The 230,686-nt window shown below is 45.7% G+C and carries 155 protein-coding genes, 4 tRNA genes, 3 rRNA genes, 1 other RNA gene and 3 pseudogenes (2 of these 166 only partly in view); 54 read left to right on the top strand and 112 right to left on the bottom strand.

Translation table 11 applies throughout. The annotated features are described in order from the left end of the window. Positions 1-913, top strand: partial view of an O-acetylhomoserine aminocarboxypropyltransferase/cysteine synthase family protein gene (locus OIM59_RS01310; RefSeq protein ID WP_303894420.1) — the 3' portion only. Its footprint begins 374 nt before the window's first position; 913 of the gene's 1,287 nt are visible here — the last part of the coding sequence; its start codon lies off the left edge, out of view; its stop codon occupies positions 911-913. A 151-nt stretch (positions 914-1,064) separates the two neighbouring features. Here OIM59_RS01310 and OIM59_RS01305 read toward each other — a convergent pair whose 3' ends face one another. Continuing rightward, complete coding sequence (locus OIM59_RS01305) at positions 1,065-1,475, bottom strand: PaaI family thioesterase (RefSeq protein ID WP_072541770.1); 411 nt, start codon at positions 1,473-1,475, stop codon at positions 1,065-1,067. Between the two features lie 5 nt (positions 1,476-1,480). Beyond that, complete coding sequence (locus OIM59_RS01300) at positions 1,481-2,536, bottom strand: DUF2027 domain-containing protein (protein WP_303894415.1); 1,056 nt, start codon at positions 2,534-2,536, stop codon at positions 1,481-1,483. A 151-nt stretch (positions 2,537-2,687) separates the two neighbouring features. Here OIM59_RS01300 and OIM59_RS01295 point away from each other — a divergent pair, with 151 nt between their 5' ends. Together OIM59_RS01295 and OIM59_RS01290 are read left to right on the top strand one after the other, a co-directional pair. Beyond that, positions 2,688-3,905 (top strand): S-adenosylmethionine:tRNA ribosyltransferase-isomerase, encoded by a 1,218-nt coding sequence (locus tag OIM59_RS01295; protein WP_299170142.1) that lies wholly within the window; start codon positions 2,688-2,690, stop codon positions 3,903-3,905. A gap of 19 nt (positions 3,906-3,924) precedes the next feature. Next, positions 3,925-4,428: an NUDIX domain-containing protein gene (locus tag OIM59_RS01290; RefSeq protein WP_288353635.1), complete on the top strand. Its 504-nt coding sequence runs from the start codon at positions 3,925-3,927 to the stop codon at positions 4,426-4,428. Positions 4,429-4,618: 190 nt separating this feature from the next. Here OIM59_RS01290 and OIM59_RS01285 read toward each other — a convergent pair whose 3' ends face one another. Next, the gene (locus OIM59_RS01285; protein ID WP_299170143.1) at positions 4,619-5,086 is read right to left on the bottom strand and encodes a nucleoside deaminase; all 468 of its coding nucleotides are present in this window, start codon (positions 5,084-5,086) and stop codon (positions 4,619-4,621) included. 110 nt (positions 5,087-5,196) lie between these two features. Between OIM59_RS01285 and OIM59_RS01280 the strand changes: the two genes are divergently transcribed. The 3 genes from OIM59_RS01280 to OIM59_RS01270 all read left to right on the top strand — a co-directional run bounded on the left by OIM59_RS01280 (position 5,197) and on the right by OIM59_RS01270 (position 9,681). Next, positions 5,197-6,954, top strand: a complete 1,758-nt coding sequence (locus tag OIM59_RS01280) for a tetratricopeptide repeat protein (RefSeq protein ID WP_303894408.1) — start codon at positions 5,197-5,199, stop codon at positions 6,952-6,954. Positions 6,955-7,030: 76 nt separating this feature from the next. Next, positions 7,031-7,681 carry a response regulator transcription factor gene (locus OIM59_RS01275; RefSeq protein ID WP_072541764.1) on the top strand — a complete coding sequence of 217 codons (651 nt, stop codon included), beginning with the start codon at positions 7,031-7,033 and terminating at the stop codon, positions 7,679-7,681. A gap of 254 nt (positions 7,682-7,935) precedes the next feature. Beyond that, positions 7,936-9,681: a fasciclin domain-containing protein gene (locus tag OIM59_RS01270; protein WP_303894403.1), complete on the top strand. Its 1,746-nt coding sequence runs from the start codon at positions 7,936-7,938 to the stop codon at positions 9,679-9,681. 74 nt (positions 9,682-9,755) lie between these two features. Here the strand turns inward: OIM59_RS01270 and groL are convergent, their stop codons facing one another. From groL to OIM59_RS01245, 5 genes are all read right to left on the bottom strand, one after another. Beyond that, the gene (gene groL, locus OIM59_RS01265; RefSeq protein ID WP_022354478.1) at positions 9,756-11,393 is read right to left on the bottom strand and encodes a chaperonin GroEL; all 1,638 of its coding nucleotides are present in this window, start codon (positions 11,391-11,393) and stop codon (positions 9,756-9,758) included. A 40-nt stretch (positions 11,394-11,433) separates the two neighbouring features. Beyond that, positions 11,434-11,706, bottom strand: a complete 273-nt coding sequence (locus OIM59_RS01260; protein WP_007562047.1) for a co-chaperone GroES — start codon at positions 11,704-11,706, stop codon at positions 11,434-11,436. A 174-nt stretch (positions 11,707-11,880) separates the two neighbouring features. Next, positions 11,881-13,290, bottom strand: coding sequence for a DNA recombination protein RmuC (rmuC, locus tag OIM59_RS01255; protein ID WP_299170147.1), 1,410 nt, complete (start codon positions 13,288-13,290; stop codon positions 11,881-11,883). Positions 13,291-13,419: 129 nt separating this feature from the next. Next, entirely contained in the window at positions 13,420-14,784 is a 1,365-nt protein-coding gene (gene hisS / locus OIM59_RS01250; RefSeq protein WP_299170148.1) for a histidine--tRNA ligase, read from the bottom strand. Positions 14,785-14,866: 82 nt separating this feature from the next. Beyond that, complete coding sequence (locus OIM59_RS01245) at positions 14,867-15,547, bottom strand: zinc metallopeptidase (protein ID WP_299170282.1); 681 nt, start codon at positions 15,545-15,547, stop codon at positions 14,867-14,869. A gap of 143 nt (positions 15,548-15,690) precedes the next feature. Between OIM59_RS01245 and OIM59_RS01240 the strand changes: the two genes are divergently transcribed. Further along, positions 15,691-17,850 carry a DNA topoisomerase 3 gene (locus tag OIM59_RS01240; protein ID WP_299170149.1) on the top strand — a complete coding sequence of 720 codons (2,160 nt, stop codon included), beginning with the start codon at positions 15,691-15,693 and terminating at the stop codon, positions 17,848-17,850. A 137-nt stretch (positions 17,851-17,987) separates the two neighbouring features. Here the strand turns inward: OIM59_RS01240 and OIM59_RS01235 are convergent, their stop codons facing one another. Continuing rightward, complete coding sequence (locus tag OIM59_RS01235; protein ID WP_299170150.1) at positions 17,988-19,139, bottom strand: acyltransferase; 1,152 nt, start codon at positions 19,137-19,139, stop codon at positions 17,988-17,990. Positions 19,140-19,210: 71 nt separating this feature from the next. Beyond that, the gene (locus OIM59_RS01230) at positions 19,211-19,777 is read right to left on the bottom strand and encodes a Crp/Fnr family transcriptional regulator (RefSeq protein WP_072541757.1); all 567 of its coding nucleotides are present in this window, start codon (positions 19,775-19,777) and stop codon (positions 19,211-19,213) included. Positions 19,778-20,018: 241 nt separating this feature from the next. On the opposite strand from OIM59_RS01230, the pseudogene OIM59_RS01225 reads away from it, so the two are divergent. Further along, a pseudogene (locus tag OIM59_RS01225) lies at positions 20,019-20,130 on the top strand (IS982 family transposase); the annotation flags it as partial. 200 nt (positions 20,131-20,330) lie between these two features. Here the strand turns inward: OIM59_RS01225 and OIM59_RS01220 are convergent. The 10 genes and pseudogenes from OIM59_RS01220 to OIM59_RS01175 form a co-directional block, all read right to left on the bottom strand. Continuing rightward, on the bottom strand, positions 20,331-21,830 hold the full coding sequence (locus tag OIM59_RS01220; protein WP_072543883.1) for a sulfatase-like hydrolase/transferase: 1,500 nt from the start codon (positions 21,828-21,830) through the stop codon (positions 20,331-20,333). Between the two features lie 73 nt (positions 21,831-21,903). Further along, complete coding sequence (locus OIM59_RS01215) at positions 21,904-24,597, bottom strand: glycoside hydrolase family 2 TIM barrel-domain containing protein (protein ID WP_303894393.1); 2,694 nt, start codon at positions 24,595-24,597, stop codon at positions 21,904-21,906. A gap of 59 nt (positions 24,598-24,656) precedes the next feature. Beyond that, positions 24,657-26,222: a sulfatase gene (locus tag OIM59_RS01210; protein ID WP_299170152.1), complete on the bottom strand. Its 1,566-nt coding sequence runs from the start codon at positions 26,220-26,222 to the stop codon at positions 24,657-24,659. Between the two features lie 137 nt (positions 26,223-26,359). Beyond that, positions 26,360-27,928 (bottom strand): arylsulfatase, encoded by a 1,569-nt coding sequence (locus tag OIM59_RS01205; protein ID WP_299170153.1) that lies wholly within the window; start codon positions 27,926-27,928, stop codon positions 26,360-26,362. A gap of 9 nt (positions 27,929-27,937) precedes the next feature. Next, a complete protein-coding gene (locus tag OIM59_RS01200; protein ID WP_303894389.1) occupies positions 27,938-29,584 on the bottom strand; it encodes a beta-galactosidase in 1,647 nt (548 codons plus the stop codon). Between the two features lie 181 nt (positions 29,585-29,765). Beyond that, complete coding sequence (locus OIM59_RS01195; RefSeq protein ID WP_303894386.1) at positions 29,766-32,201, bottom strand: glycoside hydrolase family 2 TIM barrel-domain containing protein; 2,436 nt, start codon at positions 32,199-32,201, stop codon at positions 29,766-29,768. Positions 32,202-32,505: 304 nt separating this feature from the next. Next, on the bottom strand, positions 32,506-34,530 hold the full coding sequence (locus OIM59_RS01190) for a RagB/SusD family nutrient uptake outer membrane protein (protein ID WP_303894383.1): 2,025 nt from the start codon (positions 34,528-34,530) through the stop codon (positions 32,506-32,508). A 13-nt stretch (positions 34,531-34,543) separates the two neighbouring features. Next, the gene (locus OIM59_RS01185; protein ID WP_303894380.1) at positions 34,544-37,771 is read right to left on the bottom strand and encodes a TonB-dependent receptor; all 3,228 of its coding nucleotides are present in this window, start codon (positions 37,769-37,771) and stop codon (positions 34,544-34,546) included. 639 nt (positions 37,772-38,410) lie between these two features. Further along, a pseudogene (locus tag OIM59_RS01180) lies at positions 38,411-38,557 on the bottom strand (acyltransferase); the annotation flags it as partial. A 320-nt stretch (positions 38,558-38,877) separates the two neighbouring features. Further along, on the bottom strand, positions 38,878-40,245 hold the full coding sequence (locus OIM59_RS01175) for an MATE family efflux transporter (protein WP_299170286.1): 1,368 nt from the start codon (positions 40,243-40,245) through the stop codon (positions 38,878-38,880). A gap of 577 nt (positions 40,246-40,822) precedes the next feature. On the opposite strand from OIM59_RS01175, the gene OIM59_RS01170 reads away from it, so the two are divergent. The 3 genes from OIM59_RS01170 to OIM59_RS01160 are packed head-to-tail and all read left to right on the top strand — an operon-like array spanning position 40,823 to position 44,380. Further along, a complete protein-coding gene (locus OIM59_RS01170) occupies positions 40,823-42,823 on the top strand; it encodes an AAA family ATPase (RefSeq protein WP_303894378.1) in 2,001 nt (666 codons plus the stop codon). A 48-nt stretch (positions 42,824-42,871) separates the two neighbouring features. Next, on the top strand, positions 42,872-43,483 hold the full coding sequence (locus OIM59_RS01165) for an L-threonylcarbamoyladenylate synthase (protein ID WP_299170157.1): 612 nt from the start codon (positions 42,872-42,874) through the stop codon (positions 43,481-43,483). A gap of 30 nt (positions 43,484-43,513) precedes the next feature. After that, on the top strand, positions 43,514-44,380 hold the full coding sequence (locus tag OIM59_RS01160) for a mechanosensitive ion channel family protein (RefSeq protein ID WP_299170158.1): 867 nt from the start codon (positions 43,514-43,516) through the stop codon (positions 44,378-44,380). Between the two features lie 101 nt (positions 44,381-44,481). On the opposite strand, the gene OIM59_RS01155 is transcribed toward OIM59_RS01160, so the two are convergent. The 5 genes from OIM59_RS01155 to OIM59_RS01135 all read right to left on the bottom strand — a co-directional run bounded on the left by OIM59_RS01155 (position 44,482) and on the right by OIM59_RS01135 (position 48,378). Further along, positions 44,482-45,672: an FprA family A-type flavoprotein gene (locus OIM59_RS01155; RefSeq protein ID WP_299170159.1), complete on the bottom strand. Its 1,191-nt coding sequence runs from the start codon at positions 45,670-45,672 to the stop codon at positions 44,482-44,484. 34 nt (positions 45,673-45,706) lie between these two features. After that, entirely contained in the window at positions 45,707-46,642 is a 936-nt protein-coding gene (locus tag OIM59_RS01150; RefSeq protein WP_299170160.1) for a TIGR01212 family radical SAM protein, read from the bottom strand. Between the two features lie 167 nt (positions 46,643-46,809). Next, positions 46,810-47,952, bottom strand: coding sequence for an OmpA family protein (locus tag OIM59_RS01145; RefSeq protein ID WP_299170161.1), 1,143 nt, complete (start codon positions 47,950-47,952; stop codon positions 46,810-46,812). A 242-nt stretch (positions 47,953-48,194) separates the two neighbouring features. Continuing rightward, a tRNA-Gln gene (locus OIM59_RS01140) sits at positions 48,195-48,265 on the bottom strand. A 42-nt stretch (positions 48,266-48,307) separates the two neighbouring features. Continuing rightward, a tRNA-Gln gene (locus OIM59_RS01135) sits at positions 48,308-48,378 on the bottom strand. 218 nt (positions 48,379-48,596) lie between these two features. Between OIM59_RS01135 and rsfS the strand changes: the two genes are divergently transcribed. Genes rsfS through OIM59_RS01120 form a run of 3 tightly spaced genes read left to right on the top strand, consistent with a single transcriptional unit; the run spans position 48,597 to position 51,902 of the window. Then, a complete protein-coding gene (gene rsfS / locus OIM59_RS01130) occupies positions 48,597-48,956 on the top strand; it encodes a ribosome silencing factor (RefSeq protein WP_299170162.1) in 360 nt (119 codons plus the stop codon). A 21-nt stretch (positions 48,957-48,977) separates the two neighbouring features. Further along, entirely contained in the window at positions 48,978-51,023 is a 2,046-nt protein-coding gene (gene ftsH / locus OIM59_RS01125) for an ATP-dependent zinc metalloprotease FtsH (protein WP_303894371.1), read from the top strand. A 33-nt stretch (positions 51,024-51,056) separates the two neighbouring features. Beyond that, on the top strand, positions 51,057-51,902 hold the full coding sequence (locus OIM59_RS01120) for a phosphatidate cytidylyltransferase (protein ID WP_303894369.1): 846 nt from the start codon (positions 51,057-51,059) through the stop codon (positions 51,900-51,902). Between the two features lie 23 nt (positions 51,903-51,925). Here OIM59_RS01120 and lpxB read toward each other — a convergent pair whose 3' ends face one another. Then, positions 51,926-53,077 carry a lipid-A-disaccharide synthase gene (gene lpxB, locus OIM59_RS01115; protein WP_303894367.1) on the bottom strand — a complete coding sequence of 384 codons (1,152 nt, stop codon included), beginning with the start codon at positions 53,075-53,077 and terminating at the stop codon, positions 51,926-51,928. After that, a complete protein-coding gene (surE, locus tag OIM59_RS01110; protein ID WP_299170166.1) occupies positions 53,074-53,847 on the bottom strand; it encodes a 5'/3'-nucleotidase SurE in 774 nt (257 codons plus the stop codon). Before surE ends, lpxB begins: the two co-directional genes overlap by 4 nt. Before the next feature lie 212 nt (positions 53,848-54,059). Here surE and OIM59_RS01105 point away from each other — a divergent pair, with 212 nt between their 5' ends. From OIM59_RS01105 to OIM59_RS01085, 5 genes are all read left to right on the top strand, one after another. Further along, on the top strand, positions 54,060-54,827 hold the full coding sequence (locus OIM59_RS01105; RefSeq protein ID WP_072541738.1) for a ParA family protein: 768 nt from the start codon (positions 54,060-54,062) through the stop codon (positions 54,825-54,827). Positions 54,828-54,831: 4 nt separating this feature from the next. Further along, the gene (locus tag OIM59_RS01100; protein WP_072541737.1) at positions 54,832-55,728 is read left to right on the top strand and encodes a ParB/RepB/Spo0J family partition protein; all 897 of its coding nucleotides are present in this window, start codon (positions 54,832-54,834) and stop codon (positions 55,726-55,728) included. A gap of 44 nt (positions 55,729-55,772) precedes the next feature. Then, positions 55,773-56,528 (top strand): DUF5683 domain-containing protein, encoded by a 756-nt coding sequence (locus OIM59_RS01095; RefSeq protein ID WP_299170167.1) that lies wholly within the window; start codon positions 55,773-55,775, stop codon positions 56,526-56,528. Between the two features lie 4 nt (positions 56,529-56,532). Then, positions 56,533-57,804: a lytic transglycosylase domain-containing protein gene (locus tag OIM59_RS01090; RefSeq protein WP_299170169.1), complete on the top strand. Its 1,272-nt coding sequence runs from the start codon at positions 56,533-56,535 to the stop codon at positions 57,802-57,804. Between the two features lie 76 nt (positions 57,805-57,880). Continuing rightward, entirely contained in the window at positions 57,881-60,163 is a 2,283-nt protein-coding gene (locus OIM59_RS01085; protein WP_303894359.1) for a bifunctional (p)ppGpp synthetase/guanosine-3',5'-bis(diphosphate) 3'-pyrophosphohydrolase, read from the top strand. Positions 60,164-60,294: 131 nt separating this feature from the next. On the opposite strand, the gene ssrA is transcribed toward OIM59_RS01085, so the two are convergent. Further along, positions 60,295-60,691, bottom strand: a transfer-messenger RNA (tmRNA) gene (gene ssrA, locus OIM59_RS01080). 105 nt (positions 60,692-60,796) lie between these two features. After that, positions 60,797-61,975, bottom strand: a complete 1,179-nt coding sequence (locus OIM59_RS01075) for a phosphoribosylaminoimidazolecarboxamide formyltransferase (RefSeq protein WP_288354290.1) — start codon at positions 61,973-61,975, stop codon at positions 60,797-60,799. 159 nt (positions 61,976-62,134) lie between these two features. Between OIM59_RS01075 and OIM59_RS01070 the strand changes: the two genes are divergently transcribed. Then, positions 62,135-62,683: a carbonic anhydrase gene (locus OIM59_RS01070; RefSeq protein ID WP_072541733.1), complete on the top strand. Its 549-nt coding sequence runs from the start codon at positions 62,135-62,137 to the stop codon at positions 62,681-62,683. A gap of 86 nt (positions 62,684-62,769) precedes the next feature. Here the strand turns inward: OIM59_RS01070 and OIM59_RS01065 are convergent, their stop codons facing one another. Further along, complete coding sequence (locus tag OIM59_RS01065) at positions 62,770-65,067, bottom strand: inorganic phosphate transporter (protein ID WP_299170175.1); 2,298 nt, start codon at positions 65,065-65,067, stop codon at positions 62,770-62,772. Between the two features lie 243 nt (positions 65,068-65,310). Here OIM59_RS01065 and OIM59_RS01060 point away from each other — a divergent pair. The 6 genes and pseudogenes from OIM59_RS01060 to rodA all read left to right on the top strand — a co-directional run. Beyond that, positions 65,311-65,901: pseudogene (locus OIM59_RS01060) on the top strand (bifunctional phosphoribosylaminoimidazolecarboxamide formyltransferase/IMP cyclohydrolase PurH); the annotation flags it as partial. A gap of 75 nt (positions 65,902-65,976) precedes the next feature. Next, positions 65,977-66,999: a rod shape-determining protein gene (locus tag OIM59_RS01055; RefSeq protein WP_072541730.1), complete on the top strand. Its 1,023-nt coding sequence runs from the start codon at positions 65,977-65,979 to the stop codon at positions 66,997-66,999. Positions 67,000-67,087: 88 nt separating this feature from the next. After that, entirely contained in the window at positions 67,088-67,939 is an 852-nt protein-coding gene (gene mreC / locus OIM59_RS01050) for a rod shape-determining protein MreC (protein WP_072541729.1), read from the top strand. A gap of 30 nt (positions 67,940-67,969) precedes the next feature. Then, complete coding sequence (gene mreD, locus OIM59_RS01045; protein WP_299170177.1) at positions 67,970-68,467, top strand: rod shape-determining protein MreD; 498 nt, start codon at positions 67,970-67,972, stop codon at positions 68,465-68,467. After that, positions 68,467-70,317 carry a penicillin-binding protein 2 gene (mrdA, locus tag OIM59_RS01040; protein ID WP_303894349.1) on the top strand — a complete coding sequence of 617 codons (1,851 nt, stop codon included), beginning with the start codon at positions 68,467-68,469 and terminating at the stop codon, positions 70,315-70,317. Before mreD ends, mrdA begins: the two co-directional genes overlap by 1 nt. Next, positions 70,298-71,752, top strand: coding sequence for a rod shape-determining protein RodA (rodA, locus tag OIM59_RS01035; protein ID WP_299170181.1), 1,455 nt, complete (start codon positions 70,298-70,300; stop codon positions 71,750-71,752). The genes mrdA and rodA overlap by 20 nt, the downstream gene beginning before the upstream one ends. On the opposite strand, the gene OIM59_RS01030 is transcribed toward rodA, so the two are convergent. From OIM59_RS01030 to cls, 4 genes are all read right to left on the bottom strand, one after another. Beyond that, positions 71,711-72,241 carry a gliding motility lipoprotein GldH gene (locus tag OIM59_RS01030; RefSeq protein ID WP_299170182.1) on the bottom strand — a complete coding sequence of 177 codons (531 nt, stop codon included), beginning with the start codon at positions 72,239-72,241 and terminating at the stop codon, positions 71,711-71,713. The two genes, rodA and OIM59_RS01030, sit on opposite strands and share 42 nt — an antisense overlap. Beyond that, positions 72,228-73,622 carry a regulatory iron-sulfur-containing complex subunit RicT gene (locus OIM59_RS01025; protein ID WP_299170184.1) on the bottom strand — a complete coding sequence of 465 codons (1,395 nt, stop codon included), beginning with the start codon at positions 73,620-73,622 and terminating at the stop codon, positions 72,228-72,230. Before OIM59_RS01025 ends, OIM59_RS01030 begins: the two co-directional genes overlap by 14 nt. Before the next feature lie 6 nt (positions 73,623-73,628). After that, complete coding sequence (gene holB, locus OIM59_RS01020; RefSeq protein ID WP_299170186.1) at positions 73,629-74,759, bottom strand: DNA polymerase III subunit delta'; 1,131 nt, start codon at positions 74,757-74,759, stop codon at positions 73,629-73,631. A gap of 105 nt (positions 74,760-74,864) precedes the next feature. Then, positions 74,865-76,157: a cardiolipin synthase gene (cls, locus tag OIM59_RS01015; protein ID WP_299170188.1), complete on the bottom strand. Its 1,293-nt coding sequence runs from the start codon at positions 76,155-76,157 to the stop codon at positions 74,865-74,867. A gap of 508 nt (positions 76,158-76,665) precedes the next feature. Here cls and OIM59_RS01010 point away from each other — a divergent pair. Beyond that, positions 76,666-77,667, top strand: coding sequence for a malate dehydrogenase (locus OIM59_RS01010; RefSeq protein WP_072541722.1), 1,002 nt, complete (start codon positions 76,666-76,668; stop codon positions 77,665-77,667). Between the two features lie 249 nt (positions 77,668-77,916). Then, positions 77,917-79,485, top strand: coding sequence for a phosphatase PAP2 family protein (locus OIM59_RS01005; protein WP_299170191.1), 1,569 nt, complete (start codon positions 77,917-77,919; stop codon positions 79,483-79,485). A gap of 9 nt (positions 79,486-79,494) precedes the next feature. On the opposite strand, the gene OIM59_RS01000 is transcribed toward OIM59_RS01005, so the two are convergent. From OIM59_RS01000 to OIM59_RS00975, 6 genes are all read right to left on the bottom strand, one after another. Beyond that, positions 79,495-83,442 (bottom strand): two-component regulator propeller domain-containing protein, encoded by a 3,948-nt coding sequence (locus OIM59_RS01000; RefSeq protein WP_299170193.1) that lies wholly within the window; start codon positions 83,440-83,442, stop codon positions 79,495-79,497. 185 nt (positions 83,443-83,627) lie between these two features. After that, complete coding sequence (locus OIM59_RS00995; RefSeq protein ID WP_299170195.1) at positions 83,628-85,097, bottom strand: hypothetical protein; 1,470 nt, start codon at positions 85,095-85,097, stop codon at positions 83,628-83,630. Between the two features lies 1 nt (position 85,098). Beyond that, a complete protein-coding gene (locus OIM59_RS00990; RefSeq protein ID WP_299170197.1) occupies positions 85,099-87,111 on the bottom strand; it encodes a hypothetical protein in 2,013 nt (670 codons plus the stop codon). A gap of 97 nt (positions 87,112-87,208) precedes the next feature. Continuing rightward, positions 87,209-88,879 carry a RagB/SusD family nutrient uptake outer membrane protein gene (locus OIM59_RS00985; protein WP_299170199.1) on the bottom strand — a complete coding sequence of 557 codons (1,671 nt, stop codon included), beginning with the start codon at positions 88,877-88,879 and terminating at the stop codon, positions 87,209-87,211. Between the two features lie 21 nt (positions 88,880-88,900). Continuing rightward, positions 88,901-92,023, bottom strand: coding sequence for a TonB-dependent receptor (locus tag OIM59_RS00980; RefSeq protein WP_299170201.1), 3,123 nt, complete (start codon positions 92,021-92,023; stop codon positions 88,901-88,903). A 31-nt stretch (positions 92,024-92,054) separates the two neighbouring features. Further along, the gene (locus OIM59_RS00975; protein WP_299170203.1) at positions 92,055-93,983 is read right to left on the bottom strand and encodes a glycoside hydrolase family 97 protein; all 1,929 of its coding nucleotides are present in this window, start codon (positions 93,981-93,983) and stop codon (positions 92,055-92,057) included. Positions 93,984-94,314: 331 nt separating this feature from the next. On the opposite strand from OIM59_RS00975, the gene dnaG reads away from it, so the two are divergent. Continuing rightward, positions 94,315-96,447: a DNA primase gene (dnaG, locus tag OIM59_RS00970; RefSeq protein ID WP_299170205.1), complete on the top strand. Its 2,133-nt coding sequence runs from the start codon at positions 94,315-94,317 to the stop codon at positions 96,445-96,447. 47 nt (positions 96,448-96,494) lie between these two features. Here dnaG and folE read toward each other — a convergent pair whose 3' ends face one another. The 18 genes from folE to ruvA all read right to left on the bottom strand — a co-directional run bounded on the left by folE (position 96,495) and on the right by ruvA (position 122,841). Next, positions 96,495-97,088 carry a GTP cyclohydrolase I FolE gene (folE, locus tag OIM59_RS00965; protein ID WP_022354712.1) on the bottom strand — a complete coding sequence of 198 codons (594 nt, stop codon included), beginning with the start codon at positions 97,086-97,088 and terminating at the stop codon, positions 96,495-96,497. A 2-nt stretch (positions 97,089-97,090) separates the two neighbouring features. Beyond that, positions 97,091-97,552 (bottom strand): SPOR domain-containing protein, encoded by a 462-nt coding sequence (locus tag OIM59_RS00960; protein WP_299170207.1) that lies wholly within the window; start codon positions 97,550-97,552, stop codon positions 97,091-97,093. Between the two features lie 121 nt (positions 97,553-97,673). Beyond that, positions 97,674-98,429, bottom strand: a complete 756-nt coding sequence (gene tpiA / locus OIM59_RS00955) for a triose-phosphate isomerase (RefSeq protein ID WP_022354710.1) — start codon at positions 98,427-98,429, stop codon at positions 97,674-97,676. Between the two features lie 25 nt (positions 98,430-98,454). Then, positions 98,455-99,774: a BT_3928 family protein gene (locus tag OIM59_RS00950; protein ID WP_299170210.1), complete on the bottom strand. Its 1,320-nt coding sequence runs from the start codon at positions 99,772-99,774 to the stop codon at positions 98,455-98,457. Further along, entirely contained in the window at positions 99,764-100,306 is a 543-nt protein-coding gene (locus tag OIM59_RS00945) for a DUF1599 domain-containing protein (RefSeq protein WP_299170212.1), read from the bottom strand. Before OIM59_RS00945 ends, OIM59_RS00950 begins: the two co-directional genes overlap by 11 nt. 139 nt (positions 100,307-100,445) lie before the next feature. Beyond that, on the bottom strand, positions 100,446-101,351 hold the full coding sequence (locus OIM59_RS00940) for a peptidoglycan DD-metalloendopeptidase family protein (RefSeq protein WP_299170214.1): 906 nt from the start codon (positions 101,349-101,351) through the stop codon (positions 100,446-100,448). Between the two features lie 288 nt (positions 101,352-101,639). After that, positions 101,640-102,305, bottom strand: a complete 666-nt coding sequence (locus tag OIM59_RS00935) for a DUF3256 family protein (RefSeq protein ID WP_303894334.1) — start codon at positions 102,303-102,305, stop codon at positions 101,640-101,642. A gap of 68 nt (positions 102,306-102,373) precedes the next feature. After that, positions 102,374-105,157, bottom strand: a complete 2,784-nt coding sequence (locus OIM59_RS00930) for a substrate-binding domain-containing protein (protein ID WP_303898132.1) — start codon at positions 105,155-105,157, stop codon at positions 102,374-102,376. A gap of 180 nt (positions 105,158-105,337) precedes the next feature. After that, positions 105,338-106,222: a carbohydrate kinase gene (locus OIM59_RS00925; protein ID WP_299170218.1), complete on the bottom strand. Its 885-nt coding sequence runs from the start codon at positions 106,220-106,222 to the stop codon at positions 105,338-105,340. 11 nt (positions 106,223-106,233) lie between these two features. Further along, positions 106,234-107,394: an MFS transporter gene (locus OIM59_RS00920; protein WP_299170220.1), complete on the bottom strand. Its 1,161-nt coding sequence runs from the start codon at positions 107,392-107,394 to the stop codon at positions 106,234-106,236. A gap of 45 nt (positions 107,395-107,439) precedes the next feature. After that, on the bottom strand, positions 107,440-109,632 hold the full coding sequence (locus tag OIM59_RS00915; RefSeq protein ID WP_299170222.1) for an alpha-galactosidase: 2,193 nt from the start codon (positions 109,630-109,632) through the stop codon (positions 107,440-107,442). A gap of 29 nt (positions 109,633-109,661) precedes the next feature. After that, a complete protein-coding gene (locus OIM59_RS00910; protein WP_299170224.1) occupies positions 109,662-111,539 on the bottom strand; it encodes a DUF4980 domain-containing protein in 1,878 nt (625 codons plus the stop codon). A gap of 129 nt (positions 111,540-111,668) precedes the next feature. Next, a complete protein-coding gene (locus tag OIM59_RS00905; RefSeq protein WP_299170226.1) occupies positions 111,669-114,014 on the bottom strand; it encodes a TonB-dependent receptor in 2,346 nt (781 codons plus the stop codon). A gap of 203 nt (positions 114,015-114,217) precedes the next feature. Continuing rightward, entirely contained in the window at positions 114,218-115,960 is a 1,743-nt protein-coding gene (locus tag OIM59_RS00900) for a DUF4980 domain-containing protein (protein WP_303898130.1), read from the bottom strand. Positions 115,961-116,104: 144 nt separating this feature from the next. Beyond that, positions 116,105-117,844 (bottom strand): RagB/SusD family nutrient uptake outer membrane protein, encoded by a 1,740-nt coding sequence (locus OIM59_RS00895; protein ID WP_303894327.1) that lies wholly within the window; start codon positions 117,842-117,844, stop codon positions 116,105-116,107. Positions 117,845-117,859: 15 nt separating this feature from the next. Next, positions 117,860-120,982 (bottom strand): TonB-dependent receptor, encoded by a 3,123-nt coding sequence (locus OIM59_RS00890; protein WP_299170230.1) that lies wholly within the window; start codon positions 120,980-120,982, stop codon positions 117,860-117,862. A gap of 205 nt (positions 120,983-121,187) precedes the next feature. Beyond that, positions 121,188-122,015, bottom strand: a complete 828-nt coding sequence (lgt, locus tag OIM59_RS00885; protein ID WP_204434621.1) for a prolipoprotein diacylglyceryl transferase — start codon at positions 122,013-122,015, stop codon at positions 121,188-121,190. A 229-nt stretch (positions 122,016-122,244) separates the two neighbouring features. Further along, entirely contained in the window at positions 122,245-122,841 is a 597-nt protein-coding gene (ruvA, locus tag OIM59_RS00880; protein ID WP_299170234.1) for a Holliday junction branch migration protein RuvA, read from the bottom strand. 170 nt (positions 122,842-123,011) lie between these two features. Here ruvA and OIM59_RS00875 point away from each other — a divergent pair, with 170 nt between their 5' ends. After that, entirely contained in the window at positions 123,012-123,911 is a 900-nt protein-coding gene (locus OIM59_RS00875) for a diaminopimelate dehydrogenase (RefSeq protein ID WP_299170236.1), read from the top strand. A 72-nt stretch (positions 123,912-123,983) separates the two neighbouring features. Here OIM59_RS00875 and OIM59_RS00870 read toward each other — a convergent pair whose 3' ends face one another. The 10 genes from OIM59_RS00870 to glmS form a co-directional block, all read right to left on the bottom strand. Then, on the bottom strand, positions 123,984-124,829 hold the full coding sequence (locus tag OIM59_RS00870; protein ID WP_303894319.1) for an SDR family oxidoreductase: 846 nt from the start codon (positions 124,827-124,829) through the stop codon (positions 123,984-123,986). Between the two features lies 1 nt (position 124,830). Further along, entirely contained in the window at positions 124,831-126,054 is a 1,224-nt protein-coding gene (locus OIM59_RS00865) for an NADH:flavin oxidoreductase (RefSeq protein WP_303894316.1), read from the bottom strand. 13 nt (positions 126,055-126,067) lie between these two features. After that, a complete protein-coding gene (locus OIM59_RS00860; RefSeq protein WP_299170241.1) occupies positions 126,068-126,835 on the bottom strand; it encodes a DUF1295 domain-containing protein in 768 nt (255 codons plus the stop codon). Between the two features lie 85 nt (positions 126,836-126,920). Further along, on the bottom strand, positions 126,921-128,477 hold the full coding sequence (locus OIM59_RS00855) for an ATP-binding protein (RefSeq protein WP_299170242.1): 1,557 nt from the start codon (positions 128,475-128,477) through the stop codon (positions 126,921-126,923). A gap of 173 nt (positions 128,478-128,650) precedes the next feature. Then, positions 128,651-131,254: a TIM-barrel domain-containing protein gene (locus OIM59_RS00850; protein WP_299170244.1), complete on the bottom strand. Its 2,604-nt coding sequence runs from the start codon at positions 131,252-131,254 to the stop codon at positions 128,651-128,653. Between the two features lie 102 nt (positions 131,255-131,356). Beyond that, positions 131,357-133,108 (bottom strand): RagB/SusD family nutrient uptake outer membrane protein, encoded by a 1,752-nt coding sequence (locus OIM59_RS00845; RefSeq protein ID WP_204480680.1) that lies wholly within the window; start codon positions 133,106-133,108, stop codon positions 131,357-131,359. A 20-nt stretch (positions 133,109-133,128) separates the two neighbouring features. Further along, positions 133,129-136,425: a SusC/RagA family TonB-linked outer membrane protein gene (locus tag OIM59_RS00840; RefSeq protein WP_367278156.1), complete on the bottom strand. Its 3,297-nt coding sequence runs from the start codon at positions 136,423-136,425 to the stop codon at positions 133,129-133,131. A gap of 158 nt (positions 136,426-136,583) precedes the next feature. Further along, entirely contained in the window at positions 136,584-137,588 is a 1,005-nt protein-coding gene (locus OIM59_RS00835; protein ID WP_299170248.1) for a FecR family protein, read from the bottom strand. An 89-nt stretch (positions 137,589-137,677) separates the two neighbouring features. Beyond that, complete coding sequence (locus OIM59_RS00830) at positions 137,678-138,244, bottom strand: RNA polymerase sigma factor (RefSeq protein ID WP_299170250.1); 567 nt, start codon at positions 138,242-138,244, stop codon at positions 137,678-137,680. Between the two features lie 311 nt (positions 138,245-138,555). After that, positions 138,556-140,400, bottom strand: a complete 1,845-nt coding sequence (glmS, locus tag OIM59_RS00825; protein ID WP_299170252.1) for a glutamine--fructose-6-phosphate transaminase (isomerizing) — start codon at positions 140,398-140,400, stop codon at positions 138,556-138,558. A gap of 164 nt (positions 140,401-140,564) precedes the next feature. Between glmS and OIM59_RS00820 the strand changes: the two genes are divergently transcribed. After that, the gene (locus tag OIM59_RS00820; RefSeq protein WP_299170254.1) at positions 140,565-141,137 is read left to right on the top strand and encodes a superoxide dismutase; all 573 of its coding nucleotides are present in this window, start codon (positions 140,565-140,567) and stop codon (positions 141,135-141,137) included. 70 nt (positions 141,138-141,207) lie between these two features. Here OIM59_RS00820 and OIM59_RS00815 read toward each other — a convergent pair whose 3' ends face one another. From OIM59_RS00815 to OIM59_RS00795, 5 genes are read right to left on the bottom strand one after another with little or no spacing between them, the layout of a single operon-like run. Further along, on the bottom strand, positions 141,208-143,568 hold the full coding sequence (locus tag OIM59_RS00815) for an FtsX-like permease family protein (protein WP_299170256.1): 2,361 nt from the start codon (positions 143,566-143,568) through the stop codon (positions 141,208-141,210). A 22-nt stretch (positions 143,569-143,590) separates the two neighbouring features. Further along, positions 143,591-145,951 carry an ABC transporter permease gene (locus OIM59_RS00810; protein WP_303894307.1) on the bottom strand — a complete coding sequence of 787 codons (2,361 nt, stop codon included), beginning with the start codon at positions 145,949-145,951 and terminating at the stop codon, positions 143,591-143,593. Between the two features lie 35 nt (positions 145,952-145,986). Then, positions 145,987-146,616: a GIN domain-containing protein gene (locus OIM59_RS00805; protein ID WP_299170261.1), complete on the bottom strand. Its 630-nt coding sequence runs from the start codon at positions 146,614-146,616 to the stop codon at positions 145,987-145,989. A 14-nt stretch (positions 146,617-146,630) separates the two neighbouring features. Then, positions 146,631-147,881, bottom strand: a complete 1,251-nt coding sequence (locus OIM59_RS00800; protein WP_177866932.1) for an efflux RND transporter periplasmic adaptor subunit — start codon at positions 147,879-147,881, stop codon at positions 146,631-146,633. Between the two features lie 17 nt (positions 147,882-147,898). Further along, entirely contained in the window at positions 147,899-149,275 is a 1,377-nt protein-coding gene (locus tag OIM59_RS00795; protein ID WP_299170267.1) for a TolC family protein, read from the bottom strand. A 212-nt stretch (positions 149,276-149,487) separates the two neighbouring features. On the opposite strand from OIM59_RS00795, the gene OIM59_RS00790 reads away from it, so the two are divergent. Both OIM59_RS00790 and OIM59_RS00785 read left to right on the top strand, forming a co-directional pair. Beyond that, positions 149,488-150,861, top strand: a complete 1,374-nt coding sequence (locus OIM59_RS00790) for a sigma-54 dependent transcriptional regulator (RefSeq protein WP_299170269.1) — start codon at positions 149,488-149,490, stop codon at positions 150,859-150,861. Beyond that, a complete protein-coding gene (locus OIM59_RS00785; RefSeq protein WP_299170271.1) occupies positions 150,851-152,155 on the top strand; it encodes a PAS domain-containing sensor histidine kinase in 1,305 nt (434 codons plus the stop codon). The genes OIM59_RS00790 and OIM59_RS00785 overlap by 11 nt, the downstream gene beginning before the upstream one ends. Positions 152,156-152,224: 69 nt before the next feature. Here the strand turns inward: OIM59_RS00785 and OIM59_RS00780 are convergent, their stop codons facing one another. The 7 genes from OIM59_RS00780 to OIM59_RS00750 form a co-directional block, all read right to left on the bottom strand. Beyond that, positions 152,225-152,671, bottom strand: coding sequence for a hypothetical protein (locus OIM59_RS00780; protein WP_299170273.1), 447 nt, complete (start codon positions 152,669-152,671; stop codon positions 152,225-152,227). 167 nt (positions 152,672-152,838) lie between these two features. Further along, the gene (locus tag OIM59_RS00775) at positions 152,839-153,483 is read right to left on the bottom strand and encodes a MarC family protein (protein WP_072541694.1); all 645 of its coding nucleotides are present in this window, start codon (positions 153,481-153,483) and stop codon (positions 152,839-152,841) included. 151 nt (positions 153,484-153,634) lie between these two features. Further along, positions 153,635-153,745, bottom strand: a 5S ribosomal RNA gene (gene rrf / locus OIM59_RS00770). Positions 153,746-153,906: 161 nt separating this feature from the next. Next, positions 153,907-156,789: ribosomal RNA gene (locus tag OIM59_RS00765) — 23S ribosomal RNA — on the bottom strand. Between the two features lie 111 nt (positions 156,790-156,900). Further along, positions 156,901-156,974: transfer RNA gene (locus OIM59_RS00760), tRNA-Ala, on the bottom strand. Positions 156,975-157,058: 84 nt separating this feature from the next. Beyond that, positions 157,059-157,132 (bottom strand) — tRNA-Ile (locus tag OIM59_RS00755). 152 nt (positions 157,133-157,284) lie between these two features. Beyond that, positions 157,285-158,812: ribosomal RNA gene (locus tag OIM59_RS00750) — 16S ribosomal RNA — on the bottom strand. Together the 16S, 23S and 5S rRNA genes with 2 tRNA genes alongside form the textbook arrangement of a ribosomal RNA operon. Before the next feature lie 1,558 nt (positions 158,813-160,370). Here OIM59_RS00750 and OIM59_RS00745 point away from each other — a divergent pair. Together OIM59_RS00745 and OIM59_RS00740 are read left to right on the top strand one after the other, a co-directional pair. Further along, entirely contained in the window at positions 160,371-162,719 is a 2,349-nt protein-coding gene (locus tag OIM59_RS00745) for an ABC transporter permease (protein ID WP_303894293.1), read from the top strand. Between the two features lie 35 nt (positions 162,720-162,754). After that, the gene (locus tag OIM59_RS00740; RefSeq protein ID WP_303894290.1) at positions 162,755-165,139 is read left to right on the top strand and encodes an FtsX-like permease family protein; all 2,385 of its coding nucleotides are present in this window, start codon (positions 162,755-162,757) and stop codon (positions 165,137-165,139) included. A 307-nt stretch (positions 165,140-165,446) separates the two neighbouring features. On the opposite strand, the gene OIM59_RS00735 is transcribed toward OIM59_RS00740, so the two are convergent. Continuing rightward, positions 165,447-165,860: a hypothetical protein gene (locus OIM59_RS00735; protein ID WP_299169838.1), complete on the bottom strand. Its 414-nt coding sequence runs from the start codon at positions 165,858-165,860 to the stop codon at positions 165,447-165,449. A gap of 189 nt (positions 165,861-166,049) precedes the next feature. Next, positions 166,050-166,451, bottom strand: coding sequence for a DUF6249 domain-containing protein (locus OIM59_RS00730; protein WP_299169840.1), 402 nt, complete (start codon positions 166,449-166,451; stop codon positions 166,050-166,052). A gap of 133 nt (positions 166,452-166,584) precedes the next feature. Here OIM59_RS00730 and OIM59_RS00725 point away from each other — a divergent pair, with 133 nt between their 5' ends. Then, the gene (locus tag OIM59_RS00725) at positions 166,585-167,130 is read left to right on the top strand and encodes an RNA polymerase sigma factor (protein WP_303898127.1); all 546 of its coding nucleotides are present in this window, start codon (positions 166,585-166,587) and stop codon (positions 167,128-167,130) included. A 3-nt stretch (positions 167,131-167,133) separates the two neighbouring features. Continuing rightward, positions 167,134-167,493 carry a hypothetical protein gene (locus tag OIM59_RS00720; RefSeq protein WP_303894287.1) on the top strand — a complete coding sequence of 120 codons (360 nt, stop codon included), beginning with the start codon at positions 167,134-167,136 and terminating at the stop codon, positions 167,491-167,493. A gap of 159 nt (positions 167,494-167,652) precedes the next feature. On the opposite strand, the gene OIM59_RS00715 is transcribed toward OIM59_RS00720, so the two are convergent. Genes OIM59_RS00715 through OIM59_RS00700 form a run of 4 tightly spaced genes read right to left on the bottom strand, consistent with a single transcriptional unit; the run spans position 167,653 to position 171,869 of the window. Continuing rightward, positions 167,653-169,359, bottom strand: a complete 1,707-nt coding sequence (locus tag OIM59_RS00715) for an acyl-CoA dehydrogenase family protein (RefSeq protein WP_299169843.1) — start codon at positions 169,357-169,359, stop codon at positions 167,653-167,655. Continuing rightward, complete coding sequence (locus OIM59_RS00710; protein ID WP_118431935.1) at positions 169,359-170,378, bottom strand: electron transfer flavoprotein subunit alpha/FixB family protein; 1,020 nt, start codon at positions 170,376-170,378, stop codon at positions 169,359-169,361. The genes OIM59_RS00715 and OIM59_RS00710 overlap by 1 nt, the downstream gene beginning before the upstream one ends. Before the next feature lie 5 nt (positions 170,379-170,383). Next, the gene (locus OIM59_RS00705; RefSeq protein WP_022355034.1) at positions 170,384-171,271 is read right to left on the bottom strand and encodes an electron transfer flavoprotein subunit beta/FixA family protein; all 888 of its coding nucleotides are present in this window, start codon (positions 171,269-171,271) and stop codon (positions 170,384-170,386) included. Between the two features lie 19 nt (positions 171,272-171,290). After that, positions 171,291-171,869, bottom strand: a complete 579-nt coding sequence (locus tag OIM59_RS00700) for a TlpA disulfide reductase family protein (protein WP_299169851.1) — start codon at positions 171,867-171,869, stop codon at positions 171,291-171,293. 89 nt (positions 171,870-171,958) lie between these two features. Between OIM59_RS00700 and OIM59_RS00695 the strand changes: the two genes are divergently transcribed. Beyond that, positions 171,959-173,173 (top strand): mechanosensitive ion channel family protein, encoded by a 1,215-nt coding sequence (locus OIM59_RS00695; RefSeq protein ID WP_299169853.1) that lies wholly within the window; start codon positions 171,959-171,961, stop codon positions 173,171-173,173. Between the two features lie 7 nt (positions 173,174-173,180). Further along, a complete protein-coding gene (locus OIM59_RS00690; protein WP_072541681.1) occupies positions 173,181-173,549 on the top strand; it encodes a thioesterase family protein in 369 nt (122 codons plus the stop codon). 509 nt (positions 173,550-174,058) lie between these two features. On the opposite strand, the gene OIM59_RS00685 is transcribed toward OIM59_RS00690, so the two are convergent. Further along, positions 174,059-175,657, bottom strand: a complete 1,599-nt coding sequence (locus OIM59_RS00685) for an aspartate:alanine exchanger family transporter (protein WP_148330908.1) — start codon at positions 175,655-175,657, stop codon at positions 174,059-174,061. Positions 175,658-175,735: 78 nt separating this feature from the next. Continuing rightward, positions 175,736-177,628, bottom strand: a complete 1,893-nt coding sequence (locus tag OIM59_RS00680; protein WP_303894274.1) for an AAA domain-containing protein — start codon at positions 177,626-177,628, stop codon at positions 175,736-175,738. A 164-nt stretch (positions 177,629-177,792) separates the two neighbouring features. Between OIM59_RS00680 and OIM59_RS00675 the strand changes: the two genes are divergently transcribed. The 3 genes from OIM59_RS00675 to OIM59_RS00665 all read left to right on the top strand — a co-directional run bounded on the left by OIM59_RS00675 (position 177,793) and on the right by OIM59_RS00665 (position 180,681). Beyond that, positions 177,793-178,617, top strand: coding sequence for an AAA family ATPase (locus OIM59_RS00675; RefSeq protein WP_299169861.1), 825 nt, complete (start codon positions 177,793-177,795; stop codon positions 178,615-178,617). A gap of 13 nt (positions 178,618-178,630) precedes the next feature. Next, the gene (locus OIM59_RS00670; RefSeq protein WP_072541678.1) at positions 178,631-179,629 is read left to right on the top strand and encodes a DUF4435 domain-containing protein; all 999 of its coding nucleotides are present in this window, start codon (positions 178,631-178,633) and stop codon (positions 179,627-179,629) included. Positions 179,630-179,775: 146 nt separating this feature from the next. Beyond that, on the top strand, positions 179,776-180,681 hold the full coding sequence (locus tag OIM59_RS00665) for a hypothetical protein (protein WP_303894270.1): 906 nt from the start codon (positions 179,776-179,778) through the stop codon (positions 180,679-180,681). A 70-nt stretch (positions 180,682-180,751) separates the two neighbouring features. On the opposite strand, the gene OIM59_RS00660 is transcribed toward OIM59_RS00665, so the two are convergent. Beyond that, positions 180,752-181,588, bottom strand: a complete 837-nt coding sequence (locus OIM59_RS00660; RefSeq protein ID WP_072541677.1) for a S1 RNA-binding domain-containing protein — start codon at positions 181,586-181,588, stop codon at positions 180,752-180,754. Positions 181,589-181,802: 214 nt separating this feature from the next. Here OIM59_RS00660 and OIM59_RS00655 point away from each other — a divergent pair, with 214 nt between their 5' ends. Continuing rightward, a complete protein-coding gene (locus OIM59_RS00655) occupies positions 181,803-182,624 on the top strand; it encodes an endonuclease/exonuclease/phosphatase family protein (RefSeq protein ID WP_303898125.1) in 822 nt (273 codons plus the stop codon). Between the two features lie 70 nt (positions 182,625-182,694). Here OIM59_RS00655 and OIM59_RS00650 read toward each other — a convergent pair whose 3' ends face one another. Genes OIM59_RS00650 through OIM59_RS00640 form a run of 3 tightly spaced genes read right to left on the bottom strand, consistent with a single transcriptional unit; the run spans position 182,695 to position 186,218 of the window. Next, complete coding sequence (locus OIM59_RS00650) at positions 182,695-183,345, bottom strand: ABC transporter ATP-binding protein (RefSeq protein ID WP_303894266.1); 651 nt, start codon at positions 183,343-183,345, stop codon at positions 182,695-182,697. Between the two features lie 6 nt (positions 183,346-183,351). Further along, the gene (locus OIM59_RS00645; protein WP_303894263.1) at positions 183,352-184,077 is read right to left on the bottom strand and encodes a tRNA threonylcarbamoyladenosine dehydratase; all 726 of its coding nucleotides are present in this window, start codon (positions 184,075-184,077) and stop codon (positions 183,352-183,354) included. Then, positions 184,074-186,218, bottom strand: a complete 2,145-nt coding sequence (locus OIM59_RS00640) for a cation:proton antiporter (RefSeq protein ID WP_177865563.1) — start codon at positions 186,216-186,218, stop codon at positions 184,074-184,076. Before OIM59_RS00640 ends, OIM59_RS00645 begins: the two co-directional genes overlap by 4 nt. Positions 186,219-186,405: 187 nt before the next feature. On the opposite strand from OIM59_RS00640, the gene OIM59_RS00635 reads away from it, so the two are divergent. After that, positions 186,406-187,416: an aspartate-semialdehyde dehydrogenase gene (locus tag OIM59_RS00635; RefSeq protein WP_072541673.1), complete on the top strand. Its 1,011-nt coding sequence runs from the start codon at positions 186,406-186,408 to the stop codon at positions 187,414-187,416. A gap of 169 nt (positions 187,417-187,585) precedes the next feature. Here OIM59_RS00635 and OIM59_RS00630 read toward each other — a convergent pair whose 3' ends face one another. Both OIM59_RS00630 and OIM59_RS00625 read right to left on the bottom strand, forming a co-directional pair. Next, positions 187,586-189,622 carry a RagB/SusD family nutrient uptake outer membrane protein gene (locus OIM59_RS00630; RefSeq protein ID WP_303894255.1) on the bottom strand — a complete coding sequence of 679 codons (2,037 nt, stop codon included), beginning with the start codon at positions 189,620-189,622 and terminating at the stop codon, positions 187,586-187,588. Positions 189,623-189,638: 16 nt separating this feature from the next. After that, positions 189,639-192,941: a TonB-dependent receptor gene (locus OIM59_RS00625; protein ID WP_303894252.1), complete on the bottom strand. Its 3,303-nt coding sequence runs from the start codon at positions 192,939-192,941 to the stop codon at positions 189,639-189,641. A gap of 731 nt (positions 192,942-193,672) precedes the next feature. Here OIM59_RS00625 and OIM59_RS00620 point away from each other — a divergent pair. After that, positions 193,673-197,707 carry a hybrid sensor histidine kinase/response regulator transcription factor gene (locus OIM59_RS00620; protein WP_299169880.1) on the top strand — a complete coding sequence of 1,345 codons (4,035 nt, stop codon included), beginning with the start codon at positions 193,673-193,675 and terminating at the stop codon, positions 197,705-197,707. Between the two features lie 31 nt (positions 197,708-197,738). Here the strand turns inward: OIM59_RS00620 and OIM59_RS00615 are convergent, their stop codons facing one another. The 10 genes from OIM59_RS00615 to OIM59_RS00565 all read right to left on the bottom strand — a co-directional run bounded on the left by OIM59_RS00615 (position 197,739) and on the right by OIM59_RS00565 (position 211,174). Then, positions 197,739-198,737: an ATP-binding protein gene (locus OIM59_RS00615; RefSeq protein ID WP_299169881.1), complete on the bottom strand. Its 999-nt coding sequence runs from the start codon at positions 198,735-198,737 to the stop codon at positions 197,739-197,741. Positions 198,738-198,747: 10 nt separating this feature from the next. After that, positions 198,748-199,911, bottom strand: coding sequence for an AAA family ATPase (locus tag OIM59_RS00610; protein WP_299169883.1), 1,164 nt, complete (start codon positions 199,909-199,911; stop codon positions 198,748-198,750). Positions 199,912-200,186: 275 nt separating this feature from the next. Then, positions 200,187-201,698, bottom strand: a complete 1,512-nt coding sequence (locus tag OIM59_RS00605; RefSeq protein ID WP_303894246.1) for an IS1182 family transposase — start codon at positions 201,696-201,698, stop codon at positions 200,187-200,189. Between the two features lie 180 nt (positions 201,699-201,878). Further along, complete coding sequence (locus OIM59_RS00600) at positions 201,879-202,967, bottom strand: glycoside hydrolase family 43 protein (protein ID WP_299170528.1); 1,089 nt, start codon at positions 202,965-202,967, stop codon at positions 201,879-201,881. Positions 202,968-203,037: 70 nt separating this feature from the next. Continuing rightward, on the bottom strand, positions 203,038-204,048 hold the full coding sequence (locus OIM59_RS00595; protein ID WP_299170296.1) for a glycoside hydrolase family 43 protein: 1,011 nt from the start codon (positions 204,046-204,048) through the stop codon (positions 203,038-203,040). 160 nt (positions 204,049-204,208) lie between these two features. Continuing rightward, the gene (locus OIM59_RS18650) at positions 204,209-206,518 is read right to left on the bottom strand and encodes a DUF2264 domain-containing protein (protein WP_367278157.1); all 2,310 of its coding nucleotides are present in this window, start codon (positions 206,516-206,518) and stop codon (positions 204,209-204,211) included. Positions 206,519-206,533: 15 nt separating this feature from the next. Beyond that, positions 206,534-207,811, bottom strand: a complete 1,278-nt coding sequence (locus OIM59_RS00580; RefSeq protein ID WP_299170298.1) for a BNR repeat-containing protein — start codon at positions 207,809-207,811, stop codon at positions 206,534-206,536. 225 nt (positions 207,812-208,036) lie between these two features. Further along, positions 208,037-209,329, bottom strand: a complete 1,293-nt coding sequence (gene murF / locus OIM59_RS00575; RefSeq protein ID WP_299170300.1) for a UDP-N-acetylmuramoyl-tripeptide--D-alanyl-D-alanine ligase — start codon at positions 209,327-209,329, stop codon at positions 208,037-208,039. A 4-nt stretch (positions 209,330-209,333) separates the two neighbouring features. Further along, positions 209,334-210,428: a tryptophan--tRNA ligase gene (gene trpS / locus OIM59_RS00570; protein WP_299170302.1), complete on the bottom strand. Its 1,095-nt coding sequence runs from the start codon at positions 210,426-210,428 to the stop codon at positions 209,334-209,336. A gap of 89 nt (positions 210,429-210,517) precedes the next feature. Beyond that, a complete protein-coding gene (locus OIM59_RS00565; RefSeq protein WP_299170304.1) occupies positions 210,518-211,174 on the bottom strand; it encodes a lipoprotein signal peptidase in 657 nt (218 codons plus the stop codon). Positions 211,175-211,449: 275 nt separating this feature from the next. On the opposite strand from OIM59_RS00565, the gene carB reads away from it, so the two are divergent. After that, positions 211,450-214,674 (top strand): carbamoyl-phosphate synthase (glutamine-hydrolyzing) large subunit, encoded by a 3,225-nt coding sequence (carB, locus tag OIM59_RS00560; RefSeq protein WP_303894239.1) that lies wholly within the window; start codon positions 211,450-211,452, stop codon positions 214,672-214,674. Positions 214,675-214,858: 184 nt separating this feature from the next. On the opposite strand, the gene OIM59_RS00555 is transcribed toward carB, so the two are convergent. Continuing rightward, entirely contained in the window at positions 214,859-215,377 is a 519-nt protein-coding gene (locus OIM59_RS00555) for a TlpA disulfide reductase family protein (protein ID WP_299170308.1), read from the bottom strand. Between the two features lie 115 nt (positions 215,378-215,492). Here OIM59_RS00555 and yaaA point away from each other — a divergent pair, with 115 nt between their 5' ends. The 4 genes from yaaA (at position 215,493) to OIM59_RS00535 (ending at position 221,425) form a co-directional block, all read left to right on the top strand. Continuing rightward, positions 215,493-216,257, top strand: a complete 765-nt coding sequence (yaaA, locus tag OIM59_RS00550) for a peroxide stress protein YaaA (RefSeq protein WP_299170310.1) — start codon at positions 215,493-215,495, stop codon at positions 216,255-216,257. A gap of 114 nt (positions 216,258-216,371) precedes the next feature. After that, the gene (locus tag OIM59_RS00545) at positions 216,372-219,071 is read left to right on the top strand and encodes a TonB-dependent receptor (RefSeq protein WP_299170312.1); all 2,700 of its coding nucleotides are present in this window, start codon (positions 216,372-216,374) and stop codon (positions 219,069-219,071) included. 66 nt (positions 219,072-219,137) lie between these two features. Further along, positions 219,138-220,301, top strand: a complete 1,164-nt coding sequence (locus OIM59_RS00540) for a hypothetical protein (protein ID WP_299170313.1) — start codon at positions 219,138-219,140, stop codon at positions 220,299-220,301. Positions 220,302-220,453: 152 nt separating this feature from the next. Beyond that, entirely contained in the window at positions 220,454-221,425 is a 972-nt protein-coding gene (locus tag OIM59_RS00535; RefSeq protein ID WP_299170533.1) for a type I phosphomannose isomerase catalytic subunit, read from the top strand. 67 nt (positions 221,426-221,492) lie between these two features. Here OIM59_RS00535 and OIM59_RS00530 read toward each other — a convergent pair whose 3' ends face one another. After that, on the bottom strand, positions 221,493-222,299 hold the full coding sequence (locus OIM59_RS00530; RefSeq protein ID WP_148330387.1) for an AraC family transcriptional regulator: 807 nt from the start codon (positions 222,297-222,299) through the stop codon (positions 221,493-221,495). A gap of 116 nt (positions 222,300-222,415) precedes the next feature. Here OIM59_RS00530 and OIM59_RS00525 point away from each other — a divergent pair, with 116 nt between their 5' ends. Genes OIM59_RS00525 through OIM59_RS00510 form a run of 4 tightly spaced genes read left to right on the top strand, consistent with a single transcriptional unit; the run spans position 222,416 to position 227,369 of the window. Continuing rightward, positions 222,416-223,399, top strand: coding sequence for an alpha/beta hydrolase (locus OIM59_RS00525; protein ID WP_299170315.1), 984 nt, complete (start codon positions 222,416-222,418; stop codon positions 223,397-223,399). Further along, positions 223,396-224,700 (top strand): TolC family protein, encoded by a 1,305-nt coding sequence (locus OIM59_RS00520; RefSeq protein ID WP_299170317.1) that lies wholly within the window; start codon positions 223,396-223,398, stop codon positions 224,698-224,700. Before OIM59_RS00525 ends, OIM59_RS00520 begins: the two co-directional genes overlap by 4 nt. Positions 224,701-224,733: 33 nt before the next feature. Further along, on the top strand, positions 224,734-225,768 hold the full coding sequence (locus OIM59_RS00515; RefSeq protein WP_299170318.1) for an HlyD family secretion protein: 1,035 nt from the start codon (positions 224,734-224,736) through the stop codon (positions 225,766-225,768). An 8-nt stretch (positions 225,769-225,776) separates the two neighbouring features. Further along, positions 225,777-227,369 carry a hypothetical protein gene (locus tag OIM59_RS00510; protein WP_299170320.1) on the top strand — a complete coding sequence of 531 codons (1,593 nt, stop codon included), beginning with the start codon at positions 225,777-225,779 and terminating at the stop codon, positions 227,367-227,369. On the opposite strand, the gene OIM59_RS00505 is transcribed toward OIM59_RS00510, so the two are convergent. From OIM59_RS00505 to pgeF, 6 genes are all read right to left on the bottom strand, one after another. Beyond that, a complete protein-coding gene (locus OIM59_RS00505; protein ID WP_299170322.1) occupies positions 227,366-228,004 on the bottom strand; it encodes a porin family protein in 639 nt (212 codons plus the stop codon). The genes OIM59_RS00510 and OIM59_RS00505 overlap by 4 nt on opposite strands. Positions 228,005-228,129: 125 nt before the next feature. Next, a complete protein-coding gene (locus tag OIM59_RS00500; RefSeq protein ID WP_072541650.1) occupies positions 228,130-228,663 on the bottom strand; it encodes an outer membrane beta-barrel protein in 534 nt (177 codons plus the stop codon). A gap of 71 nt (positions 228,664-228,734) precedes the next feature. Then, the gene (locus OIM59_RS00495) at positions 228,735-228,929 is read right to left on the bottom strand and encodes a hypothetical protein (protein ID WP_204475033.1); all 195 of its coding nucleotides are present in this window, start codon (positions 228,927-228,929) and stop codon (positions 228,735-228,737) included. Positions 228,930-228,936: 7 nt separating this feature from the next. Further along, positions 228,937-229,533, bottom strand: a complete 597-nt coding sequence (locus tag OIM59_RS00490) for a M23 family metallopeptidase (RefSeq protein ID WP_299170535.1) — start codon at positions 229,531-229,533, stop codon at positions 228,937-228,939. A gap of 22 nt (positions 229,534-229,555) precedes the next feature. Beyond that, the gene (locus tag OIM59_RS00485) at positions 229,556-230,218 is read right to left on the bottom strand and encodes a B3/4 domain-containing protein (RefSeq protein WP_083581867.1); all 663 of its coding nucleotides are present in this window, start codon (positions 230,216-230,218) and stop codon (positions 229,556-229,558) included. A 23-nt stretch (positions 230,219-230,241) separates the two neighbouring features. Continuing rightward, positions 230,242-230,686 carry the 3' portion of a peptidoglycan editing factor PgeF gene (gene pgeF / locus OIM59_RS00480; RefSeq protein WP_299170328.1) on the bottom strand. Its footprint extends 362 nt past the window's final position, so the window shows 445 of its 807 coding nt (coding positions 363-807); the start codon falls outside the window, past its right edge; it ends in the stop codon at positions 230,242-230,244.

The raw sequence follows: 230,686 nt of genomic DNA, 5'->3' as shown, positions 1-230,686 counted from the left end.
TACCCGGGGCGTACATACTACCTTCGTAGACCCGGAAGACCCGGAGAACTTCGAGCGGGCCATCCAGCCGAACACCAAAGCATTATTTATCGAGAGCCTGGGAAATCCCAACAGTACGCTGGTGGACATTGAACGCATTGCGGAAATTGCCCACCGCCATCAGATTCCCCTTTTGATAGACAACACCTTTGCCACGCCTTATCTGTTGCGCCCCATTGAACACGGAGCCGACATCGTGATTCATTCAGCCACCAAATTCATCGGCGGGCACGGCACCTCGCTGGGAGGTATCATCGTGGACTCCGGCAAGTTCGACTGGAAGGCTTCCGGAAAATTCCCTCAACTGACCGACCCCGACCCATGCTACCACGGACTCTGCTTTACCGATGTAGCCGGAGCTGCCGCCTATGTGACCCGCATCCGGGCCATCCTGCTTCGCGACACCGGAGCCGCCCTCAGTCCGTTCAATGCCTTCCTTCTCCTGCAAGGGCTGGAAACCCTTTCACTGAGAGTGGAACGCCATGTGGAAAATGCCTTGAAGGTAGTGGACTTCCTGCAACACCACCCCAAGGTGACGAAAGTCAACCATCCGTCGTTGCCGTCACACACCTCTCCGGCACTCTACCAGAAATATTTCCCGAAAGGAGCCGGTTCCATCTTTACCTTCGAGATTCAAGGAGGACGCGCCGAAGCCCACCGCTTCATCGACCACCTGAAGATTTTCTCCTTGCTGGCCAATGTGGCTGATGTGAAATCGCTGGTCATCCATCCGGCCAGCACCACTCACTCCCAGCTCAATGACGAAGAACTGGCCGCACAAGGAATCACGCAAGCTACCATCCGCTTGTCAATAGGCACCGAACATATCGATGATTTGATTGCCGACTTGACACAGGCCTTTGCACAAATCTGACAAACGAGTAAAAAAATCCCCCTTGCTTCTGAATTGAAGTAATCCCAAAAGTTTTATATTCCACTTTTTAGGGTCGCTTCAAATTCCTGAAAACAAGGGGGATTTTTCCATCATTCAGGAGCGGGAATACTCCCGACAATTCCTTTCCACTTTATTCCAGCTCATCTACCTCCAGCTCCTCACTTTTCCGGTACCCCGAACTGGTCAGTACGGCAATCAGCTGCTGCTGTTCATCCACCAAGTGTACTTCGATGAAAGGTACCCGGGCATGATTATACGTCTCAGTAGCCTCCGCATACACATAGCCTTTGCTCACCGCACGCAAGAACGTGATATTCGCATTCAGCGACAAGGTCAGCCTCCCCCGGCTGTTTGCCACCGCGGCGAAAGCCAAGTCAGCCAGTGTGAACAAAGCACCTCCCTGGCAAACCCCTCCGGCATTCAAATGTTTTTCGGTCACTTTCATCCGCGCCTTGGCATATCCCGGACTGATTTCCAACAATTCTACTCCTGCCTCCGCCGCAAAACGGTCGGCCGACAGCATTTCTTTCAAAGTTCCCATATCTCTTAACGTATTGTCACCATAGTAGCTCCAAATCCGTATTCCCGGAAAGAAGCATCCTGCCATTGGTAAGTCTTGTACTTCCGCTTCAGTTCATCCAGGATGGCCCGGCGCAGCACGCCGTCTCCCTTGCCATGGATAAACACAATCCGCTGGCCTTTCTTCTGCTTATACTCTTCCAGCGTCTTGCAGAACACCTCCAGCTGATAGTTCAGCATTTCCGCATTGCCCATGCCGGTGGTATCGTCCAGCAATTCATGGATGTGCAGGTCCACCTCCACAATCTCGTTTTTCACCACATGCTGCTTTTTCTGCACCTTGGCCGGTACGTCCTGCACGCTCTTCTGCAACAAGGCATTCTTGATGTCATCGGCCGATACGAAGACCTGCTTTACCGCCTCATCGTCCTTCACAATCTCATAAATCAATGCCGGTTCTTCAAAGAAATCGGAAGGCTGGAACGTATGCAGCTTGTAGAATTTCACCGTGTCGATGCGCAATTCCTGGCTCACCGCCGGCTTGAACAGGAAGCTACGGTCGTCCTTATAAGCCAGAAGCTGGACCGCCACACGCTCCATACCGTTCAAGGCACTCTTTTCAAATTCTTCCAGATGCTGCTTCATGTTCGGTTTCACTGTACCCCGGCTGCGCAACGTCCAGCTGTTGCCTTCTGCCGAAAGATACAGGTAATCCACGAAATAATTGCTGTCATTCACCAGATAGGCATCAAAAGCGGTAGAGGAGATGGCCTTCACATCCTGCGGCACGTAGGCCAGGAACACGTTCAGCACATCATTCCCCCGGATTTCCGGAGCCCGATACGTAATCGGTTTTTCTTCTTCCACCTCTTCTTCCTCTTCCACCTCCGGAGCCGACGGCTTCTTGGTCGATTTCAACGGAATATTATAGTCATCTGTCTGAACCACCACACATTCTTTAATCAGCATGGGGATTTCAAACCCGTCTTCCCCTTCTACCAATGCTACATCTTTTCCCTGAAAGCCGCGGACAATCCCGCCGCCCACTTCGCTCAGGAAACGTACTTTATCTCCTATTTTCATATCTTTCTCTGATTTTATAACTCTGACAAATGTAACGACTTTCATCGGAATATGGAAATTATTCAAGAAGCCATGAAAGGAAGTCCACGAAAAAAATATTCTGCTAGGAGGATTCTGCTAATTATTGTACTTTTGCAAAAAAATAAACGACATGGAAGATACAAAGCATATAAAAATCAGCGATTACAATTATCCGCTGCCGGATGACCGCATCGCAAAATTCCCGCTGCCGGTCCGCGACCAGTCCAAGCTGCTGGTTTATCGGCACGGACAAATCAGTGAAACCCATTTCACTTCCCTTCCAGATTACCTGGAACCCGGCACTCTCATGATTTTCAACAATACGAAAGTGATTCAGGCCCGTCTGCATTTCCGCAAGGAAACCGGTGCCCTGATTGAGATATTCTGCCTGGAGCCCATCCAGCCCAACGATTATGCCCTCAACTTCCAGCAAACCCAGCATGCGGCCTGGCTCTGCATGATTGGCAACCTGAAGAAATGGAAGGAAGGCCCGCTGCATAAGGAAATGACGGTCAAAGGCAAAACCCTTACCCTGACAGCCACCCGTGGCGCCTGCCACGGCACCAGCCACTGGATAGATTTCACCTGGGACAACCCCGAAGTGACCTTTGCCGACATTCTGGAATTCTTCGGCGAACTGCCCATTCCTCCCTACTTGAACAGAGAGACGCAGGAAAGCGACAAGGAGACTTATCAGACGGTCTATTCCAAGATAAAAGGTTCCGTAGCGGCCCCGACCGCCGGCCTGCACTTCACCGAGCGCGTATTGAACGCCCTGAAAGAAAAAGGAGTCGACCTGGAGGAAGTGACCCTCCACGTGGGAGCCGGCACGTTCAAACCTGTGAAGAGTGAAGAAATTGAAGGACACGAAATGCATACGGAATACATCTCCGTGAACCGAAGCACCATCGAGAAACTGCTGGCACACGGAGGCGAGGCGGTAGCGGTGGGCACCACTTCCGTCCGTACCCTGGAGAGCCTTTACTACATCGGGGTGACCCTGTCACAGCATCCCGACGCCAGTCAGGAAGAGCTGCACGTACAGCAATGGCAACCCTACGAAACCCATCCGGCACTGAGCACGCTGGAGGCCCTGCAACACATCCTCGACTACATGGACCGTCACGGACTGGAAGCCCTGCACACCAGTACCCAGATTATCATCGCCCCGGGATACGAATATCACATCGTCAAAAAAATGGTGACCAACTTCCACCAGCCGCAGAGCACGTTGCTATTGCTGGTTTCAGCCTTTGTAAAAGGAAACTGGCGACCGATTTACGACTATGCGCTGGCTCACGATTTCCGTTTCCTGAGCTACGGCGATTCGTCCTTACTGATACCCTAAAATTTAAACGCCTCAACCGATGAAAGATAATAGCGAAGAAATGTTTCCCCTCGTAGACGAGGAAGGAAACCTCATGGGAGCGGCCACCCGAGGAGAATGTCACAACGGCAGCAAGCTCCTGCACCCGGTGGTCCACCTGCATGTATTCAACAGTAAAGGAGAACTCTATCTGCAGAAACGACCGGACTGGAAAGACATCCAGCCCGGCAAATGGGATACTTCCGTGGGAGGACACGTGGATTTGGGAGAAAGCGTGGAGATGGCCTTGAAGCGGGAAGTCCGCGAAGAACTCGGCATTACCGACTTCACCCCTCAGCTACTGACTCATTATGTATTCGAATCCGCACGAGAAAAAGAACTGGTATTTTCCCATAAGACCGTGTACGACGGTCCTATCTCTCCCAGTGAAGAACTGGCCGGCGGACGTTTCTGGTCCATCGAAGAAATCCGGGAAAACTTAGGAAAAGGCGTATTCACCCCAAACTTTGAACGGGAATTCACGACCGTACTCCAACCTGAATAACGGTCAGTAAAGCCAATCTGAAAATGCTGCTTGCTTTTCGGAAAAACACGCTTATCCCCACTAGGTTTCCCTACCGTAAAACATACGTTTCCCTTGGCGGAGCCGTAAGTTTCCGCCAAGAGAAACGTACGGTTCCGCCAAGGGAAACCTAAAAAACGACAAGACGCTACCGCCTCCTTGCCGAACCATTTCAATATTCCACCTTATCCGTTTTGGCCGTCCAGTCCTGAAAGGCTTTGATGGCTTCTTCCGGCAGCAATACCTCTGAAGGCAGGCGTCTGTCTGCCGGTTTCAAGTCCAATTCCTCGTAAATAAAGGCATCGTCGAAACCGATGGCTGCCGCATCGTGCTGGTTGTTCCCATAATACATCCGGTCCAGATGCGCCCAATAGATGGCTCCCAGACACATGGGACAAGGCTCACACGAAGTATAGATTTCACATCCGCTCAAATCAAACGTCCCCAGCTTCTTGGCAGCTGCCCGGATGGCACTCACCTCCGCATGGGCCGTCGGGTCACAATCCGGAGTCACCCGGTTTACTCCTGTAGCGACAATCTTTCCATTCCGGGCAATCACGGCCCCGAAAGGGCCTCCTCCTTCTGCTACATTCTTCACAGACAGGTCTATTGCTTTTCGCATCAATTCTTCTTTTGTCATACGATTTAGTTTTAAGTCCAAGTTCAAAAACGAACTGAAAATAGGGAAAAAACTAGAATAATCCAAATTTTTTCTTTACATTGCAAAGCCCCCCTTAATCATCATAGCCTATGAGAACCTGTATTTTTACCTTCCTGCTTGGTTTGTCCTGCTTCCTGCTTTCAGCCTCCCCCTCGAATATAAAGAAACTCACGGAAACCGCCGATGCATTCTATCAGACCGGCAAGCTAGATTCTGCTCTGTGGGCCATCAACCAGGCCATCCGGCAGGCTTTGACCGACAAGGATACCTGCGGCATGGTGTCCTGTTACACCTCACAAGGGGTGTATCTGCGTTCTTCCGGAAAGATTCCGGAAGCAGTGGCGGCGTATGACAAAGCCCTGCAACTAGCCGTCCGCCTGCCTGAAAACTCGGAAGAGAACCGGCAGGCCCTTGTCACACTCTACAACAACCTGGCCACCATCCACCTGGATATGAAGGATTCGGAACAAGCCTTGAAATATGCACACGAAGCAGTTACCCAAGCAGACCAATGTCAGGACGCTGCTTTCCGTACTCAGATTTACAATGTATGCGCTTCAATCTTCATCACACAAAAGGAGTATAAGGCAGCCAAAACTTATCTGTCTAAAGCCATAGAGCTTTCGCAACAGCTTCAGCAACCGGAAACCGAACTCAGTGCACGCACCTACTACCTGCTGACCTTGTTTCGGGAGGGTGCATCCTCCCAAGAGATTCAGCCGCTCGTCCAACAGACTAACCGGCTTGCTTCCAAAGTCCGCTCAACCATGGCTCTCGTCAATTACTATCAAGTGCTCTTTTATGTGCAACAAACCCAGAAAGAATGGAAGCAGGCCGCACAGACCGCCCAAAAGATGCTGCAGCTGCCGGGTATCGAAAATTATCCGTTCCTGGAATACGACATCTACAACAATCTTCACCTTGTTTACAGGGAGCTGGCCGACTACCGACAGGCTTACCACATATTAGGGCTGGCCAAAACCCTCGGCGACTCGCTGTTCGTACAAGACAAAAGCCGCCAGCTGGAGGAACTCTCCGTGAAATATGAAACCCAAAAGAAAGAGCTGGAATACCAACAGCTACAAGAAAAACGACAGAAAGAAAAGCAGAATCTGCAACTGAAAATCACCACCCTGCTCATCCTACTGGCAGTCATGGCCTTCATCTCGCTCTATTTCATTCAAAAACAGAGGCTACGCATCGAACGCCAGAAAAGAGAGGCAGAAACACAGCGCAGTGAATTTGAGAACTTACAGCGTGAAACAGCGCGCAATGCCACACGCACGTATCTGAAAGAACTGGAAGAAGAACGCAACCGCCTGGCTAAAGAGCTCCACGACGGGGTATGCAATGACCTGTATGCCTTGGAAATGAATGCCGTTTCTCTTGATGAACCTTGGAAGGAAGTGCTACGCAACAGTCGGGAAAACATCCGGCGGGTATCCCACGAACTGCTTCCTCCCACCTTTCAGGAAACCACGCTCAAACAAGTACTGCAAAATTATGCGGAACGCATGACCTCAGCCGCTTGCCAGGTCACCTTTACCACCCAACCTGAAGAATGCGACTGGTCGGTGCTCCCCGAGACCTACAGCCTGAATATCTACCGCATCATTCAGGAAGCAACCAGCAATGCGCTCAAGCATGCTTCTCCAACCGAAATTCATCTCTCACTGGAATGGAAGCTTCCCAATCTGGAACTCATCATATCCCACAACGGACACTTCATCTCCACCTCCGGAAAGGGTATCGGATTACAGACCATGAAAGAACGTGCGATGGCCTTGAAAGGAAGCATTTCACTGGATTCTCAGAAAATGACCATCATTATTCCACTGTTCACCTAGAAAACTACGGGTTACCGTGGGGGGAATCTCAAGAGGGTTGCGTACTTTTGTTAATAAATAAAAAGACAAAGCATAAATGAACCTGAATGTAGCCATTATCGACGATCATCCTCTTGTATTGGAAGGGTTGAAAAGCCTGTTGTCCCATAGCCCGGGGATAACAAGCATACATACGGCACAGACAGGCTCCCAGCTGAAAGATTTAATGGGACAATTTGATTTTCAGCTCTACATCATCGATTTGGATTTGCCAGACATAGATGGATTTATACTCATACACCAGATAAAACAGAAAGACCCGACAGCCAAGATTGTAGTCAGTACCATGCACGAAGAAATCTGGATTGTCAACAAGCTAAAAAATCCGGACATTGATGCAGTCGTATTCAAATCGTCGGCAGGAAAATACATAGAAAAAGCCATACAGGCTGTCCTCAAGGGGAAAACATACTATTGTCCGCAATTCCAAAAACTCTATAAAGAAAAAGAAAAGGTCAGCAATACGACCGACACACTTGATTCTGCCCCCACCATTCGGGAACTGGATGTGCTGAAAGCCATTGCCAAAGGAATGAATACCCATGAAATTTCCGAATGCCTCTTTATTTCAGAAAATACCGTAGAATGGCACCGCAAAAACCTGATGGTAAAATTCGGCGCAAAGAATGCCACCGATTTGGTCATCAAGGCACTTTCAAAAGGCTATCTCAGTATTCCCCTGAACTAAAATACGCCATCCTTTATGATGGCATACAAAAGAATCTGTTACTATAATTCTTTCGGGACGAAAATACAACTTATTTAATTGATGTTCCAATAAGCTTATCTGAAAACAAACAGAAAACCTACGGAAAAGAAATCACTGAAAAACGCAATATCCCCAGCCGACTTCAAAAGGGGAACCAGACTATTTGAAAAAGGGAAACACTCCATTTCATTTTTAGGAGACTTATTATAAACCACCTTCAAAATAAACGCCTTATGAAAACCTTTACGTATTATTTAGCAAGCATTTTTGCATTGTGTATTCTACACGCTTGTAGTGATGAAGAATCTCCCAGTCCGCAACCTCCTCCTTCCAAAGGACAGGAAGAAGTGCAAACCATTGTAAAAGTCCTGAAAGAAAGCAAACCGCAGGTGAGCCAGTTTGTGGAAATACTGGAAAAAACAAATGTAGCCGACCTCCAGGAAAGTCAACTGACTGTTTTTGCCGTGAAAAACGCCAATGCCGCCAGTCGCACCGAGAAACTGGACACAGCTTCCATTAAAAACCACATTATAAAAGGACGGTACACCAAAAACGAACTTACTGAAGGAAGCACCTTGACCAGTATCAGCAATGAAACACTTTACGTGACACGTGAGGAAGACAACATTCAAATCAACGGCATCCAGATTGAAGGAGAAGCCATTCCGGCAGGAAACAGTTATGTATATGTCGTACCTGAGGCTTTTCCCATGCTCGACGGACCGATTGTCAGCTTACATGAAACGACCATTCTTGTGCTATTACCTACTGGAGAACCGCTGGAAGGTGTGACCATCGAAGCCCAAGAGGGAAATGGGACCGTACTGGGACCTTTCACGACCGATGAAAACGGAGCAGCAATCATCTCACATCAGAATGATACATTAACCTATGTCATCAGCAAAGAAGATTACTCCAATCTATCCGACGGCTTCCTCATTGAAGGAGCTGACGCCAATGGCAATCTTATCTTCACTGACTTAAATGGAGATGGAGTAATCAATGTAAATGACAAGGTAAACAGCGAACCGTATAGATACTACCTGAATTATAGGAACCTTGCAGAAAACAGTGTAACCAAAATCTGCTACATGACCAAAACTGAGGAGGTAAGCGTAGCGGATATTCAAAACAAATGGAACGAAGAGCTCGGCATCTACCTGACACAAGTCAAAAATCTGGAATACAGCCTGCTATACGATACCTATTTCGACTATAACATGGTGGAATATACTTCCAGTCCTTTCTGGGAACTTGCTTACCAGACTTTGGAAAACGGTAAAAAATACTTGGATCAGGTTACCTCATTAAACACGTCGGAAGGATGGGCCGCTTCCTGGGATATGACCGTCGACTACGGAATGATTCAAAACCAATTATTAGGATATTATGGAAAAATCATGCCCAACGACAACGAAGCAAGTCAAGACTGGCTACTCTACTATCTGACAGATTTGATATCCAGTTCAACCGAGAAAAGACAGTTGGCAACCAGGGCCTTGCTAGGGAAAACCTACCTGATTTCCGGATATTACCAAGAGGCCCTTCAACAGTGCCAATATATACTGGACAGCAATGCATTCAGTCTGGATCCGGAGGCAACAAACCTGTCAGACAGTCAGGAAGTCCTTTGGGGAGGATACAAAGATAATTTCGGAAATCCAGGAGGAAGCTACATTCATCCCGTCCTTTTACGAGAGGTATATCTCATGGCCGCCATCGCCTATTCTCTAATAGGGAATGAGATGCAAGCCACTGAAATCAAGAATCAACTAAAAGAGGCATTCTCACTGAATGGAACCGACTGGGCGGAATATATTCAGCTGCTACAGGGCACAGGAGGAGCCTATCCTTATTATCGTCTGCTGAACATTCCCATCGAACAAACTGGATTCAGCAGTCCCACCAATTATTACTTACCTATTCCTGCAGAAATACTCAACAACAATCCGGATATGACACAGAATCCGGGGTACTAAATTCTCTCTTATACAAAAAAATCCCAGCCGGAAAGTCCGGTTGGGATTTTACTTTTATAGCTTGAAAGGAGAAATTACATCATGCCTCCCATACCGCCCATTCCTGGAGCAGCCATCGGCATGTCAGCCTTTTCCTCTTTCTTTTCTACGATGACACATTCAGTAGTCAGGAACATACCGGCAATTGAAGCGGCATTTTCCAAAGCCACACGCGTTACCTTGGCAGGATCAACCACACCGGCTGCGTGCAAATGTTCGTATACATCCGTACGGGCATTGTAACCGAAGTCACCCTTGCCTTCACGTACTTTCTGAACTACTACAGCACCTTCCTTACCGGCGTTGGCAACAATCTGACGAAGCGGTTCCTCGATGGCACGTTTGATGATTTCAATACCGGTTGTTTCGTCGGCATTGTCACCCTTCATGCCTTCCAACGCATCGATGGCACGGATGTAGGTCACACCACCACCCGGTACGATACCTTCTTCGATAGCGGCACGAGTAGCACACAAGGCGTCATCTACACGGTCTTTCTTTTCCTTCATTTCCACTTCGCTGGCAGCACCTACGTAAAGAACAGCTACACCACCTGACAATTTGGCCAGACGTTCCTGCAGTTTTTCTTTGTCGTAGTCAGAAGTAGAGTTCTTGATTTCAGCCTTAATCTGGTTGACACGTTCCTGAATCAGTTCTTTCTGACCGGCACCGTTTACGATAGTGGTATTTTCTTTTGTCACAGTTACCTTGTCGCAAGTACCCAGCATTTCCAAAGTAGCCTGTTCCAGTTTCAAGCCCTTTTCTTCGCTGATAACCACACCACCGGTCAATACGGCGATATCTTCCAGCATGGCTTTACGACGGTCGCCGAAGCCCGGAGCTTTCACTGCACAAATCTTCAACTGGCTACGCAGACGGTTCACAACCAAAGTAGTCAAAGCTTCGCTGTCCACATCTTCTGCGATGACGAGCAACGGACGTCCGCTCTGTACAGCCGGTTCCAAGATAGGCAAGAAATCTTTCAGATTAGAAATCTTCTTATCGTAAATCAGGATGTACGGATGTTCCATCACGCATTCCATCTTTTCTGTATCAGTTACAAAATAAGCTGACAGGTAACCACGGTCGAACTGCATACCTTCTACTACACCGATGGTAGTATCAGTACCTTTAGCCTCTTCAATGGTGATGACACCATCTTTAGAAACCTTACGCATGGCATCTGCAATCAATTTACCGATTACCGGATCATTGTTGGCAGAAATAGTAGCGACCTGTTCAATCTTGTCGTAATTGTCGCCTACAGTTTCAGCCTGTGACTTGATAGATTCAACCACTTTTGCAACGGCCTTGTCAATACCACGTTTCAAGTCCATCGGGTTAGCACCGGCTGTAACGTTCTTCAAACCTACGCCTACGATTGCCTGCGCCAATACGGTTGCGGTAGTAGTACCGTCTCCGGCATCGTCTCCAGTCTTTGAAGCTACTGATTTCACCAACTGTGCACCAGTGTTCTGGAAAGGGTCACTCAGTTCCACTTCCTTTGCCACTGTCACACCATCCTTTGTGATGTGAGGAGCACCGAATTTCTTTTCGATGATTACGTTACGTCCTTTCGGGCCCAGTGTTACTTTCACTGCATTAGCCAGTTCGTCTACACCTTTTTTCAACTGATCGCGAGCGTCAATGTTGAAGAGAATATCTTTTGCCATATTGAATTTTCCTTTCTAATCTTTTAAATAAATGAATGAATTATCCCAAAACTGCCAGTACATCGCTCTGACGCATCATCAAATACTTCACGCCTTCATATTCGATTTCTGTACCAGAATATTTTCCGTACAAGACCGTATCGCCTACTTTCAAGACCATTTCTTCGTCTTTTGTGCCATGGCCTACGGCCACTACTTCACCCTGCAACGGTTTTTCTTTTGCTGTGTCAGGAATAATAATACCGCCGATTGTTTTTTCTTCTGCAGGAGCCGGAAGAATCAGGACTCTGTCTGCTAATGGTTTAATGTTCATAATACTATATTTTTTTACGTTTATACTAGATTATAGCCTCATGCATTGTACACGAAAGCATCAATCTTCTTACGAAAAGCGTGCCAAAGCTCAAAACTGCCATTCTGACATGAATTTACTGACAAAGTGGATTTGAACGCTGACATCATAAGCAGTTTTTTCTTCCTTCCATCTTCATTTCTCTTCTACAGGAGTAAACAGGTCTCTTGCAGGAGAATCTGACATCGCATCCTTATCTGCTTCTTGCCGGAGACGGGGAGAGAATTTCTTTTTCGACGTAATTCCTAGCTCCGTCAGCATGTCCGCCTGACGAATCAGGTTACCTTTTCCCTGTGAGAGCTGTCCCAGGGCATTCTTGTACGCCGTGGAAGCCGCCTGCAGTGTATCCCCGATTTTCTCAAAAGTCTCGGTAAATCCCACCAGCTTCTCATACAGCACAGTACCCCGCTTGATGATGTCCTGAATGTTTTTCACCTGATACTCCCGTTTCCACAAATCCAACGCCAGCCTCAGCGCCGCAATCAGGTTCGTAGGGCTCATCAGCACCACCTTCTTCTGATACGCATAGTTCCATAAGTCCGGATCGGCCTGCAACGCCAGCAGATAAGCCGATTCGTTGGGTACGAACATCATCACGAAATCCAGGGCAGAGACATTGTAGCTGGAATAATCCTTCCGGCTCAATTCATCGATATGTGTCCTGACCGAAGCCAAATGGGCTTTCAAGTACTGTTCCCGCTGTCCGGCATCCTCACATCCCACATAATTGGCGTAAGCCGTAAGCGATACCTTCGAGTCGATAATCACCTGCCGGTTGTCCGGATACACCACCAGCACATCGGGTTGCATCCGCTGTCCCAGCTCATTCTTGAGCGGTTCCCCATGTTCATCTTTCAGAAACTCCTGACGGAAATATTCTTCCCCTTCCCGCAGTCCGGAATTCTCCAGAATAGTTTCCAGAATCATTTCCCCCCAGTTTCCCTGCATCTTGGAATCTCCTTTCAAGGCCCGGGTCAGGTTGTTGGCATCGTCACTGATCTGCTTGTTCAGCAGCATCAGTTCTTTGATACGGTCCTCCAGTGAAAAGCGCTGTTTGGATTCCTTGTCGTACACTTCTTCCACCTGATGCTTGAACTCCTTCAGGTTTTCGCCGAAAGGTTTCAACAGATTACCCAGCGTTTCCGAGCTAAGCCGGTTGAACGCCTCCGTCTTCTGCTGGAAAATCCGGTTGGCCATATTCTCAAACTCCATGTTCAACTGTTTCCGCAACTGCTCCATCTCTTCCTTCTGATGTGTCAAGCGCTCTTCCAAGTTCCGACGTTCCGCCTGTGAAGCCGCCAGTGCCCGACCGTTCTCTGCCCATTTCCCGGAAAGTTCATCCAGCTGTCCATGCAACCTCTCCGTCTCTTTCTTATACTGTTCTGCCAAAGCTGCCGTACGTTCCTTCTCTGCTTGAAGCAAATCCTGGGCATGTGCCTCGCTCCACTGCAACTGTGAGCGCAAGGCTACCGATTTCCGGGCCGCGAACAAATAGCCCAACAGCCCTCCTACTATCACACCCATCACTAAATATACGATTTCCATATTTTCTGCAATTATTTATCAAAGTAGACCGACAAAAAACACAGGTTCCACGATACCGAAGTCCGAAGCCTTTACATCTTCCGCCTTCTCCCGTGAAACCTGTGTCCTTATTCTATAAATAAATCACACTTATCCGTGAATGGCAGCTACCAGTTCATCCGGAGTGACCAGCGACTGCTCGCCGCTTGCCATATTCTTCAGTGTCACTTTTCCTTCTTTCATCTCATTCTCACCCACAATGGCCACAAACGGCACCATCTTCGCATTGGCATAGCTCATCTGCTTTTTCATCTTGGCTGCATCCGGATAGATTTCCGCACGGATACCTGCCGCACGCGCCTGTGACAAGATAGGAAGTACATAAGCCGCTTCTGCCTCTCCAAAGTTGACGAACAGCAGTTGCGTACCGTTCACGGCTTCCTTCGGATACAAATCCAGCTGGTTCAGCACATCGTAAATACGGTCGGCACCAAAAGAGATACCTACGCCCGACATACCGTCCATACCAAACACTCCTGTCAGATTGTCATAACGGCCACCTCCACTGATACTACCAATCTGTACATCCAAGGCCTTCACTTCAAAAATGGCTCCTGTATAATAATTCAATCCGCGGGCCAACGTCAAATCCAGTTCCACTTCCGACTTGATGCCCAGTCCGGCAATCGTCTTCAGGATAAATTCGCTTTCCTCCACCCCTTTCAGACCGGTTTCACTGGCAGCCAGCACATTCTTCAATGTGGCCAGTTTCTCTTCGTTCGAACCGTTCAACAGGATAATTGGCTGCAACTTGTCAATCGCTTCCTGCGGAATACCCTTTGAAGCCAGTTCCGCATTCACATTGTCCAGACCGATTTTATCCAACTTGTCGATGGCTACCGTAATGTCGACAATCTTATCTGCTTCTCCGATAATCTCCGCAATACCGGTCAGAATCTTACGGTTGTTAATCTTGATGGAAACCCGGATACCGAATTTCTGGAACACCGTATCAATCATCTGCACCAGTTCCACCTCATTCAGCAGAGAATTGCTGCCCACTACATCGGCATCACACTGGTAGAACTCACGGTAACGTCCCTTCTGCGGACGGTCGGCACGCCATACCGGCTGAATCTGGAAACGCTTGAACGGAAAAGTGATTTCATCACGGTGCATCACCACGTAACGTGCGAAAGGAACCGTCAGGTCATAGCGCAACCCCTTCTCACAGAACTTGCTGGCCAACTTGGCTGCGTTCCGGCTCAACAGCTCTTCATCCGTCAGCCCGGAGAAATAATCCCCCGAATTCTGGATTTTGAAAAGCAACTTGTCGCCTTCCTCCCCGTACTTACCCATCAAGGTAGACAGGTTTTCCATGGAAGGAGTCTCTATCTGCTGAAAGCCATAAAGATAGAACACTTCGCGAATCGTGTTGAATATATAGTTACGTTTCGCCATTTCCACCGGCGAAAAGTCTCTTGTTCCTTTCGGTATACTTGGTTTTGTTGCCATAATGAATCAGTCTTTAAATTAACGGGGCAAAATTACGAATAAAATTTCTACCTTCCACACACAAAACGAAAGGATTTCACGCTTACTCGCGGCGATTCATATAAATTGTCACGTAGTAAATCAACGTAGCCAATGAACCCAGTGCCGCTACTACATACGTATAGGCAGCCGACTTCAAGGCATCCGTGGCCTGCTGGTGGTTGAAGGCATTGGTGATACCCGCCCGACTCAACCATGCCAACGCCCGACGGCTGGCATCTATCTCTACCGGGAGCGTAATAATACTGAACAAAGTAGTCATGGCAAACAGACAAATACCAATCAGCAGCAACTGCGGGAAAGAATTTACCATGAGGATACCTGCCAGCAGCACCCACGATACGATGGAAGAAGAAAACTGTACCACCGGTACCAATGCTGAACGCATCCGCAAAGGCGCATATCCCCGCGCATGCTGCACGGCATGCCCACACTCATGGGCAGCTACTGCCGCCGCAGCCACACTCGCACTTCCATAAACCCCTTCACTCAGGTTCACCGTCTTGTTCATCGGGTTATAATGGTCGGTCAACATCCCCGACGTACTGGTCACCGTCACGTCGTAGATGCCGTTATCACGCAACATTTTTTCAGCGACTTCCCTTCCTGTCATCCCGTTACTCAGCGGAATCTGGGAATACTTTTCAAACTTACTCTTCAGACTGGCCTGCACCATGTAACTGAGAATCGCAATACCTATAAATACAATCCAAATAAACATAATTTCTTCATTTAATCGTTATACATTCTATCTTACAAAAACCTTGCCAAAAGAAAGGCTGTCAGTCGTTTCCGCTCAAAGATAAAGATTTTATTTTTCTATTCAGGCAACTTTGCGTAATTTTGCCCCATATTGAAAGAAAGACCATGATAGTTTGCATCGCCGAAAAGCCCAGCGTGGCACGCGACATCGCCGACGTGCTGGGAGCCAAGAACCGAAAAGAAGGATACATTGAAGGAAACGGATACCAGGTGACCTGGACATTCGGGCATTTGTGTACCCTGAAAGAACCGCATGAATATACTCCTTCATGGAAAACATGGAGCCTGAGTACTCTTCCCATGATTCCTCCCCGCTTCGGCATCAAGCTGATCAACGACAGCGGGATTGAAAAGCAGTTCCACATCATCGAAAAGCTGATGCAGGAAGCTGAAATGATTATCAACTGTGGGGATGCCGGCCAGGAAGGAGAACTCATCCAGCGGTGGGTGATGCAGAAGGCCGGAGCCAAGTGTCCGGTCAAACGGCTCTGGATTTCCTCACTGACGGAAGAGGCCATCCGCGACGGTTTTGCACACTTGAAAGACCAGTCGGAGTTCCAGCCGCTCTACGAAGCCGGACTGAGCCGGGCCATCGGCGACTGGACCTTGGGCATGAATGCCACCCGACTCTATACTCTGAAATACGGACAGAACAAACAGGTACTTTCCATCGGACGGGTACAGACGCCTACCCTGGCCCTGATTGTGAAAAGACAACAGGAAATCGAACATTTCGTACCCAAACAGTACTGGGAACTGAAGACGGTCTACCGGGATACGGTCTTCTCGGCCATCGTACGCAAAAGTGACGAGGAACTGGCAGAAGAAGCCGAAAAGGAAAAAGAGAATCCTTCGGCCAAGAAAAAGACACAGGCTGATGCCAACCGGGGTATCCCGCAGATTACCGATGAACAGACGGGAAAAGATTTGCTGGAACGCATCCGGAACGTAGACTTCACCGTGACCGAAGTCAGTTCCAAGAAAGGTACGGAAGCTCCTCCCCGCCTGTTCGACCTGACTTCCCTTCAAGTAGAATGCAACAAGAAATTCAGCTACTCGGCCGACATGACCTTGCAGCTCATCCAGTCGTTGTATGAAAAGAAGGTGGCCACCTATCCGCGTGTGGATACCACTTTCCTGAGCGATGACATCTATCCCAAGTGTCCGAAAATTCTGGAGGGACTGAAAGATTATACCGTTTATACGGGCGCACTGGCCGGGAAACCGCTCCTCAAGTCGAAAAAAGTATTCGACAACAGCAAGGTGACCGACCACCATGCCATCATCCCTACGGGCGTACAGCCGCAGGGCCTCAGCGACATGGAGAAACGGGTATTCGACCTGATAGCGAGGCGCTTCATCGCAGTGTTCTACCCCGACTGCAAATTCTCGACGACCACCGTCATCGGGGAAGCCGACCAGATAGAGTTCAAGGTAACCGGCAAACAGATTCTGGAACCCGGCTGGCGGGTAATTTTTTCCAAGGACGTGTCGGAAGAAAACAAGGAAAATGAAGAAGAAAGCGTGTTGCCTGCCTTCACCAAGGGAGAAAGCGGTCCGCACAGTCCGATGCTCAACGAAAAATGGACACAGCCGCCCCGGCCTTATACCGAAGCTACCTTGCTGCGTGCCATGGAAACCGCCGGAAAGCTGGTGGACAACGACGAACTGCGGGATGCCTTGAAGGAGAACGGCATCGGCCGCCCGTCTACCCGTGCCGCCATCATCGAGACTTTGTTCAAGCGGCATTACATCCGCAAGGAACGTAAAAACCTGATTGCCACTCCTACGGGTGTGGAACTGATTCAGCTGATTCACGAAGAACTGTTGAAATCGGCCGAACTGACCGGTATCTGGGAAAAGAAACTGCGGGAAATCGAGCGGAAAAGCTACGATGCGGGTACCTTCCTGGCCGAACTGAAACAGATGGTCACCGACATTGTGTACAGTGTGTTGCGCGACAACAGCAACCGCCGTGTCACCGTCACTACCGACGACAGTCCGAAAATCCCGTTGAAAAAAGCCGCTGTCCCCAAGAGCAACGACGGTGAGCCCAAGAAGAAAGCCGCTCCCCGCAAGCCACGGGCCAGCAAGAAAGCCACCGCGCCGGATACTCCTAAAGAGGATACCCTTCCTGCCGACGACAGTATTTTGGGCAAAGCCTGCCCCGTATGCGGCACGGGTATCATCATCAAGGGGAAAATGGCCTACGGATGCTCACAGTGGAAAAACGGATGCAAGTTCCGCAAACCCTTCAAAGTGTAATCAAAAACGGATAAACGATAACCCAACTACCGAACTACAAACATACGAATACTAAGAATTTAAATTTCCCCAAATATCAGATTAACCTCAGATATTTGGGGAAATTTATTCTTTATCCTAAAGACTTCCGTAATTCTTCATCTCACAAACTTCCTGCCCAGCCACTTCCTTACAGGCTCATCATAGAGTTTCAGACACAGATAGGCCAAGACGATGCTTCCGAAATAAACCAGTGCCGCCATCGGCCAGGTTTCTCCCAGCGTGTACAGTTTGTTTTCAATCAGCCACGCATAGAACAGGTACATCAAAGGATAGTGAATGGCATACAACGGATAGGATATATCGCCTAAAAACTTGCAGATACGGGTCGACCGCTTGTCGGTGGTCTGTCCGGAAGCCCCCAGACAAACCAGCATAGGGAATATGACGACAATGCAGACCATCTCGAACACCCCGTTCAGACACACGGGCGAATGGCCTTCCACATAAGGCACACAGAAAAGCACCAACAGAATGACGCTGCAAATCCAGAATGCTCCCCGAACCTTGAACGGACGAAAATTCCGCGATATCAGCATGCCCAGCGTGAAAGGAAAGAGCATCCGCAACATTCCTCCCCAGAAGTTCAGTCCGTCGAGCGTCCAGCCCACGCCAATCATGCCGTAGCCCACCACGTCGGACAAGGCAAACCAAGAGAGTCCTAATCCAAGCAATATCACCAGGACGGTCAGCGCTTTGTTGCTCAACCGATGGATGAAAAGGGCATAAAGGAGGTTCCCGATGTATTCAAAAAACAGCGACCAGCTGGGACCGTTCAGCGAAAACATCTCCCCGTTTCCGCGTACGTCATAACCCGCTCCCGGATAGGCCGGTATGAAAAACATGGCCAGCAAGAGAGCCAGCATCACCGCAGAAGTAGCCACCTGCGTGCCGTCCCACTTCACCCCTCCCTGAATAAAGAAGGTGATGCAACCGATGACCGCTCCCATGACAATCATCGGATGGAGGCGGATCAGCCTTCGCTTGAAGAAGCCCTTCAAGGTCAGATTTTTCTTCCAGCGGTCGTCGTAAGCATAGCCGATGACAAAACCCGAAAGTATAAAGAAAAAGTCGACGGCCAGGTAGCCGTGGTTGATGACCGTGATGAGGGTGCCCCCTCCGGCAAAGGAAAATCCTTCAAAAATGTGATAAAACACCACCAGCAGTGCAGCCACTCCTCTCAGTCCGTCGAGCAGTTCATAATGCGGTTTCGTATCGGCAAAAGCCGAGGAAGATATTGGATGATTCATATTGGAATAAATTGAATGTGACCCTGCAAAGATAGAGAATCACCCCCAATTAAAATTTGTCCTATATCAAATTATGGCTTTTTGCTTCGCAGCCTGCTGAGCGTGGAAAGGGTAATCCCCAGATAAGAGGCAATGTATTTCAAGTTCACTTTCCTGCATATTTCGGGAAACTGTTTCTGGAATTCCTCATACCGTTCCTTGGCCGGAAGCGACAGCCGCTCTTTATGACTTCTGTGGAGCCTTCTGTATTCATTCTGATGAATGATTCTCCCCCAGTTGCATAGCTCCAGGTTCGTTTCAAACAAATGTTGGAGGTCGGTTATACTGATTCTGTAGGCTTGCACTTCCTCCAAGGTTTCTACATATTCCTCACTTTTCCGGTTGTAATAAAGTTCATCCATACTGAACACAATGCCGCCTTCTGTGCCAAATGAAGTGGTATATTCTTCCCCATCCACCACCCAATAGGCTCTTATGGTACCTTTTTCTATGAAATAGGCATATTTGCAATAAATTCCCTCTTTAATCAGCTGGTACTTTTTAGGAAAAGTACAAGGTGTCAAATAAGACTCCAGCTCCTTGATAGTAGAGTCGGATACAGGACATTGCTTTCTGATACTCTCAATAATATTTTTCATCAATCAATCTTACCCCCACATATAAATATGATACAAGAAAATCCCTGGCAGATTCCCGGAGGTTAAAATTACAGAGATTTATGGTATGAAAGGTGATTTCTCCCCAGAAATTATGCAGCAACTCTTCCTAATTAATGTGAGTTCGAAATAATAATAAATATATTTTACTGATAATCAAAATCATAGCAATAAAATCACTAAATTTATAGTGACCAATTATAACATTTAAACGATAACTGCTATGTTTTTAAAGTCTAAAGTTACAGAGATTTATTGTATGGCCGATGATTTTTGTAAGGAATTCTACATTACGACAGAAAAAATATATGATTAAGGATAAGAAGACCAAACATTGACGTAAACTTTATCAATAACAGACAGACAACTTTCTATTTTTTGACTTCATTTCGAGCTCAGGTTATTTTTATAATTCTAGTATTCTTCGGGATGGACTTCTCACTTCCCGAAGAATACTAACTATTCTCCAACCCCTAAGTATACAATGCATGCCAGTTTAATAAATTCAAATTTCTAATAAGAAAAAAATTAAAGGTCACATTTTTCTCAGTTTTTTCAATATATCCATAAACTCTATAACTTTCTCTTTATTATCTTTGGCACAATTCACTTTCTCATATTCATCATTTTTAAGATAATAAAGCTGAGGTTCAGTACTATTTCCAGATTCAACTTCAGGTATCCATGGAATACCAGCAGGACCATTATTAGGCTCGATAAACTTCCATTCTCTATCTCTCACAGACAAAGTATGATTATACGACTGTTCCACTACCCAGTCTCTACCCAAAGTATCACACCCCAAAATAGCCCCTATATAATTCTCACTGTCCGGAGCAGAACCTTTGGGAATACGAGCACCAATAAGCTCACCAAGCGATCTGATCAAATCAATCTGTGAAATTAAAGCATCAGATTTTCTCCCACCTTTAATACCATTGGGCCACGAAACAATAAACGGAATTCTTGTCCCTCCCTCAAACGCACTATACTTATTGCCCCTCAACCCCCTGGTAGGTGAATGTCCATTCAGTAATTCCTCAGCCCTATCATCATATCCATCATCCAAGACAGGACCATTGTCACTAGATAATATGATTAAAGTATTATCATAAATGCCCAAATTCTTCAAAGCAGAAACCACCTGCCCTACAGTCCAATCAAACTGTACGATAGCATCACCACGCAACCCCATTGGATTTTTTCCTCTAAATCTGTCATGAGGAAATCTTGGCACATGCACATCATTAGTGGCCAGATACATAAAGAAAGGGGTATTCTTGTTTTTATTGATAAACTCTATCGCATGACAAGCTATAGAATCAGCTATATTTTCATCTTTCCATAAAGCCCTTCCACCACCTTTCATATACCCGAACCTACTTATTCCATTAACAATAGCCTTATCATGCTCATGAGTTGGTTTTAAATTATACAACAGTTCCGGATGATCGCATCCTAAAAGTTCACCAGGAAAAGGCTTTGAATAGCTCACCTCTATTGGAGCCGATGGATCATAATCAGCCACCATACCATTTTCTATAAAAACACATGGAACCCTATCAGCCGTTGCTGCCATAATATATGAATAGTCAAAGCCAAGATCTCCCGGATGAGTAGGCAAAGGAGCATTCCAATCCTGTTTGCCTGTCTCAGCTCCAAGTCCCAGATGCCACTTCCCGATAACTGAAGTTCTATATCCCGTATTTTTGAACACATCAGCCAAAGTATACTGATTCGGATTTATAATCATAGCAGCATCACCTGCAGCCACATCTGTACCTTCCTTTCTCCATGCATATTCACCAGTAAGTAAAGAATATCTTGATGGAGTACTTGTTGCCGCCACTGCATAAGCGTTGTTAAACAAGATACCGTCACTAGCCAGACCGTTTACTGCAGGAGTAAGAACATTCTTCGCACCATAACATTCAAGGTCGCCATATCCCAAATCGTCGGCATATATTATAATTACGTTTGGTAAAGACCTTTGCGAAACATCAGGGCTTGAAGCCATAAGAGAAGCAGCCTTCATTGTAAGACCAATTCCCATCAAATAATTTAAATTAGCCTGAAACATACAATACACTATATAAAATCAATTTATATTACTCAAAATCAGATTGTTGTTTTTCAACCTCCTTAAGTTTCAATCTACTAAGTTCCTGCTGTAACCTTTTAATTTCACTTTTACAATCAGTATTACTTTCAGAAACAACACCATCATTCTTTTTATAACCTTCCAGCAACAGAGAAAGCTCCTTATTATCAGCTATCAGCTTATGCTTTGAAGCAACAGACTTAATTATGAGCTCGGCAGATAAGGGAGTATGAATACCTTCAAATACAACAGAAGCCTTTACCTTTATCTCACCGGCATTGGTATTGGCACGAACCAATACAGGAGCTGTTCCCCATTGTACCTGGCGAGGGTTAGTGAAAGTTGCTTCATCTGCAACAAGCTCACCGTTTCCTTCAATCTCAAATTTAATATGATAATTGTTCAGACGCTTGATATTCCCTTTATCATCTGCCACAGCTGCAATAACTGTAACCAAATCGGAACCATCAGCAGTAGTTTCCACATTCTCATTATCAACCCACATAACAATCTTAGAAGGACGACGTGCAGGCAAGACTTTATGGGTAGCTACGACCTTGCCATCCACCAGTCCCTCCGCAAATAAATAAGAATCATTATGCTTCCTTTCACGAGCTAGTTTTTTATCATACATTACATCCCACACATTCTCAAAAGTAATGACAGGAGAAGGCATGCCCATGTCTGTTTTTTCCTTCTTGTAGATATATTGTTTACCATTTTTACAATATGTAAGCCTTACTTCATCACAATTACTATAAACGGTAACATCTTTAGGAGAGAAGGGGGTCATAGCATTAGCTATATAAACCATAGGCCCTGTTTCCGAAATGAGCATATCATTCTTCTGTGCAGGACGCTGCGAACAGAACATATAATAAGCCAACTTAGGCTGACGGAAAGCATCCATTATGCCACCATAAAAAGGATCTGGATGATAACCACGCTGATGATCAAACGAGTGCCACAGACATCCCCCCATATGTTGTCGACTGTTTCTGTAAAGAACATCATAACAAGTATACTTATAATCAGTCTTTGCATATCCCTGAGCCTGAATAAGCATAGGAATTTCACCCCATGCTCTGTTTACACGACTTGGAGAGTTATGAGAATTCCAATCATCCACATTATCTCCCCATTCACGGGTAAAGTATGAAATTTCAGGATTCATGTTTTGGGTATTAAATGCACCACCCGCTCCATTAAGAGGATGAGTAAAGTGAATAGGAAAATATTCACTGCCACGAGCTGTTACATCACACCCTGCATAACAATAGGGGTACGGATATTCTTCATGCAAAATATCCACCACATTTTTGGCAAAATCTTCCGGATACCATGTTTCATTAAGAATAGGCTCCCACATCCATACAGACGGATGATTGCGGTCACGCCGTACCATATTGCGTATATCATTGTATACCCTTTTTGCAAAAATGGGAGCATCATTCCAGAACTGCCAACCGGGGGTGTTTACAATTACAAAAAGTCCTAATTCGTCACACGCATCCATAAAAGCCGGATCCTGCGGATAATGAGCGTTTCTTATCACTCTTAATCCTGCATCACGCAGTTTCTTTGCATCTCTCCAATGAAGACTGTTGGATAAAGCATTACCAATAACGGCAAAATCCTGATGCCTGTTGGCTCCAATCAACGGATACGGGTAAGGTTTACCATTTAACCAAAAACCATCTTTTCCTTTAAATTCTATACTCCGTATACCTATTTTTCTTCGATAGCCGTCAATTATATTGTTATTCTTATCTTTGATATATACGTACAGCTGATATAAATATGGGGAATCAGGATCCCACAAATGAGGGTTTTCGACATTCATACCCACCGTCGTGGTACGGGCTTTCCCTTTTGAAAGAGAAAAACTTTTACTGTTGGATTGAACCTTATTCCCATTTCTGTCATACAGTTCATATTCCACTTTTCCTGAAAATGATTTTGATGACATATTTCTCACATGAGCATCCAGCCGGATATTTGCTGATTTATCTGAAACATTATTATATGAGACGAACAAACCTCCACTAGCTATTTCATTTTCATAATTAGGATCTGTCAAATAGACATCATTATGAGCAATCATCCAGCAATCGCGATATATCCCTCCAAAATAAGCAAAATCAAGCATATCCTGCTGTTTCCCAGGAGGATAAGAAGCATCATTCGCATTGTCAGCCCATACTGCAATTACATTATCCTTTCCATATACAAGATAATCTGTGACATCAGATATAACAGGGAGAAATCCACCAAAATGTTCTTTTACCAGTTTTCCATTAACCCACACTTTTGATTTACCCATAATAGCTTCAAAGTGCAAGAACAGTCTCTTTCCTTTCCATTCCTCTTCGGGAGTAAAATGCTTGCGATACCACACTTCACCCTGATAGTTTATGCATCCGCTCGCCTCAGCAGGAAGTATCTCCATTCCGTCGGGCAGTGAAACGAGTTTCCAATGACTGTCATCAAATTCTATATCTTCTGCTCCTGTCACATTTCCTTTGTGAAAACGCCAAGCAGGGTTCATACTAAAAACTTTTCTACCAGTGTTATCTAATTCATAAAAACCTGCCGTCGAATATTCCGGTTGATATGAATTAGCAATCGCACACAGGCCGTTCATTCCATTTAAGAGCAACAAGAAAATTGTTAATCTGATTAAAAATAAAGTATTTCTCATGTTATTAAATTAATCGTTATACAGAATTATGTTCAGTTCGGTTATTCAAATTCATACTGTTACAGTCCATCTGGATAAGGTAAAATTTTACCATCAGATTTTAAAGATGGTCTTTGTGCATTTCTTTCCCTTAAATAATCCGATAATTCGGATGACAACTTTTTCACTATTTCTGGCAATCTTTCAGACAAGTCGATTTGCTCTGAAAGGTCATCCTTTACATTATAGAGTCTGAATCTTCCATTTTCCCAATTATATATCAGATGATAATCACCCTTCAATATTGATGAATAGGCACCGTATCCCTCTTCAATATCCTGAGTTTCTCCCCATAAATTAGGGAAATGCCACACTATAGATTTATTAGAATCAATATCACTTACATTCTTCAAACACCTGACAAAGCTTTTTCCGTCGACTATCTGCACAGTATGGTAGTCGTGTATTCCTGCCATTTCTATAATAGAAGGGTAAAAATCTTCAATAATAACCTTTTGCAAGCATATACTGCCGGGCTTAGTCACACCTGGCCAGTAAACAAGCATCGGTTCTCTTACCCCTCCCATAAAAGCAGACCCCTTACCAGCACGTGCCGGATAATTGGGATCTCTGTTAGGTACGCCTTCCCTGCAATATCCCAAAGCCTGCCCACCATTATCAGACATAAACAATATTATTGTATTCTGAGCCAGTTTTGGATCCGACTGAATATAATCCATTATATCCCCCAAACTTTTATCCATTCCTTCAACAAGTGCAGCATATTTAGCCTCTTTCTCTCCTAATTTAGATTTAAGTTGTCTATCATATTTTCCTCTATAATTATTGCTGAATCTTTTGTCATCTTCTATAGGAGTATGGACAGCATAATGTGACATATACAAATAGAATGGTATTTTTTCATTTACCGCCTTTTTCATTTCTTTTATGGCCTCTATTGTCAAAGCTTCTGTCAAAAAAATATCCTGACCATGATACTTTTCAAGACCCTTGACGGCAAAGGGAGAGCCTTCGCCGAAATTCTTTATACCCAAATAACTGCCAGGAGCTCCATTAGGACCTCCCGCAATGTTTATATCAAATCCCATATTCGATGGATCAGCCCCAGGAGTTGTTCTTGCACCAAAATGCGCCTTGCCGCAATGAATAGTTCTGTATCCGTTATCCTTCAATATTTGAGGCAAAGACGTAATAGCTACTGAATTATTTATTACTCCTTTGGTAGCTTCAGGTTGTATTCCATTATAATTCCAGTCAGGCAATTCAATGACATCGCTGTTTGCGTCTGTTTTTTGGTCAAATTCCAATGTCCAGTTAGTAACCCTATGGCGAGAAGCATTCATTCCTGACATTAAACTACACCTTGTGGGAGAAGATATGGCACATGAATAAGCTTGTGTGAACTTTACTCCAAGCCTTGCCAATCTTTCCATATTGGGCGTTTGGTAACGTAAATTCAAAGCTGAAACTTCATTGCCATTGAACGGGACAGAAGTGTCCTGCCAGCCCATATCATCCACTAAAAACATTATAATATTAGGCCTGGCATTTTGAGCTACAACAGAATTTATAGCCCACAAATTACAAGCTAATAAAGGAAAAAATACTGTTTTCATAATATTCATTTTTTAAGAGTGCCACATGCCATAAGAATGATATCTAATAAATGTATAAAAATTTGTATATAAGACACAATACCTATCTTTCTTTTGTCATCCAATATCCCTCATCCTATGGACATGTTTGGCACTCTGGTGTATTATTATTCTCCCTTTTGATTTGGATTCTTAGCCCTATAGAAATTCAATCTTTCTGTCCATGTTTTATCTTCTAATGGAAAAACTTTATGAGTATTAGCCCATTCAATCCATTTAGTCTCAAGTTCTTCAACCTTATCCGGATATTTATCAGCCAAATCATTCGTTTCAAACGGATCTTCATCTAAATTTATTAATTCCCACTGCTCATTCCGGTTAGCTTTTACAAGTTTCCATGTTCCATCAATAATCGCACATGAACTCTGGTGTTCGAAGTATAATGTCCTTTTTTCTATAGACTTACCTTCAGAAGCTGGCAATAAATTCTTCCCTTCCAAATCAGCATGAGAATATTTTTGCGGATATTTCATACCTCCTATTGCCATACATGTAGGCAAAACATCAATAATATGTGCCGGCTGATTACAAACCTTTCCTTGCATCTTATTTTTACTTCTATTTCCATAAGTAAGAATGAATGGTGTGCTTGTTCCACCTTGGAATACCCATTTCTTATAACTACGATATGGAGTATTCGACAAATCCGACATCAACTGACCAATGTATCCTCCTTCATCAGTAGCACCGTTATCACTCAAGAAGATAAATACTGTATTTTCATACATTCCTTTTTTCTTTATGGCGTCAACCAACTTCCCTATACCTTCATCCATAATTTCTATCATGGCTGCATACGTGGCCATATCATTTATCCATTTGTGTTGCTGCTCAGTAGTAAGTTCTTCCCATGCAGGACGCTTTCCACCAAATTCCTTATTGAATAAAGGAAGTTCCATCTCATCAGGTACAAGTTGTAACTGTTTTTGTTTCTCAAATCTTTGTTTACGCAATACATCATAACCGACTTTATATCTGTCAATGCATTTGTCTATATATTTTTGAGGAGCTTGCAAAGGCAAATGAGGCGCATAATGAGCCACATAAAGAAACATGGGAGTCTTACAGTCATGTTTATTTACAAAACTAACCGCAGAATCAGTAATAGCCTGCGTGTAATAATAGTCATCAGGCAGATTGGTAATCCTATCTAAATTATTATATACTGGACTCGGCTTATAATAGCTTCCTCCACCATGAAGGCAACCATAATATCTATCAAAACCTCTCTGCACAGGATAACTTCCATTAGGTGCATCATAGGCTCCAGTCGTGGTTACGTGCCATTTTCCACTCATATACGTACTATATCCTCCTTCCTTCATAATTTCGGCAATAGTCGGATATTCTTTATCTATCTGTCCACGATAACCAGGTCTATGTTCGTCTACTTCGGCCATCCATCCCATACCCGCCTGATGCTGGTATCTTCCAGTAAGTAAGGCTGCACGACTGGGACAACTTCGTCCTGTATTCTTAAATTGACTAAAACGCACTCCTTCCTGAGCAAGCTTATCAATATTGGGCGTTTTTATCTCACTACCATAACAACCAAGGTCTGAAAAGCCCATATCATCACACAGAATAAGAACGATATTAGGAGTTTTTTCTATTTCCGCATACACATTCGTAGATAGAAATGGTATGATAAGTGTAGCTATTTGCAACTTGTTCATAACTATATTTTATTTCATTTTTATTTTTATAAATATTGGTGTAGAATCAAATTTATCATCAACTGCAATTTTCACAGGCTTATTTTTGTCCAGCAACAATGCTGTTTTTTGAATACACTTGCCTGATTTATAAACCTTCATTTCATATTTCCCATCGATTTTAGAGTGGAGAAATAACTTTAAATTCCCTATGTCTGTTTGATTCATTTCGTTTTCCACTTCAAATGTAGGTACGTATATCATAACAAGAGTCTCCCTGTTGTCAATATTGAGATGACTAATTTTCAATTTTTTATATTCAGAGAAACATCTTACATAGCCAGGACCAGGTAATCCGCCGAATATTATATCTTCATTCTGTTCGATATTGGCAAACATCTCCATCAGTGTTCTCCGTGCCAATAATGAATCTGCATGTTCCTTTCGAACCTCACCATAACAATAGACTCCGAAGCCTTGAGCAGCCCTTTCTAAAGTATGCATTACAAAACTATTGAAATCTTCATTCTTATTAAATCTGCCAATTCCTATTTCTGAAGGAACCAATATTGGCAACTCATAAGAATATCTGCCTCCATCATATCTTTTATCAAGACCTTTAATCGCTTTATACCCATACTGTTTATACAACATAGTGCCTATCACATCCAAATTACCATCTTCATAGAAAGAAGTACTAGTACCAGTCATATCCATACGCAGTTCATCACCAGCCTCTGCCTGTCCTGCATCCAAATTTGTCGACAACATCTTATATGGATCCACTTCATGAAAAGCCGTTGTAAACTGTTTCCACCACCAGTTCATAGCTTCTCGCTTGAATTGAGCATAATCAGTTTTGTTTGTCTTTAGTTTCCACTCCTCATACAAAGCGGCTGTTACAGGGTTATAATCACTCTCATCCAAGAAACTGAATCCCTCTTCATTTCCAAGTTGTACTCCTATTACAGTATCACTATTTCTGTAATGAGAAGCCAGTTCCCTAAGCATACGTTTTATTCGGTAAAATATTTCTTTATGTCCATAAACATGCAAGGGTCTTATTCCACCTTTTTCCACAAGCGTTTTAATATCTTTATACACCACCCCATTCTGTTTTGCCCACTGCATAGTGTAATTGCATGAATCCCTGTCGTCAAGATGGAAAGTCCATGAATTTGTACAATCCGGTAACGGAACACCGTTATATTGTGCATGCAGAAACAATACCCAATTTATTTTTATACCATTATTTCGGGCGTATTTTTCAATACTGTCAGTAAATGTAAAGTTAAAACAATTATCACTGGGTTCTATTTCCTCCCAGTGTATCATAACATAGGCCGTATTGGCTCCCATACTGACCATATCAGAGAAAACGGAATTATAGTCAATGTTACTTTCATATCTTGTATCCCAATATCCAGTCTCTATGGCCTTTATATAAAAGGGGGTCATCTTTTTTTCATGCCTTGTCATAAAAACAACCTTACCATTCTTTAATCTGATTAACCCACATTCAGATGGTATGGTATCTTTATATTCATAATCAGTAATTATAGCCGATTTAATAGGCGACCTATCCATAAAATCATTACTAACATTCTGAGAACTTAACGTTCCCCAAAAAGATATAGTAAAAAAGAACAAAAAATTAAATTGTTTAAAGGTCAACATATTTCACAAAAGTTTTTATTCTATAAATTGAAATATTTCATTCTATGAACTATAACCCACAAGCTGAAAATAATTAAATGTAATATTCACATTTAAAAATTTAAAGGGGTAACATCTTTCTGTAATATTTAAACAATCTTTGTATCGATATAATTAGAACATAAAACGGAACACCCGCAATTTATTTTACATTAATTTTAATCTTTCCAGCCTTCACCCCTTTCGCAGAAGCCCGAAGTTCAATTACACCAGCTTTCTCACTTGACTGCACTATCACCGTAAGCATACCACTGAATACATGCATCCTAGGGAGATGGAAAAGATCAAGGCAAGTAGGATCACCATTAGCTGAAGCACGGTACTTACCAGCACCTCTAACCTTAAAATTAACAAGACGACTGTCGGTTGGACAAAGATTACCATCTTTGTCAACAACTTTTAATGTAACATAAGCAAGATCCTTTCCATTGGCTTTAAGGACAGAATAATCTGTAGATAGTTCTATATGATGAGGCTTACCTGCTGTATTAACTACTTTCTCTGCTACAGCTTTATTGTTATCATCATAAGCGATTACCTTAACTTCACCTGGTTCATATATAGTATTATACCACATAAGGCGGTAACGGTTCTCTACCGTTCCGTCCTTGTGTTTTGTCTGTCGGCCATAGCTTTTACCATTGATAAATAGTTCAGCACTGGGATAGTTGGTATATACGAATACAGGAACTTTCTGTCCTTCATACCCTTCCCAGTTCCAGTGAGGAAGAATATGAAGAGTCTCTACATTTTTATTCCATACACTGCGATAAAGATAATATCTATCTTTAGGAATAGAAGCAAGATCTATGATTCCAAACATGGAACTGTGATTAGGCCAAGCATTTGTATCGTATGGACTGGGTTCACCAAGATAATCAAAACCAGTCCAAACAAATTGACCTATTGTCCATTCATGATCATCGGCACGAACAAAGTCTATATCAGGGATATTGGACCATGTGCAATATTCAAGATCATAGGAAGAAGATTGATGATCATCGTACATTGCTCCTGCCTTTCGTTCTGCTGGTAGCTTATATACACCGCGAGAACTTACTGTTGATGATGTTTCTGAACCGAGTATAATATTCTGCGGCAGACGCTCATAGGCTTCATCGTACATGTGTGCACGGTAATTGAAACCCGGAATATCAAGCATAGCTGCAAAACCGTTGCCCAATACACTCTGTACCTGGTCCATACCACAGGTGACAGGACGGGTAGGATCCTCACGGTGACAAATGTCCTGAAGGAATTTTGCAACCTTATAGCCATCGGCACTCCACTGCGTAGGAACTTCATTACCAATACTCCACATTACAACACTTGGATTGTTTCTGTATTGATGTAACATGTTCACCAGATCCTTTTCTGCCCATTCATTAAAGAATCGATGATAGCCATTGTCACACTTCGCAATATCCCATTCATCGAATGGCTCAAGCATCATCATGAACCCCATTTCATCACATAGAGAAACCAGTTCAGGTGCAGGCATGTTATGTGCGGTACGTATGGCATCACAACCCATATCCTTCAACAACCTAAGCTGGTGGCGAAGAGCAGAAACATTAATGGCAGCTCCAAGCGGCCCAAGATCATGATGATTGCACACGCCCTGAAACTTGCGATGCTTACCGTTAAGATAAAATCCTTTCTCAGCTACATATTCAATAGTACGAATACCAAAGCGTGTAGTATAAGTATCAAGAAGTGTATCCGATGAATATATTTTAGTTACCGCCTTGTAAAGTACAGGCGATTCAGGCGACCATAGCTGTGGATTATTCACTATAAAATTTTGTATAAAAGGCTGACCATGATGAATAATTCCTTTATTGGTCTTAGAAACTACTACATTTCCTTCAGAATCAAGGATGTCAGTTTCCAACGTAAGGAGAGCATTGTCTGAATTCAGAATCGTAGTACGAAGACAAACTGATGCATAATCCTTCTTTACATGAGGCGTAGTAATTTGTGTACCCCATACAGGAATATGCACCTTATTTGTACTTATCACACGTACATGACGATAAATACCTGCCCCAGGGTACCAACGTGACGACTGAGGACGGTTCTCAAGGCGAACAGCCAGTAGATTATTCTTTCCATCTGTATTCACAAGCCCTGTAACGTCACAATGGAAAGAATTATAACCACAAGGCCAGAAACAGACCTCTTTCTCATTTACATAGACACGAGCCTCACTCATGGCTCCGTCGAATACAAGTGTAGTATTTTTCCCTGGTTCTGATTCAAAGAATGTACGATACCAACCTACTCCCACATACGGCAAACCTCCTGTACGACCTGTCTTCAGACTAGCCTGTGTTTCGAAATTCTGTGTAACCGCCACATTCTGAAGATCGTTATTCACATCGAACGGACCATATATAGCCCAGTCATGTGGAACTGTAACACTTTCCCAACGAGAATCATTAAAATCGATTTTTTCAGCTCCCGACACTTCGCCTTTAGTAAATCTCCAGCCTTGTTCCAAAGATTGCTCACTACGTTGTGCAAACAAACTTAAAGAAGTGATAAGGCCTATTGCTGTAAGATAAATCTTTTTCATTATTTACATCATTAAATCTCTGAGATAAGAATATTAAGCTCTTATTTCTTGAGGTAATTCATATTCCGTATTAATATAACAGGCTTTCCCTGTTTCGCTGTCAGGCACTTGTATTTTTGCCTCTCATACTAGTAACTAAATTATTAGATTTATGATTTAACAATAAAAAGAAGATTTAAGGGAGATAATATCTTCTTTCAAATTCAGTATATCAACTTTTTCTCCTTTCTACATAAAACAAAGGTCGTATCCCAAAAATTATTTCCTGCGATACAACCTTTGCATATTTTATCAACAAACCATGTTAGAACTTAGGAGCTTGATCTGCCTCAAGTGGCCATCCTGGATTTTGATATATTGTAGATGTACTCAAATCATCTCCACTGGAAGTAATCCGGAAATGCTTAATGGAAACAGGTGAAAGATAATGAGCCTCACACCAACTGTATCCTGCATCATACATCAAGTTATTCGCTTTAAGAATTCTATATGGTGATAAATATTTACCAGAATTCTCATAACTTGACACATTAGCACTGGCACTTTCATCACCAATCAACTGAGTCTTACCTGTAGCCTTATCATTGTACATATTCTTCAATTCAGATTCCCACAAATTGACACCTTCTGGCCAGAAATTCTTTACCTGATCCAAAGCTCTCCATCTACGCAAATCATTCATACGGAAACCTTCTTCGATAAGTTCACATCTACGTTCTCTTCTGATGTTATACATAAGAGAAGTCACCTTTTGTCCATGAGAATAAACTGCCCAGTCACTTTCTTTAGACAAATCAGTACTATTCACCGTAACCATATAATCACGCGGCAAACCTGCTCTTTCTCTTAGATCGCCCCAATATTTCTGTGCATTTGCATCGATAGACTGTCCATCAGTTTCAATTGCGGATGCCTCGATATAATTCAGATAAGCTTCAGTTGCTCGATAAATAGGACAACCTTCGATAGCCGTATTACCATCTCTATACCAATTATCAGAAAGTCCTTTTCTTAACTGATAACCCGTTACACATTTCTTTTCAGTGATATCCAAAATATTCGGAGCAAGGGCAAGAGTATCATTATAACTGTTGCCATCAGCATCTTTCAAAGGTTCTGGAGTAAGGATTTCACCTGGTGTCATCATGAACAACTGGAGACGTAAATCTCTGTTCTTTCTGACATCCATTAAGGAACCATCGCCTTTATACTGGTCGCTCGCATAAATAGGTTTTCCATCTCTGCACAAGAACGTTTCTACATACTGACGTGTAAATCCACTATTACCGCCTACACGGATATAATATGGAGCAGAATGCACGATATTATACTGATCCAAATCATAGTCCTTCCACAAAATAATCTCAGAATATTCTTCCAAACTATTGGCAGAGAACTGAGCAAAATAAGGATTACTCATCTTATACTGATTCTGATCTGTCGGTACAATTTCATCTGTACAACTTACAGCTGTATTCTGAGACAATGGGACATTGTCAATCACTTGTTTTGCAGCATCTTTTGCCTGACCAAGGAAATATTTTATTTCCTCATCAATATTGAAACCAGCTACATCTTCAGCTTTTCCTGGCCAATCGGGTCCGCCAGGCACCAAGGCCGTTCCCTTATGATATTTCAACCATGAACCTTCATACAAAGCAACTCTCGACTTTAACAACAACGCTGCATTCTTTGTAATCCGATTCTTTCCACCACTAATATTATTACTCAACAAAGAAATGGCTTTGTCCAAATCTTCAATGATAAATCTGGCCACCTTGTTCTGGGGCTGACGCTTACTGGCTTCAGTCAACGGTTCCATTTCATCCGGCAAAGTTTCCGTTACAATCGGGAAATCACCTAAAGCCTGCATTTTATCAAAATAATTTTTAGCTCTTAAGAAATAAATCTCTCCAATATAATGATTGATGTTCGTTGTAGAACCTTCAATTTCTCCTTTTTCATGACGTGGCACTACGATTTCGAGGAAATAATTCAGTTCTCGGATATCGTAGAAATACCAAGGATCGTTTGATGCTGTACTATATGATTCTACAGTTTTCCATTGTCCAGGAATCCATTTGTTATCATATCCGGTTGCTGTCTGATTATCCGTTCCATTGTCATTGCCCCATATACCTAAACTCCATCCAGAATGTGCATTAAAGTTATAATGCTTAACTGCATATGCCGCCAAATCTCCTTCTGTATAAAAGAAATTATCCGGTGTCACACTATCCAATGGTTCTCTATCAAGAAAATCATTACAAGAAGGCAGTATCATAGCACTACCCATTATTAAAAATAAATATTTTGCAAAACGTTTCATATATATTCCATTTTTAGAAGTTTACACTAATACCTGTTGAGAATGTACGTGAAAGTGGGTAAGATTTACCAGACTGAACTCCCCAACTAGCACCATAACCAGAATAGATTGTTTCCGGATCAAAGCCATCAGGCAATCCTGATACAGTAAACAAGTTTTCTCCTGAGAAGAAGATACGAACATTCGACATACCAACTTTCTGTGTAATGCGATTTGGTAAAGTATAACCTATCTGTAGATTCTTCAAACGCATATATGCTGCATTTTGTAAATAGCCTGTTTGAGTTTTCTGGTTCTTTCCATAGTTGTTTGCCAACGGTCTCGGGAAATAAGCATCCAAATTTGCACCTTCAGGGTCACCTTCCGGTCTAAAATAATCCAAATGTGAAGTAAAGCAAGTAGCCTGCCACATACCACCATTAGCTCCCCAGAACATGTTGTCACCTAGCCAAGCATCACGTTTCATAACACCTTGGAAGAAGATACGCAAATCGAAACCTTTCCACTGAGCACCCAAGTCCAATCCAAATCTGAATCGCGGTGAGTTATTTCCAATAATTCTTCTATCTCCCGGATCGGATAACGTAGAACCTTCCGTAATACGGCCATCTCCATTAATATCCCGGTACATGATATCACCTGCACCCCATTTCGTACCAATCGCATCCTGGCCTCCATTAGGCAATGAAGCAAGATGAGTATCCATTTCCTCCTGGCTTTTTGCTATACCGATGGTTTCAAGTCCCCAAATTTCTCCCATATAATGACCTGCGTTCCATGTAGACAGGTTGCCAGTTGGATTCGGATACTTAAGAATCTTCTGGCGGTCGTCAGACAACAGGAAATGTACATTATAACTGAAGTCACGGATACGGTCCTGCCAGCCCAAATCGAGTTCAAAACCTACAGACTGCATATCCGCATTGTTCATTTGCGGTACATCAGCTCCCAAAATAACCGGAAGTTCCGGAGCAGGCCCCACCATATCCAGTGTTTTACGGTTAAAGAAGTCAAAACTCATCGTCAACCGATTATTGAACATACCCAAATCGAATCCAATATTCCAAGAACGCATGGTTTCCCATCCCAACAAAGCCGAAATCAGGTTAGGTGCATTGGCCGTATTCGGTCTTTCACCATTAATAAGCCAGTTTGAATCTGGATCGGCAGCCACAAATTTCATCAGCTGAATATACGGATACAAGTTAGTGGTATTTTGGTTTCCCAATTCACCCCAAGATCCACGAATCTTCAGATTGTTTACAATATGGCTATAATCTTGCATGAACTCTTCACGTGCTATATTCCAACCTGCAGAGAATGAAGGAAACACATTCCATCTCTGGTCTCTTGCGAAACGAGAAGTTCCATCGTAACGCATATTTACTTCAAACAAATATCTTTCTTTATAGTCATAGTTTATTCGCCCAAAGAAACCGGCTGTGGCCCACTGAGTTAATTGAGACTTATCAATCGTCTGCTTTCCGGTGGCTGCATTAATATTTGGCACTTCCTCTGAAATCAAGTCTTGTGCAGTTGCCTGCAACTGACGCCATTTATTGGATTCAGCCTGGAAACCAACCATTACCTTCAAATTATGGGCATCATTAAATGTATGTGCATAATCAGAATAGATGTTAGTATTAAAATAATTTGTTCTTTCCGTGCGTTCCGTTACTTTATTAGTTGTCCATCCATCAATATAATAAGATGTATTATCGACCTGCCACTGCGGAACCTTCAAGGTAGAAGTATGTGCAAATTCATCGATAGTCTTATAATTGATTTCTGCAAAAATCTTCCAGTTCTTAATCGGTTCAGCCACAATCTGGAACTGCTGGTACAACCAATCAGTCTGTGTATCCACATCACCTCCGTATAACACATTATTTATCAATGTACCAGACATATAGTGACCATTAGGATCATATACGGGTTCCATCGGCCATCTCTTGGCTATATTATGATACATCGTGTAATCATTAGCGGCCGTTGGCTGAGTCAGGTCTCTACGCATATATTTAGTATTATAGGTCATGTTAAGCCACGGGAAAAGCTGAGCCGTAATTTTACCCGTTACGGTATAACGCTTTAAGTCGTCTCTTTTCACCCTTAACATACCTTCCTGATTCATATAGTTTGCAGAGAAATAGTATTGGATTTTCTCCGTACCTCCATTGGCACTGATAGAATGTTCCTGTGAAAATGCCGTTCCTCCAAAGACTACATCATACCAGTCTGTATTGGTATTACCAATCCAGTCCCATCTATTTCCGTTATCTTTGCTCGGGAAAGTCGTTTGAGTTAATGTGCCATCCAGATAGTCGCGAATACGCTGCATACGCGTTTCATCAAAGTATGCGGTACTACCATCATTAGTCAACATTCTGTTAAAATAAGAAGCATACGTATAAGAATCGGCAACCTTCGGCATGTTAATAGCCTGAGACCAACGGAAGTTATTATTGTAATTGATGTTCATTTTTCCGGCTTTACCTTTCTTTGTCGTAATCAAAACCACACCAAAAGGAGCACGAGAACCGTAAATAGAAGAAGCAGCGGCATCCTTCAAAACAGAAATACTTTCGATATCCTGAGGATTCAACATGTTCATATTACCTTCCATTCCATCAATAAGAATCAACGGAGAAGAATTTGAACCGCTGCCGATTGTACCCGCGCCTCGAATGTTTACTGTCATTTCCTGTCCCAACTGGCCACCATTACCATCTGAAGAATATCCGAAGTTCATACCTGGAACAAGTCCTTGCAATGCCTGACTGACATTAGAAACAGGTCTTGATGATAATTCCTCTGCCCCAACCGTAGATACCGAACCAGTAAGATTTACCTTCTTCTGAGTACCAAAGCCTACAACAACTACTTCATCAAGAACTTGCGAGTCATCTTTAAGTTCCACAGTTAGGGAACTTCCATTCCAAACTATTTCCTTGGTCTGATACCCAACAAAAGAAATCTGAATCGTTGCACCTTTTTTTACATTAGAAAGTTCAAAATCTCCATCTAATCCGGTAATTGTACCATTAGTTGTTCCTTTGACAACTACAGATGCACCAATGACGGTTTCACCGTTTGCATCCTTCACAATACCTTTACATACATTATTTTGCTGAACAACATTTGTTCCTGCCACACTCGTCTCGAATGCAGCATGCGTCAATCCTGTACTCATAGAACCGAGTAACAGCATCATACTGACTGTTTTGAAGTTTTTTATCATAAGTATTATACTTAAAGTGGTAATTTATAAAACTTAGGCTCCACGACTATTTAGCCTATTATTTGTGCTTTTCTATCTATTTCATGTATCTTTTTATAATATTAGTGATATTTAAGGTATAGCTATCTTAACATGATAGTTCTATTGTTTGCAAATATACATATATTTTTTCAATATCAAAATTCATAAATATATATTTATTTATAAAAACCATTTTTGGTAATTATATCAATACAAAATCCGTCAATATACACTAATTTAATTTTTAGCTTTCCATAATGCAAATTATTCTTTTGCAGCAGGTTATATAGTTATTTTTTTTATTTTCAATTTTCACTACAAAAAAAGAGTATACACAAGAATTAATTTCCCCTTGTTACATACAACACTCATTTGACGTAAATTCTTTCAAACCTCATAGCCAATTTAAAAATCCACAACGATAATGCCGTCCCACCGTAAAATTAATAGACATGTAAGAATAAATTCAGATATACCTTTGAACAACATTTGTTGACATTAAAAAGAAGTAGTGCACGAAAATACCCCACAAGCTTGCAGGCTTCTAACTGCATGAAGACCATTACTCATACAAAAAACAACACACACGATTAATCTCACAACATGAAATCAACCCTATACTCTAATCAATCTAACATTTGAGAAACCCTTCAAAATCAGATTCTTCTTCCATCGGTCGTCGTAAGCATAGCCGATGACAAAGTCCGAAAGTATAAAGAAAAAGTCAATAGCCCAATACCCGTGGTTGATGACCGCGATGAGGGTAAAAGCAGAGGACAAAATTGGATGATTCATATTCTGTATGAGTATGGTACGCATTTATAATTATCCAACTTCACATTTTCCTCATTTCATCCGATTATTTTTCCACAATCCCATTTATCAAATCAAACACCCGCAAGAATAACTGTAAATGCCCCTTTATATTCTCTGTTTCACAGTGCGGGATTTGTGTTTCACAGTGTGAAATATGTATCCCACACTGTGGTTTTTGTATCCCACACTGTGGGACAGAGAATACACCTATATATTTCACCATTTATCTACTTGTGTTTCAATGAATTTACCCTATCATTCCACAAAATCTATTTTTTCAAGGGAATCGGAGCCTTGCGGAGTATCTTCGGGAACTGCCAGAAGAAGAGCAGGGTGCAGCAGATGGCGGCTGTGGCATCTGAAACAGCCTCAGCCAGAAACACGCCTTCCACATCGAAGAAACGGGGCAGCACCAAGGCAAGAGGTACCAGCAGAATGACCTTACGGAGCAAGGCGATAAAAATGGAAATCCGGGCTTGGCCAAGGGCGACAAACATGTTCTGACAGGCACGCTGCAGGCCGAAGATAGTCATTCCGGCGAGGAAAATCGGCAACACATGCTCCACGGTGGCAATCAGTTCGCGGTCGCTCGTAAAAGCAGAAGCCACTACGGACGGGAAACAAATCATCAGCAGCATCAGGACGAAATTGAAGGAGAACATCACCGTCAGCACAATCCGGAAACAGTCTTTCACCCGCTGCCGGTCGCCATGCCCGTAGTTGTAACTGGCCACCGGCACAAAACCTTGGGCAAAGCCGGTGAGCGGCACGCTGACCAGTTGCATGGCACTTTGCAGAATGGCCAAAGCGCCCACATAGATATCGCCAAATTTCTCCAGACTGCCGTTCAGCACGAAGCCTACCAGACTTTCCGTGCTGGCCATGATGAAAGGAGACACGCCCAAAGCCAGCATACCACCCACAATGCGGCGGTCGAACTTCAAGTAGCGTTTTTCCAAACGCAGGGAAGCCCGGTCGGAACACAGGAAACCCAGTACCCAGCAAGCACTGCAGGCCTGTGAGAGGATGGTGGCCAGTGCCGCTCCCTTCACGCCCATGTCGAACCAGAAGATGAAAATCGGGTCGAGCACGATATTCAGCAAAGCTCCAATCAGCACAGAATACATGGCGATGCTGGGACGTCCCTGTGAATTGATGAAGGTATTGAGTCCGGTAGAAACTTCCACGAACAGCGTACCCAGCAAATACACCGAAAGATAATCTTCGGCATAAGGGAGCGTAACGGCAGAAGCCCCTGCAAACTTCAAGATGGGCTCCATGCACAGATAAGACACCAGCGAAGTGAGGACGGTAAACAGTATCAGCAGCATGAAACCATTGCCCAGAATCTTTCCCGCACGCACCCGGTCGCCCTGTCCCAACGCCATGGCAGCCAGCGGGGCACCTCCGGCCCCCACAATGGCCGAAAAAGAGGAAATCAGAATGACCAGGGAGGTGGTCACTCCCACTCCCGCCAGCGCATTCGTCCCGATTTCGGGAATGTGTCCGATATAAATGCGGTCTACTATATTATATAGGAGATTGACAAACTGTGCGGCCACTGCCGGCAACGCCATCTTGAAAATGAGGGGAAGCATCCGTTCTGTTCCCAGGCGCTCTTCGTATTGATTGTTGATTCTTACTGTCATAAATCTTCCAAAAACGGAAGCAAAGTTACAAGTTTTTCGGGAGAGAAGGAGAAGAATGTAACCGAAAAGCACTAATTCCACCCTCGGATTTGATTTACATCAACAAATCGGGCCTTTACTTGAAAAATATGCTATAAAACATATTTCGTAAAAAAGAAAGCCCTATCTTTGTGGTGTAAAAAGAAAAGGGCAATAAGAAAGAGGCCCACAAAAAGTTTTCATAGGTAATTATAAATTAGGTAACAAGTACAACAAGGCCAGCTGGGAAGCCCGCCAGAAGATTTAATTAAACTAACTAAAAAAAGAAAGGGTAACAATTATGAAAAAGGTAAAAAACATTTTCCACAAGATTGCCAATGCAGATCCAATGATCTGGGGCTATGTAATGCTGAGTGACGACAGACGCAAATAAACAGGCGGCGCTGACAAGTTCAGCATTTGAAGAATGAATCTGATAAATGCCGAAAGGCTTCTCGTAAATATTCTGACGAAAAAGCGGTTGGGTTTCCAAGCGCTTTTTTTATTGCCTTTTTGTCTGTATCTTTGCTTCTAAAAACCACAACCCATGACTCCAACCCTGATAGATACCGACAACCCCGAATTTCAGAACGCCCTGAAGCTCATCCAATACACCCGCCAGTCGGTCTTCCTGACCGGAAAAGCGGGAACGGGTAAGTCCACTTTCCTGAAATACGTCTGCCAGCATACCAAAAAGAAATATGTGGTACTGGCTCCTACGGGTATTGCGGCCATCAATGCGGGCGGAAGCACCCTGCACAGCTTTTTCAAGCTCCCGTTTCATCCGCTTCTGCCAGACGACCCGAAGTTTCAGGGACGGAAGCTGAAAGATTTCCTGAAATATTCGGCCGACCACCGGAAACTGATTCAAAACATTGAACTCATCATCATCGACGAGATTTCCATGGTACGGGCCGACATCATCGACTTTATTGACAAGGTGCTGCGCACCTACTCGCACAACCTGCGTGAGCCCTTCGGCGGGAAACAGCTGTTGCTGGTGGGCGACGTGTTCCAGCTGGAGCCGGTAGTGAAAAGTGACGAACGGGAGATTCTGAACCGCTTCTATCCGAACCCGTATTTCTTCTCGGCCAAGGTGTTTCAGGAAATGGAACTGGTATCGATTGAGCTGACCAAGGTGTACCGGCAGACCGACAAGGTGTTTGTCAGCGTACTCGACCATATCCGGACCAACACCGCCGGAGCTGCCGACCTGCAACTGCTGAACACCCGTTACACCCCGGCACCTCCCTGCCCGGAAGAGAACGACCTCTACATCACCCTGGCCACCCGACGGGACAACGTGGACTACATCAACGAAAAGAAGCTGGAAGAACTGCCGGGCGACCCGGTCACACTGAAAGGAGAAATACACGGGGAGTTCCCCGAAAGCAGCCTTCCCACCCTCATGGAACTGGTCATCAAACCGGGTGCACAGGTGATTTTCATCAAAAACGACCAGGAAAAACGCTGGGTGAACGGTACCATCGGCACCGTGTCGGGACTCTCGGCCGATGGCACAATCTATGTGGTGACGGAAGACGGCAGTGAGTTTGACGTGCATAAGGAAAGCTGGAGCAACATCCGCTACCGCTACAACGAGACGGAGAAGAAGATAGAGGAAGAAGAACTGGGCACCTTTACCCAATATCCCATCCGGCTGGCGTGGGCCATCACCGTACACAAGAGCCAGGGTCTCACATTCAATCGGGTCATCATCGACTTCACGGGAGGGGTATTTGCCGGCGGACAGGCGTACGTGGCCCTGAGCCGCTGCACTTCGCTCGAAGGTATCCAGCTGAAACGCCGCATCTCACCGGCCGATGTGTTTGTCCGCCCGGAAATCGTCAGCTTTGCCCAGCGTTTCAACGACAACCAGACCTTTGAACGGGCCATGAAACAGGCACAGGCCGATATCCAGTACGTGGCAGCCGTGAAAGCCTTCGACAAAGGAGAGTTTGCGGAATTTCTGGAAGCCTTCTTCAAGGCCATCCACAACCGATACGACATTGAAAAACCACTTATCCAACGTTTTATCCGCCGGAAACTGTGCCTCATCAACCGGCTCAAGGAAGAAAACCGACAGCTTAAAGAGCAAATGCAGCAGCAACGGCAGAACCTGCAGAAGTATGCCCGCGAATACTACCTGATGGGCAACGAGTGCATCACCAAAGCACACGACCCACGGGCCGCACAGGCCAACTACGACAAGGCCTTGGAGCTGTATCCGGAATACGTGGATGCCTGGGTACGCAAGGGAGTGACCTTCTTCGACGAGGACCGGGTGGAAGAAGCGGAAGAATGCCTGAACCGGGCCGTACAACTCCGTCCCCAGGAGTTCAAGGCGGTGTACAACCGTGGAAAACTCCGGCTGCTGACGGGGAAAACGGAAGAGGCCCTGACCGACCTGGACAAGGCCACCAGCCTGAAGCCCCAACATGCGGGAGCCCATGAATATTTTGCCGAGGCACTCGAAAAAAGCGGAAAAGAAATAGAAGCAGCCATCCATTATCGAATTGCGGAAGAACTACGGAAGAAAAAGAAATAAATTTCTTATTTTTGCGGTTACACGAAGTCTCATCCTCGTGCCCGTACCATGATACTGAAATTATATCCCAAGAACAACCGACCGGAAGACTTGCAGCGGGTGGTAGACCTGCTGAACGACGGCGGCATCCTTATCTATCCCACCGATACGGTGTATGCCATCGGGTGTCACGCCTTGAAAGAACGGCCCATCGAACGTATCTGCAAGCTGAAAAATATCGACCCGCGCAAGCACAACCTGTCCATCATCTGCTACGACCTGAGCAACATCAGCGAATACGCACAGGTGAGCAACGCCACTTTCAAGCTGATGAAACGTAACCTGCCCGGTCCGTTCACCTTCATTCTGAACGCCAACAGCCGGTTGCCCAAAATTTTCCGCAACCGAAAAGAAGTGGGTATCCGTGTACCCGACAGCCCCATCATCCGCGAAATCTGCCGCCTGCTCGATGCCCCGATTCTGACCACTACCCTTCCGCTGGAAAAGGGAGAGGACATTGAATACATCACCGACCCGGAACTGATTGATGAAAAGTTCGGCAGTGTGACCGACCTGATTATCGACGGAGGTACAGGAGGCATTGAACCTTCTACCGTGATAAATTGTTGTGAAGAAGTACCTGAAATTGTCAGAGAGGGAAAAGGTATATTGAAGGAATAAATAACTGTATTATTAATTAATCATCAAATCATGTTACTTACATTATTACAAGCAACTGCACAGGCAGGCAAGGCAGCTTCCAGAATCAATGTGGAACAAATTCTGGACAAACTGCTCAACTGGGGTATTGAAGTGGGAAAAGACATTCTGGCAGCCATCATCATCTACATTGTAGGCCGGTTCATCATCAAGCAAATCGGACGGCTGGTCAGCAAGATTCTGGAGAAAAGGAAACTGGAAATCAGTGTGCAGACCTTCCTGAAAAGTCTGCTCAACATCTTGTTGAACCTGATTCTGGCATTTGCCATCGTGAGTAAGCTGGGCGTAGAAACCACGAGCTTTGCCGCCATCCTGGCCTCTGCCGGTGTGGCTATCGGTATGGCACTGTCGGGCAACCTGTCAAACTTTGCCGGAGGACTGATAATCCTGGTGTTCAAGCCGTTCAAGGTGGGCGACTACATCGACGGACAGAATGCCAGCGGAACAGTCAAGGAAATCCAGATTTTCCATACCATCCTGGCTACGACAGACAACCGTATCATTTACGTGCCCAACGGCGCATTGAGCAGCAATGCCATCACCAACTACAGCAAACAGGAAATGCGCCGTGCGGAATGGGTGTTCGGCGTGGAATATGGAGAAGACTTTGAGAAAGTAAAAGCTGTACTGGAACGCATCATCGCGGCAGATACCCGCATCCTGACTACTCCTGCTCCTTTCATCGGGCTGGGAGCTTTGTCGGCCAGCAGTGTGGATATCAAAGTACGCGTCTGGACCAAGACCGAAAACTATTGGGACGTATATTTCGACATGAACAAAATCGTATATGACACCTTCAATAAGGAGGGTATCGGCTTCCCGTTCCCACAGCTGACGGTACACCAGGCAAAGGACTGATTTCCGAACGAATCGCATTGCATAAAAAAATCTTCCACCGAAGGGCGTCACCTCAGTGGAAGATTTTTTATATCCTGTTTTCTAAAAGGAAATCCGCTTTCTTATTTCCGGTCAGCTTTCAGACGGTCGGCCATGGCCTTTGCCAGTTCCTTCGCCTGCGCATAGTTGTCGGCTTTCATGCTCTGCTTCATTTCAATCGGATTACCTACCACTTCGAATTTCAGTTTCTCTGTGAACTCACCCAGTTTCTTTACCGCCGCACTGGCCCAAGTGAATGAGCCGAAGTAACCGAACAGACGGTTCTTCATTTCACGGGCAGCCACCTTGTTGAGCAAGGACTCCATCTCAGGATACAGCTGCATGTTGTAAGTCGTACAACCCGCAATCAGTCCTTTGTATTTGAAGATATCGGCCAGGATATAAGAATGAGGCGTATGAGATACATTGTGCAGCACGATGTTCTTGATACCTTGTGCACTCAATTCTTCCGCAATGGTTTCAGCCAGTTCTTCCGTATTGCCATACATCGTACCATAAGCAATCACCACTCCTTCTTCGCCTTCATAGCGGCTCATCTTGTCGTACATACCCACCACTTTCGGAATATATTCTTCCCACACCGGTCCGTGAGTCGGACAAATCATCTTAATAGGCAGGCCACCGCATTTCTGCAAGGCTTTCTGCACCGGATTACCAAATTTACCCACAATGTTGGCATAGTAACGGCGCATTTCGTTCCAATAAATATCGGTATTGATGTTACGGTCGATGCAACCTCCGTTCAAGGCTCCGAAACATCCGAAAGCATCGCCAGAGAACAGAATTCCTTCTGTTTCATCGAATGTGACCATCGTTTCCGGCCAGTGAACCATCGGCACCAGATAGAAACGCAGGTTGTGGTGTCCGAGTTTCAGGAAATCGCCCTCACCCACTACGTAACGTTCACCTGTCACGCCATAGTATCCTTCCACCATCTCGAAAGTCTTCTTGTTTCCTACCAGCACAATTTCAGGATAGTATTTCTTAATCAACGCGATAGAACCTGAATGATCCGGTTCCATGTGGTTGATGATCAGATAATTGATTTTACGGTCGCCGATGATGCTGCGGATTTTCTTGATATAAACTTCAAAGAAAGCGACATCTACCGTATCCACCAGTGCCACCATATCGTCATCTGCAATCAGATAGGAGTTATAAGATACGCCATAAGGAAGTGGCCACAAATTCTCAAACAATGCTTTTGTGCGGTCGTTCACACCGACATAATGAACTTTACCTTTAATTTCCATTGATATCCTATTAATTAAAAATATTATATTGTTTTTATTCTCTTTCCTTTTCGTAAAACTTACCCTGCCAAGTGTCCCTTTCCTGCAGACGACGCTTCATACGGACTGCAAACTCGTAATTCTTGATTCCCCAGTCGGGTGCTATCAGCAACTCCTTGGGCGACTGTGACACAAAACGTTCCAATACCAAATCGGGACGCACACGCTCCAGGTAATCAATCACAAGGTCAATATATTCGTCTACCTCATACAGATGGAATTCCTCAGGATGCAACTCATATTCACGGGCCATACGTGTGCCGCGCACCAATTGCAACTGATGCATCTTCAACGTCGTCAATGGCAAAGCTGAAATTTGTGTCGCCTGGCGGATAATGGCATCATGGTCTTCACCCGGAAGGCCCAGAATGACATGGCCGCCCACACGTATCCCTCTTGCCGCCGTACGTTTCACGGCATCCTCCGTACATTCAAACGTATGTCCGCGGTTAATCCGTTGCAAGGTCCGGTTGTCCGTACTCTCAATGCCGTATTCCACCAGCAGAAAAGTCCGACGATTCAGTTCTTCCAGGTAATCCAGCAATTCATCGGGCATACAGTCCGGACGGGTACCTATCACCAGCCCGACAACCCCTTCCACCTGAAGAGCATCTTCATACATCTTCTGCAACTTTTCCAACTCCGCATAAGTATTCGTATAAGCCTGGAAATAAGCAAGGTATCTCATCTCCGGATACTTCCGCGCAAAAAAGGCCTTCCCTTCTTCCAGCTGCTCTTTCACCGACTTGTCCGTCCGGCAATAGGCTGGATTAAACGTCTGGTTATTGCAGTAGGTACATCCACCATATCCTTTCACCCCATCCCTGTTCGGACAAGTAAATCCCACATTCAGGGAAATTTTCTGTACCTTGAAAGGAAAGTGAAGCGCCAGAAACTTGGCAAAATCATTGTATCGTGTACGTTCTTCCATGATTTTACAAATTCGGGGACAAAGATAATGCTTTTCAGCCACTTTTCCCACAATTCATAAATACAAGAAATGCAAAAACCTCCCTACCACGGACAAAACATAAAAAAGGCTGTCACAGTGTTACCCGCAACAGCCTTCAGACTACATTATTTCAATTTAAAAAAGAATTATTCCGCTTCATTCAATGTCGCAATACTTACACGGTTCCAGTCCGGTTCAGAGAACATATCACCTACTCCCTGACCTTCAGCCGTAATACGTGAAGCACTGATTTTGTACTTACTGATCAACATGTTCTTCACGGCTTCCGCACGCTGATTGGCCACACGTGCATTGACTTCCGCGCTACCTTCGGGAGAAGCATATCCCTTAATGGAAACAGTACTCTTCGGATTGTTTTTCATATAAGTGGCAATACGCTCCACATTCGGAATCTGGTCTGCACTGATGGCAGTCTTTCCCTGACGGAAAGTAACCACTGATTCCAAAGACTTGGAATGGGTGTTCTGAACGATTGTTTCTACCTGCTTAGGTGCATTCTTCAAATCGGTCAGTTCTTTTGCCAGGCGAGCATTTTCAGCAGCTTTCGCATTCAAAGCCTCTTCCTTACGGGCATTTTCCGCACGCAACGCATTGACAGACTCATTCAACGCATCAACTTCTGCCTGGTTATAAGGCTTCTGGATAGTCATGTAGTGCTTACCGTTGCTGCTAGCAAAATGGTAAGTCACACCTGCCAGGATTTCAATCTTCGACTTGTTGACATTCAGCAATTGTGCACGGTTACCGTCCATTCTATAGACAATCGCCGGACGAACATTTACAGTCCATGCCTTTTGCTCACCCAAATTGAAGTTCAAGCTTGCCCCAAAACGGCTTACCATATAAGAACGGTCATATCCATAACCCGAGTTCATAAAGTCATGACCCCAACCAAATCCGGCAATACCTTCCACTTCAAACAATCTTGGCTGACCGTTGTATCCGCAGAAAAGATTATTCAAATTAATCTTACCTAACAGACCTAGATTCAAATCGTCGAAAGCGGTCTTGCTCATAGAAGTATTGATACCTGTCAAACCTTCAAATGAAACGCCCAGAACTGGAGTTATCTGTTTACCCAGTTCAATACCTGTTTCCGCACGCATGTTACGCCAGAAAGCAGAATGAGCGGTAGGAGTTGTGACTCCACCTTTCACGCCCACATACCAATTATCAAGAAAACGAGTTCCTTCATACGCCTTTTGTGCATTTGCAGAAAGAGACGTCACAGCCAGAGCTGCAGCTACTAAAATTGTTACCTTTTTCATTTTTTCATTCAAACTTTAATACCTTAATCACATTTTTCAATCTCGATGACTTAATAACTATATTCCAAAAGGAATTGTTTGTAGAAGAACAGAGCATTAACACTCATTAAGAAACAAATACAATAAAGAATCCATATAAACAGCTGATTATATGAGTTTTAACCGAACGGTTCAATTATATATACACAAAATAAAAAAAGAAAACAAAAAAGGTGTCCTGAAAAATCAGAACACCTTTTTTGTTGGGCTACTCGGATTCGAACCAAGAAAAACAGGACCAGAATCTGTTGTGTTACCATTACACCATAGCCCAATAACGCTTTGTCTCCTCCGTGAAGACGCGGCATAAATGAAGTTGGGCTACTCGGACTCGAACCAAGAAAAACAGGACCAGAATCTGTTGTGTTACCATTACACCATAGCCCAAAATCAAAGAACGATTGTCGTTTTTTGTTTGACGGTGCAAAGGTACAACATTTTTGGAACATACAAAGCTTTCTGGCATTTTTTTCTTCTGAAAAACATATTTTTCTTCTTTTTTCAGCTTCTTTCAGGCAAAAATTTTCTGATATACAGAAAAGCAAGTATATTTGCCTTACTTATTATAAAGAACTTTATTTATAAATATAGGAATATTCAAAAGAATGAACGAAACAAAAAATTTGATAGAAAAAATCACTGAAGGAATTCAAGAGAAAAAAGGAAAACAGATTGTCATTGTCAATTTAACAGAAATAGAGGATACTATCTGCAAATATTTCGTCATCTGCCAGGGAAACTCGCCCAGTCAAGTGTTGGCCATCGTTGACTCCATCAAAGAACATGTGAGAAAAGAAACCGGAATCAAGGTATATGCCATAGACGGACAAAGAAATGCCCAATGGGTAGCCATGGATTACAGTGACGTCATTGTACATGTGTTTTTACCGGAAGTACGGAATTTTTATAATTTGGAACATTTGTGGGCCGATGCCAAACTGACTCATATACCAGATTTAGACTAATATAATAATAGGAATAGAATTATGAGTAACAATTCGAACAATAATAAGCCAAAAATCAATGTGCCACGTTTCAGTCTGACGTGGCTTTACGTCATTATTGCCATGATTTTTGCCTTTCTTTATTTCTCCGGAGATGAGGGTAGTGCCACCAAAGAGGTGAACTATACAGAATTTCAGGAGATGGTTACCAAAGGATATGCAGATAAAATCGTAGCATACGACAATAATACAATAGAAATGTATATCAAGCCGGAACACATTGTGGATGTCTTCAAAAAGGATGCCAGCAAAGTAGGAAGAAGTCCGGCTATCCACGTGCAAATCGGTTCCATGGAAGCCTTGGATAAATTCCTGAACGAACAACAGAAAGAAGGAAATTTCACCGGTTCCATACAATATGAAAAGAAAAGCGACTATTTCAGCCTGATACTCTGGAACGTACTGCCCTTTGTCATCCTCATCGCCATCTGGATGTTTGCCATGCGACGGATGGGAGGCGGAGGAGGTGCCGGCGGCTCATCGAACGTTTTCAATGTAGGCAGAAGCAAGGCGCAGCTTTTTGAAAAAGGTACCAACCGCATCACTTTCAAGGATGTAGCAGGACAGGCTGCAGCCAAACAGGAAGTACAGGAAATTGTTGACTTTCTGAAACAACCGCAAAAATATACGGAACTGGGAGGTAAAATACCTAAAGGCGCTTTGCTGGTAGGCCCTCCGGGAACCGGTAAGACCCTGTTGGCCAAAGCTGTAGCTGGAGAAGCTGATGTTCCTTTCTTCTCTATCTCCGGTTCCGACTTTGTGGAAATGTTTGTCGGCGTAGGTGCATCCCGTGTGCGCGACCTGTTCCGCCAGGCAAAGGAAAAAGCCCCCTGTATCATTTTCATCGATGAAATTGACGCCGTAGGACGGGCCCGTGGCAAAAACCCGAGCATGGGAGGAAACGATGAACGCGAAAACACCCTGAACCAGCTGCTGACAGAGATGGATGGATTCGGTTCCAACAGCGGAGTCATCATTCTGGCTGCCACCAACCGAGTAGATATCTTGGATAAAGCCTTACTGCGCGCCGGACGTTTTGACCGTCAGATTTACGTAGACCTGCCGGACTTAAACGAACGGAAGGAAGTGTTCGGTGTACATTTGAGACCATTAAAACTGGATGACTCCGTAGATGTAGACCTGCTGGCCCGCCAGACTCCGGGGTTCAGCGGAGCAGATATTGCAAATGTATGCAACGAGGCAGCCCTGATTGCCGCCCGTCACCAAAAGAAGAGTGTCGGCAAGGATGATTTCCTGGCTGCAATCGACCGTATTGTAGGTGGTCTGGAAAAGAAGACGAAAGTGATGACGGCAGCCGAGAAACGTGCCATCGCCTTGCATGAAGCGGGTCATGCCACTATTTCCTGGTTCCTGGAACATGCCAACCCGCTGATTAAGGTTACCATCGTACCGAGAGGCCGTGCTTTGGGAGCAGCCTGGTATCTTCCGGAAGAACGCCAAATCACGACGAAGGAACAGATGCTGGACGAAATGTGTGCCACTTTAGGTGGACGTGCCGCAGAAGAACTCTTTATCGGTCATATTTCCACCGGTGCCATGAACGACTTGGAGCGGGTGACCAAACAGGCATACGGCATGATTGCTTACGCCGGAATGAGCGACAAACTTCCCAACCTGTGTTATTACAACAGCAACGAAGACTACAGTTTTACCAAACCTTACAGTGAACATACCGCAGAGCTCATTGACCAGGAAGTACAAAACATGATCAGTGAACAATACACGCGGGCCAAGGAACTGTTGAAAGAACACAGTGAAGGACACAACCAACTGGCCCAACTGTTGATAGAACGGGAAGTCATCTTTGCAGAGGATGTGGAACGTATCTTTGGCAAACGTCCGTGGACATCACGTTCAGAAGAAATCATGGCTGCCAACGAACAGGCAGAAGCAGCCAAACAGCTGGAGAACAAGCAGGAGACTTCTGAACCTGCAGAGTCTACAGTAGAAAAGCCGGAAGAAAAGCCTGCGACTGATGAGCCTCAGCCTGCAGAAGGAGAAAAATAACCGCCAAGTTTATTGGGAAAAACATAAAGCACCGTGAAAAGCAATTTTATTCAACGCGCCATTACAGGAGTTATTTTTGTAGGTGTCCTCGTAGGATGTATCCTGGGGGGACCTATCTCTTTCTCCTTATTGTTCGCACTAATCACCGCACTGACCATCCATGAATTTGGAACCATTGTCAGCAAACAGCCGGATGTAGAAATCAACAAACCCATCTGCATGCTGGCAGGTGTCTTCTTGTTCTTCGGATTCGCCTATCTGGGTGTGATGCCTGGACAGACAGAAATTCTGATACCTTATCTATTTCTCCTCATCTACCTGCTGGTAAGCGAATTGTACCTAAAGAAGAAGAATCCGCTGAATAACTGGGCGTATGCCATGATGAGTCAAATCTATGTAGCCTTGTCATTTGCCATGCTGAACGTACTGGCTTATCACTCTGTGGGAGGCACATCACCTTACCAGATACAATATAATCCGATATTACCTTTATCTATCTTTATTTTCACTTGGATAAATGACACGGGGGCCTATTGTACAGGGATACTGTTCGGGAAGCACCGTCTGTTTGAGAGAATCTCCCCCAAGAAATCATGGGAAGGTTCCATTGGAGGTGGTGTATTCAGTATCATCGCCGGCGTCATTATGGCTCATTTCTTTCCTTTCATGTCAATAGGGGTATGGATTGGACTCGCCCTGACTGTTGTGGTATTCGGCACGTGGGGTGACCTGACAGAATCCTTACTGAAACGTACACTGGGAATAAAAGATTCCGGTAATATTCTTCCCGGGCATGGCGGAATGCTCGACCGGTTTGACAGCACGCTGATGGCGGTACCGGCAGCCGTCGTGTATTTATATGTGATTTCTTTCTTTTAAATTCAAAAAGCAGGTCCTCAAAACTAGATTGAGGACCTGTGATATTTTTTCCGCAACAGTTCGACCATTTGAGAGGCCGCCCTATCAGAAGCTCCTGCCTCACCCAAGATACCTGCCAGTATCTCATAGTCTTTCTGCATCGCCTTCCGACTGTCTCCTCCCGGAACAATCCGGGCCAATTCCGTTTTTACGTTTTCCACCGTCATCCCGTCGGCCACAAGCTCTGTCACGACCTCACGCCCTGCAATCAGATTCACCAATGAAATATATTTCACTTTCAAAATGTGTCTCCGCAGAAATGAAACCAGCTTTCCGGCAGCAGTATAATAGCATACGACCTGAGGCACACGGAACAAAGCTGTTTCCAGCGTAGCCGTCCCACTTGTCACCAAGGCTGCCGTAGCATGAGAAAGCAAATCATAAGTCTGCCCGAATACAATTTCCGCATCTTTTCCCATGTAAGTCCGGTAAAACTCAGGAGCAATGCCCGGAGCCCCCGCAACCACAAACTGATATTCCGGAAATGCACGGGAGGCTTCTATCATCCGTGAAAGGTTATCTTTTATCTCCTGCTTACGGCTACCTGCCAGCAAAGCAATAATCGGTTTGCCACCCAAATTGTTGCGTGCCGTGAAATGAGAAAAATCTTCTGTATATGTCTGTTGAAAACAATCAACCGCATCCACACACGGATTTCCCACATAATGAATCGGATAAGAGTGTTTTCGAAAGAACTCCACCTCAAAAGGAAGGATGGAGAACAACTCGTCCACATCACGCTTGATATTTTTAATACGGTATTCCTTCCATGCCCAGATTTTGGGTGAAATGTAATAAAATATCGGGATACGGGTATGCGCCTTGATATACTCGGCAATTTTCAAATTGAACCCCGGATAATCCACCAAAATCAATACATCCGGCTGCCAGCAGACAATATCTTTCTTACAATAATCCATATTCCGGAAAATAGTCCGCAAATGAAGCAAAACAGGAATGAAGCCCATATAGGCCATATCTTTATAATGCTTCACCAAAACGCCTCCCACTCCGGCCATCAAATCACCTCCGAAAAAGCGGAATTCCGCCTCCGGATCGTGCTGCAGCAAGGCTTTCATCAGATTAGAGGCATGCAAGTCGCCCGACGCTTCTCCAACAATCAAATAGTATTTCATAACTGAAGATTCCAGTGATTCAATTCTTCCTTCAACGCGTATGCCGTTACGTCAATCTGTGTGGGGGTAATGGCCACATAATCATGATCAAGCGCCCAATGGTCCGTATCTTCCGCATCTGGCTCATTGTTCTTGTAAGAACCTGTCAACCAGTAATAATAGCCACCTCTTGGATGAACTGCTTTCACAAACTCGTTTGTCCAGACTCCATCCGTCTGTCGGCAGATGCGTACTCCTTTCAGTTCTTTTACACCCGGGAAATTCACATTCAAACAACAACCGGCAGGTAATCCATGCGCCAGCACTTCTTCCACAATCCGTTGTATATAAGGGAAGGTAGGTGTGAAATCCGCTTCCGGATCGTGATTGCAGAGCGAAAAACCGACAGAAGGGATTCCTTTCAAACAACCTTCAATCACGACTCCCATGGTTCCTGAATAATGCACATTCACCGAAGAATTGTCTCCATGATTGATTCCCCCAATCACCATATCGGGCACCCGAGGAACCAACTCATGCAAAGCCAGCTTCACACAATCTACCGGTGTGCCTGTGCAGCTATATAAAGTAAATCCCGGCTCAGAAATCAATTGTGCGCAACGAAGAGGATGTTCTGAAGTAATGGAACCGGAAGCTCCCGAACGGGGGCCCGAGGGAGCGACTACCATCAAATCGGCCATAGGGCGCAATACTTTTATCAACTCCTGAATTCCTTTCGCAGCATAGCCGTCGTCGTTCGACAACAGCAGAAATGGTTTCTCTTTCATCATATTATCATTCAATCTTTTTATGAGTGTAAAGTTACAACAAATCTTAATCTTACCAAACCGGACCACGCAATTAAGTAAAAATATATATCTTTGCCCGCGTGAAGTTATTAACAGATGAGGTGACTTTTCAACACTTTCCAAAAAGTCATGGAATTTTAATTGACACTGTCACCAATTATTCGTTACTTCGCAATCAGAATAAACTGATTAATATGGGAAAAATTATTGCTTTAGCCAATCAAAAAGGAGGAGTAGGCAAAACTACCACGACGATTAACTTGGCTGCATCTTTAGCTACTCTCGAGAAGAAAGTACTAGTGATTGACGCTGACCCTCAGGCAAATGCCTCATCCGGCCTAGGCGTGGACTTGAAAGATATCGATTGTTCAATCTACGAATGTTTAATCAATCAGGCAGACATCCGGGAGGCTATTTACACCACCGATATTGACGGATTAGACATCATACCTTCTCACATTGACCTGGTAGGTGCGGAAATTGAAATGCTCAACCTGGAAAACCGTGAGAAAATCATGCGACACGCACTGGAACCGATGAAAAACGAATACGACTACATATTAATAGACTGTTCGCCTTCACTCGGACTGATTACCATCAATGCTTTGACCGCAGCCGACTCGGTAATCATTCCTGTGCAATGTGAATATTTTGCTCTGGAAGGCATCAGCAAACTGTTGAATACCATCAAGATTATCAAGACAAAACTGAATCCGTCACTGGAAATTGAAGGATTCCTGCTAACCATGTTTGACTCACGCCTGCGTCTGGCCAACCAGATTTATGATGAAGTGAAACGACATTTTCAGGAACTGGTGTTCAAAACCATCATCCAGCGTAATGTCAAACTGAGTGAAGCTCCCAGCCACGGCATTCCGGCCATTCTCTACGATGCAGAATCCACCGGAGCAAAAAACCATTTGGCCTTGGCTAATGAAATTATAACACGAAATAGCAAATAAACGTATGGCAGTACAGAAAAAATTTGCATTAGGACGAGGACTCGATGCTCTGATATCAAATGAGGAGGTAAAAACTTCCGGCTCATCTTCTATCAATGAAATAGAATTGAGCAAGATATCAGTCAATCCCAATCAACCTCGTCGGGAATTTGACCCTATCGCTTTGCAGGAACTGGCTGACTCCATTGCAGAAATCGGTATCATACAGCCTATTACCTTACGACAGATAAGTGAGGATTCCTATCAGATTATTGCAGGAGAAAGACGTTACAGAGCCTCCATATTGGCTGGACTAAAAACCATACCGGCTTACATCCGTACGGCTGACGACGAGAATGTCATGGAAATGGCATTGATAGAAAATATCCAGCGCGAGGATCTGAACTCACTCGAAATCGCACTGGCCTACCAGCACCTGATTGAACAATACGAACTGACTCAGGAACGTCTCAGCGAACGGGTAGGCAAGAAGCGTACCACAATCGCCAATTACTTGCGGTTGCTGAAACTGCCGGCTCCCATTCAGATGGCCCTGAAAAACAAGGAAATCGATATGGGACATGCACGTGCGTTGCTGACTTTAGAAGACCCTAAAACTCAGATACGTATTTTCAATGAAACCGTGAGCCAAGGCTACTCGGTACGCAAAGTTGAAGAGATTGTAAAAGCGCTGGCCAGCGGCGAAAGCGTGAAAAGCGGAGGAAAAACCATTGCACCGAAAGGAGCACAATTATCAGAAGAATACTCCATGCTGCAAAACCATCTGTGCAGTTTCTTCGGTACCAAAGTACAGCTATCCTGCAGCAATAAAGGAAAAGGGAAAATCAGCATTCCTTTTAACAGCGAGGCAGACCTGGAAAGAATTATGGAGATTTTAGACTCTTTGAAAAAAACAGAATAAACGGAAACAATCTTTTGAGAGCACATACATTGACATATTTAGTATTGTTAATCTTGTTATTCTGCACCCCTTATTGGGGGAGCACGGAAGTGTATGCCCAACGTGCCAAAAAGCATCGGGAAGGTATACTCACGGCCGATTCTATCCGTGTAAAGAATCAGGCAGACAGCCTGGCACTGGCTGATACGACAGATTTACAACGGCAAATCGCCTTGAAGAATCTGGAATCACCACTGGATACGGCTGCCCTGGCAAAACAAAATGACTCTTTACAACATACCCTGCCTCCTGTAAAAGAGAAAAAACGCTGGATACCTAATTCCAACCGGACAGTATGGCTGGGACTGGTTATCCCGGGAGCCGGACAAATCTACAACCGGAAATATTGGAAGTTACCCATTATTTATGGAGGCTTCGTAGGATGTGCATACGCCCTGACCTGGAACGGACAAATGTACAAGGACTACTCCCAAGCCTACCAGGATATCATGAGCAACAACCCCAATAACAAAAGTTATGAGGACTTTCTTCCTCCCGGAACCAATGTCAACGACCGTCTTGAATATTGGCAGGAATTATTCCGTTCACGCAAAGACCTTTATCGTCGCCAACGCGACTTGAGCATATTTGCATTTATTGGTGTATATTTATTATCGGTGATTGATGCCTATGTCGATGCCGAACTTTCTGATTTCGATATCAGTAAAGACCTCAGCATGAAATGGGAACCCACCATCTTTAACGATGCATTCCGCAACCGTCCGCAAGGAGTCGGCTTGCAATGCTGTATTAAATTTTAAGCAAATGAGAAAGATACTTTTCAGTTTACTGACTGCCACAATCTGCAGTGCATCCTCACTTTTTGCACAGCAAACAGAAAAAACAATCACTGTACAATCAGCGAACGGACAAGAAGACGTGATAGACTTGCCGGAAGGTATGATATCCACCACCGACAGTCTCTATTTGGACTGGATATCCAAACACTATATCAATCCGGCAGAAAACTGTACGATGACTACCCAGAACCCAGAGGTCAGCGATTCCATCTATATGGATCGCCTGCAACGGATTCCAGCCATCATCGAAATGCCTTATAACGACATCATACGGAAATTCATTGACATGTATGCCACTCGCCTGCGGCAAAAAGTATCTTTCATGTTGAGTGCGAACAATCTTTACATGCCTATTTTTGAAGAAGCCCTTGACTTATATGACCTTCCTCTGGAATTAAAATACTTACCCGTCATAGAATCTGCATTAAATCCTACCGCCACCTCTGCACAGGGAGCTGTAGGACTGTGGCAATTCATGCTTCGTACGGGACAAGTATATGGGCTCAAAGTCAATTCTTTGGTAGACGAACGCAGAGATCCGGTAAAATCTACCCGTGCTGCCGCACGCTATCTGAAAGATTTATATGATATCTATCACGACTGGAACCTTGTTTTAGCAGCGTACAACTGCGGACCGGGTACCATCAACAAAGCCATCCGCCGGGCGGGAGGAGAAAAAGACTTCTGGAAGATTTATAATTTCCTGCCCAAAGAAACAAGAGGTTACGTTCCGGCATTCGTAGCTGCCAATTACATCATGACTTACTATTGCGAGCATTACATCAGCCCCATGGAAATGAACATGCCCGAAAGTACGGATACCGTTCACATCAACCGTTCGCTGAATTTGAACCAGATAGCAGAAGTATGTAAGATGGACATTGACCAGCTGCGTGCCCTGAACCCCGAATTCAAGAAAGATATCATTCCGGGAAACGAAAAACCTTATGCCTTGAGATTACCGACTCAAATGATGAGCTGCTTCATCGACCACGAAGACAGTATTTACAACTATAAGCCAGAGGTTTATCAGACACGACGCAATACCGTGGCCGTAAGCAGCAGTAATGCGAGCAAAAGTCAAAGTAAAGGAAAAGCGGTGTACCATCGTATTCGCAATGGAGAAACCTTAGGAGGTATTGCAGCCAAATATGGAGTCAGTGTAAATCAGCTCAGACGATTGAACGGAATTAAAGGAAGCAACATCCGGGCTGGCAAATCATTACGCATCCGTTAAGAAAAGCAGCCATTTGCTTGTTTGATTCGTATTTTTCCCTATTTTTGCATTATCGATTCAAAGAAGGGAGAGAATTATGACTGACGACAAACTTACGCAGGAGCAAGCAGATGAACAACTGATAGACAATGCCTTTCAGGAGTTATTGGACCGATACCTTGAAAGCAAACACCGGAAAAAGGTTGAAATTATCACAAAAGCATTCAATTTCGCCCGACAAGCACACAAAGGAGTGCGCCGACGTTCGGGCGAACCTTATATCTTACATCCCATTGCCGTAGCACGTATCGCATGCGTGGAAATTGGATTGGGGTCTACTTCCATCTGTTCAGCGTTACTTCACGACGTAGTGGAGGACACAGACTATACAGTGGAAGATATCGAAAACCTGTTCGGCCCCAAGATAGCTCAAATCGTAGACGGACTGACCAAAATCTCCGGAGGTATCTTTGGAGACAGAGCTTCTGCACAAGCAGAAAACTTTAAAAAACTACTTCTTACGATGAACGATGACATCCGTGTCATCCTTATCAAGATTGCAGACCGACTGCACAACATGCGCACACTCGGTTCCATGCTTCCAAGCAAACAATACAAGATTGCAGGAGAAACGCTTTATATTTATGCTCCCCTCGCCAACAGATTGGGGTTAAACCGTATCAAGACTGAATTGGAGGACTTGAGCTTTAAGTACGAACATCCGGAAGCATACCAGAAAATAGAAGACAAACTGAAAGCCACGCAAGCTGAAAGAGAAAGTTTGTTTGAAGAATTCACGGCTCCCATCCGGGCACAGCTCGACAAAATGGGACTCCCCTATCGAATCTTGGCCCGCATCAAGTCGCCTTATTCCATCTGGAATAAAATGCAAAACAAGCACATCACATTTGAGGAAATCTATGATATTCTGGCCGTACGTATCATTTTCACTCCAAAGAATGAAGAAGAGGAGCTGAATGACTGCTTCAATATCTACGTAGCCATTTCCCGAATATATAAACCTCATCCCGACCGCCTGCGTGACTGGGTCAGCCATCCGAAAGCCAATGGCTATCAGGCGCTTCATGTCACTCTGATGAGCAATAAAGGCCAATGGATTGAGGTACAAATCCGTAGTGAACGGATGAACGATGTAGCCGAACAAGGTTTTGCCGCACATTGGAAATACAAAGAAGGAGGAGGAAGCGAAGACGAAGGCGAACTCAGCAAATGGCTGAAAACCATCAAGGAAATCTTGGATGACCCGCAACCGGATGCCATCGACTTCCTGGATACCATCAAACTGAATCTTTTTGCCTCCGAAATCTTCGTGTTTACCCCTAAAGGAGAAATCAAGACCATGCCGCAAAACGCTACTGCCCTTGATTTCGCATTCTCCATTCACACTTTCTTGGGAAGCCACTGTATTGGAGCCAAAGTCAACCACAAGCTGGTTCCACTCAGCCATAAACTACAAAGTGGAGACCAGGTGGAGATTCTAACCTCCAAAGCACAAAAAGTACAACCTTCATGGATTAATTTTGCTACCACAGCCAAAGCAAAAGCAAAGATTCTGTCTATTCTAAAAAGAGAAAGAAAAGAAGTGCAACAGACGGGAGAAGATATGCTGCACAATTTCTTCACCAAAGAAGGTATTGAAGCAAACGATACCAACATACAGAAACTTTGTACACTCCACAAACTAAAGACACCTGAAGACCTGATGTACCAAATAGGACAAAAAGTCTTCATACTGGGAGAGGCTGATAAAAATGAGCTAAAAGAAAAACCGACCCCCACAAACTGGAAGAAATACATCGCATTTGCATTTGGCGGAGGTAACAAAGCTAAAACCCAGGATAATGTTTCTCAAAAAGAGAATACGCCTCAACTGAACATTGACAAAAAGAAGGTCGTCCGCCTCACTCCTGAAGAGATTCAGAAGCACTACATCATCGCAGACTGCTGCAAGCCGATACCGGGAGATGATGTACTGGGTTATATTGATGACAACAACCGGATTATCATCCACAAGCGCCAATGTCCGATTGCCGCCCAGCTCAAAACCAGCTTTGGAAACAGGCTGCTGGCCGTACAGTGGGAAACCGGAAAGGCACTCAATTTTCCTGTAAATGTATATATAAAAGGTATTGACGGTATCGGGGTGCTGAATCAAGTGACACAAATCATTTCCCAGCAACTGAATGTAAATATCCACAAACTGAACATCGAGTCGAATGATGGAATCTTTGAAGGACGTATCCAACTTTTTGTACACGATGTGGACGATGTAAACACAATCTGTGAAAATTTAAAGAAACTGGAAAGCATTAAAAAAGTGACACGAATCGAAAACTTTGACGATGCCATTGCTGATTAACAGTATCTGATTTACTAATCGGCATATATTCTTCTCTACATACGCAGAATATATGCCGGTTTTTCATGTCCTTTCATCCGGAAATCAGAAAAACAAAAAAGCCACTGAGAAACTCAGCAGCTTTTCATTATCTGTGGACCTGGAGGGAGTCGAACCCTCGTCCAAACAAGGAAGCCATATGCTTTCTACATGCTTATCTCTGCCTTCGGTTTTCGTACACAAGCAAGACCAGAGCCACCCACTTATGTCTTAGTTCCTAAAACTTCATCCCAGCCGCGGAACAAGGCTGAAACTATTTCCGATTTTGCTGCACCGCTAAACCAAACGCTTCGGAACAAGAGCTTTTGAGCGATGTCTCGTTTCCATCACTGTGACGGAAATAAAGCTAATCTACTATACTTCGATTAAGCAGCGAGAGCATAATTTTCGTTGCCAGATAATTGTTCAGTAACTGAGATTATAGTGCAAATCACTGACGCACTGCATGCTTACATACCACATCTCTCGCTGTCAAAACCAAACAAGCCCAAGATTAAGTACTTAAGTGGCAGCAAAGATAGCAAATCTTTACTCTATCTACAAAAAAAGAGGTGCAAATTTGCACCTCTCCTCTTATTATCTTTACTTTTGGTATCAATGATGGAACAGACGGATACCCGTAAATGCCATTGCAATACCGTATTTATCACATGTTTCAATCACATTGTCATCACGAACAGAGCCTCCGGCCTGAGCAATATACTCTACCCCACTCTTATGCGCACGTTCGATGTTGTCGCCAAACGGGAAGAATGCATCCGAACCTAAAGACACCCCTTTCTGTGTATCCAACCATGCCCGTTTCTCTTCACGGGTTAAAATCTCCGGCTTTTCCGTAAAGAACTGCTGCCATACGCCATCGGCCAACACATCATCATGATCTTCACTGATATAAATATCAATGGTATTGTCACGGTCGGCACGGCGGATTTTTTCTACCCAAGGCAAGTTCAATACTTTCGGATGTTGGCGCAGGTACCAGATATCAGCCTTGTTTCCAGCCAAACGAGTACAATGGATACGGCTCTGCTGTCCGGCACCGATACCAATGGCCTGTCCGTCCTTCACATAACAAACTGAATTAGACTGCGTATATTTCAACGTAATCAATGCAATCATCAAATCACGCTTAGCCTCTTCCGGGAAATTCTTATTCTGTGTCGGAATGTTTGCAAACAGTTCCGGGCCATTCAGTTTCACTTCGTTACGTCCTTGTTCAAAAGTAATGCCAAACACGTCCTTGTGTTCAATAGGATTCGGACGATAAGCCGGATCTATCTTGATGACATTATAAGTACCCTTCCGCTTGTTCTTCAAGATTTCCAAAGCCGCATCCGTATATCCCGGAGCAATGACACCGTCGGATACCTCACGATTGATGAAACGGGCAGTTTCCTCGTCACACACATCACTCAGAGCTATAAAATCTCCATAAGACGACATACGGTCGGCACCACGTGCACGTACATACGCATTTGCCAGCGGCGACAAAGGCAGGTTATCCACAAAATAAATTTTCTTCATGGTTTCATCCAGTTCCAGACCGATTGCGGCTCCGGCAGGACTCACGTGTTTGAACGAAGTAGCGGCCGGCATACCGGTAGCTTCTTTCAGTTCTTTCACCAACTGCCATCCATTGAACGCATCCAAGAAATTGATATAACCGGGACGCCCGTTCAACACTTCAATAGGCAGTTCTCCCTCCTGCATGAAAATGCGGGCCGGCTTCTGGTTAGGGTTGCAGCCGTACTTGAGTTCGAGTTCTTTAGCCATATTTTAATAGTTTGGTTGAATTTTCTACAAAAGTACGAAAAAATCGGAAGCATATTCCACGATAAGTACATGATTTTAGGAATTCCCACAGAAAGCAACGGAAAAATCACAAAATAAATCTGTATTTTTGCCCATATTCTATACAAAATATAAAGGACTATGATAGACGAATTATTACATTTCAACAAAACATTTGTGGAAAGCAAAGGGTACGAAAAATACATCACGAACAAATACCCTGACAAAAAAATCGCCATTGTCACCTGCATGGACACCCGTTTGACAGAACTGCTGCCAGCCGCACTGGGTATCAAAAACGGAGATGTCAAAATCATCAAGAATGCAGGAGGAACGATTACACACCCGTTTGGAAGTGCCATGCGAAGCCTTCTGGTAGCCATATATGAACTAGGAGTGGAAGAGGTCATGATTATCGGGCACACAGACTGCGGCGTGCAGCACATGGACAGTCAGGTCATGCTGCGCCACATGCGCGAAAGAGGTATCTCACAAGACCACATCGAAATGATGCAATACTGTGATATCGACTTAAATTCCTGGCTCAGCGGCTTCAATGATACGGAAGAAGCTGTACAAAAGAGCGTACACATCGTACGCCACCACCCGCTAGTACCACAGGATATACGGGTAAGAGGATTCATCATGGATTCTACAACCGGAAACCTCACCGAAGTACAAGAAGACTAACCTACATAAGCCCTAAAAACAAAGGCCGACAAGAAAGAGAGAAACTTCCTGCCGGCCTTTTTTATCAATTCAAAGAATAATCAGCCTCAACGGTCTTCCGCCAAAGCCAGTATAGAAACCTCCTGGGGTACATAATCCCCTTGGAAGAAACGACTGGCACGCAACAGATGGCGCCAAATACTTACCAACTCCTGAGATTCCTGAAGGATATTCAAATAAACCATTGCCGCCTTCAAACTTGTATTATCAGACTCCTGCATCCGGTTCATCTGCTGTTTACGCAAAGCGGAAATATTGTTTTTCAGTTCGTCACCTTTCTTCAAAATATCATCGGCATCCGCATAGTTACCTGTACTGATGGCACTCTTGGTACGCTCCATCAAACTACAGAGCTGCTCACGTACTGGAAGGAATTCCTTCACACAATCCGGAGATATCGGGTTGAAGTTATTATCCACATGCTCCTTACAAGGTTCACAGATTCGTTTCAAGCAGTAAAGCATTTGCTCGCAACTGTTGCTTCCCAAGTGGAACCATGTATTCTTTTCTATCGCTACGGTCATAGGCAGACGGCGTAATCCCAGAATTTCTTTCCGCCGACGTTTCTTGAGCATCTTCTTCTGGTCGTCCGTCGCATTCATGGCCTTCCGCAGACTACGCAAGTCTTCATTGATGAATCCGTCAGTCACCTGTACATAGGTTTTCTCACTGAAATCCACGTAGCTGGCCAAGGTTTCCTGCACATGCTGACGAAGCAACGCCAAGGTTTCGCTCTTGTCCTTGCTGCTCATCATCCGCTTGAACACATCGTCCTGTCCATCCACCTTTTCTTCTTTCTTTTTATACTGGATATTACTGCGTACCAAAAGCACTACAGCTACCACAATAAAGATGAACATACCAACGAAACTGGTGTAGAACATTATGAAAGTAACCAGCGCACAAATCGTGAAAGCCACGAACGCCGTGATAAACCAGCCACCAATCACGGAAAGCATACCCGTGATACGATATACTGCACTTTCCCGACTCCAGGCACGGTCGGCCAATGAACTACCCATCGCTACAATAAATGTCACATAAGTGGTAGACAACGGCAACTTCATGGTGGTACCGATGATAATCAACAGTCCAGACAAAACCAGATTCACCGAAGCACGTACCATATCGAAGGCAGCCCCATCGTTCAGAATCACTTCATCCTTATTGAAACGGCTGTCAATCCAACGACGCATTCCCACCGGAATCACACGTACCAGAAAATCATTGATATTAGTGGCGCGACGTACAATCACACGAGCCAATGCAGAAGAACCGAACATCTCATCACCTTCCTCCTGACGGGCCAGATCGACCGACGTCTTGATTACATTCTTTGCCTTTTTGGAAGTAGCCAGCGCATATACCATAACAACCCCCGAAGCTATCAGGAAAATGGCAGGAGTCTTAGCCGACGACATCAGAGAAGACATCATAAAATCATGAATTCCTGTCCCATTGGAATTTGCCACATAATCCGTGTACGCAGAAAAACCCGCCAAAGGCACACCGATGAAGTTCACCAAGTCATTGCCGGCAAAAGCCAGTGCCAACGAGAAAGTTCCCAGCAACACAATAATCTTGAATACATTTACTTTACACCAGTGCAAGATTTGCATGATGACCGTAAACACTACGAAACATCCGCCCACCAATATCAGGGTATTGTCCTGAATCCACTGCTGAGCTTCAGAAGTCATGAACGAAGCACTCTTCAAACCCTGTATAATAATGAAATACCCCAAGGCCGTCACGGCAATTCCGCCGAACACACCGATGGTCCATGAAAGATGTTTCTTATAATTGAAACTGAAAATAAGTCGGGACACATATTGTACAATAGTACCCGCAATGAAGGCAACCGCCACAGAAAGGAAAATACCCATAATGACCGACAAAGCCTTTTCCGTATTCATCATATCACCCAAACTCAACATACCGGTTTCGTCTCCGATAATCTTCAAAATTGCCAGAATGAATGTACCTCCCAACAATTCAAATACCATGGATACCGTAGTAGAAGTAGGCAGCCCCAACGTATTGAAGACATCCAGCAACACCACGTCCGTCACCATGACCGCCAACAAGATGCACATGATTTCATAAAAGCTGAAATTTACCGGCTGGAAAATTCCGTGACGGGCGATATCCATCATTCCATTACTCAACACCGCTCCAGCAAACACCCCGACAGCAGCTACAATGATAATCGTTTTAAACTTCGCGACCTTTGCACCAACCGCCGAATTCATAAAGTTCACGGCATCATTACTGACACCTACCAGCAAATCGAAGACTGCCAGCATAAACAGGAAAATCACAATTCCCAAATAAATAGTTTCCATAACTTGTTTTGCTAAGTTTTTTCCGGATGCAAAAATATTTCATCCTTGTTATAATCGAATGTCATATATGTTACAATCCTGTTACAAAATCTCAGAAAGGAAGCAAATGGAAGTACTATTCACAAGAAGGTCAGCAGCAAAACTTTCAATGTGAATGTAAAAAAAAGATATTTTATTTCTACTATCCTATATTTATCATCTGAAAATTCGTAATTTTGCGGCTGAATTCAAAATCTCAAAATTATGTCAGAATCAAAGAAAATCAAAACCGCATTGGTGTCTGTTTACCATAAAGACGGCTTGGATGCTATCTTAGCTAAACTCCATGCAGAAGGAGTTGAATTCCTTTCTACTGGAGGAACACGTCAATTCATTGAATCACTGGGCTATCCGTGCAAGGCAGTAGAAGATATCACAACCTATCCTTCTATTTTGGGAGGACGTGTGAAAACCTTACATCCTAAAATCTTCGGAGGTATCCTTTGCCGTAGAGAACTGGAAAGCGACCAAAAACAAGTAGCACAATATGAGATTCCGGAAATCGACCTGGTAATTGTAGACTTGTATCCGTTTGAGGATACAGTGGCCAGCGGTGCTGCCGAACAAGATATCATTGAAAAAATCGATATAGGCGGCATTTCATTGATTCGTGCCGGAGCCAAGAATTTCAACGATGTAGTCATCGTAGCAAGCAAACATCAGTATCAGCCGCTGCTGGACATCCTGAACCAGCAGGGAGCCGTTACCACACGTGAACAGCGCCGTTGGTTTGCAGGTGAAGCCTTTACCGTATCTTCACACTACGATACCGCTATCCGCGACTATTTCAAGAAATAAATAAAAGGCAGTTCATTCTGCCTTCTCTATACGGACTTATTAATTCAAAATTCTAGACTTATATTAGAAGGAATGGGATTATTCTCCTTTACACAAAACATAGCGATGGACCTTGGCACAGCCAACACCATCATTACCTGCAATGACAAGATTGTGGTAGACGAACCCTCTGTCGTTGCGTTGGATCGCCGTACGGACAAAATGATTGCCGTGGGTGAACGTGCCAAGCTGATGTACGAAAAAGAAAACCCGAACATTCGCACCGTACGCCCGTTGCGTGACGGAGTGATTGCGGACTTCAACGCCTGCGAACAGATGATGCGCGGGTTGATTAAAAAGGTAAATACCGGACGTCATCTTTTCACTCCTTCCCTGCGCATGGTCATCGGCGTACCGTCAGGCTCCACAGAAGTGGAACTACGTGCCGTACGCGACAGTGCGGAACATGCAGGCGGACGTGATGTCTACCTGATATTTGAACCGATGGCTGCGGCTATCGGTATCGGACTGGATGTGGAAGCTCCGGAAGGAAACATGGTGGTCGACATAGGTGGAGGTTCTACCGAAATCGCCGTAATTTCATTAGGCGGTATTGTTTCAAACAACTCTATCCGTGTGGCTGGTGACGACCTGACAGCGGATATTCAGGAATACATGAGCCGACAGCACAATGTCAAAGTCAGTGAAAGAATGGCCGAGCGAATCAAAATTCATGTAGGTGCTGCCATTACGGATTTGGGAGACAATGCTCCAGAGGATTACATCGTACGCGGACCAAACCGTATCACAGCGCTTCCGATGGAAGTACCGGTCTGCTATCAGGAAATAGCCCACTGCATGGAGAAAAGCATTGCCAAAATTGAGACGGCCATCCTGAGCGCACTGGAAAATACACCTCCCGAACTGTACGCCGATATCGTCAACAACGGTATTTACCTGGCCGGAGGCGGAGCCTTGCTGCGCGGACTGGACAAACGTCTAACAGACAAAATCAACATTCCTTTCCACATTGCCGAAGACCCCTTGCTGAGCGTAGCCAAAGGAACGGGTATCGCCTTGAAAAATGTAGATCGTTTCTCATTCCTGATGAGATAATCTCATAAAATTGAAAATGAAGGGGTCGGAAGGTCCCTTCATTTTCAATTTTCACTTTTTTGTTTACACATCATTCGGACTCTCTGACATGCGAAACCTAATCAATTTTCTGCTGAAATATAACCATTGGTTCCTTTTCGTACTTCTGGAAGTGATTTCCCTTACCCTGCTGTTCCGTTTCAACAACTATCAGGGAAGTGCTTTCTTCACTTCTGCCAATTATGTGGCGGGACTGGTGTACGAGGCATCCAATCAAGTGACACGTTATTTCGGACTGACGGAAGTCAACAAAGACCTCACGGCACGAAACGTGGAATTGGAAATTGAGGTAGAGCGCCTGTCACAGGCTTTGGAACAATATACCCAAGATACACTCGGAGTAGCCAACCTGCGCAAGGAAGCATTGAAAGACTATGTGCTCTATGATGCCAGAGTGGTGAACAACAGCGTAACCCACCCCAACAATTTCATCACGATAGACAAAGGGTCGGCCGACGGTATCCGTCCGGAAATGGGAGTAGTGTGCGGAAATGGGGTGGTAGGTATTGTCTATCTGACAGGACAACACCATTCCATCGTGCTTCCTGTGCTCAACTCCAAAAGCAGCATCAGCTGCAAAATCAAGAGAACATCCTATTTTGGTTTCCTCAAATGGGATGGAGGTTCCTCACAATATGCCTATGTGAAAGACATGCCCAGACATTCGGAGTTCACGTTGGGCGACACAATCGTGACAAGCGGCTACAGTGCCGTATTCCCCGCCGGAATACCGGTAGGCACTGTCGATGACATGACCGACAGCCACGACGGCTTGTCCTACCTGCTCAAGGTGAAACTCTTTACCGACTTTGCCCGATTGAATAACGTCAGGGTACTGGGTTCTTTCAACGGGAGCGAACAGGCACAGCTGGAAGACAGTATCCACTCCGTGCAACCATAACTATTAACCACACAGAAAGTTTGGGAAATTATGCAATATATCATACGTCTTAAATGGTTTATAATACTGGCCCTGCTTCAGGCGCTGGTGTTGAATCACATCCATTTTGAACAATACGCTACTCCCTTATTATACATTTATTTCTTATTGAAGATAAATTCGGGAAACAGCCGTAAGGGCCTCCTGTTGTGGGCCTTTTTCCTGGGACTCTGCATCGATATCTTCAGCAACACCCCCGGCTTGAATGCAGCCGCTTCCGTGCTGACGGCTTTCTGCCGCCCCTGGATTCTGCGTTTGTTCTCACTGCGCGACACCACTGATAACTTCGAGCCAGGCATCTATCAGATGGGATTTGCTCCTTTCTTCCGATACACCTTGGTTATGGTACTGTTGCATGCCGTCGTCCTGAATCTGCTGGATATGTTCTCTTTTGCGCGGCCACAAATATTGTTACTGAAAATAGCCAGTGATGCAGTCATCACGCTCATCTTTATTTTATGTGTTGATTCTGTCAGGAGGAAAAAATAGTGGAAAGAAATTACGACCTTGAAAAGCGGAAATACGTCATTGCCGGCGCAGTCGCTGTCATTGTATTGATTTTTCTTATACGCTTGCTCTCCCTGCAAATCATGAGTGAGGACTATAAGAAGAATGCCGACAGCAACGCCTTTCTCAAGCGGATACAGTATCCCAGCCGGGGAGTCATCTACGACCGCAATGACAAACTGCTGGTCTACAACCAGGCAGCCTACGACATCACAGTCATCATGAAGGAGATTACCGAACTGGATACGACCGATTTGTGCCAGACCCTGAAAATCACACCGGAATTTCTCCGGAAGAAATTCCATGACATCAAGGACCGGCGCCTCAACCCGGGATACTCTCCCTACACCAATCAGGTATTCCTGACCCAGCTGTCGGCCGAAGACTGTGGAGTGTTTCAGGAAAAACTGTTCAAGTTTCCCGGATTCTATATCCAGCGACGCACCATCCGGCAATATACTTACAATGCGGGAGCCCACATCTTAGGTGATATTGCAGAAGTGTCCAAATCGGACATGGAAAAGGATGACTACTATATCCCCGGAGACTTTATCGGGAAACTGGGAGTGGAACGTTCTTACGAGAAGCAGCTGCGAGGCGAAAAAGGCATTGAGATATTGCTGCGCGACGCACGCGGACGTATTCAAGGCAACTACATGGACGGCAAATTCGACAAAGCTCCCGTGGCGGGCAAGAACTTGCGGCTCAGTCTGGACATCGACCTCCAGCAACTGGGCGAACGCTTGCTGGAAGGGAAAATCGGCAGTATTGTGGCCATCGAACCCTCTACCGGCGAGGTACTCTGTCTGGTGTCTTCTCCCTCTTACGACCCCCGCCAGATGGTAGGAAGAAACCGAGGAAAGAACCACCTGATGCTGGCACGTGACCCGTGGAAGCCCTTGCTGAACCGCGCCATCATGGGTACCTACCCCCCAGGATCCACATTCAAGACCTCACAGGCACTCACCTATTTGCAGGAAGGAATCATCACCACCGGTACCAGTTACCCGTGTAATGGCGGCTTCAATTTCCGAGGCCTCCATGTGGGCTGTCACTCACACCCCTCCCCCCTCTCTCTGATTCCGGCCATCGCCACTTCCTGCAACGGTTATTTCTGTTGGGGACTTTATCACATGATTGGAGCCCGGCAGAAATATGGCTCCGTACAGAAGGCCATGAATACATGGAGAGACTACATGGTGTCCATGGGATTCGGCTACCCCTTGGGAATCGACCTTCCGGGAGAAAAAAGAGGATTCATCCCCAATGCCAGCGTGTACGACAAGGCCTATCACGGTTCATGGAACGGACTGACCATCATCAGTATCTCCATCGGACAGGGGGAGGTGACGCTGACACCGCTGCAGATAGCCAATCTGGGAGCTACCATTGCCAACAGAGGCTATTTCATTACGCCCCATGTGGTCAAGGAAGTCGAAGGTGAACCGCTCGACACGCTCTATTCCAAGAAACGCTATACCATGGTCGACCGTTCCCATTACGATGAAGTGGTACAAGGCATGCGTGCTGCCGTACTGGGTGGAACCTGCCGGGGAGCCAACCTGCCCGACATCGAAGTATGCGGCAAGACCGGTACAGCCCAGAACCGAGGAAAAGACCACTCGGCATTCATGGGATTTGCCCCGATGAAAGACCCGAAGATAGCCATTGCCGTATATGTGGAAAACGGAGGATTCGGTGCCGTCTACGGTGTCCCCATCGGACGGCTCATGATAGAACAATATCTGAAAGGAAAGCTTTCGCCCGAAGACGAAGCGATGGCAACAGAAATTCAAAACAGGAGGATTGATTATGGGATACACGAGAGGTAGTGTATGGAAAAATGTGGACTGGTGGACCATCGGACTTTATCTGGTATTGGTCACCTGCGGCTGGTTCAGCGTATGCGGAGCAAGCTACGATTACGGAGAGCCCAATTTCTTCGACATCACGACACGTGCCGGCAAGCAGCTCATGTGGATAGGCTGTTCGCTGGGACTCGGATTCGTCATACTCATGCTCGAAGACCGCATTTACGACACATACGCCTACCTGATTTATGGCATCCTGCTCCTGCTCCTTTTCGGTACCATCTTCAATCCGCATGAAATCAAAGGTTCACGCTCGTGGATTGTGCTCGGCCCCGTCAGCCTGCAACCAGCCGAGTTCGCCAAGTTTGCCACAGCCCTGGCACTGGGAAAATACATGAACGAATACACCTTCCAGATGCAGCGAACCCGCAATCTGTTGGTAGTATTGGGCATCATCTTGCTGCCTATGCTGCTGATTATCCTCCAAAAGGAGACCGGTTCCGCACTGGTGTATCTCTCCTTTTTTCTCATGCTGTACCGGGAAGGCATGACTGGAGCCGTATTGTTTTCCGGCATCTGTGCCGTTGTCTTTTTTATTGTCGGCCTCCGGTTTGGAACCGAAATCATGCCCGATGAGATGACCTCCTGGGGAGAATTTTCCGTACTGACCCTCATCATCCTGCTATCTTCTTTCCTGGTAGGAAGATTCTGCCGTCAGTCTCCCAAACTGGCGGTTTATATCTTCGGCATCGGAGGAGGAGCCACCCTGCTGGGCGCACTTTTCTCCAACTATGTGATTCCGTTTAACGTCTGCCATCTTCAACTGGCCATTTGTGCGGCCCTCGTAATCACCCTTTTTTATTATTACCTCAGGGAGCAAGTAAGGGAGTATTTCTACATCATCCTGTTTGTCATCGGTTCCGGCATCTTCTTTTTCTCCACCGATTACGTGTTCAACCACGTACTGGAGCCTCATCAGAAAATCCGAATTGAAGTATTGCTGGGTATGAAGGACGACCCGGCAGGAGCCGGATACAACGTCAACCAGAGTAAGATTGCCATCGGTTCCGGAGGGTTACTCGGAAAAGGGTTCCTCAACGGCACCCAGACCAAACTGAAATATGTGCCGGAACAAGACACCGACTTCATCTTCTGTACCATTGGAGAAGAACAGGGATTTGTGGGTTCTGCCATTGTCATCTTCCTGTTCATGGCACTTATTCTCCGTCTTATCGTTCTCTCCGAACGGCAGGAAACCCGTTTTGGAAGGGTCTACGGCTATTGCGTGCTGGGCATCTTTTTCTTCCACCTTTTCATCAATGTGGGAATGGTGCTCGGGCTGACCCCGGTCATCGGGATTCCGCTTCCCTTCTTCAGCTACGGAGGCTCTTCCCTGTGGGGATTTACCATTCTGCTATTCGTGTTTCTCCGCATCGACGCGGCCCGGGAAAAATAGCCGGATGCCCACATCCGAAATACCCGGTAACGGATTTTTCCGCATCAGATGGGCTATACGGAAACTGCGTCCCAAGGAATCTGTGGTCAATACCACCGGCTCATCCCATATATAAGCTGTCTGAAACAATCCGCCGACAGCCCCTTCGTGATGCCACTGTCCTTTCTCATCGGCCAGATAAATATGTAAAGTGTCCGTATGCGAAGGCAGAGAATCGCCGTCCACCCGTGTCACGGACAACCAGATATCCCGATAAGGATAGGCTCCCGTGTGACGAATTCCCACTTCCATCTGATAAGTTCCTGCCGGCACTTCCGGGGGAAGTTCAAACCCCACCGAATCCGTCCTCTGCCAGCCTTCCCTTCCGGGAACGGACTGGTACACATGATACTGCGTATTCGTATGGCAGGCCGAAAGCAGGCACACGACCAGACTCAGAAAGCCCGCATACCCCATTCGGCCCTTTATCCATTTTTTATGCTTGTACATCTGAATTTGTATTTCGTTCCGGACGTTTATTTCCCTCATTGTTGTTGTTCCGACGGAAATTTCGTCTTCCGTTCCGACTCGGACGAGGCTCCTGCCCCGCATTTGCCTCTCCTTGCGGAGCATTTCCCGCAGCCGCCTGAGGTACGGGATTATTTTTCGGGCGGGACGGACGGTTGTTTCGGGCCTGAGGGCCTCTGTTTTCCCGTTCTTTCGTTCCAGCTTCCGGTGTCGGTCTGTTGTTGTTTGCCTCCGCCGGAGCAGCAGGCTGGTTAGCCGCTTGAGCGCCCCCTTTTGCTTTCTTTTTCCGGTTCCGTCCAGCCTTCGTTTTGTCGAAACGTGTCAGACTCTCTTGCTCCAGCAAGTCTTTCGAACGCTGCGGTTCACGGGAAGAGGTTTCTTCATCCAGCTTCTCCGGTTTCTCACCCCGCTTGTTCATGTTCAACACCTCAAAAGCGCGACGGGCAGAAATGGTCACTTCGTTGGCCAGGAAACTCTTGTCCGTGCTGTACGTGATGGTTCCTTTCAGGATATCCGCCTTGAAATAATAATACACATTGTCCAGCGTTTCAAGTGTAATTTCCTTGCTAGGCAGACGCTTCTGACATTCCACATACGCATCCACCTCGTAATTCAGGCAACACTTCAGCTTGGCACACTGTCCGGCCAGCTTCTGCGGATTCAGTGAAATGTCCTGGAAACGTGCGGCACTGGTAGACACAGACACAAAGTTCGTCATCCACGTAGCGCAACACAGTTCCCGTCCGCAAGGCCCGATTCCTCCGATGCGTCCGGCTTCCTGACGGGCACCAATCTGTTTCATCTCGATTCGCACCCGGAACGTTTCGGCCAGCACCTTAATCAGCTGACGGAAATCCACACGTTCATCGGCAATGTAATAGAAAATGGCCTTGTTGCCGTCACCCTGATATTCCACGTCACCGATTTTCATCTGAAGTCCAAGGCTCTCCGCAATCTTGCGGGAACGAATCATGGTGTCGTGTTCGCGCGACTTGGCCTCTTCGTATTTCTCCATGTCCACCGGTTTCACCTTCCGGTAGATGCGTCGGATTTCCGCATCCGGTTTCAGGTTGGCTTTCCGCATCTGCAACGGCACCAGCCGCCCCGTCAGTGTCACCGTACCGATATCGTGGCCCGGACTGGCCTCTACCGCCACGATGTCCCCTTTCACCAGGTGCAAGCCGTTGCTGTTCTTGTAATAGCCTTTCCGTGTATTCTTGAACTGTACTTCCACCATATCCTGCTCTTCTCCATTGCCCGGGATATCGGCCAGCCAGTCGTAAGTGTTCAGTTTATTATTCTGTCGTCCGCAGCCTCCACAACAGAGTCGGCCGCTTCCGTTTTTAAGCTTAAAATCGTCCATATATTGTTATTGTTGTTTCATTTCTACAATCATTCTCAATGCCATGTCAAAAAAGACCATCTTCGGATTGACGTTCTGCTCGATGTGGAGCTGTGCCTCTTCCAGCAGCCCAGTCACCGAAAAGATGTTCCGCTCGTTGATGTAAGGTGCAAAACGGGTGGCAAACTGCATCTCTTCCGGACTCAGGTACACCATATCCGGCTGTCGGAAGTTGCAGATGAAATTCTCGCGCACCATCCGCTGGCAATATTCCAGCAGATTCTTCTGGCGCTCACGTCCCATCCCGGCCACCTGCTCGCTCCAGGCTCTCAGGCTACGGATGTCACGCTTGTAAGCCGTACGCATCAGGTTCACGAAAAGTTCAAAACAGAGTCTGTTCTCTTCACCCAGATGCACGTTTTCCACCGCCCTCAACAGGCTTCCCGCCGAACGGTGTGCTATGTCAAGGGCATCTTCCTCCGGCAGCATATACCGTTCCTTCAGATAGCGTTCAATATCCGCTTCGGACAGAGGTTTCAGGTGGATGCGCTGCGTCCGGCTCAAAATAGTGGGCAGCAGCAAGTCGGGCTCTTCGCTGACCAGCAGGAATACCGTCTTCAAAGGAGGTTCTTCCAGCAGCTTCAGCAACTTGTTCGCACACTCCACATTCATTTTCTCCGGCAGCCAGATGAGCATCACCTTATATCCGCCCTGACTGGCCTTCAGGGACAGCTTACGCTGAATCTCGTCGCTTTCGCGCACGTAAATCTGCGGCTGCTGGTTGCCGGCATCCATCATCCGCATCCATTCCTGAAGGTCGGCATACGGATTCCGCTCCAGCATCTCACGCCACTGAGGCAGGAACTCATCGCACACCACGTCGCGTCCCGCCTTCTTTTTCACCACCGGAAAGGCAAAGTGCATGTCGGGATGCGCCAGATGGTCCATCATCTTGCACGAACTGCATTGCCCACACGCATCGTCCTCTCCCGGATGACGACAAAGCAGATAGCGCGACACCGCCAGTGCCAGCGGCAGTTTGCCACTACCGGCAGGTCCCGTAAGCAACAGGGCATGAGGCATCTTTCCACTCCGAACGTTGTGGATGAGAAGCTGTTTCACTTCATCTTGTCCGATTACATCCTTAAAAAACGACATGCGGTTCCAGTTAAAAAATCAGGTTCTTTTCAGGGCTATTATTCCCATATAATCGGACAAAAATAAGAAAAAAATCGTAGTTTCAGGGTATATTCTCCCTTATTATTATATAACCGGAGTAAACAAATGTGCGAACCAGCCGACAAAGCGTCGCCACACACCGCGTTTCTTGTACTCCTCACGCGTCATGACCGTACTGTTGAGCTTGTCGTTGCTGAAGACCTCTCCCAGTTCGGCCGTAGTAGGCAGGTCCAGGATAAACGCATTGATTTCATAATCATAGCGCAGGCTCCGGCTGTTCAGGTTGGTGCTGCCCACCGTACAGAAACGCTCGTCCACCATCATGATTTTCGAATGATGGAATCCCCCGTTGAACACATAAATATGCGCCCCGGCCTTACGGAGCTTGTTGGCAATATAAAAACCTGCATCGGGCGTAAAGGGAATGTCCGATTTGCCGGGAATCATGATTTCCACCCGTACCCCACGCTTGGCCGCCCGCTTGATGGCCTTTCTCACCTGACGGGTAGGCGTAAAATAAGGATTGATTATCTGCACCTTATGCTCCGCCGCATCCAAGGCAGCAATGTAAGCCTCCCGCATGATTTCCGGACACACCCTCGGAATACGCTGCACGATGGCGACTCTCCTTCCGGAGCCCACACAAAAACTGTCCGGCACCACCGGCATTTCTTGCAGCTCTTCATGCGTTTCCTTGTTCCATACCCCCAGAAACGCTTCTTCCAGATACTTCACGGCTGGACCTTCTATGCGGATATGCATGTCGCGCCACGGACCGATTTCCGGCAGTCCGTTGATATAATAGTCGGCAATGTTCATTCCGCCCGTATAGCCCACTTTCCCGTCGATGACCACAATCTTCTGATGGTCACGGCAAAACACATGGTTGATATAAGGGAAACGGATGGGACTGAAACGGGCCATTTCAATGCCTCTGTCTGCCAGCATCTTCAAATGTTCTTTCCGCAACGGACGGCTGTTCGACAGGTTGCCGAAATCGTCAAAGAGTGCCTTTATCGTCACACCTTCCTTTGCCTTCTCTGCCAGCAAGGTGAACAATTCCTTGGCAATGGAATCGCTCCGGAAATTAAAATACTCCAGATGGATGTATTTTTCGGCCTTCTTGATGTCTTCAAACAAATGCTCAAACTTGCTGCGGCCACTCTTCAGCAGTGTCATACGGTTACATGAAGTCACCGGAATATGCTTCTTTTCCAGGAAACGGGCAAACAAGGAATCAGCCGGCAGATACACATCGGCTGTATCCGTTTCTTCTTGAAAGGCAGGTTCCTCCTGTTCCTGTGCCTCCAGCGGAAAGATACAGCATACGGCCAGCATCCACCATAATATATACAGTTTCAAATTCATCTTCTTCATGGTCATTGGGGCAAAAATATGGAATATTTCAGAAACCACAATGAGTTTCCAATGCAGAATTGAAAGAATGACCAACGATTCTTCCAAATCGCCTTATTCCTAATTTCTTCCGGCCTTTCATATTCTCTGTCCCACAGTGTGGTTTTTATATTCCACACTGTGAAATATGTATCCCACAGTGTGGTTTTTGTATCCCACAGTGTGGGACAGAGAAATTGCCGGATAGTTTCGAATTAAACACCTTGAAAATCCCCATAAAACCTCCAGAGAAAAAAGAAAAGGACAGAGCAGATGCACCCGAAGACAAAAATGCAACCTACTCTTTGCAAAATCAGGGTGCGACTTCTAAAAATAGTGAAATTTTTCCGTAATTGCCGGAAATACTTTCTTCCGCCCCCATTTTTCCCGGAACAAAGATTCGTTTTTCAATGAGAACTTTCCTATCTTTGCATCGAAAGAAAAAACAAAGACTATACACTTTTATACATAACTTAAATACATAAGAATTATGGAATTTGTAACAAACGAAAAACTTACCATTGTTGGTGCTGCCGGTATGATCGGTTCTAACATGGCTCAGACTGCTATCATGATGGGCTTAACTCCTAACATCTGTTTGTACGACCCGTACGCTCCAGGTTTGGAAGGTGTTGCTGAAGAATTGTTCCACTGCGGTTTCGAAGGTGTGAATGTCACTTTCACTTCAGATATCAAAGAAGCGCTGACTGGTGCTAAATATATCGTAAACTCAGGTGGTGCTGCCCGTAAAGCTGGTATGACTCGTGAAGACCTGTTGAAAGGTAACGCTGCCATCGCTGAAGAATTCGGTAAGAACGTAAAACAGTACTGTCCGGATGTAAAACACATCGTGGTAATCTTCAACCCGGCTGATATCACTGGTTTGATTACTTTGTTGTACTCTGGTTTGAAACCGAGCCAGGTTACTACCTTGGCCGCTCTCGACTCTACTCGTCTGCGCAGCGAATTGGCTAAACACTTCGGCGTATCTATGGACGCTGTTGAAAACTGCCGTACTTACGGTGGCCACGGCGAACAGATGGCTGTATTTGCTTCAACTGCAAAAGTAAACGGCAAACCGTTGATCGACATGATCGGTACTGACGCTCTGACTAAAGAACAGTGGGCTGAAATCCAGCAGAAAGTAACAAAAGGTGGTGCCAACATCATCAACTTGCGTGGCCGTTCTTCATTCCAGAGCCCGGCATACGTTTCTATCGAAATGATTGGCGCTGCTATGGGTGGCAAAGCCTTCCGTTGGCCGGCTGGTACTTATATCTCAAACGATAAGTACGATCACATCATGATGGCTTGGGAAACTTCAATCACAGCTGACGGTTGCCACTGCGCTGCATTGAACGGTACAGCTGAAGAACAGGCTGCTTTGGACAAGAGCTATGCTCACCTGTGCGAATTGCGTGACGAAGTAATCGCTATGGGCGTTCTTCCTGCTATCTCTGAATGGAACAAACTGAACCCGAACATCAAATAATCGGATATTCCATTGATATAAAAAAGGAGGCTATAAATCGGCCTCCTTTTTTTATGTACTTCCAGCATTTCGCTTCCTCCGGAAGGAAATTCCCACCTACCGTCGGATTTGTACATGAGAAAAATAAAATACAATCTGATTATCAACAAAATAGCAAACCCCCATGTACATCAGACATTCTTCTGTATCTCTTCCTAAAGCACTATCTTTGCGGTCTCCCACTATGTATTTTTTAATTTCTGAACCGCAATGAAAATCCGTGTCTTGTTATTTCTTTCCATCCTCCCTCTGATTGTTTCGTCCCTGCACGCCCGCCTGCCGGACGGCACTGCCTACCCGACCAAGGACTCTCTTCTTTCCATCTCACCGGAAGGAAAATACTCTGTTCCCAAAGCGAAAGACCATTTTCGCAGGAACTTCTCATACATGGGTATTCCATTCATCGCTTCCGGGCTGATTGTAAAAGGAGAAAACAAGAATTTCCGCACCCTGCGCAACCGTTTCGAACCCAACTTCCACCAAAAATACGACAACTATACGCAATATCTCCCTCTGGCAGCCACATGGGGAATGAAACTGGCGGGGGTGGAAGGACGCAGCTCGTGGAAAGAACTGACCGTCAGCAATGTATTTTCGGCGGCTCTCATGGCCGGATTTGTGAATACCTTGAAATATACTACCAAGGAAGTACGTCCGGACAATTCCTCAAACAATTCATTTCCCTCGGGGCATACCGCCACCGCCTTTATGTGTGCCACCATTCTGCACAAGGAATATGGCATGCTCAGTCCGTGGTATAGCATCGGCGGATATACGTTGGCCGGACTGACCGGAGTGACCCGACAGCTGAACAACCGCCACTGGATTGGCGACGTACTGGTGGGAGCCGGTATCGGTATGATTTCTACCGACCTGGGATATTTCTTTTCCGACCTGATTTTCAAGCATAAGGACACACGGCCAGATGATACAAGCTACAACCGTTATGAGGCACCTTCCTTTTTGAGCTTCAACATGGGATTTGCGACGGGACCCTCCAGCCTGCGTACTGCCGAATTATATGACAAGGAACACGGTTCCCCTCTGGGCATGCGCCTGCGGACAGGGACCGCCACGGTAGTCAGTGTGGAAGGAGCTTATTTTTTCAATACCTACTTCGGAGTGGGAGGCCGCCTGAAAGTGTCCACCTTGCCGGTGATAGCCGATATCCCGGAAGAGAACAAACGGCATTTCGACCTGGACAACGACTTGCAGGAAGGAGCTCCGGTCAACATGTTCCTGCTCGACGGACTGGAATCGGACCATCTGGGAATGTGCGACATCGACTTAGGGGCCTATTTCTCATACCCTTTGAACCGCCACTTCCAGCTGGGCGGCAAACTGCTGGTCGGCCGGCGACTGAATGCCGACTTTACCCTGAATTCCCTCTCCCGCATCAACCCTGATATCTTCGACCGGCAAAAAGTCAGCCAGGAAGCCTACAACCAGTTCTACAAGGAAGATGTGGAATATTATCTCCAACAGGAAGACCTGACCACCCACGAACTGCTACGCAGCACGTTTGTGGATGAAGAGTTTCTGCACATCCGGAAAAGTTCCACGTTCAAGCTGGGCACGGGCATTTCCCTCACCTACCGTTACAAAGAGGATGCTGCCCTGCGCCTGTATTGCGACTATGACTTTGCCTCTCCCCGGCTGACCTATGACCTGAAAAATACCTGGGTGGATGAAGAAGGAAACCGCGAAGCACGCTCCTACAGCAAACGGACACCGATGCATAACTTTACTTTCGGAGCCTCCATCGCGTTCATGTTCTGAATTCCATCTTCAATCCCTACACCCCTTTTTTCTGAACTCTGCCGGAGCAATACCAAATTGTGCCTGAAAACATTTGGCAAAATAGGAGGGGGAAGAAAATCCAACCCGAAAACATGCTTCACTGCTAGAAACCCCCTCTTCTGCCAATAAATAGGCCGCCTTCTTCAAACGAATCAAGCGAATGTAATCGTTTGGAGTCATTCCCGATATGGCTTTAATCTTTGTAAACAAACCAGACCGAGAAATTCCAACCTCCTGGGCCAGTACATCCACGGTAAAGTCCGAGTCTGTCATTCGTTTCTCAACAATTTTAGATATCTTATCAATCAAAAGAGTATCTAGTTTAGATATAGATACAGAAGCTACCATCGGTTTCGTCTTAAACTCTTTTTTCAACCTCTCCCTGTTTCTGAAAATGCTTGCAATCTGCGCATTAATTACGTCACCTGAAAAAGGTTTCTCAAGATACACGTCCGCACCATTTTCAAGCCCTTCCACATAATCCTCGGAGGATGCTTTTGCCGTAAGCATAACCACTGGAATATGACTGGTTGAAAGATTAGACTTCACGTGATGACAAAGCTGTATGCCATCCATCACAGGCATCATCACATCACTGATTATCAAATCGGGCATATTCTGTGAGATCTGCTCCCATGCATCTTTACCATTCACTGCATAAAATACCTGATAATGCACAGAAAGTAACTGAAGTAAATATTCCCTCAAATCTTGATTATCATCTACTATCAGAATACGATACTGTCCTTCCGGCATATCCGCATTATCTTCACCCCGTACCTCCTGGGAAGGAATCTTTTCTAAATCTTCCTCCCCTTTATGTACAAGTCTGTCAAAACATACAATAAAAGTAGAGCCTGCCCCCAACTCGCTTTCCAAGGTAAGACTGCCATGCATCAAATCTACAAGTTTCTTTACCAATGAAAGTCCTACCCCAGTCCCCACTCGCTCAGAAGAGGTCTTATCAGGAACCTGATAGAAAGGAGAGAATATTTTTCCTTGTTCTTTCACATCAATCCCCCGGCCATTATCTCTCACCCTCACTTCCAATTTCCGATCACTCACAATCAACAAATCAACCCCAATATAAGTATCAGTAAACTTCAATGCATTCGACAATAAGTTACTGATTACCTTTGTAAATGCCTCCTGATCAATACGAGCATAGCAAGGCTCCTCTGGCATTGTCAAACTAATCTTAATATGTTTCATATCTGCCGAAAGCTGAAAACGCTGATATACATTCATCAATAAAGTCTTGACATTGGTTTCCGCCAATATCACATTCATTCCTCCCGACTCAACTTTACGAAAATCCATCAACTGATTAACAAGCGTCAGCAAACGTTCCGCATTCCGCTCTATTACCTGCAACTGCGGAAGAACATCCTTTACTGTCCCCGAACTTTTCATCACATGTTCTAACGGTGCCAGTATTAATGTCAATGGAGTACGTATTTCATGCATGACATTCGTAAAGAACTCTATTTTACTCTGATAAATCTCACGGTCTTTTTTAATCGTAAGTAACGTCATACGCCGACGATGTATTCTGTTTATCCTATAATAGGAATAGACCAAACATGCCAATCCCAATAATACATAACCCGCAATCATATAAGAAGAAGCCCACCAGGGGGGCAATACTTTAATAGGAAACGAAATGGCATTCTCATTCCAGACTCCATCAGAATTAGACGCACTCACCTGAAAAACATAACTTCCAGCAGGCAAATCTGTATAAGTTACATGTGGTGCATTACTTGTTTCCGTCCAATCCTTTTCAAACCCCTTCAAACGATAACGATACCTGTTCTTAGAAGTATTAATATAACTCAATGTAGCAACCGAGAAACTGAACATGGAATGAGAATGATCCAAAATCAAACGATCTGCATAAGTAATGGAAACTTTCAACGGCGAATCCTTACTACCAACAATCACCGGTTTATTAAACATCTGGAAATCGGTCAAAATCACCGTAGGTACTTGAAGATCGGTCTGAATTTTATCCGGATGAAACTCATTAAAACCATTTACTCCACCCACCATAATTGTGCCATCGGATAATTGTATGCCTGAATTGGGAAGAAACAAGTTCTCCTGTAGACCATCTTTCTTATTATAAAATTTTAAGGAAGAAGTTTGAGACTGATAACAGAACATACCATTATTAGTCGTAAACCACAGTTTATCTTTATCCGGTAAGATTTTATAAACCACACGTATGTGCGCAGGCAAATTTTCACGTACAAATAAATCTTTCTTACGGTCATATCTAAGCAAGCCGTCTCCGTCTGTCCCCAACCAAAGTTCCCCCTGCATATCCAGACAACCTGTAATAATCTGATTTGTAGGAAGCGTACCTCGTTCATCTTTTACTTGATGAAAATAATGTATCCATTTCCCTGTCCGATGATTCAAGCAATAAACACCTCGGTTAAGAGAACATACCCAAAGATTCTGTTGACTATCCTCAAAGATATACGAAATGCTGGCTCCATGTAATTCATATATCCGTTCAAAATCATCTGATTGTGGCTTATAAACATTCAACCCAGAAGTCGTGCCAACCCATATCTTTTGCCTAGAATCCTTATAAAGCGCATATATTTCAGAAGAATAAAGCGAATGTGGAGATGTATCCGATTTATAATTTTTAAATACTCCCGTACGTAAATCCAAAATATCCAATCCCCCCATATACATCCCCACAAACAATTTATCACCGTCCTGCAATAAAGCATGAATGTTATGATAAGTAGGGCCAGATTTTCCTTTCAAAGGCTGATAAGCACGAAAAATCTGTTTATGTCTGTCCCAATAAAAAAAGCCAGCATCATCAGTACCTATCCATAAATTATCCTTATCAGCATGAGCGAACACACTAATAATACTTGCATCCAGCTGAGAATTATCTTTATAATAATGCAAGAAATTATCCTGCAGAGAGGATACATAATTTACCCCCCCAAAATAAGTACCAATCCAAAGTGCATTCTCACGGTCAATAAACAATTCATGTAAATAATTATCATTCAATCCTTCTGGATGTTTATTATCCGCTCTTACCACATTCACTTCACCTGTCAGAATATTATATATCGTCAGTCCCTCATCCGAAGCAAGCAACAAATGATTACGTTGCCATTCCACAATTCTTCTTACTTGAAAAGGATGATTGAACGATAAAGGAGGTATTTTCTGAATCAGTCTCCCCTGTTCCCTATCCAACAAATAAAGTCCATCGCTTCCACTACCTACCCAAAGACGATGAGCAGAATCTTCAAACAATACCCGTGCATCCTTCACATCTCCCGAAGCTACTGGCTGAAACATGTCTTGAGAAGGCATATAACGACTGATTCCTCCTTCACGGGTAGCAAGCCATACTGTTCCAAAAGAATCCTCCATTATATAATATACAAAATCACAATTCACCTTCCCAATTGCCATATATTGATGGAGTGTTTTATGAAGAAGATCATAGCGAAAGACTCCTTGTCCAGCAGTACTTATCCAAATATTATGGTGATGATCGCGCATTACATGAGAAACTGAAGAATGTATGCCCTCCCCAAATTCAGAACGCACCTGAAAATCAGAAAAACTTTCCGTCAATAAATCGAAGACACTCAAGCCTCGCTCACTACCAACATAAAGTCGCATGCTATCTTCCAATATAGTATAAATACAGGCTCCTAGAGATTCTACACGATTATCTCTCCACACACGAATATGGTTTCCATCAAAACTATGAAGCCCGTCAATCGTTCCAAACCACATACGCCCCTTAGTATCCTGTACAATACTATAAACAGCGTTATTTGAAAGTCCATCACTAATCGTATAATGAGTAACATTCCTAAATGCTCCCCAACATGGAAAAACAGGAATTAGTAATGCAATAAAAAAAAGTAGTCTTACAACCTTCATATCTTAGCAGTTTACAACTAGAAGCTCATTTTTCAAAACAAAAATACAAAATTTTATTCTCACCCCTTACTATTTCACCGAAACAAAAATCGGTTATTGAAGAAAAATCATAGTTCTTCAACAACCGATTTATAGTAAAATAGATTCTGAATTTCACAATCTACAAAAGTATATTACTTTTTCTTTTACAATATCTGTGCAGACATCTTCTCTCCAGATGGCAAACTTACCTCAATCATCGAATAAGAGTTTCCATTCGCATCCTGAAAATTCATAGCTTTACAAGTATTTCCATCTATTTTAATTTGTGGATGCTTTCCAAGAAACATTACTTTCCATACAAGATTCTGTGATGTTTGATTCTCAATCTCACTTATCACACGTCCTATATGTTTTACTGTCACATACCCATCAAAAACAGGAAGATTTCTAATCTCAGCCGTCAAACTATCCTCAGCCAAACGAGAACAAGTAGAAATCTTTCGTTCACTAGCAGAAGGAACAATCCCCATTACTCCATTTATCATACCTTCTATAATTCCATACGAAACCTCCGGGTATTCCGAACGATTCATCTGTGGAAGTTCAGTCAGATAGGTATAAGCTTCCTTAAAATATCCCAAACGATACAACAATGCAGGAAAAGCAGACATATTCTCCACATTCCATTCCTTGTTCAAAATATCTTTAACAGAAGCCCGAATACGATTTGCATCCTCCGTTGCACCAAACCATAAAATAAACGGCACACCTTCTCCACGATAGAAAGTATGGTCTTCTGTCCAGAAAGTCTGATAATAAGCACTGTCTTCACACCACCATTCCTTCTCCAAAATATTCCTATATTCAAGCGCCATCTGTCTGTCTTTTTCTGCTTTTCCCTTATTTCCTAACAATAAAGCCATCTTGGAACTAGCATCAAATCCCGCATACAACGCTGCTATCAAATCCACTCCCACAGTCAATCCCCTGAAGTTTTCCACATAAGAAGCCAACCCTCTGCAAGTATGAAAGTTATTATTCAAGTCAAAATTCTTTGGCTGATTCATATAACGTGGCCTCGACATAATACTCTCAGGTTGCAGTTGCCAACGGGAAATATACTCATTCAAAGATTTATTGTAAAAATTCACAAAACAAGAATCAGTCAGGTAGTCTTTATCACCTGTCCACTCATACATTTTCCAACAAGCCTGAATCACATCAAAATTAGCATTCAAATTATACCAAAACTCTTTATCATTCGTATAATCTGCCGGTGCAGGCTTATCATAACGATTAATTTCCCAGTACGTACACCAATCCTTATTTTCACTGATATTCTCAGCAAATTTTCTAAACATATTTTTATTATGAACAGCCAGTCCCAAGATCTGTGCTCCCACCGACTGATGAGAGACATCGCGCATACAAAAAGCTTCACGCTGAGGTAAAGCGGCTTCATACCAATAGCCTACAGGATCCGTACCATCGTGTGCATACGACAAAGCCATTTTACGAGCCCAATTATATGTGTTTTCCAAATATTTATCTGTAGAACTAAACACAGCCGTCTGCTCTTGAGGAAACTTTTCCACCACGGATTTTCCAGCCGAATTACCACACCCCGACGAGAATAAAACGATTGTACCCAACAACAATAAATGTCTTATCATATTAATTCAAATTGATTGTGATTGTTTTCCCTTCTTTCATATCGTAGACTTTCTTCTTACCATGACTTGTAGTCATTATAACTTGTAGTTTCCCTGTGCCATGACGTTGAATAATCAAATCAAAGTCTGCCCCAAACGCACGTACATGACGCAATGCCATCTGATTCCACTTCTTAGAAAGACGAGGAGTCAACATAAATGATTTAAATCCAACTGGACGAATACCAAACAAGCCCTCAGTTATGATACGTCCATAGAGGCCACTTTCAGCAGAAAGATGTCGTTGTTCCCCCTCAGGCCACGCCTCTATGGCATAAGGTACATGTTCTCCTAGTAATCTGGTTTTAGAATAGCGATGCAAATATTCTGTTGCCTTTTCTGTTTCACCGGCAGCATATACTCCTCGTAAAGCATAAAGTGTAGATCGATCCCAAAAAGTCTCACTTCCTGCTTGTGTGAGCAACCCATTCTCAGTCCATAACCGAGGAGAAAACAGTGCTTGAATTGTACCTTCTTTTCGTTCGTCAATTCCCATTGTTAAAGGAATACAAATCCAAGAACGGAGTACCTCATTTCCCTTATAATAGGCATAAGTTGAATAACCTTCGACCGTACTTCCAAAATACACCTCAATATTCTTACGTAAAATAGCAGCCTGTTTTCTATAGGTATTTGCCACATTGCTTCCTTTCCCCAACTCCTTTGCCAAATAGGCAGCTGAAATCAATGCATCATAATAAAGTGAAGATGTACAAAGATTGGCATCCCCCGAAGGAAAACGATTTTCCAGTTCATCTGTATCTGAAGCAACAACTCCCCCTTCATTTAATTTTCGATGACAATATTCCAAACACCAAGAAATAAGTGGCCATAATTCTTCTGCCTCTTCACGGTTAGCACGAGCCAATGCATAACGAGAAGCCCCATAAGCTATCATTGCAGCATCGCCACGGTCACCCACTCCAGCCCAAATATCCAATCCTTCAGCGACAATTGAACTGGGAATTGGTTTCCATTCATCATTCATAAAACGTGCAAAATGTTTGAAACTATTCAAAGCTGAAATATTCCCATACTCATAACCAATATAAGGAAAATAGGGATTAATATATTCAGCTTGGTCATTAGCCCAAATAGCAGCATAATATGATTCTCCTCCTGGACCATGCATAGGTCCTCCTTGAGTTTCATAAATACTTTCACAAGCACGTATCTTTGAGAATGCAAACATTTGATTTATTATAGAATCTGGAGTTTCCAAAACTAAGTTATTCATCCAAAAGTCAACCTGTGAATCCCTTTTCTTCCTCTCCTCACAAGCATCAAGCACAAGACAAGATGTTTCCGAATCCCGCGCGGAAATAGACGCAGAAAAATTCAAAGTATCTCCAGGCTGCAATGTAAAATATCCATTCTGCCACAATTTTCCTTCAATAAAATAAGTTCCTTTTACTCCTTTTGAAGAATCAGTCTGAGCACTAAAACAACTCTTCGGTATTTCCACAGCCAACAGATTTTTTCCCTTGTTTATCACCTGATACAATTCTATCAAAGCTGGAAATTCTGTAGAGGGGAAATACTCACGCACTATTTCCCATTCACCATAATATCCCTGATTTACAACACTACTAACCTTTAACTTACCCTTTATTCCCAGCTCTTTTACTTTTTCATCAGACTGCAGACTACGTCCGTTTACCGTAACTCCGGCAAGCGGATTCCAGTCATAACGACGCATCAAACTGGCATGTGTATTATTAGGAATAGTCCGCAGACCTGGCCACACTATACTTTTATTCAAACAAAAGGCACCTTTACTATTGACCCCATAACGAAGTACCACGGAAACAGTCTTTCCACTCATTTCTATATGATCTTCATGTGGAATATTTCCGTTTACTGACCAAATAATCTGATTATCCGGAGCAATATGCCAACGGGTTGTATCTCCAGCATCTACACTTGATGTCATGAATGCAAATCCCCCAATTAAAAATGCGTTAAGTAAATTCATCTATTACAGATTTTAAGTTATGCGTTTACAAATAACTGAAATCTGTTCCTAAATTAAACTTTATTTTTCATCTAGGAACAGATTTCTATTTAAATCTTTACAAATCAGTATATCCAGGATTTTGTTCCAATGCACTATTCTTACGACGCTCATAATTCGGGATAGGAGCCAAATAATGATTTGGAGCTATAAACTTACGAGGATTACCTACATTCGTTATCGTATACGTCTTGGTTCCATCAGCCTTTTTAGTTATTTTGATGCCATGGAACTGCCCCACTTGCGTATCTTCCGCTATCTTCCAACGACGTACATCAAAATAACGGTGTTCCTCAAAAGCCAGTTCTACCTTACGTTCCTGTTGAATTCTTTTCAACAAGGCTTCTCCACTTTCTGTCACATCAGGTAACATGTTTGTCGGATTTTCAGTCATATTGCGAGCTCTTTCCCTCACAAAATTTACATACTGGCGGGCCGTTATTTCATCCCCACAGAAGTATTTTGCTTCTGCATAATTCAGATAAATTTCAGCTAAACGGCAATATATCCATGGATGGTATGCCTTTTCTGACCACAGATTAACCAGATTCTCATCCATAAATTTACGGATTGTATAATGGGTTTCCGAATAGTTCCAGTTGTCAGTACCATATTCACTGTCTTTTCCACCACTTGTCCCATCCTCATTGACATAAAACTCTGCTTCTCCATCTCGGAATGATTGTCCATCACATACAATAGATGCATAAAACCGTGGATCTCGGTCTTTCCACGGATTAACAGTCGTTGTTGTTTGACCGTCGTACCATTGCGTATCAGGCATTATACCACCTCTTTTCTCATAACTATCCACCATTTCCTGAGTCACGCAAGTAGCTGAGTAACCATGCCAACCATTCGGGCTATTTTCAGCATCAAACCAATGCCCAAATTCTTGGGTATAAAGACGTTGAAATATAATCTCTGAACTTTCCGGATTCAAGAACAATCCTTGATAGTCCGGATCCAAATTATTTACTCCCAAACCACCACATAAATTGATTACCTCCTCAGCAGCCTTAGCAGCCTCTTCATAAGTCTTAACATTCCACCATGGACTGGCAGCATAAAGTAACATACGACTCTTCAGAGCTAAAGCAGCCACTTTAGTAACGCGACCAAAATCTGCATCATTCTCATATTTTTCCGGAAGGTATGTAGCCGCACGATCAAACCAACCGACAATGGAATCTACACATTCCGTATAGCTTGCACGCTTAATATTCAACACCTCATCCGTATCATCCAATTGATAAGATTTGGTTATCATGGGAACTCCTCCATAACGGTTTACTAACTCCATATAATAAAACGCACGGAAGAAAGTAGCTTCTCCAATCAAATAATTCCGTTCTGGCTGATCTACTTTATTCACGTAATCCATATGTTCAAAGAAAATATTACAATTCTTAATATTCTCATAGTAAGCTGACCAAATATCAAGGTTTCCTAACTGATCAGGAGTGACAGACCCTTCAAGTACCTGATAAGAATTATTCCAATTAAAGTTATTGATTGATTCATCACACGAATACCGCAAAGCAGTATGATCCCATCCTGTTTGTGGAAGATTATAATTCCGATGTACGTATGACTTCAACAAACTTACATCCGAAAACACATCTTCTTCAGTATAAGTATCCAATGGATCCACATCCAAGATATCGCATGATGCCATAGCAGCCAGTAGCGCTCCGAAGCATATTCTTTTTATAAATGTTGTCTTCATATTTTTAGTTTTCTTAAAAGGTTAGAAAGTCACATTAATGCCAAATGAGTAAGTTCTTGCCAATGGATAAGATTGACCAAGCCCTGTTGCATCCGATTCCGGATCCTGTAATTTAATTTTATCAAAAGTCAGCAAGTTGGTGCCCGACAACGAAAAGCGCACATTCTGTAACTTCAAACGTTCCGCCCATCTTTGCGGCAAAGTATATGCAATCTCGGCATTTTTCAAACGAATAAATGAAGCATTGTACAACCAAAAATCACTCCAAGGTGTATTAATCACATCATCCTTATCGAAAGCACGAGGATATTTTGAATTTGGAGTTTCCTCTTCCGAAATCCAACGATTATAATACAAATCTTTATCTTGGTTATACGAATAAGGAACAATCATTTGTGAAGCTCTTCCTTGTCCAGCCCACATCATGCTTATTTCCAATCCTTTCCATTCAATGCCATAATTAATACCATACACAATCTCAGGTACATTACCCGTTTTACTACGAATTTTATCATTTTCACTGATGATTCCATTACCATCCACATCTACATACCTAATATCACCCGGCTGTGCTCCCGGCATGTGTACGCTATTATTTACCTCATCCCAGTTTTGGTAAATTCCATCCGTTTTATACATCAACCATGTATTTAACGGGCCACCGGTTTGTCTTTGCCATTCAGGTATATTGGCAGCTTCGTCAAAGAATATAATTTTATTACGGGCGAAAGTGAAATTACTTCCAATGTAATAATTCACGTTTCCAATTCGATGGCGATGATTCAACATAACCTCAATACCCTGATTATTTACTTCTCCTAAATTCTCATCTGGCAATGTATTCCCTAAACCTGTATACGAAGGGATAGAAGCTTGTCTTGCTGTCAAAATATCTTTACGTTTCTGGAAGAAATACTCTATAGTAAATCCTAACATTCCATTCCAAAAATTACCATCAATAGCCACATTCTTAGAATCAACCTTCTCCCAAGTCACATTAGGATTGGCAAGTATACCAGGATAAATAGCTTTACCAATAGAAGGATTCTTTCCTAAAATAGCTCCATTTTCCATCACATACGGATTAATATACTGGAACGGATTAATTCTATCGTTACCTAATTTACCCCATGAAGCACGTAGTTTCAGGTCATTAATGAATGAAGCTTTCTCCTTAATAAACTTTTCCTCACTCAAACGCCACCCTACAGACACTCCTGGGAAAGTACCCCAACGATGGCCAGGAGCAAAATTCATAGATCCATCACGGCGAATAGAAAATTCGAACATATAACGGTCTTTTAAAGCATAATTTAAACGTCCGAAAAAGTTTTGTCTAACAGAAATATAACCACTACCTGAGTTCGTTTTTTCCTTATCACCTCCAAAACTCAGATAATCCAACTTACTGTTCAAAAAATAATTACGGAACGCTTCAAAAACCTCACCACCATACTTATTCTGCTCATAAGCAACAAAAGCACTAATATGATGTTCACCAAAAGTACGATCATAATTCAATTTTAAATGCAACGTACGCGAAAGACTATTTTCATGTGACTGTGTCAACTTAATAGTACCTCCTTCCGGATTAGTCGTTTGCTTGATATAATCTTTGGTATTGGAATCATAGCGATAAGTATCCCATACATCTATCAAATATTTCTCATTACGAAAATGGAAATTAAAGGCCCCATATCCCGACAAAGATAATCCCTCGGTAATCCAAGGCATTTTCAATTCAAAAGTAAACTTAGAGTTCACAAAATAATCATCCACTTTATCATAACCTGTATCCTTTCCAGAAACCAATACTGCCGGGTTATTTCCTTGATTGATGCCCGGCCCCGGCAAGCCATTTGGATAATAGTCATACAAATAAGGATAAGCATTTGTAGTTTCCCAAAAGATTGAATATGCATCATAAATTCCCATGTTACGACGTTCTTTACGCCCATCCAAATCAACTCCAATTTTCAGATTTTTACTTACTTGTGCATCTATATTTGAACGAACCTGATAAGTATTATAATTAAATACTGTATTTCTATACATTGGCTCCTGATATGAATAGTCGCCTGAAACATAATATCTTACCTTATCTGTCCCTCCATTGATAGAAAGAGAGTGACGAGTTTGAGGAGCCACATTACGAAATACAGCTTTCATCCAATCTGTATCTCCATACTGAAGTCTATCAATAGTTCCATCCAAATAACCTTCTTTTATATTCTCATAAAGTGGAGCTTCTCCTTTATATTTACGAACTTCATCTGAATAAGTCATATATTCATAGGCATTCATTAAATCAGGGACACGGGTATTTTGTGTCAACGATACAGAACCACTATAATTTACCATTGGTTTATCATTACCTGATGAGCCACGTTTTGTAGTAACCAAAATCACACCATTTGCCGCTTGGGAACCATAAATAGCAGCTGAAGCATCTTTTAATACATTAACCGATTCTATGTCATTCGGGTTTATACGCTCCAAATTGCTAAGACCATTATTAGGATCAGCCACTCCGTCAATTACGACCAATGGATTAGTGTCCCCCAAAGTACCCATACCACGAATGTAGATCTTGGAGGCATCGTTACCTGGCTCACCCGAACGGTTAGTTGCGACAACTCCTGGAATCTTACCTGCAAAAGTATTAGTTATATTGGCATTACCAATTGTCTTCAAATCGCTTCCTTTAACAGTTGCAACAGAACCCGTCACAGTAGCCTTTTTCTGCACACCATACCCTACAACTACGACTTCATCCAGCACTTTCGTATCTTCACCCAACTGTATCTTCTGAGCTTGGGCCGTAGCCTTTATTTCGACCGATTGATAACCAATATAAGAAATCTCCAGTAAAACTCCGGCAGGTGCCTGCAAAGTATACCTTCCGTCAAGATCAGTAATCACCCCATTAGTAGTACCTTTCACGACAACATTTGCCCCAATAATAGGCTCTCCTGTCTTTTTATCCACTACAGTACCTTTTAGTGTGACGTCCTGCTGAGTAATAGCAATGGATGCGGTCACATCATTTGTTACGGAAACTGCCCAACTCGGCAAGATTCCATATGCCAGCATACCTACCATCAGAATATGCCTGCATTTTAAAGTTGATTGAAATGTCTTCATTAGATTAGGTAATTAAAACAGGTTAATATATTTATTTAATAATCGCTGCATAGCCTCCCCCATCATACATACTGATTGTAACAGTATCACCTTGTTTCACTTTCTTTGTACGGCAAGCAAAATCCTGTGCCTGAAGATCAACATTGACTCCATCTTCCCAACAAGTCAACGTCTTGTTTCCTTTAATAAAATCAAGAGTGATATCAAACCTCTGCCCTTTCTTTCCAACCATACCTCCAATAAACCAAGTATCACCAGAGCGACGTGCCACCACAATATACTCGCCTACAGATGCTTTCAAAACGCGTGTTTCATCCCAAACTACCGGAACCTGACTCAAGAATTCCATACATTTTTCTTCACGGTAATAATTTGACGGAGAATCGGCCAACATCTGAAGTGGACTTTCATAAACGACATACATACCCAATTGATGACAACGTGTCCCAATAGAAGCTGGTAAATTAAACCAAACCTTATGGTCTTTCTCATGGAAATTAATCATGGCTCCCGGTGTATAATCCATTGGTCCAGCTACCATACGAGTAAATGGTAAAGTCACATTGTGCTCAGGAGTCACAAAACTTCCCCACTTATGATTTTCCAAACCGGCTACACCTTCCGAACTCAATACATTCGGGAATGTTCTCAACCAACCAGTTGGCTTATAAGCTCCGTGAAAATCAACCAACATTCTGTGGGCTGCAGCCTTTCGTGCTACCGTATAATAAAAATCAACCATCGCTTGATCATCACGATTCATGAAGTCCATTTTAATACCTTTGATTCCCCATTTACTAAACAAAGCGAAGGCCTCGTCCAGTTTCTCACGAAATGGAGCCCATGAAACCCATAAAATCAAACCTACATTCTTCTTTTTCCCGTATGCAACCAATTCTTCCATATCAATATCCGGGACAGTTTTAGTTACATCCCATGCCTCAGACCAACCATCATCAAGTACAACGTATTCAAGGCCGTATTTAGAAGCAAAATCAATATAATACTTATAGGTCTCATTATTAATTCCACATTTAAAATCCACACCCGTCAGAATTAACGCATTATACCAATCCCAGGCAATTTTCCCTGGTTTGACCCAAGAAAAGTCACCCTGTGACTCTGGAGCCAATTTATATATCAACTGATTTGTTACAAGATTAACATCATTTTCTGCAACAATCATAGCCCGCCAAGGATAATTACGCGTACCACTAACTTGAGCAATAAAATCAGCTCGTTTAATAGGAAATATCTGGCGATCATCGTTTTTTTCTTCTTCTAATGAATAGGCTGCAAATTTCCCTGCCAACTCATATTTTCCCTGCTTCTTTAAAAACATTCCTGGATAACTTTCTAAATCAGATTCACTAATCAAGATACGTGCTTTATCATCTATCTTAATTAATACAGGAGTACTGCAAAAATGGTCAGTCCCAATTTCAGACAAATTCATTGGCTTAAATAAAGGTTGCTGTGCAGATAACATGGTTTTCTCTTCTGGGAAAAGCGTATTATAGTCTTCCGGGAAACAATAATCCACTTCTTCACTAATAACTCTTAATGAATCGCTAAAATCTGTATGAAAACGATAAGCTATTCCATCATTATATGCACGGAAATACAGTTTATATTGATCTGCACTTAATACCATTTCATTATAACAATCTCTAATCTCATCACTCTTTTGGCGAATAATTGGCTTCAATATCCGGTCTTCTGTATGATACTCTACATCTGTCACTCTCATATTACGTCCAATCACTACTCCATTATCAAAAGTCATAGATAAAGGGGATGGATTCAGAATCATTTTCCCATTAAAAGTTACAGAATAGGTAGTATGAACCCCTGTTTCTACATTTATAAGAATACGTTCATCCGGAGATTTCACAGTATAGTCCTCCGCAAACATTGTGGTGCCAGAAACCAGCAATAAAAGGAATAAAGTCTTTCTCATATCAGTTCTTTCTATTTGTTAACTCTGAAAACAAAAGTACAATAAGACATTAATGAATATGGAATGAAATATCCAAACTGTTGCCATAAATATCCATACAAGAAACTCTATTATCCAAAAAACAGACTCTATTATCCAACAAGAAAATACAATTATCTGATATACAACAAAATAAGATTTATCTTCCAATATTAGGCCAAATACCAACCAAGATATACTTCAACAAATCTTATCTAACATGATAATTAGAACATCTACACTATCATATCAAAAATGATTCACAACACGCAATTGCACATTCTACTTATTTTTATTATTTTCGCATTCCGATATGATAGACCAAGCCACCATAGACCGGATATTGGATGCGGCACAAATAGTAGATGTGGTATCCGAATTTGTCACGCTTCGCCGAAGAGGAGTGAACTACATCGGGCTGTGTCCGTTCCACAACGAGAAAACGCCTTCTTTCAGCGTCTCGCCCAGCAAGGGATTGTGTAAATGCTTCAGTTGCGGAAAAGGAGGCAATGTGGTCCATTTCATCATGGAACACGAACAGCTCTCCTACTACGAGGCCCTGAAATGGCTGGCCAGAAAATACAATATCGAAATCAAGGAACGCGAACTGACCGACGAAGAAAAACAGGCTCACAGCTTGCGCGAAAGCTTGTTTGTGGTCAATCAGTTTGCAGCTGAATATTTTCAGGACATACTCTACAACCACATCGACGGACAACGTATCGGTATGACGTATTTACGCAGCCGCGGGTTCCGTGATGACATCATCAAGAAATTCCAGTTGGGATACAGTCTGGACAATCGGGATGCGCTGGCCCGTACAGCCTTGCAAAAGGGCTATAAGGAGGAGTTCCTTGTCAAAACCGGACTCTGCTACCGAAAAGATGACGGCTCCTTGCGTGACCGCTTCTGGGGACGTGTCATCTTCCCCGTACATACCTTGTCGGGTAAAGTCGTGGCTTTTGGCGGACGTGTGCTGAATGCGGCTACCAAGAACGTACAGATGAAGTATGTCAATTCCCCGGAGTCAGAAATCTATCACAAAAGCCGGGAACTGTATGGCATTTACTTTGCCAAGCAGGAAATCGTACGTCAGGACCGTTGTTTCCTGGTGGAAGGCTACACCGACGTGATTTCCATGCACCAGAGCGGGATTGAAAATGTGGTGGCCTCTTCGGGTACGGCTCTGACCTCCGACCAGATACGGTTGATACACCGTTTCACCAACAACATCACGGTATTGTATGATGGGGATGGAGCCGGCATCAAGGCCAGCATCCGAGGCATCGACATGCTGCTGGAGGAAGGGATGAACGTCAAGGTCTGCCTCCTTCCGGACGGAGATGACCCGGACAGTTTTGCCCGTAAGCACAATGCTACCGACTACCAGGCCTACATCAACGAGCACGAAGTAGACTTCATCCGCTTCAAGACCAACTTGCTGATGGAAGAGGCCGGAAAAGACCCAATCAAACGGGCGGGCCTGATATCCAGCATCGTCAAAAGTATTTCGGTCATTCCGGATTCCATCGTCCGATCTGTCTATACCCGTGAATGCAGCCAGCTTCTGCAAATGGAAGAAAAAATCCTGACAGAAGCGGTAGCCAAACTCATCGAACAGGCAAAGGAGAACAAATTCAAGGATGCCCAACGGAAACAGCAACAAGCTCTCAGGGCTCAGCATGTGCCACAAGGAAGTGCCGAAACACCCACAACTCCAACAAGTACGGAAAAGCAACCGGAATCTCCTGTCCCACCGGAAAGTCCGGAGACTCTCCCCCCAGCCCCTTCCGACGAACAAGCTGCACTCTTATCAGAAGCCAGTCCTGCTCCAGCCGAAGAGTATCTTTCTTACATTCCACTGGAGGGGAATGAGCAGAAAGTGTTCTACCAGCGAGAACAAGCACTGGTACGCATGCTGATTCGCTACGGCGAGAAAGTCATGTGCTATCTGGAAGATGAAAACGGAGAGGAACAGCCGCTTACCGTAATTGAATGTATTTCTACCGGATTGAAGGAAGATGAATTGCAGTTTCACAACGCCTTGGACCGCCGTATCCTCAAAGAGGCAGAGATGCATCTGCAAGATGCCGGTTTTGTGGCCGAACGTTATTTTCTGAGTCATCCAGATCCGGACATCAGCAAACTGGCTGCCGAAATGGTCAGCGACCGCTACCAACTGAGCAAATACCACTCCAAAGGACAGAAAATCCTGACCGACGAAGAACGGCTCTATGAATTGGTTCCTCGCCTGCTGATAGATTTTAAAATTTCAATCGTGGAAGAAGAAATGAAACATACACTCCAGATACTGACCCGACCTGACATCTATAATGACCCACAAAAATCTGCAGAAATCATGAAACGCTACCAAGACTTACAGAAGATACAGATTTCAATGGTCCAGAAGGCCGGTGACCGTGTGGTATTACCTCATACGAACTAAAAATACTATTTCCCCTTTTCATGCAGAAGGGGAAATAGCACCACAAATCAATATTTTGCACGAATCAGGTTCATAAATTCCTCACGCGTCTTTGCCTGATTGAATGCGCCGGTAAAATCAGAAGTGGTTGTCACTGAATTCTGTTTTTCCACTCCTCGCATCTGCATGCACATGTGCTTGGCTTCCACCACCACCATTACTCCTAATGGATTCAGCGTCTCCTGAATGCACTCTTTTATCTGAAGTGTCATACGTTCCTGCACCTGCAGACGATGTGAAAAGATATCTACCACACGGGCAATCTTGCTCAGCCCCGTAATATATCCATTCGGAATGTAAGCCACATGTGCTTTCCCATAAAACGGTAACATGTGGTGTTCACACATAGAGAAAAAATCGATGTCCTTCACTATCACCATCTGGCTGTAAGGTTCCTTGAATTTGGCTGCGTTCAACACCTCTCTCGGGTCCATTTCATAGCCACGCGTCAAGGTCAGCATGGCTTTAGCCACACGCTCAGGGGTTTTCAACAGTCCTTCCCGCTCTGGGTCTTCTCCCAGCAAGGAAAGAATTTCTTTATAATGGCCCATCAGTTTTTCCACCTTTTCCTGCGGCCAGTTTATCGAATTGGTATCTGTCATCATTATTCTATAGGTATATTAATCTGTTCGCGCACAATAGATACTTCCTTAAAAACTCCTGTCGCCTTCAATTTACGCATGGTGACATGTGCTTCTTCAATGCTCTTGAAGTCTCCTACCCTGCACAGCCAGCGTGGAGGCTGAAAATAAGTATAAACCGGCAAATCGGGAAACTCTTCCTTCACTTTCGCAGCTACGTTGTTCGCCTCACCACGTGCCTGGCGAGAATTATTTCCGGCATATACTTGTACACGAAAGCCACGAGCCTTCAATGTCTTCACCGGTTCTGAACTTGTAGACCGTACATAGCGTTTTCCTATCAGAGAAGTAATCTGTGCATCCTGATGGATGGTAACCACTCCTTCGCCCGCCTGACGGGTTTGTAGACTTTCAATAATGTTCCGCTGGGCATACACCCCGCTGACACATAAAAAAGAAACGACGAATAAAAAATATTTCAGCATACCCGGATTTTTAGATAGACATAGAAAACAAAAGTCAATTGAGCACAGAGGGAAGGAATGACACTGCACGTCCTCATCTCTCTGTGCTCAAACAATTCCTGATTAATTCAGATATTGGAAATTATTTAAAAGCATCGATGATACCTTTGAAGTCGGCAGCCTTCAGAGCAGCACCACCAATCAAACCACCGTCTACATCAGGATTTGCAAACAATTCTTTTGCATTTGAAGGTTTGCAGCTACCACCGTACAGGATAGAAGTGTTTTCAGCCACTTCCTTACCGTATTTAGCAGCTACCAAAGAACGGATGTGAGCGTGGATTTCCTGAGCCTGCTGCGGAGTAGCAGTCTTACCTGTACCAATAGCCCAAACCGGTTCGTAAGCCAAGATAATCTTGCTGAAGTCTTCTGCTGACAAAGAGAATACAGAAGCCAACTGAGCTTCTACCACTTCATTCTGCTTGTTAGCTTCGCGTTCTTCCAACACTTCACCGATACAGAAAATCGGTTTCAGGTTGTTAGCCAGAGCCAATTTTACTTTTTCAGCCAAGATTTCTACTGTTTCGTGATAGTAAGCACGACGCTCTGAGTGACCCAGGATTACATACTGAGCACCTGTAGATGCAACCATTTCAGCAGAAACTTCACCTGTATAAGCGCCAGATGCCTTGTCTGCGCAGTTTTCAGCACCAACGCCAATGATAGAGCTGTCTACCAGAGGAGTAACAGAAGCCAAGTGAATAAACGGAGTACAGATGATAACGTCGCAGTTAGGTTTGTCTGCAGTCAATACTTCGTTCAGTTCTTTTGCCAATGCAATACCTTCCTGCAGGTTCTTGTTCATTTTCCAGTTACCTGCTACAATGTTTTTTCTCATTTTGTTTTAATTTTAAAGGGTTAGTCTATAATGTTTCTTTTTTTTCTTGCTTTTTTTTCTTTTTCTCCCTGCGGCTCTTGATGTGTAACCAAACCAAATCGGCAACGGTAAACAGCAGCAAAGGCCCTAGAAACCAGCAGGTCACCTCTACAATTTTATGAATACTTGTCTTAGGGCTCCACGTACTGAATGGAAGACGTTCCAAAGGTGCGTTCAACTGATATTCATCCGGCAAATTAGAAACACTCCATTTGCGCAACACCACACCTTTTTTCAGCAATATCAGTCCTGGATTGGAACGGACCATCGTTTTGAGCGTAATTTCATCCATCAGTGCAAAAGGGTACTCAGCCCCGGTATTCTCCTGCCACTCCATGATATCCTGCTCTGAGGAAGCAGTCAGGCAAAGGAAACGGTAACCGTGTTCCACACTGTAATCATAAACTTCATTAATCAGGTCCATCCCACTGTCGTCTGCCTGCTTCAACCAAGGAGATACCAGTAAGAAAGTATATTGGTCACTCTGCAGAATCTCTTCCGTCAAATCTTCTCCTGTTTCCAATGAAGTGATGGAAAAATCATGAATAGGCGGTTCATATCCCTTTTCTTTTACCCGTGTTTTCGAGTCCACAAAGGTCCAGGTAGAATCCGTCGGGAAATTATCGATGGTAAACTCCTGTTCCCTTCCATTCTTGGAGTAGATGAAAATGGTTTCATACACCGTCGGCTTCTCTCCCTCTGGAATACTCATGCCTTTAACAATATCAGCCCCTACATGATACGGACGAAAATCAAATACCGGCAGATAACGGAAACAGAAGAATGTGAAAAAAATAATGAAAACAATACTGTAAAGCGAAATCAGCCAGTCGACCTTTGTCGTCACCAAATTAAAGATATACCGCCTCCACTTAAATACGGAAACTGCGGCTATCAGCAACACAATATTTTTGAAGAAAGTCTGCCAATTGGTCAGAACCACCGCATCACCGAAACATCCACAATCGGATATCGGATTGGCAAGGGCCAGCCACAACGTCAACGGCGTCATGAAAGACATGACCAGCAACACCAACAAAGGAGCAACCCGACGTCGTATCCCAAAAAACAGATAAATACCCAGAATAAACTCCAGAAAGCCGAACAACATCGCCAGCAAATAAGGCACATAGCCCTCGCTTAAGCTCAACAAGCCCCATGCTTTCAGGTAATCCTGTATTTTATAAACAGTACCCAAGGGGTCATTGGCTTTTATAAATCCGGAGAACAAAAAAACAATCGCCAACAGAAAACGACAGAAGTTGCTCCAGACTACAACAGCTTTATGTAAATACTTATTCTCCAAATTCCAGTTTAATCAATCCGAATACGGCATAATTAATCATATCCATATAGTTGGCATCCACACCTTCCGACACCAATGTATCCCCTTTCAAAGATTCAATCTGTTTCGTACGGTAAATCTTCATCAGAATCAAGTCAGTATAAGAAGTGATGCGCATGCTACGCCAAGCCTCATCGTAATCATGATTTTTAGCCAACATCAATTCCAGTGCCTTCTTGGCATAGCGGTCATACAAATCCAACGCCCGTTCTTCGGTTATGTCTTCTGTTTCAGCATATCCTAACTCCAACTGAATCAAGCCTATAATACCATAATTGACAATGGCCATAAACTCCGGACGAATACCTTCATCAATCAATGACACGCCCTTTACCTCTATACTGCGAATACGGTTGGCTTTGATAAAAATCTGATCTGTCACAGAGGATGGCCGCATGATGCGCCATGCAGCCCCATAGTCATGCAGCTTCTTGGCAAACAAATCACGACAGATTGCAATTACATGTTCAAATTGTTTTTTGGTTTCTTCCATCTCTTATGCTCGAATATGTGGCAAAGTTACTGTTTTTTCACAGAGCACACAATAATAAACAACATAAAAAATGCCATTTCATACATACCTGACGGCTATATGAAATGGCTATTCTATTACAATATGGGTATTCTTCTAATCAAGAACATCTCAGAACTTGTCCGATACGCAAAGTGGTCGTACGCTTAATACCATTAATCTGACACAAGCGATCGATAGATACATGATACAAACGAGATATGCGTCCCAAAGTATCTCCCTTGCGAATCTTGTGGTAACGGATAGCCGATTTCTCAGCTTCTTCCGCTCCCGACTTTCCCGACTTCACTGCCGCCAAAGCCCGTGTACGCTGATAGGAATAACGGTTGGCACCACGTACAAACAAATAACTGTCTGCCACAATATCCTGATTGGGAAAATCAAACATAAATTCCGGATTAATCACTTCTCCTAAGAAACGTGTTTCAAAATGCAAATGTGACCCCGTAGAACGACCGGTATTTCCACCCAGGCCAATCGGATCGCCCGCTTTTACATACTGGTCTTCAGCAACAATCTGTTTAGACAAGTGACCATAAATTGTTTCCAGGCCATTGTCATGACGAATCACCACATACTTGCCGTACCCTCTACGTTCGTATTTTACCATACGGACACGTCCGTCGAATGCAGCACGGATAGTATCGCCGATATAGACTTTAATATCCAATCCGTTGTGCATACGCCGCCAGCGAGGACCGCACTTAGAAGTAATAATTGTATGGGTTGTCGGCATGCAGAAGCCTGTAAGATCAATTCGGAAACTGTCTGGAACCTGTGTACCACCGTACGCATGAACGCGATCATTGTTCCAATTGGGATAAAGACTATAAGCAGGATATACAGCCTGTTCTGCTTTAATCTGACGAATCAAGGCCAATGAATCAACTGCTTTCAATTTTCTGTCGATAGGAGCCTGACGAGCGAGAAGATCTTGTCCCGAGACATTGATACTCACCATTGCCAACGCTGCCATCGCTACTGTTCTAATACATTTTAATATCATTCCATTCTATATTTTTCAGCTAGTATCCGTCGGTTGGCTTTCGTGATATAAATTATTCCAGCCCGACCTCCTAAAAGAATACCACTACTGGTTAAAAACAATTCATATTCATGATACATATCTCTTCTCTCGAAATATGCCTTTCGTTTTACAAACAACGTCCCAAAGATAAAATTTTTCTGCCACACCCGGTTGCCTGGTTAACTATTTTTCATGTATTTTTATACGCACGGGCTGCGATTAATGTTGTAAAACATAATAACCAGCAAAACAAAAAATTAAATGGAATTACTTCGATAAAGAATTCAGTCCTTCCCGTCTAATGAACTTCCCGTTTTTCCATTCATAACACAACGGTATAGAAATCACATAACGCTTCAATGATTCTGCTGTCTTTTTATCCAAATAATCAGGAGTAGTATAAGTGATTGACAAAAAAGGCTGTTCAGCCGATAAGGTGGCCTTCCACAAATACATATCTGCGTAAGCTCTCAAGTTCTTCAACGAGTCAATCTGCATCTCAGACTGGGGTACAACATAAAATTCATCTTCCTGAGGAAGCTGGATAAAATCACTGGCCGGCAATTCTTTCCACTCGGTATCATAGAAACGAATTTGACTATCTCCTGCTGGAGCAAAATAAGTGGACACAGCACAAATCACCTTTACAGAATCGTTTAACGGCAATAATTTCAATTCCAGCGTACTGGCTGAAGTGCTTTTCAGGAACAAATAATCTGGGGTCAACCGGGTCATTTCTGAAGTATTTCCAAAACGGTTTTTCACCTCTGCTTTCATGCCGCTTTCCAGGAAATCCCCAAAATCAGCCCTGTTTACCTCTGTCAGAAAGGGAGATAAAGAATCCGGCATTGCAACAAACAGCGTTTTTAAATCCTGGGCATATCCTCCCATACACATTCCTAATGCAAATAACACTATCAAAATCCGTTTCATAACCTACTTCATCAAAAAATGCCCAAATATACAATTATTTCTTCGAGTAAAAAAAGAAATTTTTTCTCTCATCCCTTTCCATCCCGCCTTTTCAGAAAATCAGTCGGACTCTCTCCAAAATAATCCTTGTAACACCGAGTGAAATAAGAAGGCGAACTAAAGCCGACTTCGTATGTAATTTCAGCTACAGTCTTTTCTGTGGAAGCCAATAAGGAAGCCGCCTTGTTCAAGCGCGCAATGCGCAACAATTCATTAGGAGAATAACCGGTCAGAGCTTTTGTCTTACGGTATAGCTGTACACGCCCCAGTCCCAAATCGGCCCCCAAATCCTCCACACTCAGATTCGAATCGCCCATTTTCTCGTCAATCAACATTTTCAGTTTTTCCACAAACCCCTTATCTATCTCTCCCAAAGGCTGCTTTGGCATAGAAGCCACTGCATCGGTCATCAACTTCAAACGTTTACGGTTATCTATCAAATTCCGCAGGCGGGCCAGTAACAGTTTGGCACTAAAGGGCTTTGCCAGATATGCATCTGCACCTGAATCATACCCCTGAATGCGTTGCTCGTCCATCGCGTATGCGGTCAACATCATCACCGGAATATGAGAAGTCTGAAGCTCACCTTTCAATCTGCGACAACACTCAATGCCGTCCATTACAGGCATCATCACATCACAAATAATAACGTCCGGCACATATTTCATGGCTAGCCGGATTCCCTCCTGCCCATTGACAGCCTCAATCACCGTATATTTATCCTGCAACAACATCTTCACATAATCCCGTACATCCCGATTATCATCAATCACCAGCACCATTTCTTTCTCCGCATTTCCGTCTATATCAACCTTTTTCGGCAACTGCCGTAAAGTTTCTGCTCCAGCATCCAATACGGCTCCTTCTTGCAGATTCTTCAGTGATTCGTTTTTCTCTATCACTTCTTTCACCTCGCCTTCCTGCCTCATCGGGAGCTCAACCAGAAAACAAGTTCCCTTACCTTCCTCCGTTTCCACGTTCACCTGCCCGTGATGCAAATGTACAAAAGCCTCCACCAATGCCAGTCCAAGACCGGAACCTGTATGCTGCATATCAATCTGATAAAAACGTTCAAATACATGACGGGCATGTTCCTCTGACATACCAATGCCTGTATCACTTACTTTTAAGCACAAAACGCTTTGCTTCCCCTGCATTTTACGAGAAAGTTCGACCTTTACCTCACCTTTTTCCGGTGTAAACTTAAACGCATTAGACAACAAATTATAAATAATACGCTCCATCTTTTCTGCATCCGCCACCATCCCATAATCTGACACATCACCCTCGGCAGTTACTTTAAAATGGATATGTTTTCTGGCCGCCAACACATGAAAAGCCTTCGTCCATTCTTTAACTCCCTCAAACACATTAAACTCAGAAAGGCGCAAATCTAATTTTCCACATTCATATTTTTGAAAATCAAGAATCTGCGTAATCAATCTCAACAGAATCGACACGTTACGATGTACAATCTCCAGCATCTCCCTGTCTTGTTCACCCAAATGCTTCTCTTCAAGCAACTGGTTGATGGGATCGGCTATCAATGTCAATGGGGTACGGAAATCATGCGACACACTGGTGAAAAAAGCTAGTTTGGCATGTGTCGCTTCTTCCAACTGTCGAGATAACTCTATCAACTGATCACGCTGTTCCTGCAACTGGTCACGTTGCCGTTCCAATTGTTTTTTCTGCGCAGACAATTCGGTATTCATCCGGTTCTTCATCCAGAAGGCACGCACAAGGAAAAACATCAAGAAACCTACCAATACCAAGATTACCACACACGCATATAAGAACATTTTTTGTGCAGAATAACGAAGAAAATAGTCATCCAACCGACTGTGCAGCAATTCTATTTTATGATCCAAGGAAAAGATATGCTCTGTCTGCATCTGCATAATCCGGGCATTTTCCTGATTCACAGCTGCCGTAGACAAATAATTCTCCCGCTCATACTTCTGCCCTTTTAAGATGGACATAGCCACCTGAATCACCTTATCTCCGCCTGTAGGATAGATAAAAGTGGCACTCAATTCTCCTTTAGCCACACTTTCCACTCCATATCCTTTTCCTGCCACTGCATCTACGCCAATAAACACGATACCTTTCTCCCGCCCTTGACGACGAGCCTCCTCATACGCTCCGATAGCCATCCGGTCATTTTGAGCAAAAATCAAATCAATCTGGGCATGTTTCTTTAAAATAGTGTCGACCACCATACGGGCTCTATCCTGAAACCAGCCGGCATCCGCAGAAGATATAACTTTGATACCCGGCGCCGCCTTCAAGGCATCCATCATTCCCCGATGCCGTTCTACAGCAGGAGTAGATGCCTTCAGGCCTGTAATTTCTACCATCTTTCCATTTCCATGCAAGGCATTGACAATATACTCACCGACTTTTTTACCAATCACATAATTATCCGCACCTACATAGGCTGTGTACTTATTAGAATGGATTTTCCGGTCAACCAACACTACGGGAATACCTGCCTCGTATGCCTCCTCTAACACTGGAGCGATTGCTCCTGCCTCATTGGGAGCTACAATAATCAGGCTCACTTTCTGATGAATAAAGTCTTTGATATCACTAATTTGCCGCTGATTGTCATCTTGTGCTTGTCGGATTTTAACCTCCACTCCAGGATAAAAAAGAGCCTCGCGCAGAATTTCTTTGTTCATCTGCACACGCCATTCATCATTACTACACTGTGAAACTCCAATAATATATTTAGGCTTTCTTCTGTCACAAGCCATTGACAAACACACAAGGAAAAATAACAAAAGATATCTATGCCAGCGATGTTTCATGCAATTCATATTAAGTTAACCTTACAAAGATATATCAAAGCAAGGAAAGCTTCTCTATCAGAAAGAGTTTTTTCTTTATTATTAAACAATAAAAATGCGGTTTCAGCCGTCACAGCCCAAACCGCATACTTTTCAAATCTAACCTAAACTAAAAATACAAACTTATAAACCTTTTATTATTTACATTTTATCTCTTAAATACAGAGGAAATTCAGGCATGGCTCCATTTTGAGTACATACAAATGCAGAGACCTCCACAGCCAGTTCATGTGCTTCACGTACCGTCTTTCCTTTCAAGATAGAAGCCACAAATGTAGCTGTAAACGAATCCCCTGCACCTACCGTATCAGCAACCTCTACTTTCGGAGTTTCTACAAAAGACACATTGCCCGGAGTAAAGACATAGCTGCCATTCACCCCACAGGTCAGAATCAACATTTTCAAGTTATATTTTGCCAGCAGAATCCAGCATTTATCCTGCAAGTCGATACCCGGATAACCAAACATACGGCTTACAGTCACCAATTCTTCATCATTTATCTTCAGCACATTACATTTCCTGAAAGAGTTGCAAAGTACTTCTTTCGTATAGAATCCTTGACGAAGATTAATATCAAAGACTTTCAATGTGCCTTCTTTCGGCATAGCATCCAAAAACTTGTTGATTGTTTCGCGGGAAACGACACTACGTTGGGCTAAAGAGCCGAAACAAACCGCTGTAGTCTGCTTGGCCAACCCTTCCAATGCCATTGTATATGGAATATTATCCCATGCCACACCTTCTTTAATATCATAGCAGGGAACCCCTTCCGCATCTAATTCCACTTGTACGGTTCCTGTCGGATACGGCACACGTTCAATCATACAATGCAGATTCTTTTCATAGAAGTTTTCCAGAATTTCAGTACCCAGTTTATCTTCTCCTACGGCACTTACCGCACGCCCGTCAAGTCCGAACTGTGATACGTGATACGCAAAATTAGCTGGAGCACCTCCAATTTTCTTTCCCTCAGGCAGCACGTCCCACAGTGCTTCTCCTATACCTACGACAATTGTATTATTCATAGTCTTACTATTTAATGTTTAATTTTCAATGTATAAAAAAGTAAATAAATCACGCCTGCAGCCATCACTGCCACAGCCCCTGTCTGTCCTACCGCATCGCTGGCTATTCCCATTAGAAGCGGGAATACAGTACCGCCGAAAAGCCCCATGATCATCAGTCCTGACACTTCATTCTTTTTATCCGGCATAGCCAACAGCGCTTGTGAAAAGATAATGGAAAAGACATTGGAATTTCCAAAACCAATCAAAGCAATACATATATAAATAACCATGCGTGAATCGAAGGCGAAAAGCCCAATCATGGCCAGCATCATACAAATCACACTGATCAAGAAAAAGACCTTAGAAGATACGACCCGCAGGATAAAAGCACCGGAAAAACATCCCAGCGTACGGAAGATAAAATACAGGCTCGTCGCAAATCCAGCCTCCGTCAAGGTCATGCCAATACGCTCCATCAAAATCTTCGGAGCAGTAGTGTTCGTACCTACGTCAATCCCTACATGGCACATAATGCCCAAGAAAGACAACAGGATAAAGGGTTTGCCCAACAGCTTCAGGCAATCTGTAAAACCGGAAGCTTTATCCGGCTGTTCCTCGGTAATCGGAGTAGCCGAAAGCAACAGAATGGCAAAGATAGCCACCACCATGTAAATCGGGAACAACACTCTCCATCCCAAGCCAAAAGTCGGAATAGTCTGCAAAGCTCCCCACATGGCCAGATAAGGCGCCAAGAAAGAAGCTATGGCCTTCACAAACTGACCAAAAGTCAGCGTACTGGCCAAACGGTCGCCCGAGATAATATTACTCAGCAACGGATTCAGAGAAGTCTGCATTAATGCATTTCCAATTCCCAACAAGGAGAAGGCACAAAGCATCAATCCGTAACTATCGCCAAACATCGGAAGAAGCAAAGACAAGAAAGTGACTCCCAAACTGAGTAACACAGTCTTTTTACGTCCGATACGGTTCATCAACATTCCCGTAGGTACGGAAAATATCAGAAACCAGAAAAACACCAAAGAAGGAAATATATTCGCTTCGGAATCACTCAGGTTCAAATCTTCCTTCACATAATTGGATGCGATTCCCACCAGATCTACAAATCCCATGGCAAAGAAACAAAGCATCACCGGGAAGAGCTTTGCATATTTTAATTGAGTATTTGTCATTTTCGTTCGTTTTTTAGTTTACATTCTTTTCTCTTTTTGCAGAGATTATTCAGCAGTCAACTCTATCACATGACTTTGAGTCGGCTGGAAACCAAAGACATCCAGTCCCACCTTCATCAGATAGTCACCAGAGAAGACTTTTCCATTCTCCTTCAGTTCTGAATCTTTTGCCGGCATTAGATTGATTTCTTCCACCTTATACATCTTATTCGGATCCAGTCCCTTTACCTTCAGTTTCATCAGTTTCTCCTGAAAACGAGGATAAATGTCGTAAGCAAATATCACTCCTTTCGAACCGTCCTCACTAACGTAATTCACAGCCATGTGGTTGGATTCATACGGAGACACCAAACGATATTGCACACCATCCAATATCACCGGCTGCAAACGTTTCCAGTTGGCCACGGCAAGCTGGCAATATTCCAGTTCCTCAGCCTTCAAGTCTTTCAACCCAATATCAAAGCCCAATTTACCCATAGAAGCCATATCCGTACGGAACTTGATAGAAGCATTCTTGTTCCAGCTGGTAACGTGTGCACACATAGCCTTGGCCGGGAAGAACTGAGAGAATCCCCACTGAATATAGGCTCTTTCTACCGGATCAGTATTATCACTGCACCAAAACTCTGTGAAATATTTCAAGGCTTCATAGTCACAGCGGGCACCACCACCGGAACAAAGCATCATCGGCACATCCGGATAATTCTCCTTTACCCGTTTCATGACATTGTAGACACCTCTGACATGATCTATATAAAGACGTCCCTGTCTTGTTTTCAAATAAGAAGAATAAATATTGGTAATCGGACTGTTACAATCCCACTTAAAGTAAGCAATACCCGGATTCTCTTTCAACAGTTTGTCTACGACACCATATACATAATCCTGTACTTGTGGATTGCTCAAGTCCAACACCAGCTGATTACGGTAATAATAAGTGTCACGATTCGGATAATGGATTGCCCAATCGGGATGCTTTTCGAACAATTCACTTTGAGGATTGACCATTTCCGGTTCAATCCAAAGGCCGAACTTCACTCCTTCTTTCTGAGCAGCCTGCACCAAGGCATTGATACCACCAGGAAGCTTGTCAGACGTAGTTTCCCAGTCTCCCAGTCCTGCAGTATCCCCGCTACGCTTGTATTTGTTTCCAAACCATCCGTCATCCAGCAGAAACATATCCACACCGAGTTCCTTCGTTTCCCGAATCAAATCGACCAGCATATCCTCATTAAAGTCGAATCCCGTATTTTCCCAGTTATTCAACAAACTCAAACGGGTACCTTTTCCATCTTTCAACTGATAGTTACGCGCCCATTCCTGGAAATTACGGCTTCCTTCACCCGTGCCGTTATGACTCAATGTAAAGATGAACTCTGGAGTTGTAAACACCTCTCCTTTCGCCAGTTCATAATTTGAAGCATAAGAATTGATTGCTGGAATCACACGCAGGTTTCCCACGTTATCCACTTCAAATGTAAAGCTGAAATTACCAGTCCATCCCAATGTACCCATCAGGACTTCCCCCTGATTCTCTGAGGCAGGAGCATTCAGACCGACCATGAAAAAAGGTTGTGCATGCATGGCAGCACGGCTTCCCAATTTGGTATCGACCACTTTCTTTCCAAATTCCAGCTTCTGGGTACTCATCTGTACCTCTTTCGCCCAGTCCCCACTGAATTCGGTCAGATAATAGGAAGGACAATTGAAATACAACATGGTTGAAGCATAACGGAACAACTGGACAGGTTTCTTTTCCTGATGTTTTATTTCACTCCAGGTTTTGATGATGTTTTCCTTCTCATAAGCTACATAATGCAATGTCACGTCTACCGGATATTTGTCGTCACGCAACAAGATATCGGTCTGCGTACCCCCTTCCACATTTTTTGAAGAAGAAGACACATAATATAGCCAAGTGGAAGCATTCCCGTCAGCATGAGTAATGCCCACTGCTGGTTCAAAAAAATCCTCATTACCCGAACCGGAATAGACCTCCCATCCACGAGCAGAAACACTCGCATCCGAAGCAGGATGTACTCTCCAGTCAAGATTCGCCAAATCAGCCTCGTGTAATAGTTTCTCTCCCAGATAAGTCTGGTAAAGCCGTCCGTTTTCAGCTACTTGAAGCACCAAGTCCGTCTTATCCGTAGAAATGCGGATAATTTTCTTCTCGGCAGCCCCCGCATACTGAAACCCCACCAGTACACCTAAAGCCGTCACAAAAAAGTTTCTCATGGTCATGTCTGTCTCTCGTTTATCGTTTATTACAACCCCAATTTATATATGTTCATATTCTCCACCTTGTAGTCAGCCCCTTCACCGTAGAAACGCAGTGTGTTGTATGGCTTGGTAGGGAATACCAGATTTGTCATGGCAATACGTCCACCGTCTACAAAGATTTCAACAGAACATTTATCTACAAAAATATTCAGATGATAAGTTTTTCCTTCACACAATGAAAGCGGAGCCCAAGTACCCAGTGCAAAGTCATTCTTGTAGTTGATTGACATTGTCTTGCGGTGATCATCTGTTTCTTTTTCATGTACGGTTACCTCTCCGTAACGTGTCAAATCCACAATACCGCTTTCCGTACGGTCGGCCACCAGTTTACCAGCTTTCATGTCCAAGTAAATTTTCACCTTCTCACCTTTGTCATTCAGCAGCTCAAAGCCTGCCACCTGTGCCTTACCCGGAGTCACGTCCATTTCCAGTTCGTAAGCCCCATCCGTCTGCGGCACAATTTCGTCAATCTTATATTCATCTTTAACCGTAAAGTTGTCTACCTTGCGGGTATCCTTACGTAATGCTTCAGTTTCCTTCACCGCATTGGCCGCCATATAAATCTGTCCATCCTTTGTATAAAGTGACAGTTCACGAGGCAATGCATTGGCACCACGGTACTGACGGATAGGAGTGGCATTGGCATACTGCCAGTTACTCATCCAAGGCACAGCAATCACACGGTCACCTGTATTTGAGAAACATACAGTTGCATAATGATCTTTTCCGTAGTCAAGCCATTTCGTCACTTCCGGTTTGGTGTCACATTTAAATTCCTTACCGTCAAAGTCACCGACGAAATATTCTGTAGCACTTCCGCCGAACATACATCCCGGATTAATATTGACAATCATCACCCACTTCATCTTGTTCTTGTCACCATCCACCGGCAACTGGATAAAGTCAGGGCATTCAAACTGGTTCGGCTGTACGCCATATCCTTTTCCAAAACCGCTCTGATACTCCCAGTCCTTCAAATTGGAAGAAGAGTAGAAACGCATCTCCTTATCGGCAGAAACAATCATGTACCACTTCTGAGCCGGTTCATACCAGAACACCTTCGGATCACGGAAGTCTTTCAATCCGTCAAACGGAGTCAGAATCGGGTTCTTCTCGTATTTTGTATAAGTACGTCCATTGTCATTGCTGTAAGCCATGCACTGAATCTGTCCGTGTTCGTCACTGGCAGAAGTATAGAAAGCAATGATGGCATCTTTTCCGTAGCCTGCGCTATTATTCTTATCAACTACCGTACTTCCTGAGAAAATATGTCCCAGTGTGTCGCGTGCGATAGCCGGTTTCAGGTGATCCCAATGAACCAAATCCTTGCTGACAGAATGTCCCCAATGCATATTTCCCCATTTGGAACCATAAGGATTGTACTGGAAATACAAATGATACTCTCCATCTTTATAAACCAGACCGTTGGCATCGTTCATCCATCCGTAAAGCGGAGTATGATGATATACTGGACGGTAATAATCTGTATTTGCTGTATTAAAAGTGTCTGAAAGCTGGATATGATCCCAGCAAATGGCATTTGCAGCCACCTTTCCAATTGTCACCGTAGCTTCTTTCACACCTGCAGGCAATTCGAACGGCACATAATATTCCACGCTGTCTACCGCCAGACGAACGTCCATCGGTGTATCTGCAGGGCTACCTGTATCCAATTTCACCTTCCCTTCATTGGAAGATTCTTGAATAGGAAGCAACAAATATTTTGAAGGATTCTTTATATGTACAATAGTCAGAGTGTCTCCCTGATGCTCAAATACAAGGTCGGTCTTTTGTGATTGGCATGACCACATACCAGTCAAGAAAAACGCACCTAATGCGAGGTTAACAAAATTCTTTTTCATGATACGTTGTTTTTATTGGGATTAAAAATACGAATTATTCTTATTATTGAAATACCTAAACTGAAAACTTTTCAAACTCCGGCAGCCCGAAGGCCTGCCGGAGATATTTATTACCTAGAAAAATGAATGTCAGAATTTTACCTGTGCAGAGAACTCTACCGTGAACGGGCGGATGTAGCTACCGGCCATTACTGTATTCGCATATTTTCCAGCCTCATCCTTCGTTACCAGTTCTGCTCCGGCAATACTACCTTTGGCACCGGTCTGGTTCAGGAAGTTAACAACCGAACAACCCAATGAGAGTTTCTTGTTCACCTGCCAGTTCAAGCCTCCGAAAGTTTCCCAACGGCCATTGAAATAATAGGCATCGTTGATGTTGGCATAAGTCTTGCTGAAGTAACGGAAACTTGTCCAGATTTTCAAATCCTTTGTAATCATGTAGCTCGGGTCGATTTCCACGATAACCTGCGGAATTTCCGCTACGATGTTGCCTGTGGCATTAATCTGACCTACATAACCATCAGAGAATTTAACAGAAGTCTCATACTTCTTGTAAGTCGGCTTCTGATAAGTGAAGAGGAAGTGCAAGTCAAATCCCTTGAACGGACGAGCTACCACGTCGGTGGTCCATCCCAGTGTCTTGATATCATAGTTCAACGGTGCTGCCAGGATTTCATTCACTCCATTCACACTGTGCTGCAAGTTCAATGTAGAGTTGTTGTTGGTCTTTGAAATGTAAGAGAACAAAGAAGTCAAGCTCAACCATTCATTGTTATAATAGATACCCGCACGTCCCAGAGGTACTGAAATCTTATCGGTGTTCGGCAATACAGCCGGAGCAAAGTTTTCAATTCTCGGATGCTGGGTAATATAAGTGAAGTCACCGGTAAATCCGAATTCTTTCGTCAACTTATACGTAGCAGCTGCACTCAAAGCGTAATTAAACCAGTCATATTCCATCGGAGTAGGTTCAATCTTTGTTCCGTTAGGTGCTGTAGCTCCTAAATGATAATCGGCAAAACGTCCTACAAAATTACCGTCCGCATCTTTTACGGCTGCATTGTTTCCACGAAGTGCCTGATATTCCAGACGCGCACCATAGTAAAGGTTAAACTTATCTGTCACATCCCAGTCATGAGTGAAATACACAGCCAGTTTGTTTTCATGACCTTTGTAATATTCCGATGCGTTCTTGTTAAAATCGTAATAATATCCGTTGCCATCATACGAACGGGAAGTAGAAGTCGCATAACCCGGATTGTACAGACGAACCGGATAACTTCCATCGGTCGGTACCGACTGGTCGTACATGGTGGTATTAGAAGCATAATCAATGTCGTAATACCATTCGTTCAATCCCAAACGCCATGTACCGTTCGACAACTTACGAGAAAGTTCCGTGGTAAACATAAACTCGTCAATGAATCCACGGTTCAAGCAAGACATACGGCTCTGCACATATTCACCATTGTAAGCCTGCATGCGGCCGTCTTCACCCTCATACTGATAATTGATGCTGCTGTTCGCACGCTGTGAAAGTTCCATCGGAGTCTGGTACACACAAGAACCGGTCGCATGATCATATTTCATAATCACCTTCCACGACAGGCCGTTGTCCCAGTTATAGTTATTCATCAAGGCCACTTCACTTCCCTTGTTCTGCACCGCATCATACAAATTGGTTTTCTTCAATTCACCCGTCCGCATGTCACGGTATATCATCTCATTGTCCACCGGAAGGTAGGAAGTCGTACCCAAAGCAAAAGCGCCCAGTTCCTTCACGCTACCATCGCCTACATAAATGAACGGAGCCGACTGAGTGGCATACATATATACCGGATGGCTGTTGCTGTAATGATACATAGCCGTAAACTCACCACGGTTCTGATTGTAACGCTTTGTCAAGGCAAACTTGTAAATCTGTGTACGATCCTGGAACGGGGTCGATTTGATTTTGAAGGTTCCCGGGTCGAAATCCTGGTAAATACTTCCACTATAGAACCAGTCCTTTGCAATCTCTCCATTCAAGTTCAATGAAATCTCCTGCATGCCAAAATGATTGGACTTGTAGTTCAGGGTTCCGTTGAAACCTTTTTCACCCAGCTGGGTAAAAGAGTTGACTGCATAACCGATATTTCCTGTCGTAATGGCTGTTTCTGAGATTTTCAGCAATCCGACATGACTCAAACTGGCATCTGCACGCCACAAAGAATTCACGCTGTGAGGATTGGTAGCATAGGTTACCGGAATCCCATTTTCCAGCACGTTCACATCCGCAGAGGGAAGACCAATCTGGATTTCACGAGGTCCATTCGCACTCGCAGCATTCAACATCACATTACGGTTTCCTTCTTCCTTGGAATTACCGTCATTTGAGGATTTGTTCTCTTGTGCATATCCGTTCACACAAGCCAAAGCGAGCAGCAACACTGCAGCTCCCATACGATTAGAAAACTGTTTTTTTTCGGCCTTCATAGCATTTTAATTTAGCATGTTAGCATGAAAGTTGTTTTTATTTGTTTGCTGCAAAAATAGGCAATCGGTTCATAGAGAGAGATAAGGAATGTTACATCCTGTGACAATATTGTTGCATGAAACAAAATTGAAACAGGATGAAACATTTTTACAAACAAAAGGAAATCCTCATCCAGAAGCTGTTTCCACGCAGAAACAGCCTGTTACTTCAGTTTATATACCCGCAAGGCCTTCACATTATAACCGTCTTTATCCGACTCAAACAACATCTTATGATAAGGTGCAGACGGGAACACCAGGTTTGTCATCACAAACTTTCCTTCTTCCCCAAAGGCCTCGATGCTGCAACGGTCTACAAACAGACGCAATGTCATCTCTTTTTCCGTGGTTACCGGGGCCACTGTCACTGCCGGAAAGTCACTGCTAAAGTCTACTTTTCCACTCTGGCTGCGATCCATCACAAACTGCTTGCGCAACACATCGTAGTACATGGAAACCTTTTCACCCTTGTCGTTCAACAGGCTGAAGGCAATCTTTGATGCACCGGCATTCTGAATCACCATTTCAATTTCATAGGCTCCTTCATTGTCCTTCAAGAGGCTTGCCACTTCGTATTGTCCTGCCACCTTAAACGCAGGCACTGAAACCTTTTCTCCACGGGCCTTCTTTATCTCCGGCGAAGGAGTGCTTTTCAGATACAATTCTCCGCCCTCACGATAAAGCGTCAAGTCGCGTGCAATGGTATTGGCACTACGATACTGTCGGGTTGGCACATTGTTGGCATACTGCCAGTTGCTCATCCATCCCAATGCCACACAACGGCCGTCAGGAGCATTGTTCCAAGTGACAGTGGCATAATTGTCCTTACCCCAATCCAACCATTTTGTCTGCGTCGGGAATTCATTCACAAACTTCTTTCCATCAAATGAACCGATAAAATACTGTGCGGCACTACCACCGAACGGACCACCCGGGTTCAGGTTGCAAATCAGCACCCATTTTTTCTCACGGGTACCTTCCACCGGAATCTCTACCATATCCGGACATTCCCATACGCCCCCATGCGCACCTTGCATGGCACCAAACTCACTCTCTTTCTTCCATTCCTTCAAGTTAGAAGAAGAATAGATTTCCATGTGCTGACCTACGGCCAGAATCATACACCAGTGCTTGCCCGGTGCGTACCAGAACACTTTCGGGTCACGGAAGTCTTTCTCAGTAGAAGTCACAATCGGGTTACCTTCATATTTGGTAAAAGTCTTTCCATTATCCAGACTATACGCCATACTCTCAGCCTGGACATCGCCCCACGGAGTAGACTTGGCGGAAGTATAGAAAGCAATCACAGCTCCTTTTCCGAAACCAGCCGTATTCTCATGGTCTACCACACACGAGCCACTGAAAATAGCTCCCCATGCATCCGGCACGATGGCACAACCTTCATATTTCCAATGCGCCAAGTCGGTACTCGTGGAATGTCCCCAGTGCATGTTACCCCATACCGAACCATAAGGATTGTACTGGAAATACAAATGATAAACTCCATCTTTATAGAACATGCCGTTCGGGTCGTTCATCCAGCCGTATGCCGGTGTATGATGATAAACCGGACGGAAGCTCTCTTTGTTTGTCATATCAAAGGTCTCAGCTGTTTTCAATTCCTTCCAGCAGAGTGCACTCTCAGGAACGCCCTGAATATCGATAGAGACATGTTGACCTTTGTAAGCCGACAAAGCAAAGGGTACGTATGAATCCACTCTTTCACGAGCCAGACGGACATTCATGAAAGTACCTTCCAACTCGTTATCCTTTACCACAGCAATCTTACCTTCAGGGGCATCATCCTGAATCGGAAGGAGCAAATAATTCTCAGTCACCTCCAAAGATATGATACTCTGTTCGTTCACCAGATGACGGACTGTCCACGCAGCATCAGCCTGCGCCATCGGTGACAATCCTAGAAAAAGTCCCAGAAAAGCGACTTTCATCGTATATGCATACTTGTTCATAAGTTATATTATTTAATAATCAGATTGTTCTTCCTTTCCCCTTCTGTAACCAGGAGAGGAAGAGAAAGAACAACTTTAAATTTATTCATATCCTTTATTCTGAGTGTACAATCCAGGGATGTAGAACATCTGATTGTAAGGAACAGGGAAGAATTCGTTCTTTCCAGCAGTGAAATGAGCGTCCTTGTAATACTGTCCATAAGGCTGACCCTCATATACGTCATTCTGCTCGGTGAGGAAGTAAGCATTCAAAGTCTTTGACGCAATACCCCAACGACGCAAGTCAAAGAAACGCCCGTTTTCCATGGCCATTTCCAGACGACGTTCCCAACGTAGACACTTGCGGGCTATTTCCTTGGTTGAGAAATAATTGTCCGGATAGAGTGCAATCTCACACTGATCTGCTGCATAGCTAATATGTTTGGCTACTGACTGCTTTGCACGATTACGGATATCATTCACAATGTCCTCTGCTTCGCTCAGTCTGTTCAACTCAATCAGCGCTTCCGCACGCATCAGCATCACGTCCGTATAGCGGAATACATAATCATTCATCGCAAAGGCCTGCCATGAACCGTTGTAGGTCTCACCTTCAGAGCGTTGAGGAACTTCTTTCAGAGAAGTATAGTATCCATAAGTATTCGGCGTACGTGAATTGGCAGTAGTCATCGTATATTCAGCTTCATACTTGTAAGGGAAGGTCGGCATACCTACAGTGTGGAACAAGCGCGGATCCCATTTCTGACTGGTAGGCTGACCGTTAATCGGATAATCAATCTCGTTGTTATAGTCATCAAACATCGGAAGGCCGTTCTTGGTCTTGAAGGCGTTCACCAGGTTCTGAGAAGGTTTGTGGAAATCCCATCCGCAAGACCACATCTGCCAGCAGCCATTCAGCATATTCGACCAGTTGGCACGTCCGTAAGTTGTATTGTCATCTTCGTAATCCGAACATTGTACGGCAAAAACAGACTCCTTGCTGTTCTTGTAAGCAGGCAAGAAGATGTCACCATAATCTTCCAGATATCCGTAATCGGAAGACACCACCTCATCCGTATAGTCTATCACCTTCTGCATGTATTCAGAATTGATATAACCGTCACCGGTAGTAGCTTCATATCCGTCTCCCCATGCCAAAGTCAGATAACATTTAGCCAGATAAGCGGCAGCCGCTACTTTGTTAGCCCGACCGTCTTCACCCGGTTCTTTCACCGGCAATACATCATAAGCTGCCTTGAAATCATCAATGACTTTCTGGAACAGCTGCTGGTAATTCAAGGCTGTATTGCTGACCTTTTCATACGAATTATCTTCCACTACTTGTTCGTCAATCCAAGGAACCTGACGGAATACCGTCAGCAGTTTAAAATAAAAATGTCCACGCAAGAAACGCATTTCTGCTACACGCTGCGTTTTCACATCTTCGCCCAGCTGATCGCCATTACGTTCCAGCGCAAGCAATGCACGGTTGCAACGGGAAACAGCTACATACAAACGATACCACAATTCATCCATCTCACCAGGAGTGGTGGCTGTCAATGTAGTCCAGATATCAAAAGCATGATAACCTGTATCCGTAGTTCCTGAACCACCTTTCAGACAGTCGTCCGAACTCACGTCGCCATAAGGGAACAAGTTGAACGGATAAGTGTACCAACAGTCGCCCAACATAGCGTAAGCCGCATTTACCATTTTCTCCGGATCAGAGAAGGCCTTATCTTCGTCTACTACTGCAGTCGGAGTATAATTCAAAAAATCTTCACAGCTACTCAATGACAAACCCAGTGCGCAAGCTGCCAGCAATATATATTTTTTCATCATATTCATTATTTTAAATTAGAAACCAATTTGTAAACCAAATGATACAGAAGTTGCAAGCGGGTAATTCCAGTTCGGGTTTTCCGGGTCCGGACAAGTCAGACTCTTGCTCTTGATAGTCAGCAGGTTTTGACCTGACACGTAGATTCTGGCACTAGACATCTTAAACTTAGACAAGAAAGAAGCAGGTACCGTGTATCCCAATTGGAGGGTACGCAATTTCATATACGATCCATTCTCTACATAGTAGCTGGAAGCTCTACCTTCATCTGCGGTGTTATTGGTCGTCAAAGCCGGAATCGTAGAACTTGTGTTGTTGGTATTCCAAGCACCCAGCAAACGGGTTCCTTTGTTAGAACCAGCATCTACAATACTCCAGAAGTCTGTCTGTGCTTTCTGGTTGTTATATACATCCTGATTGCAAACGCCCTGCCAGAACATTGTCAAATCGAAATTCTTGTAATTCAGTGCGATGTTCAAACCATAAGAGAAAGCAGGAACCGGATTATAAATCCAATCCTGGTCATTGGATGTAATGACGTCATCTCCATCCAAGTCTGCATATTTCAAACCACCCACACGGGCATTAGCCTGTCCGGAAGCGTCTACTTCAGCCTGATTCTGGAACAAGCCTTCTACTATATATCCTACAGAAGAACCATAAGGCATACCTGATTCCACTAAATTTTCTTTAGAAGTATGGGCATAAGCTCCAGTAGTAGTCGACGGCAGATAAGTAACCTTGTTACGGAAGAAGTCTATATTGGCACTGACATCCAAGCCCAGTCCACAAGCCAGTGACTTACGGTATCCTACGTTGAATTCCATACCCCAGTTGCGCAAAGAAGGACCATTCAACCAAGAAGCACCTCCTTCACCAATGGCACCCAAGTAAGCCGGATTAATCAACATATCACTGACATTCTTCACATATCCATCGATTGTACCATACAAACTGCCGTTCAAAAGTGTAAAGTCGGTACCTACGTTATACTGCGTAGCCGATTCCCATTTCAAATCAGGATTGGCAAGCTGAGTAGCACGATATCCTGAAGGGAACGTACCTGAACCCTGAAGATACAAGTCGTATGCGGTAGAAGTCACACGGTCCAACCCGTAATCCACGACATACAGACCAAACTGTGCATTGTTATCAATTGCCTGGTTACCTGTCTGTCCCCAAGACAATCTCACTTTCCAGTCATCCATCCAGCTTGCCTTTATCCATTTAGACACACGCAAACCCAATGTAGCTGCCGGGAAAGTACCCCAACGGTGACCTTTACCAAAACGAGAAGAACCATCTTGACGGATAGTGAATGAAGCCAGCACCAAGTCATCAAAATTATAGTCAATCTTACCAAAGAAAGAAGCCAGACGATAACCTACTTTCGCACCTGTATTCTTCATGACGCCCGTAGCAGCGTTCGGCCACATATAATCCACATCTTCCAATGCATAGCCTTCTGAATAAGCTGAGAAATCAATAGAACTTTGCTTTGACAATTCAGATCCCAACAAAACATTGAAATCATGTTTCTTTGCCACATTGAAATTGTAGTTAATGGTATTCGACCATGTCCAGTTCACTTCATTCTTATTTGACAAGGTAGTCTTAGCGATATCATTGTTGACAATATCAGAATGGAAAGTGTGCGTCATTGAGTTAATGATTGAATTATACGTATCAATACCGAAGTTGGAACGGAAAACAAAACCTTTGAAAGGCTTGATATCTACATATCCGTTACCAAACAGACGCCAATAGTCCAAATGATTGTCTTTGTTCTGATACAATTCACGCATCGGGTTCTGACGGTCGCTCATACCGCCCACCGGACCAGCAAAAGTGGTCCCGTCTGTTTCATATACCGGTACAGTCGGTGCCATCTTCAACGCGTTTTCCATCGGGGCGCAATCCACCTGACTTGAATAAGTCACTGTGAAGTTCTCGCCGATAGTCACATACTTGTTCACATTGTATGAAGAGTTCATACGGGCTGAAATATTTTCGAAATCCGTATACTTCAAGATACCGTTGTTCTTCTTGTAACCCAATGAGAACATCGTTGAATGCTTGTCATTCGCATGCGAAAGAGAAAGGTCATAATTCTGAGAGAAACCGACTCTTGAAATTTCATCCAACCAGTCTGTATCAGAATAACGCATCGTCTTCTTGCTGTTGATGAATCCGTCATACAATCCGTTGACCGTATAATTCACATACTGGCTGGTACTTGGATTCCACACAGTAATCGGTGTACCTGAAGCTGCATTTAAGTTCAGGCCATAGTTGCTGGCATACGCCACCGGATCCAATCCATCATTCAATGCGGCCTGTGCCATGGCTGTAGCGTATTCCGATGAATTACAAACATTCATCAATGACTGAGAAGAATAAAACTGAGCAGTCAGATTAGCAGAGAAATCGACTTTCACCTTGTCTGCCTTCTTTCCTTTTTTAGTAGTAATGATGATTACACCGTTCGAAGCTCGTGAACCATAGATAGAGGCAGAAGCCGCATCCTTCAACACCTGCATACTCTCAATATCATTGGCATTCAATGAATTCAGAGACATGTTGGTAGGCACACCATCAATCACATAAAGCGGATCCTGAGAAGAATTAAAAGAACCGATACCGCGAATACGTACCGTAGCCGTACCACTCGGAGAGCCGTTGGTCGTAACTGTCATACCAGCCACTTTTCCTTGCAAAGCTTTCATCGGGTCTGGGTCTGGAGCAGTTTTCAACGCATCTGTAGAAACCACAGCCACAGAACCGGTCAAATCAGCCTTACGCTGGGTGGTATAACCTGTAACCACTACTTCCTGCAACATTTCCGTATCTTCCACCAAGTTTACATGCAAAACTGCCGCAGCTTTCAAAGTTTGAGTTTTAAAACCCACATAAGAAATAACAATTTCTGATCCTTGTTTTACTGATAAAGAGAATTTTCCATCAAGATCGGTAATCGTACCGTTTGTTGTACCTTTTTCAAGAACGGAGGCTCCAATAATCGGTTCCCCATCAGACTTTGAAATTACAGTCCCTTCGACCTGCAAACTTTGCGCTTGCAATACCATACACACCATTGAGAACAGGAGTGTAAATAAGAATGCTCGTTTATTGCTTTTCATTTACGCATAAGATTAAGTTAAACATAAGATTGTTTCTCACCGTTTTCAAAACGGCATTGCAAATGTACCCCTCCACTCCAAAAAGGCATATAAAAAATGTTTCATCCTCGAACAATTATGTTACATGAAACATAGTTGTTCAAAGATGAAACATTCGTACGATAAGTTCACCTCCTAAGAGGAAGTCACTTATTATCAGAGATTATCAAAACGCTTCTTTCCGTTTCTTGCTTGTAGCTATCAGATAAATGCCCAACAGAATCAAAGGTACGCTCAACCATTGCCCGATGTTCAGAGTCATCCCCACTTCTTCGGCCACCTGCGGATTTTTCATAAATTCCAATCCAAACCGGGCTCCGAAAAATATCAGTAAGGCTACACCTGTAATCAACCCTACCCGTTTTCCAAGATGATACTTGTGGTACATCACCCAGGAAACAATCAAAGCTACCAGGCAATACAGCATCTCATATATCTGGGTAGGATGACAGGCCTGTGCCACTCCGTTCTGGTTATACAGTTCCTGCCATTCACGTGAACGCACAAATTCAAATCCCCACGGCAAGGTGGTCGGGAAACCGAAAATCTCGGAATTCATCAGGTTACCGAAACGGATGCATATACAAACCACGGCTACAGCCGGAATCAGACGGTCGAACAACCACCATACACTTTTCTTCGTGACGGTCTTGGAATACCAAATCAATGCCAGTATCAGAGCAAAAACGCCCCCATGACTGGCCAGTCCCCCTTTCCAGATTTTCAGAATCTCAATGGGATGCGCTCCATAATAATCCCACTCGTAAAAAAGACAATGTCCCAGACGGGCTCCTATTACACTGCTGACGATGCAGTACATAAAAAGTTTGTCGGCCCAATTATCCGGACAGCCTTCTTTCTTCAACATACGGGAACCTATTTCGTAGGCCAGGATAAATCCCAAACCCCACATCAAACCGTACCAACGGATTTCGAGCGAACCCAAATGAACCAGCACCGGATCCACATCCCATACAATGCTTGCAAATGTCATGCTACTTAATTTTTTAATCAATAAACTTCACAAAGGAACAAAAAAAATGTATTGCTTCAAAACAGATGAAAAATTCTTTAAGATTGCCTCACCCCTTTCACCGAATACTAATTCCACCTTTCAGTACTCCCTAAGCAGGACTCCAGTACTTCCTTGGAAGTATTCCAGTACTGCCGGAAAAGTACTAGAGTACTTCCAAGGAAGTACTGGCAGACGATAGTATTCTGATTTAAAGCCGTTTCAAAGCCAGCTTGATTACCTTTTCCACCGGTGCCTCCGGTTCCTCCTTGAGAATCTGGGCAGTCACCTTCTGCGACGGAGCCTGGGCAAATCCCAACATGGTCAAAGCCGCCACTGCCTCCTCATATACTTCCGAATGGGCAGCCATTGCCACCGACTTTACGGTAGCCGCACTCTCGATGCCTGTCACGGCAATCTTATCCTTCAATTCCACAATGATGCGCTGCGCAGTCTTCAGTCCGATACCTTTCACGGTCTTCAGCAACTTGTCGTTCCCACTGCCGATGACATTGCACAGTTCCGAGGGAGAAAGCGCCGACAAAATCATACGTGCCGTATTTCCTCCAATACCCGACACACTGATGAGCAGCAAGAACAACTCCCTTTCCTGGCGAGTGGAAAACCCGTACAACACGTATGCATCTTCCCGGATGGCCTCGTAAATATAGAGTTTTACTTCTTTCTTACCCTGTACCGCCGAAAATGTATTCAACGACACATTAATGCCATATCCCAATCCGTGACAATCCACTACCACCCAAGCCGGAGTAGCCTCCACAAGTTCTCCTTTGATATATTCAATCATGTTTTCCTAACAATTTATAAAATGGAGAACAAAAATAATGATAAGAAAGTTATAAATTGTAAGTTCCACGAGTTTTTTTGGAAATTCTCCCATTTTCAGCTTGTTTGGAACGATTCTAATTCTGTATTTTTGCGACACAATCAACGAAACAACCTAAACATATAAGAAATATGAAGAAAATAAGAGCAGCCGTAGTGGGTTACGGAAACATTGGGAAATTTACCCTGGAAGCCCTTGAAGCAGCTTCCGATTTTGAAGTAGCAGGTGTAGTACGTCGCCATGGAGCAGAAAACAAACCTGCAGAACTGGCCGACTATCCGGTAGTAAAGGATATCCGCGAACTGAAGGACGTAGACGTAGCTATTTTAGCTACCCCGACCCGCAGCGTAGAAGCCTACGCCAAAGAAATCCTGGCATTAGGCATCAACACCGTAGACAGTTTTGACATCCATACGCAGATTACCAGCCTGCGCCGCACACTGGACGAAACAGCCAAGGCACACAACGCCGTTTCTATCATCTCTGCCGGATGGGATCCGGGAAGCGACTCTGTAGTCCGCACATTGCTGGAAGCCATCGCTCCGAAAGGTATCACTTACACCAATTTCGGTCCGGGCCGCAGCATGGGACACTCTGTAGCCGTTCGTGCCATCGAAGGAGTGAAAGACGCCTTGTCTATGACTATTCCGGTAGGTACAGGCATTCACCGCCGTATGGTGTATGTAGAACTGGAAGAAGGAGCTGATTTCAAAACCGTAGAAGCAGCCATCAAGACCGACCCATATTTTGTAAACGATGAGACACACGTCATCCAGGTGCCTTGTGTAGACGACCTGAACGATGTAGGCCATGGCGTAAACCTGGTACGTAAAGGTGTATCCGGAAAAACTCACAACCAGCTGTTTGAGTTCGACATGAAAATCAACAATCCGGCCCTGACTGCCCAGGTACTGGTTTGCGTAGCCCGTGCTTCCATGAAACAGCAGCCGGGATGCTACACCATGATTGAAATTCCGGTAATCGACCTGTTAGCCGGCGACCGTGAAGAACTGATTGCGCATCTGGTATAATACAATACATCTCTATATCGCAACGGGCCGACTCCTCCGCATGAGGTGCCGGCCCGTTTCTTTTATATCATTCTACAGCCATCTCCGAACAATCTCTTCCGTGCGGTTCCACAATTCCTTTTGCTGCACATGAGGAAGATATTTCTTCGACAGCCGCACCGGATGTCCACTGGCATTCAATGTACCTGTCCGCTTCCCTGCTTCTTCATCCAATAAAAGCCCCACTGCCGTAGCAGCTCCCTGGCGGGGTGTCCGGATAAAAGGACGGAAAAAGACATCCGTCAGCGGGTCAAACCATAAATGCATAGTGATGATATCAGTCGACACAATCCCCGGATCGGCTGCATTGACCACAATTCCCTTCTCCTTCACACGGTCGGCCAGTTCCAGCGTGAACAAAGTCAATGCCAGTTTGGTATTGCTGTACACCGGAATCCGCCAGAAACTTCCTTTCTTGCCCTGGTAGAAAAAATCCGGGAAATCCAACCGACCGATGGCATACGTACACGATACCATGTTCACCACCCGGCTTCCCTCTCCCATCAACGGAAGCAATTTTCGCGTCAGCAGATAAGGCCCCACATAATTCACGCTCACCGTACGCTCCAATCCATCTTCCGTGTAGTGCCGTCCGGTTTCCATCGTTCCCGCATTGTTCATCAACAGGGTCAGTTTCTCTCCACGAGCGCAAATCTTTTCCGCAAAAGCAGCCACAGAAGCCAACGAAGCCAAGTCGATAAATTCCACTTCAATATCCGTATTCCCCGTATCCTTTATCAACTGTGCTTGCTTCATCTCCGCCTTCTCCAAGTTACAGCAGGCCATCACTACCCGATAACCGGCCAATGCCACTGCACGGGTGATTTCCGTTCCCATTCCCCCGTCGGCCCCCGTAATTACTGCCAGTTTCCGTTCCATCTTATCCCTTACTTTCAATACGTTCAATTTCTTTCTTCAGACAGGGAGGCAATTCTTCCTTCAGATGCTGATGACAAGCCATGTCCAAGGTGTACATGCGGGCAATGCAATAATTACTGTGACGGCAGTTGCACCGTGCCTCCTCTTCCCGCCGCATACGGTTCACGAAATCCGGTTCATTGAGCAAGGCACGTCCCATCTGCACCGCCTTAAACCCAAGATTCAATACCTCGTCTATTTTCTTTCGGGCCACCAGTCCTCCTACATACACCAGTGGCATATCCAGTGCCTCACGAAACTTCAAGGCATCTTCCAGAAAATACGCCTCACGGAAAGGAACGGAAGGAATCATATATTTTCCCACCAGTCGCACTCCGTATTTCAACCACCAGCAAGTCATGTAATACGTCATGGTACGGATAGGCATCTCCCCACGCATCACATACATCGGCGCCTTGCTGACAAATCCGCCACTCAGCACCAGTGCATGCGCACCCAGTTCCTGCAACTTCCGCGCCACCTGCAAGGACTCATCCAGTTCCATGCCTCCACGGAACCCGTCGCGCATGTTCATCTTGACCAGCACCGCCATATCATTTCCCGCTGCTTTCATTACCTCCTCCATCACCATTTCCATGAAACGCATCCGATTCTCCAACGAACCTCCGAACTCATCCTTCCGGTGATTGGTAGCAAGCGAAAGAAACTGGCTGATGAGATAGCCATGTCCGGCATGAATTTCTACGGCATCAAAGCCGGCTTCCCGTGCCAGACACACCGCCTGCCCGTAAGCCTTGGCCATCTCCGGCAATTCATCGGCCCGAAGCCCTCGCACAAAGGTGGGGGAATACAAATTAAATCCACTGCTTGCCCCTACCGGCAGACAGCCGCAAATGCTTTTGTGCGACATGTTACCGCAATGGCCCAGCTGGATACTTGCCGCTGCCCCTTCGGCATGTACGGCATCCGTCAGCTTGCGCAATCCAGGCACAATCTCCGGCCTCATCCACAACTGCCTGTCGAACGAAAGTCCGCTGCGGGTCACGGCGGCATACGCCACCGTCGTCATCCCCACCCCTCCGGCAGCTACCGAACGGTGATAGTCCAACAGCTGCTCCGAAGGCACATTTCCCGGACACATGCTTTCGAATGCCGCCGACCGAATGGTACGGTTACGCAATGTCAGCGGTCCCAAAGTTACCGGCGTAAATAAAAGTGAATCCATCTTTCCTCCTTTCCTAATATATATAAGGTATAATTCTCTTCCGATTACCGACTGCCTGTCGGCCGAACTCCTCACAGTAGCGTTTATAAATGGCATCGGCACGAGGTACCAGATTGGCGGCCGTCCACCAGACAAACACCCAGGCCGCAGGCGAGGCGGTCAGCAAAGCGAAACCCGTCCATTCCACCAGTTCCCCGAAATAATTGGCCGAAGTCACATAGCGGTAGAAACCTTTCTCCGGCAGGTAATGCCGCGTATCTCCCGGCTTACGCAGGTTTCGAATCACATGGTCTGCCTGCCAATTAATGCCCATTCCTATGGCAAATAAGATGATTCCCAGCCACGGCAAAGGATGCGACCAGTAAGTCGCCGGTTCATACTTTCCGGGTAAGGCACAGCTGAAAAAGCTGGCTGCCAACAATGTAGCATTGATGACATTGAAAAGTATCCCCATCGCCATGATAGCCAATGGCATCTGGCTCTTTCCTTTCATCAGCAACGGGAAGACAAACGAACGTTGAAAATAATGTAACATGAACAAGGCCACAAACACAGCTTGCGGCGTATATAAGCTGACTCCTCCTTTCCAAGCTCCTATCCCCATTACCAGAAATGCCGGAGCCTCCATACATACCCAGCCAACTTTGTTGGGAACAGACCATCCCCATGAGCGGGTACGAAACATGCCGTAACCGGCTTTCACAAAATAAAGTGACACAAAGACTACTACTGCCAAAGCAGACATGGCATAGAGCATAAGTTGATAAGTTTCGTCATTCATAGCGTGCGATTTTGCCCTTGAAGATAAGGAAAATATCTGTACGAGAAAGAAAAATCCAGCTTTCTTCTTACTTATCAACCACTAATTATGAATTACTTACGGTTTTCCAGGCTTCAATTCCTCGAGTCTGATTACTGAAATTTACCCCAATCTTATACAGTTTACGCGAATCAGATGCAAATGGAAGGGCATAATTCTTTTCTTCAATCTGACGAATAGCCTCCTCAGCCGTACCTTCCAATTTAAATTCCATGACATAAATATAGTGGTCAGTCTTCAACACCAAATCAATGCGTCCCTGCGAAGTATGATATTCCACTTGTGTATAAAAACCCAACAATTTAAATACAATAAAAAGTACATTTTGATAATGCAGTTCCAAATCACGTGTCATTTCATAGGGAATATCTGCAAAGAAACTCTGCAAGCGATGCATGAAGCCCTCAATATTCCCCTCACGTACCTCTTTCACAAAACTCATCAACTCAAAAGCCGTATTCCCTGAATCCAAATGTGCGTAACAAGGAAGCAGAAACTTGGTAAAGCCCTCTTCCACTTCCCTATTCGGGAATCCCAATTCATATACTTGAAATTCTTGATTATACCCTTTTATAGTCAGGTACCCACTTTGATACAAATAAGGAATTGGATTATTGCTCATTGAGTTTATTCCTTGCAGGGAATCAGCCATCGCTACTTCACTCGTCAGACGCTGCAAATCATATCGGCTTTCCTTTAACAGTTCGACCAAAAAAGTCGGTGTACCCGTTTCAAACCAGTAACTTCCGAAATCTCTGTTAGCAAATGTATTAAGTAAACTAAAGGGATTATAAATATCCACTCCATTGGGGGTAAAATGGTACCCGTCATACCATTCCTTCAACCTCTTGTAAGTATCTTCCAACTGTGCTCCTCCGGCTTCTGCCAAAGCCTCTACATCCGGCACAAAATCTCGATGAAGTTCCTCCTCCGAAATACCGCAGATATTTTCATATTCACGCAGCATGGAAATATCCCTCAGATTATTCAGGTCGCTGAACACGCTTACTTTATTAAATTTAGTCACCCCTGTAAGCAATGCGAATTGAATGTACTGGTCACAACTTTTCAATACTCCATAAAAAGCCTTTAAGGTATTTCTATATTCAGTCTGAAGTACCTCGTTCCCTATCGTTTGCAACAAAGGCTTGTCATATTCATCCACCAAGATAACCACCTTGCATCCTGTCGACTCCGAAGCACGGCGTATCACGCCCTGAAAACGCAAAGAGGATGAAGTTTCCGAAATCTCCTTTCCATACAATTTTTCCCACCGGGTAAGAGCCACATTCAGCATATTCGCCAAATCTCGTGCAGATTCATATTTCTGGGCATTCAAATCCAGATGAAACACGGGATATTTCACCCATTGCTGCTCCAATCGCCCGATAGAAAGTCCTTTGAACAGGTCCTTCTTCCCTTGAAAATAGGCTTCCAAAGTAGAAACCAGCAGACTCTTCCCAAAACGGCGCGGACGGCTCAGAAAATAATAGTTTCCTCCCGTTACCAACCGATAAATCCATGCGGTCTTGTCCACATAAACATATCCTCCTTCACGGATTTTTTCAAAACTCTGAATACCAATCGGATAAAGTCTGCTCATACTATAGTTGTTTACTCGTTTATGTACAAAAATAAGAATTTACTTTGATTTTTCAGTCAGGAAAAAGAAGAAAAGCTGTTTCTCGTAATAACCATACAAATATTTAATTTGATACACACCATAAAAATTTCCCCCCAATAGTAGAGTTCATACTACTGGGGGGAGATAAATGACTAATCTTTAAATTTTATAACGACCTTATCACCTGTGTAACAAATATCTTGTTCTTTATATGAAGTTTTAGAAATCCTTATTAAATGAAAATTACGTCTCAACTTAATATTAGGAAAGTATCCGACTCGTTTCCCGATAGTCAACTCATTCTTTTGATCATCCCAACTTAAATTAATACTTGCATATTGCCCCTTCTCATAATTATAGTTTGTTCCTTCATCTTCATATAATGTATAAGCTCCGTCTGCTCCTGCAAAAATCTTAATAATCAGATTTCCAGAACGTGCCTCCTTTACTGTCTGAGGATTTCCTTCTGCTAAAGGTAAAATTCCTCCTGCTTTCACAAACACTGGTATACAATCCATTCGAGCAGGAACTATTTTCCATCCATGATTATTCACATAGATATTATTCCAAAAGTTATACCATCCACCTTTAACAGCAGGGAAATACACTTTCCAATTTTTCACATTACTTTCAACAATGGGAGCTACAAGCAAAGACGGACCAAACATATATTGGTATTTTTGAGAAACAGCCACCGTATCATTCACAAAATCCATGACTAAAGGACGCATTAAAGTTCCATTGCTAAAACTTACCTTTGCACTTTCTGAATAGATATAAGGAACTAAACGATAGCGAATAGCAAGAGCTTGACGAGCAAGCGAAGTTAAATTAGGACCATAATTCCAAAATTCCGTGTTTGTGTCATATCCATGTACACGCATTAAAGGTAAAAAAACAGCAGTTTGTATCCAGCGCATCAAACATTCTTGATAAATAGAATCTGTGTATTGATTCTTAGGACGAAAAAAACCTCCAGCATCGTATGTCCACCAAGGTTGACCTGAGATAACCATTCCAAGTCCTCCCACAATCTGTCGCCTTAGAGTATTCCAATCATACCCCACATCTCCTGACCACGTTGCTGTAGCATAACGTTGCATTCCAGGAAATGCACTCCGCGTTAAAATCATAACCCTTTTATTTGGTGCATCTCGCCGTAATCCTTCATACACAGTTTTATTAACTAACAACGGATAAGCATTCCGAAACACTTCACCAGGAATTTTCTTATCAGCCACCATTCTACCCACTAAATCATCATTTTCAGGTTCTGTAGCATCCTGCCACCAAGCATCTATTCCATATTTTAAAAGTCTGCTACTAAAATTCTTCCAATAATACTTTGCTGCATCAGGATTAAAGAAATCAACCCAGGAAGTTCCAGGAATAAAAAAACCATTCTTTTCCATCCCTTCTCCGACTTGAGAAGAAGGATCAACTTTAGACCATACCGAGATCATTAACCTCATATTCATTTCATGCAATTTATTTACCATCTGCCCAGGAGCTGGATAATATCTTTCATCAAACTTCATGGCATTCCATCCATATTGTCCCCAATATTGCCAATCCTGTACAATTACATCCACAGGCAATTTAGATGAACGAAATTTTTTTGCCGTTTCTAAAAGTTCTTCCTGACTATGGAAACGTTCCCGACAATGAATATAACCCAATGCCCAATCTGGCAACATCGGTACACTTCCCGTTACATTTCTATAAGAATCTATAATTTTATCCACATCGCCACAAAAAACTGTATAATCTACACATTCAGCCACAGGAGAACGAAAAACAGTCTCTTCATCAACCATTTTGAAAAAGACTTTAGGAGAATCATTTTTCTCCAAATTAGCAACAACATCATACACACCAGCTTCTAACTCAACAATAGCTGATGTAGTAGGAGGAAGCCATGTATTGGACATGTCAAATATAGTTTTATTTCCAATACGCAAATGATACTTTCTTGCCATATTCTGTCCCACATCAAGCATTATCGAATAACGTCCAGAAACAGGCACATTCAATTTTGATGCAAAAACATAATTCTCACGAATTTCTTTTTTCCCTCCTTCTGTAGAAGTAATTTCTACTTCCTCAATCTTTCCTCCTCCTTTTATGGGAACAAGCCTTAAAGTGTCATTTGCTGGATTAAAATCTGTCAAACCATAGTTATTCCATAACACTCCATACCCTTTATCTGAAATCAGCATGGGCACAGCTATTTGTGTATTCACTTGAGTTAACCTACGTGACAAACCTTTCACATTTAAATAACCGTCCTGAAACTGGCCAAGTCCAAACTGATGTTCTTCTTCTGAAGAATAAAATCTCTGCAAAGCACAATATGTATTCACATTCTGTACCATCGAAGGAGTAAGCTGTCTTCCACGTTCTTGCAGTATTACCTTTCCTTCAGGAGAAAAGAATGTTACCAAACCATTCTTTAGATTTATCTTGGCACTGATTCCTGATAAAAGAATAGATAAAGTATCCTTTTCTTTCTCAACATGATATACCACAGATTTTTCGTGAGTAGTATAAATCCATTCAGGTAATGAATCATTAAAAGGAGGGCGTACAAACTTTACCCTTAAAGTATTCTCTGTCAATGGATAGAAATACAACTTTCCATCTGTCAGATTTACTACAATTTTTTTCCCCTCTTCATAAAAAAAATTTTTATATTGAGCTCTTATTTCAAACCAAAAAGAGAACAAAATAGTAAATGTACAAATAAACCTCATCATAAAAAATCAAACATCTTAAATATATAAAGAAGGGAGCTGTTCCGCTACAATACTTTATTCAGCGCTAAATGAAATCAGCTCCTTTCCATAGAACATAAATAATTACTTTCTATCCGGATAACCTGGATTTTGTTTTAATTCTGGATTTGCCCCTAATATTCTATACGGGAATATAAAAATATCTGTATGGTCATCCAAATCAGGTTCTTTATCCCACCATGTCCCTGAGCTATATTTATTCCATCGACAAAGATCTGTGCGCCGTCTACCCTCGTTCAAAAACTCTCTTCCCCATTCAGATAGAAGCTCAGCTTCAGTCAATGCAACAATCCCTTCCGGTTCATACAAATATTCCTGCCATCTAGTTTGCGGATAGTTACGTTTACGGACAGCATTTAATAGTTTTCCAGCTTCAGCCACATTTCCTGCACGAAAATAACATTCCGCAAGTGAATAATATATCTCCGACAAACGAATCTCTACATAGTCAGATTCCATAGCTCCTGGATCGCCATCTCGATAAACCGGATACTTTACCACACACCATCCAGAGTTCATATCACCATGTGCACAATTAGACTCCTTATCTTCAATCGTTTCACTTGGTAGTGCATCTTCAAATCGCCCTACTTGGTCTCGAATATATAAACGATAACCACCAACAGGAGAAGTGACATACTCCACTTTGCCACTACTGTTCGTATAAGGCAAATAACCATATAAAAACATTCCCTCTCGTTTACTTTCTCCTTCTAAGTTTACATATTTTTTCAAACGATAATCTTCCGGATACATTTTAAAGTTATGAATAGTTTTACCAAGTTCAAATTCATATAAATTTCCATCTACATCCAAACTAGGTTGAACCGCACGGGCAGGGTTACAATCCCCCCACTCCAAGAAGCCAAAATAATATTTCGCATTTACAGGAAATCCCCACCAATACATATCACCATCCCAATGCCAATGACTGTAACCAAATCCCGCAGTAAAAGCATATAGCACTTCATTGGAAAATTCATTATCCCAATCAAATGGCTCATACCATTGCTCAGCTAATGAATAATTACCGTATTCTCCGTTTATAATTTTCTGCGCATAACTTGCACAATCTTCATATTTAGGTATTCCAATCCATTTTTCTGCGTTCAAATATAGACGAACCAATAAAGCTGCAGCAGAAGCTTTATTCCATTGTCCTTGCAAGTTTCCGTTTCCGTTATTACCTTCTTTTATCGGTAATTTGTCAATCACATCCAATAATTCACTTTCTATAAAGGCAAATGTTTCCTCTGGCGATACCTGATAAGAAGTATTTTGCGACGGATCATTAAAACTAACCACTCTTGGAAGATTCCGAAACAAATCAAATGCCCGTAGGTAAAACCAGGCTCTCAATGTTCGAATTTGGGCATACATGGAGTTTAATTCCTGTTCATTCACACCAAGCTGTTCACGATTCAGTCTGGCAAAATCCTCCAACACGGAATTACATTGTCCAATACCTTGAAATTGCACTTCCCATGCGTTGGCAATAACATCCGCATCGCCTCCCTCAAGCCCCCAAGTATGCTTATGAAGCCGTTCCCATTGTCCACCATCATACCACCAACCATCACGTTCCCATGTACCCATTTGGTCAGCCGTAATTTCCTGTAAACGATAAGTAGAAAGGACAGACCAATATCCATGTTCGAAAGGACGCAGAAAAGCTCGCACCACATCTTCTTTATTTTGATAATAATTATCCGAAACAATTTTATCATACACTGTTTCTGTCAAATCTGTACATGCAGAAGCTCCCACAATCAGTAAAACACTGCTTATACCATAGAATATATTTCTTAGTTTCATAGTTTCTCAATTTATAAATACTAAAAATCAACTTGTACACCAAACAAAATTTGTCTCGTAGATGGATAATAATTCTTACTACCACCAATAGTACCAGGAGTCAAACCATTTGTTGCAAAAACCGAAGGGTCCACTCCACTATACCTTGTAATTGTAAACAGATTGTTCCCCGTTGCATACAAACGTACCTTACGCAAAAACTTTTTATCTATATTCCATGTATAACCAACCGTCATCACATCCAGCTTCATATAATCCCCTTTCTCTATAAAATAATCCGTCAGCACATTAACTCCCGTAGTAATCAATTTATTGTCTCCATACGCAACTGGCAACACGTTAGCTATCTTACTAGAACTTTGAAGTCCATAATACATTTCATGCACATTGAAAATATCGAATCCAAAAGCCCCACGAAAATAAAGCGTCATATCCCAATTTTTGTAGTTAAAAGTATTTGTCAATGAAGCTGTAAACTTAGGTAGTCCATTACCCGTGATACACTTGTCGTTTTCGGTAGCCTCACTGATAGGTATTTTTTCATTTTCTTTACTCCATACCAACCAATCACCTTTATCATCTACTCCAGCATAACGATAGGTTCGAAAATTACCAATACGTTCTCCTTCACTGATACGTTGTAAATATCCAGGATTATTAGGTGAAGGCATATTACAAGTATCCCAATATGGATTCCCATTATATGTATCATTTGAAAAACGTACAAACTTATTATTATTTGTGGCTCCTACAAAACCGATAGAATATGAAAAGTCTTTTGTTTTAACAGCATTAATATTCAATTCAATCTCTATCCCCGTATTGCGCATTGTACCTACATTCACAAAGGTGGTAGAAAACAAATAAGGGGGAACAGGTACCGTATAATTACCAAGTAAATCTTGCTGTTTTCGATGATAGTAATTAACTGTTCCTGACAACCTTCTATTAAATAAAGTAAAATCCAATCCGACATTCCAGTTTATTCCTTTCTCCCACTTCAGGTCTGGGTTTACATTCTTATCTGGTCCCCAAACCTGATAGTACACTCCGTTATAATTGGCATAACCAAAACCTTTATACGTAGCCAACGAATTATAGCTTCCAAAATTCTGATTCCCTGTCACGCCTATATCACCTCTCAATTTAAAATCATCTATCCAAGCAATATCTTTCATAAATGTTTCTTCACTCATACGCCATCCTAACGAGGCAGCAGGGAAAGTACCCCATTTATTATTATTCCCAAATTTGGAGGAACCCTCATAACGTAACGAAAAGGTCATCAAATAACGACTTAGATAGTCATACGTGATACGACCAAAAAAAGCAATCAGCTTTGAATCATTACGGTAACTTGACATTCCATTCCGACCTTCCTCCAAATTGTACGTACCATTACCTAAATTATTATAAAGAAAAACATCTGAAGAGAAATCTTTATTGTCTGCACTCAATCCATTCGACATCCAATATTGATAAGAATACCCTCCCATAAAATTTAAATTATGTCCATTAGTTTTTAAGCCATAATTTACAAGCCATTCCAAACTTTCCTGACAATCCTTTGAATACGACTGACTTGCTTCCCCTTTTCGTCCATTATTAATTTCAGTGGTAGCTGTAGAAGGAATAAACCAATAATAAGTATTATCATTTATCTGCTGAGCCAATGTTATCTGGGTTGTCAGTGAATGTGTACTTGACAGATTATCGCTTAATAAAGGCAAAAGATTTAATTTAGCTGTAATATCCCAAGAAAGCCATTTTGACTCATCATAACTTTTCTCCAGTAGTTGTTTCTCAACTGGATTATAATTATTTGTATAAAGGTTCTGACTATTGAAGTTATAAAATGTACGTCCTGTCGGATCTTCTGGGTCGTAAACAGGAGCCGTAGGATTAGCTGCCAAAGCTACATCAAACACTCCCCAATCCGCATTATTTTTATTAATCACACGAGGAGCTATGTTACCAATGAAATTAAATAAGCCATTTTTACTCGTGTGACTGAATGACATACGCGTCCCCCATTCCTTACGGTCTGAACTTAAATCGATTCCATGAGCTTTTCTAAAATCCAAGGAAATACGATAATTATTGCGCATATTACCCCCAGATAAGGCAAGTGTATGAGATTGTGAGAAACCTGTACGACTCACTTCGTCCATCCAATCAGTATCCGCCCCAAAATCAGTCCCACCTTGAGGAACTCGCAATTTCCGGTATTCTGCTGCACTCATCGATTTCAAACGGTTCTCTATAAAATTCCATCCTACATATCCCGAATAAGATGTATGAATAGACCCATCTCTTGCTCCTTTCTTTGTAGTAATCAAAATTACCCCATTGCTTCCACGAGTTCCATAAATTGCAGAAGCTGCTCCATCTTTCAGCACATCGATAGATTCAATATCATTACTATTTACACTATAAATATTTCCTCCTATGACTCCATCAATCACGACTAAAGGTCCTGTTCCAGCACTAATAGATGTGATACCACGTACCTGAATACTTGACATATTATTTGGATCGCCCACGGCAGTATTATCAATCTGTACCCCAGCAACTTTACCCTGAATCTGCAAAGCTGGATCTACAGTCCCAATACTAAGAAAATCCTTATTAGACACATGGCTGATAGCTGAAGTCACCTCCTTTTTGTCCATACTTCCATAACCTATCACAACAACCTCTTCCAACATCTCCGTATCTTCGGACAATACGACTTTCACATCATTTTGGTTTCCCACTTTAATTTCTCTCGAAGAAAATCCAATATAACTGACCTGCAACGTAGCATTTTGAGGAACCTTCAATGTAAATTTTCCGTTTACATCAGTAATTGTACCCATAGAAGGTCGTCCCTTCACTGTCACATTAGCCCCAATAATCGGCTCTCCCTTCTCATCTTTTACGCTACCAGCAATCGTTTTATCCACATCCATGGGAGTATCGGTAGATTGTAATGGCAAAATCATAATCACATTACCAGAAACTTTATATGTCAGATTTAATTTTGTCAATTCTTTAACCAATAAAATCTTCAGTTCTGTATTTTGAACAGAAATCGTCACATTTCCTTTTCCTTTGATTTCTGCATCCCGGTAAGAAAAACGATAAGAAGTTTGTTTTTCAATCGCACTGAACAATTCCTTGACAGAAGCATTTCGCAGTTTCACCGTCACCGTACCCGTCTGGGCAGAAGTGCCAACAAATGCAAACATACACAAAGAAATCAAAGCAGTGCGCAGATTCAAGCGTTTTTTAGTACCTTTGTACTCTAAATCAATTGATTGTTTTGCGGTTTTCATAAATTCATAACAAATTAAGGTTTTAGTTTCTTACTATGTTCCACCATAGTTTTAATTCAGGACTAAGCCTTTTTCACGCCCTGGATAATTTGCCGATTATCCGGGGCCTTTGTTTTCCGTTTCATGTCTTCATACATTTCAGGTTTAAAGGTTAATAACTATTTTAGAGTTTGAATAGAAATCACTCCGTCTTCATTTGTGTACTTGAACTTATAATGGTATTTCAACACACGCATGATGCTTTCTATATTTTCATCGTCAAACGTACCCGTATACACATCATTCAACAAAGCCTCATTATCCACGGAGAAGGTGACCGCAAACTTTCGGGACAAACAACGGAATACATCTTCCAACCGTTCACTCCGGAACACCAGTTCTTTGTTCATCCAAGCTGTTTCCATCTTGTTACTTGTCCGCTCATGCAGCAAGTTTCCCGTACGCTTGTCATACACCACTTTTTCATTAGGCTTCACACGTATGCTCTGATAAGGAGGGCATGAAGTGGTTACATCCACACTACCTTCTACGAGCGACATCTCCACAATGTCTTTTGTCTCGTATGCATACACATTGAATTTAGTACCCAATACGGTAATGTCCATATAACCTGTACCTACTGTAAACTTCTTTTCCGTATCCTTCTTTACCTCAAAAAATCCCTCTCCATTCAATGCTACCTTACGGTCATTCCGCCCAAAATCCTGACTATAGGTCAAAGAAGATTTGGCATTCAGATGCACGATGGTTCCATCGGGAAGGGTGACGAGCGACTTGCCATAGTCGCCTGAACGTATCACCACATTCTGTTCTGCCAACGCTTTGATTTCGTTCCGCTGTATAAAAGTCAATACCGTCAAGCTTCCGGCAATGAGCAGCAACAGCGAAGCGGCAACCTGCATCCAATAGCGTTTCAGTGTGAAACGAGGTTTCACTTCTTCCGAACGAATGTGCAATCCTTCATAGAGCGTTTTCATTTTTTCTTCCGACAAAGGAGAATGGTCTTCAAACTCTTCCCACTCTGCCTCCAGAAAATGTTTCAATTCCACATCGGATATAGCATCCATGCGGGTTCGCAAATCCTGAAATTCCGCCGGCGTGATGTCACCGGAACGGAACTTGTGTAACAATCCTGATACCTTATCGTTTATTGGTGCACTCATAAACTTTTTTCGTTGGTTTATGGGTAATATCCGATAAGGACAGATTTATAACATACCAAATTCCATGTTTTAAAGCATAAAATGATTTTTTACGCCAAAAACAAGAGCAATAAAGGATAGTATTGACGTAATTCCGTACGAAGTATCTTCAGGGCAGCTGACAACTGGTTACGTACCACCTGCTCTGTGACGGAGAGTTTTCCGGAAATCTCGGCGACCGACATACCGTATTCTTTGTTAAGTTCAAAAATTTCCCGCTGACGGGGCGAAAGATGCTGTTTGGCTTTTTCCAAAGCCTTTACGAAACGGTCATAGTCCAGTTCATCAGGAATCTCATTAGCCGAAGAAGCCAGTTTGTCCCGGTATTCCACATATTCTTCCATCGATGGATTGTGAATCTGTCTTCTCAATTCTTTCAGCAGAAAATGATAGGCTATGGTAAAGAGATAGGATTTGAAAGACAGATCGGAATTCAGGTGTTCCCGATTAGTCCAGATACGAAGAAAAGTTTCCTGCACCACATCGTCAGTCGCTTCTTCCGATTTGAGGTACTGAAACACAAACCGATATAGTCTGGATACCCACAGCTCATAAAGTTGCTTATAAGCACGCTCCGAACCGGATTTTACAGCCAATATCAATTCATCTTCCTGCATTTTCTTCCTCGCTTATGTATTTTTCCAAGAAATAAGATGTGCAAATTTACATCTTTACATGAAAAGAGGAAATCTTTCATAAAAATAATGCAGGTAAAAGTTCAACCATTCGACCCTACTTATTCCTCCTTTTCCCTTTATATATTCTTCCAAACTCCACAAATAATTCTCTGTCCCACAGTTTGGGATTTGTATCCCACAGTGTGAAATATGTATCCCACACTGTGGTTTTTGTATTTCACAGTGTGGGACAGAGGATTTTCTACCGCATTTTTCCTTTAACATAAAGATTTTCAAGAAAATAGATGTAATTATTCCACCGTAACCGATTTGGCCAGGTTTCGAGGCTGGTCGACATCCATTCCACGACACACGGCAATGTGATAGGCCAGCAGCTGCAAGGGAATGGAAGTGATGAGCGGATCCAGACATTCCAGCGTAGCAGGCAACTCTATACTGTAATCGGCCAGATTACGGATAACCGTATCCCCCTCGGTTACAACGGCCACCACTCTACCCTTGCGGGCCTTGATTTCCTGAATGTTGCTCAATACTTTTTCATACAAGGCCGATTGGGTAGCTACAATGACCACGGGCATCTCGGCATCAATCAGAGCAATGGGACCGTGCTTCATCTCGGCTGCGGGGTAACCTTCGGCATGTATATAGGAAATTTCCTTCAGCTTCAGGGCACCTTCCAAAGCCACAGGAAAAGCATAGCCCCGGCCCAGATAAATGAAATTACGGGCATACGTAAACATCTTCGAAAAGTCAGCAATGAAAGGGTTCTGCTTCAGCACTGTCCGTATTTTTTCAGGAATAGCCGACAGCTCCTTCACTACCCGATGATATTCAGTTTCTGGAAGCGTACCTTTTTCACGACCTAAAGCCAGAGCCAACAAGATGAGTACCACCACCTGTCCGGTAAAGGCTTTGGTGGAAGCCACACCGATTTCAGGACCCACATGAATATAAGAACCGGTATCCGTGGCACGCGCAATGGAGGAACCTACCACGTTACAGATGCCATAAATAAAAGCACCCTGCGACTTGGCCAGTTCGATAGCCGCCAGCGTATCGGCGGTCTCCCCGCTCTGAGAGATGGCAATCACCACGTCATCGGGATGGATGACCGGATTGCGGTAACGGAATTCGGAAGCGTATTCCACTTCCACTGGAATACGGCAGAAGCTTTCAATCAATTGTTTGCCGATAAGTCCGGCATGCCAGGAAGTGCCACAAGCCACGATGATAAAACGGCTGGCCCGAAGCAAGCGTTCCCGATGATTCGTAACGGCAGAAAGCGTCACCGTGCAAGTATCCGTGTTTATCCGCCCACGCATGCAATCGCTGATATAGTCGGGCTGGTCGAAAATCTCTTTCAGCATGAAATGAGGGAAACCTCCTTTTTCCAACTGTCCGATGTTCAGAGCTACAGTTTGCGCCTCGTGCGGACATTCCACATTGTGCAAGTCGACAACCTTCAAAGGTGCATCCGCCCGCAACACAGCAATTTCTCCGTCAGAAAGATACACTACCTGATCGGTATAGGCTACCATGGGAGTAGCATCAGAAGCCAGAAAAAATTCATCCTTTCCCACTCCGACCACCAAGGGACTGCTCTTGCGGGCAGCAATAATCTCGTCGGGATGCTTGCGGTCGACCACGGCAATGGCGTATGCACCGATAACTTCACGCAAAGCCAACTGCACGGCAGTCAACAAATCCAGATTACCCTGCTGCTGGATATAGCCAATCAACTGCACCAACACTTCAGTATCGGTACTGCTCTTGAAAGTACAGCCTTTGGACTGCAATTTTTCTTTCAGCACGGAATAGTTTTCGATAATCCCGTTGTGCACCAACGCCAAATCACCGTTCTGGCTGCAATGCGGATGGGCATTCACCGTACAGGGCTCACCGTGAGTGGCCCATCGCGTATGGGCGATTCCCACGCAACCGGACACGTCCTGCCCCTCAGCCGTCCGCTCCAAATCGGCCACTTTTCCCACGGACTTATACACATTCAACTGATGAGTATCGCTCATCAAGGCCACTCCGGCACTGTCGTATCCACGATACTCCAGACGCTTCAGGCCTTCCACCAATATCGGCCAGGCTTTCCGCCTCCCGATATAACCTACAATTCCACACATAGTAATTTTAACCTAAAAATATAATAGAAATCAACCTAATCTGTTTGCGAAATTACGATTTCTCCTAAAAAAGTGGGATAATAGTAGAACTTTTTCTAGTAAAATCCCGTTTTTTATTGTAATTTAGAAGCAAATAAATTATCCACCTTTAAATCAAGAAAGATATGAAACATTCACTTCCTGCACTTCCGTACCAACTGGATGAGCTGGCTCCGAAAATGAGTAAAGAAACTTTGGAGTATCACTACGGAAAGCATTTGCAAACGTACATTGACAATCTCAACAAACTGATTGCCGGCACACCGTTTGAAGAAAAAAGCCTGCAACAAATCGTGCTGGAGGCAGAAGGGCCGATGTTCAACAACGCAGCCCAGACCTGGAACCACACGTTTTTCTTCGACACACTGACTCCGCATCAGCCGGAGATGCCTCAACCGCTGGCCGATGCACTGACACGCGACTTTGGGTCAGTAGAAGCCTTCAAGGAAAAGTTCACACAGGCGGCTACCACACTGTTCGGCTCCGGATGGACCTGGCTGGCAAATGACAAAGACGGACACTTGTCCATCGTCAGTGAACCGAATGCTGGGAATCCACTCAAAAAGGGGCTGAAACCGTTGCTGGTCATCGATGTATGGGAACATGCCTATTACATTGACTACCGTAACCGACGGGCGGGCTACATTGAAGCCTTCTGGGGACTGGTCAACTGGGCCAGAGTCGGGGCACGGCTCTAAGAAAATAAATCGGGGCTTCCGGCAGCAACCGGAAGCCCCGATGGGTTATAGACTTACACACATTGAAATATCATTCGGTCTTGATGTTGTTCACCGGATTTTCCCGGACGGCTTTCCAGCTGATGAGACACACGGAACCCAAGGATATCAGGGCTACCAGTAGGAAGGCAACTCCAAACACACCCCACATCGTCGTCGGCGAATAGTGCAGGATGTGGTCAATCTGTTGCACACCAAACCAGGAAAGGGGAACCGCACATACCACTCCTACCAGCAACGACAACAGGGAGAAACGAAGCAATCGTGCCCGTTCCATGCCTGCACTGGAACCGAATACTTTCCGAATAGCGATGTCGCGTTTGCGCTGGCTGATGAAATAAATGCTCATGGCCGTCAGTCCCAGCAGGGATATCAACAAGGCGGCACAGGTGAAGGCCACGATGAGGGTACGCAGGTGCAACAAATCCTGGTATTTCTCATGCATCTCATCGCCATACCACTTCGACTCAAAAGGTGCCCCGTCAATGATTTCTGAATACAAGGCGTCGAGTTCTTTCTTATAGGCCGGCAAATCGCCGTCGATGGTCTCGACCAACACATTCCAGGCACCCAGGCTGTCAGGATGTTCCACCAAAAGGAAGGTGGGCGACTGCGGGTCGAGTACAGACCGGAACTTGAAGTCGGCATATCGTCCGCCTACCATGTACGAGCGAGCGTCAATATCGTGCAAGGCAGGAGTACGGTCATAGGCCAGTTGCAGGGAATCGAATGTACTTTCAGAGAAATACATCTTAGCTTGCGACAGTTTCCGGTCGTCCAGCAAACGGATATGGAAGATATCCAAGAAGGCGGAATCCGTACGGAATACCTGAAAACTGATGCTCTTCTGTCGGTTGTGCGCATCGTACATCTGCATCGTGTTGTTGTTGCCTCCGTTCAAAGGTACCCCTTGTGTCAGACAGACCTTCTTCACAAAAGGTTTCTTCCGGGCCTCATCGCGGAAAAGACGAATCTTCTCTCTGGAACCAGCCACCAACGCCGGATAATCGAGCACATGACCGTAGGTATAGCCCATCGGTTCATGCAAGATACGGTAAATCTGCACGGACAAGTAGAGGGCGCACGTCAGCATGGCCACGGTAAGTCCGCTCTGCACCACATACAAAATCCGGAGATACACGGCTTTGGTCTTCCGTCGGAAAGTACCTTTCACCACATCCAACGGATGATAGTGAGAAAGCAGGACGGCAGGAACCAGTCCGGCTACCAGCGAAAGCAGGGCAATCCCCACCAGGTAAACCAGTACGGTCATCCACCCCATATCGCCAAAGAGGTCCAGCCGGGTCTGCAACACGTCGCTTGCGGTCGGCTCCACCAATTTGGCCAGCACCAAGGCCAGCAGGAAAGCGCCCACCGTAAACAGGGCCGATTCGCCCATCAAACGCCAGAAGATGCTGCGCTCCGAAGAACCCAACAGTCGGCGGGTAGCCATCTCCTTGGCCCGATAGCTCACCTGTGCCACGCACATGCTGACATAGTTGAACACCGCCATCAGCAGAATCAAGCTACCTGCTGCCAGAAAAATCCACACACGCGTCAGGTTATATTGCTGGAACTGCGGACTGGGAATGGAAGCAAAATGCACATCTTTCAACGAGGTCCAGAAGGCCTCGTGAAACACGTCGTGCTGATAAGGCCAGAAAAACGTAGCAAAGAAAGAGCGCATGTCGGCATTCTTCCGGTTTGGGTCTGTTCCCTGCGGAAAACGTACCAGGATGGCAGTTCCTCCCACATTGTTCATGTCCGGGTTGTTTTTGCTGCTTCCCCAGTTCACAAAATCCACATATTCAAAAGGTAAAATGGCTTCCACCCCATCGGGAATCAGCGAGTTGTTGAAATCCTTCATGACACCCGTCACCGTGTACACGCCTTTTCTATCGTTCGACAAATGAATCCTCTTCCCTTCCGCTGGTTCCTCTCCAAACAGCTTGCGGGCCCCCGATTCAGTCAGTACGATGCTGTGTGCATCGACCAGCGCCTGGTCCGGATTTCCCGACAACAAGGGATAGCCAAAGAAACGGAAGAAATTTTCCTTCACACAATAAATCTCCAGACTGGTTTTCCGGTCGTCGACCGTCGCGTAGGTCCCCGACTTGTAGGCTTCGGAGTTGACGGCACACCAGTCGGCCATTTCCGGATAGCGGCTGGCCAAGCGTTCGCCCACCAAGTAATTTCCGGCGAAATAGCTCTCGTTCGACAAGACGTAAATGTGATTGATATCCTTTATATCGTCACCCACAGTGACCTGCCGCACGACCATGTTGGCAATGAGCAGCACGAACATCAGGGAGATGCCCAGTCCCGCCACATTGACCAACGTGAACAGTTTGTTGCGCTGGAGATAAGTAAAATAGGTTTTCAGTCCTTTCATCGTATTTTAGGGTTTGAAGTTGTCATTCGGTCTTGATACTCCGCACGGGGTTCTCATTGGCATTCTTCCAGCATTGGAATGTCACGGTCAGCACCGTAATGAGGCTGACCAACAGGAAAGAAGCTACAAATACCCAGGCACGGATGGGCGTCTTGTCGGAGAAGCTTTCCAACCAGTCGTGACCAATCCACCAGCCGAAGGGAGCTGCCAGCACGAAGCAGGCCACCAGCATGACGAAATAACGTTTGGTGAACATGTAAAGGATTTCGCCAGTGGAACTTCCCATGATTTTCCGGATACCAATCTCCTTCCGGCGGTATTCGCTTTCAAATAAGGTCAGACCAAATACACCAATCATGCTGAGCACAATGGCAATCAAGGAGAACAACAGAATCTGACGGGTGAAACGCAGTTCCCGACGATAGTTCTGGTCAATCACCTCATCCATGAAACGGAACTTGAAGTCACGCCCCGGAGCTATCTTTTCTGCGGCCTCTGTCAAGCGGTGAATCATGTCCACCTTGTCTACTCCCGAAGCCACCCGAATGTTCAAGATGCTGTTCGCATCCCAGGCCGCATAATCTTTCCCGTAAATGAAGAAGGCCATCGGCTCCACGGCATCATTGTTACGGAAGCTGCTAAAACGGATGTTCTCACAGAATCCAACCACCGAATAATCACCGTGAGTAGCGGGTTCGTCCACCTTCATCCAAGAATATTTCTTCCGGGCTGCCTCATTGAAGATATACACATCCCCGTCGCCCGACTTGAAATTACGACCTTCGGTAATCTTAATGCCCATCACCGACAAGTAGCGGTAATCTACCGGGAAACAAGCCATCTGTATGTGATGCTCTCCTTCTCCTCTTCCCCACGACATGTAGTTATCGGCTGAACTTAACACGAACTGGGAAATCGAAATGCCTTCTATGCCCGAAATTCCGGACAATTCACTGACAATCGCTTCCCGGCGATTGAGATACTCACCCGGAATCTCTCCCACCAATACGACCTCCTTGTCGTAGCCATAGTCGCTCTGCTGAATATAACGGCTCTGCAGGTACATGATGCCCACGGAGATAATCAGCATGAAAGAGACGAAGAACTGGAAGCAGACCAAGAATGTACGCAGCATCTTGCCCTTCGGAGAAAGGCCGAACGAACCTTTCAACACCAATGCCGGCGGGAAAGAAGTGACGTAGTAAGAAGGATAGGCTCCGGCCAGCAAGCCCATGCACACGGCTATTCCACCCAAAGCCATCACCAGACCCGGATGGGACATCAGAGAAAGGTCGGATGCCACCAAGGTACTCAAAGAGGTGCCTTTCAACAGATAGAGCCAGAGCAAGGACAACAGGAAGCCACACACACAAACCCATACGGATTCCAACAGCAGATACACCCGCAAAGAGCAAGTGGAAGCGCCCAACACCTTCTGGGTATTGATGGAACGTAACCGCATGGGAGTTTCTGCCAGCGAGAAGTTCATGTAGTTGACTGCCGCCGTCAGCAGAATCAAAACCGATACACACAGCAGCAGGTACACGGCGGCCTTACTGGTAGCCGCCTTGTTACCCACTGTAGAATAGTGTACCTCGTCCAGCGGCGTAAAATGAATGAAATTCTCCCAGTCTTCCTCTCCCTCTCCGCTAATCAGTTCTCTTGGAATATTCAGCTTGCAGCTTTCGATGACCGACCGCTCCACATCGGCCAATGAAGCCGGACTGTCAATCCGTATATACAAGGCATAATTCCAGTTAGTCCAGGAATCTTTGTTCAAATCCGAACGGAAAGAAGAGAACACACAGTTACCCAACTGGGAATTCTCCGGCATATCCTGATAAACCCCTCCTACCACCAACGGCTGATTACGGGATTTACGGTCTATGTAAATGCTCTTGCCAATGACATCCGTAGTACCGAAAAAACGACGGGCCATGGATGCTGAAATCAGGGCCTGGCCGGGTTCATTCAGGGAAGCGGTCGTGCCGCATACCATGGTAGGCTGGAATACCTCCAGGTAATCCCCAAATCCGATAAACCTAGGTTCTGAGTAGATGTGTTCGTCTACCTCAAAATCAGAGGAATAATTTGACAAAGAAGTCACTGAAATGGCCTGTATATGGGGAGAAGAAGCTCCTACCAGTTCACAGAAGGGACGGGCCAGCCAGATTGCCCAACCGTAATCTCCGCCGGCATTCACTTCCACCCGATAAATACGGTCGTGTGCCGGATAGGCTTTGTTGTAGTTATAGTCGTAGTCCACCTGTGTCAGGATGACGAAGCAGGCGGCAAACGCGATACTCAATCCCAGCAGATTCAATACGCTGGCCGTAAAGAAACGCCGGAAGGTATGCGAAAAATTTCTGAAAAGTGTGTTCATAAGTTGTTACGTGTTTATTATGTGATGGCAAAGTTTTATTCACCGACTTTCAACCGACGGGTAGAAACACTGCCGATACCGTCTTTGGAAATATGAGCCGACCGGGCTTTTCCGCTCAGGGTGAGACTGCCGACACCTTCCACACTGGCATCCAGCCGGTCACAATCCACTGTCAGTTCTCCACTGCCTACTCCCTCCAGAGAGACTTTCACGTTTCGGGCATGCAAATCGGCTACCTTCAGGCTGCCTACTCCCTGTATATCAAACTTCACATCCTTCAGGTTCAGACGGGACTTGCAATTGAACGAGCCAACTCCTTCAAAAGTAACTTCCTGCAAATCGGGAGCACTGATATAGATGGAGAGTCTGTTCACGTTCTTGGTGGTCTTCTTTTTCCCTTTTTCTGCCCACGTAATCAACAACACTCCGTCTTTCACCGTACATTTGGTCAAGTCCACCCATTTCTTTTCTCCTTCCACACGAAGAGAATAAGTGTCCGACTGGGTGAAATAAACCCCCGCCACACTCTCCACCTCGATGGAATGGAAAGCACTCACACTACGGGTTTCACTTACTTTGTCTTCCGAACTGCCTTTGGCACTAATACAGGTTGCACACAAAAATACCATTACCAAACCCACGAATATACTTGCTATCTTTTTCATAATAATTTATCTTTTTAGTTTAACACCAATACTTCATTGTCTTTGTAACTCTCATATCCGGAAATGATGACCCGTTCGCCTTTTTCCAGTCCCTCCAGCACTTCATAATACTGGGGGTTCTGCCGTCCGATACGGATTTTACGACGATAAGCTTTCTTCCCATCCTTGTCGACCACGAAAATCCAGTTGCCTCCGGTCACCTGGAAGAAGGTCCCCTTCGGAATCAGCACGCTTTCGGTAGGCTCACCCAGCTGCAGGTCGATATAGTAGGTCTGTCCGCTGCGGATATTCTCCGGACGTTTGCCCTGGAAAATGAAATCGGTACGGAAACGTCCGTCGCGCACCTCGGGATACACCTTGCGCACTTTCAGGTTGAACGAAGAACCCTGACGTTCAAAAGTAGCCGGCAGTCCGTTGGTCACACGGTCGATGTAGTGTTCGTCAATCATGGCCTCAATCTTGTAGTCCGACAAGTCGTTGATCTGTCCCACCATCTGTCCGGCATTGATATTCTGTCCCAGTTCCGCATCCAGCAGTCCCAGTTCTCCGTCGATGGTAGCCCGCACTTCCAGCTTGTCTTTCCGCTCGCGAATCAGCAAGACGTTCTTGCGCATGTTCTGCAAGTTGTCTTCCATCTGGTCCATCTGAATGTTACGGTAAATGGAATCCTGCGCCAGACGTTCCATAATCAGTTTGTGCTTCTTCTGAGCCACCTCGTAGTCTTCCTTGGCCTGAAGATATTCCTCGCGGCTGATGAGCCGTTCCTTGTACAAGCGCTGGTATTGCTGGTACGTACGCTGCTTGCGGCGGGTATCAATGTCGAGCTGCACTTTCTCCGTTTCGTTGTTCAGTTTGTCCTGCTGCATGGTGACCTGCGTGTTACGAAGCAGGTTCTGTTTCTCTGCCAGTTCAGATTCCGCATTCAGAATCTGCAAGTCCAGGTTGGAGTTGCTCAAACGGAGAATCACATCGCCTTTCTTCACGTGCGCTCCTTCTTCCACCACCTTCTCCTGCACGATACCTCCTTCTTCGGGGCTGAGCTGTACTACGGAAATCGGCTGCACCTGTCCGTTCACCCGGATATAATCATTAAACTTTCCATAGGTCACATCGGCAATGTTCAGCGACTTGCCGTCGACTTTCAGCGTAGAAGCATGATTGCCGAAAATAATCCAACCCAACAACAGAAGTACAACCACTCCTCCTGCGATATAAGGAAGGTGTTTCTTCTGGATTCCTTTTTTCTTTTCTAACTGTATATCCATAATCTCGTCGTTTTTTATCAATCCTTTTTAGCGGTTTCTTCCAGCCCGCGAATTATTTCTTCTCCTTTATAATAGTCCACCAGACGGCATTTCATCAGGTAGGTCAGCTTGCTTTGCAACAGCTTGGTCTCGCTTTCGAGCAAAGTGGCCGCATTGTTCTGCACATCGAGTGAGGTCATCAACCCTTCCTCATATTTCCGTCGGGTGACATGATAGGCCAGTGAATCGGAGTTGACCTTCTTCTCCATCTGGATACTCTCTTTCAAATACCCTTCCCGGTCCTGTACGGCCTGAAGCACCAGTTTCTGCAATTCTTCCTTCTGCGACTCGTACTGCTCGCAGGCAATACGGTAATTGTTTCTTGCCTGCCGCAACCCGGTCACTCCCGAAAGACGGTTAAAGATAGGAATACTCATACTGATACCCACGTAGGAACCGAAATTGTTGTTGAACTGGGTACGGAAATCCGGATAGGAGGTGGAATGCAATTCCTTATAATAAGAGCTGGAAATACCGCCGAACAAGGTGATGGACGGTACCACATCAGCCCAGGAAATCTTGCGGCGCATATCGGCCACCTTCGCATTCAGCTCCGCCTGACGCAGGGTAGGATTGACCTTCAGGGCGATGCGGAACACATCGTCCGCCTGCTCCTGAGTCAATTGAATATAATGAAGTGTCTGTGTGTCAAGTACAGCCGTATCCAGTTGCAACGTATCGTTTGCCGGAAAATTCATTTTCTGCTTCAAGGTCAGCAAGGCCGTTTCGTACAGATTCCGCTGGTGTGTCAGGTTGTAACTGTCGGTGGCCTGCTGGGCTTCCATCTGGGCCACATCGGCCAGCCCTTTCAATCCCAGCTCTTCCTGACGGCGAGTCTTATACAACAACGAATCACTTTCCACCAGTTTCTTGCGGGCCAGCCGCAGAGTACCGTAGCAATACAAGGCATCGATATACGCCTGGAAGGTTTCCAATGCGGTGTTATCTTTGGATTCCTGCCAGGCAGCTTTGCCCATCAACCAGGCAGCCTTTGAACGTCGTACCTCGTTCACCAGTCCTCCGCCACGGAAAATCGGCATGGAAGCCTCCATCGAATAGGCATTGTTGAAAGTAGACACGGTATTATAGGTATTGGTCTCCGGGTCTACCGAACGACCGAAATTATATTGTATGCCAGTACTTGCACTCACTCCCGGCAAGAAACTGCCAATGGCTTTCATACGGTCCATCCGGGCATTGTCGGCCTCCAGTTCCCGCTGACGGACAGTGCGGTTGTGCGCCACTGCATAGCTCATGCAACGGTCTACATTCCAGACCTCCTGCGCCGTAGCTTCCAGCCCCATCCAACCGGAAAGAAGGAAAAGTGTGATGTGTAATAAATTCTTTTTGTTCATATCGTAATCGTTTATCTGCCAAATCCTATTCAAATACCGTGCCAAAAAGTTATCACACTCATTCACAACAAGATACAATATTCGCCTAAAATCGAAGTGTCTAATTTTTTGACAATCGGTGTCTAATTTTTTGTCACTGACCGTATTTTTTAGACATTTTTTATGCCCTCCCCTCGAAAATTCCTATTTTTGTCATAAAATCTCAATCACAGATGGCAAAACAAGGAACTTTACTCGTAGTAGACGACAACCGTAACATTCTTACTTCGCTGCAATATCTTCTGGAAGAATATTTCCAACAGGTGATTACACTGAATTCTCCGGTCACCATCCCTTCCCTCCTGCAACGGGAAGCGGTGGACGTGGTACTGCTCGACATGAACTTCTCTTCCGGCATCAACAGCGGAAACGAAGGCCTCTACTGGTTACGTGAAATCAAGCGGCTACGCCCCCAGATTCAGGTGGTACTGTTTACGGCCTATGCCGACATCAATCTGGCGGTCACCGGATTGAAAGACGGGGCAACCGACTTCGTGGTAAAGCCTTGGGACAATGCCAAACTGGTACAGACCTTGCAAGAAGCCTACGCAAAGGGGCATGGAAATGACAAGAAAGGAAAACAGGCCGCACAACCAGATGAGAAATCGACCATGTACTGGGGAAATTCAGCCGTCATCCGCCCGTTGCGGTTACTGGTAGAGAAAGTCAGCACCACCGATGCCAACATTCTGATTACAGGAGAAAACGGAACCGGAAAAGACATGCTGGCCCGCGAAATCCATCGCCTGTCTCCCCGACGCAACGGACCGATGGTAGTAGTCGACATGGGGGCCATCACCGAATCGCTGTTTGAAAGTGAACTGTTCGGGCACGTCAAAGGCTCGTTCACCGATGCCCATACCGACCGCATCGGACGTTTTGAGGCTGCCGACGGCGGTACACTGTTCCTCGATGAAATAGCCAACCTTCCTTATCACCTGCAAGCCAAACTGCTTACGGTACTTCAGAAACGGTATTTCATCAAGGTGGGAAGCAATACGCCGCAACCTACCAATATCCGACTGATTTGTGCCACCAACCGCAACTTGGATGAGATGGTACACAACGGAGAGTTCCGCGAAGACTTGCTGTACCGCATCAATACCATCCATCTGCACATTCCGTCACTTCGGGAACGGAAGGAAGACATCCTGCCCTTGGCACAGCGTTTCCTGGAACAGTACAACCTGCAATACCAACGTACGCTGACCGGTTTCAGTGCCGATGCAGAACAGCGCCTGCTGAACTATCCCTGGTACGGAAATATCCGCGAACTGCAGCATACCATCGAAAAGGCAGTCATCCTTTCAGACGGTAACCTGCTGAAAGCAGACAACCTGCAACTGGCTGATGTTCCAGCCCCGGAATCCCCAACCACACAGGAAGAAACGAAAGAAGATACTCCGCTGCAAACCTTGGACGAGATGGAAAAGAACCTCGTCAAGAAAGCCATCGAACAATGCGACGGCAACCTGTCACAGGCAGCGGCACAACTGGGCATTACACGGCAGACACTGTACAACAAAATGAAACGCCATGGCATCTAAATGGTTCTTTTCCCCACTGACACGTATTGTCTCCCTCACAGCAGGCGTGGTCCTGCTGACCTTAGGAATGAGTGAAGATGAAAACGAATGCATCGTCATCGGAGCCTGTCTGGTTATCCTCGCCGTCTTTCTCTTTTATTCCAGTCAGAAACAATTACGGGAGAAAAGCTGGCTCATGCTGGAAGCCATCCGCAACCGCGATTATTCCTTCCGTCTGCCTACACATGGCTTCATCGGAGGCGAACGTATCCTGCAGAATACCCTGAATGAATTCGGAGCGATGATGGGCGAGCAGAAACAGCTGATGGAACAGCGGGAACGGTTTTATGAACAAGTGCTCTCGGGCATCAGTTCCGGCATCATCGTACTCGACGAACAAACCAAAATCATCCAAAGCAATCCGGCTGCAGCACGGCTGCTCAGTATTCCGGCTCTCGGTACCCTTCAGCAACTGGAACGCTACGGGGAAGACATCCCGGGATTGCTGGGTACCTTGCCTGCCGGCGAACGCTGTAACCTGCAATATACCACGACCAAAGGGGAAGTCCAACTGCTGGTCCGGGCGTCCGTGATGCAATTGGGAGAAAATACGGTCAAAATTCTGACCCTAAACGATATCCGGAATGAGATGGATGCCAAGGAGCTCGAGTCATGGGTAAAACTGACCCGGGTACTGACACACGAAATCATGAACTCCATCGCGCCGATTTCTTCTTTGAGCGAGACTTTTCTGCAACGGAAAGACGTGAGGAACAGTCCCATCTACGAAGGTATCCGTGCCATTCACGAAACGTCCACCGGATTGATATCCTTTGTAGACAGCTACCGGAAGTTCTCTTCGCTCCAGAAACCCTCTCCGGAGCCTTTCTACCTGAAAGAACTTCTGCTGCAAATAGAAAGCATTCATCTCATCCCTTCCCACATACAGCTGAGCCTTCAAATAGAGCCTGAAGACCTGATGCTCTATGCCGACCCGAACCTGATCCGACAGGTGCTCATCAACCTAATAAAAAATGCCGTACAAGCCATCGGAGAACGTACAGGGAAAATCCATATCCGCGCCTACTCCACCAAAGAAGAGCATATCCTCATCTACGTGAGCAACGACGGCCCTGCCATCCCCGAACAGGAAGCGGAAGAGATTTTTGTCCCCTTCTTCACCACCAAAAAGGAAGGAAGCGGAATCGGTCTTTCCCTCTCCCGACAGATTATGAAACTCTCCAACGGCAGCATCAGCCTCTTGAAAGCAGAAACCAACGGATGGAATACCACCTTCGTACTGGAATTCTTCTAAACAAAGAAAAGCCCCGAATAGCAAATATTCAGGGCCTTTCCACTCAAATCATCACAACCATCGTTGTGCTTAAATCATTGCTAAATCAGATGAGTCTGACTCGTGCTTTCTCAAAAGCATTTTCAATCCTTCCAATAAATTCCGGCATCCGTCATTCATCTCTTCCTTCATGCTCCTATAGCCAAAATCTACATCGCAGGATGGCATGTCGGCTTTCGCCTTGCGTTTGCAGATATCCGCAAACAGATGAATCTTATGCCAATTCCGATAATCCATGAAGCGGGTCAGCAAATCTTTCTGCCACGGCTCCATTACTACCACGAAGTCCGCTTCATCGCGCAAAGCCTCGTTCATGTTCCGTTCCAACTTTCTCCCTCCCGGAGAACCAAATTCTGTCATCTCAGCTGTTACCACCTCCACATCGGTCATGTCAGCTTCGGTGAGTTTCTTCTTAAAAAGAGACTCCATAGAGAACAGCTTTCCGACACGTTCCAGACCGACCAATAGCACTTTCATAAAATCAGATTTTAAAAGTTAATAAAAAGAAGGTACCGAAAATCCTTTCTCGTCTGGAATATAATCATTTAATCTGAAAATGCAAAGAGAATTACAAAATATCAGCCAAAATTACACATTTATTATGATTTGATGGATTTAAAAGATAAATTCCAATAAATTGTCGGTCAGAAACGGCTTTCCTGAATGATATCGATTAATATCGGCTTCATTCCCCCCACGAAGCATTCCACGGCAATGACCATCAGAATCAATCCCATCAAACGCATCATGACGTTATTTCCAGTTTCTCCAATCACTCGAACCAGTCTGGTGGACAAACGCAATATAATATAGGTAAGAATATATACCACTGCAATCACCGAAACGAGCGTCACTTTCAGACTCCAGGTGTGGGCATCATCCATCATTATAATGCCGTTCGCAATGGCACCCGGTCCGCACAGCATGGGGATAGAAAGCGGTGTAATGGAAATATCGTCTGCATACGCCTTGATTTCCTCGTCCTTGAGCTTCGTATTGGTGTAACGTGCCTGCAACATATCATAACCTATCTTCAGAATGATAATACCGGCTGCAATACGAAATCCGTTGGTAGAGATGCCGAAGAACTTAAACAGGAACTGTCCGCAAAAGGTAAATGCAACCAGTATAATAAAAGAAATAATTGTCGCTCTTTTCACAATATGCTGACGCTCCTTTTCTCCCAGTCCGTTGGTCATGGTCAGAAATACCGGCATCGTGCCCAGAGGATTTGTCAATGTGAAAAAGGAAGTGAAGCACAACAGTGCATAGGGTAGAATTGTATCCATAAAAACATATTTAAAAACCAAAACAAAGATACAATAAAATCAATAGGAACCCATAAGACACAAAGAAATAAAAGGGAATTTTACGGCATCTCTTGCAAGCGAAAGGGCACAAAAAAAGCCCCGAGATATTGCTATCTCGAGGCTCTCTGTAAAACGGCGACTACCTACTCTCCCACTTGTACGCAGTACCATCGGCGTGGCGAAGCTTAACTTCTCTGTTCGGAATGGGAAGAGGTGGAACCTTCGCGCCATAGTCACCTTAATATCCTTTCAATTAATAATGAATAATGAATAATGAACATAATGACCTATCCATTCTCCTTATCAATCATATTTCATCATGACTTACAAGCAAGCAATCTCAGCACTCGGCTGAACGTATATATCATCCTTACGATGTCTGTTCCATCCGCCCGGCGCGGATAAGGAAAGCTGACGGGCAATTAGTAATGCTCGGCTTTGCTGTCTCCAGCTTTACACCTGCATCCTATCAACGTTGTCGTCTTCAACGACCCTGAGAAATCTAATCTTGTGGCCGGCTTCGCACTTAGATGCTTTCAGCGCTTATCCGATCCCGACTTGGATACCCGGCGATGCGCCTGGCGGCACAACCGGCAAACCAGAGGTCGGTCCAACACGGTCCTCTCGTACTAGTGTCAGAGCCACGCAAATTTCATACGCCCACGATAGATAGAGACCGAACTGTCTCACGACGTTCTGAACCCAGCTCGCGTGCCACTTTAATGGGCGAACAGCCCAACCCTTGGGACCTTCTCCAGCCCCAGGATGTGACGAGCCGACATCGAGGTGCCAAACCACTCCGTCGATATGAGCTCTTGGGAGGGATCAGCCTGTTATCCCCGGAGTACCTTTTATCCTTTGAGCGATGTCCCTTCCATACGGAAACACCGGATCACTATGCTCTAGTTTCCTACCTGCTCGACCTGTCTGTCTCCCAGTCAAGCGCCCTTATGCCATTACACTCTGCGGACGGTTACCGATCGTCCTGAGGGCACCTTTAGAAGCCTCCGTTACGCTTTTGGAGGCGACCACCCCAGTCAAACTACCCACCAAGCAATGTCCTCCAACCCGGAGTTAGAACTCAAACAAACGAAGGGTCGTATTTCAACAGCGGCTCCACGAACACTGGCGTGCCCGTCTCTCAGCCTCCGACCTATCCTACACATCGCGTGCCCAAATTCAATGCTAAGCTATAGTAAAGGTTCACGGGGTCTTTTCGTCCCATCGCGGGTAATCGGCATCTTCACCGATACTACAATTTCACTGAGCTCACGGTTGAGACAGCGTCCGGATCATTACACCATTCGTGCAGGTCGGAACTTACCCGACAAGGAATTTCGCTACCTTAGGACCGTTATAGTTACGGCCGCCGTTTACTGGGGCTTCAATTCAATGCTTCTCTTGCGATGACATCTCCTCTTAACCTTCCAGCACCGGGCAGGTGTCAGGCTGTATACCTCTACTTTCATATTCGCACAGCCCTGTGTTTTTGTTAAACAGTTGCCTGGACCTATTCTCTGCGCCCTCCCATTTCTGGGTAGGGACCCTTTATCCCGAAGTTACAGGGTCAGTTTGCCTAGTTCCTTAACCGTGATTCACTCAAGCGCCTTAGTATATTCAACCCGACTACGTGTGTCCGTTTGCGGTACGGGTACCTCTGAAGTTATGTTTAGCGGATTTTCTCGGCAGTCTGCTTACCCGCGCTATCACCGCTTCCCGAAGGAGTTGGCGTACTATCAGGTTCGGCTCTTTCCGTGGATTTGCCTGCGGAAATCGGCGCCTACACCCTTCAACCGGCTATTCCGTCAGCCGGCGGCGGTGTCACTGCTGCTTCCCCACGTCACCCTCAAAGGTAGTAACGGAATATTAACCGTTTCTGCCATCGGCCTCGCCGTTCGGCTGAGCCTTAGGACCCGACTTACCCTGATCCGATTAGCGTTGATCAGGAAACCTTAGTCTTTCGGCGAGGGGGTTTCCCACCCCCTTTATCGTTACTTATACCTACATTTGCTTTTCCATACGCTCCAGAGTGGCTCACGCCACGCCTTCGACGCCGAATGGAATGCTCCCCTACCAACCATTGCTGGTTCTATAGCTTCGGCAGACAACTTGATACCCGATTATTATCCACGCCCGATTCCTCGACTAGTGAGCTGTTACGCACTCTTTAAATGAATGGCTGCTTCCAAGCCAACATCCTAGCTGTCTTAGCAATCAGACTTCGTTAGTTTAACTTAGCTGTCATTTCGGGGCCTTAGCTGATAGTCCGGATTCTTCTCCTCTCGGGCACGGACCTTAGCACCCATGCCCTCACTCCCGCGGTAGAACTGATGCGCATTCGGAGTTTGTCAGGACTTGATAGGCGGTGAAGCCCTCGCATCCAATCAGTCGCTCTACCTCACATCAGTAACCCGCGAGGCTGCACCTAAATGCATTTCGGGGAGTACGAGCTATCTCCAAGTTTGATTAGCCTTTCACCCCTACCCTCAGCTCATCCAGAAGCTTTTCAACGCTTATTGGTGCGGACCTCCATCTGGTGTTACCCAGACTTCATCCTGGCCAAGGGTAGATCACTTGGTTTCGCGTCTGCCGCATCTGACTTGACGCCCTGTTCAGACTCGCTTTCGCTTCGGCTCCGGGACTCGTGCCCCTTAACCTTGCCAGACACGGCAACTCGTAGGTTCATTATGCAAAAGGCACGCCGTCACGCTTGCGCGCTCCGACCGCTTGTAGGCGCACGGTTTCAGGTACTCTTTCACTCTTCTGTTCGAAGTGCTTTTCACCTTTCCCTCACGGTACTGGTCCACTATCGGTCTCTCGGGAGTATTTAGCCTTGCCGGATGGTCCCGGCGGATTCACGCAGGATTCCTCGTGTCCCGCGCTACTCAGGATACCGCTACGCTTCCTCTCGCTTCATGTACCGGACTCTCACCGTCTTCGGTCTGATTTTCCAAACAGTTCCATTCACGAGATGTCTTGCGATGTCGCGGTCCTACAACCCCTCAGATGCCGTAACATCTGAGGTTTGGGCTCTTCCCCGTTCGCTCGCCACTACTGGGGGAATCATTGTTATTTTCTTTTCCTGCAGATACTAAGATGTTTCAGTTCCCTGCGTTAGCCTCCATCTGAGGATGGATGATGCGTCTTCAACACACCGAGTTGTCCCATTCGGAAATCCGCGGATCAAAGGTTATTTGCACCTCCCCGCGGCTTATCGCAGCTTATCACGTCCTTCATCGCCTCCGAGAGCCAAGGCATCCGCCATGCGCCCTTTCCTACTTTCCTTATCACGTGCACACTCCGTCTTCCGACGGGTGCGGGATGATATATACTTTTAGCTTTCGTACTAAAATTACTTTTTGCTTGTTACATCATGTCATAGACCGTTTTTTGTAGTGGAGAATAACGGATTCGAACCGTTGACCCCCTGCGTGCAAAGCAGGTGCTCTAGCCAGCTGAGCTAATCCCCCGTTTTTTGCGGCTGCAAAGGTAAGCATTTTCCTTCGTTCCTGCAAAATTTTAAGGAAGTTTTTTTTCGCTTCCTTTCTTCGAGGTAGTCCCAGGCAGAGTTGAACTGCCGACCTCTACATTATCAGTGTAGCGCTCTAACCAACTGAGCTATAGGACTGTTTCAATTAATAATTAAAAATGAATAATTAATAATTGGATGATTTCAGTTCAACCTCGTCCGTTCCGACTCGGCTTCATCTTTCTCTCTTCATATCGAAAAACAAACTCATCTGCAGCACAAGGCAAGAACCTTCGTCGGTCCCTCTCCAGAAAGGAGGTGTTCCAGCCGCACCTTCCGGTACGGCTACCTTGTTACGACTTAGCCCCAATTACCAGTTTTACCCTAGGGCGCTCCTTGCGGTTACGCACTTCAGGTACCCCCGGCTTTCATGGCTTGACGGGCGGTGTGTACAAGGCCCGGGAACGTATTCACCGCGCCGTGGCTGATGCGCGATTACTAGCGAATCCAGCTTCGTGGAGTCGGGTTGCAGACTCCAGTCCGAACTGAGAGAGGCTTTCGGGATTGGCATCCGGTCGCCCGGTAGCTGCCTTCTGTACCCCCCATTGTAACACGTGTGTAGCCCCGGACGTAAGGGCCGTGCTGATTTGACGTCATCCCCACCTTCCTCACATCTTACGATGGCAGTCTGTCCAGAGTCCTCAGCACTACCTGATAGTAACTGGACACGAGGGTTGCGCTCGTTATGGCACTTAAGCCGACACCTCACGGCACGAGCTGACGACAACCATGCAGCACCTTCACAGACGCCTTGCGGCTTACGGGTTTCCCCGTAATTCGTCTGCAATTCAAGCCCGGGTAAGGTTCCTCGCGTATCATCGAATTAAACCACATGTTCCTCCGCTTGTGCGGGCCCCCGTCAATTCCTTTGAGTTTCACCGTTGCCGGCGTACTCCCCAGGTGGGATACTTAACGCTTTCGCTAAGCCGCTGACAGTCTATCGCCAACAGCGAGTATCCATCGTTTACCGTGTGGACTACCAGGGTATCTAATCCTGTTTGATACCCACACTTTCGAGCCTCAACGTCAGTCGCGGCTTAGCAGGCTGCCTTCGCAATCGGGGTTCTTCGTGATATCTAAGCATTTCACCGCTACACCACGAATTCCGCCTGCCTCAACCGTACTCAAGGACGCCAGTATCAACTGCAATTTTAAGGTTGAGCCCCAAACTTTCACAGCTGACTTAACGACCCGTCTACGCTCCCTTTAAACCCAATAAATCCGGATAACGCTCGCATCCTCCGTATTACCGCGGCTGCTGGCACGGAGTTAGCCGATGCTTATTCATAAGGTACATACAAACACCCACACGTGGGTGACTTTATTCCCTTATAAAAGAAGTTTACAATCCGTAGGACCTTCATCCTTCACGCTACTTGGCTGGTTCAGGCTCGCGCCCATTGACCAATATTCCTCACTGCTGCCTCCCGTAGGAGTTTGGACCGTGTCTCAGTTCCAATGTGGGGGACCTTCCTCTCAGAACCCCTATCCATCGTCGACTAGGTGGGCCGTTACCCCGCCTACTATCTAATGGAACGCATCCCCATCGCTTACCGATAAATCTTTAATCTTATTTGCATGTGCGCTTAAGATACCATCGGGTATTAATCTTTCTTTCGAAAGGCTATTCCCGAGTAAGCGGAAGGTTGGATACGCGTTACTCACCCGTGCGCCGGTCGCCATCAAACTTAGCAAGCTAAGTTCATGCTGCCCCTCGACTTGCATGTGTTAAGCCTGTAGCTAGCGTTCATCCTGAGCCAGGATCAAACTCTTCATTGTAAAATATTTTCTTACCCTTGCGGGTATCGTTGATTCTGTTCCAGGAAACCGATTCTTTCATATCCTTTTCAGGTTATTGACGGTTCTTGTTTCATCCCATATATACATTATATATAAGACTACTTCTTGTACTACATCTTCGTTTGTTTATCTAAAGTCTTTCAAAGAACTATCTTTCTTTCGTGCTCCCGTTTCAGCGGGAAAGCGTTTGCAAAGGTAAGGCGTTTTTTCTTTCCCTCCAAATTTTTCCGAAAGTTTTTTCGAAAAAGTTTCTCGGGAGGACCTCGCGGGGCTTATCCGTTTCTCGCTCCCTTGCCGTCTTGCAAGGTAAGATACTCGGGTGCAGCGCCTTTGATAGTCTGCCTCTCTTCACCAGTCTGTCATTCTCAGCGGCTCTCCCTCTCGAAAGCGGTTGCAAAGGTACGCACTTTTTCCGATCCTGCAACTTTTATCACACTCTTTTTTGAAGAAATTTTTGAAGATTTTTATAAATACCTGGAAAAGAACGTGTTGCAGGGCATGTTTTTCCGACACCTCCGGGAACGGACGGGAACAGCCCTACATTATATATTTCGCGCGGGCGCGTGCACGCGCACATGAGCGCATGTGTAAAAAGAAAAGGCAAAGATGCACACCGAACTGGTACAAGAGAACAGCGGAAACACGGAAAAATCCTGCACGAAATTTCTTTGCACGAAGGCCAAAAACCGGAAAAACATCCGAGAACGCAGGAAACAGAGGTACCAGTCCATCATAAAAGCCGTGATTTTCACAGGCGGCATGACAAATAACGCCCCGGAAAATTCACACCGCAGGCACATTTTTTTCAGAGACTCCCGACATTTTCTATGTTTTCCTCTCGGGAAACGTAGGTTTCCGCCGGGGAAAACGTACGTTTCACGAAAGGAAAACATACGTCTCCCCTAACGGAAACATAGAAAACTTAAAGGCAACGAAGGATTATCTCACCGGCATTTCTTCAATACGGAATGCTTGAAGGAGGAAAAACGAAGAGTTTGAAAAACAAATGGGGTGCTTACAAGGAAAAATAAGTAGGTGCTTACAGGAAAAACTGAAGAAACAGCTTGAAGGAAAACTTACAGAAAAACGAACAAATAAAAAAACGACTCAGCAAACAGAAAAAAGGAAACCTCACATAAGGACATAAAAAAAGGAGTTCCGCTGAACTCCAACCTTTGTTAACCTTAAATCTAATACTATGAAAAACACAGTGCAAAAGTAAACATTCCGGTTGAAACCACAAAAGAAACAGCTGAAAAGTTATGTTTTACAACACATATTAACCATCTGACATGGCCCGATAAAATCCATTAACAGAACAAGGATTAAAACTGAAAAAGTGCAACACTCCACGATGCGGGATATTATACTCTTGAAATAAGACTTACGATTGTCTAAAAATCATACACTCATTGTCAAAAAATTAGACACTCCTTTTCCATCGCAAAATCAGCATAATTCTATCAATCAGCTACTTGCGATAATGGCACGGAAATTGTATCAAGAATGACAACAAACAAAAATATAACCACAGAGCATGAAAACTTACCTTACATTCTTACAACGCAACAAACTCTTCACCTTTGTCAACGTCATCGGGTTAAGCATCTCCCTGATGTTCTTCCTGCTGATAAGCCACATGGTGACCCGACAACTCACTGTAGACAAAGACATGAAAGACGCAGACCGGACTTACGTACTGGCCAGCGAAATATGGGCAGGAGGTCATATCCTGCTGGGCGACAAACTACAAAGCCGTTACCCGGAAATAGAGGACTGGTGCGCCGTGAGCGGTTCCTACGAACAGTTTGTCAAAACCAATGACAAGCCCGTGAATATACAAATGATGTTTGTCCGCGAAAACTTCTTCCGGTTCTTCAATTTCCATCTGCTGGAAGGGAATCCGGAAACCTTGCTGGCCAATGCAAACAGCATCGTGCTGACACGTTCCTGCGCCATCAAGCTGTTCGGTACGGAGCATGCGCTGGGTAAAACCCTCATAGAACAGGCATTCGGCAACCAGAAATGTACGGTAAGCGGTATCATAAAAGACATTGACAACTCCATCTTTCCTTCCAACATTGAAGCATTCAGTCCTCATAAGAATGTACGGTATGTTCATTGGAGTGCCAGCGAAGAAAATACCGAGTTGGGCAATGCCGCCAGCTGCATCTTCTTCCTGCGCTTCCATCCGAATGTCAATCCCAACGACAAGGCAAGTGACATCGCCCGCTTCTTCAAGGAATTCTTCTGGATTTACCAATACGACGCCGTAAAAGAAGTACGCTTTATACCTGTGCATGATTTTTATTTCTCCGACATTCCTGCTGCTGGAGCAACCCTTAACCAATACAGCCGGAAACTGGTATTTATTTTCCTGACCATCAGCATCTTGATTCTGTGTATGGCCACCTTCAACTACATCAGCATGAGCGTGGCCCAGACCAGCTACCGGGCAAAGGAAATGGCTGCCCGCCGCCTGCTAGGTTCTTCCAAGAAGGATATTTTCTGGCGCATGATTGCCGAGTCGTTCCTGATGACCACCTTCGCTTTCCTGGTAGGTTTCTTGCTGGCCAAAGCTGCTGAACCGACCGCTATGGACTTGCTTCACACACGGCTCGACATCGTAGGAGGCTTAAATCCTGTCACCGTATCCTGCTATCTGCTTCTGATTGTCGTACTTTCCCTGCTTTCCGGTTTCGTACCCGCCACGATGCTGTCGCACTACCATCCGCTGGACATCGTAAAAGGTACTTTCCGCCGGAAGACCAAGACGTTATATCTCCGCTTGCTGAATATCGTGCAAAACGGGCTGACCATCGCCATGTTGGGATGCGCCCTCTACCTGACTGTACAGATTTACCGCATCCTGCACGCCCCATTGGGATATGAATATGGACACGTACTCTCTTATCCCCGAATGTCTAACGACCAAAAGTTACAACTCTTCCGCCACGAAGCCCAAAAACTCCCCTTTGTGAAGCACGTCAGTTTTTCAAACGGTACCCCCTTGGACGGAGGCAATAACGACACGATGAACTTTAACTCCACCGACAGTACCCAGGTGCTAAGCTTCCAGACATTTATCGTTGATTCGGCCTTTATCGACATGTTTCACATCCAAATCACGGACGACCGTCATGCCGCATTCGATACGCACAATTACCTGGTGAGCCAATCGGCCATGAAAAAGCTGAAACAACTGGGCTTTACCGACCATGTCAACAGCAGTGACGGAAACTATTCCTGGAACATCACCGGCGAATTCAAAGACTTTCAAATTCAATCTCTACTGGAAAAAGACCCTCATCCGCTGCGCATGCAGATTGCTCCTGCCGACAGCATCAGTCCCTGGAACATTCTGGTGGAAGTACGCGACGGCCAACCGGAAACTTATAAGAAGCAACTCGACCAGCTCTATTCCAAGGTGATAGATGGATATCCGTTTGAATCAAAATGGTATGACACCCTGATGCAGGACATGTATGAAGATATTAGCCGCATGAGCCAGCTGATTCGCATTTTCACCTGCGCGGCACTGGTCATCTCCCTGCTGGGACTGACCGCCATGAGCATCTATTTCATCGCCCAGCGGAAACGCGACATTGCCATCCGCAAAGTCTTCGGTTCCGACAGCCGCCACGAAATGATGCAACTGATGAAATTCTCTTCTGTCTCACTCATTATCAGTCTGCTGATTGCGCTCCCGCTGATGTATGTAGGAGTCCGCCAGATAGACAAGATTGTAACCTACGAGAGCAGTTTCCCCTGGTGGGTACCGATTGCCGCCTTCCTGATTGTGAGCCTCATCTCCCTGGCCTCCGTCTGGCTCATCAGCCGAAAAGCCGTACGGGAAAATCCGGTATGCAACCTGAAGACCGAATAATCTCTATCAAACCCAAAACATAAAATAACAACGATATGAAAACCATTTTACGGAATCTTTTTTACACCCTGAAGCGCTTCCGGACCGCCTCCGTGCTGAACCTGCTGGGGCTTTCGGCCGCCTTTGCCGCCTTTGTCCTGCTCATGATGAAGGTGAGCTACGAGCGCAATTTCGATACCTGCTATCCCCATGCCGACCGCTTGGTCATGCTGAACCTGTCAGAAGCCAAAGGAAGCAATCATGTCAGTATCCTTCCCCGAGGTCCTATCGACTACCTCATCCAGCAAGTGCCCGGCATCGAATACGGTACCATCTATTCCCCTGCCTGGTCCAAGCAGGCTTTCTACACCGACCCCAAGAATCCGCAATATTTCTACGAAGAACCGTGGGCCGTATATCCGGACTTCGGCAAAATCATCGGACTGAAGTTTGTGGAAGGCAGCGACCAGGAAATGAACCAGCCGGAAAGTGTCATTATCTCCGAGAGCTATGCCCGCAAACTGTTCCCCAAAGGAAACGCCTTGGGCTCCTATCTGTATGCAGACACCCCAGACTGGCGAAGTCCGGAAGCCACGAAGTTCCGGATATGCGGTATCTTTGAAGACCTCCCCGAGAACTGCCAGTTCAAGAACGACCTTTTCGTACCGATGGGAAAGCTGCAGGAGAACGACTGGGGCAGCCAGAACTTCTATGCGTTCTTCCTGCTGAAACCGGGCGTCAGCGTAGAAGAAGTCAACCAACAGATTACGGCTACAGGGGTCGACGAACGACTGTTCACCGGAGAGCCAGGCACACAGAAACTCTATGCCTTCCCGATACAGAAACTGTATTATGACATGTATTCCCCCTACTACTTCAAGACGGGCAGTCGCAGCACCATGACCTTGCTGGTAAGCATCGGCTTCCTGATTATCCTTATCGCGTGCATCAACCTCATCAATTTCAGTACGGCACTGGCTCCGATGCGCATGCGCAGCATCAACACCCAGAAAGTGCTGGGAAGTACCAACGGAGAACTGCGCCGTGCCCTGACCCTAGAATCGGTCGTCATCGTACTGGTCAGCTGGTTGCTGTCACTGTGCATCGTGGCCGCCCTGATTCACTTGAACGTGCTATCCTTCATGGGCTTCACGCCCTCCCTGCTTGTCTACTGGAAATACGTGGTCTACACCGGACTGATAGCCCTGCTAACCGGCATCGTGGCAGGACTGTATCCGGCGTGGTACATGACCTCCTTCCCGCCTGCCCTCGTGTTGAAAGGCAACTACGCCCTGAGCGGAAAAGGACAACGGTTGCGTACGGTACTCATCGGCTTCCAATACATCGTTTCGTTCGCCCTGATTACTACTGCCGCTTTCATCTTCCTGCAGAACCGCTTCATGCGCAACCATGAACTGGGCATCGACAAAGACCAGATACTGGTAGCGTCCCTCCCCCAACAGCCTTTCCACAGCAGTCCGTACCGCAAGTTCGACAGCCAACTGAAGAGTTTTGCGGAAATCGACGACATCGCCTATGCCAAATGGGAACTGGGGGCCAGCGAAGGATACACGCAATATTCTTTCACCTACAAAGGGAGTCAATACGGACATCGGTATATTGACGTCACTCCCAATTTCTGCCGCGTCATGGGCCTGCACATCCTGTCGGGAAGCGACTTCCTGCCCAGCGATTCCATTTACACCTCCCAGCTGAACTTCATCGCCACACAGGACTTGCAGCAAGAAAGCGGTATTCCGGCAGGAGAGACACTCGACTTTTTCCCGTGGGGGATGAAAGCCCTTCTCAAAGGATATGTGAACAACGTGCAGTTTACTTCATTAAAGATGAATCCCGTGCCTTACATATTCTGTCCCAACGGCGCCTACAGCAACCAAGTTTTGCCGTTTGCCTATATCCGCGTAAAAGCCGGAAGCGACATGGATACCGCCCTGAAACACATCCGCGAGACCATCAGTGACTGCTTCACCGGTTATCCCACCGAAGTGAAGTTCTATGACCAGGTCTACGGACAACTGTATCAGAAGGAAACCGACCAGCAAAAAATCATTACCTGGTTCAGTCTGCTAGCCATCCTCATTTCATTGGTAGGCGTATTCGGCCTGATTATATTTGAGGCCGAACACCGGCAGAAGGAAATCGGCGTACGCAAGGTCTACGGAGCCTCCATCCGGCAAATTCTCTGGATGTTCGGACGTTCCTATCTGATTCTCTCAGTGGTATGTTCCCTCATCGCCAGTCCCATCGCCTGGTATGCCGTATCAGAATGGCTGAAGCAGTTCAATGAACGGATTCCCATCTCGCCCTGGGTCTTCCTCTGCACCTGCCTGCTTATCAGTGCCATTACCTTGGTTACCATTACGATACAGAATTACCGGACGGCCACCAGCAATCCGATAGACTGCCTGAAATCGGAATAAAATCAATCAGAAAAAACAATAGTGAATTACTTTGAAAAGGCTGTTTCCATCACCCATGGAAATGGCCTTTTTTCAGCCCCAGACGTATGGGCATAAAAAAAGGAGTTCCGCTGAACTCCAACCTTTGTTAACCTTAAATCTAATACTATGAAAAACACAGTGCAAAAGTATTTATTTTATTTGGAACGGCAAAGTCTGAGAGTAAAAAAGAATGTTTTACAACATACATTAACTACTTCCTACTCTTTGATTAAATCTCTTAACAAGTAAAGAAGCAAAGCTAAAAAAGTGCAGAGCCATCCTCACTCTAATAAGACGGAAGCTTATACATTCGATAGCATCGGCCTTTTTTCAACTCGAACTCCAGATTCTCCCGGTCTTTCCGCGACAGTTTTTCGTGGATATTCACCGCAAACTCATAGGTTGCTCCTTTCTGCATGTGCGGCAGACGGATCTTACAGACCCTTTTCTTCTTATAGAACAGGCAAAACGAGACTTTACGCACCGTTTCCTCTCCGTCGTTGCAGATTTTCATCTTCACGCGCTTCCCGTCGGGCAAGGAACAAAATACCGGCGGACAGATTACCATTTCTTTCAATTCATTCGCCTCATCATGGAACATCACCATCTGAAGCGAATCCATTCCTTCCACTTGTGCATGTACCTGACCTGCAAACAGCATGAAAGCACATACCACTCCTGCCATGTAATTCCATTTCATAACCCAAAATCTCCATAATTTACCTCTCAGTAAAATTACAAAGAATATCCTGTTTGAGTTTAAAATATTGCATCTGTTTGGATAAATAAAGAATAAATGCACATATTTAAGGTAAATCACACCACAAAAAAAGCGATTTGACACCTCTATTCCGTATCAAACCGCTTTGTCCGAGAGTAAAATGAACTTTTATTTCTCCTTATCCAGCTGCTTCTTTTCAATCAAATAGGAGATGACCAGGCCTAAACCGCCTCCCAGCAACACACTGGCTCCGTAAATGACGGAAACCGTATGTTTTACTACTTGGCTTGGGTCCTCCATAAAATATTCCGGCTGAGTGGCATACACCAGACCATATCCAATCAACAATCCTACACCTATCCCCAACAGCAGACATCCCACTCGTAATCCACCAAAAGAGAACAAGCTGGGCCGATACACAATTCCATGCTTAAAAGTCTCCGGCGTCAGCTTATCTCCCAGTTTCTCAATCAGCATCATCCGCTCTCTTCTTCCAGCAAACAGTTCAAACAGTTTGTAAATCACTCCAAATACAATGGCCACATTGGCCACAATCATTAATTCTTCCATCGTCGTTTCGTTTTTAATTTGTTACTTTGCCCCTTTAGACGCATATCCCCGGAAAAGGTTACACTCCATGAGCATAAAAAAATTTTCTCGCCAAGCTGTAACCTTTCATTCGACCCCGCGTCTAAAAGGCATCATGCAAAACGAGGAATCACATATCATCGCATCCATTTTGAGCGGGAGAACCGAACAGTTCTCCTACTTTTTGGATACTTACGGGCCACAGGTGTTTCATCTGATTGTCCGCATGGTAGGCTCGCCGGAAGATGCAGAAGAACTGACGCAAGACTGTTTTATGAAAGCCTTCACCCACCTTGCCTCGTTTCAGGAGAACAGCAGTTTCTCTACCTGGATTTATCGCATCGCCTACAACACCGCCACCTCCGCCCTGCGGAAGAAAGAGCATGAACTCCTTTCGTTCGACGACCGGATGTGGAACAGCCTGTCGGATACGGAAGTAGATGAAGCACTCAATACGGAAAATGAAGTACAGATAGAAAAGCTGCAACGAGCCCTCACCCGTCTGACTTCGGACGAGAAGGCCCTGGTGACACTCTTCTATGAAGAAGAGAAACCGGTGACGGGAATAGCCTATATCCTTCACCTGACCGAAAATAATGTAAAAGTGAAACTACACCGCGTCCGCAAAAAATTATGTACCTTAATGAAAGAGGAGGATTGACTTATGAATACCACCGATAAAGGACTTAAAAAGGCTCTCAGCCAGCAGCCTGACTACCGGTTGCCCAGCAATTTCAGTTACCGGATGATGCAGAAGATTCATCAGGAAACCTTGCTACGCGAAAAGCGGCAAGAGAAAAGATTGTTCATCCTTATGCTCGTCACTACCTTTCTGGCAGGTGGAGGTTGCCTGGGGATTTTGTGCTGGCAATACGGAAATAAAATCCTCGCCCTGCTACAAACCTTGCAAGAAGACAGTCCTTCCCTACAGACCTGGCTATTTTATTTGCCTATTCTCTGTGCCCTCTTCCTGCTCTTCCTGTTCGACCGATGGCTACGGAAAAAACTCATTTCACACACTTAAAGAAGCGGTTCAAAAGCCAGCCCACCCAACGGAGCACATTATTCATAAAAACAGAAAAAAATCCTCCTGCGCCAGTCTTTCATTCGAACTAACCTCAGGAGGATTTTATGTGATGACTTATTCAGTCAGCCGCTCTTATTTGAAAATACAGCCAGAAACTTATTTCCGGTAGCTTGCCAGTTCTTCAGTCTGGAACTTGCGGATGAAGTTGAAATGTTTTTCCACTTCAGCCTCTGCATAGTTCACATACACATTCAGTGACTTGCCGAACATTTCAGGAGCCTTGGTGGCATCCTGCAACAGCAAGTGGCTCATCACGCAGACAGCTGCCATTTCATACAAACGACGGGCCACGAAATCCAGCAGTTCCTGGTTCTGTGCTTCCTTCACTGCATTGGTGCAAGCTTCCAGCTTACGGGTCATGTCCTTGATACGGTTCATGTAACCTTCATATTCCGGTGCACAAGGTATCGTTTCAAATTCATGCAAAGTAGCCGCATACGAACCATTGGTCACATAACGGATGGCAGCAACCGTCTGCAACTGAGTAGTTCCTTCATAGATGCTGGTGATACGGGCATCACGGTAGATACGCTGACACGCATATTCCATCATGAAGCCGGAACCGCCGTGTACCTGGATACAGTCGTAGGCATTCTGGTTGGCATATTCAGAGTTCATACCTTTTGCCAGCGGGGTAAAACTGTCGGCCAGTTTCGCATAGCGTTTCTGCTCCTGACGTTCTTCCGGAGTCAGCTTGCGTTCGCGGGCGATGTCGTCCAAGGCTTTGTAGATATCCACATAACGGGAAGTCTGATACAACAACGCACGACCGGCATCCAGTTTCGCCTTGATGGTAGCCAGCATGTCGTACACTGCCGGGAATTCGATAATCGCCTTACCGAACTGCTTACGGTCTTTTGCGTATGCCAACGCTTCATCGTAAGCAGCCTGGCTCAAACCTACTGACTGAGCCGCGATACCTAGACGGGCACCGTTCATCAATGCCATGACGTATTTAATCAAACCAAGCTTGCGGTCGCCACAAAGTTCAGCCTTCGCATTCTTGTACACCAGTTCACAAGTCGGAGAACCATGGATACCCAGCTTGTTTTCAATACGACGTACGTCAACTCCACCATCGTTCTTGTCATAGATGAACATAGACAAGCCACGACCGTCGTGAGTACCTTCTTCCGAACGGGCCAATACCAAGTGAATATTGGCATCACCGTTCGTGATGAAACGTTTCACTCCGTTCAGACGCCAACAGTTGTTGGCCTCATCGTACGTAGCCTTCAGCATCACGCTCTGCAAATCGGAACCTGCATCCGGTTCAGTCAAGTCCATAGACATGGTTTCGCCCGCACAGATACGCGGAATGAAACGGCTATGCTGGTCTTCGTTACCGAACTCATACAAGGTTTCAATACAGTCCTGCAAAGACCAGATGTTACCGAAACCGGCATCAGCCTGTGCCACGATTTCCGCGCACATGGTGTACGGCGTAATCGGGAAGTTCAAGCCACCGAAACGGCGCGGCATGGTCATTCCGTTCAATCCGGCCTTTACCATAGCCTCCAGGTTAGCCTTTGTACCCGAAGCATATTCCACACGGCCATTGGCATGATGCGGACCTTCCTGGTCTACTCCTTCAGCATTGGGTGCAATCACCTCACCCGTGATTTCACCGGTTATTTCCAACACTTTATCGTAAGAGTCGATGGCATCCGCATAATCCTGCGGCGCATAATCGTACTCGTCTTTATCTCTGTAATCGCGTTCTTTCAACTGACAGATACGCTCCATCATCGGATTGTTCAAGTGAAACTTGAGTTCCGGATGTTCTGTATAAAAGTTTGCCATTATTTACTGTTCTTTTTATAATACTTAATCATTTTCGGGATTACCTCTTCCACCGTACCGTTGATGACATAGTCAGCGATGGTGTTGATCGGCGCATTCGGGTCGCTGTTCACAGAAATGATGATACCTGCATCCTGCATACCGGCGATGTGCTGAATCTGTCCGGAAATACCGCAAGCGATATACAATTTCGGATGTACCGTTACCCCTGTCTGACCAATCTGACGGTCGTGTTCACAGAAACCGGCATCTACCGCTGCACGGCTGGCACCGACTTCTGCATGAAGTTCCTTGGCCAGTTCGAACAGCATGTCGAAACCTTCCTTGCTACCCATACCGTAACCACCGGCTACCACGATAGGTGCTCCTTTCAGATTATGTTTCGCTTTTTCCACGTGACGGTCGATAACCTTCACCACATAATCCGTTTCGGGCACATACTTCGCCACGTCGTGACGAATCACTTCACCCTGGTAGTTGGCATCTACGATTTCTTTCTTCATCACCCCTTCACGAACGGTAGCCATCTGCGGACGATGTTCCGGATTGACGATGGTAGCCACAATGTTACCGCCGAAAGCCGGACGAATCTGATACAACAGGTTTTCGTAAGTGATACCGTTCTTCTTGTCTTCATGGTTACCGATTTCCAGCTGCGTACAGTCGGCAGTCAGACCACTCGTCAAGGCTGAAGACACACGCGGCCCCAGGTCACGACCAATCACCGTCGCACCCATCAGGCAAATCTGCGGTTTTTCTTCCTTGAACAAGTTGACAAGAATAGAAGTATGAGGAAGTGAAGTATAAGGGAACAAGCCCGGAGCGTCGAACACATGCACGCGGTCTACTCCGTATGGCAAAACTTGTTTTTCTACATCTGCAAGGCCACTGCCGGCACAAATCGTTTCCAACTGGCATCCCAGCTGGTTGGCCAACTTACGACCTTTGGTTAAAAGTTCGAGACTGACATCGGCCACATGGGCACCTTCCATCTCACAATATACAAATACGTTATTCATAGTCTTTATCCGATAGTATGGTTAGCCAACAGTTCAACAATCAAATTCTCTACGTCTGCATCGCTGCCGGTGAGTGTCTTGCTTTCCTTTGCCTGGAAGATGATGTTTTCAATCTTCTTCACCTTGGTCGGAGAACCCGACAGACCGCATTGTTTCGTGTCACCGTTTACATCGGCTACGCTCCATTCCGTGATGTTCAGATAAGGACGGCTTTCATACAAAGAAGCATAAGGCAGTTCTGCCCCGTCTTTGGTAATGGCCGCTTTTTCCTGACCACCCAGTGCACGTTTGTATTTCTGCACCAGTTTCGCATTGCGCGGACGGCAAGGAGCGGCACTGCCGTTCACCGTCAATACAATCGGCAGCGGAGCTTCTACGGTTTCCACACCCCCGTCGATATGACGTTTCACGCGGATGCGTCCGTCTTTTACTTCTTCAATTTCTTCTACGTAAGTTACCTGCGGTAATCCCAGTTTTTCAGCCACCTGCGGACCTACCTGTGCGGTATCTCCATCGATAGCCTGACGCCCGCCCACGATGATGTCGTATGCACCAATCTTACGGATGGCAGTTGCCAGCGCATACGAAGTGGCCAGCGTATCGGCACCGGCAAAGGCACGGTCTGTCAGCAGATAACCGTTGTCGGCTCCTCTGTATAATCCTTCACGAATGATTTCAGCGGCACGGCCTGGTCCCATTGTCAGAATTGTCACAGTAGAACCGGGATGTGTGTCTTTCAGTCTGAGTGCCTGTTCCAAGGCATTCAAGTCTTCCGGATTAAAAATCGCCGGAAGTGCCGCACGGTTGATGGTACCGTCAGCATTCATGGCATCTTTTCCCACACAGCGTGTATCGGGAACTTGTTTTGCCAATACTACAATTTTCAAACTCATTAGATTCTTTATTTTGGTATTAGTAAATTCTTGTCGGCAAATTTAGTGAAACCATTTGTTCCGCAAAAAGATATGAAGAAAAAATACGTGCATTCTCCACATCTTCCTTCAACTCGGAATAAGTGGCGATGGGATTGTCGGAATAGACAGAAACCACTTTCCCGTCCGGCCCGCACACATAGACTTTAGGAACTCCACTCGTGGAAAAAAGCGCATAGACACTCCTGTCTTCCTGGGCCGAATAAGGAATAGTCAGCGCATGGGCCTGCCAATAAGAAGCCACTTCTGCTTCCCCTTCTTCCCGGCTGACGGCACAGATACATACCTCGGCCGAAGAAGCATATTCCTCATACAACCGCTGTATGACAGGAAGCTCCTGCTGACAATCCGGACAGTCTGTATGAAAAAACACCAGCACGGCCACCTTCCCCCTCAACGATTCCCGGCTCACCACTGAACCGTCGTTCAGTACCACCGAAAAATCGGGCAATCTATCTCCCGGCCCCACGATATCCGCACCCGCCGGAACCTCATCCCGGATACAGGACAAGCACAGGCATCCGAGAAAAACCCCTAAAAAAATCCGATTCCACTTCATACGGTAAAGATAAACAAGAAACACAAGTTTTGCAAACTCTCAGAACTTGTTTATCTTTGAGTCCGGAAAAGATAAAAAACGCTGCAAATATGAATACACTGAATCAAGAAATCGCACAATTTCTCCAGCAGACCGGCATTGAAAAGAACGACCTCAGCTGGAGCACCCAAGTGGTGCTTATTTTAGCTATTTTATTGATATCCTACCTCACCACCCTGGTGTTCCGCCACCTGATTATGCCGGCTGTACGGAAAATCACGGCCCGCACCAAGGCTACCTGGGACGACTATCTGTTTAACGACAAGATGATGACCTCTTTCTGCCGGATGATTCCTCCTATTATCTGGTACATCCTGCTCCCCTTCGCCTTCAACGATTCCTCGGCCTATCTTCTTCAGATCCTACTCAAAATCAGTCTGATTTGCCTCATCATCACCGCCCTCATGCTGATTAAATGTTTTCTGGACTCGCTGTATGAGATTTCCAGCGAACACGAGGCGTTGAAAAACCGTCCGCTCAAAGGTATTTACCAGATGATTAACCTGGTAGCCATCGGTATTGGAATCATTCTGATTATCAGCATCCTGATTGACCAGAATGCCACGGCCATCCTGACCGGACTCGGTGCCTCGGCCGCCATCCTGATGTTGATATTCAAGGACAGTATTCTGGGACTGGTGGCCGGCGTACAGCTTTCGGCCAACGACATGCTGCGTCCGGGCGACTGGATTACCATGACCAAATACGGGGCCGACGGATACGTGGTGGAAGTCTCGCTGACTACGGTCAAGGTGCAGAACTTCGACAAGACCATCACGACCATCCCTCCCTACGCCCTGGTCAGCGACTCCTTCCAGAACTGGCGGGGCATGCGCGAAAGCGGCGGACGACGCATCAAGCGTTCACTGTTCATTGATATGACCACCGTACATTTCTGTACCCCGGAAGAAGTGGCCCGCTTCACGGAAAAAGGATGGATAAGTGCCCCCGCAGAAGGCAGCGAACCACCGGTCAACCTGCACGTGTTCCGGGAATATGCCCTCAAATACATCTGCAGCCATCCCGACGTAAACCACGACCTGATGCAGATGGTCCGCCAGCTGCAACCTACCACCGAAGGCATCCCTGTGGAAGTGTATTGCTTCTCGAATACGCCCGACTGGATTCCCTACGAAACCTTGCAAGGTGAACTCTTCGACCACCTGATTGCCATGGTACCGGAATTCGGGTTGCACATCTTCCAGCGCCCTGCCGGAACCGACTTTCAACCCAATGATAAAAATGAATTTATCACTTCAAAATAAAAGAACAATGGAAACAGGACTTACATACAGCAGTACCGTACAGGTAAATTCCACTAACACCGCCTTGGCACTCGGCTCGGGCGACATGGAAGTTTTTGCCACTCCCGCCTTGGTGGCTTTAATGGAAAATGCGGCCATGCATGCCGTCCAACCGGCTCTTCCGGAAGGCTCCACCACTGTAGGTGCTATGATACAGACCACGCACCTCAAACCCTCCGGTTTGGGAGAGGAAGTTACCGCCACCGCGGAACTTACCGAAGTAGAAGGCCGGAAACTGACCTTCAAGGTAAGTGCTTCCGACCGCAAGGGACTGGTCGGAGAAGGTACCCACATCCGATATATCGTGGACCGGGAACGTTTTTTGAGCAAACTATAACCCAAAGAATCGAAGTGGATAAGTCGTCATCTGACTATCCACTCCTCTATTGTGCCCGTTTCCGAAGAGAATACCGCTCCTATCTGATACAGTTTACGGGCATCCGCCCCATATTCCTTCGCATATTCTTTTTTTATCTGGATTTATCCTAATTTGTTCCAAACTCAGGATTCATCTTCCCCGGTGACAAGTAAAATTTACTCCGGTAAAAACTTCCGTTTCTCCTTGTATATTTTCAAAAACTTCTGGATAATTTCTCTGTCCCACACTGTGGGATACAAAAACCACAGTGTGGGATATATATTTCACAGTGTGGGATACAAATCCCGCAGTGTGAGACAGAGAATTATTCAGGACAAAAAGAAGTATCCAGCAAGACATCTGAACTTTATCTCAAGAGCATCTGAAAGTATCCGCCGGATGCGACAAAAAAATCCTGAAAGCCGCCCTCTTTACAGATGCAGACTTTCAGGATTTCCTCACCGAAGGCAAAACAGCCTTCTCAAATACTATATTACTGCCAGTGCAATCAACTGAATAAACAGAATCAGGAACACCATGGCAATGGGATATACTGTAGCGTAAGCTACTCCCGGTATGTTACTGTCGGTCATGGAATCGGCTGCCGCAAGTCCCGGGGTACTGGTCATGCCGCCGGTGATGGTGCCCAGCAAATCGAGCAAACTGACCTTAAACACCAGCCGTCCCACGACAGCCGCTAGCAGCATCGGTACCAAGGTAATCAAAGCACCTACCCCGAAAAGCAGGAAACCGCTCTCCTGGAAGGTAGCCACCAAGGTCTTTCCGGCAGACGTACCCACTTCGGCCAGGAACAGCAGCAAGCCCAACTGACGCAACAGCTGGTTGGCCGGTCCCGACATGGACCAGATAATCGGTCCCGTCTTGCCAATGGCACTCAGGAACAACGCCATCATCAGCACGCCGCCGGTCAGTCCCGGAGAGAAGGTCATCCCTCCTCCAAAGGAGATATGCAGTTTACCGAACAGCACACCCAGCACAATACCCATGGCAATAGGGAAGAAATCAGTATCCGAAAGGCGTTTCACGTCATTCCCCAGCAACCGGGCCACTCCTTGTATCCCTTCCTTTTCGCCCACCACCATCAGTTTGTCGCCAAACTTCAGGGCCAGTTCCGGCGAGGGAGACAAATCGATACCGCTTCGGCGGACGCGGGTTACCGTACAACCAAAGTTCTTCTGCAAGTTGAGTTCACCCAGCTGCTTGTTAATCATGTCTTTCTTGGTCAGCAACAAGGATTCAATACTCTGCGTATGGCTCAGTGGAAGTTCTCCTTCCTCCCGTTCGCCCAGCATCAGGGCCAGATTCTTCAGGGAATCCTCACTGCCCACCGCCTGGATGTGGTCGCCTTCCTGCAACACGGTATGGGCTTTCGGAATCAAAATCTCATCGCCCCGCTTCAAACGCGAAATCACGGCCCCCGTCATGGCCCGGATATTCAACTGAATCAGGGTACGGTTGAAAACGGTAGGATTGGTCACCCGGAACAGGCAGGTGTTCAGTTCCGGAAACTGGCTGCGCCGTTCCTTTTCCAAACGCCGGGCCTCTTCGTTCAAGTCGATGCGCATCAGCTTGGGAAGCAGTTTCACGAATAAAATCACCCCAATCACTCCAAACGGATAGGCGATACCGTAGGCAATGGAAGCCAGCGGCGACTGCGTGCTGTCGATGGCCACCGCCAAGCCCGGCGTACTGGTCAGCGCCCCCGCAATCAGTCCCACGATACTGGGCGTATCGATATCGAAAAGATACTTCATGGCCACCCCCGTCAGACAGGCAGAAGCCACAATCAGCAAGGTAATCAGAATCAAGGTCTTTCCTTTGCTCCGGAAAGAATGAAAGAAACCCGGTCCGGCCTGGATGCCGATGGTGAAAATGAACAGCACCAACCCGAAGGTTCCCAGTTCCTTTGGAATAGACACGCCCCAATGCCCGAAAGCAAGGGCGATAAAAATCACGGCAGACACATCGAGCGACAACCCCATCACTTTGATACGTCCGAGCATAAAGCCCAAGGCTACAATCAAGAAAATTGCAAAATACGAAGTTTGCAGTAAGTCTGTCAACATAAAAAATTAGAATAGTGTGAATAAAATCGGGATAAAGATAAGCAAATTTTGCGAATATCCTTCTCCCGATTTCCGAATTCACTCCCGCAGACTGCCGATATACTCGTAAAGCTTCTTATAAAAGGGATGTTTGGTCAACGTGGAGGCATCCCCCAGAATGATGAGTTTCATGCGGGCCCGCGTGATGGCCACGTTCATACGGCGCAAATCGTTCAGGAAACCAATCTGTCCGTCTTCGTTGGCCCGTACCAGACTGATGAGGATGACGTCGCGTTCCTGCCCTTGGAAACCATCCACCGTATTAATGGTTATCAGAGAACGGTAGGGCTTGAAGAACGCATCTTTCTTGACCAGCTGGCGGAGGTACTGCACCTGCGCCTTGTACGGCGAAATCAGTCCCACGTCGATGCGTTCTTCCAGGAAACGCTCCCGGCCGATTTTCGTGATGTATTCCTTCAACTGCCCGATGGACAGTTCCGCCTCCGGCTTATTGATGCGTCCGTAGTTTTCGCCCACGAACTCCTCGTTGCAATCCATCCCCTCGGTATTGACCCACTCTATCGGAGTATCGAAGTCCAGGATGCTGCGGTATTTCACTTCGGGAGCCGAACGAAGCATGCCCCCGTAAAACCAGTCGGACGAGAAGCGCATGATTTCGTCGTTCATACGGTACTGTACCTTCAACAGCGACACCACCTCCGGCTTGTTCTTCACAATGCACTGCATCAGCGTATGCCCCAGTCCGGCACGCAGGGCCTCCGGACATTTCACCGTAGGCGGCAACTGGCAATGGTCGCCGGCCAGAATCACCCGGTCGGCTTTCCGCAACGGAATCCAGCAGGCCGCTTCCAACGCCTGTGCCGCCTCGTCAATGAATACCGTTCCGAACTTCTGCCCCATCAGCAGACGGTTGGCGCTTCCCACCAGCGTGCAGGCAATCACCCTTGCCTCACTGAACAAAGCTTCGTTGATGCGGATTTCCAGTTCCGTGGCCCGGTCTTTCAGCGAATTGATTTTTTGCCGGATGCTCTCCCGGTCGGTCCCTTTCCGGCTGCGGGCGTACAGTTCGCGCACGGCCTTGCGGATACTCCACAGCTGGGGGTAATCCGGATGGGCCTCAAAACGCCGCTCATAGGTGAACGACAGCATCTTGTCGTTTACCCGGCTGGGATTTCCGATGCGCAGCACACTCACGCCCCGATCGACCAGCTTCTCACTGATCCAGTCGACGGCCATGTTGCTCTGTGCGCAGACCAGCACCTGATTTTCCCGGTGGAGGGTTTCATAAATGGCTTCCACCAACGTGGTCGTCTTTCCCGTTCCGGGAGGGCCGTGTACAATGGCCACATCCTTGGCATGCAACACCTTGTTGACCGCCCCTTCCTGCGTGGGATTCAACCACGGGAAACGCACCGGCTGAAACGAGAAGGTGGACACGGGCTGTGTGCCGTGAAAAATATCCCTCAGTTCCGACAGACGGTTGTTCTTCGCACTGAGAACCTGCTTGAGCGCCTCGAACATCAGCCGGTAGCTGGTCTCGTCGAAATACAGCTGTACCCCCAGCACTTCCTTGCTCTGCAAAGCCAGCAACGCATTGGCATCCGGCAGAATCACCACCATGCGGTCTTCCTCCACATAATTCACCGTGGCCACAAAGTTCAGGTAGGTCAGTTTGCCCGACAAGTCCTGCGTAAAGAAACACACCGGACGCCCATACTCGAACAGATGCTCAATCTCCTTGTCCTCTTTCCGTTCCACCTCGATGACCAGCTGGTTCAAGGCGTTGTAATAACTTCTTCCCAACGACAAGGGATACCAGCACATGCCTCGCTTGATTTTCCGTCCGATGCCCATCAGTTCGGTCTGCTGCTTGAACTGCGCTTTCTCATATTCATACTCCAGCTTCAACAGCTCATACTGATGCTGCAAGTACAACACCGGCGATTGGATGACTGTATTTTCTTTCTTCATTTCCTATTCTTCAGCTTACAGAGGTCAAGTTTCACGCTCGTGTGGAAGCCCTCTTTCCCTCTAATTTCTGCAAAGTTACGAGGTTTTTGAAAAAAGAACCGGCTCCCCATTGATTTATTCCCGATAAATTGCTATTTTTGTTTGACGTGTAAACAAAGACAGCCATGAAGAAACAAGCTGAATACATCAAGCGCATTGAGATTAAAGGCTTATGGGGCCGGAAAAACATTGCCTGGGATTTACGCCCGGACGTCAACATCCTGAGCGGAGTGAACGGTATCGGGAAAAGCACGATTCTGAACAACTCCGTACGCCGCCTGAGCGACCTGGAAGGCGGTGCCCTCAGCAACGGAGTGCATGAAGGAGTATCGTTCACCTTCTATCCGGAAGATGCCACCTACATCCACTTCGATGTGATACGCAGTTTCGACCGTCCGCTGCTCAGCTCCGGACTGCTGGATAAAATCGGAAACCAGAACGTGAAGACAGAGCTCGACTGGCAGCTTTATCTGCTCCAGCGACGCTACCTGGACTATCAGGTGAACATCGGCAACCGTATTATCTCTCTGCTGACGAGCGGAAAACCGGAGAACCAGGCGAAGGCGGCCGATATCTCCCGACCGAAGACGCATTTCCAGGACCTGATGGACGATTTGTTCAGTGAGACCGGAAAGAAAATCCTCCGCCAGAACAACGAAATCCTATTTGAACAGGACGGCGATATCCTGACGCCCTACCAGCTGTCTTCCGGCGAAAAGCAGATGCTGGTCATCCTGCTCACCGTGCTGGTGCAGGACAACCAGTCGTGTACCCTTTTCATGGACGAACCGGAAATCTCCCTTCACGTGGAATGGCAGCAGCGCCTCATTTCTCTCATCCGGAGCCTGAATCCGAACGTACAAATCATCCTGACCACCCACTCTCCAGCCCTCATCATGAACGGCTGGATGGATGCTGTGACCGAAGTGAGTGACATTACAACCCGTTAAAAAAAGTAGCCGTATGGGAAAAAGACTGACTGAGAACCTTTCTTCCCTGTACATTGGAGCGGCCAACAGCCTCAAGCCCAAACGTGCGAGAAGAAAAATCGTGGCTTATGTAGAAAGCTACGACGATATTTCTTTCTGGAGAACCATCCTCTCGGAATACGAAGACAACACCCGTTACTTCGAAGTGATGCTGCCTTCCCAGACGTCGTTGGCCAAAGGCAAGAAAACCGTACTGATGAACCAGCTCGGGAAACAACTGGGCGAGAACATGATTGCCTGTGTGGACAGCGATTACGACTATCTCCTGCAAGGACGTACCCATACTTCCCAATACATCATCGAAAGTCCCTACGTGATGCAAACCTACGCTTACGCCATCGAAAACTATCATTGCTACGCGGAAGGGCTGCACGAGGTCTGTGTCATGGCTACCCTGAACGACCACAAGCTCATCAACTTTGTGGAGTTCATGAAACTGTATTCCCAGATTGCTTATCCGCTGTTCATCTGGTCGGTGTGGTTCTACCGCCGGCACATCCTTTCCGAATTCTCCCTGCTGGATTTCTGTTCGTACGTCAAGCTGGACCAGGTCAGCACCCACCATCCGGAACGGAGCCTGGAAAACATGGCAAAAAAAGTCAACCGGAAACTGCACGACCTGGAACACCGTCACCCTGATGCCTTGGGAGAGATTGAAGACATGAAAAAAGAATTCGAACAGCTCGGTGTACATCCCGACAACACCTATATGTTCATCCAAGGCCATCACATCATGGACAACGTGGTGCTGCGCCTGTTAATCCCCGTATGCACCGTGCTGCGCCGGGAACGGGAACAGCAGATTCACGACCTGGCCCTTCACGACATGCAGCTGCACAACGAACTGACCAGCTACCAGCGGAGCCAGGTGGGTGTGGAAGTCGTCATCCACCGGAACAACTTCTATACTCACTCGCCTCTTTATCAGATGATTCGGAGAGACATCGAGAAATTCCTCAAGATTATCCGGTAAGCCAAACGGCGAAATTCCTATACAAGATAGGGAAAACCCTATCAAAGAATGGGCGTTTTCATCTTGACCCGCGCTTTTTCTTCTGCTAATTTTGTCACATAACAAAAAGCTGAAGGAATCACATTCAGCCGGTAAAGACAACGCTTATGAAAACAAAGACATTTTTCCTCTGCTTACTGGCCTTCTGCCTGACCGCCTTGTCCGGTCGCGCCTCCGGCCTCGGAGATTTCCGAATCAACGCACGCTTCCTGACCGACCGCATGGCCTTCGAACTGCATCTGAGCACCGACCAATACAACGACCTGTATGAAATCAACTACGATTTCCTGAACAACGTAGGTCCTTACCTTTCAGGCATCGCCATAGCCGACAGCCACGCCCTGGATGCCTACTACCGCTACCTGGACGAACGCAACGATGACCTCCGCTGGGTACTTTCCAATGCGGAATATGTACGCTTCATGGGAATAGAATACTTCTTCCGCCCCATTTATGCCCTCAACAGCGTGTGCTACCTCCGTATTTATCAAGTATATCCCAACCGGAACTATTTTTACTTCGGTCCGCCCCGCCACTACCTGACCTACCGGGGAGGACACTGCCGGGCCCATTTCGGCGGTGCCAGCTTCTACCGGAGAAACTATCCGATACGCTATCGCCATCCGGTGTACAGCCGTCCGTGCCATATCAGTCCCCAGCTGCGTCCCAAGGATTTTGCCAGACCAAAACCGGGGAATCGCCCACCTAAAGACAATCACTGGACACCGGCTCCCCGCCCGGGACACCAACCCGTGGCAAACGGCAGACCGGAATACCGACCTGTACAAAAGCCCAACAACCGGCCTCAGGCCCGTCCGGAAGCACGTCCACAAAAAAGGCCAGAAAACCAACCACAGCGAAGACCTGAAGCCGCTCCACAAAGACGGCCGGCCACCCGCCCTCAGGCAAAGCCGAACAAAGGTACTACGGTAAAACCCGGACAAAGCCGCTCCCGACAGAACCAGAAAAAGGAAGCAGACCACGACCGAAAATCTCTCTCTAAGCGTCTATAAATACAAAGTGCTGAAGCCCTCCGGAACTTTCTCCAGAAACTTCAGCACTTTTTATTTTAGATGGATTGACTCAAGCCAAATGTATGCCGTCTTCTTCCAATACAATGCGACGTTTCTTATACAAATCGCCGACCGCTTTCTTGAAAGTCTTCTTGCTTACCCCAAACGTGTGGTAAATCACTTCCGCATCTGTCTTGTCGTTCAGCGGAGTGAATCCGTCGTTGTCCTTGATATATTGCCACAGCACCTCCGAAAAATCATCCACCTTCCGGGCACCAGCCTTCTGCAATACCAGGTCAATCTTTCCATCCGGACGTACCTGCTTGATAAACGCCGTCAGCCGCATGCCGACTTCCAAAGGCTGGAAAATCTCATTGTGGTACAGCATACCGCTGAACTTGTTTTCCACAATCACCTTATATCCCAGCTCCGTGCGCTGCCATACCAGTACTTCCACTTCCTGACCCGGCTGGTAATCCGGCTTTTCGGTCGACAAGAAATGCTCCACTTTCGCTGAAGCCACGATACGGTAGCTTTCCTCGTCCAAGTGTACATACACCACATAACGCTTTCCCTTCTGCATCTTCATTTTCTGCTCGCGGAAAGGTACGAACAAGTCCTTCATCAGTCCCCAGTTCAAGAAAGCCCCGAACTGGTTCACCCATGCCACTTCCAGACAAGCAAACTCACCCACCTGCACATACGGCTGCAAGGTGGTAGCCACCAGCCTTTCCTCCATGTCGAGGTAGATGAACACGTTCAACACATCACCCGGTTTGGTACCTTCGGGCACATACCGTTTCGGAAGCAGAATTTCGCCGTCTTCATCTCCATTGAGGTACACGCCGAAGTCCACTTCCTTCACCACTTCCAGCTGATTATATTTTCCTAATTTTATATGACTCATAACAACTCTTTATTTCCGCCAAAGATAGCATAAAAAACTCATATACTCACACAGCCTTTCCTATAAAGAAAAACTAAAAATATTTTTATTTTTACACCGCAAAGTAAGTGGTAAGCCACCATAACTTGTTTTATAGGAAAAACATATATCATTAAACTTTATATCTATGAAACTCTACACTATTTTAGTAAGTTTTCTGGGACTCTCTTTATGCATGAACACCGCTTTATGCCAATCTCCCCAACCATCCAGTGAAATCACATGGAGCACCTTCAACATCCGCTACGACAATCCCTACGACAGCCTGAACAGCTGGACATACAGAAAGGACACCGTAGCCAGTTTCATCAAGGCACACAATCTAGACATCGTAGGTATGCAAGAAGTCCTGCACCACCAGCTTGAAGACCTGAAAGCCCGTCTGCCTGAATATGCCGAAATCGGCGTAGGCCGAGAAGACGGAAAGACACAAGGCGAATATGCCCCTCTGTTCTATAAAAAAGACCGTTTTGAATTATTGGACAACAACACTTTCTGGCTGTCACAATATCCCGATAGTGTGGGATTCATCGGATGGGACGGTGCCTGTACCCGTATTGCCACCTGGGCCAAGCTGAAAGACAAAACCAACGGAAAAATCTTTATGGCTATCAATACGCACTTTGACCATGTGGGAACAGAAGCCCGTAAAAAAGGCGCCTTGCTGATTATTGAAAAAATAAAAGAAATTGTAGGCGACCAGCCCGCCGTAGTTACCGGAGACTTCAACGTATCCGACCAGTCGGAAGCCTACCAGACCATCACCGGCAACAGCTTCGTACTGAAGGATGCGCATAAGACAGCTCTCCAACAAGAAGGTGCCCGCTATACCTTCCATGACTTCGGACGCATCCCGGCCGATTCGTGTGAGAAAATTGACTTCATATTTGTCACTCCTCAAATAGAAGTACAGCGCAGCTACATTCCTGAAGAAAACCGGGAATCAAAGAAATTCCTTTCCGACCACAACCCGGAAATCGTACACCTTTCTTTCTAAAGACTAATAAACTGAGAAAAATACATCCCGTCCTCCGGTACACCTCTTTACCTGGACGGGATTTTTTATCTTATACGATACGTCCGTCTACCAGATGAATGGTACGGTCGGTTTGAGTGGCCAGTTCCTCATCGTGCGTTACGATAACAAAAGTCTGTCCTAGTTTGTCGCGCAAATCGAAGAACAGCTGATGCAACTCGCCCTTGTTCTGCGTATCCAAACTTCCCGAAGGTTCATCGGCCAGAATAACCGCCGGATGATTGACCAAGGCCCGGGCCACTGCCACCCGCTGCTTCTCTCCTCCCGACAGCTCCGCCGGTTTATGACTGCCACGTTCCGACAGACCTAGAAACGCCAGAATATCCAACGCTTCTTTCCGGGCCGTACCCATCGGCTTTCCCTGAATCAATGCAGGCATCATCACATTCTCCACTGCCGTAAACTCAGGCAGCAATTGATGAAACTGAAATACAAAACCGATTTCCCGGTTCCGGAAAGCAGACAGTTCCTTCTCCTTCAGCCGATTCACCTCCGTCCCATTCAACACAATCCGTCCACTATCGGGCTTGTCCAGCGTACCCATTATCTGCAACAGAGTCGTCTTTCCGGCCCCACTGGGCCCTACGATGCTTACCACTTCACCTTTGGCTATTTCAAGGTCTATTCCCTTCAGTACCTGCAATGAACCAAAGTTCTTGGTTATACCTTCTAATTGTATCATACGTTCCTACAATTTACGAATCACATATTCAGCCAGATAACAGCCAAACACAGCCGGCATGTAGCTCACCGTACCCGCCGTTGACTTCTTGTTCTGCTCGTTGTCCACCAATATCACCGCATTGGCATCCGCCTGTTCCGTGCTGAACACCACCGGCAGCTTCCGCTTCATGCCCATCTTCTGCAAACGCTTCCGTACCGCCTTGCTCAGTCCACAGTGATATGTTTCCCACAAATCGGCAAAACGTACCTGCGTAATATCGCGTTTGGCTCCGGCTCCCATGCTGCTGACAATTTTCAGCCCCCGCTGAAGCGCATGATAAATCAGGTAACACTTGGGAGCCACCGTATCAATGGCATCCACCACAAAATCGAACGAAGCACTGTCCAACAGCTGCGGAATCGCCTCATCCTTCAGATAGACCGGCAGTACCGTCAAATCCAGTTCCGGGTTGATGTCCCGGAAACGGGCTGCCAATACCTCCGCCTTCGGTCGGCCAATTACGGAATGAGTGGCAGGCAACTGACGGTTGATGTTACTAGGCTGCACCGTATCCGCATCCACAATTGTCATCCGCCCCACTCCGGCACGGCAAATCATCTCTGCCGCGTAGGCACCTACACCGCCCAAGCCAACGACCAGCACATGTGCGTTCCGCAAGCGGTCCATTTTTTCTTTTCCCAGCAACAGTTCCGTACGCTGCTGCCATTCTATATTCTTATTTTCGTTCATGAATCTTTCTTAAACCATTTATAAAACCAGTTGCCCACCTTGTCATAATACTGCGTTTCGGCCCATCCGCGCGGGTCGGCAAAGCTCAGTGTTTCATTCGGGTCGCCTTTCTGGTCAGGATACAACAACATGATGCTGTTATTATTGAAATACTTGGAAACCTGCATCGGCAAGCGTTCAAAAGAAGAGTCATACGAGATAGAACCCCTTCGGGAACTTACAATCACCAGCAAATGATCATAATTCACCTGCCCGGTAATAATCAGCAGGTCGTCCCAGTTGTCCAGTTCCTGGAACTCCGTCATCACATCCTTATGCTTTTTCTGGATATATCCCTTGATGTAGCCCAATGTCTGCGGATGCGCAAAGAAATGCAAGCGACATCCCAGCTGACTGCTCATCCGGCACAGGTGCGTAATCCACTTCACAAAGCCATGCTCAAATTCCGACTTGGGAGGCACGGCCACAATGATACGCCGCAACGTGTTTACCGGCATCTGAAAACGGGCAATCATCACCTGCTGATAAGTATTTTTCAGCAAGTCCTCCGTCAGATTCCCAAAGAAAGAGTCTACCAGATTAGACTTGTTATGCAAACCGATAACAATCGTTGTCGATTCCGTTTCTTTAGCCGTGTGCAGAATCCCCGTCGCAATGTTCAAATCGAAACGAGAAACCGTTTTCAGCGGGACATTGGCCGAAGCCGCAATCTGCGCCGCCCTTTCCAGGCTCCGCTTGCCCCGCATCTCCAGACGCACCGAGTCATTGTTGTCATTAATCACATTCAGTGCGACCAGATTGTCCGTACGTTTCTCATCGCGCACCACCAAGGCCAACTGCATCAACCTCTCCAAGGTATCCGGATTGGCCACCGGTATCAGAATACGTTCCTTTTTCTGCTCCTTCTCTTCGTCCAGCTCCGCATCATCCATCGCAATCCGTTTGGCCGCATGCTCCGTGATGAACGAACTGACCACACAAGTCACCAGAATCAACAAAATCGTGCCGTTGAGCACATCCTCATTGAGCAGACGTTCACCCGAAGGCAGAATAATGTTGTAGCCCACCAGCACCGCAGCCAGAGTAGCTGCCGCCTGTGCATTGCTCAAGCCGAACATCAGTTCCCTTTCCACCGGCTTCATGCGGTAAATCTTCTGTGTCAGCCAAGAGGCAATCCATTTCCCCAGCAAGGCTACCACAATCATCACCGAAGCCACCTTGAGGGAATCGATATGTCCGAAAAGCACATTGACATTGATGAGCATGCCCACCCCAATCAGGAAATACGGGATAAACAAGGCATTCCCCACGAATTCCAGGTGACTCATCAGCGGAGACACATGCGGAATCAGACGGTTCAAGACCAATCCGGCCAAGAAAGCACCCAAAATACCTTCCATACCGACCCACTCCATCAGTCCCGCTCCCAGGAACACCATGGCCATCACAAAGATATACTGTACCACCTGGTCACTGTAACGACGGAAAAACCAGCGTCCGATGCGAGGGAAAGTCAGCATGATGACAGCACTCACCACTATCACCTTCAGCACCAGCCAAATCCAGAACATATCCGATGTCTCTCCTTTGTACATACCGGAAATCACGGCCAGCACCAGCAACGTCAGCGTATCCGTCACCGCCGTACCTCCCACCGCAATACTTACCGCCCGCTGACGGTTGATGCCATAACGAATCACAATCGGATAGGCAATCAAGGTGTGCGAGGCATACATACTGGCCAACAGTACGGAAGTAATCAAGCCATATCCCAGCAGATGCTGGTTTGTCCACACTCCGATACCCAGCGGGATAATAAACGCCAGCAATCCCAGCACGGTTGCCTTCATGCGGATACTCTTGAAATCCTCCATGTTCATTTCCAGACCGGCCAGAAACATGATGTAATATAATCCCACCTTACCAAAAAGTTCAAAACTGCTGTCACGGGCCAGGATGTTGAACCCATGTTCCCCAATCACGATACCCGCCAGAATCATGCCGATGATGTGCGGAATGCGCAAACGTTCCAGCACAATCGGTGCAAACAAAATGATAACCAAAACCAAGAAAAAAATCCAGGTCGGGTCAGTAATGGGAAAATCTATATCGAAATGAAACAAATCTAACAATTCTTCCATATAAATGAGCGGTCTGTTTTAAATTTATGGACAAAAATACGAAAAAAGTTCCGCATTTCCCGTTTGGTATTCCAAAATGTTTTAATTTTGCGATTCAATAGCTACAGGACGAATTTTAAATATCTTACTGAAGCACAGAAAGCAATACAATCACGGAATTTATTAACTTAAACAAGAAACATAAGAAATGAAAGTAGCAATTGTTGGTGCAAGCGGAGCCGTAGGACAGGAGTTCCTGCGCGTGCTCGATGAAAGAAACTTCCCGGTAGATGAACTGCTGTTGTTCGGCTCAACCAGAAGTGCCGGACGAAAATACACTTTTCGCGGAAAAGAAATCGAAGTAAAACTGCTGCAGCACAACGATGATTTCAAAGGAGTTGACATCGCGTTTACCTCTGCCGGTGCCGGCACATCAAAGGAATTCGCTGAAACCATTACTAAATATGGTGCGGTAATGATTGACAACTCCAGCGCCTTCCGTATGGACAACGACATTCCCTTGGTGGTTCCCGAAGTCAACGCCGCCGATGCCCTGAACCGCCCGCGCGGTATTATTGCCAACCCGAACTGTACGACCATCCAAATGGTAGTGGCCCTGAAGGCCATCGAAAACCTCACTCACATCAAGCGTGTACACGTGGCTACTTATCAGGCAGCCAGCGGTGCCGGTGCAGCTGCCATGGACGAACTTTATGAACAATACCGTCAGGTATTGGCAGGTGAGCCTGTCAAGGTAGAGAAATTCGCCTACCAGCTGGCTTTCAACCTGATTCCTCAGATTGACGTATTCACGGACAACGGATATACAAAAGAAGAGATGAAGATGTATAACGAGACACGCAAAATCATGCACTCTGACGTAAAGGTCAGTGCAACTTGTGTACGTGTGCCTGCTCTTCGTTCTCACTCAGAAAGCATCTGGATTGAAACGGAACGTCCGGTATCCATTGAAGAAGCCCGCGAAGCCTTTGCTCACGGAGAAGGTCTGGTGCTGATGGACAACCCGGAAAAGAAAGAATATCCGATGCCGTTGTTCCTGGCTGGAAAAGATCCAGTATATGTAGGACGTATCCGCAAGGACTTGTCAAACGAAAACGGACTGACTTTCTGGATTGTAGGCGACCAGATTAAGAAGGGTGCCGCACTCAATGCAGTACAGATTGCAGAATACCTGATTAAAGTGAAGAATATCGGATAAACGGTTTCTTTCCTTTTTATATCATATAAAAAACATCGTTGACACACTTTCTGAAATGAGTTGTCAACGATGTTTTTTTTATCTACAGAAACAACCTTATTAAAAAAGAAGGCCCTGACAGCCTCAACTGTCAGAGCCTCTTGATTCTTAATATCAGTTTTTAAATCGTTTAGTTAGCTGTTTCCTCATCAGCTACAGCGTCTTCCCAATTATCAAACATGAATACACTTGCATCGTAACCATCATAACCGTAATTCTGGCGGAGCGGAGCACCGATATTGGCTGTAATAGCAGAGTTCGGTACCGGCCAGAACAAGTTACGTTTGTCCACACGGTAGTTCAATTCCTTGCTTGAGATAATTGAACCATGGTTAAAGATGTTATAACGTGTAGTACGTTTGTACCAGTAACTTCCACCATTCAAATCTGTACCACTCTGTTTGTCCCAAGTAGCCAGGTCGTAAGTTTCACCCCATTCATCGGGCTGACCACTCTTAGCCAAGCACCAAGAGATACGAGCCAGTTCCGGCTGACGCCATTCTTCCAGATAGAGCTCACGCGCACGTTCATCACAAATATCACCGATAGTCACTGTGGTAAACATTTTCTTAGCATTCGCACGGCGACGGATGATGTTGACATCTTCAGCAGCTCCAGTAGTATTTCCCTGATAGAACTTCGCTTCTGCACGCAGCAAGTAAGTTTCTGCCAAACGGAACAAATACAGATTGCCGTTAGATACATTGTTACCTTTCGTAGCACCATTGAACTGGTTAGCACCCATATTTTCCTCTGCACTCTGATCAAGGATATAAACCTTATACAATGGAGTAGGGAACCAGCTACGAATAGTATCTTTACACAGCAAATCACCTTTTTCAATCAACCATCCCCATTCGCCCTTCTCATTTTGATGCCATCCATAGTTTTCCGGGGCATAAAGCATCATATTCTGTCCATAGAACTCAGAAGAAGGATTATTGTATTTCAAATCGGTCATCTCTACCCAGTTACCTTTCTGGCGGTTATGACGCAAATCCTGCCAGTCTGTTTCACCGTCGTAGTTCCAGATAGTCTGGTTGTAGTGATAAGAAGTACGGAAGCAACCGATACCACGACCTAAAGCACGTACCCAATCCAACCCAGCATCATATTTACTGTCACTACGTGCATAATTATAAGTCGGAGAGCCTACATTGTGAGGATCGACAATGATACCATTACTCCAATGCACAGTCATGGCACGCATCAACGGATAATTAATAAATCCTTCAGAATAATAGTTCAAAATCGGCATGATAGTTTCAGTATTCGCTGCATCAGTAATATTAACACCACGGTGCAAATCCCAAATGACGTTGCGTTCTACCGGCCAAGTCTCCGGATTACCGGAAGGTACGTTTGTACCGAAAGGAGCTTGCATCAATGCCAGTCCATGATTGTTAATCAAGTCTGTAGCCATAGCTTCAGCCTTCGCATACTCTCCTACCACCAGATAGCACTTGATCAGCAACTGCATACAAGCTTCCTGATTCACCGTTCCGATATACCCAATTTCCTTCTGAGGCGGTACATGTTCTACGGCAAATTCCAAATCATGCACCAACATCTTGAAGATGGCCTCTTTGCTGGTTGATTTATAGTTCTGCTTAGGAACTTCAATCAATTTCGTAATCAAAGGAATATCACCAAACAGCAATACCCCATGATAGTAGGCATAAGCACGATGGAAATAAGCCCGGCCCAGATATTCATCGCGCAAAGTAGGATCCAAGCCTTCTACCTTATCCACATTGGAAATGATGGTATTTGCAAAAGTGACACTGTTCCAGGTACGGTCCCAGAAACGCTGCATGGCATTTTCATCACCTCCCCCTTTCATACCAGAAGTCGGAGTAATCTTGTTGGCAAAATCATCCTGCATATCGCCTGCATCTGTTTTTGCATACAGGCCCAAGTCAGTCATGAAATAAAGAGAAGCCATGGGGAGTACGTTTGAATTACCATCCATCAACATTTCTTTCAAGCCATAGTCACACATTGCCATGGCAGCCTGCAATCCTGATTCGGTTGTATAGGTATTTTCAGGATTATAGAATGACAGCGGGTCTTGCTTCAGGAAATCATCCGAACATCCAGTAGTAAACAGCGCAGCTGAAGCCAGCACCATACATCCTTTTGTAAATATTGTATTTATTGTTTTCATAATGTTTTTTCAGTAATTAGAGTGTTACGTTAATACCAAAGTTAAAGGAACGTGTAGCCAATCCACCAGTTTCCGGATCACCGTATTCCCAACCGTCAATCGTACAAACATTCTTGCAAGTGGCAGTCAGACGAATGCGGTCTACCATAAACTTGTGTGTCCATTTTTTCGGCAACGTATAACCAATGGTGATGTCATCCAAACGAACAAAGCTACGGTTATAGACTTTGTCGACACCTCCCGCCAAACCAGTGTTAGGTCCAGCAGCATTCAGACGGCAGTAATCATTTGTCGGATTATCCGGTGTCCAATATTCTCTGGCAGCTACGTTAAATCCGTTTGTAACCTGAGAACCACCGTTTTCCTGATTCAACCAGTAACCAGCCTGACTTTTATGTCCCATGTATGAATACAATGAAATAGACAATGTCAAGTCTTTCCACAAAGTGAAATCGTTACGCATGTTCCAGTAGATAGGAGGAGCTGTAGTACCTTGGTACACTTTATCGTTATCATTATAGACAGGTACACGAGTTCCATCTTCCAAAATCTGGTCATCTTCCGTATAATGGTTGACTACCTTCGGGTCACCCGGTTTCTGTCCTACCAACGCAGCGGCCTTGATATCTTCCGGTGTGTTCTGCCATACACCATCTGTTTCATAATACCAGATTGTACCGATAGGCTGGCCAATGAACCATCCGTTGGATGTATCATCCTTTTCAACTCCGTTTTCATCGTAGTCATAGTAGATGTGGTTAATCTTGTTCTTGTTGATAGAGAAACCTACAGAAGTATTCCAAGTAAAGTTCTTGTTCTGAATGTTGGTAGAGTTAAGGGCAATTTCAAAACCTTGGTTCTGTACTTCACCCAAGTTGGCCATAATAGAACCAAATCCAGAGAAGCTCGGCAGACGCTGACTCATGATCATGTCGGTCGTTTTCTTGAAATAATAATCCATGTTGGCTGTCAATCGTCCGTTAAAGAAGGAGAGGTCCAAACCGACGTTCCATGCTTTTGTCTTTTCCCATTCCAAGTTAGGAGCAGCCAGACGGTTCATGTAAAGCGGGTTGACCACATTGGAATTACCGTTCTGGTAGTACACCATGTTTCCACCTGCCAAAGCCAAGTTGGCCAATGTAGAGTATACATCACCGAATTCACGGTTACCGTTGGTACCCCATGACAAACGCAACTTACCCATATCGAACCAGTCGCGAGCGGCAGCCATGAATTTTTCTTCAGAGAACACCCAGCTGGCACCTACAGAACCGAAGTTACCCCACGGGTTGTTAGCACCAAATCCAGAATAACCATCCCGACGGAATGTGGCTGTCACCATGTAACGGTCTTTCAAACCATAGAACAAACGACCCAGGTAGGAAGCAGCCGTATAGTGTGTATCGTTGGTACTGAAACTACTCTGACTCTTGTTGGCACCTGAAGTATAGTGGAAGCTTAAGGCATCACTTGGAGTGATGTTACGTGCATTGATGGCATCTGACCAGTATCTGTGTTCTTCAGCTTCCTGTACCAAAGTAGCGGTAATATGATGGTCACCGAAAGTCTTATCCCAAGTAATGGTGTTGTTCAAGTTGTAGTCGAAGTTTTTACTCCATCCACGGTCTACACCACGGCTCGGAGCAGAAGCATCCGGCAATTCAGCTGACATCCAATAACGGTTGTAATACCACTGATAACGCGGAGCAATATTGAATGAATAGGTGAAACCTGCCGGTAATGTAATCTTAGCATTGAAAATGGTGTTCAATACGGTATAACCTTTTTCCAAATCATAATACTGACGGTCGAAATAATAGTTATAACCACCGTTGGTAGGCAGACCAGACATAGGATATTGTTCATAGTTTCCATCCTCGTCATACATGGAAGCGTATGGAGAGTTACGCAACATATTGTTATCCCAATAATTGCTTCCCAAAGAAACCTGAATATCACCGTCTGAACGATCCTGGAAGTTCACATTGGCACCGATTTCCAACCAGTCTGTAATCTTGGCATTGATTTTCATGTTGGAACGGAACGCATTGTATTCATTACCCTGTACGGCACCTTCATTATTTACGTAGCCCAATGACAGGTAATAGTTCACACGTTCAGTGGCACCTGAAATGCTGGCATTATAGTCTTGGTTGAATCCGGTACGGAAAGTTGCGTCATTCCAGTCAACCGCACGTCCATTCAAGAAATTATCCATCATCAACGGGGAGTTATAGAATTCCAGACGACGTGCAAACAGGCTCAACATAGATTCGCCATCTGACAGACCGATACCACTCGCTCCAACATTGGTAGCCCATGCATTCTGCTGTTCTGTTGTCATCAGACGGGGGTCATCGTAGTAGCCTTGAGGATACAATAAGTTACCATTCGAATCCTTAGCCTGATAATAACCATACAAACCATCTTCGCCCTGGCCATAAGTGTAATACATCTTACGCCAATCCTGATGGAACTGCAAGTATCCTGCCGCATCAAAATAATCACGGTAGTCTGATTTATTTACGACAGAAAGGTTAGCGCTCACATTGATGACCGGCTTTCCTTCCTTACCTTTCTTTGTAGTAATGATAATGACACCCGCAGCAGCCTTGGCACCATAGATAGCGGCAGAAGAAGCATCCTTCAACACATCAATCTGAGCGATATCATCCGGATTGATTTCGGAAAGTTCACCGTAGAACGGCATACCATCCAATACAATCATCGGGCTGGCATTGGTACCCAAAGAGTTCTGACCACGCAACTGGATAGAAGCGTCCGTACCTTTAGCTGATGCATCATAACCAATCTGCAAACCCGGTGTACCACGCAACACATCCTGTACTGAAGTCGGATTCTGGTCGGCAAGCTTGGTCGGATTAATCTGTACGACTGAACCAGTAAGGTCTTTCTTACGCATAGTACCATAACCGACAACCACTACTTCTTGCAGCATTTCGGCATCGTCCTTCAATACGATGTTCAATTCTTTTGAAGAATCAATCTTAAACTCCTGAGTTTTGTAACCGATAAAAGAAACTTCGATTACAGCTCCTTTAGATACATTTAATGTAAACTTACCATCAATATCAGATATAGTACCTGTAGTTCCCCCTTTCACGGCAATACTGGCTCCAATTACAGGCTCTCCCATATTGTCCTTTACAATACCTGATACTTTCAAATTTGATTGTTGAGTAGCTTGAACTTCATTATTGCTTGCCATTGCAGCTAACGGATGGGTAGCAATAAATCCAGAACAAAGCAGCAAAGCGAATAATGCTTTCCGATTGTTTCTTACTAAATCTATCTTCATTGCTTTTCAAATTAATTAGATTTTACGGGAGCAAAATTATATTATATTAAGTAAGTAAAAGATAAAAAAATGAGCAAATGCATCATTTTTTTCGTCATTCTGTTTAAACGAGAAGATAAAAATATGTCATTCACACAGATTCAAACTTATTATATTATCCAGCAACGGCTCAACAAGTGTCTTAATACCTTCTAAATAGTAAGATGAAAATCAAGTAGAAATAAAAAAAGACGACATTACCTCTTTTTATGTTTCCCTCGTAGAAAACCTACGTTTCCCACATGAGAGCTTTACGTTTTCCTTCCGAAAGCCCTACGTCCTCCACTAGAGAAACATAAAAAGCTTGTCGCTCCTTCCCTCTTAGTCGCCCATCGTTTTTCTCCCTATCAGGAAGAGTCTTTCCAAACAGAGAAAAGCCCTACTTCATGTCTATTTTGCTGTACTGACGATATACAAAAACCGTATCTGTCTTCCTCACAAAAACGGCATTCCCCCACGAAAAGCCGACAGATACTCTGTAGCCTTTGACCTTATTCCTTCACGAAACAATCAGTTCCATACATGGCGAGACATCAACAGAGGGACTCCGACCTTTATTTTTCAAAATTCACGATAAAAATTCGTCATAACCTAGAAAAATTCGTCTGTTTTACCTGAACAGCCGGTATTTTTTCATCTGTCAGGCCCGTGTTGACAGAGTTTATTGTATTTTTGTTTTCAAATCACAATCCATGAAAAAAATACTTTTCTTTCTTCTTTTTCTAATCAGCGGATGGTGCCAGCCTATCCACTGTGAGCCAGAATATACGTTCAAGCGATTGACTATGACCGACGGCATGGTCAGTAATTATATTGTAGATATCATTCAAGACGGTCAAGGATATATATGGATTGCTTCCGAATCCGGATTGTGCAAATTTGACGGTATCAATTTCACCATTTACAATTCAGCATATTCAGCACTTGGAAGCAATGCTTTAAATGTATTGTTCTATAACAAGGCCGACAATACCATTTGGATTGGCACACAACGCAACGGTATCAGTATCTTTAATTGTGAAACGCAGACCGTCACCCCCTATGGCGTGCCCGGCATGATCACACAAGATATCACCGACCTTAGTGCAGCTGCCGATGGAGGAATATGGATTACACATTATCATTTAGGGATAGATTATTACAGCAACCGGGACAAGACCATCACACACTACAAAGCCCAAGATATAAAAGGACTTTCAGGACACTTCTGGTGTGCCAAAGACGATGGAAACGGACATCTTTACGTGGGACTTCAGGACGAGGGGCTGGCGGTTATCGACCTGAAAAGCCGTACAGCTAAAATATACCAGCACAATCCCGACGATCCCCATAGTATCCCCAACAACACCGTACACTGCATATTCATCAGCAAAACAAATGCTATATGGATAGGCACAGGAGACGGACTGGCACTGTTCAATCCGCAGAAAGAACAGTTTATCACCTTTCAACACCAGCCGGACAATCCTTATTCACTCCTATCGAACCAGGTGAACGACATCGGAGAAAGTAAGGACGGAAAGCTATGGGTCTGTACACAAATGGGAGGAGTCAGCATTCTTGACCTGAACGACAATGTATTTACCACACCTGCACACACACGCTTCCAGAACATCAGGGTAACCAACGACCTGCATGGGGTTTCCTCACCTAATGTCAAAAGTTTCCTGCAGGATTCTTTTGGAAATATCTGGTTGGGAAATTATCGCGGAGGAGTGGACTTTCTAAGCTACAACCGTCCTGTTTTCCAGACACTGGCATACCACATGCTAAAAGACGGGACCTTAACAGAAAAACAAGTCTGGGGACTCTCAATAGATAACGATTCCCGCATCTGGCTTGGCGGAGAAGACGAAATAGCGTTATTTAATGCAGACATGAAACTGCAAAAAATCTTTTCTCTGGAAGGGAAAGCCAATCCACATACACATGTGTCTGTCATCTACAAGGACAAGAAGGGCCAACTCTGGTTGGGACTATACAAAGATGGCCTGCTTACGTGTAACCCCCAATCCGGAGCCATCAGCCGCATTCCTATGGAGGGGAAGAACATAGATGTCCGCTGCTTTTACGAAGACCCCCACAAAATCTGGATCGGTACCCAAAACGGTCTTTACAGCTGGGAAAACGGAAAAGCCACAGAAGAAAAGGACATTAATAAACAGCTGCCTGATATCATGGTACATGGCATCCAGAAAGACCGGCAAGGAAAGTTATGGCTGGGTACCTTCGGTAAAGGACTTATCGTCTTTTCGCCCGAAGGAAAACGAATCATGCGCTTTGACACGTCCAATGGCATGGCATCCAATGCCGTCAATTCATTATACATGGATAAAAAGGGAGGGTTATGGGCTACTACCCGGGCAGGCATCGTACACATCAGCGATACCTCCAACCCAAAACTTGAAGTGCTTGGATGTGAACAAGGGCTCATCGACGAAAACGTACGGACCATCATTGAAGATGAAAACGGCAGAATCTGGCTCAGTACCAACGCCGGCATCTCACAATGGAAAAGCGATGAAAAAAGATTTCTGAATTATACCTGGCACCAAGGTGTACCCAGAGGAGACTTTATGGATGGTTCAGTCTGTAAGGACAAAAACGGGAATTTGTTCTTCGGCTCACAAAACGGGGTTTGCTACTTCAATCCGGAACATATCGAGGAAAATGTGCAGGTGGCTCCCGTCAAAATCACCCGCATCACAAGCTACGGACATTCCGAGATTGACAGTCAAGGTTCCATTGCCCCCATTATAGACAACGAAGTGAAACTGACTTACCACAACAGTACCTTCACCCTCACCTTCAGTGTGATGGACTACACCCTATGTCCTGAAGTAGAATATGCCTACAACATGGAAGGCCTAGGGAAGACATGGTTTGAAACAGGCAGTGAGAACCGCATCACGTTCCGTAACCTGCAACCCGGAGAATATACCTTCAAGGTAAAAGCAAAAATGCGGAACCAACCATGGGGAGATGAATTTACGGCCATTCATATTGTCATCACTCCCCCACTCTGGCTGACTTGGTACGCCAAGCTGTGCTACCTTATCGTAACTGGGATTATCTTGTTTACCATCGTGCGCTTCTACAAACGCAAACTGAAACTGGAAAGCCGCCTGAACCTGGAGCATCACCAACACGAGAATGACCAGAAACTCAATAATGAACGGCTACGCTTTTATACGAACATCACGCACGAACTGCGTACCCCATTGACGCTGATACTCGGTCCGCTAGAAGATTTGCTTGCCGACAAGACCTTGTCGGCACGGCAAGCCAACAAAATCAGTCTTGTGCGCGACAGTGCCAACCGACTGCTGAACCTAATCAACCAGATTCTGGAATTCAGAAAAACGGAAACAGAAAACAGAAAGCTGAAAGTGGCCTATAATCACCTGGCTGTACTCGTACAGGAAATCGGTATCAAATACAAAGAGCTCAACCAGAATCCGAACGTGGACATTCAAATCAAAACAGACGGAGCAGAAGGTAAACTCTACTATGACCGGGAAATCATTACCATCATCATTGATAACCTGATGTCGAACGCACTAAAATATACTCCCCAAGGAGTCATCACGCTTGAAGTAGGAAAATGTGAAGAAAACGGAGTGAAATACACCACTATCAGTGTGGAAGATACCGGGCATGGAATCTCCAAGGAATCGCTCAACCACATCTTCGAGCGCTATTACCAGGGACAAGGCAAATACCAGGCTTCCGGTTCGGGAATCGGCCTGGCACTGGTCAAGTCATTGGCCGATTTGCATCAGGCTACCATCGAAGTGGAAAGTGAAGTGGAAAAAGGAAGCCGCTTTACCCTGAAACTGCTGACGGAAAACACCTATCCCAATGCAGAACATCTGGTCATACAAGAAACAGGCAAGCATAAGGAAGAGGAATCGGCTAATGTGCCGACAGCCGAATCGGAAGAAGGGAAACCGATTATTCTGGTGGTAGAAGACAACCGGGATATCCGGGAATACATACGCAGCTCTTTTGAAGAAATGTATGAGGTAGTGACTGCTGCCGACGGAAAGGAAGGCTGGGAAATAGCCCAGAATCAGATACCGAACATCGTAATCAGTGACATCATGATGCCTGTAATGGACGGTATAGAACTGTGCAGACATATCAAGGAGGATATGCGTACCAGCCATATTCCGGTCATCCTGCTCACCGCAAAAGATACGCTGCAAGACAAAGAAGAAGGGTATGCCGCAGGAGCCGACTCATTCATCACTAAACCGTTCAGTGCCCGCTTGCTGAACAGCCGTATCAACAACATTCTGGAGAACCGACGCAAGATTGCGGGAGTCATTACCTCGATACCGGAAACAGAGAGCGAGCAGAAACACATTGAGAATGAACGGAAAAACTTGAACAGGCTGGACCTGGAATTCCTAAACAAGGTAACAACCATCATCGAAGAAAACCTGAGCATGGAAAAAATGGACGTGGCCTTTATCGCCGACAAAATGTGCATGAGCCACTCTACTCTTTACCGGAAAATCAAGGGCCTGACGGAGATGTCGGTCAATGAGTTTGTCCGGAAAATAAAGATGAAAAAGGGTATGGAACTCATCAACAGTGGCCAATACTCACTGGCTGAGGTATCCGACCTGACCGGATTCAGCAGTGTGGCCTACTTCCGTCAATGTTTCAAAGATGAATATGGCATGGCGCCTACGGAATATTTAAAACGGAAACAGAGTTAGTTCTAAAGAAAGACAAGCCCAATCAACGGAATTAAGACGCGTTAGTTTGCAACCACAACTTAAACAAGGGATCTACAATTGTGTATGTCCCTCCCCGTTGGTTTTTTGATGTTTTTTCTATTACTTTCTGATCTGTCATCATCTTAAGATACGGTGACAGTTTCCCCCCCTCCTGTCCTGTCCGATTACGAATCTCTTGCAAACTAGCCCCATTTTCCGTTCTGACCAGCACCGAAAGAATTCGCTGGACTTGCGTCAAATATCCATCATACCTTATCTGGTAATATTGCGAAAAATAATCTTGTAATAAAATCAAATCCATCTCCTCACCAGAAGAATTTCTCAAAATATCCGTGGCGAGATATAAAGAACGAGGAGTCTTGGGCAAATAAGCCATAAGTTTTTCCAAACGGCTCATTTTCAATTGAGAATCAATAAATCGGGCAAACTCGGATAAGATAAGAGGTTTTATATAGGAAATCTTAAATCCCTCAAAAAAGGCGGCATCATAATCAGTAAATGCGGGCAACACCCTATCTGAAGTAGCGACCAATACAGGAGCTCCTGAACGATTCAGTTTTCCTCTCAAATTAAAATGATCATGATTCTTCGTCCTTTCAAAATAATATTGAATATTATCAATGAACAAAACAATTCTGCAAGCATGTTCTTCTTGCCACCGACATATATCGTCATAAGGAACGGTGGAAGGATTAACAGACAAAAACGACGCACACTGTTTCCAGATATCATCTGTGGAAAACAAGGTTCTTCCTTCAATGAAGACAGGTCTAAATAGTCTGTCATTATCTGTCTGCAAACTCTGATACAACCGATGCAGCAAATAAGTCTTTCCACTACCGCTCTCCCCTATTATCAAACAGGGCTGAGCAATTCCATTAATCTTTTCTTTTGCCAGAAGATTAAGTACAGATATAAAAATATCCTCATTAATGAGAACTGAATCATCATTCATCGCTTTTCCATCCCATAAAGACGTCTGGTGCAATATAGTAGCAGTTGTATTCATACGCAAAACATTACTGAACAAATTTATTAAACCAATAATCACGCAACAAAGGAGAACGGAAAGTCCTTCTGGCATCATTCTTCATAATATATCCATCATTCTCCAGCATCGTGAGTACCTTACTCAATGTGTAATCAACCGATTCAATTTTAGCCGCATCATGCCCTGTCATCAGTTTATCAAGCATTACACTCCGCTCCAGCCCGGCCGGCTGAGCAGAAAGCAACTTCAAAAGCTGCCGGGCAGGAAGTTCATATTCTCCATATTCAACCAGACGTTCAGCCCATGTACTCAGATAGTTCTCTGAACATAATTTCCAATACGCGATGTCAACACTTTCTCGAGTCATTTCCCCTTCATATTCTTCCACCAATTTAGAAAATATAATCTGAATAAAATATGGAATATTCCAATGTAATTTCTGCAGTATATACTCCACCAGGTCATTTTCTATCTCAAAACCTTCAGACTTACCCAATTCCCTAAGTAAGCCAGCTGCTTCTTCATGGGTCAACTCATCAAGATCAAATTCGGTCAAATCATTAATCGTATATCCTAAGTGCATGACTGATGCAAAATTTCTCAATCCTACAGAACCACAAAACAGCCAACGCACTTTAGTTTGACTAACCTGCCGCAAACTCCGTAACCAATTGAGGATAAAAGTCACCTTATCCGTTCCAGCATCTTCCTTATGTAAAATATTCAGAAAAAGCGTCAACTCATCTATCACAATAAATGTATCCTCATCATGCCTGATCAACTCCTTCAAACTTTTATATAAATCCTCTTGTTCTTCTTTCTTTCCGAGATTAAAACCCACAGGACCTACCGACACTTTTTCTATTCTTTCAAGAACAGAAGTCAACCTCTGTGACATCCCAGTTACCGCATGTTTCCAAATACCATTTTTAGTAAAAGCACCTATCACTAAACGTAAAAAGCCCTCTTCAGTTGTTGTTTCCTCAAGGTCAATATAAATACATTTCCAACCTTGTTGTCTCTTCTCTTCTATAAGTTTTTTGGCGAAAGAGGATTTTCCAATACGACGTGGAGCAGACAACAACAAAGAATGATGACTCTCAAGCAATCTGTTGGCGAGACGAATTTCTCTTTTCCTTCCAAAAAAATCTGCCCCTTCAACAGGAGGACCAATTCTATTCGATATACACATAATGAATCTTATTTAGTTAAAGGAGAACTTATCGCAAAGATAGGGAATTCTATTATATGGAAGAATATTTATATAGAAAAAATATTATATAGAAAAGATTTTATATACACTATCAAATAAAAAAAGAGGCCGTCTCAAAATGAAATATAATTTGAGATGGCCTCTGTCGTTTCATATCAGATTGAAGTCGTTTGGATTTTCCTCAAAAAAGGAATTTACAAGTTTCCTTCTACAGATTTCACGTTTTACACCGTTTTTCCCTCGTCAGAAGCCTACTAAGAGGCTACTTTTGCAAGATTATGCGCTATGGCCAGCAGGCCAAACTCAATTTCCACCTTTTTCAGCCCACGGAGATGGAACCTCTTGAAGTGCTTGTTGTTCTTGAGGTTTCCAAATACGGCTTCCACATCCTGTGGCCGCTGGCTCCGGTATTTAAGATCTTCCGCAGAGAGGAGTTTCTCACGTTCCCTTTCCTTGATTTTTCTCAGCCGATGATTCACTTGCACAATCCTTTCCGACCGGCTTCTGTGACACCGGCATCTTAACGGGCAGCCCTTGCAGTTCCGTGCCCTGTACCTTGAGATGGTCTGTACAAAACCGTTGTCTGTCGTCCGCTTTACATCGGAGAGTCTTTCCATCCTCTGTCCCATCGGACAGTACATGCCGTCGGTTTCTTCATTATAATAGAAGTTGGCAGACAGGAACGGGTCATTCCTGAAGCTCCTTTTCTGTTCCTTGTGGAAATAGTTGTACTTTATGAAGGTTTCGATGCCGTGCCTGAAGGCGTACAGGTAGTTCTCCTCACTTCCGTACCCGGCGTCACAGACGGACACGTCAGGATATCTGCCGTACAGGGAATGGAAGTCTTCCATGTGCAGGGGATAGGTGGAGGTGTCACCGGCACACTGGTGGAGGGTATAGTTCAGGATGAACTGTCCGTTGGTACTGACCTGCGGGTTGTATCCGGGCTTGAGCTGCCCGTTCCTCATGTGGTCCTCCTTCATCCGCATGAACGTGGCGTCGGGGTCTGTCTTGGAGTAGCTGTTGCGCCCGTCGAGAATCTTTCCCTGGGATTCGTATTTCTTCAGCTGTTCGGGCCATGCCTTCCTCACGCGCCGGACCTTGGCCTTCACTTTCCGGTCCGCATCCGTTCCCTCCAGAGCTTCATGTATCTGTTCCAGCGCCCTTTCCACCTTCTCGGGGGTGATGTCCTGGTAAGTGACGGGAGCGGAGTCGCGCAGTTCCTGCTTGGTGACGGACTCGGCGTACCGCCATATCTCCTCAAGCTGTTCCGCAATTCTGGAGATGCGGGTGTGGATGGACTTGCCCCAGACGAACGTATAACGGTTGGCGTTCGCCTCCATCTTCGTCCCGTCGGTGCAGGCCACGTCCAGACTTACAAAGCCCTCCGCCACGAGGAACTTCACGATGGTGGCGAAGACGGTCTTGAGCACATCCTTCAGCCGGCTGCTGCGAAAACGGTTGATGGTGTTGTGGTCAGGCGTCCTGGTACCGGTCAGCCACATGAAGCGGATGTCATTGCGGCAGAACTCCTCAATGCGGCGGCTGGAATAGATATTGCGCAGATAGGCATATACCAGAATCTGCAGCATCATGCGGGGATGGTAGGCCGGACAGCCTTTGACGGAGTACTTGCGGTAAAGTTCTTCCAGGCTGATCTGTTCAATGATACGGTGAACAACCCGGACCGGATCGTTCTGGGGAATAAAATCGCCTAAACACGGAGGTAAAAGCAGATTATCGTTGGAGGTATAGTTTTTAAACATTATCTTTGGAATATATTGCTTGATTCCCTAAGATACGAAAAATTAGGGAGACGGGCAAGTCCTGACTGAGCGAAGTTTGGCTTGCCCGATTTTTTTTGCAGACACAAAAAAGGCCATCTCAAATTATATTTCATTTTGAGACGGCCTCTTTTCTTAAAATACAAATTTCAAATTATACTATCATTTAAAGAAATCAAGCGACCAGCTGTCCATCCATTCCACATAAGGAACACCTTCCTCAAACTGAATGGGCAACCAGATGTAGCGGGCATCACTGGGATGCTTCGGGCGCCAGATATCGGCCATGAAGATAAAGGCGTCTTTCTTTCCCGGAACCGGAAGCACATACGTGCTCTGTCCGCCAAAGGTGATTTCCGACTTCGGGCCCCGGCAGGGATTCGGATGTTTGGTCCACGGGCCTAAGATACTGGGAGCGGAAAACATGCGAGCCTCATTGGGTGCCCAGCCTGTACACCCGGAGGTAATCATCCAATACATGCCGTCTTTCTTAAACAAAGCCGGAGCTTCATTGTGACCGGCAGGAGCTACCCGCACATACTTGCCGGTATGGCTCAGGAAATCCTCGCTCAGTTCTGCAATCTGTAACGTAAGATTGTCTTCCGAGGAGTAAATGTGATAAGCCTTCCCGTCATCATCTACAAACAATTGCATGTCGCGCGCCATCTGTCCTCCCGCCAAATCGCGTTTTACGAACAGACCTTTGTCAATTGCCTGATACCAGGCCGGTGTCCACCATTCCTTGTATTTCTCCGCATCCAAGGTATCCAAAGCGGTACGCTGCGCTTCAGTCATATCGAAAGGCAGTTTCCCCGCATTGATGCGTTCGGAACGGATATACTTGAACGGTCCTGTCGGGGTATCGGAAACGGCCACAGCCGAACGGGCTGCCGCATAACCTTTTCCTCTCAGTTCCAAATGGAACCACATGACAAACTTTTTGGTTTTCGGGTTATAAATCACTTTCGGACGTTCCATGATACAGCCCTGCACGATATCGCTGTTCGCATCATCCTTTACCACTGGAAGTGCGACCCCTTCATTTTTCCAGTCCACCAGATTGGAAGAAGAATAACACATGATGCCTACCATCGCACTGCTGGTGGTATCCGATTTATTTTCTCCATACCAATAATAGGTACCTTCATGATACAACACCCCTCCACCATGGGCATTGACGTGCACTCCCTGGTTATCGGGCCAGATTTCTCCACTCCGGATTTTCTTCGGATTCGCTGCCGTGCAGACCATTGTCCATAACAGGCAGAAACATCCCAAAAGGTAAAGTCTTTTCATTTTCATCTTTATCTATATTTGTTATTTATGGTTTGTATTCTTTTCCGACTTGCAACTTATCCCCGGACAAGTCTACTTCAAACAAATGAGGCACACGGATATACACTCCGTTCACCTCTTTATGGCTATGTACAGCCATCAGCCATTTACCCTCCAAGGTCTGAAACAACATACCATGTCCGAAATCGGGGGGAGTGATGGGTTCAGGCTCCTGAATCCAAGGGCCATCCAGTGTGCCACTCTGTGAATAGGCTACCCCTTGGGTATAGACATTGTGAATCCAGCTGGTCCATATCATGCCCAACCGTCCGGTGGCTGTCCGAAACAGATAAGGACCGTCAGTCACCTTGTTGGGCACTTCCTTCCCGTCACGTATCTCCCGGCTCCAAGGACATTCACTGGAACGGAACAGCAATTTTCCCTCGCCTACCGAACCGCTCAAATCGGGCTTCAACTCAATTTTTTCAATCGTCCCGTCCCAATTCTGCAACCACTCATAGCAATAAACCATATAAGGTTTTCCATCCGTATCCACCCAGAACGTACCGTCCAACGTCGGCTTATCAGCCGGCAAATATACCTCATCCTGCATCGGACGGTAAGGACCCTCCGGACAATCACTGACCAAGATATGGGATGCCCTCCGTTCAATTACGTTACCTTTTACCGTATCGATTTTTAAAGCCCGGTTGGTAAAGGTCGCAAAATAATAGTATTTATCCTTATACGCATGCAACTCTGCAGCCCAAATCATCGGGTCCGGCCCCATCCAGGAATGTGGATTCGTGTGGGCCACCTTATACGGACCTTCCCAAAGTTTTAGGTCCTTACTTTTCCATAACAGTCCTCCAGTACCCGTCATATAATACATACGACTTGGCTCGTCAGCCAAAATACAAGGATCACTTAACCTGATGGAATCCAACGGAACAGTCCTGAACTCCTTCACATTCTGTGCCCATAAAGGAGAGGAAATACGGCAAGCCACACACAATAACCCGACAAAATAAAAGATATACCAATGCTTGTTTCTCATGAAGTCCACATAATTATCTGGTTAACAAATAAAAGATTGATTTTCACAGATATGGAAATAGCGACGAAACTCTTCCGAAAGAGAACGGACACGAAACCCGTGCACCATTCCAGAGATTCGCCGCCATTTCACAATTTACTCACAACCCCAATATAATAGCTTAAAACAAATCCCACGTACGGATTTCGTCTTTCCATTGATGATCTTTCGGGAACGGTTTCTCACCCCATGCCCGCACGCTGGTCCATTCCTGAGGCGCATCGGTCCAGAAAGGATGGGAAGCTGGAAGTCCCAACGGAAGGAAAGCCAGAGAAGTCATATACAGACTTCCGTTGTTGGTGTACCAGTCGGCTACATTCGGCTGGCGACCGGTAAAACCGATGGTCAGGAAACCGCCTTCATTAAAATTATGACCGGTAGCAAACATACGCTTCATTACGGCAGTCAAGGCACAACGTACCTGCGCCCCTGTCACCCCTGCCGGAAGTTCCTGATACCAGGCCATCAGGGCCAGAGGCTGCATGGTAGCCATACGGTACGGGATGGAACGGCCGAATACGGGGAAAGTTCCCTCCGGTGAAATGAAACGTTCCAATATCAGACTGTATTTCTGGGCACGCTTCAATGCGCGGTCATAATATTTTCCGTAGTCAATCCGGCTGCGTACCTTGGCATCCTTCATGGCCTGGAGCGTCTCCAGGTACATGGGATGGAACACGTAACTGCTGTAATAATCGAATGCAAAAGAAGGACCGTCTGAGTACCATCCGTCGCCGGTGTACCACTCTTCCACTTTACGGATGGCAGAATTTACCCGATATTCATCAAACGGTGCCCCCGCCTTGGCCAGAAAACTTTCAATGGTAGACGAGAAAAGCAGCCAGTTGGTATAAGGAGGGTCGATGCGACGCAGCTGCTGGAATTCCTCGATATAGCGTTTCTTAGTGGTTTCATCCAACGGCATCCACAGCTGGTCGTAGGCACGGAGGAAACTTTCGGCCACATACGCACCGTCTACCAGCGTCTGTCCTTCCTGACGCCACAACAGATAATCCGGACTCTGCGGGTCCACGGCGTTGGCGTAACTCTTCAACGCCCACTCACGCAGTTCCTTGCGCATCTTGCCTTCTTCCGTATTGTCATCCGGCAAAGTGAGCCAGGGAGCGATACCGGCCATCAGGCGTCCGAAGGTCTCCATGTAAGCCACCTTCTTGTTACGTCCGTCCCAGGTAGGGCTGACTTCCAGCTGCATGTTTTTCTGCAATTCTCCTTTGGCCATGTTACGCAATACCGGAGCCGCCATCTGATAAGCCAGCTTACACCAATAGGCACGGTCGGCAGCCTGAGGGGCTTCCAGATAACGTACATATTCACAGGCTGCCAGCAAAAATGCTCCTACCCCGAAATTTGCCGTAGAATTGGCGTTGATCACTTGTCCGGGAATAGCTTTTTCACCAATCGGCTGCACATAGCCCACCGTACCATCTTTCTGAAGTGCTTTCTTTGACAAATAGTTCCATGCCTTCTCCACTACCGGCATGTATGTATCTTTTCCTAAATACCCATTGTTGATTCCCCATAAAAATCCGTATGTGAACAGCGCCGTACCACTGGTTTCCGGTCCTGGGGCAAAATCCGGATCCATCATGCTGCGGGTCCAATAGCCTTCCGGCTGCTGAATGGCAGCTACGGCCTCCGCCATTTTCTGAAACTTCTCCACAAAGAATGAATGATGCTTGTATTCTTCCGGCATATCTTTCAACACCTTAGCCAGTCCGGCCAGCACCCAGGCATCTCCTCTGGCCCAGAAATCTTTCTTTCCGCTGGCTGTCTTATGCTTCGGATAGATGTATTTTGCATCACGGTAATACAGGTTTTCGTCCTTGTCGAACATGATGCTGTCGGAGTATTGCAGATACGCATACAGTTTATCCAGGTACAGCGTATTGTGCGTCACCTTATACAGTTTGGTCATCACCGGCATGGCCATGTAGAGCGCGTCGCTCCACCACCAGTAATCGTTCTGTGAGGTACTCATCTGATATTCCATCACCTCACGGGCACGACGGATTTTCCAATCCTCCGGAGCCAGGTTGTATAAATCCACATACGTCTGGAAGCAAATCTGATAGTCGCCGAAAAGTACATATTCATCCGATTCCCCGTAGGAGTATTTCCATTCCGAACGGTTGTCACTCTTGGCTCCTTTCCACTGATTGTAGTTTGCCCATGTTTCCGAATAAGTGCGATACGTCTCATTTCCAGTCAGGAAATAAGCTTCCATGTTTCCCGTGTGATATACGGCATTGTCCCAGAACGAACGTACTTCCGGTGAGTTTTCGGCCTGCCAGTGCTGGTTTACCTTGTCAATCATCTTGCGGACCTGACCCGCTTCGGATTCCTTGGCACCCGCCGATCCTGACCATATACCCAACGCACAAGCCAATAAAAATTTACATACTTGTTTCATAGTTTTATTTTGAGATTAATTTATTTCCAATACATATACCGGGGTGGCAGCAGAATCCTTCACTTTCTCGCCGTCTCCCTGATGGGTTTCCTGCACGAACACATGCAGTTTTTTCTGTGTTTTCCACAGTTCCGTGTCACAACTGGGTTCCCAGGCATCCACGGAAAAATCGGTCAGGTCTTTCACCTGCCATTCGCCCGACTTCACATCCTCTGTATAAGCCACTGAGACCTTGCTTCCCCGCTCCGCATCGCGGAACACGAAATAAGCCTTTCCTTTATCCACTGCAATGCGCGGACGCGAAATCGGAATCATCTTTGTTCCACCGCCTTTCAAGGTAAATCCTTGTGACCGGTTCATTATCTGACGGTTCTGCCAGCCTTTACCGTCGTTCCACACGAGTCGGTATTGAGGTACCTCGCTGTCCGCATCCCTCCAATAAGTCACGATATAAGGATGTCCTTCCGCATCGGCACTCATACTGGTCTGATTGATCAGTTCCCTGTTTTGCGGAATGTAACAAGCATATTCCGCATTGTCTTTCCGGATAGGAAGCGTATATTTTTCGCCGGTCGACTTATACCACGTCTTTCCTTCATCGGGAGAATACGCATAGCAAAGGTCATGGTTGGTTTCCACCATCCACGTTTCACGCCACACCCACGACAGATGAATCACTCCAGCCTCATCCATATACAGCTGCCAGTAGGCATTCCGCTGGTTTTCCCCGTCAATCAGGATATCCTGCACACGCGACCACTTGCGGCTCTTCAAGTCATAACGGTTCAACACCAGATTTCCCCGTCCGGAAGCTCCCGAACGATAGGCAAACAGCAAATCGCCGCTGGGCATCCGATAGAATTCCGGATAAGTCACGTCGTCCTCATCCTTTCCGGTCATCGGCTCTTTTTCTCCCAAGGTCAGTGCTCCGGGAGCCGTACTCCGACAATAATTCAATTTGTGCCCGTGGTGGTCAAAAGAAAGATGCAGATAGCCGTCTCCGTCTACCATCATGCTGATGACATTGTGTGCGTCGGCCACGTTTCCTTTATACTGGCTACGATGCAACGTCCAGTTCTCCACGCCCAAAGCACGTTTACCTACCACCAGATAACCGTCCGCATCATAATAAGATATGTATTGCGTACCCTTGTCCGTCACCAGCGAACTGTTACGGAATACGGTTGTATTGACCGAAGTCGAACTGTATCCTTCACCCACTTTCACCAACTGTTGTGCAGCAAGAGTTCCCAACAAGAAAATGCCTATCAAACATAAAAAAATGCGCTTCATAGTTTACATATTAAGTACAACTACAAAAATAGGATTTTCACAGCAAAAGAGGGGATTAAAATTTCGTCAAGGAAAGAAGAAAAACAAGCAAGTAACAATATGATTCATTTTTTGAGCGAATTATTCTATCTCTCCGCACACCTATTTTTCAGAATAGACAAAAAAGTCCACATTCAAGAGGTCTCCCTCTTCAATATGGACTTTCATCAAAATAAATAGTTTTTATTACAAACTGGCCGGAAGCTCACTCAGCTTCATGCTGTTGGAACCTTTCACCAGCACACAACATCCCTGCAGGGGATGGGCTGCCAGCAGGGCTTCCACTTCCTTCACATCTTTGTAATGCTCAAAAAGAGACGAAGTACCTCCAAATTCCGGACCGACCAGCATCACCCGTTCGAAGCCACATTCTTTCAAGAAATCTACCACCTTCTGGTGTTCCTCGTGACTTCCTTCTCCAAGTTCCTTCATGTCGCCCAAAATCGCCACCTTGTGCGCCGCCTCCATCTGACGGAAGTTTTCCAATGCCGCCATCATACTGGTGGGGTTGGCATTGTAGGCATCCACAATCAAGGTATTGGAAGCGGTATGTACCAGCTGCGAACGGTTGTTCTGCGGCACATACGAAGACAGTGCGTGACAGATTTGTGTATCCTCCACGCCGAAATAACGACCTATGGCCACGGCCGCCAAGGCATTGTCCAAGTTATAGGCCCCTATCAGATGCGTCTGCACTTCGTGTGAAACCCCTTCGGCTGTCCAGGTGAAATGCAGGAAAGGCGAACAGGCTACCACCTTTCCCGTCACATCCAGTCCCGGAGTCTGTCCGTAACGGACGCACGTCAAGCCGGCAGCAATCTTGTTCAGGTAAGGATTCTCGTTTTGAATAAAGATGGTGGCATTTCCCTTTTCCCGCAGGAAATCATACAATTCTCCTTTGGTGCGGATAACCCCTTCAAAGGAACCGAATCCCTGAAGATGAGCCTTTCCCACATTGGTAATGATACCATAATCCGGCTCGGCAATGTGAACCAAGGTCTTGATTTCTCCCGGATGGTTGGCCCCCATTTCGATGACCGCCATCTCATGTTCCGGCTTCAGGCGCAACAATGTCAACGGCACTCCGATGTGGTTGTTGAAATTTCCTTGCGTGTAAAGCACCTTGAACTTCTCGCCCAGTACGGTCGCAATCAGTTCTTTCGTGGTGGTTTTTCCGTTCGTACCGGTCACCCCGATCATGCGGGTACCCAACCGACGACGGTGATAGTTGGCCAGCTTCTGCAACGTCTCCAGGCAGTTGTCCACCAGAATAATCCGTGGATTCTCGGGAGAAGCATACTGCGGTTCATCCACCACCGCATAGCGGCAGCCCTGTGCCAACGATTGGGCAGCAAAGGTATTCCCATTGAATGTTTCTCCTTTCAGGGCCAGAAACATAGAACCCTCCGGACAATGGCGGCTGTCGGTCGTCAGTCCGTTACATTCCGTAAAGCGGTTATATAGTTCCTCTATTTCCATATTCTTATTGCTCTGCGAAGCGTTTTGCCTGCTCTTCAATCAATGCGGCATCATCAAAATAGTTGATTTTCATGGCACGGCGTACCTCGTCCATGGTCTGGGCAGCAGCCTCACGGGCCACTTCGCAACCCTTCTTCAACATGTCATATACAGCCGGAATGTCTTTCTCAAATACCTTACGACGCTCGCGAATCGGTTCCAATTCTTCCTGCATTACGGCAGCAAGGAATTTCTTCACCTTCATGTCGCCCAATCCGCCACGGGTGTAGTGTGCTTTCAGCTCGTCCAAGTTGGCATATTCCGGCAAATAACGGCCGAAATGTTCCGGACGGCAGAAGGCATCCAAATACGTGAACACACAGTTGCCTTCCAGTTTACCCGGATCGCTCACCTTGATGTGAGTGGGGTCGGTATACATGCTCTTCACCTTCTTCATCACCTCGTCAGCCGAATCCGACAGGTAGATACAGTTGCCCAACGATTTGCTCATCTTGGCCTTACCGTCTGTTCCCGGCAAACGCAGACAAGCGGCATTGTCCGGCAACAGGATTTCCGGTTCCACCAGTGTTTCCCCATAAATATGGTTGAAGCGGCGCACAATCTCACGGGTCTGTTCAATCATCGGCTCCTGGTCTTCTCCTACCGGCACGGTAGTTGCCTTGAAGGCAGTGATGTCGGCAGCCTGACTGATAGGATAAGTAAAGAAGCCCACCGGAATGCTGGTTTCAAAGTTACGCATCTGGATTTCGGTCTTCACCGTCGGGTTACGCTGCAAACGGGATACCGTAACCAAGTCCATGTAATAGAAACTCAATTCGCACAGTTCCGGAATCTGCGACTGGATAAAAATGGTAGACTTTTCCGGATCAAGTCCCACAGACAAATAGTCCAATGCCACTTCAATCACGTTCTGACGCACCTTTTCCGGATTGTCAATGTTGTCGGTCAACGCCTGTCCGTCGGCCTCGAACACAAAGATTTTGTCGTAAAGTCCTGAATTCTGCAACTCCACACGTCGGCGCAACGAACCCACGTAGTGGCCGATATGTAATTTACCGGTAGGGCGGTCACCGGTCAAAATAATCTTTTCTTTTTTCATACATTTTTATTTTAGTGCAAAAATACAAAATATCTATAGCGTTTTACAAATTCAATCTATCATTTTATAAAAACAATCGTATGTTCATTTCACGCATTCAAATCTTTTCTTTCAGAGGCAACAGTCTTTTTAAACACAAGAAAACTTTCACCGAACATTTTAGGATAAAATATCAATAAAGCTATCGTACCACCACTTATGGCAGCATCTGCAAAATTAAATACCGGAGAAAAAAAGATAAAATGCTTTCCACCGATAAAAGGCATCCAAGAAGGCCAGTCAAATTCCAGCAAAGGAAAATAAAACATATCTACCACTTTACCATAAAACCAATCTGCATACCCTTCACCAACAGAAACAAAAGTTGCTACGTCGGTATAAGTGCTTTCACTAAAAATCACTCCATAAAATATACTATCAAGAACATTTCCTATAGCTCCAGCAAAAATCAAAGAAACACAAATGATATAACCATTCTTAAAATTCGCTTTCACAAGTAATATAATATACCATAATATAAAGCCAGAAAATACAAGCCGCATCATTGTCTGAACAACTTTAGGCATAACTTGCATACCGAATGCCATACCCATATTTTCTACGAAAGTAAAATAGAACCAATCAGTAACACAAACACTTTCCCCATAATAGAAATTAGTTTTCACTATTATTTTAATAACCTGGTCTAATATTAAAGTCAACAAAATAATACTTGTAGCCAATAAAGATTTTGATTTTGTATCCATAAATAATATGCTCTATCTAAAATAATCAATTATTAATTACAACCTTGAAGTCTTTTGCAAAGATAGCTATTCGAACGAAAATATTAACAGACATCTATCAAATAAAGATTTATGGTACAAAGCCGCATCATTAAAAGAAAAATAAAGTGCTTACTATAGGGATAAATCCTTTGTTTTCTTCAAAATAAATCGTTTCTTTGCAAGTAGTCCAAAACGACAAAAACAGCCGCCGGACACAAACAACCTTTGAGAAAAACACCAATTTATCTATAACCATGAAGAAAGAATTGAAAAAAGTCCTGGTTCTCGGATCAGGCGCACTGAAAATCGGACAAGCCGGAGAGTTCGACTATTCAGGTTCGCAGGCCTTGAAAGCATTGCGCGAAGAAGGTATCCGCTCCGTCCTTATCAATCCCAATATTGCCACCATCCAGACTTCGGAAGGCATTGCCGACCAAGTCTACTTCCTGCCCGTGACTCCGTATTTCGTAACTGAAATCATCAAGAAGGAACGTCCGGACGGTATTCTGCTGGCTTTCGGCGGACAAACAGCCCTGAACTGCGGTACGGAACTTTACCAAAAAGGCGTTCTGAAAGAATATGGTGTGGAAGTGCTGGGCACTTCAGTGGATGCCATCATGTACACGGAAGACCGCGACCTGTTTGTCAAGAAACTCAACGAAGTACCCCTCAAGACTCCCGTCAGCCGGGCAGTGGAAAACATGCGGGATGCACTCGAAGCCGCACGGTCTATCGGCTATCCGGTCATGATCCGTTCGGCTTATGCGCTGGGAGGTCTGGGAAGCGGTATCTGCCCCGATGAGGAAAAATTCATCGAACTGGCTGAAAGTGCCTTCACCTTCTCCCCGCAGATTCTGGTGGAAGAATCCCTGAAAGGCTGGAAAGAAATCGAGTTCGAGGTCATCCGCGATGCCAACGACCATTGCTTCACCGTGGCCAGCATGGAAAACTTCGACCCGCTGGGCATCCATACCGGAGAATCCATCGTGGTGGCTCCTACCTGCTCACTGACCGAAGAACAGGTCAGCATGCTGCAAGACTTGTCGAAGCAATGTATCCGCCATCTGAACATTGTGGGAGAATGCAACATCCAGTATGCGTTCCACGCCGAAACCAACGACTACCGTATCATTGAGGTAAATGCCCGCCTGAGTCGTTCATCGGCACTGGCTTCCAAGGCCACCGGTTATCCGCTGGCTTTCGTGGCCGCCAAGATTGCGCTGGGCTATACATTGGATGAAATCGGTGAGATGGGCACCCCGAACTCAGCCTATGTAGCTCCGCAACTAGATTACCTGATTTGCAAGATTCCGCGCTGGGACCTCAACAAGTTTGCCGGCGTATCACACCGTATCGGCTCCAGCATGAAGTCGGTGGGCGAAATCATGTCCATCGGACGGACGTTTGAAGAGATTATCCAGAAAGGCCTGCGTATGATTGGTCAGGGCATGCACGGCTTCGTGGGCAATGACCATACCCGCTTCACGAACCTGGACGACGAACTGGCCAACCCGACCGACCTGCGTATCTTCGCCATCGCACAGGCGCTGGAAGAAGGTTATTCCATCGAACGCATCTACGAACTGACCAAGATTGACCCGTGGTTCATCGGCAAACTGAAAAACATTGTCGACTACAAACATAAGCTGTCCGAATACAACTCGCTCGAAGAACTTCCGGCCGAGGTGCTCCGTCAGGCCAAGGTGCTAGGCTTCTCCGATTTCCAGATTGCCCGCTTCGTACTGAAACCCACGCAGGGAAACATGGAGAAAGAAAACCTGCAAGTACGTGCCTACCGCAAGAAGCTGGGTATCCTGCCGGCAGTGAAACGCATCAACACGGTGGCCTCCGAACATCCGGAACTGACCAACTACCTGTATATGACGTATGCTGTGGAAGGACACGATGTCAATTACTACAAGAACGAAAAATCGGTCATCGTCCTCGGTTCAGGTGCCTACCGCATCGGCTCGTCTGTGGAATTCGACTGGTGCTCGGTGAATGCCATCCAGACCGCCCGCAAGCTGGGATACAAATCCATCATGATCAACTACAACCCGGAAACGGTGTCTACCGACTACGACGTATGCGACCGCCTGTATTTCGATGAACTTTCCTTCGAACGGGTACTTGATGTCATCGACCTGGAACAGCCGCGCGGTGTCATCGTCTCCGTAGGCGGACAGATTCCGAACAACCTGGCCATGAAACTGTATCGCCAGTCGGTACCGGTACTCGGTACCTCTCCGATTTCCATCGACCGGGCGGAAAACCGCAACAAGTTCTCGGCTATGCTCGACCAGCTGGGCATCGACCAACCGGCCTGGCAGGAACTGACCAGTCTGGACGACGTGAAAGAGTTCGTGAAGAAAGTAGGATATCCGGTATTGGTTCGTCCGTCGTACGTGCTCTCTGGAGCCGCCATGAACGTATGCTATGATCAGGAGGAACTGGAACGCTTCCTGCAAATGGCCAGTGAGGTGTCCAAGGAATATCCGGTGGTCGTATCGCAGTTCATGCAGGAAACCAAGGAAATCGAATTCGATGCCGTGGCACAGAACGGAGAGATTGTGGAATACGCCATATCGGAACACATCGAATATGCCGGCGTGCATTCCGGCGACGCGACCCTGGTATTCCCCGCACAGCACATTTATTTTGCGACGGCCCGCCAGATTAAGAAAATCAGCCGCAAGATTGCCAAGGAACTCAACATTTCGGGTCCGTTCAACATCCAGTACCTGGCCAAGAACAACGACGTGAAAGTGATTGAATGTAACCTGCGTGCTTCCCGCAGCTTCCCGTTCGTATCGAAAGTGTTGAAACGCAACTTCATCGAAACGGCTACCCGTATCATGCTCGATGCCCCGTACGTGCGTCCCGACAAACTGGCGTTCGATATCGACTGGATTGGAGTCAAGGCCTCCCAGTTCTCGTTCGCCCGTCTGCAGAATGCCGACCCGGTACTGGGTGTCGACATGTCGTCTACGGGAGAAGTAGGTTGTCTGGGCGATGACTTTGACGAAGCCTTGCTGAACGCCCTGATTGCGACGGGATACAAGATTCCGAAGAAATCGGTGCTCTTCTCTTCCGGCGCCACCAAATCGAAAGTGGACCTGCTGGATGCCAGCCACATGCTGCATCAGAAAGGATACGACATCTATGCCACTGCCGGCACGGCTGCCTTTCTGAACTCGCACGGCATTCCGACCACACCGGTGTTCTGGCCCGATGAACGTCCGCACGCCGAAAACAACGTGATGAAGATGATTGCGGAACACAAATTCGAGCTGATTGTGAACATCCCGAAGAACCATACCAAGCGGGAACTCACCAACGGATACCGCATCCGCCGCGGGGCCATCGACCACAACATTCCGCTGATTACCAACGCCCGTCTGGCCAAGGCATTCATCGAGGCTTTCTGCCATCTGAAGCAGGAAGACATCCAGATAAAGAGCTGGCAGGAATACAAATAAAAAATGTAGACTTTCGAAGGTTTTCTGAAGACTTTCGAAGCCTTTTAAGGGCTCAAAAAAAAACGCAAGTGCGTTTGCATGAAAACGCACTTACGTTTGAAACAAAACGCCTTTGCGTTTCAGGTAAAACGAACTTACGTTTTCCTTCAAACGCAAAGGCGTTTTTTCAGGCCTTTTTTTTCGCTCATTTCAGGGCCGTTTCGATGGCTTTCATCAGCTCCTCAAACTCGGCTTTCGTATAGCCGACGGAAGCCCGAATCAGCTTACCGTCCTTTCCGAACAGATAGGCACGGGGAATACTCTGGTCGGCAAACAGAGAGAACACTTCCCGCTTCGGGTCCGGATAGAGCGGAAAGGTAAACTTTTTCCGTTCGTTGTATTTCTTCAATTCGGCATCGGTATGTTCCCGCCCGATAACCAGCAGCTTGAAATCCTTGCAATCCTTATATTTCGGCCACAAGGTTTTCTGCACTTCCGCCAGTTCCAGCTGGCAAGGGCCGCACCACGTGGCAAACAGGCTCACCAGTACCACCTTGCCTTTCAAGTCGGCCGGGGCCACTTTTCCATACACTTCCGAACTGAGGGTGATGGCTGGTATCGCATCCCCCACTTTAATTTTTTCTTTTCCCGTGTCCTGTGCAGAGGCTGCCAGCACCCCCATCCAAATCAGGCACAGAAGACTCCAGATTCGTACGCTTTTCATTGTCTTTTTCCTTTCTGTAAATGTTAAATCCTGACAAAGATACCGTAAACCGATGGAAAATCCGCCGGGGAACCTATCTTTGTAAAGAGTTTTAACGAAAAAACGAGCCTGCAATATGATGACCTTCATTTCGTGTGCCAAAACCATGACGGCACGCACCAAGATAAAATTCCCCGAAACCACTGTGCCTCATTTTCAGAAGGAAGCCCGGGAAAATGCCCTGTACATGAACCAGTTTACCGCCGAGGAACTGGGCCGGATGCTGAAAGTGAATGCCAAGCTGGCCGCAGAGAACCGCCTGCGTTACCAGGATTTTCTTTCACCGGACACTCCGTCTCTCCCGGCACTGCTAGCCTACACGGGTATGGTGTTCAAACGCATCCATCCGGCGGACTTTACTACAGAAGATTTCCGGTTTGCCCAGCAGCACCTGCTCATTACCTCTTTCTTATATGGCCTGCTGCGTCCACTGGATGCCATCAGAAACTACCGGATGGAGGGGAATGTCCGCCTGCCGGAACACCAGCACCAGACGCAGTGCGACTATTGGAAACCGATTCTGACCGACTACTTCATTGAAGCCGTCCGTCGGCAAGGAGGTGTTCTGGTCAATCTGGCCAGTGGCGAAATGAAAGACCTGTTCCATTGGGACAAGGTATGCCGGGAAGTCCAGGTCATCACTCCCGAATTCTATACCCTGAAGAACGGAAAACCCACCACCGTGGTAGTCTATGCCAAGATGTGCCGCGGCGAAATGACCCGCTTCATCCTGAAGAACCGGATTGAACAACCGGAACAGCTGAAAGCCTTTGAATGGGAAGGCTTTTCCTATGATGCGGCCTCCAGCGATGCACAGACACTCCGCTTCCTGCTGAAATAGGAATGAAAAAACGGCAACACAGACGACACATCTTCGTAAACGCAACTTCATCGGATTGCTTTCACCCTGTAACGGGAAGTCTGCAACTTTGCAGCAGAAAAAAGCAAACGATACATGAACAGAACAAGAAGATGGATTCACACAGCGCTTTTTACCTCACTGATTACTGCCAAAGTGTTTGCAGTAGAGGTAAATGTCAATATTAAGGGCTGCATTACAGACCAGAAATCAAAAGAGCCGCTGATTGGTGCCACGGTACAGATTGTAGGGAGCAGCATCGGAGCCGTGACCGACATGGACGGAAATTTCCAGCTTTCAGGAGTGGAAGACGGCATCTACGACATCGAGATTAAATATGTAGGCTACAAGACTGCCATCAAAAGACAGGTCAAGATTGAGAACAATAAAATCACTACGCTCGATTTCGAAATGGTGACCGATGAGCACCTGTTGTCGGATGTGGTAGTGGTAGCCAAGGCCAACCGCGAATCTGAAAGCGTGACCCTGCTGGAACAAAAACGGTCGGTTGTGGCCGTTCAGGCAGTCGGCGCCAAAGAACTGGCACGAAAAGGTGTCAGCGACGCACAGGCTGCCGTGACCAAGATATCGGGTATCTCTAAACAGGAGGGAGTGAAAAATGTCTTTGTCCGCGGATTGGGAGACCGTTACAACCTCACCACTCTCAACCGCTATCCCATTCCGTCGGAAGACCCTGAATACAAGAATATTGCCCTCGACTTTTTCTCCACCGACGTCATCCAGTCGGTGGAAGTGAACAAGGCTTTTTATGGCAACACCTCTGCCGATGCATCGGGAGCCAACATCAACATCACGTCGAAGGAACTGACGGGAGACGCCACACTGGATTTCAGCCTGTCGGGAGGTGTCAATACCCAGGCGCTGTCGGGCGACCTGCTGCAAGCCAGCGGAAACAACCTGTTCGGATTTGCCAATACCACCCAGCCGGGAGAGGATTTGCACAGCTACAGCTTTAAAAATGCCATCGACCCTTCCAAAAAGAATATTCCCATCAACCAGGACTATAGTCTGTCGGGGGGAAAACAGTTCCGTATCCACGACAACCCGCTCTCTTTCTTCATCGTGGCCAGTCACCATAAAAACTTCTCCTACTACGACGAAGAAGTGCGAAATACCATTACCAGCGGCGATTTGTCGCAGGACATGAGCGGTGAAATCTCCCGCATCGAGACCAGTCAGCTGGCCATGGCCAACCTGAGTTACACCCACAACCAGAAGCATCACCTGTCCTACAACTTCATGATGGTGCATGCCTCCAATTCCTCTGTGGGCGATTACCTCGGAATGGATGCCGACTATCAGTCGTCGGACACGTACGAGGGATTCATGCGCCGTCAGCAGACCAACGACAACCTGCTGTTTGTGAACCAGCTTCACACGCAATGGGAGCTGGGCAAGAATTTCCTGCTGGATGCCGGACTTTCTTACAACACGATTCAAGGAAACGAACCCGACAGAAGAATCAACAACCTGGTAAAAACCGACAAGGGTTATGTACCGATGAAAGGTACGGGCGTGCAACAGCGTTATTTCTCTGAATTGCAGGAAAACGACCTGAACCTTCGCGCCGGACTGACGTATAAGCTCCACGACGGATATGGCGACCTGTCAAACGTACAACTGGGCTACATGGGCCGGATAGTAGATGACAATTTCGAAGCCACGGAATACGACATGTCTGTAGTCAAACAGTCGGTTTTCGACCTGGAACATATTGCCTTCGGGGATTTCTACAACCAGGAGAACCTGGACAACGGCATGTTCCAGCTGGACCGCAACGTGGATGAATACGGTGTCCGGAAAAATATCCACTCGGCCTATGCGGAAGCCACTTATCAGTTTACCTCGCGCTTCATTGCCAACCTCGGACTGAAATATGACGATGTCAATATCCGCGTAGACTACAATGTAAACCGTGGAGGGACCAAAGGAGAAAATACCATCGACAAATCTTATTTCCTCCCCAGCCTCAACCTGCGCTATAATTTCAACGACAAACATGCGCTCCGCCTGGCCGCCAGCAAGACTTACACCCTGCCGCAGGCCAAAGAAATTTCCCCGTTCCGTTATACCAGTGTCAGCTTCAACAGCCAAGGTAACCCTGACTTGAAGCCTTCGGACAACTACAACGTAGACTTGAAGTGGGATTTCTATATTTCTCCGAGCGAGCTGTTTTCCGTCACCGGATTCTACAAATACATCCAGAACCCGATTTCACGCATCGAGATTGCCAGTGCCGGAGGATTCCTCTCTTATGAGAACATTGCGAACCACGCTACAGTGGCCGGAGTGGAAATGGAATTCCGAAAGGACTTGTTCAACCGCAACCTGCAGGGCAACGGGGTCAGCAAACTCAGCCTGGGCATCAACGGGGCCTATACGTACACCTACGCCAAAGTACCTCTGGCCACCGACCCCACCGGTTCACAACTGGAAGGAGCCGCACCCTGGATTTTCAATGCAGACCTGAGCCATTTGTTCCGGAAAGGGCAGAAGAGTTTTACCAATACGCTGGTGGTGAACTATTTCAGCGACCGTATCCATACCATCGGCACGGAGGGATATCAGGACATCGTGGAAAACGGTGTTCCGACACTCGACTTCGTTTCTTCCGCCCAGCTGAACAAATACGTGACCCTCAGCCTGAAAGCGAAGAACTTGCTGAATCCGGCCCACCAGCTGACCCGGAAAGGCAATGCCGACGGAAAGAAAGTGGTATTGAGCAAATACAAGAGAGGCATGGACTTCAGCATCGGAGTGGCCTGCAACTTCTAATCAAGAAACTTTACATAACATAAACTAGCAATAAAGACAATCAATTTTCTTAATCAATTACTCATTATGAAAAAGGTATTTTTTACAGCAATGGCCTTTGCAGCCATAGTAAGCAGCGTAAGTTTGACAGCTTGTTCCAACGACGATAATCCGGAAGAAACAGGCACAAGAGGTGAAAAGATTGAACTGAACGGAACCGTGGAAGGCACCCTGACCTTGGATGCCAACAATGAATATATCCTGAACGGTACACTGACCGTCGCCGACGGAGCCACACTGGAAATTCCGGCTGGTACCACCATCAAAGCTGCCAAAGGATTCGGAAACTATATCCTCGTGGCACAGGGAGGTAAAATCAATGCCAAAGGAACAGCCGACAAACCCATTGTCTTTACCGCCGACGATGAAGAAAATGCCACCACGGGATACTGGGGTGGATTGATTATCAACGGAAAGGCACCGATTTCAGGAGCTACCAGCGGCGAACAGGGCTCTACAGAAGTAGACAACAACCAGAAATACGGAGGTACGGATGAAAACGACAACAGCGGTACGCTGGAATACGTGGAATTGCGGTTCACCGGTGCACGTTCCAGTGCGGACATCGAGCACAACGGACTGACCCTGAACGGTGTGGGAAGAGGAACGACCATCAAGAACCTTTATATCACAGACGGTGCGGACGATGCCATTGAATTCTTTGGAGGAACGGTCAATGTGGAAAACATACTGGCTGTAAACTGCGACGACGACATGTTCGATTTCACCCAAGGTTATAAAGGCACGTTGAGCAACTGCTACGGCGTATGGGAAGCCGGATACACCAGCACGGAGGAAGACCCGCGTGGAGTGGAAGCCGACGGTAACCTGGACGGAAACGGACCCGACCACCAAGGACAGTCGGATTTCACCATCAAGAACATGACCATTGCCACCTACGCTACCGGCCAGGTGATGGACGACGCCATCAAGGTACGCAGAGGAGCTACCGCACACATTGAAAACGCCCTGGTGATTGGAAACGGACAGATGAAAGACTTCATCGATGTGACCGACTCCAAAGGAAACGCCACTACCGCTACCCAAATGAGTGTCACCAATGAAATCAGCTCTACACTCAGTGGCAAGGAAATCAATGATGGAGGTACTTCTTACGAAAATGTCAAAATCACAGATGGCAACACGGGAGCCGACCAAAGTGTCTTCAGCTGGACTGGCTATAAATTCTAACCATAACACATCACACTGATTTGCTTTTCTTCTCCGGTTTTCATGCAAAGTATCCACCGCGTATGAAAGCCGGAGATTCTTTTTCCTCCGATTTCCTCATTTTATAAAGGGTTTTCACTACTTTTGTACAGACCTAAATAAATAAGTATATGATGTATCCTTTAAAATTCAAACCGATTTTGAAATCCACCCTTTGGGGAGGAGAACGTATCATTCCTTTCAAACAGCTTGACTGCCAGCAGGAACAGGTAGGAGAAAGCTGGGAAATATCCGACGTGCCGGGCGATGAATCCGTGGTGGCCGACGGAGCAGATGCCGGCAAGAACCTTACCCAACTGATGCAAGAATATAAGGAAAAACTGGTAGGAAAAGAAAATTATCAGCGTTTCCAGGGCAAATTCCCTTTGCTGATTAAATTTATCGATGCCAAACAAGATTTATCCATCCAGGTACACCCCAACGACGAACTGGCCATGAAGCGCCACCAGTCCATGGGAAAGACGGAGATGTGGTACATCATCGACAATACGGGCGGAAAAGCACATCTTTATTCCGGACTGAAGAAAAAAATCACTCCGGAAGAATATGCCCGGATGATTGAAGACAATACCATCTGCGACGCACTCGACAAATACGACGTACAGCCGGGCGACGTGTTCTTCCTGCCGGCAGGACGTATCCACAGCATCGGAGCTGGTTGTTTCCTGGCCGAAATCCAGCAGACTTCCAACATCACTTACCGCATCTACGACTTCAACCGCAGAGACAAGAACGGCAACCTTCGCGAGCTGCACACCGAACTGTCGAAAGATGCCATCGACTATACGGTAGAAAATGACTATCGCACCCACTACACTCCGCACAAGGATGAACCGGTGGAACTGGTCAGCTGTCCGTATTTCACCACCTCTGTCTACAACCTGACAGAATCCATGACGATGGACTACAGTGAACTGGATTCTTTCGTCATCTACATCTGCATGAAGGGAAGCTGCACCGTGACCGACAATGAAGGCAACTGCATTTCCCTGAAAGCCGGTGAGTCGGTCTTGTTCCCTGCCACGACCCAAAACCTGGAAGTCGTGCCAGACGGTGAAGTGTCCTTCCTGGAAACTTACGTATAAACGACCTGCATTTCTTATTTATAGCTGAGTCCTTTTCTTTCCCTGCCCACGCAAGGAAGAAAGGGACTCAGTCGTTTTTCATAAACGCATTGGGCGACATGCCCGTAATCTGACGGAACACCCGGTTGAAATTGTTCGGGGTGGTAAATCCCACTTCGTAGGCAATCTGCTGCATGGTCTTGCCTCCGTCGGCAAACAGTTCGATGGCCCGCATAATCCGGAGGTTGTTCACATAATAGCTGAAGCGTATGCCCGATTCATTGAACAAACGGCTCAGGTTTCGCACCGAGAAGCCGAAATGTTCGGCCAGCTGCGGCATCTTCAGGTTTTCTTGCAGATGTTCCTGCAAGTATGCCAATATGGGATGCAAACGGGCATCGTTGGGAATGGTCAGGGTTTTCAACAGGAAGCCCATGTTCTGGCTGATGGAAGGAAGCAAGCGGAAAAAGCCCAGGGCAAAAGCATACAAATCGGGAGTATCCTCCCGGTTTATCTCCGTCCCTTTCGAAGCGATAAACTTCAGGTTTTCCGCCACAAAAGAGTCGGTGTGGTATATGGAAAAATCCTTCAACGCCTCATCGCCTCCATCACTGTCGAGCGACAAATAAAAGATTACCAGCGAAGTCTGCCGGTTGTTACTGCACAGTTTGTGTTCCGTGCAACCGGGAATCCAGGCTATGTGCTTCTCCGGCACAAAATAGTTGGTCGAACCAATCTGCACATGCAATGTGCCCGAAAGGGTATATACAATCTGGCACTGGCCGTGCGTATGCCCTGGCAGATTAATCTCTTCCCAACCCGTCTTCTTGATTCGGATGGTCTCCCGGCTGGTACGGTTTATCAACGAAATGTAACGCTCCTGTTCCTGGTTCATCGCTAGTTCTATGGCTTAAAATGATAATCTTTTTGCATAAATCGCATATTCTGCATAAAAATAAAGGTTTAATTTTGCACCAGCAATAGAAGAGACTATAAATTAGCGATGAAATTATGATGAAATGTATTTTGGCAATTGCAGTTTTGCTTGCAGGAACCACCTTCCGCGCATCGGCCATGCCCGAAAAAGCTTCCGAGAACAAACCGGAAAGCATCAAAGTGGAAATCACGGAGGGGCAGATTGATGTAATCAGTGGTATTATCTATTCACAGGTCATTTCCACTCGCAGCAACCGTGCGTTGCGGATGACCGTGCTGGTTCCACGGACCCGTACCCCCAAACCTGCAATTGTATATTTCCCCGGAGGAGGATTCACATCTGCAGATTATGAGAAGTTCATCGAAATGCGTATGGCACTGGCCAAAGCCGGATTCGTGGTGGCCGCTGCAGAGTACCGTACGGTTCCCGACAAATTTCCGGCACTGGTCATCGATGGAAAAGCGGCCGTACGTTTTCTGAGAGCCCATGCCGCACAGTTTGGCATCGACCCGACCCGCATCGGTGTACTGGGAGATTCTGCCGGCGGTTATCTGTCACAAATGGTAGGCACAACCAATGGAGAAAAAGAGTTTGACCAAGGAGACTATCTCGACCAGTCGTCCGACGTACAGGCTGCCGTCACCATTTACGGCATCAGCAATCTGCTGAACATCGGCGAAGGGTATTCTGATGCCATACAGCAGGTTCATGCCTCACCGGCTGTAACAGAAGCTTTGCTCGTACACGGCCCTGCCTTTGCAGACTTTGCAGGAGCCAGCATCCTTTCCGACCCGGGAAAGGCCATGAAAGCCAGTCCGCTGGGACACGTAAAGGAACACATGCCTCCCTTCCTGATTATGCATGGAAGCAACGACAAGTTGGTATCGCCCGTACAAAGCGAACAGCTGTTCAAAGCTCTGACAGAAAAAGGCAACCAAGCCACTTACGTCACAGTGGAAGGTGCCGGACACGGCGATTTATACTGGTTCCAGCAACCGGTCATCGAGAAAGTAGTCAGCTGGTTTCAAACTGTTTTTCAATATCACACAGACAAATGAATAAAAGACTAATTGCAAGTATCGGAGTTCTTTCTTTTTTTATGTACATCGCAGCCCAGGAGCGGGTGCTTTCCATCGACGAACTGTTTCAGCTGGCAGACCAGAACAGTAAAAGCATCCAACTGCATGCACTGGCCATCGACGAAAGCGCACAGGCTGTCAAAGTGGCCAAGGATGCCAGACTTCCATCCATCCGGGCACAGGTAGACCTCAACTACATCGGTGACGGCTGCATGACCGACCGGGATTTCAGCAACGGGGTACATGCCGACATGCCACATTTCGGCAATACGTTTGTACTCAAAGCTTCGCAAGTCATCTATGCCGGAGGGAGCGTGAGCGAAAATATCAAGAAAGCGAAACTACAACAACAACTGGCTAAACAGACTTATCACAATAACCAGCAGGATTTACGTTTCATGTTGCTGGGTTATTACCTGGATTTGTTCCAACTTCGGAACCAACAGACCGTATATGAAAAGAACATCGAGCAGACGCGTCTGCTGGTAAAGGATATGCGGGCTGCCTACCAACAAGGAACAGCGCTGAAAAGTGACATCACCCGTTACGAACTACAGCTTCAGAATCTGCAGCTGGGACTGACTTCTACTGTAAACAAGCTCAACGTGCTGAACCACAAACTGACGACGACCATCGGACTGGAACCTTCGGTACATATCGTACCGGATTCCACGGCTTTGTTTCAGATTAACGTGGACAAACGGCAGGAAATTTCCTGGATGGAAGACTCGCAGGAATCGCCTACTCTTCAGCAGGCACAAACCGCCATCAAACTGAGCCACAACCAGCAGAACCTAATCCGTTCGGAACGCAGACCACACATCAGCCTGACCGCAACAAATGAATTCAACGGCCCCATCCTGGTGGAGGTCCCCCCGTTGAACAACAATTTCAATTACTGGTTTGCCGGAGTCGGTATTTCATACAACCTGGATGCCTTGTTCAAAAGCAAGAAAAAACTGCGGCAGGCACGGATTGCCACTTCGAAAGCGGAAAAGAACTACGAGCTGGCCAAGGAAGAAATCGAGAACAACGTGCATGAAGCCTACGTGAACCTGAACGAAGCCTACGTGCGGCTCCAGACCCAACAGAAGAGCGTACAGCTGGCACACGAAAACTTCCGGATTGTCCGCCAACGCTACCTGAACGGGCTGTCACTGATTACCGACATGCTGGATGCCAGCAACATGCAGCTGGACATGGAACTCCAGCTGGCCAACTATCAGATTGGTATATTGTATCAGTACTACCTGTTGAAAAAGATTACAGGAACCCTTTAACTCCATTTATATTCACACAAAAAGAATCAAGACATGATACGAAACAAAAAAAGAGCGATTTCCAACTTCTTCATACTTCTGGTCCTCGCAGCCGGCATCAGCTGGGTATGCGGCAAGTTCATCCACCTGGGCAACGTGGAATACACCGACAATGCGCAAGTGAAACAGCATCTCACCCCCGTCAGCACACGGGTACAGGGATTCATCAAGAAGATTTGTTTTGAGGAATACCAGACCGTGAAGAAAGGAGACACGCTGGCCATCATCGAAGACACGGAATACCGGTTGAAAGTGGCCCAAGCCGAGGCCGACTACCGCAACGCCCTGGCCGGAAAGAGTGCCATGTACACCACCATCAACACCACGCAGAACAACATCCTCGTCACGGATGCGGCCATCGACGAACAACGGGTCCGCCTGAAGAATGCAGAAACCGATTATAAACGTTATCAGGAACTGCTGAAAGAAGAGGCGGTCACTCCCCAACAGTTCGACCGGGTAAAGACAGACTACGAGGCCACCCAGGCCCGCTACGAACAGCTGATGCGACAGAAACAGTCTACCTTGCTCCAGAAACAGGAACAGACCCAACGACTGGAACAGAACGAATCGGCCATCAAACTGGCAGAAGCGGCTCTTAACCTGGCCAAGCTGAACCTTTCTTATACCGTCATTCTAGCCACTACCGACGGAGTGACCGGACGAAAGGATATCCACGAAGGAGAACTGGTACAGCCGGGACAGGCCTTGGTGACACTAGTGGACGGTACGGAAAAATGGGTCATTGCCAACTATAAGGAAACCCAAACGACGGACATGCGGAGAAACCAGCTGGTAGAAGTAAAAGTGGACGCTATCCCGGGGGTAAAATTTGAAGGCCGCATCGCTTCCATCTCGGATGCCACCGGAGCCTCTTATTCGCTCATCCCGCAGAACAACTCGGCCGGCAACTTCGTGAAAGTGGAACAACGTATTCCGGTCCGCATCGAATTTACCCAAAACAACCGTCCGGAAGACTTGCAACGCCTGAGAGCCGGAATGAATGTAGAATGTTACGTAAAACAATAAGTTGAGAAATGGCTGAACAACGTCCCCGCATCCCATACTTTAAAGATTTTCTGCCCACCTCCGTCTGCATCGGCTTGTCTTTGTTTTTTGCCATGGTATTCCAGTTCAACGGAGGGGTCTTCCTGCCGGCAGCCACCCAGATGTCGAGTGCCTTGGGCTGTATCCAGGAAGATGTCACCATGGCCGGATATGCCTCCTTCATCGGCATGACCATCATCTTCCCGATTCTGTTCCGTCTGAAGGCCCGGTTTACCACCCGCTCCATCTTCATGACGGTCTGTCCGGTACTGATTGCCTGCAACCTGATTACCATGCACACGGAAAATATCTTCCTGATGATTTGCGTATGCTTTGTGTCGGGATTCTTCCGCATGTGGGGTACGTTCGAATGTTTCTCAAACACCCGTCTGAGCATCACGCCTTCGGGCAACTTTTCCGTGTTCTACCCTGTGATTTACATCATTGTACTCGAAAGCATCCAGCTTTCCGGGCTGGTCACGATGCACATCAACGACTGGGCCAACTGGCAATACATGCATTGGTTCGTCATCGGCATGCTGATGATTGTATGGGTCTGTGTCATGTGTCTTACCCGTTCTGTCCGCCTGATGAAGAAAATGCCGCTGTACGGCATCGACTGGAAAGGACTTGCCTTGTGGACCACCATGTTGTTTGCCATTGTTTTCATCTGCATTTACGGGGACTATTATGACTGGCTGGACAGCGCACAGATACGTGCCTGCATCGTAATTGCCGTGGTGTCCTTGCTGCTCAACATCAACCGGATGACTTCTATCCGCCATCCGTACATCGACCCGCAGGTATTCAAATACAAGAAGTTCCCTGTCATTCTGTTCTTGTTCCTGATGCTCTGCCTGTTCCTAGCCACTTCTTCCGTGCTTCAGAATGCTTTTATGATGTCTATTCTGCGATACGATACTCTCAACGCCATTTCGCTGAACTGGTGTGTATTTGTAGGTATCCTTGCCGGAGCGGGAGTCGTCTTCTTCCGGCAGGCCGTACTGAAAAAAGGATATAAACTGTTGATTTCGGTGGGATTCACTCTGATTGTCGTCTACCAGTACTACATGTATTTCTTGATTTATCCAGACTTGAATATTGAAAGCCTGTACTTGCCGAACTTTCTGAAAGGAATCGGGCACGGGATTCTTTACATCGCACTGACCATCTACGTGGCCAAGCACATCCCGTTCAAACATTTCTTCCAGTCACTGTGCGTGCTCAGTTTCATCCGCACCAGTATTGCCACCCCGCTGGGAACCGCCATACTGAACCGCTGGATGAAACATCTCCAACTGGACAACTGGGCATTGCTGAGCCGTGATTTGGACGACCTCACAGAGTCGATTCCCAATGCCTCTCTCATGCAACTCTACAACGAAGTCAATACCCAAACCATGCTGACCAGTCTAAAAGAGCTGTTTGGATGGGTCTGTATTATCGGTACCGTTTTCCTGGTGATTGTCGTCAGCTACCGTATATGGCGCGACCGTCATTTGGCAGCCCTGAAAATGCTGCACAGCCTGCCCGTCAAGAAACGATACAGACTGTCCAGCATCCATCGTCCCTCTAAGCATTAAAACTTATAAGCGGCTGTAAAGAAGAAAGCAAGGTTACGCGTCTTTGACGCACTGGTCAGCTTGCAGAGACCAAATTCTCCGTCAAGTCCTACCGTCCAGCGTGCAAAATCCAATGCTACCCCTGCCATCAATCCGGCATCAAAACGGCGCAAACCCGGAATCACTTCATCTTCAACTTTCGAATCACCAAATGTATTATAAGAAACTGTCAGGTCATCTATATCCATATCCTGTTTACCGTTCACTCCGTAAGCCAAATACGGACCTGCGGTGAATACCATATCAAAATTGGATGCAGTTCCCACATGAAAGGCTGCCAGCAAAGGCATTTCAAAGTAATTCTGGTTTACATGCATGCTCACCTTATTCTGGGTATTGGTTCCGACAAAGTCCACATCCATACTGGCCCCTTTCGAGACCCAGTTCAATCCCGTCTGAAAAGAGAGCAGTCCACTCAACGGCACATCAATGCCCACTCCCACTTTCTGATTAAACAGCGGAGAAGAATCTCCCGCATCTTTCCCCATCCAGGTACTCATACCCAGTCCTAATTTCATACTCCAAGTTACCTTCGTCTGTGCGGCCATTGTCAACACGGTGAACAAACATGCCACTATACATGCAATTCTTTTCATAAACTTAAAAATAGATGAATTACACAAATTTAAGAAGATAAAGCGGAGATGCAAATAAAAAAGGAGCAAAAAAGAAGTTTTTACCTCTTTTTGCTCCCTTCTCACAAGGTTTTAAATGTTATTTCTTAGAATTCGTAATCGATGCCAATGGAAATGTTTTCCATATCCAGGCCGACACCAAATCCATTACCCTCCAAATCACGATAATAATCATCACGGTAACCGGCAAAACCGACTTTCGTAATGAAGCTGAAATGATCGTTCAACTTCAAGGCCAGACCCGGCTTTACGCCAATCTCAAAACCGTTGACAGAATCGGCATGTTTTGCCTTGTAAGTAGAGAAACCGAATCCCATATCCAAGAACAGGCGCACGATTTTGTTTTCATAAAATGAATAACGTGCATACGGAGCCAATGCAAACGCATTGGAACTAACCTCAAGCTCTCCGTCATACCCTTTATGCGCATAGGCCAGTTCTACACCTACAGCCCATTGCTTACTCAGGTTATAACCTACATCCGGCGTGATGGAGAATGATGTTTTATCCACGTCATTGTTTCTCCACAAGCTGATACCACCTCCCAGATACACACCTTCCTGTGCACTGGCCGAAATAGCAGCCATGACAATCACTACGAGCAAAAATAACTTTCTCATAATCTTCTCTCTTTTTAATTCTACAATTTATTTGATACACTCATCTCTCTTCTTTCCAAGATTCAGAACACTCATCCTTGTTTGTGCCGGTTGGCTCTCCGACGACGGTATTCTGCCTTCATTTTAGCAGAACCCGAACCATGAAGTCCCGTAATGTAGGTCTTCTTTTTGGCCTTTGTCTTCACTTTCTCTTCTTTTTTCTTTCCATCCGACGACTTGCTTCCTTTGAAGACAATCCCTTCGGTCAATATTTTCTCGATATCCATAAACTGCTTATTTTTTAGGTTGTAATTTTACATGTCTACCCGACTTCGTACAAATCAAGGTACGCTTCAACGGCTGACGCGTCTGCATATTAAACAAGAGTCCGGGGCTGAAATGCTGTCCGTTCACCCGCAGCTCAAAATGCAGATGTTCGGTAGTGGCACGTCCCGACCTCCCGGTCAATGCAATGACCTGCCCTGCCTTTACGGTATCTCCCGGCGCCACCAAGTTCTTGGAATTATGGCTGTACACAGTCTCCAGTCCGTTGGCATGACGCACCACAATGACTTTTCCATATCCCCCGTAATGCTTCGCCATCCGTACCACCCCGTCGAATACGCACACGATGGAATCATTGGCTTTCGTCTTGATGTCTGCTCCCGAATGTCCGCCCCGGCTACCGTAACCCGAAATAACTTTCCCATTGCGGAGCGGAAAGCAGAACTGCGAATCGGCCAGACATTCCAGATGGATTTCAAAACGGTTTCCTTTGGCAAACAGTCCCGGAGTCTGTACTCGGACATGATTGCGCTCCATGGATGTAAACCCGGCAGATACCGGTTCACTGGCCCGAATACTTCCCGTCCAGAAGCACCAAGCAATCATCAACCATATCAACCGCTTCATCTTACTTGAAATAACAAAGTTCCACATCCTGTGCCTCCGCAAATTCTTTCAGCAGGTTCACCATGTAGTTCACCGCTTCCTCCAGCCCCTCACTGCCACTGTACGCATTCATGATTGCCAACAGATGCGTGGTATGCTCCGAAATCTTCGTCCGCTCATTGTCACTGGTCGGCGTACCTACACCTCCCACGGCATCCCGATACACCGGCATGCCCTCAATGTTCAGTTCTCCACGTCCGATGCCCTCGTAAGGCTCACCCGCCTTTCCGATGCCCAGTACCAGTTTGTCACCCTGAATCTTGTCACGGTCAAAACCGCCGATGGAGTGCCCGCTGTAAATGGAAGCCAGATTAATCAAATCTACCAGTGTATCAATCTGATACAGCGAAAGGCCTCTCAGCAGCCTGCGGCACAAGGCTTCCGAAGAAGGACGGTAACGGCTGGGATCCTTTCCGCATTTCTTGTATGCCTGGCGAGTAGCCTGAATGGCCGGCATCTCTTTGATGGAATCAATGGTATATTTCTGACGATAGAGCTCGGTAAACTCCCCGATTCTTTTCCATAACGCTTCACTGTAAGGTGAATTTTTCACGGTAGCAAACACGGCAGCCCCGCGAAACTGCGGCCAAGCCTGCCGTAATTCTTCTGATACTTCAATTTTCAAATCCATTCTGCAAACTCTCCTTTCTATTTTTCCATTCGCATAATTCCCGACAAGATACGTCCGGAATGAATGCCCAGACGACGTGCCGAAAAGAAATCCGTATAATGCTGATAAGTACAAATACCCGCCATTTCAATATGAGACGCTTTTACACCTTTCGACAACAATTGCAGGCGGTTGGCCTCCCACAAATCGATGTGCCACTTTGCATACCGTCGGGCTATCCTCGCCATATCAAATCCTGCGGTTTCAAAAGCTTCATACACCTCCTCGCCTACCTCAAACGCCTCAAGAGAAATTCCCGGTCCGATACAGGCCCACACATCTTCTCCTTCCGTGCCGTACAGCCCGCGCATCCGGTCGAGGGTCTTTTCCACAATCCGGGCTACCGTACCCCGCCATCCGGCATGAACAGCCGCCATTGCCTTGTGCTTCGTATCGTAACAAAGCACCGGAATACAATCGGCA

The sequence above is a fragment of the Bacteroides mediterraneensis genome (assembly GCF_025993685.1).
GTDB classification, from domain to species: Bacteria; Bacteroidota; Bacteroidia; order Bacteroidales; family Bacteroidaceae; genus Phocaeicola; species Phocaeicola mediterraneensis_A.
Note: the sequence above shows the minus strand (reverse complement) of the source record. Positions and strands in the feature narration are given on the sequence as shown.

What these genes read in the sequence shown, in the direction of transcription:
- OIM59_RS01305 (WP_072541770.1), bottom strand. Translation starts at nt 1,475, where the DNA reads ATGGGAACTTTGAAAGAAATGCTGTCGGCCGACCGTTTTGCGGCGGAG.
- OIM59_RS01300 (WP_303894415.1), bottom strand. Translation starts at nt 2,536, where the DNA reads ATGAAAATAGGAGATAAAGTACGTTTCCTGAGCGAAGTGGGCGGCGGG.
- OIM59_RS01295 (WP_299170142.1), top strand. Translation starts at nt 2,688, where the DNA reads ATGGAAGATACAAAGCATATAAAAATCAGCGATTACAATTATCCGCTG.
- OIM59_RS01290 (WP_288353635.1), top strand. Translation starts at nt 3,925, where the DNA reads ATGAAAGATAATAGCGAAGAAATGTTTCCCCTCGTAGACGAGGAAGGA.
- OIM59_RS01285 (WP_299170143.1), bottom strand. Translation starts at nt 5,086, where the DNA reads ATGACAAAAGAAGAATTGATGCGAAAAGCAATAGACCTGTCTGTGAAG.
- OIM59_RS01280 (WP_303894408.1), top strand. Translation starts at nt 5,197, where the DNA reads ATGAGAACCTGTATTTTTACCTTCCTGCTTGGTTTGTCCTGCTTCCTG.
- OIM59_RS01275 (WP_072541764.1), top strand. Translation starts at nt 7,031, where the DNA reads ATGAACCTGAATGTAGCCATTATCGACGATCATCCTCTTGTATTGGAA.
- OIM59_RS01270 (WP_303894403.1), top strand. Translation starts at nt 7,936, where the DNA reads ATGAAAACCTTTACGTATTATTTAGCAAGCATTTTTGCATTGTGTATT.
- groL (WP_022354478.1), bottom strand. Translation starts at nt 11,393, where the DNA reads ATGGCAAAAGATATTCTCTTCAACATTGACGCTCGCGATCAGTTGAAA.
- OIM59_RS01260 (WP_007562047.1), bottom strand. Translation starts at nt 11,706, where the DNA reads ATGAACATTAAACCATTAGCAGACAGAGTCCTGATTCTTCCGGCTCCT.
- rmuC (WP_299170147.1), bottom strand. Translation starts at nt 13,290, where the DNA reads ATGGAAATCGTATATTTAGTGATGGGTGTGATAGTAGGAGGGCTGTTG.
- hisS (WP_299170148.1), bottom strand. Translation starts at nt 14,784, where the DNA reads ATGGCAACAAAACCAAGTATACCGAAAGGAACAAGAGACTTTTCGCCG.
- OIM59_RS01240 (WP_299170149.1), top strand. Translation starts at nt 15,691, where the DNA reads ATGATAGTTTGCATCGCCGAAAAGCCCAGCGTGGCACGCGACATCGCC.
- OIM59_RS01235 (WP_299170150.1), bottom strand. Translation starts at nt 19,139, where the DNA reads ATGAATCATCCAATATCTTCCTCGGCTTTTGCCGATACGAAACCGCAT.
- OIM59_RS01230 (WP_072541757.1), bottom strand. Translation starts at nt 19,777, where the DNA reads ATGAAAAATATTATTGAGAGTATCAGAAAGCAATGTCCTGTATCCGAC.
- OIM59_RS01220 (WP_072543883.1), bottom strand. Translation starts at nt 21,830, where the DNA reads ATGAAGGCTGCTTCTCTTATGGCTTCAAGCCCTGATGTTTCGCAAAGG.
- OIM59_RS01215 (WP_303894393.1), bottom strand. Translation starts at nt 24,597, where the DNA reads ATGAGAAATACTTTATTTTTAATCAGATTAACAATTTTCTTGTTGCTC.
- OIM59_RS01210 (WP_299170152.1), bottom strand. Translation starts at nt 26,222, where the DNA reads ATGAATATTATGAAAACAGTATTTTTTCCTTTATTAGCTTGTAATTTG.
- OIM59_RS01205 (WP_299170153.1), bottom strand. Translation starts at nt 27,928, where the DNA reads ATGAACAAGTTGCAAATAGCTACACTTATCATACCATTTCTATCTACG.
- OIM59_RS01200 (WP_303894389.1), bottom strand. Translation starts at nt 29,584, where the DNA reads ATGTTGACCTTTAAACAATTTAATTTTTTGTTCTTTTTTACTATATCT.
- OIM59_RS01195 (WP_303894386.1), bottom strand. Translation starts at nt 32,201, where the DNA reads ATGAAAAAGATTTATCTTACAGCAATAGGCCTTATCACTTCTTTAAGT.
- OIM59_RS01190 (WP_303894383.1), bottom strand. Translation starts at nt 34,530, where the DNA reads ATGAAACGTTTTGCAAAATATTTATTTTTAATAATGGGTAGTGCTATG.
- OIM59_RS01185 (WP_303894380.1), bottom strand. Translation starts at nt 37,771, where the DNA reads ATGATAAAAAACTTCAAAACAGTCAGTATGATGCTGTTACTCGGTTCT.
- OIM59_RS01170 (WP_303894378.1), top strand. Translation starts at nt 40,823, where the DNA reads ATGACTCCAACCCTGATAGATACCGACAACCCCGAATTTCAGAACGCC.
- OIM59_RS01165 (WP_299170157.1), top strand. Translation starts at nt 42,872, where the DNA reads ATGATACTGAAATTATATCCCAAGAACAACCGACCGGAAGACTTGCAG.
- OIM59_RS01160 (WP_299170158.1), top strand. Translation starts at nt 43,514, where the DNA reads ATGTTACTTACATTATTACAAGCAACTGCACAGGCAGGCAAGGCAGCT.
- OIM59_RS01155 (WP_299170159.1), bottom strand. Translation starts at nt 45,672, where the DNA reads ATGGAAATTAAAGGTAAAGTTCATTATGTCGGTGTGAACGACCGCACA.
- OIM59_RS01150 (WP_299170160.1), bottom strand. Translation starts at nt 46,642, where the DNA reads ATGGAAGAACGTACACGATACAATGATTTTGCCAAGTTTCTGGCGCTT.
- OIM59_RS01145 (WP_299170161.1), bottom strand. Translation starts at nt 47,952, where the DNA reads ATGAAAAAGGTAACAATTTTAGTAGCTGCAGCTCTGGCTGTGACGTCT.
- rsfS (WP_299170162.1), top strand. Translation starts at nt 48,597, where the DNA reads ATGAACGAAACAAAAAATTTGATAGAAAAAATCACTGAAGGAATTCAA.
- ftsH (WP_303894371.1), top strand. Translation starts at nt 48,978, where the DNA reads ATGAGTAACAATTCGAACAATAATAAGCCAAAAATCAATGTGCCACGT.
- lpxB (WP_303894367.1), bottom strand. Translation starts at nt 53,077, where the DNA reads ATGAAATACTATTTGATTGTTGGAGAAGCGTCGGGCGACTTGCATGCC.
- surE (WP_299170166.1), bottom strand. Translation starts at nt 53,847, where the DNA reads ATGATGAAAGAGAAACCATTTCTGCTGTTGTCGAACGACGACGGCTAT.
- OIM59_RS01105 (WP_072541738.1), top strand. Translation starts at nt 54,060, where the DNA reads ATGGGAAAAATTATTGCTTTAGCCAATCAAAAAGGAGGAGTAGGCAAA.
- OIM59_RS01100 (WP_072541737.1), top strand. Translation starts at nt 54,832, where the DNA reads ATGGCAGTACAGAAAAAATTTGCATTAGGACGAGGACTCGATGCTCTG.
- OIM59_RS01090 (WP_299170169.1), top strand. Translation starts at nt 56,533, where the DNA reads ATGAGAAAGATACTTTTCAGTTTACTGACTGCCACAATCTGCAGTGCA.
- OIM59_RS01085 (WP_303894359.1), top strand. Translation starts at nt 57,881, where the DNA reads ATGACTGACGACAAACTTACGCAGGAGCAAGCAGATGAACAACTGATA.
- OIM59_RS01075 (WP_288354290.1), bottom strand. Translation starts at nt 61,975, where the DNA reads ATGGCTAAAGAACTCGAACTCAAGTACGGCTGCAACCCTAACCAGAAG.
- OIM59_RS01070 (WP_072541733.1), top strand. Translation starts at nt 62,135, where the DNA reads ATGATAGACGAATTATTACATTTCAACAAAACATTTGTGGAAAGCAAA.
- OIM59_RS01065 (WP_299170175.1), bottom strand. Translation starts at nt 65,067, where the DNA reads ATGGAAACTATTTATTTGGGAATTGTGATTTTCCTGTTTATGCTGGCA.
- OIM59_RS01055 (WP_072541730.1), top strand. Translation starts at nt 65,977, where the DNA reads ATGGGATTATTCTCCTTTACACAAAACATAGCGATGGACCTTGGCACA.
- mreC (WP_072541729.1), top strand. Translation starts at nt 67,088, where the DNA reads ATGCGAAACCTAATCAATTTTCTGCTGAAATATAACCATTGGTTCCTT.
- mreD (WP_299170177.1), top strand. Translation starts at nt 67,970, where the DNA reads ATGCAATATATCATACGTCTTAAATGGTTTATAATACTGGCCCTGCTT.
- rodA (WP_299170181.1), top strand. Translation starts at nt 70,298, where the DNA reads ATGGGATACACGAGAGGTAGTGTATGGAAAAATGTGGACTGGTGGACC.
- OIM59_RS01030 (WP_299170182.1), bottom strand. Translation starts at nt 72,241, where the DNA reads ATGTACAAGCATAAAAAATGGATAAAGGGCCGAATGGGGTATGCGGGC.
- OIM59_RS01025 (WP_299170184.1), bottom strand. Translation starts at nt 73,622, where the DNA reads ATGGACGATTTTAAGCTTAAAAACGGAAGCGGCCGACTCTGTTGTGGA.
- holB (WP_299170186.1), bottom strand. Translation starts at nt 74,759, where the DNA reads ATGTCGTTTTTTAAGGATGTAATCGGACAAGATGAAGTGAAACAGCTT.
- cls (WP_299170188.1), bottom strand. Translation starts at nt 76,157, where the DNA reads ATGAAGAAGATGAATTTGAAACTGTATATATTATGGTGGATGCTGGCC.
- OIM59_RS01010 (WP_072541722.1), top strand. Translation starts at nt 76,666, where the DNA reads ATGGAATTTGTAACAAACGAAAAACTTACCATTGTTGGTGCTGCCGGT.
- OIM59_RS01005 (WP_299170191.1), top strand. Translation starts at nt 77,917, where the DNA reads ATGAAAATCCGTGTCTTGTTATTTCTTTCCATCCTCCCTCTGATTGTT.
- OIM59_RS01000 (WP_299170193.1), bottom strand. Translation starts at nt 83,442, where the DNA reads ATGAAGGTTGTAAGACTACTTTTTTTTATTGCATTACTAATTCCTGTT.
- OIM59_RS00995 (WP_299170195.1), bottom strand. Translation starts at nt 85,097, where the DNA reads ATGATAAGACATTTATTGTTGTTGGGTACAATCGTTTTATTCTCGTCG.
- OIM59_RS00990 (WP_299170197.1), bottom strand. Translation starts at nt 87,111, where the DNA reads ATGAATTTACTTAACGCATTTTTAATTGGGGGATTTGCATTCATGACA.
- OIM59_RS00985 (WP_299170199.1), bottom strand. Translation starts at nt 88,879, where the DNA reads ATGAAGACAACATTTATAAAAAGAATATGCTTCGGAGCGCTACTGGCT.
- OIM59_RS00980 (WP_299170201.1), bottom strand. Translation starts at nt 92,023, where the DNA reads ATGAAGACATTTCAATCAACTTTAAAATGCAGGCATATTCTGATGGTA.
- OIM59_RS00975 (WP_299170203.1), bottom strand. Translation starts at nt 93,983, where the DNA reads ATGAGAAAGACTTTATTCCTTTTATTGCTGGTTTCTGGCACCACAATG.
- dnaG (WP_299170205.1), top strand. Translation starts at nt 94,315, where the DNA reads ATGATAGACCAAGCCACCATAGACCGGATATTGGATGCGGCACAAATA.
- folE (WP_022354712.1), bottom strand. Translation starts at nt 97,088, where the DNA reads ATGACAGATACCAATTCGATAAACTGGCCGCAGGAAAAGGTGGAAAAA.
- OIM59_RS00960 (WP_299170207.1), bottom strand. Translation starts at nt 97,552, where the DNA reads ATGCTGAAATATTTTTTATTCGTCGTTTCTTTTTTATGTGTCAGCGGG.
- tpiA (WP_022354710.1), bottom strand. Translation starts at nt 98,429, where the DNA reads ATGAGAAAAAACATTGTAGCAGGTAACTGGAAAATGAACAAGAACCTG.
- OIM59_RS00945 (WP_299170212.1), bottom strand. Translation starts at nt 100,306, where the DNA reads ATGGAAGAAACCAAAAAACAATTTGAACATGTAATTGCAATCTGTCGT.
- OIM59_RS00940 (WP_299170214.1), bottom strand. Translation starts at nt 101,351, where the DNA reads ATGATATTAAAATGTATTAGAACAGTAGCGATGGCAGCGTTGGCAATG.
- OIM59_RS00935 (WP_303894334.1), bottom strand. Translation starts at nt 102,305, where the DNA reads ATGAAACGGATTTTGATAGTGTTATTTGCATTAGGAATGTGTATGGGA.
- OIM59_RS00930 (WP_303898132.1), bottom strand. Translation starts at nt 105,157, where the DNA reads ATGAAACATCGCTGGCATAGATATCTTTTGTTATTTTTCCTTGTGTGT.
- OIM59_RS00925 (WP_299170218.1), bottom strand. Translation starts at nt 106,222, where the DNA reads ATGAATAATACAATTGTCGTAGGTATAGGAGAAGCACTGTGGGACGTG.
- OIM59_RS00920 (WP_299170220.1), bottom strand. Translation starts at nt 107,394, where the DNA reads ATGACAAATACTCAATTAAAATATGCAAAGCTCTTCCCGGTGATGCTT.
- OIM59_RS00915 (WP_299170222.1), bottom strand. Translation starts at nt 109,632, where the DNA reads ATGAGAAACTTTTTTGTGACGGCTTTAGGTGTACTGGTGGGGTTTCAG.
- OIM59_RS00910 (WP_299170224.1), bottom strand. Translation starts at nt 111,539, where the DNA reads ATGAAAAAGAATTTTGTTAACCTCGCATTAGGTGCGTTTTTCTTGACT.
- OIM59_RS00905 (WP_299170226.1), bottom strand. Translation starts at nt 114,014, where the DNA reads ATGAAGGCCGAAAAAAAACAGTTTTCTAATCGTATGGGAGCTGCAGTG.
- OIM59_RS00900 (WP_303898130.1), bottom strand. Translation starts at nt 115,960, where the DNA reads ATGGCGCAGGCTGATGCTGCGTGGACAGTCCGTCATCTGGTGAACGAA.
- OIM59_RS00895 (WP_303894327.1), bottom strand. Translation starts at nt 117,844, where the DNA reads ATGATGAAAAAATATATATTGCTGGCAGCTTGCGCACTGGGTTTGTCA.
- OIM59_RS00890 (WP_299170230.1), bottom strand. Translation starts at nt 120,982, where the DNA reads ATGAAAAGCAATAAACGAGCATTCTTATTTACACTCCTGTTCTCAATG.
- lgt (WP_204434621.1), bottom strand. Translation starts at nt 122,015, where the DNA reads ATGACATTTGCAAGCATTGTATGGGATGTGGATCCGGTGCTGGTTCAT.
- ruvA (WP_299170234.1), bottom strand. Translation starts at nt 122,841, where the DNA reads ATGATTGAATATATCAAAGGAGAACTTGTGGAGGCTACTCCGGCTTGG.
- OIM59_RS00875 (WP_299170236.1), top strand. Translation starts at nt 123,012, where the DNA reads ATGAAGAAAATAAGAGCAGCCGTAGTGGGTTACGGAAACATTGGGAAA.
- OIM59_RS00870 (WP_303894319.1), bottom strand. Translation starts at nt 124,829, where the DNA reads ATGGAACGGAAACTGGCAGTAATTACGGGGGCCGACGGGGGAATGGGA.
- OIM59_RS00865 (WP_303894316.1), bottom strand. Translation starts at nt 126,054, where the DNA reads ATGGATTCACTTTTATTTACGCCGGTAACTTTGGGACCGCTGACATTG.
- OIM59_RS00860 (WP_299170241.1), bottom strand. Translation starts at nt 126,835, where the DNA reads ATGAATGACGAAACTTATCAACTTATGCTCTATGCCATGTCTGCTTTG.
- OIM59_RS00855 (WP_299170242.1), bottom strand. Translation starts at nt 128,477, where the DNA reads ATGAGCAGACTTTATCCGATTGGTATTCAGAGTTTTGAAAAAATCCGT.
- OIM59_RS00850 (WP_299170244.1), bottom strand. Translation starts at nt 131,254, where the DNA reads ATGATGAGGTTTATTTGTACATTTACTATTTTGTTCTCTTTTTGGTTT.
- OIM59_RS00845 (WP_204480680.1), bottom strand. Translation starts at nt 133,108, where the DNA reads ATGAAACTAAGAAATATATTCTATGGTATAAGCAGTGTTTTACTGATT.
- OIM59_RS00840 (WP_367278156.1), bottom strand. Translation starts at nt 136,425, where the DNA reads ATGAAAACCGCAAAACAATCAATTGATTTAGAGTACAAAGGTACTAAA.
- OIM59_RS00835 (WP_299170248.1), bottom strand. Translation starts at nt 137,588, where the DNA reads ATGAGTGCACCAATAAACGATAAGGTATCAGGATTGTTACACAAGTTC.
- OIM59_RS00830 (WP_299170250.1), bottom strand. Translation starts at nt 138,244, where the DNA reads ATGCAGGAAGATGAATTGATATTGGCTGTAAAATCCGGTTCGGAGCGT.
- glmS (WP_299170252.1), bottom strand. Translation starts at nt 140,400, where the DNA reads ATGTGTGGAATTGTAGGTTATATCGGGAGGCGGAAAGCCTGGCCGATA.
- OIM59_RS00820 (WP_299170254.1), top strand. Translation starts at nt 140,565, where the DNA reads ATGAAACATTCACTTCCTGCACTTCCGTACCAACTGGATGAGCTGGCT.
- OIM59_RS00815 (WP_299170256.1), bottom strand. Translation starts at nt 143,568, where the DNA reads ATGAAAGGACTGAAAACCTATTTTACTTATCTCCAGCGCAACAAACTG.
- OIM59_RS00810 (WP_303894307.1), bottom strand. Translation starts at nt 145,951, where the DNA reads ATGAACACACTTTTCAGAAATTTTTCGCATACCTTCCGGCGTTTCTTT.
- OIM59_RS00805 (WP_299170261.1), bottom strand. Translation starts at nt 146,616, where the DNA reads ATGAAAAAGATAGCAAGTATATTCGTGGGTTTGGTAATGGTATTTTTG.
- OIM59_RS00800 (WP_177866932.1), bottom strand. Translation starts at nt 147,881, where the DNA reads ATGGATATACAGTTAGAAAAGAAAAAAGGAATCCAGAAGAAACACCTT.
- OIM59_RS00795 (WP_299170267.1), bottom strand. Translation starts at nt 149,275, where the DNA reads ATGAACAAAAAGAATTTATTACACATCACACTTTTCCTTCTTTCCGGT.
- OIM59_RS00790 (WP_299170269.1), top strand. Translation starts at nt 149,488, where the DNA reads ATGGCAAAACAAGGAACTTTACTCGTAGTAGACGACAACCGTAACATT.
- OIM59_RS00785 (WP_299170271.1), top strand. Translation starts at nt 150,851, where the DNA reads ATGGCATCTAAATGGTTCTTTTCCCCACTGACACGTATTGTCTCCCTC.
- OIM59_RS00780 (WP_299170273.1), bottom strand. Translation starts at nt 152,671, where the DNA reads ATGAAAGTGCTATTGGTCGGTCTGGAACGTGTCGGAAAGCTGTTCTCT.
- OIM59_RS00775 (WP_072541694.1), bottom strand. Translation starts at nt 153,483, where the DNA reads ATGGATACAATTCTACCCTATGCACTGTTGTGCTTCACTTCCTTTTTC.
- OIM59_RS00745 (WP_303894293.1), top strand. Translation starts at nt 160,371, where the DNA reads ATGAAAACTTACCTTACATTCTTACAACGCAACAAACTCTTCACCTTT.
- OIM59_RS00740 (WP_303894290.1), top strand. Translation starts at nt 162,755, where the DNA reads ATGAAAACCATTTTACGGAATCTTTTTTACACCCTGAAGCGCTTCCGG.
- OIM59_RS00735 (WP_299169838.1), bottom strand. Translation starts at nt 165,860, where the DNA reads ATGAAATGGAATTACATGGCAGGAGTGGTATGTGCTTTCATGCTGTTT.
- OIM59_RS00730 (WP_299169840.1), bottom strand. Translation starts at nt 166,451, where the DNA reads ATGGAAGAATTAATGATTGTGGCCAATGTGGCCATTGTATTTGGAGTG.
- OIM59_RS00725 (WP_303898127.1), top strand. Translation starts at nt 166,585, where the DNA reads ATGCAAAACGAGGAATCACATATCATCGCATCCATTTTGAGCGGGAGA.
- OIM59_RS00720 (WP_303894287.1), top strand. Translation starts at nt 167,134, where the DNA reads ATGAATACCACCGATAAAGGACTTAAAAAGGCTCTCAGCCAGCAGCCT.
- OIM59_RS00715 (WP_299169843.1), bottom strand. Translation starts at nt 169,359, where the DNA reads ATGGCAAACTTTTATACAGAACATCCGGAACTCAAGTTTCACTTGAAC.
- OIM59_RS00710 (WP_118431935.1), bottom strand. Translation starts at nt 170,378, where the DNA reads ATGAATAACGTATTTGTATATTGTGAGATGGAAGGTGCCCATGTGGCC.
- OIM59_RS00705 (WP_022355034.1), bottom strand. Translation starts at nt 171,271, where the DNA reads ATGAGTTTGAAAATTGTAGTATTGGCAAAACAAGTTCCCGATACACGC.
- OIM59_RS00700 (WP_299169851.1), bottom strand. Translation starts at nt 171,869, where the DNA reads ATGAAGTGGAATCGGATTTTTTTAGGGGTTTTTCTCGGATGCCTGTGC.
- OIM59_RS00695 (WP_299169853.1), top strand. Translation starts at nt 171,959, where the DNA reads ATGAATACACTGAATCAAGAAATCGCACAATTTCTCCAGCAGACCGGC.
- OIM59_RS00690 (WP_072541681.1), top strand. Translation starts at nt 173,181, where the DNA reads ATGGAAACAGGACTTACATACAGCAGTACCGTACAGGTAAATTCCACT.
- OIM59_RS00685 (WP_148330908.1), bottom strand. Translation starts at nt 175,657, where the DNA reads ATGTTGACAGACTTACTGCAAACTTCGTATTTTGCAATTTTCTTGATT.
- OIM59_RS00680 (WP_303894274.1), bottom strand. Translation starts at nt 177,628, where the DNA reads ATGAAGAAAGAAAATACAGTCATCCAATCGCCGGTGTTGTACTTGCAG.
- OIM59_RS00675 (WP_299169861.1), top strand. Translation starts at nt 177,793, where the DNA reads ATGAAGAAACAAGCTGAATACATCAAGCGCATTGAGATTAAAGGCTTA.
- OIM59_RS00670 (WP_072541678.1), top strand. Translation starts at nt 178,631, where the DNA reads ATGGGAAAAAGACTGACTGAGAACCTTTCTTCCCTGTACATTGGAGCG.
- OIM59_RS00665 (WP_303894270.1), top strand. Translation starts at nt 179,776, where the DNA reads ATGAAAACAAAGACATTTTTCCTCTGCTTACTGGCCTTCTGCCTGACC.
- OIM59_RS00660 (WP_072541677.1), bottom strand. Translation starts at nt 181,588, where the DNA reads ATGAGTCATATAAAATTAGGAAAATATAATCAGCTGGAAGTGGTGAAG.
- OIM59_RS00655 (WP_303898125.1), top strand. Translation starts at nt 181,803, where the DNA reads ATGAACACCGCTTTATGCCAATCTCCCCAACCATCCAGTGAAATCACA.
- OIM59_RS00650 (WP_303894266.1), bottom strand. Translation starts at nt 183,345, where the DNA reads ATGATACAATTAGAAGGTATAACCAAGAACTTTGGTTCATTGCAGGTA.
- OIM59_RS00645 (WP_303894263.1), bottom strand. Translation starts at nt 184,077, where the DNA reads ATGAACGAAAATAAGAATATAGAATGGCAGCAGCGTACGGAACTGTTG.
- OIM59_RS00640 (WP_177865563.1), bottom strand. Translation starts at nt 186,218, where the DNA reads ATGGAAGAATTGTTAGATTTGTTTCATTTCGATATAGATTTTCCCATT.
- OIM59_RS00635 (WP_072541673.1), top strand. Translation starts at nt 186,406, where the DNA reads ATGAAAGTAGCAATTGTTGGTGCAAGCGGAGCCGTAGGACAGGAGTTC.
- OIM59_RS00630 (WP_303894255.1), bottom strand. Translation starts at nt 189,622, where the DNA reads ATGAAAACAATAAATACAATATTTACAAAAGGATGTATGGTGCTGGCT.
- OIM59_RS00625 (WP_303894252.1), bottom strand. Translation starts at nt 192,941, where the DNA reads ATGAAGATAGATTTAGTAAGAAACAATCGGAAAGCATTATTCGCTTTG.
- OIM59_RS00620 (WP_299169880.1), top strand. Translation starts at nt 193,673, where the DNA reads ATGAAAAAAATACTTTTCTTTCTTCTTTTTCTAATCAGCGGATGGTGC.
- OIM59_RS00615 (WP_299169881.1), bottom strand. Translation starts at nt 198,737, where the DNA reads ATGAATACAACTGCTACTATATTGCACCAGACGTCTTTATGGGATGGA.
- OIM59_RS00610 (WP_299169883.1), bottom strand. Translation starts at nt 199,911, where the DNA reads ATGTGTATATCGAATAGAATTGGTCCTCCTGTTGAAGGGGCAGATTTT.
- OIM59_RS00605 (WP_303894246.1), bottom strand. Translation starts at nt 201,698, where the DNA reads ATGTTTAAAAACTATACCTCCAACGATAATCTGCTTTTACCTCCGTGT.
- OIM59_RS00600 (WP_299170528.1), bottom strand. Translation starts at nt 202,967, where the DNA reads ATGGTCTGCACGGCAGCGAATCCGAAGAAAATCCGGAGTGGAGAAATC.
- OIM59_RS00595 (WP_299170296.1), bottom strand. Translation starts at nt 204,048, where the DNA reads ATGAGAAACAAGCATTGGTATATCTTTTATTTTGTCGGGTTATTGTGT.
- OIM59_RS18650 (WP_367278157.1), bottom strand. Translation starts at nt 206,518, where the DNA reads ATGAAACAAGTATGTAAATTTTTATTGGCTTGTGCGTTGGGTATATGG.
- OIM59_RS00580 (WP_299170298.1), bottom strand. Translation starts at nt 207,811, where the DNA reads ATGAAGCGCATTTTTTTATGTTTGATAGGCATTTTCTTGTTGGGAACT.
- murF (WP_299170300.1), bottom strand. Translation starts at nt 209,329, where the DNA reads ATGGAAATAGAGGAACTATATAACCGCTTTACGGAATGTAACGGACTG.
- trpS (WP_299170302.1), bottom strand. Translation starts at nt 210,428, where the DNA reads ATGAAAAAAGAAAAGATTATTTTGACCGGTGACCGCCCTACCGGTAAA.
- OIM59_RS00565 (WP_299170304.1), bottom strand. Translation starts at nt 211,174, where the DNA reads ATGGATACAAAATCAAAATCTTTATTGGCTACAAGTATTATTTTGTTG.
- carB (WP_303894239.1), top strand. Translation starts at nt 211,450, where the DNA reads ATGAAGAAAGAATTGAAAAAAGTCCTGGTTCTCGGATCAGGCGCACTG.
- OIM59_RS00555 (WP_299170308.1), bottom strand. Translation starts at nt 215,377, where the DNA reads ATGAAAAGCGTACGAATCTGGAGTCTTCTGTGCCTGATTTGGATGGGG.
- yaaA (WP_299170310.1), top strand. Translation starts at nt 215,493, where the DNA reads ATGATGACCTTCATTTCGTGTGCCAAAACCATGACGGCACGCACCAAG.
- OIM59_RS00545 (WP_299170312.1), top strand. Translation starts at nt 216,372, where the DNA reads ATGAACAGAACAAGAAGATGGATTCACACAGCGCTTTTTACCTCACTG.
- OIM59_RS00540 (WP_299170313.1), top strand. Translation starts at nt 219,138, where the DNA reads ATGAAAAAGGTATTTTTTACAGCAATGGCCTTTGCAGCCATAGTAAGC.
- OIM59_RS00535 (WP_299170533.1), top strand. Translation starts at nt 220,454, where the DNA reads ATGTATCCTTTAAAATTCAAACCGATTTTGAAATCCACCCTTTGGGGA.
- OIM59_RS00530 (WP_148330387.1), bottom strand. Translation starts at nt 222,299, where the DNA reads ATGAACCAGGAACAGGAGCGTTACATTTCGTTGATAAACCGTACCAGC.
- OIM59_RS00525 (WP_299170315.1), top strand. Translation starts at nt 222,416, where the DNA reads ATGATGAAATGTATTTTGGCAATTGCAGTTTTGCTTGCAGGAACCACC.
- OIM59_RS00520 (WP_299170317.1), top strand. Translation starts at nt 223,396, where the DNA reads ATGAATAAAAGACTAATTGCAAGTATCGGAGTTCTTTCTTTTTTTATG.
- OIM59_RS00515 (WP_299170318.1), top strand. Translation starts at nt 224,734, where the DNA reads ATGATACGAAACAAAAAAAGAGCGATTTCCAACTTCTTCATACTTCTG.
- OIM59_RS00510 (WP_299170320.1), top strand. Translation starts at nt 225,777, where the DNA reads ATGGCTGAACAACGTCCCCGCATCCCATACTTTAAAGATTTTCTGCCC.
- OIM59_RS00505 (WP_299170322.1), bottom strand. Translation starts at nt 228,004, where the DNA reads ATGAAAAGAATTGCATGTATAGTGGCATGTTTGTTCACCGTGTTGACA.
- OIM59_RS00500 (WP_072541650.1), bottom strand. Translation starts at nt 228,663, where the DNA reads ATGAGAAAGTTATTTTTGCTCGTAGTGATTGTCATGGCTGCTATTTCG.
- OIM59_RS00495 (WP_204475033.1), bottom strand. Translation starts at nt 228,929, where the DNA reads ATGGATATCGAGAAAATATTGACCGAAGGGATTGTCTTCAAAGGAAGC.
- OIM59_RS00490 (WP_299170535.1), bottom strand. Translation starts at nt 229,533, where the DNA reads ATGATTGCTTGGTGCTTCTGGACGGGAAGTATTCGGGCCAGTGAACCG.